We start from the raw sequence: 228931 nt of genomic DNA on the forward strand, positions 1-228931 counted from the left end.
TCAAGAGCGGCTCGCTTCGCATCGTGGTTACTGTTGGCTGCTATCAAGTTGTGCAACGGGTCGGCCTATATCGCACCGGACGTTAATTGACACTTTTCAGATAATTAACCGGCCACTGGTTAAACAAATAATGGCGTCATGATTAAGACATTTTCTGTCAACTATTCCGAATGGAAAGGAGGGGTGTCACTGTGAGAGATTTCGGCCGCAACACGTAACACTCTCACATAACTGATTATCAACAGGTGACTTATATGTCTTCCATAGAAAGCCTTCCCATCGGCGGTACATGGACCCAGTCCGAATTACGTGGCACAGACCAGCGCGAACGCCTGGAGGCCAGGCGCGGCGAGCCTTCAGTGCTGGTCGGCGGGGCAGGCGGCGACCAACTGGTGGGGCGTCAGGGTGCCAATACATTCAAATATGAAAAAAGCACCGACTCTCTCAGCGATGATCCGGACACGATCCTGAATTTCAATCCGAAAGAAGATCAGATCGATGTGTCCCTGATGTTAAAGGACCACGCTATATCAGCAATCAACATTCAACCAGGCCCGCCTGTGGAGGTGGGCGATGTGCAACTGAGCCACGCGTTCGGCGTGAGTACATTGACTATCAAAGTCAATGCCGAAAGGCCGAACTTTTCCGTACGCGTTGATGGTGTAAATCTATTGCCGCAGCATATTAATTTCTTCCATTCGGATTAAGCCTACGGGTTCTCCAGGTCATGCCCCAGCGACTGGATAAACAGTGAAAACAACTCGGGCTGTGACGAGATATCGAGCTTGGCGTAAAGGTGCCTGCGGTGCACTTTGACCGTGTCCGGCGAGATATTGAGGCGTTCGGCCATGGCCTTGGAGGAAAAACCCCGCAACACCAGGCGAGCGATTTCCAGCTCGCGGTCCGACAGTACACCACTGCCGAAATGACTCAGCGCGTCCCGAATCTGACTGTCTATTGCCGGTGCTCGCTGAGTGCTTTGCTGCCAGTGCTGCTGCATCAATGGCAGCACCCAAGCAGCCAGTGTGGTCAACAGCCCGGTTTCCTCAAAGCTGAAGCGTCGCTGCATACCCAGGGACAGTGAAAGCGTGCCCGTGCCGGGCAATTGCAGGATCAACTGCACTTCGTCTTCCAGCACGTTGTCGTGGAAGTAGTTGAGGAAGTACTCACTCTGGCGAAAATGGTCCGGCGCCACTTCCTCCAGGCGGTACACGCCGCTGGCATAGTTCTCGCGGCACGCCTGGTAGAACGGGTCGAGCAGGTACAGACCGTTGAGGTACACCAGCATCGACGCCGGTTTGCTGCTGGGCTGGGCGTCGTACTCCTCAAGGGCCTGGGGCGGGCCGTCCAGCGGGTAGAAAATCGCCAAGGCGTTATCGAAGGGCAGGCATTGGTGCAATAACAGCACCAATTGTTTCCAGAACCGTTCGGTGCCGATTTGTGACAGGGTGCGCCCCAATCCCGCGTGCATGCCGATTTCCCGGAACAGGCTCATATCACTGGCTCCCCTCAAAAGATCGGCCAAGGGTTCGGCTTTTAGCCGGTACCGTCAAGGGGAGTACGCCAATAGGGGAATTGGCCTACCGGCCCGCCAGCCGATAACGTCGTCACTATTCAACGGGAAGCATATCCCGCACACACACACATCATTTTTCGTTTCTGCCTCACACCAAAAACAACGACAGAGGATAACGATATGAGCGCTACCCCCACGCCCGATGGCGTGCTCAAGCCCACCTTGAGCGTCTTTGATGTAGTGGCTATCACCGTTTCTGCGGTGACGCCGGCCAGTTCCGTATTTGTGATCGCCCCGTTCGCCATTCAGCAAGCGGGCAGCGGTGTGTTCCTGGCGTTTGTGATGGCCGGGCTGCTGGCGTTGATGTTCGCCTTCTGTTACGCCGAACTCGGACGCGCCCATAACAGTGCCGGTGGCGAGTATGTGTATGCCAAGCGCGTGTTTGGTGGCATGGCCGGCTACGCCACGTTCCTGACGGTGCTGGTGATGTTGCTGTTTATTCCGCCGGTATTGGCGACTGGTGCGGCGACTTATCTGAATAATGCCTTGGGTACGAACTTCGACTCCCAAACTGTCGCCCTGGTGATCGTGGTGTGCAGCTACGCCCTGGGCATTCTCAATATCAAGCTCAATGCCTGGATTACCGGCACCTGCCTGCTGTTGGAAGTGGCAGCGTTGCTGGTGATTGTGGTGATCGGCTTCGGCAACCCGGTGCAGCCGGCCAGCGTATTGTTCCAGCCGCAGATCGTCGTAAACGGCGTGTTGCACCTGGCGCCCTGGGCTCTGGTGATCGGTGCCGTCGGTATTGGCCTGTTCTCATTCAATGGCTACGGCCCGGCGGTATTGCTGGCCGAAGACATGAAATGCGGCGGCAAGGGGGTACACAAGGCGGTGCTGTGGTCCCTGGGGTTGGTGGTGGTGATCGAACTTGTGCCAATCACCGCACTCTTGATCGGCGCGCCGTCCCTGAGTGAGATGATCAGCAGCCCCGACCCCATTGGCTATCTGTTGACCAGTCACGGTAATGAAACCCTGTCGCGGTTGGTCAGTGCCGGGATTTTCCTGTCGGTGTTCAACGCAATTGTGGCCATTGTCATCCAGATCGGCCGGGTGGTGTTCAGCAGCGGACGCGATGCACTGTGGACGCCGAGTATCAACAAGCTGTTCACGCGGATTCATCCGCGCTGGGATTCGCCGTGGCTGGCTACGTTGTTCCTGGCGATTCCTTCGGCGCTGTTGAGTTTCAGCTCGAACCTGGCGGATCTGACGTCGTTCAGCGTGTTGCTGATCATGCTGGTGTACCTGGTGGTGGCGCTGAGCGCGCTGATGAGCCGGGTGCTGCTGCGTGATCGCGAACATCCCTATCGCATGCCATTGTGGCCGTTGCCGGCCGTGCTGGCGGTGCTCGGCGCGGGGTATCTGTTGGTGACCTTGATCCTTGAGGCGTCGATGCGCGACATCATGGTCATTATCGGCTTGCTGGCGCTGTCGGTGATTTTGTATTGCATCAGTGGCCGGTCGAGTCCGGTCTTTCAGAAATTGTAAGGAGTGGGTATGCGCGCACGTCAATTGGGTATCACGCTGGGGCTGGGCACGCCTGGCGAATTGAATGCCATCACCGATGTTCCCGGGGTTCGCGTCGGTCACACCACGCTCAAGACGCGTATCGACGGCAAGCAGGTGCGTACCGGCGTGACGGTGGTCCAGCCGCGCGCCGGTGAGGCCCGGCATCAACCCTGTTTTGCCGGGTATCACGTGCTGAACGGCAATGGTGATGCCACCGGCCTTGAGTGGATCAACGAGGCCGGATTGTTGACCACGCCGATGGCCATCACCAACACCCACAGCGTCGGGATCGTGCGTGACACCTTGATCGCCCTGGAGCGCGAACGCCTGCAAGACCCCGCGGTGTACTGGTGCATGCCGGTGGTCATGGAAACCTATGACGGCCTGCTCAACGATATCTGGGGCCAGCATGTGCAACCTGAGCATGTGCGCCAGGCACTCGACCATGCCGAAACCGGCCCGGTGCAGGAAGGCGCCGTGGGCGGCGGCACCGGGATGATCTGCCATGAGTTCAAGGGCGGCATCGGCAGCGCATCCCGGCGCTTGTCGGCGGAGCAGGGCGGCTGGACCGTCGGCGTATTGGTGCAGGCCAACCATGGCAAGCGCCAGGAGCTGCGGGTCGATGGCTACCCGGTGGGCCGACATTTGATGGACATCACTTCGCCCTTTGCCGAGCAGGGCACGCCCGGCATGGGGTCCATCGTGGTGATTATCGCCACCGACGCGCCGTTGCTGCCCCATCAGTGCCAACGCCTGGCGCAGCGGGCGTCCATCGGTATCGCACGCACCGGTGGCGGCACCGAGGATTCCAGCGGTGACTTGTTTCTGGCCTTTGCCACCGGTAATCAGGATTTGCCGCAGGCGGACTACGGGCGCAAGGACCTGCCGCTGCGTACCGCGTTGCATATGGTCAATAACGATCATATTTCTCCACTGTTCAGCGCGGCGGCGGAGGCAGTGGAAGAAGCCATCATCAACGCGATGCTGGCAGGGGAAGACATGACCACACAGGCGGGTGTCCAGGTGCCTGGCCTGGCCGGCGAGACCCTCTTGGCAGCATTGCACAAGTGTGGCTGGAGTGTGCCCCGGCAATAGGGGACACTGCACTTTAATAGTGCAAGTAGTGGCTATTTAATGCCGCTAATGACACCGTGACAATATATTGGATCCATTACTCAAGTGCGCCGCTCAACTTGGAGCGGCTTTACTGCTATTTAATATTTAAATAATGCGGCGCTCGAATTCGGCGGGTAAAAGCAAGCGTTCCCAGTAAACACTGCGTGCGACTTCCTCAAGTTGTACCTGTGTCACATTTTTGCTGTGGAAATAGATGTAGACGAAAGATTTCAAGTTGTGTCAGTTTTCTTACGCCTTCAAAAGAGGTGAGTGATAGGACTATCCTCGCCCGCGAGGTTCCTATCGAACAAAGACTGATGCACTTGCAAACAAGGAAGTACGTTTATGTCAAAAGTAAAAGACAAAGCTATTGTATCTGCCGCGCAAGCCAGCACTGCTTACTCGCAAATCGATAGCTTCAGCCATTTGTATGACCGTGGCGGTAACCTCACAGTCAATGGCAAACCGTCCTACACCGTGGACCAGGCAGCGACCCAGCTGCTGCGGGATGGCGCCGCGTATCGGGACTTTGATGGCAACGGCAAGATCGATCTGACCTACACCTTCCTCACCTCGGCTACCCAGAGCACCATGAACAAACATGGCATCTCAGGGTTCAGCCAGTTCAACGCCCAGCAGAAAGCACAGGCCGCACTGGCCATGCAATCCTGGTCGGATGTCGCCAACGTGACCTTTACCGAAAAGGCTTCCGGCGGTGACGGTCACATGACCTTCGGCAACTACAGCAGCGGCCAGGACGGCGCCGCGGCCTTCGCTTACCTGCCCGGCACCGGTGCGGGCTACGATGGCACCTCGTGGTACCTGACCAACAACAGCTACACGCCGAACAAGACTCCGGACCTGAACAACTATGGTCGGCAGACCCTGACCCACGAAATCGGCCACACCCTGGGCCTGGCTCACCCTGGCGACTACAACGCCGGGAACGGCAACCCGACCTATAACGACGCGACCTATGGACAGGACACGCGTGGCTATAGCCTCATGAGTTACTGGAGCGAGAGCAACACCAACCAGAACTTCAGCAAAGGTGGCGTCGAGGCTTACGCTTCCGGCCCGCTGATCGACGACATCGCCGCGATCCAGAAGCTCTACGGTGCCAACCTCAACACCCGCGCCGGCGACACCACCTACGGGTTCAACTCCAACACCGGGCGTGATTTCCTCAGCGCCACATCCAACGCCGACAAGCTGGTGTTCTCGGTGTGGGACGGTGGCGGCAACGACACCCTGGACTTCTCTGGCTTCACTCAAAACCAGAAGATCAACCTCACTGCCACCTCGTTCTCCGATGTTGGCGGCCTGGTCGGCAACGTGTCGATCGCCAAGGGCGTCACCATCGAGAACGCATTCGGCGGTTCGGGCAACGACCTGATCATTGGTAACCAAGTCGCCAACACCATCAAGGGCGGGGCCGGCAACGACCTCATCTACGGCGGCGGCGGTGCGGACCAACTGTGGGGCGGTGCCGGCAGCGATACCTTCGTGTACGGTGCCAGTTCCGATTCCAAGCCAGGGGCTGCGGACAAGATCTTTGACTTCACCTCCGGTTCCGACAAGATCGATCTGTCGGGCATCACCAAGGGGGCGGGCTTGAGCTTCGTCAATGCGTTCACCGGCCATGCCGGCGATGCTGTGCTGAGCTATGCCTCGGGTACTAACCTGGGCACCTTGGCCGTGGACTTCTCCGGGCACGGCGTGGCGGATTTCCTCGTCACCACCGTTGGCCAGGCAGCCGTCAGCGACATCGTGGCCTGATGCACGGCGCGGCGCCTCGGCGCCGCGCTCCAGGATGGAGCTTTATATGCCACGTTTTTCTCATTTGATCGCCTGTGCTTCGCAGGTGTTGTTCGTTTTGGCAGGAGCCCACGCAATGGCTAGCAGTCTTGTATTACCGACCTCCGCCCAGTTGGCCGGGCATTGGCAATTGAAGCAGCAGGACCAGGTATGCGCACTGGATTTATTGGAACAGGCCAATGCCCTGGGAGGCGATATCGCTTGTGTGGAGCAATGGCTAGGCGACAAGCCACAAACGTGGTCGCCAACGCCGGACGGCATTTGGTTGTTTAACGCCGAAGGCTCTGGAATCACGCATTTGAATCGCCAGAAAGAAGGTGAATATCAGGCCCGCACTAAAGCCGGGAAAGTTGTCGAGCTGAAACGAACAACTTAGTTAAAAGTTATAAGCATATAACTCGATTTAGTAGTTGGCCATGCGCTTCATCGGCAGGGCGACTATTACGTGCAGTGCGCTCCAGGAAGATAAAACAATATGGCGAAGTCCCAAGGGGTTGCGCCCTTATTCAGGGCGCTGGGTGAATACAAGAGTATTTTGATCAGCGTTGGCTGTTTCACGGCATTGATTAACCTGCTGATGCTGGTGCCGTCGATTTACATGTTGCAAGTGTATGACCGTGTGTTGTCCTCCCAGAATGAAACCACCCTGGTGATGTTGACGCTGATGGTCGTGGGCTTCTTTGCGTTTATTGGCCTGCTTGAGGTTATCCGCAGCTTTATCGTGATTCGCATCGGCAGCCAGTTGGAGCGGCGTTTCAATCTGCGCGTGTACAAGGCCGCATTCGAACGCAACCTGCAACGCGGCCAGGGTCATGCCGGGCAATCCCTGGGCGACCTGACCGCGCTGCGTCAATTCATCACCGGGCCTGCGTTGTTCGCGTTCTTTGATGCGCCATGGTTCCCGATCTACCTATTCGTGATTTTCCTCTTCAACGTGTGGCTCGGCGTGCTGGCCACGGCTGGCGCGGTATTGCTGATTGCCCTGGCTTGCCTGAATGAATACCTGACCAAAAAACCATTGGGCGAGGCGGGTGTGTTTTCCCAGCAGTCAACCCAATTGGCCACCAGCCACCTGCACAACGCCGAGACGATCCAGGCGATGGGTATGCTCGGTGCATTGCGCAAACGCTGGTTCGGGGTGCATTCGCAGTTTCTGGGCTTCCAGAACACCGCCAGCGATACCGGGTCGGTCATTACCTCTCTGAGCAAATCCCTGCGCCTGTGCCTGCAATCTTTGGTATTGGGGCTGGGCGCCTACCTGGTGATCAAGGGCCAGATGACCGCCGGGATGATGATCGCAGGCTCCATCCTGATGGGCCGCGTACTCAGCCCCATCGACCAACTGATCGCGGTGTGGAAGCAATGGAGTTCGGCCAAGCTGGCTTACCAGCGCCTTGATGGGCTGCTGCGTGAATTCCCGCCAGAGGGCGAGCAAATGGCCTTGCCGGCGCCCAAGGGCCAGGTCAGTTTCGAACAGGTCAGTGCTGGCCCACCGGGGCGGCACATGGCGACCTTGCATCAAGTCAGTTTCAACCTGGCGGCCGGTGAAGTGCTGGGCGTGCTGGGCGCGTCGGGCTCCGGCAAGTCCACCCTGGCCCGCGTGCTGGTGGGCGTGTGGCCGACCCTGGCCGGCACCGTGCGGCTGGACGGCGCGGACATTCACCGTTGGGACCGCGACGACCTCGGCCCGCACATCGGCTATTTGCCCCAGGACATCGAGCTGTTCAGCGGCAGCATCGCCGACAACATCGCACGCTTTCGCGAGGCCGACCCGGAGCTGGTGGTCAAGGCCGCGCAACAGGCCGGTGTGCATGAACTGATCCTGCGCCTGCCCCAAGGCTACGACACGGTGCTGGGCGACAACGGCGGCGGCCTGTCCGGTGGCCAGAAACAGCGCGTAGCCCTGGCCCGCGCCCTGTACGGCGGGCCGCGCCTGATCGTGCTGGATGAGCCCAACTCCAACCTCGATACGGTCGGCGAAGCGGCGTTGGCCAGCGCCATCGTGCAGATGAAAGCCCAAGGCAGCAGCGTCGTGCTGGTGACGCATCGCTCCTCGGCATTGGCCCAGGCCGACAAATTGCTGGTGCTCGGCGAAGGCCATCTGCAAGCGTTCGGGCCCAGCCAGGAAGTGCTGCGGGCGTTGTCCGGGCAACAGCAGGAAGCGCCGAAAGAGAAAACCGGTGTCAGTTTCAGTCGTCAGTACCCGGCCGCAAGGAACCCAGGCGCATGAGCAGTATTACGGTAGAACCTCGTTTCAAAGAGCGCGATGCCCGCTTCTTCGTGCGTATGGGCTGGCTGATGACGGTCGTCGGTGCCGGTGGTTTTTTCCTTTGGGCCAGCCTGGCACCGTTGGATCAGGGCATCCCGGTGCAAGGCACCGTGGTGGTGTCGGGCAAGCGCAAGGCCGTGCAAACCTTCAGCCCCGGTGTGGTCAGCCGCATCCTGGTCAAGGAGGGCGAACTGGTCAAGCAGGGCCAGCCGCTGTTTCGTCTCGACCAGACCCAGAACCAGGCCGACGTGCAATCCCTGCAAGCGCAGTACCGCATGGCCTGGGCCAGTGTGGCGCGTTGGCAGAGCGAGCGCGACAATCTGCCGAGCATTACCTTTCCCACCGAGTTGAGCGCCAATCCTGATCCAGCCCTGGCGTTGGTGCTGGAAGGCCAGCGCCAGCTGTTCAGCAGCCGCCGCGACGCCTTCGCCCGTGAACAAGCCGGGATTCGCGCCAGCATCGAAGGCGCTACCTCGCAGTTGAGCGGTATGCGCCGTGCCCGCAGTGACTTGACCGCCCAGGCCCAATCCCTGCGCGCGCAACTGAGCAATCTGCAACCCTTGGCCGACAACGGCTATATCCCGCGCAACCGGTTGATGGACTACCAGCGCCAGTTGTCTCAGGTGCAGCAGGACCTGGCGCAAAACGCCGGTGAAAGCGGCCGGATAGAGCAGGGCATTGTCGAGTCGCGGCTCAAATTGCAGCAACACAGCGAGGAATATCAAAAAGAGGTGCGCAGCCAATTGGCCGACGCGCAATTGCGCAGCCTGACCCTGGAACAGCAACTCACTTCTGCGGGGTTCAACCTGCAACACAGCGAAATCAACGCGCCGGCCGATGGCATCGCCGTCAACCTCAGCGTGCACACCGAAGGCGCCGTGGTGCGCGCCGGGGAAACCCTGTTGGAAATCGTGCCCCAGGGCACGCGCCTGGAAGTGGAAGGGCATCTACCGGTGCATCTGGTGGACAAGGTCGGCACGCACTTGCCCGTCGATATCCTCTTCACCGCCTTCAACCAGAGCCGCACGCCACGGGTGCCGGGCGAAGTCAGCCTGATTTCCGCCGACCAGATGCTCGATGAAAAAACCGGCGCGCCGTATTACGTGCTGCGCACCAGCGTCAGCGACGCGGCGATGGAAAAACTCCACGGTTTGGTGATCAAGCCCGGTATGCCTGCCGAGATGTTCGTGCGTACCGGCGAGCGGTCATTGCTCAATTACCTGTTCAAGCCGCTGCTGGATCGCGCCGGCTCCGCGTTGACTGAGGAATGAGCATGAAGCCAGTGTTCATTTCGCTATTGCTGGTGTGTGGCAGTGCCCAGGCCGCCATGGGCCCGTTCGATGTTTACGAGCAGGCGCTGCGCAACGATCCGGTGTTCCTCGGCGCGATCAAGGAGCGCGACGCCGGCCTGGAAAACCGCACCATCGGCCGCGCCGGGCTGCTGCCGAGGCTGTCCTACAACTACAACAAGGGCCGCAACAACTCCGAGGCGCATCTGCCCGACGGGCGCGGCGGCAGCTATAGGGACGACCGCAACTACAACAGCTACGGCTCCACCTTCAGCCTGCAACAACCGTTGTTTGATTACGAAGCCTATGCCAACTACCGCAAGGGCGTGGCCCAGGCGCTGTTTGCCGATGAAAGCTTTCGCGACAAGAGCCAGGCGCTGCTGGTGCGGGTGTTGAGCTATTACACCCAGGCGCTGTTTGCCCAGGATCAGATCGACATCGCCCGGGCAAAGAAAAAGGCCTTCGAGCAGCAATTCCAGCAGAACGAGCACTTGTTCAAGGCCGGCGAGGGCACGCGCACGGACATCCTTGAAGCCGAGTCGCGCTACGAGCTGGCCACTGCCGAAGAGATCCAGGCCCTGGATGAGCAGGATGCGTCACTCAGGGAGCTGGGCGCGTTGATCGGCGTGCAAAGCGTCAACATCAACGACCTGGCGCCGCTGAACCAGAGCTTTGCCGCGTTCACCCTGACCCCGGCCAACTACGACACCTGGCATGAACTGGCGCTCACCAACAACCCGGTGCTGGCTTCACAGCGCCAGTCGCTGGAAGTGGCGCGCTATGAAGTGGAACGCAATCGTGCCGGGCATTTGCCGCGAATCACCGCGTATGCCACGTCGCGCAAACAGGAGTCCGACAGCGGCAACACCTACAACCAGCGCTACGACACCAACACTATTGGCGTCGAAGTGAGCATGCCGCTGTATGCCGGTGGCGGCATTTCGGCCTCCACCCGCCAGGCCAGCCGCGCAATGGAGCAGGCCGAGTACGAGCTGGAAGGCAAGACCCGCGAAACCCTGATCGAGCTGCGCCGCCAGTTCAGTGCATGTCTGTCGGGCGTGAGCAAGCTGCGTGCCTACCAGAAAGCATTGGTATCCGCCGAGGCGCTGGTGGTGTCGACCAAGCAGAGCATCCTTGGTGGCGAGCGGGTCAACCTTGATGCGCTGAATGCCGAGCAGCAGCTCTACAGCACTCGCCGCGACCTGGCCCAGGCGCGGTACGACTACCTGATGGCCTGGACCAAATTGCACTACTACGCGGGCAACTTGCGCGACACCGACCTGGCCAAGGTAGACGAGGCCTTCGGCCCGGATAAAAACCTGTAGGAGTTCGCTCCTATAAGGGGAATAACAATAATCAGGAGTGTGCAGATGATCACTGATTCACCGCGTTTCAAACCCTTCACCGCAGGTTCATTGCTGTTGTTGTCCGTTGCGGCACAGGCGCAATACACCGAGACCGGCCAAGCGGGTAACCCGGCCAGTTGGCGTTCGGCCGAATACCAAAGCGATTGGGGCCTGGGCCGTATGAAGGCCGATGAAGCCTACGCCGCCGGGATCAGTGGCCAAGGCGTGAAAATCGGCGCGCTGGACTCGGGCTTCGATGCCAATCACCCCGAAGCCTCCAAAGACCGCTTTCATGCGGTGACCGCCACCGGCACCTATGTCGACGGCAGCGCGTTCAGCACCACGGGCGCGCTCAACCCCAACAACGATTCCCACGGTACTCATGTCACCGGCACCATGGGCGCCGCCCGCGACGGCGTGGGCATGCACGGCGTGGCGTACAACGCGCAAGTCTATGTGGGCAACACCAACGCCAACGACAGCTTCCTGTTCGGCCCGACGCCAGACCCCAAGTACTTCAAGACGGTATACACCGCGATGGTGGATTCCGGCGTGCGCGCCATCAACAACAGTTGGGGCAGCCAGCCCAAGGATGTCAGCTACCAGACCCTCGGTGACCTGCACGCCGCCTACGCCCAGCACTACAACCGTGGCACCTGGCTGGACGCTGCGGCGGATGTGGCCAAGGCCGGGGTGATCAACGTGTTCAGCGCTGGCAACAGCGGCTATGCCAATGCCAGCGTGCGCTCGGCCTTGCCGTATTTTCAGCCGGAACTGGAAGGCCACTGGCTGGCGGTGTCGGGGCTGGATAAGGCTAATAACCAGAAATACAACAAGTGCGGTATCGCCAAATACTGGTGCATTTCCACGCCCGGCGCGCTGATCAACAGCACCATTCCCGACGGTGGTTATGGGGTCAAATCCGGCACCTCGATGTCGGCACCCCATGCCACCGGGGCGTTGGCGCTGGTGATGGAGCGCTACCCCTATATGACCAACGAGCAAGCGTTGCAGGTGTTGCTGACCACTGCCACGCAGCTTGACGGTTCGATCACCCAGGCGCCCAACGCAATCGTCGGTTGGGGCGTGCCGGACCTCGGCCGGGCGATGCACGGCCCGGGGCAATTGCTGGGAGCCATGGATGTGAACCTGGCAGCCGGGCAGGGTGATGTGTGGAGCAACGGTATCTCCGACCAGGCCTTGCTTGCGCGCCAGGCCGAGGACCGCGCCGAGCACAGCGCCTGGCAGCAAACCCTGATCGACAAGGGCTGGCAGAACGGCGTGAGCGCCACCGCCAGCCAGCAGGACCAGACCGACTACGCCATTGGCAACGCCCGCGACCAGGCAGCGGCGAACCGTGTGTATGAAGGCAGCCTGATCAAGTCCGGCGCCGGCAGCCTGGTCCTCAGCGGTGACAGCACCTATCGGGGCGCCACTGTCGTCAATGGCGGCCTGTTGGCGGTGAACGGTTCGCTGACCTCGGCAGTCACCGTGAATGACAGCGGCACCCTTGGCGGTTCCGGGCGTATCGCCGCGTTGTCGGTAAACAACGGCGGCCGCGTGGCACCGGGCAATTCCGTGGGCACCTTGCAGGTAGCGGGAGATGTGAACCTCGGCGCGGGCTCGACCTATGCAGTGGAACTGACGCCTACCAGCAGCGACCGTATTGTCGCGGGCGGCAAGGCGGTCCTGGGCGGCGGCACCGTCACCTTGGCGCTGGAAAACAGCCCCACGTTACTCAGTCAAAGTCAGGTCCAAAGCCTGATTGGCCGGCAATACTCGATCCTTGAGGCCGCGGGCGGCATCCAGGGCCAGTTTGGCCAAGTGCTACCCAACTACCTGTTCCTCGGTGGCACCCTCGACTATGCCGCCAACGCTGTACAACTGAACGTGGGGCGCAACGACGCGAGTTTTGCCAGCGTCGCCGCCACCCGTAACCAGCGCAACGTGGCGGCGGCTGCCGAGCAATTGGGCGCCAGCAACCCGGTGTATGAAAGCCTGTTGCAGTCGCAGTCAGTCGCCACCGCCCAGCAGGGTTTGCAGCAACTGTCCGGTGAAATCTACCCCGCCGTCGGCGCGATGCTGATCAACGACAGCCTGCAACTGCGCAATGCCGTGGGCGAGCGCCTGCGCCACGTACCAGTGAGCGGCGAAAGCAACCTGTGGTTCAAGGCGCTCGGTGCCTGGGGCAAGAGTGACAGCCGCAGCGAAACGGCCGGTTCGACCACCTCCATCGGTGGCCTGTTGGCGGGCGTGGATGGCGCACTGGATGAGCAGACCCGCGTGGGTGTGGTCGCCGGTTACAGCGACAGCTCCTTGAATATGGGCAGCGGCACGCACTCATCGGCGTCCATCGACAGCTATCACTTCGGTGCGTATGCCGGGCGCGAGCTGGGCGACTGGCGCTTGAGTGTCGGCGGTGCCTACAGCTGGCATCGCGGGGATGTGAAGCGCGACCTGCAATGGGGTGATGTCAGCGGCAAGCAAAAAACCAAGCTGGATGCGACCACAGCGCAAGTCTTCACCGAAGCAGCGTACCGCATCCGCCTGCAAGCGGTGGCCTTGGAACCGTTCGCCAACCTGGCCTATGTGCACCTGAACAGCGAGTCGTTCCACGAAAAAGGCGATGCCGCCGCCCTGGAACGCGGTAGTGACCGTCGCGATGCGGTGCTCAGCACCCTTGGCGTACGGGCATTGAAAACCCTGGCCCTCAATGACCACCAGCAACTGGAACTCTCTGGTTCGTTGGGCTGGCAACACAGCCTCACCGCCGTGGAATCCGAAGAGCACTTGGCGTTTGTCGCAGGCGGCCCTTCATTTGCCGTGCGCAGTGCGCCATTGCTGCGTGACGCTGCTTTGGTGGGGCTGCAAGCCAGCCTGGCGCTGAATGCCGCGACGCGGGTCAACCTGGATTACAACGGCCAGTTGGGTGGCCGCGCGAAAACCCAGGGTGTGGGTTTGAGCCTGAACTGGCAGTTCTGAAGACACCGCGAACAAAAAATGTGGGAGCAGGCAAGCCAGCGCCCACATTGAATCGGCGGTGTTCTGGAGAAAGTGATTTACACACGTGCAATAAGAAAACTAAGGAAGGTCACCGTGAAAAAACGCAAGTCAGGGTTAACTACCGCCATCCACACCGGCCCGGGCTACCCGCTCAAGGCGCTGAGCTGCGTGCCATACGGCGCGTTGCTGTGTTGCCTGGCAAGCCTGGGAACCGCTCAGGCTGCACCCTATGTGGAAACCGGCAAGCTGGGTGATGCCGCCAGTTGGCGCAGCAACGAGTTCAAGGCCGACTGGGGCTTGGGCGCCGTGCATGCCGACACCGCGTATGCCGCCGGCTACACCGGCAAGGGCGTCAAGCTGGGGATCTTCGACCAGCCGGTGTACGCCCAGCATCCGGAATTCGCCAGCCCCGACAAGGTGGTGACGATTGTCACCGAGGGCATTCGCCAATACACCGACCCGTATATCCCGGTGAAAGCCGGCGATGCATTCCGTTACGACGGCACGCCGTCCAAGGACTCCAACGGCAAGCTGGGTAACCACGGCACCCACGTCGGCGGCATTGCTGCGGGTAACCGCGATGGCGGGCCGATGCATGGCGTGGCGTTCAATGCGCAAATCCTCACCGCCGAAAACGGTGACCCGGGCCCGGAAGACGGGATTATCCTCGGCAACGATGGCGCGGTGTACAAGGCCGGTTGGGATGGGTTGGTTGCCAGCGGCGCTCGCATCATCAATAACAGCTGGGGTATCGGCATCGGTGACCAGTACGCCAAGGGCGGCCGCGATCCGGCGTTCCCCAATTTCACCGTGAATGAAGCCCAGGCGCAGTTCAATACGATCCGGCCGATCCTCGGCACGATCGCAGGTGGTGCTTATCAAGGCGCCATCGACGCGGCCCGCAGTGGTGTGCTGACCATCTTTGCCGCCGGTAACGACTACAACCGCAACAACCCGGACGCGATTTCCGGCCTGGCGTACTTTGTGCCGGAGATTGCGCCGAACTGGCTGTCGGTGGTGGCATTGCAGCAGAACCCGGACACCGCCAGCCCTGATCCGTATGTGATCAGCACCTTCTCTTCACGTTGCGGCTATGCGGCGAGTTTTTGCGTGTCGGCACCCGGTACCAAGATCTACAGCTCGATCATCAACGGCACCGACCTGAACAACCTGACCACCGACTGGGCCAACAAAAACGGCACTTCCATGGCCGCCCCCCATGTGGCGGGTGCAGCAGCGGTGCTGATGGAGCGCTTCGAGTACATGAGCGGCGACCAGATCTCCACGGTGCTCAAGACCACGGCCACTGACCTCGGCGCGCCGGGTATCGACTCGCTGTATGGCTGGGGCATGATCAACCTGGGCAAGGCGGTCAACGGCCCGGGGATGTTTGTGACCGCCGAGGACATTCCTGCCGAGTTCCGCATTGAGGGCGCCTATGGCAGCGGCCAGTTCGTCGCAGACCTGCCGGGCGTCGGTGCGGTGGTGGACGCGGGCAAACCGACCCAGCGCATTTGCAACGACGTGCACTGCGGGCTGGATGTATGGAGCAACAACATTTCAGGCCATGGCGGCTTGACCAAGCAGGGCATCGGCACCCTGGTGCTGGCCGGCGCCAACACCTACAGCGGCCCGACCCTGGTCAATCAGGGCTTGCTGGCGGTCAACGGTTCGGTCACCTCCGATGTCATCGTCAGCCAGACCGGCGTAATCGGTGGCTCGGGGCGTATCGGCTCGCTGACGGCAAATAGCGGCGGCGCCGTGGCGCCGGGCAATTCCATTGGCACCCTGAACGTGGCAGGTAATGTCACCTTCAACCCGGGCTCGACCTACGCCGTGGAATTATCGCCTACCAGCAGCGACCGTATCGTCGCCGGGGGTACCGCCACGCTCAATGGCGGCACCGTAACCCTGGCCCTGGAAAACAGCCCGACACTGTTGAGTGCAACCCAGGCCCAAAGCCTGATCGGCCGTCAGTACAACATCCTGCAAGCGGCGGGCGGTGTCACCGGCAGTTTTGGTGCTGTACTGCCCAACTATCTGTTTGTCGGCGGCACCTTGAATTACGCGGCCAACGGTGTGCAGTTAGACGTGACACGCACCAACAGCTTCGCCAGTGTTGCTGCTACACCGAACCAACGCGCCGTGGCCGCAGCCGTTGAGCAATTGGGTGCGGGCAATGGCGTGTATGAAAGCTTGCTGTTGGCACCGACGGCCGCTTCGGCCCAGGGCGCGTTCCAGCAACTGAGCGGTGAAGTCTATCCGGCACTGCAAACCGCATTGGTCAATGACAGCCGTTATGTACGCGAAGCAGTGGGCGAGCGCCTGCGCAATGGCGAGATGGGCGCAACCAGCCAAGCCATCGACAGCCGTGGCAACGTATGGGTCAAGGCCCTGGGCGCCTGGGGCAAGACCGACAGCCGCAGCGACACCGCTGGCTATAACACCTCCATCGGCGGGATGCTTGCCGGGGTGGACGGTGCCCTCGACGACGCCACGCGCATTGGTCTGGTCGCGGGTTACAGCGATACCTCGCTGAACATGGGCAGCGACACCCATAGCCGCGCCTCGGTCGACAGCTACCACTTCGGTGCTTATGCCGGGCATGAAATCGGCGCCTGGCGCCTGAGCGGTGGGGCGACCTACAGCTGGCACCGCGCCGATGTGAAGCGCGATCTGCAATACGGCGATGTCGCCGGCAAGCAAAAGGCCAAGGTCGATGCGCACAGCACCCAGGTGTTCACCGAAGCGGCGTATCGCATCAACCTGCAACCGCTGGCCCTGGAGCCGTTCGCCAACCTGGCCTATGTGCACCTGGACACGGACAGCTTCAAAGAGAAGGGCGATGCCGCTGCGCTGAAAAGTGGCGACGACAGCCGCGACCTGGTGTTGAGCACCTTGGGTGTGCGCGCCTTGAAGACCTTCAACGTCAACGACCACCAGCAATTGGAAGTCTCCGGCACTCTGGGCTGGCAGCACAACCTGAGCAGCACCGATTCCGAGCAACACCTGGCGTTTGCCTCGGGTGGCCCGTCGTTCGCGGTCGAAAGTGCGCCGATGGTGCGGGATGCCGCACTGGTTGGGGCACGGGTCAGCCTGGCGTTGAGCAAGGATGCGCGGGTGAACTTTGACTACAACGGCCTGCTGGCCAGCAAAGAGAAGGTGCACGGCGTCGGCTTGAGCCTGGACTGGGCGTTCTAAAGGTCAGGTGTAGTTGGTTGTGGCGAGGGAGCAAGCTCCCTCGCCACAGAAGCTCGCTCCTACAGTAGGTAACGGATAACAGGTGTTTTGGCTTTCTCTACAAATCCAACAACAGAGAGGCACTACCAATGGGTATCTTTGACTATAAAAACCTCGGCACCGAGGGCTCCAAAACGTTGTTCGCCGATGCGATGGCGATCACGATGTATTCCTACCACAACCTGGATAACGGCTTTGCCGTGGGTTACCAGAACAACGGCTTGGGCCTTGGCCTGCCGGCCACGCTGGTGAGCGCGCTGATTGGCAGCGGCAACGCCCAAGGCGTGATTCCCGGGATCCCGTGGAACCCGGATTCAGAAAAAGCCGCCCTCGACGCAGTGCAACAGGCCGGTTGGACCCCCATCAGCGCCAGCACCCTGGGCTATACCGGCAAGGTCGATGCCCGTGGCACCTTCTTTGGCGAAAAGGCTGCCTACGGTACCGCCCAAGTGGAAGTACTGGGCAAATACGATGACGCCGGCAAACTGCTGGAAATCGGCATCGGCTTTCGTGGCACCTCGGGGCCACGGGAAAGCCTGATCACCGATTCCATCGGGGATGTGATCAGTGACCTGCTTGCTGCATTCGGTCCCAAGGACTATGCAAAAAATTACGCTGGCGAGGCGTTTGGCAACTTGCTCGGCAACGTCGCTGACTATGCCAGCGCCCAGGGCCTGAGCGGCAAGGATGTGGTGGTCAGCGGCCACAGCCTGGGCGGCCTTGCGGTCAACAGCATGGCGGATCTGAGCGGGAGCAAATGGTCAGGGTTCTACACCGATTCCAATTACGTAGCCTATGCGTCGCCCACCCAAAGCGCCGGCGACAAGGTGCTTAACGTCGGCTACGAAAACGACCCGGTATTCCGGGCGCTGGACGGTTCCTCATTCAACCTGTCGTCCCTGGGCGTACACGACAAACCCCACGAGTCGAGCACCGACAATATTGTCAGCTTCAACGACCACTACGCTTCCGCACTGTGGAACGTGCTGCCGTTTTCCATCCTCAACCTGCCGACCTGGGTCTCGCACTTGCCCACCGGTTATGGTGACGGCATGACACGCATTCTTGAGTCCGGCTTCTACGAGCAGATGACCCGTGACTCCACAGTGATCGTCGCCAACCTGTCCGATCCGGCACGGGCCAACACCTGGGTACAGGACTTGAACCGCAATGCCGAGGCGCACAAGGGCAATACCTTTATCATCGGCAGCGACGGCGATGACCTGATCAAGGGCGGCAGGGGAGCGGACTTTATCGAAGGCGGCAAGGGTAATGACACGATCCGCGACAGCAGCGGGCATAACACGTTTTTGTTCAGTGGGCAGTTTGGTAATGATCGAGTGGTTGGCTATCAGTCGACAGACAAGCTGGTGTTCAACGATGTGCAGGGCAGTCCCGATTATCGCGATCACACCAAGGTGGTGGGCGGGGATACGGTGATCAGTTTTGGCGCCGATTCGGTGACGTTGGTGGGCGTGAGCAGTCTGTCGGGGGAGGGGATTGTTATCGCTTAAGTTGGAATGCGGTTGAAAACTGTGGGAGGGGGCCTGCCCCCTCCCACATTTGATCGGTGTTGATTCGAAGATTAGTTTTCCTTGCGCACCGTGGCTACATCATCGGCCTTGATGCGAATGCGCTTGCCGGCGATATCGGTAAATTCATAGAAGCCGTCGGCTGTCTTGGCGTTGGGCGTGTCCTTGGTCAAATACTGCGTGCCATTTTGCAATGTCACTACCGTTTGCGTGGAGCAACCGGCCAATACCAGAAAAGTGAGTGCAACCAGCGGCAGACCCAAATTCTTCATGTTCATAACCCTTACCTTTAACCCTGAAAAGTCCCGCAGCGTCTGGCTGTGGGCTATAAATGTTACGCGATCAACTCCCTCATCTGATCGTTTTTTTGCAAAAAGTTGCAGGCGCCATTTATCTATTACCGATTGCAACAACGGCTTTGCATCGGCACTCTGTATGCATAACCAGTATTTGACTCCCTTGCGCCATGGCCAACCCCCTCGAAGACCCCTTGTATTACCTGCATAACTTCCGCCAGGTCCTGGCCTGGCTGGGGCAACGCTATGCCGATCTGCTCGATGCGGACGAACAGCATTTCATTCAGCAATTTGACAGGTTGCCCCAGGCGTCCCAGGCGTTATTGGTGCGCATGGTGATGCGCAAGGGTGTGCATTTTCGCGGCGCCAAGCTTAATTATGTGGAAATCGGCTGCCCCCATGCGGCAGCGGGCCCATTACGAGAACTGGGATGGGTGGATGACCAAAGCCCGCTGCCGTTTGCCACCTTGTTCGCCTTGCTGCAAAAGGGCGAAATCCTCGGCGCGTTCAGGCCCTGGATCGATCAGCCCAAGGGCAACAAGGCCACCTGGCTCGAACCGCTGGCGGCGCAGTTCAGCGAGCCGCGCAGTTTTGCTCAATGGTGCCCGGGCTTGGATGATGTGCTCTATAGCCTTACGGTCATGGCGTTGTGTGATCGCCTGCGCTTGATGTTCTTTGGCAACCTGCACCAGGACTGGTCCGAGTTCGTGCTGGCAGACCTGGGCATCTACACCTATGAAAAAGTCGAGATTTGCGCCGAGTCCCGCGGGTTACGCACGCGTGACGACGTGGTGGGGTTCCTGTTCCTGCACCAGTGCCAGCAAGCGTTTGAAGCCGGTGAGGCATTGGACACGCTGCTGGTGCAGATCGCCGGCCTGCGCACCGACAACCCCTGGCTGGAAAAACGCCGCGCCAAGCTGTTGTTCCAGATCGGCCAGTATTGCGAGCGCTGCGCCGAGCTTGCGCTGGCTGAACAGATCTACCTTGCCTGCGCCTATCCCGGTGCACGTGCGCGGTTGATCCGGGTCGTTGAGCGTCAAGAGGATTACGCCCGAGCGCTGGCCCTGGCCACTGCAGCCCAGCAGGCCCCGGAAAGCGCCGCTGAACAACAGCACTTGCTGCGTGTATTGCCGCGCCTGCGCCGCAAACTCGGCGAACCGGCGTTGCCCAAGGCCAAGCCGCAAGCGGTTGCACGCCTTGACCTGGCACTCGCCCAGGCGCCGCTGATGTCGGTGGAATACTGCGTCCAGGCGCACCTGAACGAGCCCGAGGCACCGGTGCATTACGTCGAGAATGGGTTGATCAACTCGCTGTTCGGCCTGTTGTGCTGGGAAGCGATTTTCGCGCCGCTGCCGGGCGCGTTCTTCCATCCGTTCCAGCGTGGGCCGGCGGACCTGCACAGCGAAGACTTCCATCAACGCCGCGAGGCGTTGTTTGCTGCGTGTTTCGAGCAACTGGGGGATGAGCGCTACAAGGCCACCATCCGCCAACGTTTTCTGGACAAATGGGGTATCCAATCACCTTTCGTGTTCTGGAACCTGCTCAGCGAAGAGCTGTTGGAGCAAGCCTTGGCCTGCCTGCCCGCCGAGCACCTGCGCCATTGGTTCACACGCCTGCTGCTGGATATCCGCGCCAACCGCACCGGGATGCCGGACCTGATCCAGTTCTGGCCTGCACAAAAAACCTACCGCATGATCGAGGTCAAGGGCCCGGGCGACCGCCTGCAAGACAACCAACTGCGCTGGCTGCAATTTTGCGGCGAGTACCAGATGCCGGTCACCGTCTGTTACGTGCGCTGGGCGGAGCAACCCGCTTGAGTTACAGCGTGGCCGTACGGGCGCTGTGTGAGTTCACGGCCAAGGTCGGCGACCTTGACCTGCGCTTTACCCCGTCGCCCAGCGCCCAGGAAGGTATCGTCGGCCACCGTACGGTGGCGTCCCGGCGCAGCGCGCACTACCAGAATGAAGTCGCCCTGGAGGGGCAATACCAGCAGCTCAACGTGCGGGGCAGGGCGGACGGCTACGACCCCGACGCCAACCGCCTTGAAGAAGTCAAAACCTACCGCGGCGACCTCTCTGCCCAGCCCGCCAACCATCGGCAACTGCACTGGGCCCAGGTCAAGGTGTATGGCTGGCTGATGTGCCAGAAGCTCGGCCTCGGCGAAATCGACTTGGCGCTGGTGTACTTCGATATCGTTGGCGAAGGCGAGACGCTGCTGAACCAACGTCTCGAGGCGGCGCAGCTTGAGCGCTTTTTCAATCAGCAATGTGCGTTGTTCCTCGACTGGGCCCAATTGGAAATGCAGCACCGCGATAAGCGCAACAAGGCCGCCCAAGCCCTGGCATTTCCCCATGCCGATTTTCGTCCCGGGCAGCGTACGTTGGCCGAGTCGGTCTACAAGGCGGTCAGCACCGGCCGTTGCCTGATGGCCCAGGCGCCCACGGGCATCGGCAAGACCGTCGGTACCCTCTTCCCGATGCTCAAGGCGCTGGCGCCGCAGCAGCTGGACAAGGTGTTCTTCCTTACCGCCAAAACGCCGGGGCGCAAGCTCGCTCTGGATGCCGCCCAGGTGCTGTACGACAGCAGTCCGGATCTGCCGCTGCGTGTACTTGAGCTGGTTGCACGGGACAAGGCGTGCGAACACCTGGATAAAGCCTGCCATGGTGATTCCTGCCCACTGGCCAAGGGTTTTTACGACCGCTTGCCCGCCGCCCGCCAGGCCGCGTCCAGGGTTCGCCTGCTTGATCAGCGCAGGCTGCGCAGTGTGGCGCTGGCCCATGACGTGTGCCCGTATTACCTCAGCCAGGAAATGGCGCGCTGGGCCGACCTGGTAGTCGCCGACTACAACTATTTTTTCGACTTCGGCGCCCTGTTATTCGGCCTGGCGCAGTTGAACCAATGGCGTGTTGCGACGCTGGTCGACGAGGCCCATAACCTGGTGGAACGCGCCCGTTCGATGTACAGCGCCAGCCTCGACCAATACAGCCTCAAGACCTTGCGCGATACCGCGCCCGAGCCGCTGAACAAACCCTTGCAGCGCCTGAACCGCGAGTGGAACGCGTTGCACAAGGAACAAGTCGCGCCGTATCAGGCCTATGCCACCCGGCCCGACAAACTGCTACAGGCCCTGAGCCTGTGCACCAGCGCCATGGGCGACTACTTCAACGATCACCCCGAGTCCCTCAATGGAGACCTGCAAGCCTTCTACTTTGAAGCACTGCAATTTTCCAAGGTGGCCGAGCTATTCAACGAACACTTCATCTTCGACATCAGCAAGCGCCAGTTCAGTGGCAAGCGCAGTAGCTCGACCCTGTGCCTGCGTAATGTGGTGCCGGCCGAATTCATCCGGCCCCGATTGACGGCGGCTCGCAGCAGCGTGCTGTTTTCCGCGACCCTGAGCCCACGCCACTATTACGCCGATTTACTCGGGTTGCCGGCGGATACTGCCTGGGTCGATGTAGAGTCGCCGTTCAAGGCCGAGCAATTGCAGGTCAGCATCGTTGAGCGCATCTCTACACGCTTTGTGCACCGCCAGGCGTCGCTGGAACCTATTGTGGAATTGATCGCCCGGCAATTTGCCGAGCAGCCGGGCAACTACCTGGCGTTTTTCTCCAGCTTCGATTACCTGCAGCAAGTGGCGCAGTTACTCGCCGAGCGACACCCGCAGATTGCACTGTGGCTACAGTCACGCGGCATGGCCGAGGCCGAGCGCCAGGCGTTCCTGGACCAGTTCACCCAGCACAGCCAAGGCATCGGTTTTGCGGTATTGGGCGGCGCGTTTGGCGAAGGTATCGACCTGCCGGGGGCGCGTTTGATTGGCGCTTTTATTGCCACCCTGGGCTTGCCGCAACTCAACCCGGTGAATGAACAGATCAAGGCACGCATGGGCGAGGTTTTCGGCGCGGGGTATGACTACACCTACCTGTATCCCGGCATCCAGAAGGTGGTGCAAGCGGCGGGGAGGGTGATCCGCAGCCAGCACGACCGCGGCGTGGTGATGTTGATTGATGACCGCTTTGGCGAGGCACGGGTTCGACAGTTGCTGCCGAGGTGGTGGGCGATCAATGTTTGACAGATTACGGCGATTCAAATGTGGGAGGGGGCTTGCTCCCGATTACGGCGTATCTGCCAGCCAGTATGTAGCTGACCCACCGCTATCGGGAGCAATCCCCCTCCCACATTTGAGCGGTGGTGTTGCTTAGACCACTTCCAGGTAAGAACTGTGTATCGCCCGCGCCAACTCGCGCACGGTGTCGATAAAGTCCGTCAACCGGGCGTGCAGTCCATCTTCCAGAATCTCATCGATCCCGGTATACCGCAGCCTTGCTTCGAACTCCGCCGCCAGGCGCTGCGCCGTGCGTCCGTAACTGCCGGGCAAGTCGGCGAGGATATGGCTCAACTCTTCGATGCACGCGTGCAGCGAGCGCGGGACATCGCTGCGTAACAGCAGTAGCTCCGAGACCGAGCGTGCATTCAGGGCGTTGGGGTATAACTCGGTGTACGCCTCGAACGAGGACAGCGCACGCAGCAGGGCGCTCCACTGGTAATAACCGCGAGCCGACAAGTCGCTGACTTCTTCGGACTCTTCACCAAACATCTCATAGCGCGCATCCAGCAGGCGCAAGGTGTTGTCGGCGCGTTCGACAAAGGTGCCCAGGCGAATAAACCGGTAGGCGTCATTGCGCATGATGGTGCCCGAGGTCGCGCCGCGAAACAGGTGCGAGCGTTGCTTGACCCAGTCGCAGAAGTGGCTGATGCCATGCCGCGCCAGGCCGCCGGCGGCGATGCTGCGCATTTCCAGCCAGGTGGCGTTGAGGTTTTCCCACATATCGGCGGTGATGCGCCCGCGCACGGCGTGGGCATTGCCTCGGGCGGCGCGCAGGCAGTTGTAGATGCTGGCCGGGTTTTCTTCGTCCAGGGCGAAGAAGTGCAACATGCGCTCGGCATCCAGGGTCTGGTGACGCTCCAGGTAGCTGTCCAGGGTGCCGCTGCTGAGCAACGACATTGCCAGCTCATCCAGGCCATCGCTGCGCCCGGCCTGGGGCATCAACGACAGTGAATAACTGACTTCCAACATGCGCGCCAGGTTCTCGGCGCGTTCCAGGTAGCGCGACATCCAGTACAGATCAGCAGCGGTTCTACTCAACATACTCAGCCCTCCACCACCCAGGTGTCCTTGGTTCCGCCGCCTTGCGACGAGTTGACGACCAGCGAACCTTCCTTCAGCGCCACGCGGGTCAAGCCGCCCGGCACCAGGCGGGTTTCCTTGCCCGAGAGCACGAAGGGGCGCAGGTCGATATGCCGGGGCGCGATGCCGTTTTCGACAAAGGTCGGGCAAGTGGACAGGCTCAAGGTCGGTTGGGCGATATAAGCGTGGGGACGCGCCTTGATGCGCTGGCGAAAATCTTCGATCTCGGCTGCGCTGGAGGCGGGGCCCACCAACATGCCGTAGCCGCCGGAACCCTGGGTTTCCTTGACCACCAGTTGTTCCAGGTTGGCCAGCACATGGGACAGTTCATCGGGCTTGCGGCACTGGAAGGTCGGTACGTTTTGCAGCACCGGCTCCTCGTCCAGATAGAAGCGGATCATCGCCGGCACATAGGGGTAGATCGACTTGTCGTCAGCCACCCCGGTGCCGATCGCGTTGGCGAGCACCACATTACCCGCGCAATAGGCCGCCACCAGGCCGGGTACGCCGAGCATTGACTTGGGGTTGAACGCCTCGGGGTCAAGGAAGGCGTCGTCGATGCGCCGGTAGATCACGTCCACCGCCTTGGGGCCATCGGTGGTGCGCATGAATACCTTGAGGTCGTGCACGAACAGATCGGCGCCTTCGACCAGCTCCACGCCCATTTCCCGCGCCAGGAACGCGTGTTCGAAAAAAGCGCTGTTGAAGCGCCCAGGGGTCAATACCACCACATTGGGGTTATCGAGGCGGCTGGCGCTTTTCAAGGTCTTGAGCAGCAGGTTGGGGTAGTGGTCCACCGGCGCAATGCGTTGCTTGGCGAACACTTCCGGGAACAGGCGCATCATCATCTTGCGGTCTTCGAGCATGTAGCTCACGCCGCTGGGGGTACGCAGGTTGTCTTCGAGCACGTAATAGGTGCCGTCGCCGTCGCGTACCAGGTCGACGCCGGAGATGTGCGAGTAAATGTCGCGGTGCAGGTCCAGGCCGACCATCGCCGTCTGATAGCCCTCGTTGCCCAGCACCTGTTCTGCCGGAATGATCCCGGCCTTGATAATGCGCTGGTCGTGGTAGATGTCGGCGAGGAACATGTTCAGTGCGTTGACCCGCTGGATACAGCCACGCTCGATCAGGCTCCACTCACTGGCGGGGATGCTGCGGGGGATGATGTCGAAGGGAATCAGGCGTTCGGTGTCTTGCTCGTCGCCATACAGGGTGAAGGTGATCCCGGCGCGATGGAACAGCAAGTCGGCTTCACGGCGACGCTGGGCCAGCAGTTCCGGCGGCGTGTTGGCCAGCCAGCGGGAAAAATCCTGATAGTGGGCACGGCATACGCCGTTTGCGTCATTCATTTCATCGAAGAAAGTTCGAGCCATTCCAGTACCTTGTCAGTGCCGAGGATTTCCTGGGTGGCACTGCCGCTTGAAAAACGCATGTTCTTATGAGCCCGTGGCTGAGGGTGCCAACAGGCCTGGTCCTTACTTTCTTATGGAGTCGGCTCTGGGTCGCGGGGTAACGAATGCTCCTGTTTTCGGGTAGATGAATGGATAAAGCAAGGGATGTGCCGGAACGCACACAAGGTGGCGATTACCTGTGGCGAGCGAGCTTGCACGCGCTGGAGTGCGCAGCGATCGCGCTTTTGTGGGGGCCTGCTGCGCAGCCCAGCGCGAGCAAGCTCGCTCGCCACAGAAGCGGGCTCACCACATGGGGGCAGAGGGCGCCCTGACTTGGTGCGCAAGAAACTTGAACTTCATCCACGTCCGATTCTTCTAATGAGTCCCGTCACTTTGTGGAGCATCGTTGTGCCCCGAATCATCTCCCCAAACACGCCGGAAGCGGCCCTGACCGACCATAGCGAACACAACGCCAAGATCTTCGGCTCGCCCAAGGATCGCCTCGACTTCTACCGGCGCGAGATCCAGTACGAAACCAGCATCCTGGCCAACCGCACCGACGCTTACCTCACTGCGCAATCGTTTCTGGTGATCGCCTTCGTGTCCGGCATGGGCAACCTCAACCCGGAATGGGGCAAGCTGTTCACGCTGGTGGTGCCGGTGATCCTCGCCGCGCTGGGTATTCTCAGCTCGCTCAACGCCTGGCCTGGCATACGCGCGGCCTACCAGATCATTGATCACTGGCACTACAAGCAAAGCGAATTGCTGCGCAGCGAGCCGGTGATGGGCCTGGCCTACGATGAATCGCCGCTGTTTTCCGAAATGGAGTCCAGTCACAAGGGCTATCGCAAGTCGTTGCTGTTTTCCATGCGCGCGCCGTGGTTGTTCATGGTGTTCTGGCTGGTGCTGGGCATCTATGCGTTTTATATCCAGGTGGACAATCCACTGCGCTGAGCAATCGGACGGAACTTCACTGGGGCACGTGGCGCCTTAGCTTTACGCGGTAAAGATTTATCACCGGTCTGTGAAGAGGTATGCCATGTCTACATCCAACGATCCCCAAACCAGCAACCGCAATGACCCTGCCATCGATGGTGGCGAGCTTGCTCCGGGCACCGCTGCCGATGCGCCCAAGGACCCGACGCCTGCCAGCGACCCCAAGGCCAGGGAAAACGACTACAGTCCAGACTTCAAGCCTGAGCGCGAGCACAAGCCTGAAACCGATGCCGATATCGATACCCAAGGCGGTTAGCGGAGACGGTCATGTCGAAAGAACTCGACGAAGAACTCAACGACCCCGGCAATGAAGATCCGGGTTCGCTGATGGATGATGCGCAAGTGCCGCTCAACGATCTGGATGAAGCGGCCGACGTCGGCAATACCGACAGTCAGGATTGATCCGGCGACGGGCCAGAGGGATCGGTGAGCTTGAACAGTAGGTCTTCTTACTGTGCTTGATCCAGTGAAACCTTCTGGCCCGGTACGCGGTTATCCGTCACGCCAAGCGCGGCGCAGGATTCATTTTTTGTGCGCGGCGCGTCGTTCGTACCACGCCAGCAAGGGCTGGGTGCTGAGGCCATGCACCATCACGCTCAGCGCGATCACCGAGAGGGTCAGGTTCACCGCCACGGCGCTGCTGGTACCGATCAGCCCATGGTTGAGCGCATAGAACAGGTAGTAGAGGCTGCCGATCCCACGAATACCAAACCAACTGACCAGGCTGCGTTGCCGCCGATCCAGCAGGCTGCCCCAAGGCATCGCAAACACGCTGAGCGGGCGAACCACACAGAACAGCAACGCCGCCACCGGCAGCGCGCGCCAATCCCAATGGCTGACCAATACGATGCCCAAGACGCTGACCAGGAACACCTCCATCGAGCGCTCGACCAGGCTGCCGAAAGCCAGCATGTCGCCCATCATCACGCCGGCGGCGATCTGGGTGTCCTTCAACTGGCTGATGTCACCGTGCAGCGCCTGCTCGGGCTCGATCTCCAGATGGCCCACCACCGGCTGGGCCAGGTGCTCGGCCGGCGTTTGCGCATAACCGGTGGATTTGACCTCGGCCTGGCGCAGCCCCAGGCCCGCCGCGAACACCGACAAGAAGCCGTAGCCGCCGACCGCTTCAGCCGTCACATACGCCAGGGCAATCAGCGCGAGGGTGAGGTAGTCATTCGGTGACAGGGTGCTATCGGCATTGATCAAGCGCAGGCGCAGGGTGATACGGCCAATGCCGCGGCCCATCCAGTAACCCATCAACAGCCCGGCCGGTACCGCCCACAGCAGGTTCTTCAGCACCCAGCCGCCGAACCAGTCGCCGTCGAAACCGCCATGTTGCATAAACAGCAGGCCAAAAATCACAAAAGGAAACGCAGTGCCGTCGTTCAATCCTGCTTCGCCGGACAGGCCGAATCGCAATGCGTCATAGTCCTGGGCATTGTTGACCTGCACCAGGCCGGCCAGCACCGGATCTGTGGGCGCCAGCATCGCTCCCACCAGCAATGAAACGCCCCAGGTTAAATCGAACAGGTAGTGCAGCAACAGGCAGGTGCCGAGGATGGTCAGCAGCATCACCGGCCCGGCCATGCCAAAGGCGATGCGCCAGGTGCGGTGCTTGAGCGGCAGGCGCAATTTCAAACCGCTGACAAACAGCGAAAACAGCACCGCCACTTCCGTCAGGTGCTCCATCCAGCGCGCTGAGCCCTTCACGTCCAGGTGCAACAAGTCCACGCCCAGCGGGCCAATGGCGATGCCCAGCAACAAGCACACCGCTGAGGTGGTCACCGGCATCCAGCGCAAATAGGAGGAGGTGAGGGCGAGGGTGAGCAGTACGGCGCCCAATACGGCCAACCATAGAATGAAAGTCATCGTGCGTGTTCCAGGGCCGTGGTCTATGCAGGTTTGAGAACAGCGACCGGGAGGGGGTTCAATGTGATTGTCTGCCACGGGGACAAGGCCCTATTTATCCATTGAACGACGGTTTGCTATGCACTAAGTTGACCGATTGTTGCCGCGCGCATATTTATGGATTTGCGTCTTTATTCTTTCACCAGAGGCTCTGGCATGAGGTTTTCTCCCTTCGTTGAGCGAGTTGCAGGGCAGGGCGTCGCCGCCTGGGACATCCACCACGCTGCGTTCGACGCTGCCAGCCAGGGCGAAGACGTCATCATCCTCAGCGTCGGCGACCCGGATTTCGCCACGCCGGCCTTTATCACTGACGCCGCCGTCAATGCCTTGCACGCGGGAGATTCCCACTACACCGAGATCGCCGGGCGCCCGGCCTTGCGCGAGGCGATCGCGACCCGTTACCGCCAGACCCTGGCCCGCCCGTTGGCGGCTGACAACGTCATCATCGTGCCCGGTGCGCAGAACGCGCTGTTCATCAGCTCGCTATGCCTGTTGCAGGCCGGCGACGAAGTGTTGGTGCTCGACCCGATGTACGTTACCTACGAAGCCACGCTCAAGGCCAGCGGCGCCACTCTGGTGCGGGTGCCCTGCAGTGCGCAGTCCGGCTTTCGACTGGATCCACCATTGCTCGCCGCCGCGATCACGCCGCGCACCCGGGCGATATTCTTTTCCAATCCGAACAACCCCACTGGCGTGGTGCTCAACCGGCAAGAGCTGCAAGCCATTGCGGACTTGGCGATCGCACATGACCTGTGGGTGGTAGTGGATGAGGTCTACGAAAGCCTGGTGTTCGACGGTCAATACCACAGCCTCGCGGCGTTGCCGGGCATGGCGCAGCGCTGCATCGTGATTGGCAGCTTGTCCAAGTCCCATGCCATGACCGGCTGGCGTATCGGTTGGCTCATCGCCCCAGCGCAAATGGTGCAGCACGCTGAAACCCTGCTGTTGAGCATGATGTACGGCTTGCCCGGTTTCGTGATGGAGGCGGCGACGGCTGCGGTGTTGGCCCATGACGAAGTCACGCAAGGCATGCGTGAGACTTACCGACGCCGACGCGACCTGGTGGTGACTGCCTTGAGCGCCTGCCCGGGCATCCGCGTGCAGGCGCCGCAAGCGGGCATGTTTGTGTTGGTGGATGTGCGCGACACGGGCCTGGGGTCCCTGGATTTCGCCTGGCGCCTGTTTCGTGAAGCTGGCGTGTCGGTGCTGGACGCGGCAGCCTTCGGCGAGCCGGCCCAGGGCTTCGTTCGGCTTTCCTTTACCTTGGGCGAGGAGCGTCTGGCGCAAGCCTGTCGGCGGATTGTGCTGTTTGTTGAACAGCTTGCCAGTGAGCGGGCCGTGCACTGGGCGTGAGTACTTGCCCAACTCTCCCACAGGCTACGCAGCCCTGTTAGTCAGCCAACGGCGGCAAACGCCGTTTCACCGGGGTTTTCTTGACGATAGCGGTGTTGGTCTCGGCATAGGTATTCAGCCGGTCCAGCAGCGTGTCGAGGTGCTCCATGGTGCGTACATGCAGGCGTGCGATAAAGCAGTCGTCACCCGTGACCTTGTCGCATTCGGTGAACTCGGGGATCGCCTGGATCTGGCGTTCCACTTCCTGCAATTTGCCGGGCAGGGGGCGGATGCGCACGATGGCTTGCAGCAGGTAGCCGAAGTGCCTGGGGTCGATGTCGACGGTGTAGTGGGTCAGCACGCCGCGCTCTTCCAGGCGGCGCAGACGTTCGCTAACGCTCGGCGAGGACAGGCCGGTGATGCCCGCCAGAGTCTTGAGGGACAGGCGCGAGTCGTCCATCAAGGCGGCGATCAATTGCTGGTCGATAGTGTCGATCATGAGGTTTGCCTAATAAGAAAAGGTGAATCCTGGGTTTTGCCTTTTTTAGTCGCTGTAGCCGTGTCGAGCAGATTGCCATAATTGAGCCTCACTTGAGGAGCCTCAATCATGGATACATCGATCCGTCGCGGAACCTGGGAAATGATCGCCGCCATGCTGATCTCCGGCACCATTGGCTGGTTTGTGCTGGTGTCGGGCGTGTCGGTGCTTGAGGTGGTGTTCTGGCGCTGCGTGATTGGCGCGCTGACACTGCTGCTGGTGTGCGCGTTGCTGGGGTATTTGCGCCTTGAGTTACTCAACTGGGCCAAGCTCGGGCTGGCAGTGCTCAGCGGCGTGGCGATCGTCGGTAACTGGCTGTTGCTGTTCGAGTCCTATTCCCGTGCGTCCATCGCGATCAGCACGGCGGTGTACAACGTGCAGCCGTTCATACTGGTGATGCTGGCGGCGGTGTTTCTCGGTGAGAAGATCACCGTGCAAAAAATGGCGTGGCTGAGTGTGGCGTTCCTGGGCATGTTGGCGATCGTGACCGCCCATGGTGAGCAATCTAGCGGCGGGAATTATCTGGCTGGCATTGCCTTGGCCTTGGGCGCGGCATTTTTGTACGCGGTAGCGGCGCTGATCATCAAACGCCTGAAGGACGTACCGCCGCATTTGATGGCGTTGATCCAGGTGACCACCGGCGCCGTGCTGCTGGCGCCGCTGGTGCCCTGGCACAGCTTGCCCGTGTCGACCACTGCCTGGGCGGCACTCGCGACATTGGGCGTGGTGCATACCGGTTTGATGTACGTGTTGCTGTACGGGGCCATTCAGAAGCTGCCCACGGCGATGACCGGCGCGTTGTCGTTCATCTACCCGATTGCGGCGATCCTGGTGGACTGGATCGCGTTCGGGCATCGCCTGGGGTGGCTGCAATGGCTGGGTGTGGCGGCGATTCTGCTGGCCGCTGCCGGGTTGCAGCGGGGCTGGTGGTGGCCCCGCAACCTGGGTAGGAGCGAGCTTGCTCGCGAAGAAGGCTAACGATAACGCAGCGCTTCTGGTTAAAACGCGGCGTCCTCAGGTTTTTCGCGGGCAAGCCCGCTCCTACAGGAGCGGTTAGTGCGTGCCCTGATAGATAAGGTTTTCCGGGTTGAAATGCTCTACAGCACTGCCCGGCTGCGGCAACCCAAGGATATGCCCCTTGATTTTGCCTACCACATGCATCTCGCACGGCTTGCAATCGAACTTCAGGGTCAGCACTTCGTCGCCGTGGATCAACTGCATCGGCGCGACCTTGGTCTTCACGCCGGTGACGCCCTTGGCCTGTTTGGGGCACAGGTTGAACGAGAAACGCAGGCAATGCTTGGTGATCATCACTGGCACTTCGCCGGTTTCTTCGTGGGCTTCAAAGGCCGCATCGATCAGCTTCACGCCGTGACGGTGGTAGAAGTCGCGGGCCTTCTGGTTATAGACGTTGGCCAGGAACGACAGGTGCGCATCCGGGTACACCGGCGGCGGGGTGGTCTCGGCCTTGCGTCCACCCCGAGGGTGCGCCTGGATGCGGGCGGCGGTCAGTGCTTCGATCACTTCACGGCGCAACGCCTTGAGCTGCGAGTTGGGGATGAAGAACGCCTGGGGCGCGTCCAGCTCGATGCGGGTGGCGTGGTACTCCGTGGTGCCGAGCTGGCCGAGCAGATCGCGCAGGGTGTCCAGTGCCTGTTCCGGCTTGTTGGCTACACCAAACGGGCCGGGCAGGGTGACACTGGCGCTGATGCCTTCTTCGCTGGTGGCGGTGAGGTGCAACTGCTCTTCACGCAGACGCGCAACCCACGCCAGGCCAATACGGCGCTCGGCGGAGGTCTTGAGCAGTGCCTGTTGCCAGTTATGGTCCAGGTTACGGTTCAAAGGATGGTTGGGGCGCAACTGATGCAGGCCGGCCGGCATTTCATTCGGCTCGACGCGGTAGCGATAGCGCTTCTCGCCGTCTTCTTCGAACTCGCCTTTAGGCTCGGCGATATTGGCGCGGAACCCTACCACCTCACGCTTGACCAGCACATTCAGACCATCGCCGTTGGAAAGCGGCTCATGGGTGACTACCTGCAAGTCACGCTTGCCGGCTTTTTCCACCACACCCACCGGCAGGCCGGTAAACGTCGGGGTGTCGAACGCGCCGATGTCGATCTTGCGATCGGTGACGAAATAGTCGGTGCTGCCACGGTGGAAGGTTTTTTCCGGGTCGGGCACGAAGAAGTGCGCGGTACGCCCGCTGGAGGCACGGGCCAGGTCCGGGCGGTCTTCGAGGATTTCGTCGAGGCGCTGGCGGTAGTAGGCGGTGATGTTCTTCACATAGCCCATGTCCTTGTAGCGGCCTTCGATCTTGAACGAACGCACACCCGCTTCGACCAGCGCGCGCAGGTTGGCGCTCTGGTTGTTGTCTTTCATCGACAGCAAGTGCTTTTCAAAGGCCACGACGCGGCCTTGGTCATCTTTCAAGGTGTACGGCAGACGGCAGGCCTGGGAGCAATCGCCACGGTTGGCACTGCGCCCATTCTGCGCATGGGAAATATTGCACTGCCCGGAGAACGCCACGCACAGGGCGCCGTGGATAAAGAATTCGATGGCGGCATCGGTTTCGTCGGCGATCGCGCGGATTTCCTGCAGGTTCAGCTCACGGGCCAATACCAACTGCGAGAAACCGGCCTGATCAAGAAACTTTGCCCGGCCCAGGGTGCGGATGTCGGTCTGGGTGCTGGCGTGTAGCTCGATGGGCGGAATATCCAGCTCCATCACGCCCAGATCCTGCACGATCAGCGCGTCTACACCTGCGTCATACAGCTGGTGGATCAGCTTGCGCGCTGGCTCCAGCTCGTTGTCATGCAAGATGGTGTTGATGGTGGTGAAGACGCGGGCGTGGTATCGACGGGCGAATTCCACCAGCTGCGCGATATCGCTCACCTCGTTACAGGCATTGTGACGGGCGCCGAAGCTTGGGCCGCCAATGTAGATGGCGTCGGCGCCATGCAGAATGGCCTCGCGCGCAATGGCGACATCGCGGGCAGGGCTGAGCAATTCAAGGTGATGCTTGGGCAAGGACATAGTTTTTTTAGTCAGGCTTGTCACGGTCGAGGCGCGCATTGTAGCCGTGAAATGCCCGGCCGGCATCTACCGCAGGGCTGTCGGGCCCAGGGCCCTGTGTGGGAGGGGGCTTGCTCCCGATGAGGGTGTGTCAGTAATTAAAACTGTTCTGACCCACCGCTATCGGGAGCAAGCCCCCTCCCACTTTTGCTGTAGCGTCATAGATATCAGGCTTTGGCAGCCATCGCTGTTACTTCAACACGCATTCCGTCCACCGCCAATGCAGCAACACCCACCGCAGCCCGCACCGGCCATGGCTTGGCAAAAAAGCGCTTGTAGACTTCATTGAACGCAGCGCGGTCGGCCATATCGGTGAGGTAGATGGTCAGGTGCATCACCCGGTCCATGGAACTGCCGGCTTTTTCCAGCGCGACTTTCAGTGCTTGCAGGGTGCATTCGCTTTGCAGGGTGATGTCGCCCAGCTCCAGGCTGCCGTCGGCGTGGGTCGGGATTTGGGTCGAGACCAGAATGCCGTTGAAGCCGATGACATCGGAGGAGATGGAGTCGGCATCCGGGTCGGGAGTGAAAGAAAGATCGTGATTGGCCATGTAGCTCTCATATGCAGTGCGGATCGAAGGTTGGCGAACAGTTTAAACACTGCCCGCTCGAAGGTCACGGCGCCTCCTGGTGTAGTTGCAGTTCCCTCTAACAGGTAAGCTTGCGCCTGCTTGTCGGTGAACGACGATAGGGACATTGAACGATGGTTAAGTTAATGACGACGGCAGTGTGTTGGGACATGGACGCGAATGTGTCGGCCAGTTTTGCGCACGCGGCCCCCAAGGACCTGTTTTATTTTTGCCCTTGTTGCCTTGAGGAGGTCGTTGCGGCCATTTCAATTCTGGGCAACTTCTATTTCAGGGCGCTGAATTCTCACAAACCGCGCTGCGTGAACGAGAAAGCCCCGTCTCACGAGTCCGCGTTTCCAGGAGTGTCAGCCCCGAAGGCGGCCTACGTTGCTCCGCCGCTTATCCCAAGCCATTTGGGCAAACTCTCCACGCGACGCAAAAACGCCAAACCAACGGTTACCGAGATGGAAGATCTGGTCTCGTCGCTCCGGGCGTCGACGTCCCCGGTTATACAGCCAGGCACATTGGCTGAAGTTGTTGAAGCATGGTCTGCTATGACCGTAAACGTCCGTCAGCGAACATCGCTATCTATCGCGGGCCAGCAACTGACCTATTTCGATGCGTTTGCGCAGCTTACTGCCGCTCAAAAGAACATTGCGTCCCTGGGATGTGATCGACTCATCACCCATGCTCAGGCGACGGTGTCGCTGCTGGATAACGTAGTTTTAGTCGTAACCTGGCTCAAGTTCGATACACAAAACAAACCAGTGCCGATCAGGGTAAAAATGAAGCGCAGTGATCCAGTAGCCAATCAATTGGCCAAAGGTCAGCACGTAAGGCTGTTTCTGCATGGTCCTGCCCCTGTACTCAATGCTCAGCAAAAATACTTCGAAATGCAGAACATCAGCGAGTACCTGGGATTCATTGTGATGACGTAAAACAACCGTTTTGCGCCGTCACAGTTTTTAACGCGGTGAGCCTTGGCGGTTGGATGAGTCCGGTGCTGACAAGGCGAATCAGCACCGGCAGGGCAATTACTCTTTAACGTCCATGAACTCTTCAGCCCACGCCACATAGCTCTCCGGCAACGTATAGGTGTGGGTCAGCTCCGTGGCGCTGAGATTGGACGTGCTATGGGTAAGCTGGCGTTGCGCACGCAGGCTGTCGTAGGTGGCCTTGATCGCGGCGAAGTAGGCGCCGTGCCCGGCTACGACGATGCGCACGCCCAGGCTGGCCAGGCGCTCGCTGTCATGCAGTTGCGGGTTGCCGTAGGTCACCAGCATCAACGGCACGCTGAGGTTCTCGGCGATTTGCTCCAGGTGCTCGAAGTCTTTGACGCCAACCATGCAGATACCATCGGCGCCGGCCTTTTCGTAGGCTTTGGTGCGGGCGATAACATCGGCGGTGGGCAACACGCCGGCGTTGGTGCGGGCAATGATCGACAATGCGGGGTCGACACGCGCCTCAATGGCTGCCTTGACCTTGCCGATGCCTTCTTCTACCGAAATCAGATCGGTGGACTTGCGCCCGAATTGCGCCGGCAGCAGGGTGTCTTCAATGGTCAGCGCGGCGACACCGGCGCGTTCCAGTTCTTCGACGGTCCGCATCACGTTCAGCGCATTACCGTAGCCGTGGTCGGCGTCGGCAATGAAGGGTAACTGGGCGACACGGCCAATGCGCGTGGCTTGCTCAACGAACTCACTCAGGGTAATCAACGCAAAATCGGGGGCCGCCAGCACCTGCAGGGAGGCGACTGAACCGCCCAGGATTCCGACTTCAAAACCCAGGTCGGCCGCGATGCGGGCAGACATGGGGTCGAATACGGAGGCGGTTTCAACGCAGATGGGCGTTGCCAGCAGGTCACGGAAGTTACGGCGTAGCGCTGAGTGAGAAATCTTGGGCATGTTCTTTCCTGGCTTTGGTCATCGTCAAGTGACGATCAATGTCTATTCGTGGTGCCGGGAGATTACCACGCAGACGGGCAGGGAATTATGACGTTTGAGCGAGGCCGTGCTATTGAGCGACGGCGCTGTATGACTGGCCCAGGTCGCGGGCCCAGCCGTCGAGTACTTCTTTTACGTTGTCGGCGGTCATCACTTGCTTGTCGTTATCCAGGGGAATGCCGATGCCCTCGCTCACGATGGCTGCCACCACATCGCCGGTCGAGCCGTCTTCGAGGGACAGCTGCGTGGCGATCTCGCTGTCCTGGTCGCGGATGCCGGCGGCGGTGCTCACGCCCGCTGCGACCAGGGTGATCGGCAGCCATTCATACAGGCGCAAGCCTTGGGTGCTGGTGGTGATCCGGGTAATGGCGGGGCGTACCGTAAGCGTGTCGGGCCCGGGCTTTGCGGCCAGATACATGTGTTTGCCAAGCTCCGACCGCAGTACCAGGTCGTAATATCCGGTGACGTGGAAGAGGGTGCTTTGCGGTATCTGGGCGCTGGGTTCAACGGCCGGGAAAAACTGGCTGGGCGCCAGGTACACCTGCTTGTATCGGCCACGCTTCAAGGCCGGACTGACCCAACTCAGCACGGTCTGACCCGAAGCACTCTGGTGCTCTTTAAGCAGGCTGTAATCGTGAAGAAAACCCGCGTCTTCGGGCTCGATACGGTTGCTGCTGCAGGCCGCCAGGCTCAAGGTGGCCGCCATCAATAACGGCAGTGAACGTTTGCAGGTCATCAGTGGGCTGCCTGTTCGTTCGGGTTGTCATGAGAGCATTCGATGTGCAACTGCCCATGGGTCATGATCCAATGGACAAGCTCGGCGATGGGGATGGAGTGGGCATACTCGACCCAGCGCCCGGCGTCGGCGCTGTAATGTTCGAAGTAGCGGCGCAATACGATGCGGTCCTGGTCCGCCGTCAGGCCCAGGCAGGATTCCTGGAACAGCATGGGGCTGTCCTGTGCGGGGGACGATGTGCGCTGGCTCAGCACCAATGGCCGCCCGGTGTCCTGTGCCTGCTCGGTATACCTGCTGCTAGAAACCTTCATGAACGTCTCCTTGAATGGAAGGCGTGCAGGATGCCCGACGGGTTTTTCCCGAAGATGTCCGGGTTGTGTCCGTGGCGAAGGAATGTTGCTCGATTGAAATAAATGACCCCGGCGCCGGAATGGTTTTAGATGTTTTCCTTTTTTGCCAGGGGACCTGGGAACGTGAGCAGACTGCTGATCGTCGACGACGACGGAGAAATTCGGGCATTGCTGAAGAAGTTCTTCGTGCAGCACGCCTATGAAGTCGACGTGGCTGCCGACGGAGAAGCCATGTGGGCAGCCATCGCCCGGCAGCGGCCAGACACCATTATCCTGGACCTCATGCTGCCCGGTGAAGGCGGTCTTAGCCTGTGCCAGAAAGTCCGGGCGCAGATGGGCATTCCAATCATCATGCTCACGGCCATGGGCGAGCTCAGTGATCGCATCGTCGGCCTGGAGCTGGGCGCCGACGACTATCTGACCAAACCGTTTGCCCCCCGCGAATTGCTGGCCCGTCTGCGTGCGGTGCAACGGCGGGCGGGGCAGCCCGTCGGCGCTGCCAGTGAGCATTCCCGGCCAATCATCGCGTTCGCCGGTTGGCATCTGGATATTACCTGCCGCGAGCTGCGCTCTCCCGAGGGCGTGATGATTCCGCTGTCCGGTGGCGAATTCGACTTGCTGGTGGTGTTTCTTGAGCATCCTCAGCGCATCCTCACCCGCGACCAATTGATCGACCTGACCCACGGCCGGGACCACGACGCCTTCGACCGCAGCATTGACGTGCAGGTCAGCCGGCTGCGGCGCAAGATCGAGCCCGATTGCAAACGCCCGGACCTGATCCGCACGGTACGCAATGGCGGCTATCTGTTCACCGCCCCGGTCACCCGGTCATGATCCGCGACCTGTTGCGTCGCGACACCCTGAACCGGCGCATCGCCCTGACCATTCTCGCCGCGATGCTCGCTTCGCTGGCGCTTAATGCCTTGTTCGTCCAGGTTGCCGGGGTCTGGGCGCGCCCGCCGATCGAGCGCACGGGGTTGCTGGAGCAGATGGCCGCCACCACCAAAGTCATCGAAGCCGCGCCTGCAACGCTGCGTTCGCAACTGGCGGCAGCGGCCAGCGATGCCCGCCTGCATGTGGCCTGGCATAACGACCCTGCGGATTTCGGCCTTCCCGACGGCAACACGGCGCTTCAAACGGGCGAAGTCCCGGGGATACAAGCACTGTTTGGCACTGGGCGACAAATTCAGGTGTTCAGCCCCAACGATTGGCCGCGTGGCAGCCCCGAAGCGCACTATGTTGCGCTCGTGCAGTTGCTCGATGGCAGCTGGCTGTCATTCGTCCCGCCTGAACGCACGTGGGGGCTGAGCGCGCCCACGCGCATCGCGGTGATCATCACCCTGGGGTTGATCGCGACCTTGTTGGTGGCCTGGCTCGCGACCCGGCAATTGGCCCAACCGTTGCAGCGTTTCGCCAGTGCCGCCAGGCGTTTTGGTGGTGATTTGCGCGCTCCGCCCATCGACAGCGAAGGCCCCCACGAAATACGCCAGGCCATCATCGCCTTCAACACCATGCAGGCGCAGATCCAGCATTTCATCGGCGAACGCACCCATATGCTCGCGGCGATTTCCCACGACTTGCGCGCGCCTTTGACGCGGATTCGCCTGCGTTGCGAGTTCATGGAGGATCTGGACCATCAGCACAAACTGATTCGCGATGTCGAGGAAATGCAGTCGATGATCAACGCTGCGCTGGCGTTCTTTCGCGACGATACGGTGCTGGAGCAACGCACTGCATTCGATCTGTCGGAGCTGCTGCAAACCATCATCGATGACTATCGCGACCAGCATTTTGCGGTGGATTTCATTGGGCCGTCCCACCTGGTCTATCACGGACGCCCACTGGGACTTAAGCGGGTGATCGTCAACCTGCTGGAGAACGCCGCCAAATATGCGCGTCACCCTGGCCTCTCTCTGAGTGGGGACGGTCAGCGCATCTGCATTGAGGTTCATGACCAGGGGCCGGGGATTCCCGAGGCTGACCTTGAGCGCGTATTCGATCCATTCTTTCGCCTCGAAACCTCGCGCAATCGTAATACCGGCGGCGTAGGTCTCGGGCTTTCAGCAGCGCGCGCCATTGTGCGCGAGCAGGGCGGCGAACTGACGCTAAGCAACCGTCTGCGTGGCTCAGGCTTGGTGGCGCGGGTCGAGCTGCCTCGATAGCCTGATGCGGTGCGCGCATTATTTGCGCATTACGTTATGCGTTATAGGTATTTTACACGCGCCTCTTAGAACCGCATCGTATTGATCCTTACGAACATTGCCGAGACCGCACGCGCGGATCGACTTGACTGCCCAACACGGCATCTGGAGACGAGCGTGCGTTACCTGACAACACTGGCGGCCGGGTTGGCCGCCACCTTGCTAAGCCTGACGGCACAGGCACAAACCCTGGTCGTGGGTGACCAGAGCTATAACGCCCAAGCGGTGATGGAAGCGGCGGGGGTGCTGGATGATCTGCCCTATACCCTGGAATGGAAGCAATTCACCGCCGGGTCACCGGTGGCCGAAGCGCTCAACGTCGGCAGCCTGGATATCGGCCTGCTGGGCGATGCGCCGGTATTGTTCCTGGGCGCATTGGGCGCACCGATCAAGGTGATTGCCGTCAGCCGCCAGAATCTTGCGGGCGTGGCGATCCTGGTGAAAAAGGATTCGTCGATCCACAGCCTGGCCGATCTTGCGGGCAAGCGCGCGGCCATCTGGAAGGGCTCCTGGAGCCAGCAACTGCTGCTGACTGCATTGGATAAAGCCGGGGTTGCACGGGACTCTCTGGAGTTGCGCTACCTCAGCGCGCTGGATGCGTCCCATGCGCTGGAGGGCGGCGCGGTTGACGTCATCGCCACCTGGGAGCCGTATGTCACGCAACAGGAACGCCAGGGTGCGCGAGTGCTGGCGACCGCCGAGGGGTTGATCCCGGCGCAGAGCTTCATTGCCGCCAACGCCAATGCGGTAGAGGCCAAGCGTGAGCCTATCAGCGACTTTCTCCAGCGGCTGAAAAAAGCCCGTGACTGGGCTCGCCAAAACCCGGCCAACGCCGATGCCTATGCCGATGCCTGGGCCAAGCGCACCCGTGCTGACGCCGATATCGCCCGTGTGTGGTTTGCTCGGGCGCGCACCACCGTCGAGCCACTGACCGCCCAGGTGCCTGTGGAGGCGCAAAAGACCGTGGACTTTTTCGCCAGCCAGGGCCTGATCAAGGCTTACCCGGCCGCCCAACTGTTTGACCCGTCCTTCGCGGCGTCCTTGCAGCCCGCCGTCGCCACCCGCCAGCCCTGAAGGGGGTCTCGTCATGACTAAAAGACAGCTCAAACTGGGCGCCCTGACCATGGGCAGCGGTGGCCCGGGCCGGCATAACCTGTGGCTCGACCCGCAACTGCCGGCCGATGCCAGCGTCAACGTCGACTGGTACATCGAGATTGCGCGCCAGGCCGAGGCGGCGCTGTTCGACTTGATGTTTATCGTCGACAGCCAATTTATCACCCCCGGCTCGCCGTCCCATTACCTCAATCGCCTGGAGCCGCTGACACTGTTATCGGCGCTGGCGGTGAGTACCCGGCATATCGGCCTGGTTGGCACGCTGACCACCTCCTACAACTCGCCGTATAACGTGGCGCGGCGCCTGGCGTCCCTGGATTTGATCAGCAAAGGCCGCGCCGGCTGGAACGTGGTCACCAGCGGTGATGCTGGCACCGCAGGCAATTACAGCCGCGATGAACATTATGACTACGCCACCCGCTATGGCCGCGCCGCCGAACATGTCCAGGTGGTGAAGGGCTTGTGGCACTCTTACGAAGACGATGCGTTTGTGCGCGACCGCGCTACCGGCCAGTTTCTCGACCCCAGCAAGCTGCACAGCCTGAACCACCAGGGCGAACATTTTCGCGTGGTCGGCCCGCTGAATATCCAACGCTCACCCCAGGGCCAACCGGTGATCTTTCAGGCCGGAGATTCCGAGCCAGGCCGCGATCTGGGCGCAGCCACGGCGGACGTGATCTTCACCCATGCGGCCAGCATCGAGCAGGGCCAGGCGTTTTACCGGGATATCAAGGGCAGGGCGGCACAAAGAGGGCGCGATCCGGAGCAGTTATTGATCATGCCCGGTGCGGAAGTCTATGTGGGTGACACTGATGCACAGGCCCGGGAAATCGAGCAGCACTACCATCAACTCGACCATAGTTTTGAACTGGCGCTCAAGGAGTTCGGGCGTAATTTCGGCTGGCATGATTTCAGCCAGTACGACCTGGATGCGCCATTCCCGCAAGAGAGCCTGGAAGCGGCGCGCAGCAGTTTTTTCACCAATGCCAAACGCATCGCCGATCAGGCGCGGGAGAAGGGTTTCACCTTGCGCCAGGCCATTGAGTTTGGTCGGCAACTGTGTCCTGGCGCCTTCGTGGGTAGCGCCGATACGGTGGCGCAGAAAATGGCCGCCTGGCTCCAGGCGCGGGCTGTGGACGGGTTCAATATCTACATCGGCCACCCCGGGCAGTTCGATCGATTCACCCGGGAGGTGATTCCGTTGTTGCAGGAGCGTGGGGTTTACCGCACAGAGTATGAAGGCTCGACTTTGCGCGAAAGTCTGGGGTTGGCGATACCACGGTTTAAGGTTTGATAGCGGTGTCGACAGGGCGCCAAGAACCTCCCCGTTTCGCATAACTGCTGTGCAGTACCAGGGATTAATCCGCCTGCGCGCACTGCCTATAGTTCATTCACACACCGCAGCGTTTAAAAGCGCTGCGGGCTCCAGCCAAAAACTGAGATGAGCCTGATGAACGAATTCAACCCTGCGCCGACGGATATAAACCAAATGGACGCCGAGTACTTCGAGTACAGCAAAGCGGCCAACCCCATCAGTGCCAACCTTATTGCGCGCATTCCCTACCACAGCTTTCCCGCCTCGTTATACGACAGTGGCCCTTCACGCGTGGTACCGCTGGACCTCAGCGACGCTTTGGGCTGCGAAGGCCCTGCGACAGGCCCCGGGCTGTGCGCGAATTTCATGCGCCTTAACCGTGGCGACACGCTGACCGTGCAACCCAATGCGACGTCCCAGGTGTTCTACGTGATCGCGGGCGAGGGCAGCGTGGTTCAGGGCGAACATGAGATTCAATGGTCAAAAGGTTGCTTTATGGCCTTGCCTGGCTTGCAGGCAGCACACTTCAGCGCCCGCCAGGATGCCCGTCTTTACTACGTGCACGATGAACCGTTATTGCGTTACCTGGGGGTGGCACGCAGCGCAGACCGCTTCGCACCGACGCTGTACCCCGCAGAACTGGCTAACGCCAAGCTGCGTGAAGCGGCCGACGATCCTCGTGCGCAAGACCGCAGCCGCATCAGCATTTTGCTGGGCAACCGCAATTTCCCCCAGACGCGTACCGTGACCCATGTGCTGTGGGCCATGTATGGGATCCTGCCGGCAGGCTCGGTACAGAAACCTCACCGGCATCAGTCGATTGCGCTGGATTTCATCATTGATTGCCCGCCGGGCTGTTACTCGCTGGTGGGCACCGAGTTGGACGCGGACGGGCAGATCCGCAATCCGCAGCGGGTGGACTGGTCGCCTGGCCTGGCATTTGTCACGCCGCCGGGGTACTGGCACGCGCACTTCAATGAATCGGACACTGAGGCGTTCCTGATTCCGATTCAGGACGCAGGGCTGCAAACCTATCTGCGCTCCCTGGATATTCGCTTCAGTTGAGTCATGTCCACTCAGGCGTTTCGCCCAGTCGCTCAACGATAAAGTCGATAAAGCACCTGACCTTGGATGACACGATGCGCTTGGGCGGGTAGACAAACCGCACGGCGAAGTCGCGCTCGACATCGCGTATTCGCCATTGCGGCAGCCACACGAGCAACTCGCCGGCCTGGATGCTCTGGGCGACCAACCAATCCGGTAACAGGGCAAAGCCCAGCCCCTGGCGTGCGGCGATCAGTTGTGCGTCGAGATCATTTATCCGAATGCAGCCGTTGTGCAGCAGCGGTGATACCTGATCGCCGCAGACAAAGCTGATAGCGCCCGTAGGCAGCGTACCCAACACCGCGGGCAAACCGGCGAGGTCGGCGGGGGTTGAGGGTGCAGGGTGCTGCCTGGCAAAAGCCGGGCTGACCACCACACGGTAATGGCCATCGCAGAGTTTGCGGGCCTTGAGCGTCGAATCGGCCAGCGCGCCAATGCGTATGGCTAGATCGACGCCGGCATGAATCAGGTTGACCTGAGCATTATCCAATACCAATTCCACACTGATTTGCGGGTAGCGCGCGCAAAAGTCCTTCAAGGCTGGAAGGATGTGATGGCGGGCGAATGCCGGCGGCAGGTTGAGCTTCAACAAGCCCCTGGGCTGCTGGTTCAACGCAGACGTCGCCGCCTTGGCGTGTTCCAGTTCATCCAGCACCCTGCGGGCGTGCATCAGGAAGGTCTGGCCGCCTTCGGTCAGGTGCAAGGTGCGCGTGGAGCGGTTGAACAACGCGATACCCAGGTCTTGCTCAAGATCCTTTATATAGCGTGAAACCGTGGACGCCTTGATCCCCAAACGCTCGGCTGCGCGGGAGAAGTTATTGCCTTCGGCAGCTTCGACGAAGGCGGTGAGGGCACTGAAATAGTCCAAGGACAGCCTCGGGGCAGGGCAGGAAAGTTGGCAGGTTGTTGAAGTTTGCAGGGCGCTGTCAACTCGAAACTATCGTCATTTGCTGGCACAAGCTTGATCCTGGTCAGGTAACGCTGCTGCCACGCTCTATAACCTTGGGCTTCCATCAAAGGCCAGGGACGGCTCAAGGAGCACCTCTGGTCGCCCAATCTCAAGGAAGAGTCAGCCATGCGATCATTGAAGATCCTGTTGTTATCCTCGGCGTTCAACGGTTTGACCCAGCGGGCCTGGCTGGATTTGCGCCAGGCGGGTCACGACCCCAGCGTTGTGGTATTCACCGATGAAACCACGGTGTGTCGCCACGTCGAGGCGTCAGGCGCCGACCTGGTGATCTGCCCATTCCTGAAGGACCGTGTACCACAGCAGCTATGGAGCCACCCGCAGCGCCCGGTGGTGATCATCCATCCCGGCATCGTCGGTGACCGTGGCGCCAGCGCACTGGACTGGGCCATCACCCAGCAGGTCAAGCGCTGGGGCGTCACGGCCCTGCAGGCCGTGGAGGAAATGGACGCCGGGCCGATCTGGTCGACCTGTGAATTCGACATGCCCGCCGATGTACGCAAATCCGAGCTGTACAACGGCCCGGTGAGTGACGCGGCGATAGTCTGCATCCGCGACGTGGTGGAAAAATTCGCCAATGGCTTCGTCCCGGAGCCCCTCGACTACACGCAACCTAGCGTTATCGGGCGGTTGCAGCCGAACATGACCCAGGCTGACCGCACCTTCAGTTGGTTCGATTGCGCAAGTTTCATCAAGCGCAGCATCGACGCCGCCGACGGCCAACCCGGTGTGTTGGCAAGCCTGCTGGGTGGGCAATATTACCTGTACGACGCGCACTTGGACTCTCGCCAGGGCACCCCGGGAGACATCCTCGCGGTACAGGACGACGCCGTGTTGGTGGCAGCGGGGGATCACAGCCTGTGGATAGGCTCGCTCAAACGCAAGGCCCAGCCAGGGGAGGAGACCTTCAAGCTGCCGGCTCGCCATGTCTTGGCTGAACAACTGGCTGACATTCCGGTGTTGAACAGCTCGATCGCGCAACAAAGCTTCAATGCGCTGGCCTATCAACCGATACGCTACCGGGAGGCCGGTCACGTCGGCGAACTGACATTCGATTTCTACAACGGCGCCATGAGCACCGAACAATGCCAACGGCTGGTGGCAGCATTGCGCTGGGCCAAGGCGCGAGACACCCAAGTGTTGTTGATCAAGGGCGGGCGAGGGAGCTTTTCCAATGGTGTACACCTCAATGTCATCCAGGCCGCCAAAGTGCCGGGTCTGGAAGCCTGGGCCAATATTCAAGCCATCGACGATGTGTGCCGGGAGCTGCTAACCGCCAGGCAACTGGTGATCAGCGGCCTGACCGGCAGTGCGGGCGCAGGCGGCGTGATGCTCGCGCTGGCCGCTGACATTGTATTGGCCCGTGAGGGTGTAGTGCTCAACCCGCATTACAAAACCATGGGGCTCTATGGCTCCGAGTACTGGACCTACAGCCTGCCACGGGCCGTCGGCAGTGAGATCGCGCACAAGCTCACCGAAGAATGCCTGCCCGTCAGTGCCGTCCAGGCCTTGCAGCACGGAATGGTTCAGGACATCGGCCCACGCTGCCCACACGCCTTTGATCTGTGGCTCTCTCAACAGGCCCAAAGCGCGCTGACCGATGAGAAGTATCTGTACGCACGCACCCGTAAAGCCACGCTGGATATTCAGCAGGTTGAACGTTGCCGCGAACATGAGCTGGTACAGATGCAGTTGGATATGGTGCAAAACCGCCAACAGTTTGCCGAAAAGTGCCGCAACTTCGTGTTTAAACGCAAAACCTGCCGGACCCCGCAGCGCTTGATCGCGCCCTGGGCGGTGACGTACGAGGCCGAAGTCCCGGAATGCTGAATGGCTGACCAATCCTCAACGGTCGACGTGGGGAGGGCACAGCCTCGCATTGGGCAATAGGGTTCCCCATAATGGAGGCCAATTCGCCCAAACGCTCAGACCAGAGGCCCCATGGAACTGCACAACCTGAACGATAACGCAGCGCTCGTATGAATCGTGCGCTGTTTATTTCGTTGGATGGGCCCAAGGGCACCGGCAAAACCACGCTGTTGGAGGCCGTTACGACAGCATTGAGGGCCGACAACAAGAAGGTGGTCCGATTGTGCGAACGCAAAAGCGATCCCTATCGAGCGCAAACGATGGCTCTGGTTAACAGATTCGCCAGAGACCCCAGCCGGGATCTGGAACTTGAGGTGTGTGAACGCTTTGCTGACAGCCGTAGTTGGATTACCCGGCACGTACTGGCTGCACAGCCACCTGACAGCATCATCCTGATGGATCGCTGGTACCCATCCGATGCGGCGTTTCGGCGGTTGATACCGTTTAAACACATTCTTGCGCTGAACCTTGATCGACAGGTGCAAGTGCCGGATCTGCATGTGGGGGTTGTCACCTCAGCGCAAATATCCTGGGCGAGGGCAGCGACACGACGGCGCGGGTTGAGCAGTACGGTGATGCATAAGCTGGAGGAGCAGGTTGTGTGTACAGAGGCGTTTGAGCGGGCGGTTGTGGGGCAGGGGTGGGTGATGTGTCGGAATGAAGGCACAATCCAAGACGCAACGACGCAGGTGGTTTCGGAGATCTATAGAGTCCTTCGACGACCTGTAGACGAAGTTTGCTGCACCGGGCCTTGATGCGGTTGAGATAGGGGTTGCGCTGAGCTGAGTTCGCTTCCTTTGTCCGGTAGAATCACGTGTTTGCTGCTGCGGATGCGGTGCTGGCCCGCGGTGAACGGCCGACGGTGGAACGGGTACGCCTAGAACTGGGTCGTGGCAGCCCGGCGCGGGTCGGTGGGTTACTGGATCAATGGTGGGCGCGCCTGGCCGAACGGCTGAACGGTGAGACCCGTCTGCCAACGCTGCCGGCCGACGTGGCACAGGCGTTTGTCGCGGTTTGGCAGCAGGCGACTCATCTGGCACAGGCCGTGGCTGAGCAGGCGTTGTCCGAACAACGTCAGGTTTTGGCCGCCGAGCGCGAACAAGTCGCCTCCGTCGAGGACCAGGCTCGTCAGGACGCCGCGCTCGCTCGGCAACATGTGATGGCCGCCCAGGCAGCACAGCAATTGAGCGAGACTCGTTTGGCTGACCTGGAGCTGCTTCTGGAACAGCGTTCGACGCAGATTCAAGACCTGCAACAGCAGCGCGACAGCCCGCTGCGGGAATGCGGTGACGCGCGGCAGCACAGCCAGACCTTGCAGCAGGAGCTGCAGGAGTTGCGACTCAAGGTCGAGCAGGAACGCGTCGAGCAGGAGATCTACCTGCGCGGGGTCGAGGATCGTGCGCATCGTGAAGTCGATCGTGCCCGGGAAGAGAGCAAGCGCATGACCGCCCAAGTGAAGGAAGCAGGCAACCAACTGGAGCAGTTGCAGCAAAGGATTGAAGGTGCGCAGGCCGCGCTGGGTCAAGCACTGCAGAACGCCGCAGCACAGCAGGCGCGTGGCGACACCCTGGAGCAGCAGTTAGTGCAACTGCGCTCACCACCGGTCAGCGAAGGTAAGACTCGTGCGAGGAAAAAGCCCGGACCCAAGCCTGCGAAGTAAGCGCGCCTAGCCGTATCGTCAGCATATGGCGTCTAAGGGGCGAATAGAGAAAACGGAAAAAATCGTACGCTAAGGTTTTCCGGGCAGCCTTAGCGGCCGAAACTTCCCGTCCTCCAGCCTGCGGCTCTGCCGCCAGACATAATCGCCGGTCAGGTTGATGTGCTCCCACCCAAGCGGCGATAGGTATTGCAGCAGCTCGCCATCCACCGACTTCCCCGTTTCGCCCATCGCCTGGGTGGCGCGTTCCAAGTACACCGTGTTCCACAGCACGATGGCGGCCGTCACCAGGTTGAGACCGCTGGCCCGGTAGCGCTGCTGCTCGAAGCTCCGATCCCTGATTTCGCCGAAGCGGTTGAAGAACACCGCCCTGGCCAGGGAGTTGCGCGCCTCGCCCTTGTTCAGTCCGGAATGCACGCGGCGACGTAGCTCTACGCTTTGCAGCCAGTCGAGGATGAACAGTGTGCGCTCAATCCGGCCCAGTTCGCGCAAGGCCACGGCCAGACCGTTCTGGCGCGGGTACCTGCGGCTTTATGCAACCCCATAACCCTGGGCCGCTGAAGTAGTTCATGGTGCGGATATCCAAGATCCAGTCGGTCGAGGAGCAGCACAAAAAGCTCAATTCTAAATACGAAAACCGCATACGCGTTTCGATCGTTACGGCCCGCAATGCTCCATCTCATGAGCGTGCGATGAATACACTCAAGAGTTGGGGTGTCATGGCCAATGACGCCTTCTTTCTGGGTGGCATCGAGAAAGGGAAAATTTTGGGCGTGTTGAAGCCGCACATTTTCTTCGATGACCAATCATGGCACCTCAAATCGACTAGCGCGGTTGCTCCATCCGTGCACATTCCTTTCGGCATCACCAACCATGTGGCGACAGAGGTTGCGCTAGAGCTTGAAGCTGATCAGGTTCAACAGGTGGTGTAGTACGGTGGCTTGCGCGCGTAAGTTCCACAGGAATTCGCATCGGTTCTGTGCTGCAAAAAAGCCTATAGCACGGTCTTTTTGAAGGCCAGGCATGCAGGCTATATGGCATTTTTTAGCTTGGCGTCACTCTCTAGTAACGAATACGCCAGATAGAGGAAGAAAGGACTCTCATGTACCTACGAACATTGGATATCAGTGGTTTCAAGTATTTCGGTGATGCTTTCACCATCGAATTCCAGGACGGCTTCAACGTCTTGGTCTGTGAGAATGGAGCAGGCAGGACGGGCGTTATTGCTGCATTACGGCAGCTGTTCAATGACTCTGAGTCCGGTAAGCGTGTGATCAATGGCGGTTTGAAAAAAGGCTGAGGTAGCGTTCCTTAACCGCGCAGTCTTTGGAATAGGCTAATGTTGACGAAGCGACCAGTCGGCCCTAAAAAATTACGGAAAATTTACGGGTGGAGACGTTTTGGCGCCGCGATACTGCGCGGCGCTAACTTGCCAGGTTATTGTTTATGTCCTACGCGGCAATACGACTCATCGGCTTTGTCTTAGGTCTGTTTCTGATTACGTTGGCCATCAGCATGGCCATCCCCATGATCACCTTGGTGATCTATGAGCGCAGCGACGATTTGTCCGCCTTTCTTTGGTCCAGTTTGATTACATTCATCTGCGGCCTGTTGCTGGTCATGCGAGGGCGCCCAGAGACCGCTCAACTTCGCCCAAGGCACATGTACCTGCTGACGACCGGCAGTTGGGTGGTGGTGTGTATCTTCGCGGCGTTGCCAATGGTGTTTATCAGTCATATCAGTTACACCGACGCCTTTTTTGAAACGATGTCTGGCATCACAACAACCGGCTCAACGGTGTTGAGTGGTTTGGACACTGCCTCGCCCGGGCTGTTGATCTGGCGATCGATGCTTCACTGGCTGGGTGGGATCGGTTTTATCGGCATGGCCGTGGCGATTCTACCGCTGCTGCGAGTAGGGGGCATGCGGCTATTCCAGACAGAGTCTTCAGACTGGTCGGAAAAAGTGACGCCGCGCTCCCATGTGGCAGCCAAATACATTCTGTTTCTCTATTTGGGACTCACAGGGGGCGGAACGCTCGCGCTCTGGATTGCCGGGATGACGCCATTTGATTCCGTCAATCACGCCATGTCGTTGATCTCTACCGGTGGTTTCTCGACGTCGGACGCCTCGCTTGGGCATTGGACACAGCCTGCTATTCACTGGGTGGCAGTTGCCATCATGATTCTGGGTAGCCTGCCTTTTACGTTATACGTCGCGACATTACGCGGCCATCGGCGCGCGCTGCTGAAGGATCACCAGGTTCGTGGATTTATTGGGTTCTTGGTCTTCGCGTGGCTGGCGGTAGGTACTTGGCTTTGTCTTCACAGCGATTATGGATGGTGGGATGCATTTCGTATCGTGGCGGTGAATGTGACATCGGTTGTCACCACCACCGGCGTCGCCGTCGGCGATTACACCGTGTGGGGCAGTTTCTCCGTGTTGCTTTTTTTCTATTTGACCTTTGTGGGGGGCTGTTCAGGCTCCACAGCGGGGGGTCTTAAAATCTTCCGTTTTCAAGTGGCGGCAACTTTGCTGGTGAGCAGTTTGAAGCAACTGATCCACCCGCGCGCAGTGATTCAGAAAAAGTACAATGGCCACCCCATCGACGAAGAGATCTTACGTTCGCTTTTGACGTTCTCATTCTTTTTCACCATCACGATTGCTGTGATTGCCTTGGGCTTGAGTCTGATTGGGCTGGATTGGACAACGGCGTTGAGCGGTGCCGCTACGGCGGTGTGTAACGTCGGGCCTGGGCTTGGCACAATCATTGGGCCGGCCGGTAATTTTTCATCACTGCCGGAAGCCGCCAAATGGCTATTGACCATAGGCATGCTACTTGGACGGCTGGAAATCCTGACAGTGTTAGTGCTCGTCACGCCGGTATTCTGGAGATATTGAGTGCTCACTGTTGAGAGGCTGGAGCCAGGATAGACGGTCAGCACTCAGGGCCGTCGCGACGCGAAGCACCGATGCATGTGCGGCCCAAAGGCTACTCGGTGATCCCATTCAGCGTGCAGTAATCCTTCCATGGCATCTCAACCATTTCTGACACTTCCCGATGAAACGCGAGGGTCAGGCGTTTCAGCTCTTGGGGGGACTGCGAAATCATTGTCAGCGTCAGCTCCCACACTTCTACCCCAAGCCTTGCGGCCTCTTGCTCAAAGGCCGATTCAATACACAGTTTCTTTTCAGCCTGACTCAGTCCCTGTACAGCGTCATTGAGGGATGAATCGCCTTCGAAGAATTTTGATAGCGCGAGCTCTTTGCGTAGATCATCGGAGTTCATGACCTTCTCCTCACTATTCACGTTACCTGGGCTTCATCGAACCAGCTGCGGACCGTCTGGGTAAAAAATAAATGCGCGGTATCCCACCAGCGTCGCCACCAATGACCTTGCTCCGCGTCCACGAGGACCACCAATGGCCGACTCCCCAGCTTATGCTCGGCGTCGAACAGGTCGAGTCTTCCGACGACCGTGCCTGCCGTGATAGGGGCTTCGATGGGGCCATCAAACGCCAGGCGCATCTCGACGTCACGATTTTTATTCTTGGGCAGCGTGAGGGTCATGTCTTCAAGCAAGCCCACATTCACGTAGGGTTGTATGCCTTTCCAGAGCGCGACCTGCGAGAGTACTTCGCCACCTTTCTTATAGGTTTGGGTGTCGTAGAAGCGAAAGCCGTAACCCATCAGTTTCTCTGTTTCTGCCGTACGCTTATGGGCGCTACTGGCGCCCAGAACTGCGCTGATCAAACGTTGCCCATCCCGCTGTGAGGAGGCGACCAAGCAGTAGCCCGCCGCCTCTGTGTGCCCGGTCTTCAAGCCGTCATAGGTGGAGTTACGCCATAAAAGCGCGTTGCGGTTGGATTGCTGAATGCCGTTCCAGGTGAAGGTTTTCTTGGCGTAAAGAGGGTAGTAGGTGGTCCCTTCGTTGATGACTTTTCGAGCCAGGGTCGCCATGTCACGTGCGGAAGAATAGTGCTCCGGGTCCGGTAGGCCGGTGGAGTTCATAAAGTGGGTGTTGAGCATTCCCAGTGTTGAAGCGGTTGAGTTCATCATCCCGACAAACCCGGCTTCGCTTCCAGCGATATGTTCGGCCAGCGCAACGCTCGCGTCATTGCCTGAGTCGATGATCACGCCGCTTAGCAAATCGTGAACCGAAGCAGAGCTGCCGGGCTTGAGAAACATCCGTGAGCCACCTGTACGCCAGGCATTTTCGCTCACGACGACCTCATCATTTGCGCTTATCAGGCCAGACTTAAGCTCATGCGTCGTGATATACGCAGTCATTAACTTGGTCAGGCTGGCCGGTGGTAGGCGTGCATCACTGTTGTGGCTGGTAATGACCCTGTTCGTTTTCGCGTCTATGAGTATCCAGGCTTCGGCTCCCAGCTTCGGCGCAGCGGGGATCATTGTCCCCATGGTCGCGTTGGCAGCCAGAGCGGCATTCGCCCAAAGAAGCGGTGGTGTTACACAGAGCACGGTTAAGGCACGCAGGAACAACAGATATCTCACAAGCAAAAGGCCTTGGGTCAGCAATATGTGCTGCCAAACTAGGCCTGGGCGCCGAGGCGCTCAAATTAACCAGTATTAAGTTAAATTTAATGTTCAGGTACAGATCGATCCGTGGCTTGACCGCTGAACATCGGGCAGTGAATCAATACGCGTGTTCCCCTACCCGAGGCACCGGGGTGGATATCCAGTGTGTATCCGTGCAATTTCACGATGGCGGCGACTAACGACAGGCCTAGGCCGTGGCCTGGGTTTATCTGGCTTCCCTCGCCGCGATAGAGCCGGCGAATGACATGCGTACGGTCCGCTTCAGGGATGCCGGTACCATCGTCCACTACTTCAATAATGACAGTTGAGTCCTTGATGCTCCCCCGCAATTCGATATGGCCGCCCTCCGGGGTAAATTTAATGGCGTTATCGAGCAGATTGACCAGCGCTTCGAACAGTAACGAAGAGTCGCCATACACCTGGGGACAATCGCTGGGAGTGTCTAGCGAAAGCGTTTGGGCGCGGTCCAGTGCCATCGGTTCGTAAAACTCATGCGCCTGTTTCAACAACGTCATGATCGGGAAGGGCGCAAAGGCAGAGCGGCGACGAATATCCTCTAGCTCAGCGACCCGCAGCAGTCCTTGAAAGCGCACCATGATCGACTCGCTCTCCTCAAACGCCTGATTCAAGGTCTGCTTATGTTCTAGGGCCAGCGGTAACTGCTGGAGCTGATAGAGCCGTGCGCGTAAGCGTGTCAAGGGTGTGCGCAAATCATGGGCAATACCGTCGCAGACGCTTTTCACCTCATGCATCAACTGCTCTATGTGATCAAGCATCGTATTGACGGCGTTGGCCAGCATATCCAGTTCATCGCGGCGTGCTGACAACGGCAAACGCTCAGCCAAGTTGCCCGAAACGATACTTTCGGTACACAGCTGCAGGCGTTTGACACGACGCAATGGGCGACGTCGCAGTAAGCGCCAGCCAATCAAACCGGGGATAAGGGTTAATGACAACCCCCACATCAGGGCCTGCTCAATAATGCCGCCCACGGCGGAAATCGACCCGCCGTCACGTGCCAAAATCAGGATATGTCCGTCAGGGCGCCGTGCCAGCAAGGCATAGCTGCTTCGGGTTTCGGTGCTGGGTAACGCAATGCTCAGGCCGCGCTCAAGGTAGTGAACCTGGCCGTCGTCGGGTAGGTTGGAGCGCAGTTTCAGCAGGTCGCCGGCGACATGGGTGCCATCGGGTGCAAATAAACCGTAGGCGTCGATCCCGGGGGTCGAGTAAGCCTCACTCGCCGCCAACTCAGCAAGCAGGTTTGAGTCGTCGACCTTTTGATAGTAGTGGGCGCGTTGCAACAACGTACGCTCGGCAACCGTGCCCAGATAGTGGGAGATTTCCCAGTACAGCACACCGGTAAAGAGTGCTCCCCAGGCCACGAAGAACACCGCGTAAAACCCGATCAATCGACTACCGGATGAGCGCCATTCCTCATTTTTTGGTAGCGAGGACATAGCCGGCACCGCGTATTGTATGGATCACAGGCGATTTTTCGTCGCTTTCCAACTTCTTGCGCAGTCGACCGATATGCACATCAATGATGTTTGTCCCAGGATCGAAGTGATAGCCCCAGACGCCTTCAAACAGCATGGTGCGAGTGACCAGTTGGCCGGCGCTGCGCATCAGGCAGTTGAGCAGTTTGAACTCGGTGGGCAGCAACTGGATGTCTTCGTCATTGCGCGTCAGCTTGTGCTCCACCAAGTCCAGTCGCAGGTTGCCGCAACTGAGGTGTGGGTTGCTGGGGTCTGCGGCGGTGCGTCTGAGCAATGCGTCAAGGCGCGCGATCATCTCGACGGCCGAAAATGGCTTGGTCAGGTAGTCATCGCCGCCCGCACGAAGTCCCAGGACGCGCTCATCCACATCTGACAGAGCACTGATCATCAGGACCGGCGTCTGAATCCCGAGACTGCGCAAGGTGCTGACAATCGTCAGCCCGTCAAAGTCCGGCAACATGCGATCCAGCGTAATCGCGTCGTAACCGCCTGCAATCGCCAAGGCCAGTCCGTCGCGTCCAGTGGCAGCCCACTTTGAGCTGAAACCGTGGCGTTGGAGTTCAGCGACAATGATTTCGGCCGTCACCTGATCATCTTCAATGACCAACGCATTACTCATAATTTCCTCCATTCGTGCATGTTTTTCAGCGCTCCCGACTCAATGCCGACATCCAGTGCAAGCGAACCTTATTGCTCCAAGCTGCGCGCGAATACTAACTATTTTTTAACCCACCTTAACCCGGTCATCTCGCCTGCACGGATATATTCGTAATAAGAGCCGAACGAGCTGACTGACATGAGGGTAAATAGTGACAACCTATCTGGCTTTCTTCTTGCTGACATTCGCCTTGGTATGCGCCCACACAAATTGGCTTACTCACAAAACAAAATCGACGTGGTGGGGCTCCTGAGCCGGGAGTGAATAGCTATAGTTATCTGGTCACCGTCGGTTGGACGTGACCGTTTAACCCGTTAATCTTGTTTTTGCATGTTATTGAACCTCAACAACGGGAATCCGCTCGGGTGATCAAACCGATATTGCTGATACGTCGTCGCTTTGCCTCGATCCGATGGCGTACTCGGGTGACACTCTGGGTCGCTGCTACCCTCGCAGGGTTGCTGGTAGTGATGTTCGCCCGGTTGGCTGACCTAGCGCTGATGCAGTTCGCCCAACAGGCCGCCGCCCGGCCGTGGCTGCCGTTTATCTACACGCCGCTGGTCGGCATGTTTGTGGTGTGGATGACTTCGCGTTTTTTTACAGGGGCTCAAGGTAGCGGTATTCCCCAGGTGATCGCGGCTACGCGATTGGCCCACCAGGGCAAGCCCGTGAACAAGTTGGTATCGTTGCGTCTGGCCTTCGCCAAGATAGGACTCGGTACTCTGGCCCTGACCGGTGGTTTTTCAGCGGGGCGTGAAGGCCCTTCGGTGCAAGTCGCCGCCTCGATCATGCATTTCTTTCACCGTTACCTGCCCAACGCACGCATCATTCGCCCTGAAGACCTCATCCTGGCCGGTGGCGCGGCGGGTATTGCTGCTGCCTTCAACACGCCCTTGGCCGGTGTGGCCTTTGCAGTGGAGGAGCTGGGGCGCAAGTTGGAAACCCGCACCAGCGGGGTGTTGCTCAGCACGATCATTTTGTCGGGTATGGTCGCGATAGCCTTGCAGGGCAACTACAACTATTTCGGACATTTCGACGTACAAGAGGCCAATCTCGATTTCGTTCTTCCGATACTGGCGATTGGTATTGGCTGTGGTGTTATGGGGGGATTGTTCAGTCGGATGCTCCTATGGCCACAGCGGTATCGCAGTTTTGTCGTCTGGGAATGGCGCCGCCTGCATCCAGTCTGGTTCGCAGGTGGCTGCGGCATGATCGTGGCGATTCTCGGTTGGCTCAGCGGTGGGATGTCCTTTGGCAGCGGTTACGGGATCACCTCCCAGATCATCGTGTCCGATGTTGGTTTGCCGTGGCACGCGCCGATTACGCGTTTTCTTGCGACCGTTGTGACTTATTTTTCCGGCATGCCGGGCGGTATTTTTGCCCCCTCTTTGGCGGTAGGCGCCGCTGTCGGTGCCAATGTCGCTGAATACTTCGCCTTGGCGGCACAGCCCATCATTGCACTGTGCATGGTGGGGTTTCTGGCAGCAGTCACGCAATCGCCGATCACCTCTGCAATCATCGTGATGGAAATGATCGACAGCCATGGCATGGTTATTAGTCTGATGGCTGTTGCACTGATTGCCAAAGCAGTCAGTGCCAGGATGGGCCCCGAGCTCTATCAGCAGTTGGCGCGTGGCTTTCTGCAATCGGACGGCAGTGGCGCCGCCGCGCAAAAAGCCAACACGTAGATTGGGTCAGTGCAGCAGCGGTCGCGCCGCTGCTCTGAGCTTGTGCCGGTCCTCTTCGAGTACAAGTGCAGTGTTCGCGTGCTTGAGCAGCAGTTCTGCGTGCCGGGTACAGGCCCCCCTGAACATCGCCGGATTTATCTGTGCCAGGCTTACAAGGGCCTTCATCATGCGCAGGTCGACTTCCACTAGACCCGCGCCATCTCTGGCAATCGGTGCGAAGAAGTCATCGAACAGGTCATCCACGGTCAAACCGCGCAGGTAAACGTGCTGGCAGTCAGCGTCGATTTTCGCGGCGGGTTCTTTAGGTGTACCCCAACATGTCAGGCTTCTGACGCCGCGCCCAATGACGTCAATGGCGGTGCCGGGGTCATTGACGGCCGGCGACAAGGCGCGGGAGGCGATCTCCGACAACACTGACAAGCCGAACCGGGGGTCGTGTTCGAACGTTCGACGCACGCCGATAGCCAGGGTAGCAATGATTTTTTCGTTGCTCGACGCCAGTTCCTCCCCGCGTGCCTTGCTCAAGCTAACGGTTCTTGCGAGCGGCATGCCGATATGCACAAAGCTTCCCGGCAAGACGTCCATAAATATCTGTATCTCGTCTGTGTTGGCGATCGCGCCTAACGCCTGAACGTCAATGTGCTGGACGTACCCCGTGTGAAGGCTTGTGATGATCAGCGCAGAACTGGGGATCACTGACTCGCAAGGGTAGGCGGCTGCCCCCAAATGCGGCCATTGGACTCGATTGTTAATGGCATCAATGGCTGCCTGCTCGACACGGTCAATAGTTTCTCCCACCCGCCCAAGCTTGGACAAATGATCGATCCAGCGCAGCAGCGTGTAGACAATCAGAATGACCACGACAATGGTTACCGCGAATAGCAAAACCCTCCCTTGTTTACCGTAGGCGCCGGTACTCAGCGCAATGATCCCAACTAGGCTGAACAGGAAGGAGCCGATAAAGGTGGCCAGGGCATTTTGTGTCGTGGTGTCTTCCATCACCAGGGTGGTGGCACGGGGCGTCACACCGCTGCTCGCCGCACCATAGGCGCTGACCATGGTGCTTAACGAAAAGGTCGTCACCGCGAGCATGCTTGAGGCAATGATGCCCAATATCTTATCTACGGCGTCGGCACCAATGCGGGCGGGCAACGACTCGGGAATGTAGTCCTTGAAGAAAACGGCGAGTAACGCGGTCGCAATACCCAGCACGGAAAACAAGCTCGCCCTGAACCACAGCCGTTTGGTCATTTGGTGTAGCACCCAGCGCCAGCGTGCGAGCATTTTTTATACCTTCTGCAAATAACACGATGGGACCCACCGCAAGGATTCAGGGAAACGAAAGCGGTGAGTTGATTATCCTTAATGGAGTGTTTTGTCGGGCCGAGGGTTCATCCCTCGTCTTTGGTTGCCGCACACGGAATGACTCGCTTGACCAATTTACCGATCGACATGCCTTGGATCAGGATAGAAAAAACGACCACCAGGTACGTCATGGAAACCACGATATCGCGAGCCGCCCCTGAGGGCAGCGACAACGCCAATGCCACCGATATCCCGCCACGCAGGCCGCCCCAGGTCATCACACTCCAGGCACCTTCCGGTAGGCGGAAGCGTTTACCCAATACCGCGATGGGAACCCCTACAGTCAACAATCGTGATAACAAGGTCAGCAATATGACCAGCAGGCCCGTGGTGAGCAATGGGTTGGAGAACTGGATCAGAACGACTTCCAACCCGATCAATACAAACAGCACCGCATTGAGTATTTCATCGATCAGTTCCCAGAACATGTCCAGGTTTTTTTCAGTCTGCTCGGACATCGCATGGGAACGCCCTTGGTTACCCACAATCAGTCCCATCACCACCATCGCCAATGGGCCGGAAACATGGAACTGAGTGGCGAGTGCATAGGCGCCGAGAACCGCGGCCAGGGTGATGAGCACTTCCTCCTGATAGCTATCGATACTCTTGAGCATTCTGTAAGTGATATAGCCCACGCAGGCGCCTAACAGAGCACCGCCTCCGGCTTCCTTGAGTAACAGATGCGATGCACCGATAACCGACGGTGTCTCCCCGCTGGCGATCATTGCGACGATCAGCGAAAACAGCACGACACTCACGCCGTCGTTGAACAGTGACTCACCGGAAATGACCAGTTCCACGCTATGGGGCGCGCCGGCAGATTTCAAAATACCCATCACGGCGATGGGGTCGGTGGGGGAGATCAGCGCGCCAAACACCAGGCAATAAGACAACGGTAGCTGCAGTTCTGTGAGGGACAACAACGCCCAGAGCCCGAAGCCGATGAACAATGTTGAGAGCGTTGTCCCTACCACCGCCAAGGATGCAACCTGCCATTTGTAGGCCCGCAACTCCGATAGGTCCACATGCAACGCCCCAGCAAAGAGCAGCAATGACAACATGCCTTGCATCAGCAGTTCGGAAAAGTCGATGGACTCCACCAGCGACTGCTCAAGGGTATGCAAGGCATGAAAGCCCAGCGCATCAAATGCCATATTCAACAGTGACAGGCCCAAGGCAATGCCCATCACACCGATGGCGGATGGCAGGCCGACGTAGCGCCGATTGAGATAGGCAAGTACTGCCGTGATGCAAAGGAAGATCGCAATAATGTCCAGCATTGACCCGCTCCAATAACACAGGATGAGGAAAGCACCCTCGGCAATGCAGATCGCAAATGCTTCTGACCGTTCAGAAATAACCGCCGCCAGCGCTGTGCATTCAGTGAATGCCGCGCCTGCCGGGATTATAAATATGACGGCCCGCCGTTACGCAGCAGTTGTTGCCACTCATAGCGTAGATCAGACGTGGCGCTTGATCCTCGTATCGGGATGTGATGTGGTGGGCGACACAGAAAGGCCACTGCCCTTTGCGATGTAGGGCGCTCGTAACTTTAATTCTTTTCAGCATTTCGAGGTTTCATGCAAATCGAGTTACAGGAGATCAGCGACCACCTCTATCGTTTTGCTCCATTTGATACGCTGCCAAAGGAATCGGTAGACGCCATCGCTCGGCGGGTAGAAGTGAGTTATTTCAAGGCCGGCAGCGACATCCTTGAAGCGGGCGCGATCATTCATGACTTGCACTATGTGCGTAGCGGTGCGGTGGAGATTTACCGGCGCAATGGCGAGCTCTACAACCGACTTGTCGAAGGCGACCTCTTCGGTCAGGCCGGTTTGTTGCGCAGTAACAAGGTGCGTTTTCCCGCCCGGGCCTTGGAAGATAGCCTGATCTATTACATACCCGCCGACGTGTTCGCTGACCTTTGCGCGCAGCATGATGCTTTCGCCGACTTCGTTGAAGCTGAGGGGCACTCCAGGCTCAAGACTGCCGTTGAGGCGCAGGGGCGTGCCAGTGAGCTTATTCAGCTCAAATGCCGAGGCCTTATCTCTCGGCCCTTGGTGTGGGTCACGTCGGATACCTGCGTCGGCGACGCGGCAAAAATCATGACAGAACAAAGCGTTTCTTGCGTTCTAGTGATGTCATCAGCGGGCTTGCAGGCGGCTGAAATCCAAGGGATCGTGACGGATCGGGACCTTCGCACACGCGTTGTCGCGGACGGCCGAAACGCTGACGAAACGGCTGCCCGAGACATCATGACGGCCGAGCCAGTAACGATAGGCGCAGACGACTCAGTGTTTGAAGCAATGCTGGTGATGTTGCGCCGTAATATTCACCATCTGCCGGTGGTCCATCATGGCCATCCGATTGGGCTGATCAACCTGTCGGATATCATCCGCTACGAGTCACACAGCAGTTTGTATCTGGTAAACAGAATTTCTAACCAGACTTCGGTCGACGGCCTTAAATCGCTTTTGCGTGACCTGCGCGGAACCTACATTCGCATGGTGCGTGACGGCGCGACGGCGCACATGATTGGTAGCGCGATTTCCGGTATTGGCCGGGCCTTTACCCAGCGTTTGCTGGAGCTCGCAGAGAAAAAACTGGGGCCGCCTCCGGTGCCTTACTGCTTTATGGTGTTGGGTTCCATGGCGCGTGATGAGCAGTTGTTGGTGACGGACCAGGATAATGCTCTGGTGCTCGACGACCGCTTCGATCCAATCCAGCACGATGCTTACTTCCGAGCGTTGGCGACGTTTGTGAGTGATGGCCTGGCCGCATGCGGTTACAGCTATTGCAAAGGCGGAATCATGGCGACGAACGATCAATGGCGTCAGCCGTTGAAGGTATGGCGAAGTTATTTTGATCAGTGGATCGAAAAGCCAAACCCCAAGACGTTGCTCAATAGTTGTATTTTTTTCGATCTGGATGGTGTGTTTGGCGAGCTCGAGCTTGTTCAGGAACTGAAAGTTCTGTGTGCTCGAAAATCCAGCGCACATCCTCTTTTTCTAAGTGCCATGGCTCGAATTGCCCTTAACCGGACGCCGCCATTGGGCTTTTTCCGGACCTTTGTGGTTGAGACAGACGGACAGCACAAACGGATCATCAACCTGAAGGGGCGAGGTACTGCACCGCTGACAGACCTGATCCGCATCCACGCGCTCGCGTGTGGCAGTACCGCGCAGAATTCATTTGATCGTATGGACGCCATCGCGAAGAGCAACGTCATTCCGCCTGAAGCATTAAAGCAACTCCGATACGCGCTGGAGTTCCTGTCGATGGTGCGAATTCGGCATCAGGTTGACGCACTGGAGCAGGGAGCGGCGCTCAATAATTATGTTGAGCCGGAACGCTTTTCCAACAGTGAACGACATAATCTCAAAGAGGCGTTTCAGGTCTTGAGTAATGGCCAGAATTTCTTGCGCTTCCGTTATCCGTCAAAGGGTCGCCTGTCGTCATGAAACACGTGAAAGCGCAGCCCAATCATAAAGTGCTGGAGTGGTCTTCCAGGTTCGACACCCTGGCAGACAATGCCGTTAACAGTCGCTTGCGACAGTTCTATCAAGCCGGCGCGGTCTCGGCACAGACCTCCATTGACAGCTTGCAACTGCTGGCCATGGACGTGGAAACCACCGGCCTTGATGCACAGGCTGACAGTATTGTGAGCATCGGGGTAATGCCGTTCACGCTGCAGCGCATTTATTGTGGGAGTTCGCTTTACTGGGTGATAAAACCAGCGTCCGAGCTGAATGAAAAGTCGGTGACGTTTCATCACATAACCCATGCTGAAATTTCAGATGCTCCCACCTTTGAGCAGGTACTGGCCCCATTGCTGGAGGCCATGGCAGGCAAGGTGATGGTCGTCCATTATCGGAATATTGAGCGAGCCTTTTTGGATCAGGCAGTGCGTAGGCATTTAGGGGAGGGGTTTGAGTTCCCTGTCATTGATACGATGCAACTGGAAGCCCGACTACATCGGCAAAAACGTGGATGGTTCGCCCGACTTATGGGGCGCTCACAACCGTCCATAAGGCTGGCGGATAGCCGGGCGCGCCTTGGTCTTCCGGCTTATCACGCTCACCATGCATTAACCGATGCCCTGGCAACCGCAGAACTGTTGCAGGCGCAGGTAGCGACTTATTACTCAGCGTCAACGCCTGTTGGCGAGTTATGGAACTGAGTCACCGCTTGATAGTGAAACGTTAGCGCCTGTCCGACCGATATTCCTGTAGGCATTGACTCACTAGCGGTCAGTATGGTGAATGCTTGTGACATCCTGGCTCAGGCATCGGCCGTAACCGGATCGATGTGCGGGAGGAATAGCCCGCAAGCGCGGGCTGCCATTACCTCGGCCATTGAGCTTTCAAAAGACTTCCGGTCAAGCACTCAGCGTGTCTCATGATCCGTTTGAGAGCCCTCATCGCGCCAGGCACACATCGCGTGTACTGCGTCATTTTTTTCAAACAACGAAGCGATTCACCATCTTATTAAGATCAACCGCCAGCTTTGACATTTCCCCGCATGCGCTGGCTGTTTGACTGGCGCCTGCAGAACTTTGCACGGCAAGCTCTCGAATGCTGACGAGATTACGATCAACTTCTCGGGCAACATGGGCCTGTTCTTCAGACGCAGTTGCGATCAACATATTTCGCTCATTAATCTGCGTAATGGCCTTGGCGATCTGATCCAGTGAACTGCTGGCCTCCTGTGCCACATCGAGGGATTGGGTTGCTAGCTCTTTGCTTTTACTCATGGCTTCGACTGCTTCAGCTGAATCGCTCTGCATTGCGGAGATCATCTGTTCGATCTCTTGAGTGGAAGACTGCGTTCTGTGCGCCAACGCCCTGACCTCGTCAGCAACGACTGCAAAGCCGCGGCCTTGCTCACCAGCCCTGGCAGCTTCAATCGCTGCGTTCAACGCCAGAAGGTTAGTTTGCTCTGCGATTGCACGAATCACTTCGACGACTTTGTTGATGCTTTGAGCCCGCTGTGACAAAACCTGAATCTTGTCACTCGTGGCTTCAACATTGCCGCTGAGTTTTTGAATCGACGTCAACGTTTGAGAGACTCGCTCTAAACCGGTCTCAGTAAAGCCCTGGGTGCGACGCGACTCTTCCGAGGCCGACTCCGCATTACGGGCCACCTCATCAACCGCCGCACTCATCTCAGTTACCGCAGTGGCAGCTTGGTTGACCTCATCATTTTGGGAGATGAGACCTCGACTGGATTCCTCAGTGACCGCTGTCATTTCTTCGGCGGCTGAGGCCAGCTGTGTAGATGAGTCGCCGATTTGCATGATGGTTCTGCGAAGGTTCTCTTGCATTTGGGCCAGCGCTTTTAACAGGCGTCCGGCTTCATCCTTCCCGCTGACGTGCACTTCTTTGGAGAGATCACTGCCGGCGATGCGTTCTGCCACAGATAACGCTGCACCGATTGGGGTCGTAATGCTCTTGGTCAGAAGTGTTGCCAACGCAACAGTTAGGACTACGACAACTGAAATAAGGCCAATGATTACCCAGATACCGTCGGAGTAAGTATTGGTTGCGTATTGCCCAGCCGCTGTGGCGCCGTCGTTATTGAAGTCAGTCAGGGCTTTGATTTCACCCTCCATCCTATTAGTCAACGGCCGGATACCTGTACTCACCAGGTTGACAGCGGCAGGTATGTCACCGCGCGCCATCAAAGGTTCTAGGATATCCAGCTGTTTGGCATACGCATCGGCGGATGCTTTCACTACTAGATAACGCGTGCGTTCGTCGTTGTTAGCGATTAGCGGTTCATAATTCAGAACCGCATCCGCGAAAGTCTTCCGGTAACCTGCGAAGGACGCAACCGTCGATTGAAGTGCTTGAGGGTCAGCAAGTGCACGTTGAGTTTCAAGTCTGAGCCGCATTACTCCAACGTTCATCAGTGCCGTTTGTCGGACACTTGGAAGCCAATTGGTTTCTACATCTTTTTCGGCGTCCCGCAGCTTGCCCATCTGCACAGCAGCAACTGCGCCGAGCACAAAGACCAACAGAATGATTGACGCAAAAAACAAGGAAGCGCGTGGAGCTACGTTGAGATTTCTAAGGTGCATGCGAGCTTCCTGACTGCGAGGGAATGATCTAGGTATCTAGACTATCGACCTGACGTTAATAAACTTAATCAGGCCTCTCGCTTTTAACTGCTCTGCTAAGTCGCCTGCGCGCATCCGGTGATGCATTTGCTGATATCCAGTGCGACAGTGCTTTTCTACGTTTGAGTTTCTAATATGGAACTCTGCTGGAAACCGGAACGTGAACGGTCATGCAGGCATGTACCAAATTCTTACGGAGAGGGTTTTTTCGTCGTAAATGTCGGCCGCTCAGGCTGACGCCATCGCTCCAGGCGATGGCGTCAGGGGTTGTTTGCTGTGCGCTGACAGCGAAAGCCCGATTCGCTAACGAGGCTCCGACATCAGTCCTTTCACCAGCGATATACACCCGAGCATCAGGACGATTGCGAAAGGTAAACCTGTGGATACTGCCATTGCCTGCAGTGCCACCAGCCCCCCACCCAACAGAAGGGCAATCGCAATCACGCCCTCGATGACTGCCCAGAATACACGCTGAGGCACAGGCGCATCCACCTTGCCGCCGGCGGTGATCGTGTCGATTACCAAGGAGCCTGAGTCCGAGGAGGTAATAAAAAACACAATGACCAGAACGATGCCCAGGAAGGAGGTGATCTCTTTAAGCGGCAGCTCTCCCAGCATGGCGAACAACTTCAGCTCCAGCACAGCGTCCTTGACGCCCACCAGGCCCTGTAAGGTCGTTTGGTCAATGGCCGTTCCGCCGAACGTTGTCATCCACAGCACAGACACCACTGAGGGAACGAGCAAGACCGAGATCAGAAACTCTCTGACCGTTCGACCACGACTGACGCGCGCGATAAACATGCCTACAAACGGCGACCAACTGATCCACCACGCCCAGTAGAAGGCCGTCCAGCCTTGGGTGAATTGGGTGTCAGTGCGGCCGAATGGATTCGACAGTGCCGGCAGGTATTCAACATACGTCACCAGGTTCTTGAAGAACCCTGTGAAGATGGCCAAGGTCGGTCCCACGACGATGATAAACACCAGTAAGAGCAATGCGAGTCCCATATTGATCTGGGAAAGCATTTTGACACCCTTGTCCAAACCGGAAAGGACTGACCACAGCGCGATCAAGGTAATGCCAACGATCAGCACGACTTTACTGAGATTCGTCGATTGTATCCCGAAGAGATATTCAATCCCCGCGGCAGCCTGTTCTGCACCAATGCCCAGTGAGGTTGCCAACCCGAATAGCGTGGCGAATACCGCCAGGATATCGATGATATGTCCCGGCCAGCCCCAAACGCGCTCACCCAACAGTGGATAGAAAATCGAGCGTATCGAAAGCGGTAAGCCCTTGTTGTAAGAAAACAACGCCAGGGACAACGCCACAATCGCATAGATCGCCCAGGGATGAAGTCCCCAGTGAAAGATCGTAGCGGCCATTGCCAAGTCGGCGGATGCTTTCATATCGCCTGCTGCACCGCCCAACGGCGCCCAGTCCGTACGCACGCCGCTCGCATCGACTGTCACGCCTCCCATGGACGCCGCGTAATGCGACATGGGTTCGGCGACGCCATAAAACATCAAGCCAATGCCCATGCCCGCGGCAAACAGCATTGAAAACCATCCGACGTAAGAGTGGTCTGGTTTGGCATCTCTGCCGCCCAAACGCACCTTTCCCAACGGGGAGAAAATCAGCGCAATACACAGCACCACAAAAACGTTCGCAATGCTCATGAAGAGCCAGGCGAGGTGACTAGTTAACCAGTTCCGGATGGCGCTGAAGAGGGGTTCTACTTCATTCTGCAGTGCCAAAGTCAAAATCACGAACAGTAAAATTGTGGCGGCTGAAATGATAAATACTTTGCCGTGGATATCGAGCGAGAACGAAAACTCTCCCTTGATATTGTCTTGACCGATGACGTAGTCAGTGTCGATCAGGTTGGCAGCTCCACTAGGAGCAGGAATACCGTCCTCACTGGGGACGTGAGGGGTGTTAGGCCGAGCATCCGTAGGCTTTTCAACCATGAGAATCTCCTTGTTGTTGGCACGTCTTAACGTGCAGTTGTCATTATCCCCGCTGTTCCTATGGCAAAACGAGATGTAAGTGCCTTTATCCTAACAAGCTTTGAGAACAAAACCGGCAAAACCTGCTGGTTGCATAGCCCTTCGATCGAATATGTCACCGTCACATGACGTCTTTGTGGGCAGCAATCTATTCCATTGAGTGCAATGAATAGGTTTGCGCGGACCAGATTAATGCCCCATCAACTTATTTATGCCATCGGGTTTGTCGTGAACGCCAAAGCGATCCACGATCGTGGACGTAGCTTGGTTCATCCCGATGACATCTACGTGAACCCCTTCTCGGCGCAGCTTCAGCACTACCTTGTCGAGCGCAGCGACTGAAGTTATATCCCAAAAGTGGGCCTCTCGAAGATCGATGGTCAAGGTCTCCAGTCGTTCCTTAAGATCGAACGAACGAGTGAACCTGTCTGCTGAGCCAAAAAACACCTGGCCTGTGACGTAGTAAGTGCGATGGGCATGTGCGGGTTCATGCTGAGAAGTGACCTCCAGGTAATGTCCGATCTTGTTGGCGAAGAACATGGCGGCCAGCAAGGTGCCTGCGACAACGCCGTAGGCCAGGTTATGGGTCGCGACGACCACGACCACCGTGACCAACATCACGATGTTCGTTGAGAGCGGATAGTCTTTGAGATTGCGGATGGAGTCCCAACTGAAGGTGCTGATGGAGACCATGATCATCACGGCGACTAACGCGGCCATCGGTATGCGGGCGAGCCAGTCGCCCATGAAGATCATCATGATCAGCAGTGAAGCTCCTGCACTCAGCGTAGACAAGCGGGTTCGTCCGCCAGATTTAACGTTGATCATCGACTGCCCGATCATCGCGCAGCCCGCCATGCCGCCAATGAGACTGCTGGTGATGTTGGCGATGCCCTGGCCTTTGCATTCACGATTCTTGTCGCTGCTCGTGTCTGTCAGGTCGTCGACGATGGTTGCCGTCATCATCGACTCCAGCAAACCGACCACTGCCAGCGCGGCAGAGTACGGCAGTACGATCATCAGTGTTTCAAGGTTTAGTGGCACGCTTGGCCACAAGAATATCGGCAGACTATCAGGCAGCGAGCCCATGTCGCCCACCGTATGTATATTCAGGCCCATGTAGATTGAAATCGCCGTCAGCACGATGATGCATACGAGCGGCGAGGGGAGCAGTTTTCCTACGCCCGGCAGCCTTGGGAACAGGTAAATAATCGCCAGTCCGCCAGCAGTCATGGCGTAAACGGGCCAGGTTACCCCGGTGAGTTCTGGCAGCTGCGCCATGAAAATCAGGATCGCCAAGGCGTTAACGAATCCCGTGACGACTGATCGCGATACGAAGCGCATCAGCTCGCCCAGCCGCAGATAGCCCGCGATTATTTGAAGTACGCCGCACGTCAGCGAGGCGGCGAGGAGGTACTGAAGGCCATGATCCTTGACCAGGTTGACCATGAGCAATGCCATGGCGCCGGTGGCCGCCGAGATCATCGCCGCACGCCCCCCAACAAACGAGATCACAGTGCAGATACAGAAAGAGGCATAAAGGCCAACCTTGGGGTCGACGCCGGCAATAATAGAAAAGGCAATAGCCTCTGGAATAAGCGCCAGTGCAACAACGAGGCCCGCGAGGACATCGGCTCGGATATTTGACAGCCAAGCAACTTTGATTTTTTGGAACATTTATTTACCCATGGCAGGCACCACGTCCCGCGCAGCGGTTAGCACTGAGCCGTGTGTGCTTGTGTCTTCAATTGAGTTGTGGAATGGCCGCGGCCAAAAAAGCAGGCGCAAAAAAACGCGACCGCAGCTAGGAGGCGGTCAGGGGCGTGCGAGGAGGCGGAGCGCTATGGCGGCGTAGGCAGCCAGTTCGAGCGTGGCAAGGTAAGTCCTTCGGCGTGTCGTATACAGACCACTGGATAATAACCGGCCGTAGCGCACTCGTACAACCGATAGGCGGTCTTGCAGGAACCTATCATGTAGAATACCCGCGGGTGTCACCGCAAAACGCGGGAGGGCAGGTTTAATTCAGCGCAGGTCGGGCCGCCGCGCGGAGTGACTGCGCCTATGAGCTTGAAATCCTCACGTCCGGATAAAACCCACGGCCATCGTGAATCTCCCGCCACGCGTGCTTTTTTCTCCCGTTTCCTGGCCGCGGAATCAGCTGGTGGCCTGATACTCATGGCCGCTGCTTTGATAGCACTACTCGTTGCTAACTCTCCGTTGGCAGACATTTACTTCTTGTCACTGCATGTAAAAGTCGTTGGCCTCTCGATTGAGCACTGGATCAATGATGGACTGATGGCGGTCTTTTTCATGCTGGTGGGGTTGGAGATCAAGCGCGAAATGTTGGTCGGCCAGTTATCGAGCTGGAGCCAGCGCGCTCTTCCAGGATTCGCCGCGTTAGGCGGTATGCTTGTACCTGCTTTGATCTATATTGCGGTCAACTGGGGTAACGCCGAAACCTTGGGAGGGTGGGCTATTCCGGCTGCGACCGATATTGCGTTTGCCTTGGGCGTACTGTCGCTGCTAGGTAAACGTGTGCCCATCTCGTTGAAAATCTTTCTGTCTGCGCTTGCGATTCTTGATGACCTAGGTGCCGTGCTCATCATCGCTCTGTTTTACACCAGCGGCTTGTCGATCAGTATGTTGCTGGCCTCACTGGGCGTTATTGTGTTCCTGGTGATGCTCAACCGATTCGGTGTGACCAGGCTCTGGCCTTACCTGATAGCGGGCGGTCTGCTGTGGTTCTTTATGCTTCAGTCGGGTATCCACGCGACCTTGGCCGGTGTCATTCTCGCACTGTGCATTCCGATGCGGGCGGCGAGCAGCGAGCGCAAATCACCGCTGATCCACCTGGAAGGAAAGCTGCATCCGTGGGTCGCTTTCGCTGTTGTGCCCATTTTCGGTTTTGCCAATGCTGGAGTGTCTCTTGCCGGTATATCTCCCAATAACCTGATCGACCAGGTACCTCTGGGGGTAACGCTTGGGCTATTGCTAGGCAAGCAAATTGGTGTGTTTGGTTTGGCTGCGCTGGCGATTCGCGCAGGGCTGGCCAAGCTGCCTGAGCAATGTAATTGGTCTCAGCTGTACGGTGTAGCGCTGCTGTGCGGCATTGGGTTCACAATGAGCCTGTTCATCGGAGCGCTCGCCTTCCCGGATAACCCGCATTTGGTCGATGAGGTGAAAGTTGGAGTGCTTATGGGCTCTATTCTTTCCGCTGTCCTCGGTGTTGCTGTTCTTTTGAAGGTTAAACGTTAATCCTGAGTTCATCTGTCAGTTGATAGCTGCATGGTGGGATGAGCATCCAGTCGCGCCTACGGGTTCAGGCATCATCAGGATATTTCGAACGCTTGAGCAACCCGAGATAGCTTCTCGGCAGAGCCAACAGAAATAGCGAGAGGATGTTCGGAAAGCCTGGGCCGTTCCCAACCGCTCAGGATCGTACCTTTCTCAAAGGCCTGTGAGCTTGTCGCGGAAAGTCGGAATTCCACTTTCAGCAGACATACCGGCGCCGGTAAAAAAACAACCTTTCGAGCGGCAGTCACGGCTTTGATGGCGCGATACCGGCATGTCATCTGGAAGCTTTGTCGGCTGCAGCGCAAACGAACGGGGTGTTGTAGCTGCTATCGATTGCGGAGCTGAAGACTGGGCCCATCGGGGACACGTCAGTATCTGACGCTTCTTCAATCCGTCCTGCCAGAAGCACCTGAAACTGAGATGGATAGTGACGCAGGAGGAATTTGGCGTCACTGCGTACCCTTTCTGGCATCGATAAGTCTCGGGAGAGCTCGAGCAGAAACTCCCCCGTTTGGATGACTGCCCGGGTACGCTCAATCGGCATGGTCATGTTTAGGCCCTCTTAGTCATCGTGCTGCCGTAATTAGGTGCTCACGCTTGGCGAGTGCTTCCCATGATGTCTTGACCTACAGTTAGTCGACGTGCCGTATCGGCCACACAGAGATCATGCTACTCGGTTCCTTAGGCTAAGGCCCCCCATGCGTGAGTGCTTGGACGAAATCAATCCGGCTTTATGCTGCGCAACGGATTCCTGTGCAGAACACGTTAGCCATGCCCGAAGTGAAGCCACCAAAACCCGACAAATAGCCAACATCGCCCACCATCAGCGGTCCTTGGTTGCGTGTTTGAAAACATCCATTGACTTGGTGAGGGTCAAAAGATCCATGGTATTTCATACTGAAGCGTTATCCCTAGATGCGTGGATCAACCGGCGAGCCTTCCAACCGGTTCTAGTTCGCATCCGTCTAACAGGACGCGGCCCAGAAACCTGTTCTGTTTATCAGATCTGTTCCGAAGCAAGGCCTGAGCATGCTCTTCAAAAATTCTCGATTCTAATGCATTTGCTCTCATTTCTGATGGTTACCTAGGCTTACGTGGCTCATGAACATTTCCAACATAGCCTGTCGTTTAACATAATATACATTATGCGAACCATTGAACCATCCTTCAGGGGCTCTGTTCGGCGCATTTCACTAAGCGACCTAGACCACCGCGCGCCAGATTCATAAGCAGCCATCGTTGCCCTCGCTGACCTGCCTCCGTTTGACCCTTGGGCCACCGGGCATTTACGGCGAGTCAGCACACTGTTCACCAACGCTGTGGTGAAATCGATAACGTTGCCCGTCATAACGCAGTACTGGGAAACAAGAGCCCGGGCCGCCGACCTCGACATCAGGCCAACCATTACTGCCTTTGCCAGGGAGAAACTCAGCGACGCCGCTTTCTTTGAGCATGAGTTTCCAGTGACCGTCAGTCTGCTGGCTGACTAGATAAAATCCAGTACCCGCTTGCCCATAACAGTCAGTGCTGCCTTCGGTAATCAACGCATCCGGCCGACCGTCGCCGTTCAGGTCCTTGATCAGCTCCATGGTTGCCGGCGTGTAGCTACCTGTTGTCTCGATTTCGCACTCCGACGTCTCTTGGTTAAATCCAGCAGCGCGGAAAGCTTTTATCTGCTCGCTACGCGGCAGTTCATCCGCCAGCGCCGTGGCACTGGTCACGAAACATGCCACCCATAGACCTGACGTAAGCCTTCCCCGCATATAGACCGTCCCTTTATGATGCTCAAATGTAGAGTATCGTGCACGTACCCGCACTAGCGTGAAGGATGAGCTAGCTCTGCCCTTATTATATAATCACTGACTATAACTAAACTAAATGACTATTTAGTTGAGTTATATATAGATAGATCGGTTCACAATCTGAACCGATCCACCGACTGCGAAAGCTTCCCCGCCAAACTCGACAATTCATCCGTCGTTGACGCCGTGTCTCCAATCACGCGGCTGTTGTTTTGCGACATACCTGCAATCATCTCCACCTGGTGAGCAATTTCATTGCTGGCCAGGCTTTGCTCGCTGATGGTGCGGGAAATATCGTTGACCAATTCGGTGGTGCTGAGCGTGGCCTGAAGGATCTCGCGAATGGCGCGTTCCACTTCGGCGGTAACGGCCATGCCCTTGTCCACTTGAGCAACGCCCTCCTCCATGCTGGTCACCGCTTCCCGGGTGTTCAGCTGGATGCGCCCGACCATACTGGCGATCTCCTGCGTGGATGCGCTGGTGCGTCCGGCCAGGCTGCGCACTTCATCGGCGACGACTGCAAAGCCGCGGCCCTGCTCACCTGCACGGGCGGCTTCGATGGCGGCGTTCAGGGCCAGCAGGTTGGTCTGGTCGGCGATGCCTTTGATCACTTGAATAATGCTGTAGATCGCCTCGGACTCCTTGTCCAGTGTGCGGATCACTTGGGCCGATTGCTGCGCTGAACGGGCAATGCCATCCATGTCGCTGACAACCTGGTGGATGACGCGGCCGCCGTCCTTGGCCAGGGTTTCTGCCTGGTTGGCCATGTCGAGGGCGCGTTGGGCGTGGCGAGTGATTTCCTCGATGCTGGCAGTCATTTCGCTAGCGGCGGCGGCCATGGTGCTGGCGGCGGCGCTTTGCTGTTGACTGCTGCCTGCGACTTCATGGCAACCCTGGCTCAGTTGTTCGCTCATGCCATTGACGCCGTGGGCGTTGCTGCGAACCACTTCAATCATGCCGCGCAAATCCCGCTGCATGGTGGCCAGGCTGCGAATCAGCGCACTGGCTTCATCGTGATTTCTGGGCTCGATAATCGGTTCGCTCAAGTTGCCGTGGGCAATGCTGTCGGCAATGCGGCTGGCGGTACGCAGTGGCCCCATGATGCTCAGGATCACCCAGCGCCCTTGTGCCAGCAGCAGTAACAGGCTGGCGATCAGTACCACGGCCAGGGTCCAATTGGCGTGGCTGATGGTTTGTCGGGTACTGATACTGGTCAGTTGAGTCTTGTTTTCGATCAGTTCGCTCAAGGCCGCCATTTGATCTTCCAGCCGACTGAACGCGGCATTGAAGGTCTCCAGCTCACCACGGGCGGCTTCGGGGTTGTCCAGGGCCAGCGCGACGATACGCTCACCGGCGCTGATATAGGTATCCAGGCTGGGCTTGATGTTTTCCAGGCTCGCCTTGATTGCATCGTCCAACGGTTGCTTGAAGTTGTCCGCCAGCACCTGGCGAAAGTGTTCGGCATGTTCCTTGAGCGAGCTGTTGACCTGGGCCGGTGTGCTGGTGCTTTTGCCTAGCCCCACCAACATGGCCGATAGCACGTCGGCACGCAGGGCGTCGTGCATCATGTCGGCCTCCATGTGATTACGCAGCACGGTCATGCTGACGTCATTGTCCTGTACCGCATCGCCCATCCGGGTATTTCCCAAATAGCTGGCCAGGCTCATGATCAAGGCGGTGAGCAATCCGGTCCCAATCAACAGCATCAAGCGTAATTTGATCGTCATGCTGGTATCCCCGTGCCAGGACCATCGGTTGGGAATCCAACCGTTCAAGTGCTCACTAGCTGTATCGGCAACAACTCCTTGTTAGTGAAGCCTAAGTTTGCGGATCTGCGCGTTTCACTTAAGCTGACCGTCCTTTGCTCCAGCCGGACCTCCCAAATGTCTCGAAGTATCGCCCATCTCGCCCTGCTGCTGGGCTTGATCACCGCCGTCGGCCCGTTTGCCATCGACATCTACCTGCCCGCGCTGCCAACCCTGGGCGCAAGCCTTGGGGCCTCACCGGCGGCGGTGCAGATGAGCCTCACCGTGTTCTTCATGGTCATTGGTGTGTGCCAGTTGTTCTACGGGCCGATCAGCGATGTGTTCGGGCGCAAACTGCCGATTTATGCGGGTTTGGTGATCTTTACCGTTGGCAGTATCGGCTGCGCATTGGCGCCGACGATCGAAGTATTGATCGGATTTCGTGCCATACAGGCGTTCGGTGCCTGTGCGGGGATGGTGATCCCGCGGGCGATCGTGCGCGACCTGTACACCGGCCATGAGGCAGCGCGCCTGATGGCTTTGCTGATGCTGGTGATGAGTGTTTCGCCAATCCTCGCGCCGCTGGCCGGCAGCCTGGTGATTTCGATCTGGAGTTGGCGCGAAGTATTTGCTGTGCTGGCGGTGGTCGCCGTGCTGTGCCTGGTCATGACCATCGTGCAACTACCGGAAACCCACCCGGCCGAACGCCGTTTGGGCAAGACCCTGGGCAATGCATTCGGCAGTTATGGAGCGCTGTTGCGCGACCCGGTATTCACCGGGTTATCGGTGGTGTGCGGGTTTGGCCTTGCGACCTTCTTTGTATTTATCGGCAGCGCGCCCTTCGTATACATCGAATATTTCGGCCTGACACCGACGCAGTTCAGCCTGTGTTTTGCCCTCAACGCCGCCTCGTTTTTTGCCATGAGCCAACTGACCGCACGCCTGAGCGCACGGTTTGGTCTGGCGCCGCTTATTCGTTGGTCGGTGGTCGCAGTAGCCACGATCATGGCCCTGTTGGCAGCCACCACATTCTGGGGTGATAGCCTGCCCTTGATGATGGGCCTGCTGTTTATCGGGTTCGGTTTTCTCGGCCTGTTGCTGCCGGCGGCAGGTGTGCTGTCGCTGGAAGATCATGGCGCGGTGGCAGGCTCTGCGTCTGCCTTGCTTGGCGCGATCCAGATGGTTACTGCGGCCGTTTCGATGACCCTGGTGGGCGTGTTCGCCGACCATACTCCTGCACCGATGTTGATTGGCATTGCGCTGTGTGCGCTTGCCGCGATGCTCACCACGTTGTGGACCTTGCGCCGGTTGCCGGCGCACCTGGCCTCAAGCGTCCTGCCCTCCTCCTGAGGCTTGCCCTACCCCGCCCAGCTCACAGATCAAAGCGGTCCACTGCCCTGCGCCGCTCATTGTCGTCGCGTACGTCGTAGCTGGCGGTGGTCTGGATATTGGTGTGATGCGCCAATTTCTGGGCAATCGACAAATCATGCTCTTCGATCACTCGGGTGATGAACGAACGGCGGAAATCATGGGGCATGATTTTCACACCCACCTGATCACCGCGCTGCCGAGCAATGTAATAAATCGCATGTTTGGTAATGCGTTCGCGCGTGATGTGGCTGCCCCGGCGGATACGGTTGAACAGAAAGGTGTCGTCCTGCTCACCTTCCTTGAGTTGTTCACGACGAAACTCAAGCCACGCCCGCAGTTTTGCGAACGCCCAGTCCGGCGCGTACTTGATCAGTTCCTTATTACCTTTGCCGATCACCCGCAGGCTGCGCTGATCAAAATTGATCTGCTCGAGGTCGAGATTGACCGACTCCGACTTGCGCATCCCGGAGCCATACAACAGGCCGATCACTGCGGCATCCCGCAGGCCCTGGGGCCGAGGATCGGCGGCGCATACATCGAGCATCTCGCGGATCAGTGTACGACGCAGGTTGCGGCCCTGCCCCAGGCGCGTACCGGCGGCAGCCTTGACCGAGCGCATCTTCAACAGGTGATCCTGGCTGATCAAGCTCATGCGCCACGCTTCATTCATCACTCCTCGTACCGCATTCACGTACAGCGATGAGGTATTCGGCGCATAGCCGTCCTCGCGCAATGCGGCCACCAGTGCGACGACGTGTTCGGGTTGCAGTAGATGCCAGTCAATGTCTTCGAGGTTGAGGTCTTCGAAACCCAGGCGGTCGGCGGCATCCTGCAGCACGTAGCGCATGGTCAGTTGGCTGGAGGGCGCCAGGCGAGTGAGGTAGAGGGTCAGCGGGTTGCGGATAGTCTCGGTCAAGGGATCAGCCTTTGGATTAAATACATCAATCAACTCGTTGATTAATCGATGTATTTAGTGGGTTGGCGAAGACTGAGTCTAACCCAGGCGCGGCCCTGGCACAAAATCACGGCGCTAATTCGACTTCCTCTGCCGGTTCCTGCGGTTGCGCCAGGGACTGGCTCCAGTCAGCGTCCTGTCGCTGCATCAGCGCAAACCAATGCCCACGCATAAACGTCAGGTAGCCAGCCGGGGCCTTGGCAAAGTCCTTCTCGTCGCCATAGCAGCCTGGCAGTGGCAGTTCGGTGCCCTGCTCCTTGTACTGGCTGACCAACTTCTGTTGGGCCTCGACGCTGCAGTCAGTGGGCAAGGGCATGCCGCGCAGGGCACCGGCATCTTCGTCCCACCAACTGGCGCCGACGCGATCGAGGCCGCGCAGGCGATACTTGCCGGACTTGCCGACCCGCATGATCAGCTTGAACTCATTGGGGCTCACATCACTGGTACAGGTGCGCGAATAACCGACCGTGACCTGGGTATTGCCGTCGCGCAGCAGGTCGGTGACTTTGGTGGCCGCCTGATCAAAGCGCAGGCTGGCGTCGAACTCGCAGTGTTGCACGTCGTCGTGCAGCATCCAGACCCGCTTGGGTCGATCGCCCGTGAGCAGGTACTGCGCTGCGTAGACAAACGCCGACTGGGTGCCATCATCCTCCCGCTCGCTGACCTGCTCGGCGAGTACCAGCAGGTTCTTGCCCTGAAGGTCATCCCAGGTATAAGCACCGACTTGCTTGCCGGGCACTTCCACACCTTCCGGCACCTGTTCAATGCTGGTCAGTGCGATCCCTTCATCGGCGCGTACGCTGGTGACACAGGCCATCGTCATCAATAATCCCATCAACGCAGGCCGCAACTGGCCGCGCAAAAGCTGCACGCTATTCATCCGAGTACCCTGGCAAGAGATGGCTTACTTTACCGGCACTTGAGCGCCAATGCAGAGAAGATTGTTCAATCACCGGCATTGGCCGAGCGGGAGCGCCCGGATTGAACCAAACGCCCGGCACAGCGTTCCGATCTGACCATCCGGCCTGCACATGTAACGCCTTGATTACTTAGCTGAACCCTAGCTGTCTACCTGTCAAATAAACGAGTTTTTCATCCGCCTTTCATATTCGTTGCACACATTTGCGCTTAACCTTGTAAGCAGTACTTCAGGGCATTCCGTGGTTTATCGACTAACCTGTTGATTACGCTTTATCTTTAGCGCCGCGTTGTCATCTGCGGGCTGTAGTTCTGCCCGATGATTGCTGCTGTTTTCACGCGTCAAGTTGCTCCAGCCGAGGTCATGAAACTTTGAAACCCTACCCTATTCACTGCGTGTCGATCGTTATCCCGGTCTACAACGAACAAGAGAGCCTGCCGGAGCTGCTGCGTCGTACCACAGCAGCCTGCAAGCAGCTGGCCTACGAATACGAAATCATCCTGGTGGATGACGGTAGCCGCGACAATTCGGCCCAACTGCTCGAAGACGCCGCCGCTGAAGAAGGCAGCCATGTTGTAGCGGTGATCCTCAACCGCAACTACGGCCAGCACGCCGCGATCATGGCCGGCTTCGAACAGTGCCGTGGCGAAGTCGTAATCACCCTCGACGCCGACTTGCAGAACCCGCCGGAAGAGATCCCGCGCCTGGTGGAGCAAGCTGCCCTGGGCTACGACGTGGTCGCCACGGTGCGTAACAACCGCCAGGACTCAGCGTTCCGTCGCTGGCCGTCGCGCTTGATCAACCTGGCCGTGCAGCGCTCTACCGGCGTGGCCATGACCGACTACGGCTGCATGTTGCGTGCCTACCGCCGCACCATCGTCGACGCCATGCTCGCCTGCCGTGAACGCAGCACCTTCATCCCGATCCTGGCCAACGGCTTTGCCCGCCATACCACGGAAATCCTCGTGCACCACGCCGAGCGTGAGCACGGCGAGTCCAAATACAGCGCCATGCGCCTGATCAGCTTGATGTTCGACCTGCTGACCTGCATGACCACCACACCATTGCGCCTGCTGTCCATCGTCGGTTTCAGCCTCGCGGCGTTGGGCGTGCTGTTCGCCTTTGCGCTGATCGTCATGCGCCTGGCCTTCGGCGCCGATTGGGCGGGTGATGGTCTGTTCGTGCTGTTTGCAGTGCTGTTCGTGTTTACCGGTGGCCAGTTCATCGGCATGGGCCTGCTGGGCGAATACCTGGGCCGCATGTACAGCGATGTACGCGCCCGCCCGCGCTTCTTTATTGAAAAAGTGCTGCGCAACCAGCCGGCAGCACCGACTCCAGTCGTCGTCGTTGACGGCCTGGTGTCTTCCCATACTTCTACTTCTACTTCTCCTTCGGATCAGGTTCAGTCATGAGTTCAAAAGCTGTTGTCTTCGCTTACCACGATATCGGCTGTGCAGGCATTGAAGCCCTGCTCGGTGCGGGTTACGACATTGCTGCCGTGTTCACCCATGCCGATGACCCCAAGGAAAACAATTTCTACGGCTCCGTCGCCCAGCTCTGCGCACGCCATGGCATCCCGGTGCACGCCCCGGAAGACGCCAACCACCCGCTGTGGGTCGAGCGCATCGCCAAGTTGAACCCGGAGTACATCTTCTCCTTCTACTACCGCAACCTGCTGAGCGAACCGCTGCTGGCCACCGCTCGCAAAGGCGCGTTCAACCTGCACGGTTCGTTGCTGCCTAAATACCGTGGCCGCGCCCCGGCCAACTGGGTGTTGGTCAACGGCGAAACCGAAACCGGCGTCACCCTGCACCGCATGGTCAAGCGTGCCGATGCCGGCGCCATCCTCGCCCAGCAGAAAGTCAGCATCGACCGCACCGATACCGGCCTGAGCTTGCACGCCAAGTTGCGTGATGCGGCCACAGCCTTGCTGCGCGACGCGCTGCCACAATTGGCCCTGGGCAAGCTCACCGAAACCGCCCAGGACGAAAGCCAAGCCACCTGTTTTGGCCGCCGCACTGCCGCCGATGGCAAGCTGGACTGGAAAAAGCCTGCCGAACAACTGTTCAACCTGGTGCGCGCGGTGACGCAGCCGTATCCGGGCGCCTTCTGCGCAGTGGGCGAGCACAAGCTGATCGTATGGCAAGCCGACGTGGTCAAGGGTAACGACGGTTTGGCGCCAGGCCGTGTGATCAGCGTCAACCCGCTGCGTATTGCCTGCGGTGAAGACTCCTTGGTCATCAAGTTTGGCCAGCGTAACGAAAACGGCCTGTACCTGGCCGGTCCGGCCCTGGCCGATGAACTGGGCCTGGTGGATGGCTCCGTACTGCGCGGCGCCGAGTCTGGCCGCAAGCCACGTCGTACCCGCGTGTTGATCCTGGGCGTAAACGGCTTTATCGGTAACCACCTGTCCGAGCGCCTGCTGCGTGACGACCGTTACGAAGTCTATGGCCTGGACATCGGCTCCGACGCCATCGAGCGTCTGCGCAGCCACCCGAATTTCCATTATGTGGAAGGCGATATCAGCATCCACACCGAGTGGATCGAATACCACATCAAGAAATGCGACGTGGTCCTGCCATTGGTTGCCATCGCCACGCCAATCGAATACACCCGTAACCCACTGCGTGTGTTCGAACTGGACTTCGAAGAAAACCTCAAGCTGGTGCGCTACTGCGTCAAGTACAACAAGCGCGTGATCTTCCCCTCGACCTCCGAAGTCTATGGCATGTGCCAGGACCAGTATTTCGATGAAGACACCTCCAACCTGGTGGTCGGTCCGGTCAACAAGCAGCGCTGGATCTACTCGGTGTCCAAGCAACTGCTGGACCGCGTGATCTGGGCCTACGGCGACAAGGGCCTGAAGTTCACCCTGTTCCGTCCGTTCAACTGGATGGGCCCGCGTCTGGACCGCCTGGACTCTGCGCGTATCGGCAGCTCCCGCGCCATTACCCAATTGATCCTGAACCTGGTGGAAGGCACGCCGATCCGTCTGTTCGACGGTGGTGAACAGAAGCGTTGCTTCACCGACATTGCCGACGGCATCGAAGCGCTGGCGCGCATCATTGATAACGACAATGGCGTGTGCGACAGCCAGATCATCAACATCGGCAATCCGGAAAACGAAGCGAGCATCCGCCAGTTGGGCGAAGAACTGCTGCGTCAGTTCGAGGCTCACCCACTGCGCCACAACTTCCCACCGTTCGCCGGTTTCCGCGACGTCGAAAGCAAGGCGTTCTACGGCACGGGCTACCAGGACGTGGCGCACCGCAAGCCGAGCATCGAGAACGCCAAGCGCCTGCTGAACTGGGAGCCGAGCGTGCAGATGAGCGAAACCATCGGCAACACGCTCGATTTCTTCCTGCGTGAAGCCATGCTTGAAATCGCGGATAAAAAGTAATGCAGGCAGGTCTTCGCATCGACGTCGACACCTACCGTGGCACCCGTGAAGGTGTGCCGCGGCTGCTCGAATCCCTGGATGAAGCCGGGGTAAAGGCGACGTTCTTCTTCAGTGTCGGCCCGGACAACATGGGCCGCCATCTGTGGCGCCTGATTCGGCCACAGTTTTTGTGGAAGATGCTGCGTTCCAACGCCGCCGGCCTGTATGGCTGGGACATCTTGCTGGCAGGAACCGCCTGGCCAGGCAAGCCGATCGGCCGCGACCTGGGGCATCTGATGCGCCAGGCCAAGGCCGCCGGGCATGAAGTCGGCCTGCACGCCTGGGATCACCATGGCTGGCAGGCCAATACCGGGCGTTGGAGCGAGGCACAGCTGGTCGAGCAGATTCGGCGTGGTGTGCAGACTTTGAGCGACATCCTAGGCGAGCGCGTGGACTGTTCAGCCGCCGCCGGGTGGCGCGCCGACGAACGTGTGGTGCAAGCCAAGCAAGGCTTCAATTTTCGCTACAACAGTGATTGCCGGGGCACCAGCCTGTTTCGACCGACACTGGCCGATGGCAGCGCGGGCACCCCACAAATTCCGGTGGACCTGCCGACCTTCGACGAAGTCGTCGGGCCGGTGGTGGCTGCCAATGATTTCAACCGCTTCATCCTGGACCGGTTCAGTGCAGCGAAGCTGAACGTCTACACCATCCACGCAGAAGTTGAAGGGATTCTGATGGCCAATGATTTTCGCCAGTTGCTCGCCCAGGCCGGGCAGCGCGGCATTGATTTCAAACCCTTGGGTGATCTTCTGCCCGCAGATGTAACCACCCTGCCCCAACAAAAACTGGTGCGCGGCGCATTGAGCGGCCGCGAGGGTTGGTTGGGAGTACAGCAGGCATGATTCGTCGCTGGGCCTTGCCCCTGCTCCTGCTGGCGTTTGCCGCGTTTTACCTGCTGCCGCTGGCCACCCATGGCCTGTGGATTCCCGATGAAACCCGCTATGCGCAGATCAGCCAGGAAATGCTGCTGTCCGGCAAATGGGCCGCACCGCACTTCATGGGCATTCGTTACTTCGAAAAACCCGCCGCGGGCTACTGGATGATTGCGTTGGGCCAGGCGATTTTCGGGCAGAACCTGTTCGGCGTGCGGTTTGCCTCGGCCTTGAGCAGCGCGTTGAGCATTGTGCTGGTTTACCTGGTATCCCGCCGGTTGTGGAACGACCCGCACAAAAGCCTGGTCAGCACCCTGCTGTACATGAGCTTCGTCAGCGTGGCGGCCCTCGGTGGTTATTCCAACCTGGACCCGCAGTTCACCTTCTGGGTCAACCTGACCGGCGTGGCGTTGTGGTTCTGCTTTGACAGCAGCACGCGGCGCGGCCGACTGTGGTCATGGGCGCTGTTGGGTTTCGCGTGCGGCATGGGCTTCATGACCAAGGGCTTCCTGGCCTGGTTGCTACCGGTATTGATCGCCCTGCCCTACGCCCTCTGGCAAAAACGCCTGGGTGAGTTGTGCACGGTTGGCGGCGTGGCCGTGGTGGTTGCAATTGCTGTCAGCGTGCCGTGGGCATTGGCTGTGCACCTGCAAGAACCGGACTACTGGCATTTCTTTTTCTGGCACGAGCACATCCAGCGCTTTGCCGGGGAAGATGCCCAGCACGCTGAGCCGTTCTGGTATTACCTGCCGCTGCTGGTAGCGTTCGCGCTACCGTGGGTAGCCCTGTTGCCGTCCACGCTCAAGCAGGCATGGCTGCAAAAGCGCGCGCCGAAAACCGCATTCCTGCTGCTATGGCTGTTGATGCCGCTGGCGTTTTTCAGCCTGGCCAAGGGCAAGTTGCCCTCCTACATCATGCCTTGCATGCTGCCCCTGGCGTTGCTGATGGGCTCGACCTTGAGCGACAAGCTCAAGCAAGGCCACGGTCGCGTCCTGCGCATCAATGGCTGGCTGAACCTGGCGATCGGTGTGCTGGTATTGCTGGCCCTCAGCTGGTTCCAGTTGAAAAAACCGGTGTACGAGCCGGGTGAGGAAACCTTCAGCCTGGTGCTGGTGTTCATCTTCCTGTTCGGTTGGATCGTGGTCAACCTGCTGCAAGCGGCACGGCCCTTGACGTTGTGGGCCGCGCCTCTGATTGGCAGTGGGCTACTAGTGGTTTTGGTGCCTGCGGCATTGCCCCATTCGGTGGTTTATAACAAGACCCCGGACCAGTTCATCATCGATCACATCGAGGAATTACAGCCCACTGTCGCCCTGTTGAGCAACGATCTGGGCGCTGCTTCTGCACTGTCCTGGCGTCTCAAACGACCGGATATCACGCTCTACAACACCTCGGGCGAGGTCAAGTACGGGCTGGCTTACGCCGACACGGCCCATCGGCTGGTCGACCGTAATGCGATCCAGGCGTGGATGGCGCAAACCCGCCGCACGGGTGCCGTGGGTGTGGTGATGCGCGTCAACAGCCAAGGTGAAAAGGACGAGCTCGCGCTGCTGCCCACCGATGGCAAGCGTTATGCCCAAGGCAAGATCGTGATCCTCATTTTCCCGCAGGTCGCGCCATGACCACCCTGCTGCTGTTGCTCACAGCCTGCTTGCTCACCTGCATGGGCCAGGTATCGCAAAAGTTTGCCGTGGAAAGCTGGCGGAACCTGCCTCAAGGCTGGGCATTGAAGGTGCGCTCGCCGTGGTTATGGTCAGCGTTGGTGTGCCTGGGCCTGGGCCTGCTGGTGTGGCTGCTGGTATTGCAACGCCTGGAAGTGGGGATTGCCTACCCCATGCTCAGCCTGAATTTTGTGCTGGTCACGCTGATGGCGCGCTTTGTATTTCACGAACCCATTGATGGCCGTCACTGGCTGGGTGTGGGGCTGGTGATTGCCGGCGTCGTGCTGCTGGGGCGCCAGGTATGAGCCGCATAAAGGGTTTCGCCCTGGCCCTGGGCAGTGTCGGCCTGGTGAGTGGCGCCCAACTGGGCATGCGCTGGAGCATGACGCGCCTGCCCTTGCCCACCGAGTGGCTGGCCGCCTTCGCCCACAACAGCATCGACCTGAGCGCCCTGGGCGTGGTGATCCTGGCGATCATCGCCTACGCGCTGTCGATGCTCTGCTGGCTTGGCGCACTCAAGCATTTGCCTCTGGGCCGTGCCTACTCGCTGCTCAGCATCAGCTACGCGTTGGTCTACCTGCTGGCCGCCAGCCTGCCGGTGTTCAACGAAGCTTTCTCGCTTTCAAAAACCCTGGGGGTGGCCTTGGTCATCCTCGGCGTACTGGTTATCAACTCTCGTCGTGCATGCACCTCAAGTCCCAGGAATACCCCATGAAAATCAGCGTATTTGGTAGTGGTTACGTTGGTCTGGTACAGGCCACTGTATTAGCCGAAGTCGGTCACGATGTCATTTGCATGGACGTTGACAAGAGCAAGGTCGAGTCGCTCCAGAAAGGTCACGTGACCATCTTCGAGCCGGGCCTGGCCGCGATGGTCAAGGACAACCTGGAAAGCGGACGCCTGCATTTTACCTACGACGAAAAACTCGCTGTCGAGCACGGTGAAGTGTTGTTCATCGCCGTGGGTACGCCGTCGGATGAAGACGGCTCTGCCGACCTGAAATACGTGCTATCGGTGGGTGATGCTGTGTCGCGCCATCGCGTGCAGCCGGTGATCCTGGTGGAGAAATCCACCGTGCCGGTCGGCACCGGTGACACCCTGCGCGCTCATATCGAAAAGAACCTGAATGCCGCTGGCCGTCAGTTGGAGTTCGATATTGTCTCCAACCCGGAATTCCTCAAGGAAGGCTCGGCCGTTGCCGACTGCCGCCGCCCGGACCGCATCATCATTGGCTGCGAGCGCGAGGAAGTACGTGAGGTCATGCGCGACCTGTACGCGCCGTTCAATCGCAACCACGACCGCATCATCTTTATGGACCTGCGCAGCGCCGAACTGACCAAGTACGCCGCCAACTGCATGTTGGCCACCAAGATCAGCTTCATCAACCAGATTGCCGAACTGGCCGAGCACCTGGGCGCCGATATTGAATCGGTGCGCCTGGGCATTGGTGCAGACTCGCGAATCGGCTACCACTTCATCTACCCAGGCTGTGGCTACGGCGGCTCGTGCTTCCCCAAAGACATGCGTGCCTTGATCCATAGCGCCAAGCAAGCCAACTGCTCCAGCGACCTGCTCGAAGCAGTGGAAGCCATCAACCAGCGCCAGAAGAGCAAGCTGTTCGAGCGCATCAATGCGTTCTTCAAGGGCAATCTGAAGGGCAAGACCTTCGCCCTGTGGGGCCTGGCCTTCAAGCCCAACACCGATGACATGCGCGACGCTCCCAGCCGCGTGCTGATGGAAGCCTTGTGGGCCGCCGGTGCCAATGTGCGCGCCTTCGACCCGGAAGCCATGCAGGAAACCCAGCGGATCTATGGCGACGACCCGCGCCTGATGCTGATGGGCACCCCGGAGTCCACCCTGGGCGGCGCCGATGCGCTGATCGTGTGCACCGAATGGCAGCAATTCAAGGCGCCGGACTTCGACCTGATTCACCAGCGCTTGAAAACCCCGGTGATCTTCGATGGCCGCAACCTGTATGACGGCGAACGCCTGACACGCAAAGGCTTCAAGTATTTCCCCATTGGCCGTGGCGATTCCTGCGAGTTGCCGATTCCCCAGCAAAACTGGGTGGAACAGGTCAGGGATGTCGGCTAGGTGAACAAGGCTTTCCCATCCATGCAGAGCACCACAATCCGTCGCCAGTCGCTGGGGCTTGGGCTCTTGGCGCTGGTGCTGTTTATCGCCGGCAACTGGCACCAGGCGATCATCGGCTTTGATTCACGCTTCGTGGTGTTTGCCCAGGAAATGCTGCGCCACGGGCCAGGTTTCTTCCCCACGACCTACGGCCAACCGTATGCCGACTACCTGGCGACTTCAACGCTGCTGACCTGGCTGCTGTCGTTGCCATTGGGCCAGGTCACCAGCCTGACGGCATGGCTGCCCACCGCGGTCGCGTCAGCACTGATCGTAATGCTGGTCTATCGCCTGACTGCGCCCTACTCCCCGCGCTGGGGGCTCTTGAGCCTGGCAATGTTGCTGCTCAGCAGCACCTTTGTCAGCGAAACCCGCGCGGTCTCCTTGGACCAGATGCTCGCCGCCGTGACCCTGGCGGTGTTCTATCTGGGCTATGCCCATGATCACTTCGCTGCTGCCAAGCGCTTGCATTGGGTGTTTGTGTTATTGCTGCTCGGGTTTGCACTGCGTGGGCCGATTGGCCTGGTGATCCCCACAGGCGTTTTGTGCAGCTATTACCTGATCAACCGCCAATGGCGCAGCCTGTTCAGCTTCGGCCTGCTGGCGTTGGCGCTGCTGGCGGCGTGCGTCGGTCTGTTGCTGCTGCTGGCCAAGCTCAGCGGCGGCGAAGACTTCATGCATGACGTGATTCGTATGCAGTTCCTGGGGCGCATGGATGGCAGCGAAGGCTCCGGCGGTGTGCTGTATTACTTCACCAGCTCCATGGGTAACTACGCGCTGGCTTATCCGCTGGCAATATTGGTACTGGTGGCGGTCATGATCGGCGGGCGGCGCACACCGGATCCGGCATTGAAGCTGGTATTGTATTGCGCAGCCGCGGGTGTGCTGGTGATGGTGGGCCTCTCGGTGCCCCAGGCGAAAAAAGCGCGCTATATCCTGCCGATGTTGCCGATGGCAGCGATCATTGCCGCGTATCCGTTCCAGGCGACACAGGGGCGACTGTTTGCCTGGCTGCGCGGCCTGATGCTGGGCGTCTGGACGCTATTGCCGACGCTGTTGGTGATTGGCCTGCTAGTGGCGCGGCGGCGTTATCCGGAGCCGCTGGCCCACCTCGAAGTGATCTTCGCCGTGCTTGGGCTGCTTCAGATCCTGGCGCTGCTGACACTGCTCAAGTCCCGACTGCGTACGTATGGCCCGGCCCTGGCTGCAGTGCTGGCCCTTTGGACAACCTACATCCTCGTGGTCGAACCCCTGGAGCGTCGGTTATACGACACCCGCACGTTCAGCCTCGCCGTCAAGGCTCAAGTCCTGCAGCAACCGGCGCCCGTGGTGCTGCACGCGCTGGGTAAAGACGCGAAAGCCATCAAGTTCATGGTCAACTTCGATTGTGACAAGGTCCCGCTGTTTACCCAATTGCCCATTGAATTGAAGCCGATCCAGGCCCCGGCATGGTTGGTCATGAGCCAGGCCGACTTCGAAGGGCTGGACGATCCACGCTTGCGTTCGATCACGCCCACGCTGACCGGCGAGTTCGACAAGAACCCCTACGTATTGTTGCATCTGGTAAAAACCACGGTGCCATGAGCACTTTTCCAGGGGCGTTGTAAGAAAGAACGTCGACTCTTTAACCGGTGGGCGTCTTTCATCACAGGCACCAAGAAAACGCCTACATTCCTTTGCGTAATAGCTGGTGCACTTTCCCTTCCTGTGCCTGGAACCCGACGGTAGACTCGCTGCCACGTGCGTTAAGTATCTACCACCCGATCGTCAGGGCTGTCCCGAAAGCGCTTGGGTCAAGGCACGCCATAACTACAAGGACGCTGTAGGCTGCCCAAGCGCGATGGCTTACTTCATTGAGAGGACAATGCCGTGCGAGAGGAACTGTTGAATGTACCTTTACCAAGACTGGATCGTTTGATGGCATTGCGCGACGCGCTGGTGGCGTTGAAGGGGCCACTGGCCGACGACGCCAAATTGCGCGAAAACCTGCATGAGCGCTTGTTCAATGAAGAGGCCAATAACCGGGTGCTGGGCAAACTCTGCACACCAGCGCCCACTGTGGCAGGCCCCATTACCTTCGGAGACACTCTTTAACTGCATAATATTTGCGTTTAACCTTCATTAATATGCAGTGGTGCGATCAGACCAACCTCGGCACACTGCACGGGTTCCTCCCCCAAATGTTGGAACATTCAAAGGGCTGCACCGGGAAACCAGGCAGGCCTTTTTTTTCGCCCGCCGTTTATGGATCGTCTTTAAATGCTCGCTCGCTGGTTACCCGCTGCAATCAACACCCGCCCCGCTGAATGGAGTCGTGCCGGCATCGGCATGGCCTTGGGCACAATGTTCAGTGTCTGGGCTTGCGCCCAGGTATTCGGCATGGAGGTCGCCCTGCATTTGCTCGGCCCCCTTGGCGCTTCGGCCGTGTTGCTGTTTGCGGTGTCATCGGGAGCGCTGGCCCAGCCATGGTCGATCATGGGCAGTTACCTGTGTGCCGGCATCGTTGCATTGCTGGTGGCACGGGTACTGGGGCGAACCCTGGGTAGCGCGTGCCTGGCGGCGGGCATGACGGTAATCCTGATTTGTTGGCTGCGTTGCCTGCACCCACCGGCCGGTGGCCTGGCCATGACCCTGGTACTGGCCGACCCTGCGTCCATCGCCCTGGGCTGGCATGAACTGGCGCCGGTCATGCTGGGTGCCGGCGCTCTGCTGGGATGCGCACTGCTCTATAACAATGCCACGCGCACACGTTACCCCAAGGGGCCAGCCGAGCCTGCTCCTGTCGTCCTCGGCATTCAGCCCGTGAGCGATCCATCGATTACAGCGGCCGACCTCAAGCTGGCGCTGGCCGAAATGGAGCAATTTTACGATGTCGAGCCCACTGAGCTGGAACAACTGATCCACGCAGCAGAAGGCCATGCACGACGTCGCAGTATCGGTGAGGTCCTGGCCAACCGCGCGGCTTGATCCCTGCTGCATAAATGCAAAAACGACCTGCATGATTACCGGTTGTACTGGGCAAATTTGCACTGGTAGGATCGCGAGAAGGTTCGCCCGCGAACATCTTGATAAAGAACAATAAAAGCAGGGAGTTAGTGATGACTGCTCAGGTTTCATCCGAAGCAAGCCACGCCGATATTCAGCAGGAAGTACTGAGTGAAGTGCGTAACCATATCGGCCACCTCACCCTCAATCGCCCCGCCGGCTTGAATGCCATCACCCTCGACATGGTCCGCCAGTTGACGACGCAGCTGCAGGCGTGGGCGGATGACCCGCAGGTTTATGCCGTGGTGCTGCGTGGCGCCGGCGAAAAAGCCTTCTGCGCTGGCGGCGATATCCGCTCGCTGTACGACAGTTTCAAGAACGGCGACACCCTGCACCAGGATTTCTTCGTGGAGGAATATGCCCTTGACCTGGCCATCCACCATTACCGTAAACCGGTCGTGGCACTGATGGACGGCTTCGTCCTCGGCGGCGGCATGGGCCTGGTACAAGGCGCGGATCTGCGGGTCGTCACTGAACGCAGTCGCCTGGCGATGCCGGAAGTGGCTATCGGCTACTTCCCTGATGTAGGCGGCAGCTATTTCCTGTCGCGTATTCCCGGTGAGCTGGGGACTTACCTTGGCGTGACCGGGGTGCAGATACGTGCCGCCGATGCGCTGTATTGCGGGCTGGCCGACTGGTCTATCGACAGCGCCAGACTCCCCGCCCTGGACAACAAGCTCGACCAGTTGCAATGGAGCGATTCCCCCCTCAAGGATTTGCAAGGTGTGCTCGCCAAACTGGCGGTGCAGCAATTGCCCGATGCGCCGCTGGCGGCCCTGCGCCCGGTCATTGATCACTTCTTCGCCCTGCCGGATGTACCGAGCATCGTCGAGCAATTGCAGGCAGTTACGGTCGCCGACACCCACGAATGGGCGTTGACTACCGCCCATCTGATGCAGACCCGCTCACCCCTGGCCATGGCCGTGACCTTGCAAATGCTGCGTCGTGGCCGGCACCTCCCGCTGGAACAGTGCTTTGCTCTGGAGCTGCACCTGGACCGTCAATGGTTCGAACGTGGCGACCTGATTGAAGGCGTTCGCGCCCTGATCATCGACAAGGATAAAGCCCCGCGCTGGAACCCGCCCACGCTCAATGCGCTGGATGCCAGCCACGTCGAGAGCTTCTTCCACAGCTTCGCGCAGATTGAGAAATAAGCCATGCAAGATCTTGAATACACAGAAGAACAAATCATGATCCGCGACATGGCGCGGGACTTCGCCCGTGGCGAAATTGCTCCCCATGCCCAAGCCTGGGAGAAAGCCGGGTGGATCGACGACGCGCTGGTGGCGAAGATGGGCGAACTGGGCCTGCTCGGCATGGTGGTCCCGGAAGAATGGGGCGGCACCTATGTGGACTACGTGGCCTACGCGCTGGCCGTGGAGGAAATTTCCGCGGGTGACGGCGCCACTGGCGCCTTGATGAGTATCCACAATTCAGTGGGTTGCGGGCCTATCCTCAACTACGGCACAGCTGAGCAAAAACACACATGGCTGGCCGAACTCGCCAGCGGCCGGGCCATCGGCTGCTTCTGCCTGACCGAACCTCAGGCCGGCTCCGAAGCCCACAACCTGCGCACCCGTGCCGAATTGAAAGACGGCCAGTGGGTGATCAACGGCGCCAAGCAATTTGTCAGCAACGGCAAGCGCGCCAGGTTGGCCATCGTGTTTGCGGTGACCGATCCGGAACTGGGCAAGAAGGGTATTTCAGCGTTTCTGGTGCCTACCGACACCCCGGGTTTTGTGGTCGACCGCACCGAACACAAGATGGGCATCCGTGCGTCGGACACCTGTGCCGTTACGCTCAACCAATGCAGCGTGCCGCAAGCCAACCTGCTGGGTGAGCGCGGCAAGGGCCTGGCAATCGCCCTGTCCAACCTGGAAGGTGGGCGCATCGGTATTGCCGCCCAGGCCTTGGGCATCGCCCGGGCCGCCTTTGAAGCAGCGCTGGCTTATGCCCGGGATCGCGTGCAGTTTGACAAGGCGATCATCGAACATCAGAGCGTGGCCAACCTGTTGGCTGACATGCAAACGCAGCTGAACGCAGCACGCTTGCTGATCCTCCACGCCGCGCGCCTGCGCAGTGCCGGCAAACCATGCTTGTCCGAAGCTTCCCAGGCCAAGCTGTTTGCCTCGGAAATGGCCGAGCGTGTCTGCTCCAAGGCGATGCAGATTCATGGGGGGTATGGGTATCTGGAAGACTATCCGGTGGAGCGTTACTACCGGGATGCGCGGATCACGCAGATTTACGAAGGCACCAGCGAGATTCAGCGGATGGTGATTGCCAGGGAACTCAAGCACTACCAGCTCTGACTGACACACTGCAAAAAACTGTGTCAAACGCTGCAGTTCAAATGTGGGAGGGGGCTTTCTCCCTCCCACAGTGTTTTACTTATCCTTGAACTCCGGCGCCCGCTTGGCCACGAATGCGGCCATGCCTTCCTTCTGATCCTGGGTCGCAAACGCCGCGTGGAACACCCGGCGCTCAAAGCGCACGCCTTCGGACAGGCTGACTTCAAAAGCGCGGTTCACGCTCTCCTTGACCATCATGCTGATCGGCACTGACTTACTGGCGATCAGGGCAGCGACTTTCAGCGCTTCGTCCAGCAACTCATCGGCCGGCACGATACGCGCCACGATCCCGCAACGCTCTGCTTCGACGGCGTCGATAAAGCGCCCGGTCAGGCACATTTCCATGGCCTTGGCCTTGCCCACGGCGCGGGTCAGGCGCTGGGTGCCGCCCATGCCCGGCAGCACGCCGAGATTGATTTCCGGCTGGCCGAATTTGGCACTGTCACCGGCCAGGATAAAGTCGCACATCAACGCCAGTTCACAGCCGCCACCGAGGGCAAAGCCATTCACCGCCGCAATGATCGGCTTGCGGCGGTTGGCCACACGGTCACTGTCGCTGAACAGGTCGTCCATGTAGATCTGCGGGTAAGTCAGCTCGGCCATTTCCTTGATGTCGGCGCCGGCCGCAAAGGCTTTTTTCGAGCCGGTGAGCACGATGCAGCCGACCTCTGGGTTGGCCTCCAGGTTATCCAACGCCTGGTTCAGTTCGCTGACCAGTTGCGCGTTCAAGGCGTTCAACGCCTGCGGGCGGTTGAGGGTAATCAGCCCGACGCGGCCCTGGACGTCAAGCAGGATGGTTTCATAACTCATGTATCGGCTCCTTATAGATTGCGTGAGATGACCATGCGTTGAATATCGCTGGTGCCTTCGTAAATCTGGCAGACCCGCACATCGCGGTAGATCCGCTCCAGAGGGAAGTCGCTCAGGTAACCGTAACCGCCCAGGGTTTGCAAGGCGGCCGAACAGACTTTCTCAGCCATTTCCGAAGCAAACAGCTTGGCCATGGACGCCTCCACCAACGCCGGCTTGCCGCTGTCACGCAGGGCCGCGGCGTAATGCACCATCTGCCGGGCCACGGCAATTTGCGTGGCCATGTCCGCCAGGCGAAAGGCGACGGCCTGGTGTTCGATCAACGGTTTGCCGAAGCTTTCCCGCTCACGGGCATAGTCGCGGGCTGCTTCGAAGGCGGCGCGGGCCATGCCCACCGACTGGGAAGCTATACCGACACGGCCACCCTCAAGGTTGGCCAGGGCGATCTTGTAACCCTCGCCCTCCTCGCCCAGGCGATTGGCCACGGGCACCTTCACGTCTTCAAACAGGATCTGGCAAGTGTCGGAAGCATGTTGCCCGAGCTTGTCTTCGACTCGCGCCACGGTGTAGCCCGCAGAGTCAGTGGGTACGATGAAGGCACTGATCCCGCGCTTGCCCGCTGCCGGGTCGGTGACGGCAAACACAATCACGATCCCGGCGTTTTGCCCGGAGGTGATGAACTGTTTGCAGCCATTGAGCACATAGTGATCGCCTTCAAGGCGTGCACGGGTCTTCAAGCTGCTGGCATCGGAACCGGCCTGGGGTTCGGTCAATGCGAAGGCACCGAGCATGGTGCCACTGGCCAGGGGCGTGAGGAATTGGGCCTTTTGCTGGTCATTGCCGAATTTGAGGATCGGCACGCAGCCCACCGAGTTGTGCACACTCATGATGGTCGAGCACGCGCCGTCACCTGCGGCGATTTCTTCCAGGGCCATGGCGTATGCCAGGTAGCCGGTGTCGCAACCGCCCCACTGTTCCGGCACCAACATGCCGAAAAAGCCCAGTTCGGCCATTTCAGCGATGGCTTCCTTGGGAAAGCGATGCTCGCGATCCCATTCGGCGGCGAACGGCTTCAAGCGTTCCTGGGCAAATTGCCGGGCGGCGTCGCTGATTTGCAGTTGTTCGTCATTGGGCAGCATAAGTCATCCTTAGTAGAGGCATTCAACGGCCATGGCCGTGGCTTCACCGCCGCCGATACAGATGGCCGCGACGCCACGCTTGAGGCCCTTCTGGCGCAGGGCCGAGAGCAGTGTCACCAGGATCCGCGCGCCCGAAGCACCAATAGGATGGCCCAGGGCGCAGGCGCCACCATGCACGTTGACCTTGTCGTGAGGGATCGCAAGCTTGCTCATGGTCACCAGGCTGACCACGGCAAAGGCTTCGTTGATTTCGAACAGGTCGACGTCTTCCAGGCGCCAGCCAGTCTTGCTCATCAACGTGCGTATCGCCCCCACCGGCGCCACCGGAAACAGCCCCGGCTCATCGGCAAACGCGGCGTGCCCGTGGATCAACGCCAACGGCTTGAGGCCACGTTTATGGGCGTCCGACTCGCGCATCAGCAGCAATGCCGCGGCGCCGTCGGAGATCGAGCTGGAATTGGCCGCGGTGACGGTGCCGCCTTCACGGAACGCCGGCTTCAGGCTGGCGATCTTGTCCAGCTTGGCTTTAGGCGGCTGTTCATCGTGCAGGATGGTTTTTTGTTCCTTACCCACGGTGACCTGCACCGGGACGATCTCGCTGGCGAAGCTGCCATGGGTGATGGCCTCCTGCGCGCGCGTCAGGGACGCGATGGCGAAGGCATCCTGAGCTTCCCGGGTAAAGCCGTTGTGCTCGGCGCAGTCTTCGGCAAAGGTGCCCATCAGGCGGCCCTTGTCGTAGGCATCCTCCAGGCCATCGAGAAACATATGGTCAAGCACCTTGCCGTGCCCCATGCGGTAGCCGCTGCGCGCACGATCCAGCAGGTACGGTGCGTTAGACATGCTTTCCATGCCGCCGGCGATCACCACATCGACGCTGCCGGCGCGCAATGAGTCGTGGGCGAGAATCGCTGCTTCCATGCCCGAGCCGCACATCTTGTTCAGGGTGGTGCAGCGGGTGGACTTGTCCAGCCCTGCGCCCAGGGCCGCCTGGCGTGCAGGTGCCTGCCCGAGCCCGGCCGGCAGTACGCAGCCAAACAGCACCTCGTCTACCGCATCGGCGGCGATACCGGCGCGTTCAACGGCGGCACGAATCGCTGCGGCGCCCAGCTGCGGTGCGGTCAGGCTTTTGAGGTCGCCCTGGAACCCGCCCATGGGCGTGCGCACGGCGCTGACAATCACAATAGGGTCGTTCATACAGGCACTCCTTACTTGGCGGCCATACGCAAGGCACCGTCGAGACGGATCACCTCACCATTGAGCATGCTGTTTTCAAGGATATGTCGCACCAGCGCGGCATATTCGGCGGGTTTGCCCAGGCGCGGTGGAAACGGCACGCCAGCGGCCAGGGAGTCGCGAACTTCCGGAGTCATGCCGGCCATCATCGGGGTTTCGAAAATGCCCGGGGCGATGGTCATCACGCGGATGCCGAAACGCGCCAGTTCCCGAGCGGCGGGCAAGGTCAAACTGGCAATCGCACCTTTGGACGCGGCATACGCGGCCTGGCCGATCTGCCCATCGAATGCCGCCACCGAGGCGGTATTGATGATCACACCGCGCTCGCCGTCGGCATTCGCTTCGGTTTCTGCGATTGCCGCAGCGGCCAGGCGCAAGAGGTTGAAGCTGCCGATCAGGTTGACGTTGATCACCTGGGCAAAGCTGGCCAGCCCATGCGGGCCGTTCTTGCCAAGGATTTTCTCGCCGCGCACGACACCGGCGCAGTTGATCAGGCCATGCAAACCACCAAACGCCTCCACCGCTGCCTTCACGGCAGTTTCGGCAGCGGCTTCCTGGCAGATATCTGCCACGGTGCTACGAGCGTTGTCGCCCAGTTGCGTGGCCTTGGCGGCAACGGCGTCGGCGTTCAAGTCCACCAGCATGACTTTGGCGCCGGCCGCGATGAGCATGTCAGCCGTGGCCGCGCCGAGGCCAGAAGCACCGCCGCTGACCAGAAATACCTTGTTTTCAATCTGCATCGTTGTTTCCTTTGAAAGGGATCAAGCCACGGCCGCCTGGGCCTTGGCTATTTCCTGATTGCGCAAAATGAAGCGTTGCAGCTTGCCGCTCGGGGTTTTGGGCAAGTCGCTGACAAATTCGATTTCCCGTGGGTAAGCATGGGCGGCCAGGCGCTGGCGTACATGCAGGCGCAGCTCTTCAGCCAGTTCCGGGGTGGCGCGGTATTGCTCGCTGATCACCACGAAGGCTTTCACCAGTTCAGTACGCTCAGGGCAAGGTTTGCCGACCACGGCGGCCTCGACCACCGCCGGGTGTTCGACCAGGGCGCTTTCGACATCGAATGGCCCCACGCGGTAGCCGGAAGTGGTAATCACGTCATCGCTGCGCCCGACAAAACTGATACTGCCGTCGGGGTTCAATTCCACCGTATCGCCACTGAGGTAGTACTTGCCGACGAAGGCTTTGGTCTTCACACCGTCGTAGCCGGCAAACCAGCACATCGGCGATTGCTCGCGGTCGATGGCCAGAATGCCGGGCTGCCCGGCTGGCAGTTCCTGGTGGTTGTCATCCAGCACCACGATGCGGTGCCCGGGCGAAGCGAACCCCGCCGAGCCCACATGCACCGGATGCGTCAGGCCGTGGTGATTGCACAAGACCATGCCCAGCTCGGTCTGACCGTAGTGGTCGTGGATGGTCACCTCCAGGTTGTCGGCGAACCAGCGGATCACCTCCGGGTTCAACGGCTCGCCGGCACTGCTGACGATGCGCAGCTTGCCCTTGATTGAACGGGCGAACTGCTCGCCGCCGGCAATCAGCAATCGATACGCCGTGGGCGAGCCGGTCAGGTTGGTGATCGCGTATTTATTGATGACCCGGCAGGTGCTTTCCAGGGTGAACGGGCCGTCGTAGAAGGTAATCGGATGCCCCATGGACAACGGCCCGGTCACACCGAAATAGATGCCATAGGCCCAACCGGGGTCGGCGACGTTCCAGAACGCGTCTTCAGGGCGCAAGTCCACGGCGTCGCGCATATAGCCCTGGAACGCGACAATGGCTTTGAGCGGCACCGAGAGTGCTTTGGAGGGACCGGTGGTGCCCGAAGTGAACATCAGCAGGAACGGATCCTCCGCGCCCAGCAACACCGGCTCGCAGACGTTGGAGTAGTTGGGCAGCTCAGCCCAGAAGCTATAGTCGCCACGCACGATGCCCTCGCCCTTGGCGCCGGTGACCGTGACAATGGTCGGGCAGCCGGCGACTTCGGCCAGCTTGGGGCGGTTCACCGCGTCGGTGACCACCAGCGCCGCGCCGGAGCTGGTCAGGCGATGTTCAATGGCCTTGGGGCCGAAGGCGGTAAACAGCGGCTGATATACCGCGCCGATGCGCCAGGTTGCGAACACCACCACCAGCAACTCGGCCGTACGTGGCAGCAGGCCCGCCACCTTGTCGCCGCGCTTGACGCCCTGGGCCAGGAGGAAATTGGCGAAGCGTGCGGCCTGATCCTGCAATTCGGTAAAGGTCGACGTGGCACTGCGCCCGTCCCGACCCTCCCAGAACAACGCGATGCGCCCTGGCAGCGCGTGGCGGTCACAGCACTCCACGCAGGCATTGAGCGCCTGCAGGTTGCCAGCCAGTGCGGCATCGACAGTGCGCTGATAATCAAACTCGGTGGTGGCGGCCAAATACTCACGCATCGTTTCAATCCTTCTGTATTTTTATTTTCAGGACTTTTTAACTGGATAAATCGGCTGAAATAGTCGCTCCAGAGCGTTGCAGGGGCAATGGTCAAAGCCTTCAACTTGGCTGACTGGTTTGGCCAATCCTGCTATCGGCGGGTATGCCGATCATTGATCCCACCGATCAAACGGTCGATCCAAGTGATTGGACGCTCTGCAAGCCAGCTTCTACCCTGATGCCTGCACCCTCACAGAAGCCTGCCATGATCGTTCGCCCCAAGCCCAACCTGCTGGGCATCCTGTTTTCCCTCAAGGGCTCGATTGCCAAGCGCATTGCCTGGCGCAGCCTGTTGGTCACGCTGCTGGCCTCGGTCATCGTGCTGGTGGAAACCCTGCACCCCGCCTATTTTTCCAAGGTCAACGCTACGCCCTTTACCTTGCTGGGCTTGTCGTTGTCGATTTTCATGAGTTTTCGCAATAACGCCTGTTATGACCGCTGGTGGGAAGGCCGCAAGCAACTGGGGCACATGATCATCGAGGTACGCTCGCTGATTCGTGAAACCCAGGTGCTCGGCGATACTCCCGAGCGGGCCAGGCTGCTGCGTGAGCTATGCGGTTTTGCCCATGGCTTGATCGCGCATTTGCGCCATGAAGATGAGGTGCGCGCCATACAGCCCTGGGTTACCGTGCGCGCGAGCCACCCCAACTTGCCTGACAGCGTGCTGCAGATGCTCGGTGCGCGGTTGTGCGTTCTGGCCCGGCAGGGTGTGATCAGTGAATGGCGCTACACCCAGCTGGAAGCTCGGCTAGTAGGCCTCAGCCAGGTGCAGGCGTCCTGTGAGCGCATCAAGACCACTCCGCTGCCCTTCCCCTACACCTTGCTGTTACACCGCACCATTTACCTGTTCTGCATCCTGTTACCCTTCGCCATGGCCGAACCGCTGGGCTGGTTGACGCCGGTGTTCACTGCAATCGTCAGCTACACCTTCTTTGGTCTGGATGCGATCGGCGATGAATTGGAAGACCCGTTTGGCTTTGACGAAAACGACCTGCCGTGCGATGCCATCCTGCGAACCCTGGAGCGCGAGATCCTGGCGGCCCTCGGTGAAGTCGACTTGCCTGCTGCGCCGCAACCGGTGGAGTACGTGCTGACCTGACGCCGGTTTGACACTGGCCCTGCACTGACCGAAGCTGATGGCTTTGCACTAGCAACCACAGCTTTCGGACGCCCGCATGTCAAAGTCACGCCGTAACTCCATCATCGGCCTGTGCGCCCTGTTGTTGATCGTGTCGATCACTTGGTTTTTCTCTCGTCCCCCTCAAGTCACCGTGGCGCCCGCCATTGCCCACGGTTATTCCAAGGCGTTGAAACAGGCCCAAAACGGTGAGCCGGGCGCTGCGCGCGTGTTGTACCAACAGTTGGGACGGCCTGATCTGTCGCCTGAGCGCCGTGCCGCCCTGCACGCCCAATTGCCCAATTACCCCAGCCCCCAAGCGCTGAAGCTGGCGGATAAAGACCTGGCCGATGAATCTGCAATGGTTCGCGAAGCGGCGATCCACAGCATCGTCGGCCTGGTACCTAGCGGCCAGCGCACCCTGTTGCTCGGTCCGGTACTGGATGATCCCGAACAGGCTGTGCGCTTTGCTGCGGCCAATGCCCTGCTCGGTCTGTCGCCAGACACCCTGGGCTTGTATTTCGGTCCCTTGCAGCAGGTACTCGACGAATTTGTGAAAACCCTAAAGGCCCAGCCCGAAACCGCTGAAGGCTGGATCCAACTGGCGCGCCTGTACATCCACAGCGCGATGCTGGCACCGGCGCAAGACGCTCTGGAACAGGCAATGCGCCTGGAACCGGACAACCTGCAAGCAGGCGTGGCGCAAATCGAACTGCTGGACAAGCAAGGCAAGAGCGAGGAGTCGCGCCAACTGCTGGCGCAGCAATTGGCGGCGCATCCGGAGTCGGCCTACCTGCAACACGCGTTGGGCATGTGGTTGCTGCACCACGGCGAGCGCCCCTATGCCTTGCTCGGCCTGTCCAAGGCGGTGGAGCTTGAGCCGGACAACCAGGATTATCGCTTTGACCTGGCCACCACACTGCACGACCAGGATGAACTGGAGGCGGCCCAGCGCCAGTTGGAAGAGATCGTTCAGCGCCACCCGGCCAATCGCAAAGCACGTGTACTGCTGGTCAATTACTGGAAAGAGAGCGGCCAATTGCAGAACGTCCAGGTGCTGCTGGCACAGTTGGAGCAGCAGAACCCGGATGATCCAGCCTTACAGCAAGGCCTGTAGGAACGAGCTTGCGCGCTCCTACACGACTGCAATTCTTAAGAAACGTTGAACCGCCACATGCCGATACGGTCAAGTGAATATGGCGCGCCCCTTCGGCGTGCACCCAACTTGTACGTGACCTGAGGGCACTTCTTGTCTACATCCAATGCGCTTTTAAGTGAAAAGGCGGCCACCGGCATCGAAGGTCTTGATGACATTCTTTCCGGCGGGCTATCACGTAGCCATTTGTTTCTCCTTGAAGGTGAGCCGGGCACCGGTAAAACCACCGTCGCCCTGCACTTCTTGCAGGCAGGGGCGAAAAACGGTGAAAAATCGCTGTATATCACCTTGTCAGAAACCGAGCGGGAACTGCGCCAAGGTGCCAAGTCCCACGGTTGGGACCTGGACGACAATATCCATATCTTCGAATTGACCCCGCCCGAAAGCTTGCTCAATGCAGAGCATCAGCAGAGCTTGCTGTATTCCTCCGACCTGGAGCTGGGCGAAGCCACCCGGCAGATTTTCGAAGTGGTGGAACGCGTCAAACCGACCCGCGTGGTAGTCGACAGCCTGTCGGAGATCCGTCTGCTGGCGCAAAGCTCGCTGCGCTATCGCCGGCAAATCCTGGCGATCAAGCACTACTTCGTGCGTTATGACGCCACGGTACTGCTGCTCGATGACCTGACCACCGAGTCTCTCGACAAAACCGTGCACAGCGTGGCTCACGGCGTCATCCGCCTGGAAGAGTTAACCCCTGACTACGGCGCCGAACGCCGTCGTGTGCGAATCGTGAAGTACCGCGGGCAGAAATACCGGGGCGGCTTCCACGACTTCACCATCATGGGAGACGGTGTACATGTGTTCCCGCGTCTGGTAGCGGCCGAGCACCGTGGTGGCTATGTACGGCAAACCATGAGCAGCGGCATTGCCGAACTGGATGCCTTGATGGGCGGCGGTGTCGAGACCGGCTCCAGCAGTCTGATCCTCGGTCCGGCCGGTACCGGCAAATCCTTGATCTCGATGATTTTTGCCGCCGCCGCCGTAGAGCGCGGAGAAAAGGCGGCACTGTTCATCTTTGACGAAGAGATGGGTCTGCTGTTCGAGCGCATGAGGAACATGGGTATTGATCTGGAGGCTATGCAAGCGACCGGCAATCTGTTGATCGAACAGGTGGACGCGGCCGAGTTGTCCCCGGGTGAGTTCTCCCATCGGGTACGACGTTGTGTGGACGAACGCGGCATCAAGACGGTGGTAATTGACAGTATCAATGGTTATCAAGCGGCGATGCCGGAAGAAAATGCACTGATCCTGCATATGCACGAACTGCTGCTCTATCTCAACCGCCGCGGCGCTGCGACCTTTATGACCGTTGCCCAGCACGGCCTGGTCGGCGATATGCAAACCCCGGTAGACATCACCTACCTGGCCGACACCGTTATCCTGCTGCGTTATTTCGAAGCACTGGGCAAGGTCCGCCGCGCGATTTCCATTATCAAGAAACGCACCGGTTCCCACGAATCGACCATACGCGAATACCGTATCAGCAGTCGCGGCATGACCGTAGGCCAACCCCTGGATAATTTCCAGGGCGTGTTGCGCGGCATTCCGACCTACATGGGCGCCGGTTCACCCCTGCTCAAGGAAGAGGACGTGTGACCCCGCCTCCTTCTGCCTTCGAACGAGCCATCATCCTTGCACCCCTGGGGCGAGACAGCTCACTCGCGCTGATGATGCTCAATGAAGCCGGTTACCAAGGTGTGGTTGCCGGCAGTCTTGAGGATTTGTGCGCAGCGCTGAACGAGGGTGCCGGCCTGCTCATCATTGCGGCTGAAGCCTTGCGTGGCGTGAACCTGGAACCTTTGCTGGAGTTCCTGCACCGACAGGCGGCCTGGTCGGACCTGCCCATTGTGTTGATGACCCATCACGGCGGCAGTGAACAAAATGGCTCTTCACACTTGAGCGGGCTACTGGGCAACGTCACGTTCCTTGAGCGCCCATTCCATCCTGTGACGCTTATCAGTCTGGTCAGTACTGCACTGCGCGGTCGTCGACGCCAATACGAAGCGCGCGACCGGCTGATCGACTTGAGCCAGAGCGAACTGCGTTTGCAGCGCACCCTGGAAACCCTCGAACAGCAAGTGGAAGAACGCACTGCGCAACTGCGCAACAACGAAGAAGCGTTGCGCCAATCGCAGAAAATGGAAGCCGTCGGCCAGTTGACCGGCGGTATCGCCCATGACTTCAACAATATGCTCACCGGAATTATCGGCAGCCTGGAATTGCTGCGCAGGCGCGTGTCCCGCGGCAAGCTGGATGACCTGGACAGCCTGATCGACCTGGGCGTGACCTCCGCCAACCGTGCGGCCAGCCTTACCCACCGACTGTTGGCGTTCTCCCGTCGACAATCGCTGGATTCCAAACCCGTGCAGATCAATCAGTTGGTCATTTCCATGGGCGAGTTGCTGCAACGCAGCATCAACGAAAGTATCAGCTTGGACATGCGCTTGAGCGAGGTGTTGTGGACAGCCGAAGCCGACCCGAACCAACTCGAAAGCGCCCTGCTCAACCTGGTAATCAATGCACGCGACGCGATGCCCACGGGGGGCACGCTCAGGGTGGAAACCACCAATCGCCACCTCGACAGTGTCTTCACCGCCGCCTACGGCTCCCTGACACCGGGCGATTACGTAGAGCTGAGTGTCAGCGACAACGGTTGCGGCATACCGCAACACTTGATGGGCCGTGTGTTCGATCCGTTTTTCACCACCAAACCCATCGGCCAGGGCACCGGGCTGGGGCTGTCAATGATCTATGGCTTCGCTCGCCAGTCTCGTGGGCATGTGACCATCCACAGCGAAGTCAACAAAGGCACCACGGTCAGCTTGTTCCTACCGCGTTTTATCGGCGAGCCCCAAGCCCAGGAACCGCTCAATCCGACTTTGCTACCGTTTGCCAATGCAGGGGAAACGGTGTTGATCGTCGAGGATGACCCCGCAGTACGGGTGCTGGTCAGCGCCGTGCTCAAGGAACTGGGTTATGGGTTTATCGAGGCTGAGGACGCGAATACGGCGGTGCCAATCATTGAGTCCGAACAACGCATTGACCTGATGATCAGCGATGTCGGGTTACCCGGTATGAATGGCCGGCAATTGGCGGAAATCGGTCGGCAAATTCGACCTGAACTCAAGGTGTTGTTCATTACAGGCTATGCCGAACACGCAGCGGTGCGCGGTGGTTTCCTGGACCCAGGGATGCAGTTGATCACCAAGCCGTTTACATTTGATTTATTAACGGCCACAGTACGGGAGATGATTCGGGAGTAAGGGCCTTTATCAGAACTGACAGCCCTTTCGCTGTGACGAAGGGGCTGATCATGTTTTAGCTTGCCTTAAACTTTACTGGGCGATAATAAAAGGGTATTTCCTTTCCAGACCGAGAGCCGCTAATTCCTTTAGAGCTGGTTTTACTTGTGCCAAGAGATAAATTCAGCTGAAGCTGATTGTAGATCCTCTGGTTAATATCAGCGGCTGAAGCTCCGGGACTTGTCAGATTTATATCTGCCTTTAAAGCATCAACATGTTCAGGCACGACATACGCACGAACAGGCCCTTGAAACGCCTTGACATCACGCTTTATTAATCTCCCAAACTGACTCCCAAAAGAATTGGCAGAACCATTGGCTGAGTGACACATCAACAAGCGTACATTGTTGAACTTTTCAGGGCTAATACCCGAAGCGCGAAGATGCTCCAGCAGATCAGCGGGCGTGTTCTTCTTACCATTAAAAAACATACTCATTGGCTCATCAGTGAGAAGTTGTTTAAAGTTCGGATTGACGCCATGGGCACAGATATTAAGCCTCTCCACGCCTTTATATTTATCCACATAGCAAAAAATACCATCGCCGAGCACCTTGAAGTCTTTGATTTCGCGCCCTAAATGTATTGCGCGATCATTGGCCAGGCTTTTTTCCAGGTGATTGGTTTTTTTTCTGCGGCGTACCACTTCACCGACGCCATCTGCAACATCATCTGCAACGCCCAAGCTGTCCTCAAAATACCTGGCGGTTTCAGGGGTGAAGTTTTCCAGGGGTTTGCCATAGACTTTGTTTTTGGTTACATCATAAGGTGACCATCTGCCAGTCGCCTCATCGAACTTCGCAGCGACGTTCGATATTGGCTCGCCGTTGAGCGGTTTATAAGTACCTATTGCAATATCGTGTCTATTGGAGAGCTTAAGTAAGTCGACACTGTCGGAGGATCCTGTCAACCTGCCGAACCACTGACGGCCTGTGGATACCAGTTTCCCCCCACCGTTTGTTGTCGACCTAAGCAAGTTACCCATGCCAGCTGTCGATTTGCCAGCAGTCAGGAACTTTCCGAAGTGGCTTGACCCCGCACGAGATGCTCCACTAACCGGCTTTCCTAGCCCTGCGGTGGCGGCGTATAACACGATATCAAAAATGATATCCGCAGCTGCATCTTTGTAATTGCCGTGTGCCAAATTCCACACGGCAGACCCTCCGGGGATTAAACCCAGGATCAGGTTACGAAAAAACGTCTGTTTTTCTTTTTCTTGATCAAACGTTGTTACTTCGCGAGTGGAGGCCTTCACCTCCTCCATGCCGTAGGATCTTATAATGTTTTTAGAGAGCAGCATGCCCAAAAAATTACTTCGGTCACTGGAAAATGAATCAGGTAGGAAATCTTCGTTCTCTGGGGCTCCCCGCCTAGTGGCGGCGTCATCAGAGGCCGGATGTTTTCGAATGGTATCAACGGTGAATTGTTTGCCAAGACCGCCGTACTGGATTTCAGTCTCTGGACCTTGAGGCCCCTCATGGAAGGTGTCCTTCCAATCGTCTCGTTTTCGTATCGCCTTGCGTTGAGGATCAAACTCATAGTAAGTCTCGGCACCGTTACGAACGGTTTTAATAATCAGTGACCTGTCTTCTTTAGGCCGTGAAAAACCGTTGGAATAGTGTAGAGTTCCCGCACGGCCTGCGATTGTTTCCGTACGCGTTGTCTGACCTTTTTCATAAAACTCCAAATCGCCCCATTCGATGTTTTTGCGGTCTTCCAGAGGTAAGTTGGAAATAAGCTTTTTGGTCACTGTACTCCAGGCCTGCGACAAATCCTCCGCGTACTGATCGAACACCTCGCTGTGTTTTGTTATCGGATCCGGCAACGTTAAAAGTTTATTGATGACTGTTTCAGTAATCTTGGGGTTGGTGGAGTACCAACCCACCGTCAACCCTGCCTTCTTCGCCAGATAAAGGTCCAGCAATGAATAACTGCCTTCAGGATCTAATGTAAGCGATGGAGTTAACCTGTAGCCATCCGTCCGAGTGACGTGGCTACGGATACTCTTTTCTTCAAACGGCATGTCCTCACCGAAGTGCGCCTTGAGCTCGGCCAGTGCTATAGAACGCTGCGTCGGGGGTGAGGACGTCAATACGTCAGCGGCGCTCAATATCTGCTGTTGCTCCTGACTGAATGCCTTCTGGGTTTCTTCCAGCTGTTGAGCTGTATGCTCCTTTGTTATCGAGAGCTTGCCATGAGCTTTGCCCCATTCGCGGAGCCCAGGCAAGGCCGTCAGCGTTTGAATCTCTTGCTCATGGTCTGTAATAGGCTCAATAGCGTCGAAATTAACAATTTCGCTAAAGCTCATGCGTGTCGCGGCACCCGGGCTGGTTGCTTCGAGCCGGCCTACCGCTGCCTTGAGCTTGAGCCAGTTAGCTGAGAGATAGGTCACGTCTTCGGGAATGTCTTTGACACATAGCTCTGGTGCGGCACGACTCAGTAGAAGCATTGCTGCAACTGGCGCGGCCTCTGGTGTGGTTTTGTTGGTCTGCACCAGATGATCGATCAGCCCTTGTTTGATGACGGACAAGGGCTGGTGATTGAACTCGGGCGCGGTGAGATTAAACCCGGCAATGTGATCGGGTTTTGCCTCAACCAGACTTTGTGAGTTCAGTGTCACAGCCAATACCGTCAACAATACTTCCCGTGGTGTGGAGTGTTGCGCCACCTCCCCCATTCGCTTTTTCAGCTCCGTGCCTAACTTTTGGCCCACACCGCTGTTGAGGATCCATTCTACGGTGGCGACTGGATCCCCTTGATCGAGTACGGCACGGGGGACCTGCTTTACCATTGCCCCCAACACATCAGCGCTGCCAAGCCGAGCGTCACTGCTCAAGCCAGGCAATGGCGGCTGGTTGTCAATGACTATGCGCACCAGTTCAGACTGGTCCTCGGCGGACATTGGCGTGGGCCATGCCAATGCGCCGGCAAAGTTTCCGTCGGTTGTTTGAGGCAATGCAGGGGAGCCCAGAACATGGATCAGATTTTTCAGTTCGTCCACATTATTTGGCACGTACCAGCCGTTTGCATGAAGCAGGTCTTGCAGACTGGCGTCGGGCTGTTGAGTGTCTTCTCGGTAGGATGAGTCTGGGTGGGCCGAGACCCGTGTATCGGCCAGATACCCGGCAAGGAACTGAGGATGGACGTGGTTGAATTTCTTCAGTTTTTCAAGCAACGCGAATTTGTTGGCGCTATCGCCTAGCTCGCGCTTTTGCTGTTCCAGTATCTCGGGCGATTGAGCGCCAAGATCGACATAAGTCTCAGCTCCCAACACATCGAATTCCTGATTATGTTCAAGCTGCGTGGCTCGGGCGAGCACTTCTTCTTTTCTGTAAGGCAGCAGTACCTCACCATAAAATCGAGCAACCAGAATCAACGGCGCCAGCTCTGGGCGGGTTGGCGCGTCGACGGTGGAAGACCCCAACGCTTTCGCGGCCACCATGATCGGGCCCGTAGCCTCCCGCCAGCCGGGGCCTTGTTCCGAACCGCGCAATTCAGTACGTTCGCCATTGATCGTAACGGTCAGCACGTCACTGTGAGGGTTGATGGTGATGGCTTGTGAGGTATCGATATTCTTCGATTTCGCCCATTCCAGGAAAACCGGGCTATGGGTAGCGTTGTACAGTTGCTGCCACCATGCGCCAAACCGCGAGTCATTAGGAATATTGTCAATTGTTTCATCGCCCGTGTTTGTCTGCGTTGCTTGGCGTATGGCACTCGCATAAAGCTCCAACAGCCGCCTATCGCCAGTTTCCCCGGTGGCTTGGGCTTGTTGTATGGGCGCCTCGATAGAAAGCGGGTGCGAGTTCATTACCGGATCAGACAGGCGGTTGCTTGAGGAAATATTGGATAGGGTCATGGGTCAACCTTCTGAAAGACAAATTAATAAAGTCAGTGATGAATGTGGCTCATCGCCGACGAGATTAATGGGCTGAATCTGTCAGAAGGTTCCGATCAGGATATATAAAGCAACGATATTTCGACGCTGCCTTGGCAAAAGGCCGTCATGACAGGCTGAAATATATTTTCGTTATGTCATCCGACATTGTTACCACTTTCCTCGCTTAAAAAACCAAGATCGATATGAATGTTGCCACTACCTTTTTGCTTGAGTCAGCCTTTCACCGGGTGAGCAGAGTTGCCCAACCTGAAGTTATTACTCCATCGGCTGATGTTGGACTCATCCGCGAGGATTTTCCCTCGCGGTGGAGGACGTTGAGTACTTATGCAAGCAAACGCTGGATATGCTCTTGCAACGTATCCAAATCAAACGGCTTGGCGAGGATAGGTGCATTGCGCGTGATCGGGCTGTTGCAGTCGAGGATTTCCTGCGGGTAGCCGCTGATAAAAATTACTTTCAATTCCGGTCGCAGCTTGAGCGCCGGCTCGGCAATCTGCACCCCGGAAATCCCGCCAGGCAGGCGATAATCGGTGACCATCAGGTCCAGGTGCGGCTTGGTCGCTAGGATTTCAAAGGCCTGCTCCCCATCGATTGCCTTCAAGACCCGGTAGCCCAAACCTGCCAGGTATTCACCCAGCACAAACATAATGGATTCGTCATCCTCGACGATCAGTACGACATCTTGCGCATCTTCACTCATGGGAAGCCTTTGTCCGGTCAATTGCTGCAGTTACGACCATGGGGTCACGCAGAGGTTGCGTTGAGCTGACGATTGATTTCACGCAGCCGCCTCAAGGGGCAGGCACACCCGAAACAGGGCGCCCTCGCCTATCTGGCTCTCGACCTCAATGGTGCCGCCATGGGCGGCAACAATCTGCTCGGAAATAAACAGCCCCAGGCCCAGGCCAGCGGCGGCATGGTTGGCAGAAACCCGTTCGAACTGCTGAAAAATGCGCTTCTGGTTGGCTTCACTGATACCAATGCCACGGTCGCGTACTTCAACGCGCGCCTCGCCATGCTCGGTATACACCCGCACATCCACCGGGCTTTTAGCCCCGTAGCGCAGGGCATTGGTCAGCAGGTTGGTAATCACCTGCTCGATACGAAACTCATCCCAGTTGCCTTCCACAGCCTCGTCGGCCACCAACTGCATCGACGACTCGGCAGCGGCGACCTGTGGTTCGAAGTTATGTACGAGGTTGCGCACCAGTTGCGCCAGATCAAAACGCGCCGGGCGTATGGACAGCTTGCCGGTGCGGATGCGCGACACATCGAGCATGTCTTCGATCAGGCGGATCAGGCTTTTGATCTGCCGCTCATCGCGGTCGACCATCGCATGCATCTTGTCCAGGGTAAACGCGGCGGCGTTGTCACGGGCCAGGTGCATCTTGCGCAGCTGGGTCTCCAGAATCAGCCCGTTCAGAGGCGTACGCACTTCGTGGGCGACAATCGACATGAAGTCGTCTCGCATACGCACCGCCTGCTCCAGCTCGGCCTGTGTAGCTTGCAGGCGCGTGAGCAACAGCTCCTGCTCGCGGCGGCTGCGCTCTAGTTCCTCGACTTGCAGCTTCATCGCCTTGCTCTGGCGATACAGGTCGACGAACACATTGACCTTGCTCTTGACCGCGTGGATGTCCAGCGGCTTGTGCAGGAAGTCTACCGCCCCGCTTTCATAGCCCTTGAAGGCATAGTTGAGTTCGCGGCCGGCGGCGCTGACGAACACAATGGGAATGTTCTTGGTCTTTTCGGTGCCGCGCATCAGTTCGGCCAGTTCGAAACCGTTCATGCCGGGCATCTGCACGTCGAGAATCGCCATGGCGAATTCGTGTTCCAGCAACAAGGACAACGCCTCGTCGGCACTCAATGCCTTGAAGACCTGGCGATCCTCGCGCTTGATCAGCGCTTCAAGGGCCAGCAGGTTTTCCGGCAGATCGTCGACGATCAGCAGTTTGGCCTGGACAGTACTTAACATGGGAAGGGTTCCAGGGAAGCCAGCAATGAGCCGATCTGGCTCAAGGAAAGAATATGGTCAGGTGTATGCAAGGCCAGGGCCGCCAGGGGCATCACGGCGATCCGTGCCTGCTTGGGATCCTGCACGATGGTGGTGCCGCCGGATTGCTTGACGTGGGCCAGCCCCTGCGCACCGTCCTGGTTGGCGCCGGTCAACAGGATCGCCAGCAGGCGCGGCCCATACACATCGGCAGCCGAGGCAAACAGGTAGTCGATGGCGGGCCGTGAGTGGTGCACACGGTCTTCCTGGCTCAGGGACAGGCTGCGGTCATGTTCCACCGACAAGTGATAACCAGGCCCGGCAAAATACAAGGTGCCCGCTTCGACCGCCTCTTTGTCCCGGGCTTCCTTGACCGGAATGCTCAGGCGCCGCGCAAAGACTTCTGCCAACTGGCTGCGACGCTCATCCGGCAGGTGCAGCACGGCGATGATCGGCAGGCTGAAGGTCACAGGCAGCTCACCAAAGATGCTCAGCAAGGCCTCAACGCCGCCGGCGGAAGCGCCGACAACGATAGCTTCAATCCCACGCATCGGGGGGTCATGCGCCTCGCTCATGATTTTCGGTAGATCCGTTCCTGTTTGACCAAGGGTTCGAATTGCTTGCTGTAGGCAGAAAAATCCAGGGTTTCCTTGCTGCCCAAGACGAGAAAGCCACGATGACACAGCGACTCATGAAACAATCCGAATGCGCGATCCTGCAACTTTTTATTGAAGTAAATCAATACGTTACGACATGAAATTAATTGTGTTTCTGAGAATACACTGTCGGTCGCCAAGCTGTGGTCGGCGAAGGTCACGTTCTCGCGCAGCGTCTTGTCGAAGATCGCATAATCGTAGGCTGCGGTGTAATAGTCGGCAAATGAACGCTGCCCACCTGCCTGCTGATAATTGGCTGTGTAGGCGCGAACGTTCTCAAGGGAGAAGATGCCCTGCTTGGCTTTCTCCAGCGATGCCGGATTGATGTCCGTGGCGTAGATGATCGTGCGCTCCAGCAACCCCTCTTCGCGCAACAGGATGGCCATGGAGTATACCTCCTCGCCCGTGCTGCAGCCGGCGATCCAGATCTTGATCGACGGGTAGGTCTTGAGCAGCGGTACCACTTCCTGGCGGATGGCCAGGAAGTGCGACGGGTCGCGAAACATTTCGCTCACCGGGATCGTCAAGAATTGCAGCAACTGCATGAACGCTGCCGGGTCGTGCAGCACTCGCTCCTGCAGCGCCGAAATAGTCGCGCAGTCGAACTGGCGCAAGGCGTGGGCCACGCGCCGTTTGACCGACGCACCGGAGTAGTCACGAAAGTCGTAGCTGTACTTGAGGTAAATCGCCTCAATCAACAGGCGCAGCTCAATGTCGCTGCTTTTGTCCAAAAAACACTGCTCCACTTAAATACGTTCCATCTTCGGTAGCCATACGCGAATCAGCGAAAACAGACGGTCCAGGTCAATCGGCTTGGCCAGATAGTCGTTGGACCCGGCCGCCAGGCAGCGTTCCTGATCGTCTTTCATGGCCTTGGCCGTCACCGCAATGATCGGCAGTTTTTTCCAGCGCGGGTCCTGGCGGATCAAGGCCGTGGCCTCGTAACCGTCCATCTCGGGCATCATGACGTCCATCAATACCAGGTCGACATCCTCGACTTCGTTGAGCTTGTCGATAGCTTCGCGTCCGTTACGTCCGATAACCACTACGGCGCCCTTGTGCTCCAGGGCGCTGGTCAGGGCGAAGATATTGCGTACATCGTCGTCCACCAGCAGGATCTTGCGCCCCTCGAAGACCTTGTCGCGGCTGCGGGCAGTCTTGAGCATCTTCTGGCGGTCATGGGACAGCTGGGATTCGACTTTGTGCAGAAAGAGTGTGACTTCATCCAGCAGGCGTTCAGGTGAGCGTGCACCCTTGATAATGATCGAGCGGGAATACTTGCGCAGCTCAGCTTCTTCATCGCGGGTCAGGTTGCGCCCGGTATAGACGATTACCGGCGGGAACGAGCAGATGTCTTCGGTGGCCATGCGTTTGAGCAGCTCATTGCCGAGCATATCCGGCAACTTGAGGTCGATAATCATGCAGTCGTAGATGTTGTTGCGCAGCAGGTCGAGGGCTTCCTGGGCAAAGCCTACGGCGGTGATCTCGATGTCATCGTCGCCGATCAGGCGGGCAATGCTGTCACGTTGCAGATCATCGTCCTCTACCAGGAGCACGCGCTTGACCTTCTGGGTCAGCTTGGCTTCCAGGCGGGCGAACACGTCCTTGAGCTCTTCTCGAGTGGTGGGTTTGACCGCATAGCCGATGGCGCCCATGTGCATGGCAGCTTCGACGCGGTCTTCCACGGAAATCACGTGCACGGGGATGTGGCGGGTGTTGGCGTGTTCTTTGAGACGCTGCAGCACGGTCAGCCCGGAATGGTCTGGCAGGCGCATGTCCAGCAGGATCGCGTCCGGGATGTATTCCTCGGCAAGGCTGTAGCCTTCGTCGGCGCCGTGGGCGACCAGGCAGTGGTAGCCCAGCTCATGGGCCAGGTCGAACAGGATGCGCGCGAAGTTGGGTTCGTCTTCCACCACCAGGATGCAGCGGGTGCTGAAAGGGGTCTTTTCACGGTCATCGGCAAAACGTGGGATCTGCTGGGTATCAGTGACTGGCAGCGCAGAAATCTTCACCGGTGCAGGGTTTGGCGCGACCACGGCTTGGCGCGGTTGCTCGATAGGTGCTGCGTCTTCCTCACGCTCCACGTACTGCTCCGGCAATACCAGCGTGAAAATGCTGCCTTTGCCTGTTTCGCTGGTCACGCTGATGTAGCCGCCGAGCAACGCCGCCAGGTCGCGGGAAATGGACAGGCCCAGGCCGGTGCCGCCATAACGGCGATTAGTGGTGCCATCAGCCTGGCGGAAGGCTTCGAAGATGCTTTCCTGCTGGTCCAGGGCGATACCGATGCCAGAGTCGCGCACGGTAAAGGCAATGCCCTCCCCTGGCGCCCTGGAGACCGTCAGGCTGACCTCACCCTGTTCGGTGAACTTGATGGCGTTGGACAACAAGTTCTTGAGGATCTGCTCCAGACGCTGCCGGTCGGTAAACAGCAAAGTCGGTGCACCCTCCTGCACGTCCACCTCAAAGCCCAGCTTGCGATCTGCCGCCAGCGGCTCGAACATGCCCCGCAAGCCGTCGACAAGGCGTACCACACTGGAGTTCTCCGGGCGCACTTCCAGCTTGCCGGCTTCAACCTTGGAAATATCCAGAATGTCGTTGATCAGGTTGAGCAAGTCGTTGCCGGCCGAATAGATCGACTCGGCAAACTTGACCTGCTCGGCGCTGAGGTTTTCCTGGGGGTTTTCTGCCAGCAACTTGGCCAGGATCAACGAGCTGTTCAGTGGGGTGCGCAGCTCGTGGGACATGTTGGCGAGGAACTCGGACTTGTATTTGCTGGAGCGTTGCAACTCATCGGCGCGATCTTCGAGCTCCAGTTGGGCCTGGTTGAGCTGGATATTCTTGCGATCCATGGCGTCGCGCTGCTCGGCCAGGGTCTGGGTCTGCGCGGCCAGTTGCTCGTTGGTCTGCTCAAGCTCGGCCTGCTGGGTTTCCAGGTGGGCCTGGGATTCCTTGAGGATACGCGACTGTTCTTCCAGCTCTTCGTTGGCGGTCTTGAGTTCTTCCTGCTGCACTTGCAGCTCTTCGTTGAGCTGTTGGGTTTCGGCCAGTACTTCCTGCAAGCGCTGGCGATAGCGGGCGGCTTCGATAGAGGTGCCGATATTGCCGGCGATCAGTTCCAGCAGTTCGACATCGCGCTCATCCAGCGCACGCAGGAAGCCCAGTTCAACCACACCGTTGACGCGGTCTTCATCGCTGGTCGGCATCACCAGCACGCTGCGGGTAGCGCCTTCGCCCAGGCCGGAGCTGACCTTGAAGTAATCCAGCGGCACATCGTCCAGGCGAATCAAGCGATCCCGCTGGGCGGCCTGCCCGACGATGCCTTCGTCGCTATAGATCGACTGCTCCTGCTGCTCTTGCTCGCGGGAGAACCCATAAGTGGCCACGCGCTTGAGGCCGCCGTGCTCATCGCGCACATACAAAGCGGCAACCGCCGAGCCCATGTACTGAGCGAAGAACTGCAGGATGTTGCGCCCGAGCATGTTCAGGGTCAGCTGGCCAAGCACCTGTTCAGCCAGTTCGGTCTGGCCATTGCGTAGCCAGGCTTGCTGTTCGAGGCGTCGCGCAATCTTCTGTTGTGACGCGAGGTTCTTACTGTAACTGTCTGAAAGTGAAACTAAATTCTTTCTACCGATATAAGCAAGAAAACCACTCAGTCCCAGTACGAACACCAGGTACAGGGTGACGCTGAGCACCGTCGTGCGGGTGACCTCTTGGTTACGGGTGATGCGGAACTGCTGTTCCATCGCCACCGCGTCCTCATACTCCCGGCGAATTTCGTCCGTCAGGCGCTTGCCACGGCCAGCCTTGACGGCGCCACGGTAGTCACCGTTCTGGCGCTGCATATCAATCATCGACTGGGCGTAGGTGTTCCACTCGTTCTGCAAGGCTTCCAGGCGTTTGAGGCGGTCGACCTGCTGGGGGTTGTCTGCCACCAGCTCTTGCAAGTTACGCAGGTCGGCAATGATTCGCGGCTTGGCCACTTCATAAGGGTCGAGAAAATGCTCGTCACCGGAGATCAGAAAACCGCGCATGCCGGTCTCCAGGTCAACTGTCAGCTTGGACGTCTCATTGAGGTTATTGATGACCCGATCGGTGTGCTCCACCCACTGGATCACCGAAAGCAGATAGGTAATCAGGCAGACGAAAAATACCGCACTGAGCACCCCCACGCCCAAGGGTAGGGCCACGTTACGGCTCAACAGAGTACGAAAGCTCTTTTCATCGACGGACGACGTGGGAGTCATGGGCATGCCTTGGCCAAATGCGAAAAAGGGGGAGTTTGCCCGAACAACAAGGGTCAAGGCTATGTTTGTGCGTTGATTCGAAGCGATTGCCTACTCAATGCATGTCGAGTTTCGTGCGCAATCAGGTCTATTTCATTCGCCCATTTACATAGGTTCAAACAGAGCACGGAACGCACCTCGCTTGTTCTGACACTCATAAATGCGCCTCAGGAACACGGAAGACCTATTGGAAGGCGTCCTTTTTGACCCGCCAAGGCAGACCTAATGAGCATGACTTCTGTAGTAAACATCCCCGCCTCCCCTTTATTCGTCAAAGCCGCTGAATTTGAAGCGCAAAGCACCTCAAGCGCGCCAGCAACGACCAATGCCCAACCCACTCCAGCAGTTCAAGCGCCGCCTCTCGCCACCCTGCGCAAACAACTGGCAGACCAGGAAAATGTGCGGAAAGTGGCTGAGCAACTTCAGAAGCTTGACCCCTCGGTGACTGGAAGCATTTCAAGAAGGATGAACGTTGATCTTCCGAAAACCTGGATTGATTTCGGGCTTTTGTCCTGGTTGAACAGAACCACTCTGGAACCTCACCCGGACTCATCCTACGCCTCGGCACAAACTACGCCGCCGACGCTGGCTACCGTCATTACCGACCTCGGCTTTGATCTGCCACGTCAAATCGATGACGCCAGGGCGCTGGCCCGTGTATTGGAGCAAAAAGCCGCGCAGTTCCCTCTGGGGAATCTCGGTGGAGCACTGTCCTGGCCAATACCGATGTCAGAGCAGGATAAGCAAAAGGTCTACCAGTTCATGTTCAGCCGCGACACTGGCTTATCCGACCTGCCGCTACCGGACGTTGACAAAGGTACGTTGACATACTTGCTGAACGGCAGTTCGGTGACGCAAAGCGACCTGCAAAATCCTGAAGCAGCGTTGCAGAAGTTGCTCGACGCCCCTAGGTCCCAGGAATTGGGACGAGCCCTGCAAGCGCACTTGGGTGGCGTCTCTTCAAGCACCAGTGTGTACGACTATATATTGGCCGCTATTCACACCGTACTGGACCCCTGGAGCATCAGCGGGGGGCAAGTCAGCAACAGAATAACCGATTTCGACCTGGCGGCCCCCGAGCACTGGGGGCAATCCGCCTCATCGGTACTTGAAAAGCTGAGTGCTCATCTGATCCAGAAAAACCGAGCGACACCCAACATCGTGAAACTGGTGATGCACCTCTTGTTGTCCCGGGCGGCCCCACAACTGCTCATCAAGGATATCCCTGCCAGGGTGACGTTCGGCAGTACCCTGTGGGTCCAGTTGACCATCGCCGCCGCCAAAATCGAAGCCCAGACGCCCGGCCGGGTTTCCGGCATGACGTATGCCGAAGTGCTGATTGCAGCAGAGTCCTTGCCGGCCAACACCCACGCCGTTCAAACGGCCCAGCGCGATGCCTTGATACTTTGGGGGATAACCCGAAACCTGCTGTCCCGCCATAACAGCGAACCTACACCTTCACAAATCGAACAGGTCAGGGTGGCTTACAACAACCATCTGAAATCGTTGACGGGTATCTCTTCTTCCATACAGGTGCCTATTCCCAATCGCACGGAGATGGCGCTTGACTGCCTGAAAGCTGAGTTTCCCGACGTAGATCCGGCGGTTTTCGAAGCCCGAGTATTGGCCATGCGTTACACCGGAGACGGCCCTCTGCGCGGTGACCCGAGAATGCGCTCCATGCTCGATATTCTGCTGGAGGGGGAGCGTCTAGGGGAGAAATACGCATGGATCACCAACGACAAACGGCTTCCGATCACTGCATTCAATCGCTTTGCACGCACCGAAGAGTGTGACATCACCGCAAACTTCATGGACCAATATGAAAAGGCTATAACGGCACAAAAGAAAGGCCACCATGGGATGGTCAAACATCTGATTGGCGAGCAGCCATTGGAAGATCGCAAAAACTTCGAATTCGGCAAACTTGAATACTTCTACAGCGATGAATACCGCAAAACAAAGGATGGCCACTTAGAGTTGGTCAAGCGTGATCGTACTCTATATGTGAAAACCACCCGAGAGGGCGTGGAAAATCTCTACCACATCAACACTAGCACCGGCAGTATCGAGAAAAAAAACGAGCTGATCTCAAATTTCCCTGGCCTGCTCACCCTAGAAAAAACCAATAAAGCCGGGGAACAACTCCACGCGATATCAAGGCCTTATCACCCTTTCACTAACTCGCCCGCCCCTGACTCTGCAGAAAAACCTGGCAGTGATGCGATTCCCAATAGCTTCGACTCCAGCCGAACCAATGCGATTGCCAGTTTCTACCTGGAAAAAATGGACCTCGACCGCAAGGAGTTGCTCAATTACGCCAAGAGCGTTACTTCCTTCGAGCATGATCGGATGGGCGATAGTCAGGTGGGTGAGTTCCTGCTCAATTTGATCCCATTTCGGCCTGCCGTTAACAACATTCGGCAAGGCAACTACGGCGAGGCGGTATCTGACCTGGCCTTCGATATCCTCGGATTCCTCACGTTTGGCGTGGGCAAAGCTGCGCAAGCCGGCAATGCCGCGCTCAAGGGCGTGCGGACCTTGAGTGCTGGCGCCAGGGCCGTGAAGACAGCAAAGCTCTTCGGTGCAATGGCAATTGATTCACTCAACGTACTCGGCGGTCTGGTCGGCGCGATAACCGGGGTTGGGACCGTGTTACATAAAATTGCGACCAAGGGGCTCGAATGCGTGAACATGCTCAAAGGCGCAACCGGTAGTTATGACCTGCTTAAAGCCGCCAGTAAACAGGAGGGCATCGTCGCAACCGGCACCTACAAGGTTACAGAGCAGACGGTCGAAGGCGGCGCTGTGTTTCGAGAGGGCAAGTGGTACGCCTATGACCCGATCACGCAGAAGCCTTACGGAGCTGCGCTGGTTGATTTCACACCTGCGACCGTTGCCGCCAATGGTCAGATAAACAGTAACTTTATTGACTGGATAGCCAGGTACGCCGCGCCCAATCCATCCACCAGTCGCGAGATATTCAGAGACACATTAGAGAGCGCCCAGAGAAATGATAGCGTTGCCTACATGCGAGGCTTTAACTCGGGCCGGGTCGAAGATGTCCCAGGCTACCACCCAACGATGAAGCAATCGGAGGTTAGGGATCTGGCAGCCACGAAGACCAATGATCCTGAGGCGGTAGGCACATTGGCCAAGGAAATACAGAAACGCATGGCGCACACTAGCCTTGAACATTACAAAGCTTTTCAAAATGAGATAGTTGCCCAAGGGGGTAAAGCCTACGCGATGCCGCAAAACCTCTACCTCAGCCAAACGGACCTGGCTTCTAATGGGGAGTGCGCAGCTATCGTGAATACCATGGCGCTGGCGATTCTGCACGGTCGCAGGGACCAGTTCATCAGTAACTTCATGAAAGCAGTTGGGAATGCTGACGACCCCAACGTAAAGGCTTTTCGTAAGCAACTGAACCAAATGCATCAGGTTCTGAGTAGTCAGTATCACGGTACGCAACCTTTCAGCCAATTGCCGTACACCGACATTATCGACAATCTCAGCAAGGCAACTCCTCCGACACTCTTGGCGATCAGTACCAAAGATCATGGGCTGCTCGCAGGCGTCACCCTGAACACAAACAACGAGAAAGAATGGTTTTTCTTCAACCCCAACTTCGGGTTGGCGACGTTTGCGGATGAGGCCTCAATGCGCCGGGGGCTGGAGGTCTCTTTGAACAGTGGATGGGCCGCCGGCACGCTTAAACCCGTCGACGTTGCCAGCGGCGTACCAGAGTTCAACGTCAGTTATTTCAACGAACAGAGCTTTGTCAACACCGTGCCGTACAACGAGCCCTATCCGCTGATCACCGCAAATCTTTGACCTTCGTTTGAATCACTTGCGTCAATGGCATGGTTGCGCAGTGCCATTGACGTTCTTCCCTTTGTTCCCGCGACATTTGCTCGCATACCCTTCACAATGCCCCACCGCAACGGAACTTGCCGAGATCGGCGCGACTCATTAGAGAATGGTCTTTCAAGCGTTGAAGACACGCCCTTTATTTTTCAGGAATCTCCCTTATGTCCGCTGAAGCATCCACCATCCTTGTAGTCGAAGACGATGCCATCGTGCGCATGCTGATCGTCGATGTACTCGAAGAGTTGGAGTTCAAGGTGCTTGAGGCCGCTGACGCCGAAGAGGCACTCTCTATCGTGGACACCAGCCAGGTGATCGACCTGATGATGACCGACGTCGGCCTGCCAGACATGAATGGCAAGGAGCTGGCGACCAAGGTCCGCGAACTGCGCCCCACCCTGCCTATTCTATTTGCCAGTGGCTATGCCGAAAATATTGATGCGACGTCCGGCATGCAGGTGATCGCCAAACCATTTTCCATCGACCAACTACGTGACAAAGTCAAATCCATGCTTTGAGCCTGCCCCCTCCTTTAGTGATCTGTCCGCGTCGGCGAAGGGATTAACGTGACGTTCGGCCAATAAAACTGGAAACTCTGCGCCTTCACCTCACGCTCTTAGACAGAACTCAGGAAGGACGCAACAACATGATTGGAAAACCGACGCGCCTGCTGTTGGCGAGCCTCTCGATATTTATGAGTACCGGCGCCTGGGCTGACTTCACCGCCAGCCCGAGTGAAGCCCGGGCAATCGCCAAGGAAGCCTACCTGTACGGTTTCCCGGTGGTGCAAATGTACAAGACGCTCTACACCCAGGCCGTTGACAAGGGCGGCGCCCACTTCAAGGCGCCGTTCAACCATATCGGTAATACCGCGCAGGTATTGACCCCCAAGGACACCGCGCTCCCTAGCCCGAACGCGGACACACCCTACTCATTCGTATGGATGGATCTGCGCAAAGAGCCTCTGGTACTGACCCTGCCCAAGATTGAAGACGAGCGCTACTACTCGGTGCAGTTGATCGACCTTTATTCCCAGAACATTGCTTATCTGGGCACCCGCAGCACCGGTAACAACGGCGGTCACTACATGATCGCCGGGCCTGACTGGAAAGGTCAGCAACCGGTGGACATCGACCGCGTGGTCTACAGCGAAAGCAACATCGCCTACGCCCTATACCGCACGCAGCTGTTCGATGACAAGGACCTGGGCAAGGTCAAGCAAATCCAGAGCGGCTATAAAGTGCAGCCCCTGAGCAGCTATGTGAAGCAGCCTGCGCCGGCCAAGGTGCCGAAGATCGAATGGCCCAAGCCGACGGCGACCATGACCGAAGGCCCGCAACTGTTTCGCTACCTGAACTTCATGCTGGCCTTCGCCGCCCCACAGGACAGCGAAAAAGACCTGCTGGCGCGCTTTGCCAAAATCGGCATAGCGCCGGGTGCGCCGTTCAAGGTCAACCAATTGACAGCAGAACAGCGCAAGGCCCTGGAAGAAGGCATCGCCGATGGCCGGGCCGAATTTGCCGCGTTCAAAAAGGACAAACTCGACACTCATCAGGTTGCCCAGGCTGATCTGTTCGGTAGCCGCGACCGCCTGCAAAACAACTACCTGTATCGCTACGCCGGTGCCGAGTTAGGCATTTTCGGTCACTCCAGCGACGAAGCGGCTCACCTGACCTACGACGTCGACAGTGAGGGTAAGCCGGCCAACGGAGCACGCCACAGCTACACCGTGCATTTTGCCAAGGACCAGCTGCCACCGACCGATGCGTTCTGGTCGCTGACCCTGTACGACGCCAAGACAAAAATGCTGGTGCCTAACCACAAGAAACGCTATCTGATCAACTCGCGGATGTTATCGACCCTCCAGCGTGACGCCGACGGTGGCCTCACCCTGGCGCTGCAACACCACGAGCCACCGAAGGCCGAACAGAGCAATTGGCTGCCGGCCCCGCCCGGTCCGTTCTATGCGGTCCTGCGTATTTACCTGCCCAAGCCCGAGGTGGGTAACGGTCAATGGAAGCTGCCCCCGTTGACACCGCTGAAATAGCACCTGGGCTTGCCGAGGCTCAATGTTTTTTGAGCTTCACGTAGGACTGATGCAGGTCCGACGCCCAGCCATCAATGACGACTTTCACGTCGTCGGCCTTGAGCACCTGTGAGTCATTGGCCAAGGGCTTGCCGGTGCCTTTGCGTACCACCTGAGCCACCACTTTGTTCGTGCCTCCGTCGAGGAACTGCGCCTCAGTGCCCAGCGTGGTCTCCTGATCGCGGATGCCCGTGCCGGTGCTGACTGCTGCGGCCACCAGCGCCACGGGGATAAACTCATAGGGCTTGAGGCTTTCGGTCTTGCTGCTCACGGCGGTAATCGCCGCACGCACCACGATCACGCCTGTGCCTGGAGCATTGGCCAGGGGCAGTGACTTGGCCAGTTCACGCCTGAGCGCCTGGTTGTAATAGTCGCTGATGCCCCGCAGGGTGCTGTCCGGAATCTTTGCGGTGGCCTGGGGTTTGGGATAGAACTGGGTAGGCTCGATGTACGCCGCGGTGTAGCGACTCAAGTCCAACTGCGGATCGACCCAGCGCATCACCTCTGCCCCGGAGGGCGACTTGGCTTCCTTGAGCTGGCTGTAATTGGAGAGAAACCCTGAATACTCATCTGGTTGCGGCACCTTGCTGGCACAGCCTGCCATGCCGAGCGAGGCGACGCACAGTGTGCTGATCATGAGCCTTAATTTCATTGTTGAACTCCCTGGCGACCATCATCGTAAGAATGAGTTTTAGGTATAGCCAATACTTGGGCAATGCACCTGATTAAATGCAGAGCCTGTTTTTTTCTGTGCCGGTCATGCGCGTTCGCGCGGGATCAGGCTCTGTAGCTGAGTGGCCAGGAAGTTGGCGTCGAAACCGAAGGTGTCCGGGTCTTTCAGGCCGTTGGTTTTCTTCCACAGCCAGTCGTGCTTATCCACCGGCAGGACCAGCGACACACTGCCGTGGCGAGCGGCGGTGAGGCCCATCACCGATACTGAAATCAAACCACCGACGCCCATCACATCCGGCACGAACTCCACGCTTTTGCCAGTGATGTGCACACTGAGTTTTTCGCTCTTGAAGGGTGAACTCTCCACCGGCACGCTCGGGCTGCTGGCGGTGTAAGCCTCACGCTGAACTTCCAGCAAACCTACGGTTTTTACCGGCTCCAGCCACTGTTCAATCTGGCCGAACAGCTCGCCAAGCTTCTGCGCCCAACGTGCTGATTGCAGGTCGAACTGCTGTTGTTTGTGTGCTTCGCTATCGGCGTAATGACGAAGCATCTCGCCCAGTTGCTGTACATCGTCCATTGCGGATTTCCTTGGGTGAGCCAGGTTGCCAAGCCTGATCATGGCAGATGCAGAGCATTACCGTATGGGTTAAAAACTGCTCCGGTGATTTTGTCGGCAACTGCGTATGACGAATCCACCGTCGATGAGTAAGGTGGTGCCCTACCCCCTTGTCCGGAGCATTGCATGCGCACCATCGGCCTTATCGGCGGCATGAGTTGGGAATCCAGCGCCGAGTATTACCGCCTCATCAACCAGCGCGTACGTGACCAGCTTGGCCCTTTGCGTAGCGCGCAGATTTTGCTGTACAGCGTGGACTTCGGCCCGGTGGAGCAGGCCCAGCACGCCGGGCGCTGGGACGATACCGCGCTGATCCTGGAGGACGCCGCGCGCCGTTTGCAGGCAGGGGGCGCCGAGTGCGTGGTGCTGTGTACCAATACCATGCACCTGGTGGCGCCGCGTATTGAGGCGGCGGTGTCAATTCCATTCCTGCATATTGCCGACGCCACGGCGGCCGCAGCCCTTGAGGCCGGAACCTTGACGGTGGGTCTGCTCGGTACCGCGTTTACTATGGAACAGGACTTCCTCAAATCCCGCCTCGCCGCCCAGGGCCTGACCGTGCTGATACCGGACGCGGAGGAGCGCAAGCAAGTGCACCGAATCATTTATGAAGAGTTGTGCGTGGGAGTCATCAGCGACGCTTCGCGCCAGGTGTATCAGCGGGTGATCCGGGCGCTCGCCGCGCGCGGCGCCCAGGCGGTCATCCTCGGCTGCACGGAAATCTGCCTGTTGATCCAGCCCGAACACAGCGCCCTGCCGCTGCTGGATACCACCGCGCTGCATGCGCAGGCTGCGGTGGCGTTTGCTCTAGCAGATTAAGCCGACTTGCGCAGGCGCGCCATGCTCAGAGTGTCGACAAACGCACCGTCACGCAGGGCGTAATCGCGCAACCGGCCCTCCACTTCGAAGCCGAACTTGCGATACAGGTGATGCGCGGCTTCGTTGTCGGCATACACCGTCAGTTCCACGCGGTGCAGGTTCATCCAGTTGTCGGCGACGTCCAGCGCGGCAGTCAACAGCCGCGAGCCGACGCCCTTGCCCTGCCAGGCAGTCGCCACGCCCATGCCGAATGAACCGACATGGCTCTGACGCACGCGCAGATACTGTTCCAGGCCCAGTTGGCCAACCACTTCACCGCCATGTACTGCCACCAGCTGCAAGCGCCGCTCGTTATCCATCACCAAACGCTTGCGCCAGGCTTCCACCGATTGGAAAGGCATTTGCAGCACCTGACGGCAGACCGCCGGTTCGTTGTAGAGCGCGGCAACGCCCTCAAGGTGGGCCTCGGTAAAGCGCTGGATCACGATATGGGGCTCAGGTGTGTGCATTGCGTTTCATCCTTTGAAAGACCAATGGCGGACCAGTGTAGGGGCAAAGTCAGCCGCCTGACGAGCCCGGCGTTTTCCCACACATCAACCAGCGCCATCCTGCATCTGAACGATGGCAGTCCAGCCGTGCAACATCGATACTCAACCCAGGCCCTGCCCCCTGCCCCCTGACCCCAGGCCCCGGCCTTCACCCTGTGACGAGAACAACAAAAAAAGTCCCACAGAGGAATACCTATGAGTCGCCTTGATCCCAATGGCCTGTTGCAGGCCTTCAGTACCCTGGCCCTGGATCTGCAGCGCCTGGCCCAACATCAAGACATCGAACATTTCCAGCACCATGCCCTGGCACGGCTGAGCCAGTTGCTGGCATTTGACAGTGCCTGGTGGGGGCGCGCGGCGGTGATTGACGGTATGCCGGAGGAGCACAACAGCTACCTGTACCATTTACCACCACACTACCTGGCGGACTGGCAGTCGATCCGCCATCTGGACGTGACCGTCGGCCGAGTGCATGCAACACCCGGCCAGGCCGTGATCATCGACATGCGCGACCCGGCCAATGGCAGCGCCTTGAATTGGCTGGGGCAGCGCCACGGCCTGGGCCAATTGCTGTGCGTGATCCATATCGACCCGCAAACCCACCTCAGCGACCACCTGACGCTATACCGCAAACCCGGTGCGCCCAGGTTCAACACCCATGACTGCCTGCTGCTCAATAATCTGATGTTGCATCTGGTGGCGGCAGTGTCCGCGAACCAGATCCGCACGCTGGTGGCCATGCGTGAAACCCTGACCAGCCCACGCAACCTCGCCTTGGCTGTATGCGACCCTCGAGGCGTATTGCAATGCGCCGAGCGCGGCTTTATCGACATTTTGCTCAGTGAGTGGCCGCGCTGGAGCGGCCCTACCCTGCCGGTACAACTGGATGAACGCGGCCATGCCGGCAAGCACATTCACATCCAGGTTTCGGCAGTGGGCGACCAGTTGCTGCTGGCGGCGCGCCTCAACCGTGCACTGCCCCAGTTGAGCCCGCGAGAGAACGACGTGGCCCAGGGGTTTGGCGAGGGCAAGACTTATAAGCAAGTGGCCCGCGACCTTGGCCTTTCACCCAATACGGTGCGCCACCATCTGCGCGCCATTTACACCAAGCTGGGGGTCAACGACAAGGCGCGTATAGCGCACTTGGTGCACGCCCCACCCGACTGATCCTTCGTCCTTTCAACTTAAGCCTTTGCCACGCTCGTTTTCACGGTCGCGGGCAACTGTTGCCCGCTTTTTGGCTGCCCCTTACAAGAGACGCCTTGCCATGATTCATTCACCTCTACGCAAGATCACAGTGTTGCTTGGCGGCACGCTGCTCAGCCTCGACAGCCAGGCTGCCGACCTTAACGCCCGGGACTTTTTTGGCGCACCGGCGGGCACCAGCCTGGGGGTGGTGTACCTGCCCGCCACCCGTGCCGGCGATTTCCACGGGCCCGCCGACAGCACCGGCAAGGCCGACCTCAAGGTCAACGCCCTGGCCTACCGCCAGGTGTATTTCACCGACGCCTGCGGCACGCTGTGTACGCCGCAGTTCATCCTGCCATTTGCCGACATTACGGCGCGCTTGCCCGGCACTGAGCAGCGCACCCGCGAGCGCGGCCTGGGCGATCCACAAGTGGGCGGCACGCTGTTTTTCATCAACGACCCGGCATCGCGCACCTACAGTGGCCTGTTGAGCCTGATCACCGTGCCTCTAGGTGAGTACCACAGCCAGAACCCGGATGTGTCCCCGGGTGCCAACCGTTGGGGCGCCACCTTTGTCTACAACTACACCCAGGGCATCGGCGATAACTGGGTGCTGGAAGCCAACCTCGAAGCTCAGCTTTACGCCAAGAATGACGACTATTTTGGCAGCGAACTCAAGCAAGCCCCGCTGTACCGCCTGCAAGCCTTCGCGTCCTATGACTTCAGCGCCGCCACTTACGGGGCACTGCGCCTGATTCAGGCGGATGGTGGTGCGCTGCGCATCAACAATCGCCGTATCGACGATACCCACAAACGCTACACGCAACTGGGCCTGGAACTGGGGCATTGGCTCGACACCCAGAACCAACTGATGGTCAGCCTTTCGCAAAACGTCGCTGCTTCCAACGGCTATGCCGGGACCGAGGCATTGCTGCGTCTGGTCCATGTGTTCTGATCCCCATTCCTGGAGTTTGAAAATGCCTACTCAACCCTCTGCGGCAAAGGCACGGCTGGCGGCAATCGTGCTGTTTGCCGCCATCACCCCAACCATCCTGATGACCGCACCCGCCGTGGCCGCGCAGTTGGCCAGCGAATGGCAACTGAGCCCGGCACGCATCGGCGATTTGTTTTCCGTGGAGCTGGGCGCGATGAGCCTGGCGACCTTGCCTGCCTGGTGGTGGCTCAAGCGGGTTGACTGGCGCGCCGCGGCCCTGATTGCAGCGCTGCTGTTTATCGTGGCCAATCTGTTGTCGATGCACGCCGAAACCTATGCAGCGTTACTGGCGCTGCGCTGTGCCAGCGCCCTGGCCGGCGGCTCATTGATGATCCTCTGCCTGGCCAGCGCCGCCACTACCGCCAATCCCAGCCGTGTCTACGGGCTGTGGGTGATGGGCCAATTAGTCGTCGGTGCACTCGGGCTGATCGTACTGCCGGGCTTGTTCGAGCGGTTTGGACTGAACGCCTGCTACCTGATCCTTGCGGGCTTGATGACCCTGTTGCTGCCTTTGGCCCGGGCGTTTCCCGCTGGCAATGCTGCCGCACCGGCAAGCCACGGCCCTTCATTGCCTGGCTCGCGCTGGAAAGCCGCGCTGGGGGTCGGCGCGGTCCTGGCCTTTTACATCAGCCTGGGCGGTGTCTGGACCTTTATCAGTGCCTTGGGCGCCCGTGTCGGGATTTCCCCGCAACACAGTGGTGAGGTACTCGCCATCGCAACCGTAATGGGCATTGCCGGCGCCGCGAGCGCGTCGCTGATTGGCGGGCGACTGCCCCGAGCAATGCTGTTGCTCGGGGGTTATGCGCTGATGGTGGCGGCTGTGCTGCTTTTGCTCGGCGAGCCAGCGCTGCTGCGTTTTGCCCTGGCGGCGCTGCTGTTCAAGTTCACCTGGACGTTCATCCTGCCGCTGGTGCTGGCCTGCCTGGCCGATCTTGATCACAGCGGCAAACTCATGAACGCCTCCAACCTGGTGATCGGCGGTGGCCTGGCCATCGGCCCGGCGATTGCCGGCCGCCTGATCGAGGCCAGCGGCGGGTTCACCCTCCTGCTGCTGGGCGCTGCCGTCATCACGTTGCTTTCCCTGGTGATGATCCTCACCAGCCGTCCCAACCACCTCACCGAACTGGAGCCGGTATGAACCGAACCACCGCATTTTTCTTCGATGAAATGAGCCTGTGGCACAGCGCAGGTGCGCACGCGCTGACATTACCCGTAGGCGGCTGGGTACAACCGCCGGCTGGCAGCGGTCATGCCGAATCCCCGGAGACCAAACGCCGCTTGAAAAGCTTGTTGGATGTGTCTGGATTGACGCGTCATCTGCACCTGCTTAGCGCACCGCCGGCCAGTGAGGCAGACCTGCTACGGGTGCACAGCAGCGCTTATCTGCAACGCTTCAAGGCCCTGAGCGATGCTGGCGGCGGCGAGCTCGGCCCACAGGCGCCGATTGGGCCGGGCAGCTACGAGATCGCGAAACTGTCTGCGGGCTTGACCATCGCCGCCGTAGACACGGTGCTCAAGGGTCAGGCGCACAATGCCTATTCCCTGTCTCGGCCGCCTGGGCATCACTGTCTGGCAGACAGCGCCATGGGCTTCTGCTTTCTCGCCAATATTGCCATTGCCATCGAAGCGGCCAAGGTCCATAACGGGCTCGGCAAAGTCGCAGTGATCGACTGGGACGTGCACCACGGTAACGGCACGCAATCAATCTTCGAGGAGCGCGCCGATGTGTTGACGGTTTCACTGCACCAGGACGCTTGCTACCCACCGGGCTACAGCGGCGAACGGGATCGTGGCCGGGGTGCCGGCCTGGGCGCCAACATCAATATCCCGCTGCCGCCGGGCAGTGGTCACGCAACCTATGCGCATACGATGGAACGCATTGTGCTGCCCGCCCTGGAGCGTTTCGAGCCAGAGTTGATCATCATCGCCTGCGGCTATGACGCCAATGCCGTCGACCCACTGGCGCGCATGTTGCTGCACAGCGAATCGTTCCGGCTGATGACCCGCAGCCTGCGCCAGGCTGCCGAGCGTTTGTGCCAGGGCCGCCTGGTGCTGGTGCATGAAGGCGGTTACAGCGAAGCCTACGTACCGTTTTGCGGGTTGGCGACCCTCGAGGAATTAAGCGGCGTGCGCACAGCGGTGCAAGACCCAATGCTGGAGTTTGTGCAATTGCAGCAACCCGGTGCGGCGCTGCAAGCGTTTCAGCAACAGTGGGTGGAGCGGTTGGCGCAGGGGGTCAGTGATTAGCAGCAAGGCGCCACACCCGCGCAATATCCGCGGCGCGCTCGCGCAACAGGCGAGGGGCCTCGCTGCAGGCTTGCTCCAGACTCATTGGTCCCGACGGTAGGGCAAACGCCGCATCCACACCGTGGGCATACATCTGCTCGTAACCGTCGCCCAAGGTGCCTGCGATCACAATGACCGGTACGCCGTGCTGGCTGGCGATGCGCGCAACCCCGAACGGGGTCTTGCCGCGCAGGGTCTGAGCGTCGAAGCGGCCTTCGCCGGTGATGACCAGGTCGGCGCCGCGTACGGCGTCTTCGAGGCCGACCAGTTCGGCGACCACCTCCACGCCCGGACGAAATTGCGCACCGAGGAATGCCTTGGCGGCGAAGCCCAGACCACCGGCAGCACCACTGCCGGGTTCGTCGCGCACATCCTTGGGCAGCACCTGGGCGCAGTGGTGGGCGAAATGGTCAAGGGCGGCGTCCAGTTGTGCCACCTGCTCGGGACTCGCACCTTTCTGCGGGCCGAAAATCGCTGAGGCACCGTGAGGACCGCACAGGGGGTTATTGACGTCAGCAGCGATCTCAAAACGCACCTGCGCCAAACGCGGGTCGAGCGTTTCAAGGCTAATACACGCCAGGCGCGCCAACGCCAGCCCACCCGGGGACAGCGGCTGACTTTCTGCGTCAAAAAGTTGCACACCCAGGGCCTGCATCGCACCAGCCCCGCCATCGTTGGTAGCACTGCCGCCAATCGCCAGGATAATACGCTGCGCCCCCGCATCCAGGGCGGCGCAGATCAACTCCCCGGTGCCATATGTTGTCGTCGAACACGCGTCGCGCTGGCCGGGCGCGACCAGTTGCAAACCACTGGCCTCGGCCATCTCGATAATTGCGGTATGGCTGTCGGCCAACCAGCCCCAACGCGCCTCGACTTCGTCTCCCAGTGGGCCTCGCACGGTTTGCCGGCGCAACTGGCCATTGCACGCGGCAAGTACCGCATCCACCGTGCCCTCACCGCCATCGGCCATCGGGCATTCGACCAACTGCGCATCCGGCCAGACCTGGGCCAACCCTTCGGCAATGGCCTGGGCCGTGCCTGCGGCACTGAGGCTGTCCTTGAACGAGTCGGGGGCGATGATGATCTTCATGATGGGCTTTCTCCGGTTTTTATAATGCCCATGCTGCCAGTTGGCCTGGGCAATGACGCCGGTCCGATGCACAAGTGCAGGTGGGGTTTGTTGGTCATTTCTACAAAGCCTGCGCCTCCAGAGGCTGAGGCAACAACTGCACGCCCAGGTATAAGGTAAGCATACCGTCGAGGGTCAGCGGGTCGACGCCGCTGAGTTCGGCAATACGCTCCATGCGGTAACGCAAGCTGTTGCGGTGGATGCCCAAGGCATCGGCACACGCCTGGCTTTGCCCGTCGTGCTCGCACCAACTGCGCAAGGTCGCCAGCAGTTGCCCATTGCTATCCTTGGCCAGCACCTTGCGCAATGGGTTGAGCAGCTCGTCCAGCGCGTCGTCGTTGCGATGACGCCAGAGCATGACCGGCAGACGATAACGGGTGAGGGTCAATAGGCGTGTTTGCGGCAGGAGATCGCGGCCATAGGCAAGTAGATCACTGACCCTGCGATAACAGCGGCGCAGCCCTGGCAAGCCATCCGCTTGCCCGCCAACCGCAACACGCAGGATATTCCAACCCAGGCCGTCGAGCTTTTCCAGCAAACGCGGATTATCGACCTGCACAGCGGCAGGCCGGCACCACAGCAGGGAGAACTGCGCAGGGCTGACGCACCAACTGTCGGGATAGCGGCTGGTGAGCCAGGCACTCAAGGCTTCTGCCGATTGGCCCGGGCCCAGTTCGAACAGGTATGGCGTGCGCGCCAGATGCGGTTTGAGGCCCAGTTGCCGGGCTTCGTCCACCAGGCGGGGGGAGTCGCCATTGTCGGCCAGCAGCAAGGCCAGCAAATCATCGCAACGCTGGCGTCGCCATTGCTGCTCAGCTTGCTGATGGCGGTGGCTGACCAACATTTCAGCCGTCATACGCACCAGTTCGGCATAGGTGCGCAGGCCATCGGGTTCGCCGGTAATGCCCAGCACACCGATCAGCCGCTGATCGTGCATAAGCGGCAGGTTAATGCCCGGTTGCACGCCCTTGAGATGCTTGGCGGTCTGCCCGTCGATTTCCACCACCCGGCCATTGGCCAGGACCAACTGCGCCCCTTCGTGACGAGTATTGATACGCTCCGGCTCACCGCTGCCGAGGATCAGGCCCTGGCTGTCCATGACGTTGACGTTATACGGCAGGATTGCCATGGTGCGATCGACAATCTCCTGCGCCAAGTCATGATCCAACTCGAACATGGGGCTAATTTCCTGAAAAGACGGGTTGTTCACCGGCACAGCGCAAAAGCTGCTTCGCTGTGCGCCGGCACAAAGACAGTCGCCCATTACGTCGCCGAGACTGTTGGGGCGGTCAACGTTACCCTCGCGCCGCGAAAAATCATAATAAAGAGAGAATCCCATGCCACAGAGCGCCACTGCAGCACTGGCCAGCGATGACGATAAAAACGCCATCTACAAGCGCATTACCCTGCGCCTGATCCCCTTCATCTTTATCTGCTACCTGTTCAATTACCTCGACCGGGTAAACGTTGGCTTTGCCAAGCTGCAGATGCTCGATGCGTTGAAGTTCAGCGAAACCGTGTACGGCCTGGGCGCCGGGATTTTCTTTATCGGCTACGTGCTGTGCGGCGTGCCGAGCAACCTGGCACTCACCCGGTTCGGCCCACGGCGCTGGATCGCGTTGATGATGATCGTGTGGGGGACGCTGTCTACCTGCTTGCTGTTTGTGACCACGCCGACGCATTTCTACACCTTACGCCTGTTTACCGGTGCCGCTGAAGCCGGCTTCTTCCCCGGCGTGGTGCTGTACCTCTCGCAGTGGTTCCCGACCTTCCGCCGTGGGCGGATCATGGCGCTGTTCATGTCGGCAATCCCGGTGTCCGGCTTGCTCGGCAGCCCGTTCTCTGGGTGGATCCTCAACCACTTCGCAGCCGGCCAAGGTGGCCTGGCGGGCTGGCAGTGGATGTTCCTGCTGCAGGGCATCCCGACTGTGATCCTCGGCGCCCTCGCCTACTTTCTGCTCAGTGACAGCTTCGCCAATGCCAAGTGGCTCAAGCCCCATGAGCGCGCAGTGTTGGAAGCCGACCAGGCCACGGACCTGGCGAACAAGCCCGCAACCACCAGCGATTCGCTGGCCGAAGTCTTCAAGAACCCGGCGATCTGGGCGTTCGGCCTGATCTACTTCTGCATCCAGAGCGGCGTGTATGCGATCAACTTCTGGCTGCCTTCGATCATCAAGAACCTGGGGTTCAGCGACAACCTGGTGATTGGCTGGCTCAGCGCGATCCCCTATTTGCTGGCGGCGGTGTTCATGCTGCTGGTGGGCCGCTCCGCTGACTTGCGCAAGGAACGCCGCTGGCACTTGGTAGTGCCGATGCTGATGGGCGCCATCGGCCTGGTGATTGCGGTTAACTTCGCCACCACCCCGGCCATCGCCATCCTTGGCTTGACCATCGCCACCATGGGTGCACTTACCGGCCTGCCAATGTTCTGGCCGGTGCCCACCGCCATGCTCAGTGCCGGTGCCGCAGCGGGTGGCTTGGCGTTGATCAACTCCATGGGGCAGATGGCCGGTTTTCTCAGCCCGTATATCGTCGGTTTTGTGAAAGATGCCACTGGTTCAACCGATGTGGCGTTGTACCTGCTGGCGGCGGTGATTGTGGGTGGGAGTATGTTGGCTTTGCGGATGACGCGTGCGCTCAAGGTTTAACCTCCATGGGACGGCGCAGATGCTCTTGGAAGGCGTGAGGGTGTTTGCGTCGGCACACGCTGCCTTGAATGGAATTAAAGGCTTGCTTTTTATACCTGTCACTTTTGACAGTATTCAAATTTTTGGATCGCATTTAGCCTTCACTGTGAATTCATTTCACTTCTTGAAGGGCTATCGAGATGATCAGTAAAACAGCACAGGGCACCCAAGGTAAGTTAACAGTCACAGTAGCAGGCGCGCACAACCTGACCTTCCAAGGTGACGCGGATAAAATGGATATGTACCAGGAGCCAAATGGAATATGGCATTTGGTGGCGACAAAACGTCTCTCGCCAGAGCCCAACCATTTTTATGGCATTGATATTTATCTTCCCGCTGAGCTACCGAGTGACGGGACCGAACACAGCTATAGCTTTGCCGATGGGCACGCCAGGTTGCTCTTTTCTGCGTATGAAAACTCGGGCATTTCTCCCTATTGGGCAACTGCCGGGGAGATAACAGTGTCATTCGACGGTGAACGGATGCAGGCGTCTTTCTCGGGTAAAGCGCAGTTTGGTAGCGATAAACAAATAACGCTGACAAAAGGTGATGTCGACCTGACAGGCGTGTCAATGGTTCACAGCGCCCAGTATCCGGCCAAGGGTGAACTGGACCTGACTTTCGAGGGTGGGCCGCTACCGGGTTCTTACTCTTTCAAAACCGACCTGCGGATTGATAGCTCCGACTTCGGGGGCCACCGCCCGGATCGCCGAATCTTCATGGGCGACTATTACGATGACGGCTTGCCGCGGACTCGGAATATTTTTGCCATCGTGGTCTATAACGACGCGAAGGGATTGATCCATGACCTGGCCGGCAATAATGACGTCCGCGTTCAGTTTCAACGACTCGACACTTATGGGACGGTGACAGCCCATGCTGGGGTGCTGAAACTGAACGAAGAAGTCACTGACGAGCATGGCTCGGGTGAGTTTGCCTGTTCCTTTCGAAGAAATGACGGGCCTGAGTTTACTGCCATAGGGACGTTTACACTGGACAAGGCCCGTCATTAACCAAAGGGCACCGGCGGTGGGCGGTTACAGTTGCCCGCCGCCGTCGATATCGATGATGCTTCCCGTTATAAAGCTGTTCTCCATGGCCAGCACATACCCCGCCGCCACTTCTTCAGCCTGCCCTACCCGGCCAACCGGCAATGCCCCGCCTGCGTTGGCAAACATCGCCACGCGCTGCTCTTGCGCCAACCCGGCATAGGCCGGGGTGTCAATCACGCCCGGGCTGATGACATTGACTCGACGTGGCGCCAGTTCCTTGGCCAGTTGCTTGCCCAATGCTTCGGTCGCAGCGTTGATGCCGGTCTTGATGAACTGCCCCGGTGCCAGCTTGCGCCCCAACTGACCGGAAGTCAGGCTGATGCTGCCGTGTTCATTCAGGAACGGCAGCGCCTGTTGAATCGCACGCAGCGCGCCCCAGAGTTTCACATTGAAATTTTCCTGGGCTTCGTCAAGGTCGGTTTCGATCAGGGGCTTGGCCCGCACCGAAGGGCCCGAGGTGTAGACCAGGTGGTCAAAATGCCCCACCGTTTCGAACAATCGCTGCAACGACGCGCTATCGGTGACGTCCACCGGTTCGCTGCGTACGCCGTTCTCGATGCCGGCGGTCAAGCGACGCCCGGCCAGCACCACGTGCGCGCCGCGAGCGATGGCCGCCTGGGCCACTGCCGCGCCGATACCGCTGCTGCCGCCAATAACGATGACGGTTTTACCGCTCAGAGAAGAGACCATGTGAAAACTACCTGGATAAGAAAGTGAGCCTTCATCTTCACAGCTTGGCAATCGGTGAAAAATCCGGGTAAAACGACAAGATCTTTAAAGGATTTTTATCAATGGGCTCGATTCTCGACCTTGAAGTCTTTGTGCGCAGCGCCGACACCGGTAGCCTGACCGCTGCCGCCCGTAGCCTCGGCCTTACCCCAGCAGCGGCCAGTATTGCCCTCAAGCGTCTTGAAACCCGGCTCGGCATCCGACTGCTTGCCCGCTCCACCCGCAGCATGCGCCTGACCGAAGAAGGCCGGCGTTATCTGGACAGCGTGCGAGTGGCGCTGGAAGCCCTGTCCGAAGGCGAACATGCGATCAAGCAACAAGGCCAAAGCCTCAGTGGTTTATTGCAATTGGCCGCTCCCTCGGACTTTGGCCGCAATGTGCTGCTGGGCTGGCTGGATGAGTTCAAGCTCGAGCATCCGAACATCCGCCTGCAATTGTTACTCAACGACAGCAATGCCGATTTGTTTCGCGACACCGTCGATATCGCCCTGCGCTTTGGCGTGCCGAGGGATTCCAGCCTGGTGGCGCTGCCGGTGGTGCCCGGCCACCAGCGCATCGTCTGCGCCAGCCCTGACTACCTGGCGCGCTACGGTGCACCGCAGGTGCCTGCAGATTTGGCGCAGCACAGTACGCTGCGCTACATGCGCCGCGGGCAGGCCAATAGCACCTGGTATTTCCGCCAGGGCACACTGCTGCAGGAGGTCGAAGTCAGCGGCGACTACCTCAGCGATGACGGCGAAATCGTTCGGCGCTGGGCGCTGGCCGGCCATGGCATTGCCTATAAAGCCAACCTGGATGTGGCCCGAGACATCCAGGCCGGGCGGCTGGTGCCGCTGCTTCCCGACTGGCAAGGCGAGCCCACGCCGTTCAACCTGATGTGCCCTCACCGTCTGCAAGTGTCGGAGCGGGTGAAAGTGCTGCATCGTTTTTTACAGGCCCGCTGCCAGACATTGCTGCGCGGACGAAGAAATGCGCCCAGGGCTTGTTCCAGAGCCGTCGGGTCTGGTATTGCATGACTCACATTTGCCTGCAATGAGGAGCTTTGCATGATTTACCGCACATTGGGCCAGTCCGGGTTGAAAGTCAGCGCACTGACGCTCGGCACCATGATGTTTGGCGAACAAACCAGCACCGAAGACTCGCTGCGTATCATCGACAAGGCCTGGGACCAGGGTATCAATTTTATCGACACCGCCGACGTCTACACCGGCGGGCGCTCCGAAGAGATCGTCGGCGAAGCCATTGCGCGCAATCGCCAGGATTGGGTGCTGGCCACCAAGGTCGGCTTCGGCCCCGCCGATGGTTTGCCCAACCGCAGCGGGTTGAACCGCAAGCGCATCTTCAATGCGTTGGAAGCCAGCCTTGCGCGCCTGGATACCGATTACCTGGACATCTACTATCTGCACCGTGAAGATCACGACACGCCTTTGGAGGTAACCGTGTCGGCCATTGGCGACCTGATCCGCCAAGGCAAGATCCGCTACTGGGGCCTGTCCAATTATCGCGGTTGGCGCATCGCGGAAGTGATTCGCGTGGCCGAGCGCCTGGGGGTAGATAAACCCATTATCAGCCAGCCGCTGTATAACATCGTCAACCGCCAGGCCGAAGTCGAGCAAATCACAGCGGCGGCAGCCTATGGTTTGGGTGTAGTGCCTTACAGCCCGCTGGCACGTGGGGTGCTCAGTGGCAAGTACGCACCTGACGTTACACCCCAGCCAGGCAGCCGTGCCGCGCGCCAGGACAAACGCATCCTGGAAACCGAATGGCGGGTGGAGTCGCTACGCATCGCCCAGCTGATCCAGCAATACACCCAGGGACGTGGCGTGGGGATTGTAGAGTTCGCAATTGCCTGGGTGCTGAACAACGCGGCAGTGAGTTCGGCGATTGTGGGGCCGCGTACCGAGGCGCAGTGGGATGCCTACACTCACGCGCTGAACGTAAACATCACGCCTGAGGATGAGGCCTTCATTGATTCGCTGGTTACGCCTGGGCACTCGTCCACTCCGGGGTTCAACGACGTGGGCCATTTTGTTTCCGGCCGCGTGGCGTTGCGAGCGGGCTGAAATCTGCCTGATAGCATGGAGATTGAAATGTGGGTGGGAGCAAACTCCCGCCCACATTCTATTTCTCGCAAAAAACGCCATACTCCCCTCCTTGAACTGGATATGAATCGGCTTTCGCGAGGACAGTGTGTCTAAAGGTGTTGTGTTATCGGTCTTGGCCTCGGTGTTGTTTGCCGTGATGTATTACTTCACGTCACTGCTCACACCGTTGAGTGGTCTGGAGATTTTCGGCTGGCGCATGTTGCTTACAGTACCTTGCATGACGGTGTTCATGATCGTCAGCGGCGAGTGGCGGCGGGTGTGGGAACTGTTGCGGATGTTGGCGGCCAAGCCGCGCCTGATCGCCGGGGTGCTGGTGTCTTCTGCCTTGCTCGGCGTGCAGTTGTGGCTGTTTATGTGGGCGCCGCTGAATGGGCGCAGCCTGGACGTGTCCGTGGGGTACTTCCTGCTGCCGCTGACCATGGTGCTCACCGGGCGCCTGGTCTACGGCGAGCGGTTGTCACGGTTGCAACAGATCGCCGTAGTGTTTGCCGCGCTGGGCGTACTGAACGAGTTGTATCAGGCTGGTGGCTTTTCCTGGGCAACGCTGGTGGTGATCATAGGGTACCCGGTGTATTTCGTGGTGCGCAAATACCTGACCACCGATCATTTGGGCGGGCTGTGGCTGGATATGGCGTTGATGCTGCCGGTGGCCTGGTGGTTTGTGCAGAGCGGCGAACAGGGTTTTGCGGTGCTCGATGTGCATCCCAAGCTATACGGGTTGATTCCGATGCTGGGCTTGATCAGCGCTTCGGCGCTGGTGAGCTACATCATTGCCAGTCGCTTGCTGGCCTTCAGCCTGTTCGGGCTGCTGAGCTACGTAGAACCGGTGCTGCTGCTGGCGGTGGCCCTGCTGTTGGGCGAAGGCATCCAAGGCGGGCAATGGCTGACCTATATCCCGATCTGGCTGGCGGTGATGGTCCTGGTGTATGAAGGGTTCAAACATCTAGTGCGTCAGCACCGAGCTTGAGTGGCTGGATGGAAGTGGCGCAATGGCGTGGGGTATCCATTCCCCTCTGTCGAGTCAGGTCCTGACTTCGGTCGTCGGTAATTCAGGCGTACCTACGCTTTGTTCAATGACGTCGGCTGTGTTCTCCAACCTTTTCCTCCACTTACCGTAATGGGGGATGTTGCTCTGGATTTGACTGCCCACCCTTTCCAAGTTGGCATCCATCTCTGCCTTATCAACACCAAACACCTTGCCGACACGATTGTCGTGATTCAATTCAAGCAGCGTTCCTTTGATGGGGTCTTTCAGGATGGTTTCGATGGAATTCGCCACGTTGTCAGGAAGACCCAGCGCTTTCAACGCGGTGGCGAGGCCATGCCCAGGACTTCTGAGTTGCTTCAGGAACTCGTCGTAAAGACCCATTAGGTCATTAGCGCGCACGTTGTCCAGGGAGACACTGGTTATTTTCTTGCGGAACTCGTTGAAGGTCATGGGTTCAAGCGGTTTGTTTTGGTTCAACCCGTTTTGGACGAAATAAAATCTCCTCGCCTTGGCGTCCTTTTTTTGGCCGCCGCCTTGCAAGTTTCCATAAGCGTCGTAGCTATAGACGATGGCTTCTCCATCTGGCCGATACCCGACATAAAACGCCTTTCCATCTGGTTCCAGTTTATAGAGCTGCGTTCGCACCAGCCCGTCGACCTGAGCGGGTGGGACCAAGGCGTCTTTGTTCAACCGCTCGAAAATATCCTCCCGCTCATGGCCGAAACTACCCACGACCGCATTAATATCGCCAGCCGCGAACTCGCCGAACTGCTTGTTGACCCGTTCCTGCTGTTTGGGTGCTTTCGGATTGGAAAAATGCTGGGTAAATCGCTTTCGCTCAGTCGGGTCATTGGCTACGTCCTTGAGCCAGGCCGTCATTTCCTCTGCATCCTTGAACTCATGAAACGAGGTCACGTCATCTTCCGGCATATACAGGACGAGATTAGGCCCATCTTCGGTAGGCAGCACCCGCTTGATCACCATCATGTCATTGGACTGGGCGCCATCAACCGCGAATGTCGAGACCTGCACCCCGGGCGCACCCGGTTTATTGGATGAGACCACAGCCTTCACCAACTGATAACCATCGGCACTGAGGGTGTCGCCCAGGAACTCGGTTTCGCCATCATCCAGATACTTCTTACGCGCCTGATTGACCGGGTCTGCATCATCGAATGAATGCACATTGCGAACTGGCGCGGCCTGTTCCGCTGGTAGGCTGGGCTCGATCGGGCGTTGAGGGGTAGGAGAATTCACATTCATAAGCGGACCTCTTCGGAATGGAAGCGCAGGTTTTTCTGCGCTCCTCGCCTCTGTGTGATATTTGAAAAACCATCTGTTCCTATTCCACCGCCCGGCAATTAAAACCCGATATAACAGACACGAAAAAGCCCGATAAAAACCGGGCTTTTTCGTTATCCATTGAATTACTCGGCAGTCAGTACGCCACGACGCACCTGGTCGCGCTCAATCGACTCGAACAGCGCCTTGAAATTGCCTTCGCCAAATCCATCGTCGCCCTTGCGCTGAATGAACTCGAAGAACACCGGCCCCATCAGGGTTTCCGAGAAGATCTGCAACAGCAGGCGCTTATCGCCTGCAATCGAGGAACCATCCAGCAGGATGCCACGCGATTGCAACTGGTCTACCGGCTCGCCGTGGTTCGGCAGGCGGCCTTCCAGCATTTCGTAGTAAGTGTCTGGCGGTGCGGTCATAAAACGCATGCCGATCTTCTTCAACGCGTCCCAGGTTTTGACCAGGTCGTCGGTGAGGAACGCCACGTGCTGGATGCCCTCGCCGTTGAACTGCATCAGGAACTCTTCGATCTGCCCGGCGCCCTTGGACGATTCTTCGTTCAACGGGATGCGGATCTTGCCATCCGGTGCGCTCATGGCCTTGGAGGTCAGGCCAGTGTATTCGCCCTTGATGTCGAAATAGCGCGCTTCGCGGAAGTTGAACAGTTTTTCGTAGAAGTTGGCCCAGTAGATCATGCGTCCGCGATAGACGTTATGGGTCAGGTGGTCGATGACCTTGAGGCCGGCGCCTACCGGATTGCGGTCAACGCCTTCGAGATAGACGAAATCGATGTCATAGATCGAGTTACCTTCGCCGAAGCGGTCGATCAGGTACAGCGGCGAACCGCCGATACCCTTGATCGCCGGCAGGTTCAGTTCCATCGGCCCGGTTTCAATATGAATCGGCTGGGCGCCCAGTTCCAGGGCCCGGTTGTAGGCTTTTTGCGAGTCCTTGACGCGGAATGCCATGCCGCACACCGACGGCCCATGTTCGGCCGCGAAGTAGGCGGCGAGACTGCCGGGTTCGTTGTTGAGGATCAGGTTGATCTCGCCCTGGCGATACAGGTGCACGTCCTTGGAACGGTGGGTCGCCACCTTGGTGAAGCCCATGATCTCGAAGATCGGCTCCAGCGTGCCAGGCGTCGGCGATGCGAATTCGATAAATTCAAAGCCCATCAGGCCCATCGGGTTTTCATATTGGTCGGTCATTTCGATGCCTCATCATTCTTGTAGGTAGCAATTGATCAGTTGCGAGCAAGGATGAGGTTCGAGGGTGGCGCACAGGAAAGACCCCGCACGCTGCGGGCGAGGAAGTCACCAAAGATGAGGGGGGAGCCGAGTAGCTTCATGGTGTCATCAGTCTCTGACGGCCGAGGCTTGCGTGAGCGCAAGTCCATATTCTTGTATGCGTAAACCGATTCTACACAGCGTAAACAGATTTGTCCGTACTCTTATCAAATCCCCATTGCCCCGCTTCGTGCAAGAGGTTTGTAGCAAGCGCGCCGGCTGGTTAAGCACCCGGGACACGCGTGAATAGGCCCACAGCCCAGAATCAACAATAGGTAGCGAGCGTACTTGGGCAATGCCATCTATCATCGGCACATACCCTTCTTTTTTCAGCGACTGACTGTCTCTATGCCCCTGACCTCCAAAGGCCCACGAGGCCGAGCCACACGTTACGTCATCAGCGCAACCTGTGGACTGCTCCCGATTCTGCTGGGGGTCGCGATTCTTTACTGGCAAGCTGAACGCACACTTGAACAAAGCACCACACAAACGGCTCAGGAAGCAGTGCGCCAGTTCGATTTGATGCTCGACAATACCGCCCTCGCCGCCCGGGATTTGCTGCCATTGGCAGGCAAGCCGTGCGATAACGCGGCGAAACTGGCGCTGCGCGAACAGGTCACGCGCCGGCCGTTCGTACGCGCCACCACGTTGTCCTGGCAGAAAAACATTTATTGCAGCTCACTGTTTGGCGGCGACTACCAATCGCCGGTCAACCCGGACGACTATGTGGATGGCCGGTTGTGGTTGATGAATGGCAACCCTGTCACGCCAGATACTGCGTTACTGGTTTACCGCCTGGTGGAGGGTGAGCAAGGCGCGTTTGCCTCGATCGACAGCTACCACCTCACCAATGCCTTGCGCCTGATCAGTCGTTACGCCTATTTGGTGCTGCAAGTCGGGCCCAATTGGCTGGATGCCGACGGCAAAGTGCATAACGACGCAGTGCCCGTGTTCGCCGTGGCGCATCATCACCTGGCGTCGGCGCGCTATCACTACAGCGTCGAGGCCGGGATGCCTGCCGGGGAAACCTGGCGTTATATGCAGGCCCGCTATCCGGCGGTGTTCAGCCTGGTGGCGTTCTTTGGTGTGCTGGCTGGCATCCTCGCCCATTGGCTGCAAAAACGCTCGTCGGCACCCACCCACGAACTGCAACGTGCATTAAGCGCCAACGAATTTATCCCGTACTTCCAACCCGTGGTGCGCGGTGATACGCGTCAGTGGGCCGGTTGCGAAGTGCTGATGCGCTGGAAACATCCCAAAGAGGGCCTGGTGCGGCCAGATTTGTTTATTCCCCTGGCCGAAGACTCCGGCCTCATCGTGCCGATGACCCGCGCCCTGCTGCGCCAGACCGCCGCGCAACTGGCGCCCCATGCCGAACGCTTCAACCCCGGTTTTCATATTGGCGTGAACATTACCGCGCGGCATTGCCAGGACCTCGAACTGGTGAACGATTGCCAGGAGTTTCTCGCAGCCTTCCCGCCCGGCCAGGTCACCTTGGTATTGGAGCTGACCGAACGCGAGCTGATCGAGCCCACCGAAACCACCCGCAGCCTGTTTGACGCCCTGCATCAGTTGGGGGTGATGATCGCGATCGATGACTTCGGCACCGGCCATTCCAGCCTCGGTTACTTGCGCAACTTCAATGTCGACTACTTGAAGATTGATCAGAGCTTTGTCGCCATGATCGGTGTGGATGCACTGTCACGGCATATTCTGGACAGCATCATAGAACTGTCAGCCAAGCTTGACCTTGGCATTGTTGCCGAAGGCGTGGAAACAGCAGAACAGTGTGAATACCTCGTCGCCCAAGGTGTGGATTTCTTACAAGGTTACCTGTTCGGCAAGCCGCTACCCTGCGATGAGTTCATTAAATCGTTAGGCAGCCGATGAAAGATTGTTATTTGGACAGAAGACATGATTTACTCCAGAGGGATTAACTACTACAATTTTTCTGCCTGTGCAGAACTCGCAGAAGGGTCTTCTTCGTTGACGTCGTGTTAACGTTTCTGGCTTATAGCTTTGTCTGCAGTTGATATCAGCCACTACACTATTGGAGTACAGATTTTGTCCAGACTCGCCGAATTTCGCGCAGCAGAAAAAGCCCTTCAAGAGCAGCTGGCCCAGCTGGAATCCTTGAAGAATGACGCAGGCTTGAAGAAAGAAATCGAATTCGAAGAAAAGCTCAAAAAGCTGATGGACAGCTATGGCAAAAGTCTGCGCGATGTCATCGCCATTCTTGATCCAGCCCCGCGCAAGGCGGGTGCAACCATCGCCGCAGCGCCAAAGCAGCGCCGTGCACGGGTCGTCAAGGTTTACCACAACCCGCATACCGGTGAGCTGATCGAGACCAAAGGCGGCAACCACCGCGGCCTGAAAGCGTGGAAAGAAGAGTACGGCGCTGCCACGGTAGATTCCTGGCTGCGCGGTTAATCATCCCGCACTAAAAAAAGCCCCGCACATGCGGGGCTTTTATGCAGTTGACGGTTCGAAAGCGAACTTAACCAGCCGTTCATTTTGTTCAAAACCACTAAAAAGGGTCGATTCAAAGTTTCAGGCTGTTGCGCACCGAACTGACTTCGTCTTTGCTCGCCTCGTAGGCTTGCGCCTGGCCCGCGTAAGAAAATACATAGGCCTTATCTGTATCCACTGCGCCGACTAATGTTTGTGACAACACGTGCCGTCCATTTTCGGTTATCACGCAAGTAGTCTCCAACGCTTCAAGGCGACTCAGTGTCGTAGGATGCATCTTGCTGCACACGCTTTGATAACCGCCCTGGGCGAAATCTTTCTGAATCGATTTGCGCATTTCCAGTAACACGCCTGGAAGATTAACTTTATGTCCGGTTTCAATTGGCGTGCCGGTCAACTCCATGACCATCAGGGTTGCGCCGTTCTCATCATTTTTGATCGCGCGCTGGCGAGACACTGTTTGAGCCTTCGCGGGGACTTCGTCGTCAGGTATGACTTCTTCGACCTGCCAGCCGCTGGGCCAATGAATCTCCGGGTCGGCCGCCAATACGAACGGGCTCCCCAGCATCAGGCACAACGTACTCAACAGCGATTTACGAAACTCGATCATTATGAAAAACGCCCAGGGTTCAAGCCGCAAAGTTTGCGGCCCCGGACCCGCCGCTCGCAAGGGCCGCGTGCGTTTTTTCATTTGGCGCGGCAGGTAGCCCTTGCGTATCATGAGCCGGCAGCACGGATGCTTGCCGCACGCCAAGGGACCGCTTTGCCCCATTTTTTCTGGAGGGCCCATGAGCCTGCACGAACTGAACACCTTCCCGGGCGTCACTGCCCAACCTGACACCGCCACTGCAAATTTTGTGTTTAACCACACCATGTTGCGGGTCAAGGACATCACCAAATCGCTGGACTTCTACACCCGCGTGCTGGGTTTCTCCCTGGTTGAAAAACGCGACTTCCCGGAAGCCGAATTCAGCCTGTATTTCCTCGCCCTGGTGGACAAGGCCCAAATCCCGGCCGACGCCGCCGAGCGCACCCAGTGGATGAAATCGATTCCGGGCATCCTTGAGCTGACCCATAACCACGGCACCGAAAACGACGCCGACTTTGCCTATCACAACGGCAATACCGACCCGCGTGGCTTTGGCCATATCTGTATTTCGGTACCGGATATCGTCGCTGCGTGCGAGCGTTTCGAAGCGCTGGGCTGCGATTTCCAGAAGCGCCTGACGGATGGCCGCATGAAGAGCCTGGCCTTCATCAAGGACCCGGATGGTTACTGGGTCGAGATCATCCAGCCGGCGCCGATGTAACACGCGGCGCGTCTCGCGCAGTACGCAGGAATAAAAAAGCCCCATGATTGCTCATGGGGCTTTTTTGGTTTTTCGCGTGTCACTTATGCCGGGGCTGATGTGCGAATCAAGTGATCGAATGCACTCAGGGAGGCCTTGGCACCCTCGCCCACCGCAATGACGATCTGCTTGTAGGGCACGGTAGTGACGTCACCGGCCGCAAATACACCCGGCAGTGAAGTCTCGCCACGGGCATCCACGATGATCTCGCCGCGAGGCGTCAGCTCCACCGTGCCTTTGAGCCAGTCGGTGTTGGGCAACAAACCGATCTGCACGAAGATACCTTCCAGGTCGATAGTCTTGAACTCACCACTGTCGCGATCCTTGTAGGCAAGGCCGGTGACTTTCTGACCATCGCCTTTGACTTCGCTGGTCAGCGCGCTGGTAATCACATCCACGTTCGGCAAGCTGTAAAGCTTGCGTTGCAGCACCGCATCGGCGCGCAACTTGCTGTCAAACTCAAGCAACGTGACATGGTTGACGATCCCGGCCAAATCAATAGCCGCTTCCACACCGGAGTTACCGCCGCCGATCACCGCAACGCGCTTGCCCTTGAACAGCGGCCCATCGCAGTGCGGGCAGAAGCACACGCCCTTGGCCTTGTATTCCTGCTCGCCCGGCACACCCATCTCTCTCCAGCGGGCGCCAGTGGCCAGGATAACGGTCTTGGACTTGAGGGTCGCACCGCTTTCGAAGCGAATCTCATGCAACTCACCGGCATTTTTCGCCGGCACCAGGCTGCTGGCGCGCTGCAGGTTCATGATGTCCACGTCGTACTGACGCACATGCGCTTCCAACGCACTGGCCAGTTTCGGCCCTTCGGTTTCCTGTACCGAGATAAAGTTCTCGATGGACATGGTGTCTAGCACCTGGCCACCAAAACGTTCCGCCGCTACACCGGTACGGATACCTTTACGGGCTGCGTAGATCGCCGCCGAGGAACCGGCTGGGCCGCCGCCGACAACCAATACATCGAACGCCTCTTTGGCACTGATTTTCTCGGCGGCTTTTTCGAGGCCGCTAGTGTCGAGCTTGGCAAGAATTTCTTCCAGGCCCATGCGGCCCTGGCCGAAGTTCACTCCATTCAAGTAGACACTGGGCACCGCCATGATCTGGCGTTCGTCGACTTCGGCCTGGAACAGCGCGCCGTCGATGGCCACATGACGGATATTGGGGTTCAGCACCGCCATCAGGTTCAGGGCCTGGACCACGTCCGGGCAGTTCTGGCACGACAGCGAAAAGTATGTCTCGAAGCTGAACTCACCTTTAAGGGCGCGGATCTGTTCAATCACTTCGACACTGGCCTTCGACGGGTGGCCACCGACTTGCAACAGAGCCAGCACCAGCGAAGTGAATTCATGACCCATGGGGATGCCGGCGAAGCGCAGGCTGATATCGGCACCCGGGCGGTTGATGGAGAACGATGGCCGGCGCGCATCATCGCCATCGGTTTTCAGGGTAATCAGCGTGGTGAGGCTGATGACGTCCTGTAAAAGAGCAAGCATTTCCTGGGATTTCGCGCCGTCGTCGAGGGAGGCGACGATCTCGATCGGCTGGGTGACCCGTTCCAGGTATGACTTCAACTGAGCTTTAAGATTGGCGTCCAACATACGGGCGATTTCCTGTTCATTCGGTTTATTGCAGACAAAAAAACGCCCGAGCGAATCTCGCCCGGGCGTTTTGAGGGCGGATGCAGCTTACTTAAGTGCGGATTCCCGCCCTTGATACGTCTTCACAGACTTAGATCTTGCCGACCAGGTCCAGGGACGGAGCCAGAGTGGCCTCGCCTTCTTTCCACTTGGCTGGGCACACTTCGCCTGGGTGGGCAGCGACGTATTGAGCAGCCTTGATCTTGCGCAGCAGCTCGGAAGCATCACGGCCAACACCACCGTCGTTCAGTTCGACGATCTTGATCTGACCTTCCGGGTTGATCACGAAAGTACCGCGGTCAGCCAAGCCAGCTTCTTCGATCAGCACGTCAAAGTTGCGGGAGATGGTCAGGGTTGGGTCACCGATCATGGTGTACTGGATTTTGCCGATGGCTGGCGAAGTGTTGTGCCAGGCAGCGTGGGCAAAATGGGTGTCGGTGGACACGCTGTAGATTTCGACGCCCAGTTTCTGGAATTCGGCGTAGTTGTCAGCCAGGTCTTCCAGTTCGGTTGGGCAAACGAAGGTAAAGTCGGCTGGGTAGAAGAACACTACCGACCACTTGCCTTTCAGGTCAGCGTCGGTCACATCCAGGAAGCTGCCGTTTTTGAAAGCGGTGGCTTTAAACGGTTTTACTTGGCTGTTGATGATAGGCATCGTTGACTCTCCGTCAGGGGTTAAGAAGTTGATGAGATGAATCCTACCGACTCTTTCGGTCGATGGCCCATTGGCAAACCTGATGCTGATGATTGGCTTTCTCTATCAAGTGGCGGTATTAATAGGAGAAATTTCAAATCAGCGGCTGGGTGGCCAGGGTCATGCCGAGAAACGGCGTCGCTTCAACATAGCGCATGGCGGATTTCATGTCGTTCCACCCGACGTAACTCATCAGCGACTTCAAGTCCCAGCCACTGCGATGGGCCCAGGTGGCAAAGCCGCGCCGCAGGGAGTGGCTGGTGTATTGCTCGGCGGGGATGCCTGCACGTTCCAGGGCCTGGCGCAATAACGGGATGACACTATTGGGATGCAGCCCCTCCTCGCCCAGGTTGCCCCAACGGTCGATGCCACGAAAGACCGGGCCGCGAACCAGCGCCGAGGCGCTGAGCCAGTCGCTGTAAGCTTGCACCGGGCACAGGCGCAGCAGCGCTGGTGTCTGGTACGTCTTGCCCAGGTTTTCCCGATCGCCTTTGCTACGCGGTAGGTACAGGCTGATCCCGGCGCCGGGCACAGCCTGGACGTGCTCAATGCTTAATCGGCACAGCTCATCACTGCGAAACCCCCGCCAAAAGCCCAGCAGGATCAGCGCAGTGTCACGCTTGGCGCGCAGCAAGCGGGGCTGGTCCTGGTTTTCGCTGGCCTGGCTTGCTTCAAGCGCCAGTGAAGTGACGACCTGCTCAAGATGCTGTAGCTGCAAAGGCTCAGCCTGCCGCTCGCGCGCTGGATGCACGGCACGAATCCCCTTGAGCACCTTGCGCACCACGGGCGCTTTCGTCGGATCGGCAAAGCCCTGGCTGGTATGCCACTGCGCCAGTGCCGAAAGCCGCAGTTTCAAGGTGTTCACCGCCAACACTCCGGCGTGCGCCACCAGATAACGCGCCACGCTGTCGCTTGTGGCCGGCAGAAACCCTCCCCAACTCACTTCGAAGTGCTCGATCGCCGCACGGTAGCTACGGCGCGTGTTGTCGCGGGTCGCAGCGTTGAGATATCGATCCAGCTCGCTCATGGGTGTCGTTTCGTACTGCCGTCAGGGGAAGTGGCGGTTAAAACCGTTATGACACGGGATAATACGCCAATATCCCATCTGTTAAATCATGAATTTCAACGATTTTTTATACGTGTTAAAGTATGTATATACATACCATGTACCACAGTACTAAATCGACGGAGACTCCATGGCTCGCGGCGGCATAAACAAAGCAGTAGTTCAAACGGCACGCTTGGCAATCCTTGCCCGCGGCGAAAACCCCAGCATCGACGCAGTACGGATCGAGATGGGTAATACCGGTTCCAAAACCACTATTCATCGCTATTTGAAGGAGCTGGACGAAAGTGAAACCCGGCTGACCATTACCGAGGCGCCGATTGACGACGAGCTAGGCGAGCTGGTTGCACGTCTGGCCCAGCGCCTGAAAGAGAAGGCTCAGGAGCCGATTGACTTGGCGCTGGCGCAATTTGAACAGCAGAAAACCGCCCTGCTCGCCCAGGTTGAGGCGCTTGAAGAGGCACACACTCAGCTCAAGCAGCAATTTGATATCCAGGCCGCAGCCCTGGCGGAAGAAAGCGCTGCGCTGCAAACCGTCAGCACCAGCCTGCAAACCGAGCAAACCCGTAACGCCGGGTTGAGCCAGGCGTGCAGTGATTACGAGTTGCGGATCAACGACAAGGACGAACAGATTCGCTCACTGGAAGAGAAACACCTGCACGCACGCGACGCGCTTGAGCATTACCGCAACGCGATAAAGGAACAGCGCGAGCAAGAGCAGCGTCGCCATGAAGGCCAGCTGCAGCAGGTTCAAGCCGAATTGCGCCAGGCTCAGCAAAGCGCACTCGTACGCCAGGATGAAATCACCCAACTGCATCGCGATAATGAACGCCTGCTGATTGAGCAGCGAGTGACCACCAAGGAACTGAACGCATTGCAGGATCAGACCCGCAAGGATCAGGCCGCACAACTCAAGCTCAACGAGCATCTAAGCAAGATCGACAGCGAGCGCGCCCTGCTTCAGGAGCGCCTGCGGGTTGCAGCACTGGACAGTCAGGCACGCCAGGAGGCGCTACTTGAAAATCAGCAGCGCAACAAGGCACTGGAACTGGACCTGATCAAGGCCCAGGCCAGCATCGACGCGCTGCGCCTGGCCGCCACCGTTGCAACGGCGCCAGAGACAGCACAACCATCCTGATCAATCGGCCAGAGGCGTGCGCATGGTGACGAACTCTTCGGCCGCCGTCGGGTGCACGCCGATGGTCTCGTCGAAATGCTGTTTGGTCGCGCCCGCCTTGAGCGCGATCGCCAGCCCCTGCACGATTTCGCCTGCATCCGGACCGACCATGTGGCAGCCCAAGACCTTGTCGGTGTCGGCATCGACCACCAGTTTCATCAGGGTCTTTTCCTGGCAGTCGGTCAAGGTCAGCTTCATAGGCCGGAAACGGCTTTCAAAGATCTGCACCTTGTGGCCTTGCTTGCGCGCGTCTTCTTCCGTCAGCCCGACGGTGCCGATATTCGGCAGGCTGAACACCGCCGTTGCGATGTTGGCGTAATCCACCGCACGGTACTGCTCAGGCTTGAACAGGCGCCGCGCCACGGCCATGCCTTCAGCCAGGGCAACCGGCGTCAGTTGCACCCGACCAATCACATCGCCAATGGCCAGGATCGATGGTTCGGCGGTCTGGTAAAGATCGTCCACTTCGACAAAGCCGCGCTCGTCCAACTTCACGCCGGTATTTTCCAGCCCCAGGTTGTCGAGCATCGGGCGGCGGCCGGTGGCATAGAACACACAGTCGGCTTCCAGCACGCGGCCATCCTTCAAGGTGGCCTTGAGGCTACCGTCGGCTTGCTTGTCGATGCGCTCGATGTCGGCATTGAACTGCAAGTCCAACCCGCGCTTGGTCAGTTCTTCCTTCAGGTGGGTGCGCACCGAATCGTCGAAGCCGCGCAAGAACAGGTCGCCGCGATACAGCAATGTGGTATTGGCACCCAAACCATGGAAAATTCCGGCGAATTCCACTGCAATGTAGCCACCACCCACCACCAGTACACGCTTGGGTAGCTCTTTGAGAAAGAACGCCTCATTGGAACCGATCGCGTGTTCACGCCCTGGAATTTCCGGGATCTGCGGCCAGCCGCCGGTAGCGATCAGGATATGCCTGGCAGTGAAGCGCTCGCCGTTGATCTCTACCTGATGCGCATCTACCAGACGCGCATGGCCTTCATGCAGGGTCACCCCGCTGTTGACCAGCAGGTTGCGATAGATGCCATTAAGACGGTTGATCTCGCGATCCTTGTTGGCAATCAGGGTTGCCCAGTCAAAGTTCGCTTCGCACAATGACCAACCGAAACCACTGGCTTGCTCGAAGTCTTCGGCAAAATGCGCGCCGTACACCAACAGCTTTTTCGGCACGCAGCCGACGTTCACACAGGTGCCGCCCAGATAGCGGCTTTCCGCAACGGCCACCTTGGCACCGAAGCCTGCGGCAAAGCGCGCCGCACGAACACCGCCGGAACCGGCGCCAATTACATACAGGTCAAAATCGTAGGCCATTTCACTCTCCTCGGCAGAACACCAGCATACCGACTTACATGGGGCTGAAAAACGAAAAAGCCACCCGAAGGTGGCTTTCTCTTGAAACAGTGCGGCAAGCGTGAATCAGTAGGCCTTGCCAGTCTTGTAGAAGTGCTCGTAGCAGAAGTTGGTTGCTTCGATGTAGCCTTCGGCGCCACCGCAGTCAAAACGCTGCCCTTTGAACTTGTAGGCAATTACGCAACCGTCTTTGGCTTGCTTCAACAGCGCATCGGTGATCTGGATTTCGCCACCCTTGCCCGGCTCGGTTTCTTCGATCAGTTTGAAGATGTCCGGGGTGAGGATGTAACGACCGATGATCGCCAGGTTCGACGGAGCATCTTCCGGCGCTGGCTTCTCGACCATGTCACGCACCCGGATCAAGCCATCGCCAATATCGTCGCCGGCGATAACACCATACTTGTTGGTTTCGGTTGGGTTGACTTCCATGACCGCAACGATGGTGCAGCGGTATTTCTGATAGAGCTTGACCATCTGGGTCAGCACACCATCACCTTCCAGGTTCACACACAGGTCATCCGCCAGAACCACGGCGAACGGTTCGTCACCGATCAGCGGGCGACCGGTAAGGATAGCGTGGCCGAGGCCTTTCATTTGAGTCTGACGGGTGTAGGAGAACGAGCACTCGTCGAGCAGTTTACGGATACCGACCAGGTATTTTTCCTTGTCGGTGCCTTTGATCTGGTTTTCCAGCTCATAGCTGATGTCGAAGTGGTCTTCCAGGGCGCGTTTGCCGCGGCCGGTAACGATGGAGATCTCGTTCAGGCCGGCATCCAGGGCTTCTTCCACACCGTACTGAATCAGTGGCTTGTTCACCACCGGCAGCATCTCTTTGGGCATGGCTTTGGTCGCTGGCAAGAAGCGAGTGCCGTAACCGGCTGCTGGGAACAAGCATTTCTTGATCATATGAGTCCTTACAAAGGGCTGTGCGTACGGAATTCGGCGCAGTCTAATCAGGCCGCAGTCACCTTACAATGGGTCCTGCTGGCGTTGCGATGTCATCATAGAGAAAAAATGTCGGCGTAAGTTCCGCTGATCTTGCAAAGGGGTTGCCCACGATCAGACGAAACACACCCGCCCCCCTTTATTTAAAAGGGCTGCAATGGTTTTAGCACGCTTTTCGCCGCCTGGCACTGACCTGCAACAACTTGCGCCCCCCTCAGCCGTTTGGCGGTATCATGGCCGCCTTGAATCAGACCACGAGATTGCCAATAGATGTCAGAACCCAAAGGTGTAAACGGCTACCTGATCACGCAGCGTGCAGACGGCTGGCACTTGATCAATTTTCACGGCGACAGCGTTGCCGGAACATTTGCGACCGAGAGCCAGGCGATTGCCGTAGCTGAAGTGTTTGTGGATGAAGCAGGCCACGCGTCGAGCAAACGCCCGAAAAACAAGTAAGCCTCGCCACACCGCCACAAAAAAGCCCCGGTCGACGGGGCTTTTTTTTGGCCTGTATTTGTCGGCGCCGTGCGACCTCTCCGCCCTCGACACTTAGTTGTTTCGCTTCGTAATTAACTATTGTTTTTTAGTTCGCGTAATCCCATTCTTACATCCGCAGCCCCAACTAACATATTCTTATTTATTAGAGTGTGGCTCATTTCCTACAGTCAAAATCAGCTTTTTGGCAAATCGCCATATCCTTCCTATATATCCTTACACCTTGTAGCTACACAACTAACGGAATATGCCGACTTACTTTCTCATGGCAACACAGCACAATCACTTCCACTTCGAGCGTACCCGTGAATTGCAATACAACTAGTTGGAAACTGTGATTATTCAACAGCCGACTCGGCCGACGACTGGCCGGCGTTCCGGGAGCTACGTTTGGGGTGAAACAGTCAGTCCCGCTCGCAATGGTGACGGGGCTCTTCAATGACATTTTTATGCGGGCATCTGCAAATGAAAACCAAGTTCAAAACTGCGCTATTTACCCTCGGGCTGTTCGCGGGCTCGATTTCTGGAGCTAACGCGGCAGATGGGACCATTACCTTTCTGGGATCGGTCCACTCGGGGGCCTGCTCCATCAAGCCTGAATCCGTAGATCAGAGCGTTCACCTGGGCGCAATCGCAAAGCATCAATTGCAGGCAGGCGGAAAGTCTGAAGCCCGCCGTGTGCTGATAGAGCTTGAAGGCTGTGACCTGGCTGGCCTCACCGACAACACCGTGACCACAACCTTTACCGCGGCGCCGTCAACCGACGTCCCTGGGGCGATCGGCACCGTCGGTAGTGCAGGCCGCGTGGGCATCATGATGACCCATGGCGGCAGCCCTGTTCAGCTCGGTGTGGCGACGGTGCCCCAGGCCATTTCTACCGGTGATAACACCCTGGAGTTCGGCGCCTATGTTCAAGGCGCTGCTACCGGCGACATCGTCCCGGGCGATTTCAGTGCAGTCACTAATTTCACCTTGGCTTATCAGTAAGTTTTCCCCCCGCCACTTTCGGTGGCGGGGGGCTGGTGGAGATAGCGGTGAAAACATTCATAAGTCTAGCGATCACCTCGTCGCTGGCGATGCTCATCAGCCCTTACGTTTTTGCGCAGACGCTTGCACAGGGCGAGGGTGTGGTCACGCTGGGCGGAGAAGTCGTTGACTCGGCTTGCGGGTTGGAGCTGACCAGTGCTGATCAATCCATTGAAATGACGCCCGAACCCATAGGTCGGCTTTTACGCAATGCGTTGGGAGAGCCTCACCCTTTCGAGTTGCGCCTGGTCAATTGCTCGCTGACCCGTCCCGACCCGCATCGCCCAGGGGCGACGTTGCCTGATTGGCAACATCTGCGCGTCACGTTTGACGGCCCTCGCGACAGAGAAGGCCGCTCCTTTGCCGCCTTTGGTGATTCACAGGGGATCGCCTTCCATATTTGGGATTCGGCCGGCCAGGAGAGTGTTCCGGGTGAGCAGATGGCGCCGCACCCCTTGGCGGAAGGTGACATGACACTTCACTACACGCTGCGGCTGGTGGGTAACGGGCTGCCGCTGGCACCTGGCGCACATCGCGTCGCCGTGCGGTTCAAGTTGGAATACTTTTGAACATTGATGGGTTGCTTTCATGCTGAATGCGTCGAAGATCAAAAACAAGCTGCGTCCTAGTCTGGTTGGCGGGCTGATGTCACTGGCAGGAACTGCATGGGCCGGCGGTGATATCGAATTCAATACGGACGTTCTTGATCTCAATGATCGCACCAATATCGATTTGTCTCGATTTGCACGCAGCGGGTTCATTTTGCCCGGCACCTACACGATGCTTGTACAGATAAATGGCCAGCCTGTTTCCGAGCAATCGGTGGCATTTTACCCGCCCGAGGATGACCCCAAAGGAAGCCAGGCGTGTTTGTCAGTTGACCTGGTGGAACAACTGGGCCTGAAGGCATCCGAAGCGGCCAGCCTGACCTGGTGGAAAGGTAGCGAGTGCCTGGACATTCACAGCCTGCCAGGTACGGAGGTCAGCGCGGATCTGGCGACCTCCACGCTGAGCATCAACCTCCCCCACGCCTACCTTGAATACAGCGCGATCAATTGGGACCCACCCGCACGCTGGGATGAAGGGGTGCCAGGGCTTTTGATTGACTACAACATGACGGCGCAGTCCAACGCTCAAAAAAACGAGCGTACCCGCAATCACCTCAGTGGTAATGGCACCGTGGGTGCCAATGCCGGGGCTTGGCGCCTGCGGGCCGATTGGCAGGGGCGTGTCGACAGCGCGAGGGACAGATCTGCCGGGGAGCAAAAACTGGAATGGAGTCGTTACTACGCTTATCGCGCGATACCTGCGCTGAAGGCGCGCCTGTTGGTGGGAGAGAACTACCTGTATTCGGATCTGTTTGACAGCTTCCGTTTTACCGGGGCGGCGCTCAACTCGGACGAAAGCCAGTTGCCACCTAATTTGCGCGGTTACGCCCCTGAAGTGCTCGGGGTGGCCAAAACCAATGCCAGGGTGGTAGTCAGCCAGCAAGGGCGCGTGCTGTATGAAACCCTGGTGGCAGCCGGCCCATTTCGCATTCAGGATCTTAATGATGCCGTCGCCGGCACGCTGGATGTGCGCGTCGAGGAGCAGGACGGCTCGGTGCAGACTTTCAAGCTCAACACTGCTGGTGTGCCCTACCTCACGCGCCCCGGGCAGGTTCGATACAAACTGGCAACTGGTCGCCCTTCCAGTCTTCAGTACGGCGCTGACGGTAATCTCTTTGGCACGGGCGAGTTTTCGTGGGGGGTCAGCAACGGCTGGTCGCTGTTTGGCGGCGCTATAACGGATAAGTACTACCGGGCGGCAACGATTGGGGCGGGACGTGACCTTTTGGCTTTGGGCGCCCTCTCGCTGGATGTTACCCAGTCCCACGCCAACGTGTGGAATGAAACGCTGTCCGGTAAATCCTTGCGCCTGCAATATTCGAAGAACTTTGAACAATACGACAGCCAAGTAACCTTTGCCGGCTACCGGTTCTCCGACAAGAACTTCTTGAGCATGAGTGAATACTTGGATGCTCGTCACTACGGAATGAACGGCGAACTGGCTGGGCGCGAAAAATACGATGAGCACGGTCAATACACGGGTGGATGGAAGCCTGTGGGTGGCAGCAAGGCGCTTTATACAGCCACTGTAAATAAGCAGTTTCGAGACTTGGGCGCCACTGTCTACGCCAGTTACAACAAACAAACTTATTGGACCCGACCGGCGACTCAACGCTGGAACTTGACGCTGTCACGTTATCTCAATATTGGCACCGTCAAAAACATGAGCCTGTCTTTGAACGTGTACCGCACTCAGGATTACAACTATAAGGATAACGGTATGGCGCTGACGGTCAGTGTGCCACTGGGACGCAGCGGCACGCTATCGCTGGACGCTAACAGAACCGCGGGTAAAAACGGGTTTTCAACCCGCTACAGTGATCGCATTGATGAGCGCAACAGTTACCAACTCAGTGCGAGCGACAATTCGGCCAGCGGCTATCTAAGCCATGCGGGTGACCAGGCTGACTTGACGCTTGCTGCCAGTCGGCAGCAAGGCAACTACACCAGCCTCAGCATGTCAGCTCGCGGCGGTGGCACGCTCACGCCTCACGGGGCAGCGCTGCATCGTACCAACAGCATGGGCGGGACCCGCCTGATGGTCGATACCGGCGGTGTTGCTGATGTGCCGGTGCGCGGTTACGGCACGCCAACCCGCAGTAATGCGTTTGGCAAGGCCGTCATTTCCGATTTGAGCAGCTACCAGCGTACGGCCGCCAGTGTCGACCTGGAACGCTTGCCGAGCAATGTCGAAGCCACCCAGTCGGTCACCCAACTGACGCTCACGGAAGGGGCCATCGGTTATCGCGCCCTGGAACTCATTTCCGGTGAGAAAGCCATGGCTGTCCTGCGTCTGCCGGATGGCAGTGCGCCGCCCTTCGGTGCAATGGTCAAAAACACAAAACAGCAGGACACCGGGATTGTGAATGACGGTGGCAATGTGTACCTGAGCGGTATCCAGCCAGGCGAGCAGATGGTCGTCAGTTGGAGCGGCCGCGAGCAATGCACCCTCACCTTACCCGTCGTTTTGCCTGCGGATGGCCTGACCAACGCACTGCAACTGGACTGCCGGATGGCAGTCACCGATCAACCCTTGTCCGCGCCGGCAGAGCTGACCGGCAAGCACACCGCCCCGGAGACTACATCATCATGACATTGAACATACGCATCACACTCTCGACCCTCACACTGCTGGCGCTCAGCCTGAGCCAAAACGCCACCGCAGCGATTGGCCTGGACCGTACCCGGGTGATTTTTGATGGCGGCAAGGATGCCACCAGCGTGAGCATCACCAATAACAACACTCAGCTGCCTTATCTGGCCCAAGGCTGGATCGAGGATGAGCAAGGCCAGAAGATCACCACACCCTTGATCGTGTTGCCACCGGTGCAGCGCGTAGAACCCGGCAAACAAAGCCAAGTGAAGGTCCAGGCGTTACCGGCAGCCAAGTCCCTGCCCCAAGACCGGGAGACGGTCTATTACTTCAACCTGCGGGAAATTCCACCTCGCACCGATAAGGCCAACACGTTGCAAATCGCGTTGCAGACCCGTATCAAATTGTTCTACCGACCACAAGCCATCGCGCCCAGCCAACAAGAAGTTTCCAACCCCTGGCAGGAGCGCCTGACCCTTACCCGACAAGGCGAGCGTTATCAAGTCAATAACCCGACGCCTTACTACGTGACGCTGGTGGACGCACGTAGCAGCAAGGACGGCAAGACCGTCGCGGGCTTCGAGCCGCTGATGGTCCCGCCCAAAGGTGCGGTGACGTTAGGCCCGACGGTCGAAGCCCTCGGTTCCACGCCTCATCTTGCCTACGTCAATGATTACGGCGCACGCCCACTGCTGGCCTTCTCCTGCAGCGGTGAGACTTGCAAGGTGAACCTGCAAGCAGCACCGCCTAACCAGTAAGTCTGCCGCCGGAGTAAGCCATGAAACCGCACTATATGAAGGTACTGAGCGGCCTGTTACTGGCCTGTTGGGGGAGTGCGCAGGCCGCGGATGTCGAGGGTATGAATGGCGTGCTGAATATTTCCGGGTCCATGCATGAAACACCTTGCAGCCTGGAAATGAACTCGCTGCATCAAACCATTGACCTGGGCGTGGTATCCACCAGCCAGTTACGCCGGCCCGGCGATCAGGCAAACCAGGTGGCGTTCCAGTTGCGCTTTACCGATTGCAATCGCACCGCCGGCAGCATCCGCAGTGAACGCACCGGCAATCTTACGTGGAGTGCCTTTCAGCCGGTGCTATCGGTCGCATTCCTTGCGCCTGCGGATGCCGATGATTCACGACTGGTCAAAGTGCAAGGCATCACCGGGATGGGCCTGCAGCTGACCGACTCGCTTGGGCGGGATGTACAACTGGGATCGAGGGGCGAACCGCTGTTCTTGCCCCTGGGCGGCAACACCAAAACCTGGAACGTCCGGCCCACTCGCACCTCCGCGCCACTGTCCAGCGGGGCATTCCGCGCAGTGGTGGATTTCAGGCTCAATTATGAGTAAGAGCAGAGCAATGGCTAAATCAAACGGTTCGTGGGCTGTATTTATCGCGAGCAACCTGCTATTGGCGCTCAGCCAGGGGGTTCAGGCCGATACCAACCTGACCATCCGAGCGGTCATCATCGCGCCGCCCCCGTGTGTCATCAACAGCGGCAGCACGCTCAACGTGCCTTTTGGCAATGACCTGCTGACCTCTCGGATTGACGGCGTCAACTACCGTCGAGATGTGCCCTACACCGTCACCTGCGCCTCCCCTTTCAGTAATGCGTTGACACTGGAACTCAAGGGCACGAGTGCCACGTTTGACAATCGCGTGCTCGTGACCCGCAAACCGGATCTTGGCGTGAAGCTGTTCATCAATGGCGCTGATTGGCCCTTGAACACGGCGGTGAACTTTACCTATCCCAACGTTCCGGTGGTGCAGGCAGTACCGGTCAAACGCGCAGGCAGCACCTTGACCGGTGGAACATTCGATGCGGCGGCCACTCTGGTGGTGGATTACCAATGAAATCGATCACCGATAAAGAGAACCGAGCCATGACCCTTTGGCCGCAGAGAGCGATGCTCGCCTTGTGTTCCATCGGCTTTTGCAGTGGTGCATCAGCCAACCTGACTTTCAGCGGCACGCTGAATGAGCCGCCGCCTTGCACCATCGATGCCGGCAACACGATTGAAGTCGATTTTGGTGATGTCGGGATAAAGCGTGTCGACGGTGTGAGGTACCGCCAGGGCGTCGGCTACACCATTAGCTGCGGCACCGACACCCTGCCATGGGAGCTGAAGTTAAGCGTCAACGGTACCGCCACATCGTTTGACGGTTCAGCCGTACAGACCAGCGTGCCGGAGCTGGGCATTCGGGTTTTCCAGAATAACCAGCCGTTTCCACTCAACACACCCCTGGACATCATCCTGTCGTCACCGCCCGTACTGGAAGTGGTCCCGGTCAAACAGCCGGGGGCAACCCTGGCACCCGCAAGGTTTACGGCGGTGGCCACGCTGTTGGCCGAATACCAGTAGGAGTCGAATCAATGGGACACAAGCGCCATACAGCTTGGCCGTCTACTGCGCTGATACTGGCCTTGGGCCTGATCGGCGAGGGACAAGCAGCGGACAATCTGAGCTTCAAGGGCAACCTGGTTCAGGAGGCTTGCACGCTGCGTCCTGGTGACGATGCCGTCACCTTGGAACTCTGGGACGTCACCAGCAAACACCTCTACATCAACACACGCTCACAGGGCAAAGATTTCAGGCTGCACCTGGAGAACTGCGACACCACGGTTGGCTCCACCGTCACCATCACGTTTGGCGGCAGGGAAAATGCCGCGCTGCCCGGAATGCTCGCGCTGGACGCAGGAAGTGGCGCCTCGGGTATCGGGGTTGGCATAGAGACGCCGAGCAACAAGCCACTGCCGTTGAACACCGTCAGTGATGCGCAGGTGTTGAGTGACGGCAGCAATGTGATCGCGCTTAAAGCCTTTGTGCAGGGCGAGCCGCAGGCCATCAGTGACCAGACCATCGGGCAAGGCGTGTACAGGGTGACCTCTACTTTTACGTTGGACTATCCGTAGCCGCTCCTCGGCAGAGAACGGCATGGACAAACCCTTAACTCTCTTCCGGACGGTTTCAGCACGGGGCTGTATACCTGCGCAGCGACCTGCGGACAGAGGAGCAATGAGAGATCAAAAATGAAACAACTCTATGGAGCTATAGTGCTTCTCGTACTGCTGAGTAGTGTCACCACGACCGTGCGAGCAGCGGATTGCCGCGTTAATGGCGGAGCATGGCAATACGTAGGCGACGGCGGGATTCTTAACCTGCAGGTCCCCGTCAACGTTAGTCTCGGCTCGGACAGCACCCGTATCATTCTTGAAGGCGCGTGGCTGGACTGCCGATTTACCTTCTGGGCTGCTCACCCTACGCGCATAGACTTTTGGGGAACAGCGGCGCCAGCCGGCCCCCCTTGGGTGCCCGGTCCGAAATTTTCCAACCAAGGTACCGGCTTACGCATAAACGGCGCGTTTTATAACACCCCTGTGCCGTTTAACATCCGGATCGCGACCATGCCTAATAACGGTGCGGCGTATCCCATCAGTGTGACCCCCTACATCTTGCTGCGAAACGATCCGAGCAACCCTATCGAGGTTCAAAGAGGGGATGTCCTGGGCATGCTGAATCTCTACCAAACGAACAATTACAGTTCGGGAACTACGAGGCTCGTACTCACGTACACCGCCGCGAACAACTTCGGCGTCTCCCCATCGACTTGCACGATCAACAATAACAACCCGATCGAGATCAACTTCGGCGACGTAAACCAGCGGGCGATCGGTAGCGATCCACTGACCACGCCCATTCGCACCAACCGCAGGCTAAGCTACTCATGCCCGAATAGCGGAATTACCACGCCGATAACCATCACCTACAAAGGTATCCCGTCGTCGTTTGATAATCGGCTCCTGACAATGACCAACCCCAACGTAGGTACCGCCCTTGTACGTGCAGGCTCTGCGGTTCGAGTCAACGGTTCATTCCTGACCCAAATTACCAACAGTGTAGGAGGCGATGATGTGACGTTTTCGCTGGTGGGACAAGCGGGCTCGCTCCCTGCAGCTGGGGCAATCAGCGGGAGCGGCGTGCTGGTGATGGGAGTGCCCTGACGGCCACCAACAGCTGACTTACGCTAACCAAAGGTGCGCAAGCGCAGTACTTGCAACGGCGACTGCACACCAGGTGGCAGTTCGCTATAATCCGCGCCAACGCCCCACGATAGTGTCAGCGCCCTCTACCCTCTCGACGAAGACCTTTTATGAAAAAAATCCTGGCACTGACTGCGGTACTAGCACTTGCCGGCTGCACGACCGCTTCCGATACTTTGCTGAAAAATGGCGAACAAGGCTTGACTATCGACTGCTCGGGCGAGGCCAACTCATGGGCCAGTTGCTACGAGAAAGCTGACGCCTCTTGTGCCGGCACCGGTTACCACATCGTCGGCACCAACGGCACGCCAGCCCTCAAGGACAGCGACAAGACCCTGGGCCAGGACGTAGGCAATTTCAAGGGCCGCAGTGTGGTGGTGGTGTGCAAGTAAACCGCCGGGCTACAGATGCACTTCGGCAAACTTGATACCCAGGCCGCGCAAGATTTCGATGAGGTCATCCAGGCGTGCAAATGATTCGACCTCGTCCTGATCGTCTACCAGGAAGTAACTGCGGCCGCCGCTTTTCTTGAAGAATACGATCCACTCGCCCAGATCGGCGGGGTTCTGGATGACATGGGTCGCCGAAATCTGACCTTCGGCCTGACGGGCTTTGACGTGTTCTCGTTTCATAACGGGCTTTCCAGAAAGAACAAATGCCGCTCGAACCCAAGGTTTGAGCGGCATCTTTATAGTGAATGCACGATAGTTTAACGGATGCCCTGCCCGATCAGCACGGACACATAGGCAAAAAAAGCCCCAATCCTGCAGGATCGGGGCTTTTTATCGGATTCAGTGCGTAGGGTGAGACGTCTTGCCAGCGCAACCAGACTCAGCCGGAAATGCACTCTTCCCCGGCTTTCTTCACGTCGCCCGGCCGGATCGGCACGTTGGACATGCTTTCATAGAGCTTGATACTGCTACCACTGGAGCGGTCTTCGATTTCGAAGATCGCAGAAGGGTCCGCCGAAAACTTCTGCGGCACGATGACCTGGATACCGTCTTTATGGGGTTCGATCTGTGGCGGCCGACGGGTCGCCTCCAGTTTGCGCACAACACACGCCGCATATTCCTGCGGTTTCTTCCCTGAGATGACCACCAACGTTGGCGGGGTCTGCTTGATATCTGCAACCGAAGCACACCCAGCAATTGCCAAGGCCAGCACCAACACACTCCACTTCATACTAAAACCTCCGATAAAGACCCTACGACAGCGAGGATGGTAAATTTCTCCCAGCAACGTAGGATTTATCTCTGATAACACGGTAAATAACTGTTTTTAATTGTCGAAGTCGTCGACGACGGCCCGATAATAAACGCGCTGGGGCTGATAAACTCCATCTTAACCTACGTATCGTTCTGATTTTTCAGAAAAAGCCCTTCTGGAGACACCCGCATGAAATTCATTCACCAGCGTGAGCACCTCAACGAGGGAGACATTGTCGTTATCGAATGTTCACAGACCTGCAACATCCGCTTGATGAGCGATGCGAACTTTCGCAGCTTCAAAAATGGCGGGCGCCATACCTACCACGGCGGTGCATTCGATAAATTCCCGGCCAAGATCACTGCACCCAGCACCGGCTTCTGGAACATCACCCTTGATGTGGTGACCCGTCGCGCCATCAGCGTGACCCGCAAGCCAGCGCTGTCCCACAAGATCCGCATCGTTCGTCGCACCAGCACCAAGCTGAGCTGAACCAGCAACTGACAGGAAAAAAGCAGTGACCCATACGACCAAATACGTCATCAAGTACAAGCTCAACGGCGAACGCCGCTTCGAATTTGCCCAGTTGACCGCCAACAGCGTCGAAGAAGCCAAGCAAGCCCTGGCGAAAATTCACGATGCCAGCGACGTAATTACCGACATCACCGTGAGCAAGGCGCTGTAAGTCATGCCGGGCCCTACTGCCGATTTGTTCGCCGATGCTGCCCTGCAGCAACCTGCCGGGCGCGAGCAGATCGGTGAAGAGTCCTACGTTCTAAGGGGCTATGCCCTGCCCTGGATTGAGCGGCTGCTACCTGAGTTGCGGCGCGTGCTGGCCCAGTCCCCCTTTCGGCAAATGGTCACGCCCGGTGGCTTTACCATGTCGGCAGCGCTGAGCAGTTGCGGCGAACTGGGCTGGACCACCGATACCCGCGGCTATCGCTACAGCCCACTCGACCCGCGCAACCAGCAACCCTGGCCCGCCATGCCGGATGCGTTGCGCCAACTGGCCATGGCGGCGGCAACCGAGGCCGGCTTCCGCGACTTCCTGCCTGACGCCTGCCTGATCAACCGTTACGTGCCAGGGGCAAAGATGTCTCTGCACCAGGACAAGAACGAGCGCAGCTACAGCGCGCCGGTGGTCTCGGTGTCCCTCGGCCTACCGGCGATTTTCCTGTTCGGTGGCCATGAGCGCAGTGACAAAACGCAAAAAGTCTCGCTGTTCCATGGCGATGTGGTGGTGTGGGGCGGGGTTGATCGCCTGCGCTTTCATGGGGTGATGCCAATCAAGGCCGGCGAGCATCCGGTCATGGGCGCGCAGCGCATCAACCTGACCTTTCGCACCGCCGGCTAATTTGACCGCAAGCTTCGGAGTTTTACCGGTGGGCGACCCGCTTAATCTGCCCCTGAACCGTCTGGAGTGCAGGCCATGAACAACGAACACGATCCGCGCTGGGCCGCCATCATTGCCCGCGATGCCAAGGCAGATGCCCTGTTTGTCTACGGCGTGAAAACCACGGGCGTGTATTGCCGCCCCAGCAGTGCTTCGCGTTTGCCACGCCCTGAGAATATCGAGTTCTTCGACACACCGGCCCAGGCCGAAGCCGCGGGTTATCGTGCCAGCAAACGCGCTACGGGCGATCAGACTCAACTGGCGGCTTACCATGCGCAGTTAGTCGCCGACGCCTGCCGGCTGATCGAACAGGCTGAAACGCCCCCGAGCCTGGATGTACTGGCAGGCCAGGCCGGGTTGAGCCCGTTCCACTTCCACCGTGTGTTCAAAGCCGGCACCGGCTTGACCCCCAAGCGCTACGCCAGCGCCCTGCGCTCACGCAAGGTCCGCGATGGCCTCAAGGGGCAGCAGTCGGTGACAGACGCCCTGTATGACGCAGGCTTTAACGCCAACAGCCGTTTTTATGAAGCGGCTGACCAGCTACTTGGCATGAAACCCAAGGACTACAAAGGCGGCGGCGTCAATAACACCATTCGCTTTGCCGTCGGCCAATGCTCGCTGGGCGCAATTCTGGTGGCGCAGAGTCAGCGTGGCGTGTGTGCGATTTTGCTCGGGGATGATCCGGATAAACTGGTGCGCGACCTGCAAGATCAGTTTCCCAAGGCAGAGTTGGTTGGCGCGGATCAGGATTTCGAACAACTGGTCGCCCAGGTGGTGGGCTTTGTCGAAGCCCCTGCCCTGGGCCTGGATCTGCCTCTGGACCTGCGCGGCACTGCCTTTCAGGAACGGGTATGGCAGGCATTGCGCGAAATCCCGGTAGGAAGTACCGCCAGCTATGCCCAGATAGCCGAGCACATCGGCGCGCCCACCGCCTTTCGCGCCGTGGCCCAGGCCTGTGGTGCCAACCACCTGGCGGTGGCGATTCCCTGTCATCGTGTGGTGCGCAGCAATGGTGAGCTGTCGGGGTACCGCTGGGGGGTAGAGCGCAAACGTGAGTTGCTGAAGCGCGAAACCCCCTCCTCATAAAATGCCATTCTCGTCCAGTGAATAAAACAGAGTGGCCCGGCGCCAACGGCCCTGATAAAACAGCGAAATGCCCTACTAACGCTGGAGACGCATCCCATGAGCACCTGGCCAGACACCCGAATTCTCGACCTGCTGGGCATCGACGTGCCGATCATCCAGGCGCCAATGGCCGGGGCGACGACCACCACCATGGTCATCGCTGCCCAACGCGCCGGGGCGCTGGGCTCCATGCCTGCCGCAGCGCTGAGTATCGAGCAACTGCGTGAAGCGGTCACTGTCATCCGCCAGGCCAGTACACGGCCGTTGAATCTGAACTTCTTCTGCCATCAGCCGCCTGTAGCCGATGAGGAGCGTGACCGCCATTGGAAGGATGTGCTGCAACCCTACTATCACGAACTTGGTGCCGATTTTGATGCACCCACCCCCGTGTCCAATCGCGCACCGTTCGACGACCCGGCGTGCCAGTTGGTGGAACAACTGCGCCCGGAAGTCGTGAGCTTTCATTTTGGCCTGCCGGAAAAGTCCTTGCTCGATCGGGTAAAAGCCACGGGCGCCAAAGTGCTGTCCTCGGCCACCACCGTTGAGGAAGCGATCTGGCTGGAAAAACACGGCTGCGACGCAATTATTGCCATGGGCATTGAAGCCGGTGGGCACCGTGGCCTATTCCTCAGCGATGACCTGAACAGCCAGATCGGGCTGATGGCACTGGTGCCGCAAGTGGTCGACGCGGTCAGCGTGCCGGTGATTGCCGCAGGCGGCATCGGTGATGCGCGTGGCATCGTCGCGGCCCTTGCCCTGGGTGCCTCGGCAGTCCAGATTGGCACGGCGTACCTGTTCACGCCCGAAGCCAGCATCACCGCCTCTCACCACCACGCGCTGCGCCATGCCCAGGCCAGTGAGACGGCACTGACCAACCTCTTCACCGGCCGCCCGGCGCGGGGCATCGTCAACCGCGTGATGCGGGAGCTCGGCCCGATCAACCCGAGCGCCCCGGCATTCCCCAAAGCCGGTGGTGCGTTAATGCCGCTCAAGGCCAAGGATGAAGCAGGTTTCAGCAACCTGTGGGCGGGCCAGGCACTGGGGCTTGGCAAAGACCTGTCCACTTATGACCTGACGCTTCAATTGTCCGAGCAGGCGTTGACCCGACTCGCGCGCCACTGACATCAGCGGCAACTTTGCACTGTACCGGCAATGGCCAACCGCTATATATTCCCATACATAGCGGTAGAGCCTTCTACCTGAACGCCCCGTACAGCCCAAGGAGTCGCTTCACGATGAACCGTATCTCGCGCCTGGCCCCCCTGCTTGCCGTGTTCGTGCTAGGTTCGGCCCATGCCGATGAAGTGCAGGTGGCCGTGGCCGCCAACTTCACCGCGCCGATCCAGGCAATTGCCGTCGACTTCGAGAAAGACACTGGTCATAAACTGGTCGCGGCTTACGGTGCTACCGGGCAGTTCTATACCCAGATCAAGAACGGCGCGCCGTTCGAGGTGTTCCTCAGCGCCGATGACACTACCCCGCAGAAGCTCGAAAGCGAAGGCCAGACGGTCAAGGGGTCGCGCTTTACCTACGCCGTCGGCACCCTTGCGCTGTGGTCGGCAACAGCAGGCTACGTGGACGCCAAAGGTGAAGTGCTCAAGCACAATCAATTCAAGCACCTGTCCATCGCCAACCCCAAAGCCGCGCCCTATGGCCTGGCCGCCACCCAGGTACTGGCCAAGCAAGGTTTGACCGCGCAGGTCAAGGACAAGCTCGTCGAAGGCCAGAACATCACCCAGGCCTATCAGTTCGTGTCCACCGGGAATGCCGAGCTGGGCTTTGTCGCCTTGTCGCAGATTTATAAAGACGGCAAAGTCACCAGCGGTTCGGCGTGGATTGTTCCGGCATCGATGCATGACCCGATCAAACAGGACGCCGTGATCCTCAACAAAGGCAAAGACAGCGCCGCTGCCAAGGCGCTGGTTGAGTACCTGAAAGGCCCGAAAGCCGCTGCCATCATCAAATCCTACGGCTACGAACTGTAAATGCCCCTGTCGAGTGCTGACTTTTCCGCGATCTGGTTGACCATCAAACTGGCGTCACTGACGACTGTGATCCTGTTGATCATCGGCACTCCGATAGCCCTGTGGCTGTCGCGCACCACCTCATGGTGGCGCGGCCCCGTCGGTGCAGTAGTCGCATTACCGTTGGTGCTGCCGCCAACGGTCATCGGTTTCTACTTGCTGTTGACGATGGGCCCCAACGGTTACTTCGGCCAGTTCACCCAATGGCTGGGCCTGGGCACCCTGACCTTCAGTTTCGCCGGGCTGGTGATCGGCTCGGTGATCTATTCCATGCCGTTCGTGGTGCAGCCGTTGCAGAACGCCTTTTCCGCCATCGGCACACGCCCATTGGAAGTAGCCGCGACCTTGCGCGCCAATCCGTGGGACACGTTTTTTACAGTGATCCTGCCCCTGGCACGCCCGGGTTTTATCACCGCGTCGATCCTCGGCTTTGCCCATACCGTCGGCGAGTTCGGCGTGGTGTTGATGATCGGAGGCAATATCCCGGACAAGACCCGAGTAGTCTCGGTGCAAATATACGACCACGTCGAAGCCATGGAATATGCCCAGGCCCATTGGTTGGCCGGCGCCATGGTGGTGTTCGCGTTTCTCGTATTGCTGGCGCTGTACTCCAGCCGCAAGACCAGGATGGGCTGGAGCTGATCGTGATGATTGATATACGTCTGAACTTGAAATATTCCGCCTTCGCGCTGGACGTGGACCTGCAATTGCCGGGGCGTGGGGTGACCGCGTTATATGGGCAGTCCGGCTCCGGCAAGACCACCTGCCTGCGTTGTATCGCCGGCTTGGAGCGCGCCGAGGAGGGTTTTGTACAGATCAATGATGAGGTCTGGCAAGACAGCCGCAACGGGCTGTTCGTACCACCGCATAAACGCGCCTTGGGGTATGTATTCCAAGAGGCAAGCCTGTTTGCTCACCTGTCGGTGCGGGCCAATCTGGAGTTCGGCCTCAAGCGCATCCCGCGCGCGCAACGGCGTGTGGATATGGCCCAGGCCACCGAGCTGCTGGGCATCGGTCACCTGCTTGAGCGTCACCCACAACACCTGTCCGGGGGCGAGCGTCAGCGCATCGGTATCGCCAGGGCCTTGCTCACCAGCCCCAGGCTGTTACTGATGGATGAACCGCTGGCCGCCTTGGACAGCAAACGCAAAAACGAGATCCTGCCGTACCTGGAGCGCCTGCACGACGAGCTGGATATCCCGGTGCTCTACGTCAGCCATGCCCAGGATGAAGTCGCGCGCCTGGCCGACCATATCGCCCTGCTCAGCGACGGCAAGGCCCTGGCCAGCGGCCCCATCGGCGAAACCCTGGCGCGTCTCGATTTGCCCCTGGCCCGGGGCGACGATGCCGGCGTGGTGATCGCCGGCAGCGTCATTGCCTACGACGCGCACTATCAGTTGCTCACCCTGCAACTGCCTGACTGCCGATTGCAGATTCGCGTGGCCCATGCGCCGGTGGCGGTGGGTAAACCGTTGCGGGTCAAGATCCAGGCACGGGATGTGAGCCTCAACCTGCAAGCGGACGAACACAGCAGCATCCTCAATCGTTTGCCCGTGACGGTCATCCAGGACATGGGGGCGGATAACAGCGCCCATGTTCTGGTACGCCTGGATGCCGGCGGCACACCATTGCTGGCACGTATCACGCGTTTCTCCCGCGACCAGCTGCAACTGCATCCGGGCCAGGTGCTATGGGCGCAAATCAAGGCGGTGGCGGTGCTGGCTTAAGCAATTGGCACGACCGCAAAACGCTGCGGTCAATCAGACATACCGGCCTGATTTGTTGCCAAGGAACCCGCACCATGCCCGACTCTTCGTTGCCCGCCGACCTGCCCCGTGACCTGCATTATGTGGATGACACCCAGCCTGGAATCCGCCGTAAAAAGCTGCGGGGCAAGTTTCAATACCTGGACGCAAAAGGCCAGCGCATTACCGATGCTGATGAAATAAAACGTCTGAACGCGCTGGCGGTACCGCCCGCCTACACCGATGTGTGGATCTGCGCCGACCCGCGCGGCCATCTGCAAGCCACCGGCCGCGACGCCCGTGGCCGCAAGCAATACCGTTACCACCCACGCTGGCGCGAAGTGCGTGACAGCGACAAGTATTCGCGGTTGCAGGCATTCGGCAGCGCCTTGCCAAAATTGCGCAAACAGCTGGAAGCCCAAATCGCCGAGCCCGGCTTCACCCGCGAAAAGGTGCTGGCCACGGTGGTGACGTTGCTGGACGCCACGCTGATCCGCGTCGGCAATACCCAATACGCCCGCGAGAATAAATCCTACGGCCTGACCACCCTGCGCAATCGCCATGTGGACATCAAGGGCAGCGAAATCCAGTTTCAGTTTCGCGGCAAAAGCGGTGTCGAGCACCAAGTGAGTGTCAAGGACCGACGCCTGGCCCGCGTGGTCAAGCGCTGCATGGAATTGCCCGGGCAGAACCTGTTCCAGTACCTGGACGAAGACGGTGAACGCCACACCGTCAGTTCCCATGACGTCAACGCTTACCTGCACGAACTCACCGGCGAAGACTTCACCGCCAAGGACTACCGCACCTGGGCGGGCACGGCGATGGCATTGGCGGTGTTGCGCGAGTTGGCGTGGCAGCCGGAGTCAGACGCCAAGCGGCACGTGGTAGGAATGGTCAAGGACGTGGCCAGGCAGTTGGGCAACACGCCCGCCGTGTGCCGCAAGTGCTACATCCACCCCGCGGTGCTTGAGCATTTCAGCCTCGGCGAACTGTCGAAACTGCCCAAGCCACGAGTGCGCAAGGGTCTGAAAGCCGAGGAAGTCGCCCTGGCGATGTTCCTGGAGAAGCTGGCCGAAGACTTGCCGCACAAAGCCAAGGTGGGTTAGCCTTTGCGCCCCTTCTGATTTATGGGACGAGCGCCGACGTGAACAACTAAGCCTTCCAGAATGTATCCGCAACGAGCCGCCTGGCGCGCTTGTTGGCCTGTTCGACATTTTTTTGGAGGTGCTGATGACTGACGTCAACCGGCTGCCCGTTCTTATTTCCCTGCAACATGTGTCTTTCCAGTTCGCCAATGGCGAAACCTTGCTGGAGGACGTGAACCTGTCAATTGATCGCACCCACACCGGCATCGTCGGGCGCAATGGCCGTGGCAAAAGTATCCTGGCGAAGTTGATGGCCGGCATCCTGCAACCGTCCTCAGGCACATTGAAAAGACCACTCAGCCTGATCTATGTGCCCCAGGCGTTGTCGATTCAAGCGGGAGAAACGGTCGCCCATATCACCGGCACCGCCCCTGCCCTGGCCGCCCTGGAGCGTATGGCACGCGGCGATGGCCGCCTGGGCGATCTGGAACTGATCGATGATCGCTGGGACCTCGCAGAGCGTCTGCGCCTGGCGTTGGATGCCGCAGGCTTGCCAACACTTGCCGCCGACACTCAAGCCGACCGACTCAGCGGCGGCCAACTGGCCAGGGTCGCACTGATCGGAGCGCTGTTGGCGGCGCCGCAGTTGTTGATTCTGGACGAACCCAGCAACCACCTCGACAGCGCCGGGCGCGAGTGGCTGTTGCGCGAACTGGCTGATTGGCGCGGCGGCCTGGTGGTGGTCAGCCATGACCGCCAATTACTCGACACCATGGCGCGCATCATCGAATTATCGCCCCTTGGCGTTCAGGTGTATGGCGGCAACTACGCTGCCTATCGACAGCAACGCGATACCCAACAGCACGCCGCTATCGCCGCATGGGAACATGCGCGCCAGGAACGTAGCCGTGAGCGTCGGCGCTTGCAAAAAGACCATGACAACCTCCAGCGTCATGCTGCGCGCTCACGCAAGCAGGCCGAGACCGCCAACGTCGACCGTTTTACCAAGGCCCGCTGGAAAAGCGCTGCCAAGGAAGTCGTCAGCACGGTGCGCAGTGCCCACCACGATCACAAACACCAACTCGACGCCCAGGTACGCCAAGCCTACGCGCGCGTAGTGGATGAGACGCCGACCCTGCTCGCCTTGCCAGGCTCGGCAGTACCCAACGGCCGGCAGGTCCTGACGCTGGAACATGCGCAATTGCCCTGGCTCGACCCCAGGGCGTCGGGCACCTACCTGACGATCAGCCTGTCGGGGGCCGCACGCGTTGCCGTACGCGGGCCGAACGGTTGCGGTAAATCCACCCTGCTCAAATTACTTGCAGGCCAGTGGCAGGCGGTCAGTGGCGAGTGCACAGTGGCGGTGCCCAGCGCTTATATCGATCAGCAGCTGGCGTTGCTGGATGACCGGTGCAGCATTGTCGAGCAGCTCAACCTGCTCGACACGCCGTTGGCCGAAGCTGAACTGCGCACGCGCCTGGCGCTGCTGCAGCTGGATGCTTCGCGGGTCACGCGGCCGACCGGGCAACTCAGCGGTGGCGAGCGCTTGAAAGCCGCCATGGCCGTTGCCTTGTGGCGTGATACACCGGCGCAATTGTTGCTCCTGGATGAACCCACCAACCACTTGGACCTGGAGTCGGTGCTTGCCTTTGAGCAGGCCTTGAAGGGATTTACCGGCGCGATGCTGGCCGTGTCACACGACCCTGCATTCTTGCAGGCGATCGAGCCGACTCATCATCTGACCTGGCACCCCACAGGCTGGCAACTGGAACGTGCCTGAGGTCATTGCGCATACACGCAAAGCGTCCTACGGTAGTGGCCGAATAATCTCATCGTGGAAACCAGCCCCATGCTGCCTTCGTCCCGCAAGCCTTACACCAATGCCACGCTCGCCCATCGCCAGCGCTGGCGTGGCCGCGTGGGCTTGATGCTGGTGGCCTGCCTGTCAGTGCTGGCGGGCATGACCGATGCCATTGGCTTTATGGCCAGCGGCGATTTCGTCTCGTTCATGAGCGGCAACACCACGCGCCTGGCGGTGGCCATCAGCGCGGGTGACCTGGGGCTCACCGGGCGTCTGGTGTTGCTGGTTGCCACCTTTGTGGTCGGTAATGCCTTGGGTGTAGTGGTCAGCCGTTTCAGCAAGCGCCACGCACTGCCGTTGTTGCTGTGCATCGGCGCCTTGCTCTGCGGCGCGGCGCTGTTGCCGGCGACCGACACCTTGCCCGCGTTGCTCGCGGCAATTATTGCCATGGGCATGCTCAACGCAGCTGTCGAAGAAGTGAACGGGTTACCCGTGGGGCTCACGTACGTCACCGGGGCGCTCTCACGCTTTGGTCGCGGGCTGGGGCGCTGGGTAATGGGCGAGCGTCGCAATGGTTGGCGCGTGCAATTGATTCCGTGGGCCGGAATGTTTGTCGGTGCCGTGATCGGCGCACTGCTGGAGCAGCAAATGGGACTGCGCGCACTGTGGGTCAGTGGTGCATTGGCGGGGTTATTGGGGCTGGTGACTTTGATGATTCCGCGACGCTGGCACTTGGGTTTTATGCCGCGTTGAGGCTGAACAAAGAGGTGCTCGCTCGACGTTTAAGCCTCGACATCCGTGTACCGGTAAAGAGCCATCACGTCGAGCGAGCGATTGAATCATAAGGCAATGCCCGGCGGCTGTCCCGCCAGGCGTTTCGGAATCGGGTCAAGGCAAGGTATTACAGACAAGTGGCAAGCGCTGCCAGGCGACGTTTGGCTGGCATGTTGTCCTCCACGGCATAGTATTTGACGGTAGAACCCGCGCCTGTGCTTTGTATGTCAACAAAGTAGTCGCCGGCCGTGGTGTAGACGGTGTAGCCACCTGCCTCGGTGGGCTCTTTGAAACCGCCGGCATCAACGCCGAACACGCGCTCATCCTGCCAGCCGAACTGAATGCACTGGGCGACCACCAGGGTGGCCTTGTCCGATGCCAGGGTTTTATAGGGGCTGCCTGCACGCGCCTCTTTCATCTTCGAGCCCGCGCAACCGGCCAGTGCGGCCAGTACCAATGCGCCGATTACCATCTTGAACATGCCTGTGCTTCCTTGGAAAAACCGTGACTCTACCACTGTGCCGCGGCCAACTGACGCGCCCATGAACTTTGTTTCACTGTGACGGGCCAACCCGCCGTCTATAGTGGCCAAGCTCATTTTTTGGAAGTCTCCCTTCTGCCCGCCCTCCCGCGGGCTTTTTTTTGCCCTGGCGTCAGAACCACCAGCGAAACAGATAGAACAGCGCCATGCTCAACAGCACAGTGATCAGCACACTGCGCGTCCAGAACATCAAGGCCACGGCGCAGATACCTGCGAGCAAGTAAGGGTTGCTCGGGCTCAGGTTGAGCCGGTGATCTGCCAGGAAAATAATCGGCCCGCAGATCGCCGTAAGCATCCCCGGCACGGCAAAGCCCAGGAACTCACGGGCGCCACGATTAAGCCTCACCGGCAAACGTGGCTCGATAAACAGGTAGCGGTTGAAAAACACCACAAGACCCATGCCCACAATCATCAGGTAAATCATCGCTGCCCAACTCCCAATCGCTTGCAGGCAAAACCTGCGCTCATCCCCAGTACACCCGAGACCACTACCGCCGACTCCCAGTGCAAATAACTCAACCACACCGAACACAGCAGCGAGACCGCGACACACACCACGGTCGGCACATCACGCACCACCGGAGTGATCAGGGCGATAAAGGTTGCGGCAATGGAAAACTCCAGCCCCAGCTGATCAAGGCCCGGAATGCTTTTGCCCAACACAATGCCGGCCAGGGTGAAGAGGTTCCAGATGATGTAAAACGTCAGGCCGACGCCCAATGCGTACCAGCGATTGAAGGTCTGGCGGTCATAGTGGTTGACCAGGGCAAAGAATTCATCGGTCAGCAGGAAACCCAGGCTCATGCGCCACCGGACATTGAGCGACGACAGCGTGGGACGCATGTGCATGCCATAGAGCAGATGCTGGGAGGTCAGTAACAAAGTGGTGAGTACGATGGATATCAGGCTGGCACCGCTCTTGACCATGCCGATGGCCACCAACTGCGCCGCACCGGCAAACACGATGGCAGACAAGCCTTGGGCTTGCAGCGGGGTAAATTGCGCATCGATGGCCATGGAGCCGGCGAGCAACCCCCACGGGGCGCAGGCAAGAGACAAGGGAATAACGGCGATGGCGCCGCGAGTGAAGGCGTAATGAGGTAATGCAGTGGGCATGGAAACGGCTCATCGACGGACAGTCGATAAGCATGCCAGTGCAATCAGGGGCTTGTCTTGAACGATCTTGCTCAGGCGAGCCTCACCGAAACCTGCTCCACCGAATCCCGCGCTTCACGCAGTTCGTACGCGTCCTGGTTCAGCCGGTGGATGGTGTTGAGCAGGCGCTGGCGCAGCACTTCGTCACCGAGTTTTTCCACGGCGCGCATCAGGTCGAACGCCGCGGTTTCGTTATTTTCCGCGACGGAATCCAGGGTCTTGCGCAGGTTGCGAGTGGCACGGGTCACGCGGGTTCTTCCTTCATCAGCAATGAGCAGGCACTGTAGGACCTTTGTGTTTCATTTTAATTTCAAACAGTTGTGGCTGTTTCACGGGCATTTGATCCACATCAACTGAAACAGGATTTGACCGAAACATATGGAAATACGTATATTCGAATAACCATATATAGGTACCCTGATCATGTCGGATCTCCTCTCTCCTCCCACCCTGTTCAAGTGCCTGGCTGATGCCACCCGCACTCGGATGACCCTATTGATCCTGCGCGAAGGCGAACTTTGCGTATGCGAACTGATCCATGCCTTGGACGATAGCCAGCCGAAGATCTCCCGTCATCTGGCGCAACTGCGCAGTTGCGGGCTGCTGCTGGACCGCCGTCAAGGGCAATGGATCTACTACCGCATCAACCCGGCACTGCCCGCCTGGGTCACACAGGTGCTGGACACCACCCTGCAAGCCAACCAGCCATGGTTGCAGAACGACGCGCTGCGTCTGGATGCAATGGGCGACAGACCACAACGGGCCAGCACCTGCTGCTGAGCCATCGGAGCGTTTATTCATGCTTGTCGCAATTGCGATTTTCCTCGTCACCATCGTACTGGTCATCTGGCAGCCCAAGGGCCTTGGCGTGGGTTGGAGTGCCAGCCTGGGCGCGATCCTGGCCCTGGGTTGCGGGGTGATCAGCCTGGCGGACATCCCGGTGGTGTGGCACATCATCTGGAATGCCACCGGTACCTTCGTCGCACTGATCATCATCAGCCTGTTGCTGGACGAAGCCGGCTTCTTTGCCTGGACAGCCCTGCATGTGGCGCGTTGGGGGCGTGGCCGCGGACGGCGGTTGTTTGCCTATATGGTGCTGCTGGGTGCGCTGGTGTCGGCGCTGTTTGCCAATGACGGTGCGGCGTTGATTCTCACGCCCATCGTGATGTCGATGCTGCTGGCCCTGCGTTTTTCACCGGCAGCGACCCTGGCATTCGTCATGGGCGCGGGGTTTATCGCCGATACGGCGAGCCTGCCATTGGTGGTATCGAACCTGGTAAACATCGTCTCGGCTGATTATTTCAAGATCGGCTTCAACGAATATGCCGCCGTGATGGTGCCGGTGAACCTGGTCAGCGTGGCCGCGACCCTGGCAGTGCTGCTGTGGTTTTTCCGCCGGGACATTCCCCAGACCTACGACCCGGCCGACCTGGAAGACCCCGCCAGTGCCATTCACGACCCCGCGACGTTCCGCGCCGGTTGGTGTGTACTGGGTATTCTGCTCATCGGCTGTTTCGCCCTGGAACCTCTGGGCATTCCCATCAGTGCGATTTCCGCCGTCTGCGCCGTACTGCTGCTGGTGATTGCCGCCAAGGGCCATAAGATTTCCACGCGTAAAGTCCTCAAGGAAGCGCCCTGGCAGATCGTGATCTTTTCCCTGGGCATGTACCTGGTGGTGTATGGGCTGCGTAACGCCGGCCTGACCGACTACCTGGCCACCTGGCTCGACACCTTCGGCACCTATGGTGTGTGGGGCGCGGCGATGGGCACAGGGGTGCTGACGGCACTGCTCTCATCGGCGATGAATAACCTGCCGACGGTGCTGATCGGCGCACTCTCCATCGAGTCCAGCCATGCTGTGGGCGTGGTCAAGGACGCGATGATCTACGCCAATGTGATCGGCAGCGACCTGGGCCCTAAAATCACCCCCATAGGCAGTTTGGCCACCTTGCTGTGGCTGCATATCCTGGCACGCAAAGGCATCACTATCACTTGGGGTTACTACTTCAAGGTCGGGATCGTGCTGACTTTGCCCGTGCTGTTGATCACCCTCGCTGCCCTCGCCTTGCGCCTGAGCCTCTAAAGGAACGCGCCATGAAAGTTCTGTTCATGTGTACCGCCAATAGCTGCCGCAGCATCTTGTCCGAAGCCATGTTCAATCACATGGCGCCTGAGGGCTTCGAAGCGATCAGCTCCGGTAGTTTCCCCAAGGGCCAGGTTTTGCCCCGCAGCCTGAGCACGCTGCAGGCAGCCGGCATCAGCACCGAAGGTTTGTACAGCAAGGGCAATGACGCTTTTGAAGGCAGCCCGCCGGATGTGGTCATCACGGTGTGCGACAACGCGGCCGGGGAAGCTTGCCCTGTGTATTTCGGTGCGGCGGTGAAGGCGCATTGGGGGTTGCAGGACCCTTCCCACGTGCAGGGTGATGAAGCCCAGGTAGACGCTGCATTCAAGGCCACCCTCGACATTATTGCCGCTCGCTGCGAGGCGTTTTTTGCGCTGCCATTTGCCAGCCTCGGCGCGGATGAATTGAAGGTTGAACTTGAGCGTATAGCCTCAATGTGGGAGGGGGCTTGCTCCCGATAGCGGAGGGTCAGCTACAGATGAGCTGACTGACACACTGCTATCGGGGGCAAGCCCCCTCCCACATTTGGATCGTGGACCATTCAAATCTGCATGGTTTCTCAACCCTGCGCTGACGTATGCTTTCGCACTTTCCTGAAAGGACACGGGCATGCTGTCGATCTTTGTCTATGCGCTGGTATTCGGTTTTGTGTTTTGCCTGTCTCCTGGCGCGGTGCTGGCAGAGACCCTGCGTCGCGGCTTGCTGCATGGTTTCACACCGGCCCTGATGGTGCAGTTTGGTTCCCTCGTAGGCGATGCAGTCTGGGCAGTGATCGGCCTCACCGGTATCGCACTGCTGATTCAGCATGATGCGGTGCGAGTGCCACTGACGATCTTCTGCGCGCTGTACCTGGCCTGGCTGGGCATCCGCAGCCTGATTGATGCGTGGCAGTTACCCGCAACCGACAACGTCCCTGCCAGCTCAGGCAAAAATGCGTTGGCCGTAGGCGCGGCGATCTCCCTGGCCAACCCGAAGAATATTGTCTACTGGGGCGCCCTGGGCAGCGCCCTGTCGGGCATTGTCGGCGCAACCCCCAGCCAGGGGCAGACCCTGACGTTTTTTGCCGGATTCATGCTGGCGTCGGTGCTCTCGTGTTTTCTCACCGCCGCGTTGGTGAACCTGCTGCGCAAGAACGCATCACCGACCTGGCAACGCGTGAGTTATGCGGCGTGCGGTTTAGTATTGATCTATCTGGCGATACTCGCCGCGCAAGGTATATAAAGTTATCGGTCAGTAACTTGCACATGCCTCTTGTCTGAACAAACTCTGAACGCGGACTAATTTAGTTAATCATGCGTTGACATTCTGTAACGCTCTGAGTAGATTGCCCGTGCCCGCAACTGGGGCCTTTTTTAAACCTCACAAAAGAAGCCAATGGACACAGTATCTAGTCGCTGTCCGAGCACCGCCTCTGCGGGCATCGGGCGCCAAACCCAGAATATGACAGGACTCGCCTTCCAGGTCCGGTAAGCTGCGCTAGAGCTCGATGCTCCACCGTAACTGCCTCACCGGTCGCGTGTCCGGTCCCGAGGTGTGTTATGACCTTCCAACTCATTGCTTTACCCGATGTACCTACACTGGCCGCAGCCTTGCGCGCCAAGCTGTGCCGCGAGCCCGTGGGCTTCAGGCCAACCCGCCCGGCCTTTGCTGCACCCTCCTCCCAAGTACGCCCGGTACCGCCGCTGGCGCACTGGCGTATCTGCCCTGACAGCGGCCAACTGGTGCAGCACTGGGATCACGCCGACCCTCAAGACCCACAGAGACCCAAGGTTTCCCGCCTGGCGCAAGCCAGCTTGATGCTCGGTCTTTACGTGAGCGCTCACGCCGCCTGACCTGGCTGGAAACAACAACTTTCTTATTGATGCCCTGGAGTTCTTTATGAACAAGTCCAGTAGGAGCCCGCTGCGCGCAAGTTAATTAATGCGCTGTTAGCGGGCATTGTAGAAGTTACCTGAACACTTTATTTAAACCGATCGCGAAGTCCGCGGCTCGGCATGCTTTCGCTCGCCTGTATGCAGGTAAGTACCGGGTATGTTTTGTCGAGAATTGGCGACAGGAGTACAGACAATGAGCGCCGTAAAAAACACGCCTCTGCACAAGAAAAATGGCACCGCTGCCGACACCAAGCTGTCGATGCGCGCCGCCCGTGAAGCCCAGAATGGCCTGGCGGCCACCCTCGCCAATGTACGAGCCACCCAGGACGGCCTGACCGAACTGGACGCCTCGGCCCGCCTGCAACGGGAAGGCTATAACGAAGTCGCCCATGACAAGCCGCCACACGCCATCGTCCAGTTCCTGCAGGCACTGAACAACCCGTTCATCTACGTGCTGTTGACCCTGGGCGGCATCAGCTTTGTCACCGACTATTGGTTGCCACTGCAGGCGGGTGAAGAAGTCGATCTGACCAAAGTCATCATCATCATGACCATGGTGTTGCTCAGCAGCCTGCTGCGCTTCTGGCAGGAACACCGCTCGGCCAAATCCGCCGAGGCCCTGAAGGCGATGGTACGCACCACCGCCACCGTGCTACGTCGCGAACAGGTCGGCGCCCAGCCCACTTTGCGCGAAGTGCCGATGCGCGATCTGGTGGCCGGCGACATCGTGCAGTTGTCGGCCGGCGACATGATCCCCGCCGACATCCGCCTGATCGAGTCACGCGACCTGTTTATCAGCCAGGCCGTGCTGACCGGTGAAGCCTTGCCGGTGGAGAAGTACGACACCCTGGGCGATGTCACGCAAAAATCCGCCTCCAACCTCGCCGCCGACCAAGGCAATCTGCTGGACCTGCCGAACATCTGCTTTATGGGCACTAACGTGGTGAGCGGCCGCGCCAAGGCGGTGGTGGTGGCTACCGGACCGCGCACTTACTTCGGCTCCCTGGCCAAGGCGATTGTCGGCTCGCGGGTGCAAACCGCCTTCGACCGTGGCGTGAACAGTGTCAGTTGGCTGCTGATCCGCTTCATGTTGGTGATGGTGCCGATCGTGTTCTTCCTCAATGGCTTCTCCAAGGGGGACTGGGGCGATGCCTTCCTGTTTGCCCTGGCGGTGGCCGTCGGCCTGACCCCGGAAATGCTGCCGATGATCGTCAGTGCCAACCTGGCCAAAGGCGCTACAGCCATGGCCAAGCGCAAAGTGGTGGTCAAGCGCCTCAACGCGATCCAGAACTTCGGTTCAATGGATGTGCTGTGCACCGACAAGACCGGCACCCTGACCCAGGACAAGATCATCCTTGAGCATCACGTCAACGCCTTCGGCCAGCGCGACGACGCGGTGCTGTCCCTGGCCTGGCTCAACAGCTTTCACCAGAGCGGCATGAAGAACCTGATGGACCAGGCCGTGGTGCAGTTCTCGGCGCAAAACCCCAAGTTCCAGGTGCCATTTGCCTACAGCAAGGTCGATGAATTGCCCTTCGACTTTGTACGCCGTCGCCTGTCGATCGTGGTCAAGGATGCCGCCGGTGACCAGTTGCTGGTGTGCAAAGGGGCCGTGGAAGAGATGCTGAGCATTTCAACCCACACCCTGGAAGACGGCGCCGCCGTACCCCTGGACGATCGCCGTCGCGAGGCACTGCTGGCGATTGCCAACGACTACAACGAAGACGGTTTCCGGGTACTGGTGGTCGCAACCCGCCATATCCCCAAGGCATTGGCGCGTCAGCAATACACCACTGCCGATGAACGCAACCTGGTGATCCAGGGCTTCCTGACCTTCCTCGACCCGCCGAAGGAAACCGCGGGCCCGGCAATTGCCGCGCTGCAACAGATTGGCGTGGCGGTCAAAGTGTTGACCGGCGACAACGCGGTGGTCACCAGCAAGATCTGCCGCCAGGTTGGCCTCGAACCCGGCCAGCCGCTGCTGGGCGTGGAAATCGAAGCCATGGACGACGCCACCCTGCTGCGCCGCGTGGAAGAACGCACGGTGTTCGCCAAGCTGACACCGCTGCAAAAATCCCGTGTGCTCAAGGCGCTGCAAGCCAACGGCCATACGGTGGGCTTTCTCGGCGACGGCATCAACGATGCACCGGCGCTACGGGATGCCGACGTGGGTATTTCGGTGGACAGCGGCACGGATATCGCCAAGGAGTCGGCCGACATCATCCTGCTGGAAAAGAGCCTGATGGTGCTGGAAGAAGGCGTGCTCAAGGGCCGCGAAACCTTCGGCAATATCATGAAGTACCTGAACATGACCGCCAGCTCCAACTTCGGCAACGTGTTCTCGGTGCTGGTAGCCAGTGCGTTCATTCCGTTCATGCCGATGCTGGCGATCCACCTGCTGCTGCAGAACCTGATGTACGACATCTCCCAACTGGCTCTGCCGTGGGACAAGATGGACAAGGAGTACCTGGCCAAACCGCGCAAGTGGGATGCAAAAAATATCGGCCGCTTCATGATCTGGATCGGGCCGACCTCATCAATCTTCGACATCACCACCTTTGCCCTGATGTGGTACGTGTTCTCGGCCAACAGTGTGGAAATGCAGACCCTGTTCCAGTCCGGCTGGTTTATCGAAGGGCTGCTTTCGCAAACCCTGGTGGTGCATATGCTGCGCACCCGCAAGATTCCGTTCTTCCAGAGCACGGCCGCATGGCCGGTGTTGATGATGACCTGCATTGTGATCGCCTTGGGCATCTACGTGCCGTTCTCGCCGCTAGGCACCCTGGTGGGTCTGCAACCGCTGCCGATGGCGTACTTCCCATGGCTGGTAGGCACCCTGCTGGCTTACTGCTGCGTCGCTCAACTGATGAAAACGATCTACATCCGCCGCTTCAAGCAGTGGTACTGATCCCCCGCCATTCAAACGGTGGTGGTCGCCCGGCCGCCACCGTGCAATACAAGGATGCTCCCTATGCGCGTCTTGATCTGTGCAGGTCGTCATTACGCCGACACCAAAAAGTCCCGCCACGTGCTGGACGCTTACCACCGCCTGCACCCAGTGAAGGTGTTGATACACGGCGGCAACCAGTTCCTCGGCAGCGAGATCGAGGAATGGGCGCGGGAAATCGGTATCGACGTGGTGCGCTACCCACCCAATTGGCAGCGCCACGGCAAACAGGCGGAACGCCAACGCAACCACTTCATGCTGGCCGACAGCCGCCCCGACCTGATCATCGCCCTGCCCGGCGGTGACGATACCTCGGAGCTGGTCTGCCAGGCCAAAGCCAGCGGCATTTCGGTGCTGACCGTAGAAAGCTGAATTCAAGCGAGGTGCACCATGCACACCCCACACAACCCGAAGCACCCGGACGGGTTTGCCAAATATCGCGCGCGCCATTTGCGCAGGGCGCGTCCCACCCTGCTGCTCTTGCCACCGGCCAAGCGCCGCGCCTTGCAGCGCAACCTGATCTTTATCGGCGTGACGCTGGGCACGCTGTTAATCCTCGCCCTGGTTTCCAAGGCGAATGCTGCCGGCGGCGCCTACGTGGTCGATGATGGCGCGATCAATGCGCCTGGCGAATGCAACATCGACGCCTGGCACACCGCCAATCGGCACGCAGGCAGTACGCACAACGAAACCTTGTCCCCGGCCTGCACGTTCAGTGGTATGCCATGGGTGCAGTGGGGCGCGGCGTTATCGCGGGCCACTGACGCGGGAAAGGGCGAAACGCAAGTCAGCCCACAGGTGAAGGCGCAGCTGTTGTCACGAGAAGACCTGGGGCTGGAGTTGGCAGTCGCCGCTGGGGCGCACATTGCCCTAGATCGTCAGCACGCATTCGACGGCGCTGACTTCAACCTGCCGTTAACGTGGCAGGCCATGGATGCACTGCGCCTGAACCTGAATGCCGGCTGGAACCATGCCTATAACGACGGCGCGCAACAGCACCGGCTGACCTGGGGCATGGGTTTCGAATACCAGCTTGCGCAGGTGTTGACGTTGATCGGCGAACGCTATGGCCAGGAAGGCGGTGAACAGGCATGGCAGGCGGGGCCGAGATTCCACGTCGGCAAGTTTGTCGACGTGGACCTGGTGGTCGGGCGCAGTTTGACTGGGGACCGTGCCCAGTGGCTGACCACTGGGGCTACTTTCAGGTTCTAGGCCTTGGCCTGTTGCTCCAGGTTTACCTGCAACTGGGGGTCGATTTGCAGCTGCCCGGCCAGATCGTCCAGGTAGTTTCGCTCGGCGTCCTGCTGATCATTGACCAGCAGGACGCTGGCCAGGTAAATCTCCGAAGCGATTGCTGGGTCCTTGGCATATTCAGCGAAATCTGCGGCATCCAGTGGCTTGGCGACTTCGGCGTCGAGCCATTGCTGCAGTTGTGGATCGTCGGTATGACGGCCGATCTCGGTAGAGATCATCTTTTTCTCTTGCTCATCGATCCTGCCGTCCGCCTTGGCTGCTGCGATCATTGCACGCAGTACGCCGTGGCTATGGGCTTCGGCTTCAGGCCCTTCAAGCTGGTCAACGGTCTGGATGGCTTGCTGCGGCGCAGTCGCCTGCTGACGTTGCCACGCTTGATACGCCTGGAAGGCGGCCATGCCGAGGGATGCCAGCGCCGCGTAATTCATTCCGCCGCGGCTACGCGTCTGGGTCGTGCCGCCTGCCGGAGCGCCGCCCAACAAGCCACCCAGGCCACCCAGTAAACCACCCAAGCCGCCACCGGCTGATGCATTGCCGGTACCGGCGTTTTTCAACAAACCTCCAAGCAATCCGCCCAGGCCGCCGCCCGAAGCGCCGCCGCCTTGCTGCCCTGCTCGCCACAGTTGTTCCAGTAGATCGCTGGTATTCATGGTGTCGCCCTCCCGGGGCGCAATAATGGCGTTTATCAAACATAGTTCGCCTGCGATGGAACACCATGACCGCCGGGCGGGCAAGCTTTATGATGTCGCCACCATGCCGTCAAGGGAGAACCGCGGTGAACCGCATCGAGCATATTGGGTTGATGGCCCACTACAATCAATGGATGAACCGTAAGGTCTACGCCGCCGCCGGCACCTTGACCGACGCGGAGTTGACGGTGGATCGCCAGGCGTTTTTCGGCTCGATCCTCGGCACCTTGAACCACCTGACGCTGGGCGACACAGTCTGGCTCAAGCGCTTTGCCGAACATCCGGCGGGCTTTCGCGCGTTGGCACCGTTGAGTGACATCCCTACACCGGTGGATCTCAAGCAATTAGCCTTTACCAACTTGAGTGAACTGTCAGCCCATCGCGCCTGGCTGGATCAATTGATCATTGATTGGGCCAACACGCTGCAGGAGTCTCATCTGGACCAGCGCCTGCGCTACCACAACATGCGCGGCGTGGCAGGTGAGAAGCCCTTCTTCGGCCTGCTGGTGCACTTTTTCAACCACCAGACCCACCACCGGGGCCAGGTGACAACACTGCTGACCCAGGCTGGCGTGGACGTGGGTACTACCGACCTGCTGGCACTGATTGACTGAACGCGGGCACAGCGCATTACACAAATCTTGTGGGAGCGGGCTTGCTCGCGAATGCGGTACGTCAGGCACTGAGCCAGTTACTGAAGCACCGCTTTCCCGAGCAAGCCCTCTCCTTTACTTCACCTTGCTGCTCAACGTTTCCACACTGCGCTTCAAATCATCCAGGCCGCGCTTGAGGCCGGCGATTTCGTCTTTCTGCCGATCTATCGTATTTTTCTGCTCATCCACCGTGCGCTTGAGACTCGACAACTGGCTATCACTGCTGCTGGAACTCGACCCGTCTTTACGCTTGAACTCGTCAAATGCACGGTCCTGGCCATCCACTTTAGTTTTCAGGCTTTGCAGGTCACTCTCGCTGCGCTTCTGCGCCGCTTGCAACGCCTCGATATCGCCGACGGAAATACTCGACGACTTCAACACATAGGTATTGCCCGCCTCTACCGAGGCGCCCGTCAATCTGTCTGTCGACGATGCACTGAACTCTCCCCACCGCACCGCACCCGCCGCCTGCGCCGGGCCAGCTATCGCCGCCCCCAACAGCCCCACCACGCCTGCAGCCATCATCCAAGAACGCCTACGGACACTGAGCATCAACTGACTCCTTTGCGATTTGCCGGGATGGCATGTCGCTATGACTGTCATTTATGAGGCGTGTTCCTGCGCCGCAAGCATTCATCAGGACTTAACCCGAAGGCCTTGTAGATCACTGATCTGCCACACTTTTTCATCGGTATCTTTATGCAGGAAAGCGCGCTTCGAGGTTGCGCCGAAGCGACAGGATCTATATATTCCCAACCCTGCTACACCGCGCTACCGCCCGAATGGCGAAACTGGTAGACGCATGGGACTTAAAATCCCCCGCTCGTAAGGGCGTCCCGGTTCGATTCCGGGTTCGGGCACCATAGATATCAAGGGCTTGCCAGGGAAACCTGAGCAGGCCCTTATCTTTTTTGTTCCGCAATTTTACAAGCTGTTCCGCAATTATCCCTTCCCCGGCGTCCTGCCGAACGAACACAACTACCAAAAAAACACACGCACTACTACGCTGTTCACTCTCCGGAGGAACACCAATGCCGAATTCAGATCTACTCCCTTCCCTGCTTTCTAAGCTCTACGAAAACCAACTCGCCCTCGAAGCGTCCATCCTGGAATTGTCCAACTGGGTGGAGCAGCGCGGCTCCGCAGAGGTAGCAGAAAATGTTCGAGGCGCTCTTCAAGCCATCGACGATAACGAGGAATTCATTAAGCTGACCTTGGCCGTCCTGAGCGCTCCCAACTGATCGTCGGGTAAGCCTGCATTTCGTCGGTCTTCAGTCCTAGCATCGCTGCATTCAGATTACTGTACGCACATACAGTATCTGAGATTCACGCTATGAACGTTGACATGGACACCGAAGATTGGCTCGGTTGCCCCACCCCACTGGAAATGTACCAGCACCAGTGCTCACTGCTCGTGGATGAACTGGCCGAGACCGAGCGCATGTTGCGTCGAGCGCGGGCAAATATTGCGGGCCTGGTCCAGATGAATGACCTGCTCGCTACCGGCAAGGCATCAGCAGAGGCTGCGCTCAGGCAAGCACTTGAGCGCGTCTCAGCCATGGACGATGACGCACCTGACAATGTGAGCTTTCGACCCATCGATCTGGTTACCGGTCAGCGCGACCACCTGTTCAGGGAGAACCAGCGTCTGTTAATGGAGCTGAAAGTGCTCAGAGGGCCACAGCCCTGAGCTAAGCCTTTCATTCCGGCGTTTTCTGGTTTTGCCGACACGCGTCAATAATGCAGCAGTATGGGCTTGAGTAGCCTAAAGACTACGTGTTCCTTGGCTTCCAACCAATCACTGTCTAAAACTAGTGAGAAAGGAAGTGCGTGGGAGGGCCTGTAAAACCGGGATAGCCCGACGTAGTATTAGACAGCTTTCTTGCCATTTTACGCCACATATCTAGCGGGCAAAATTATGGCAAGAATCGATGCTGCGCCAAATCCGACTTTTGTATTTGGCGCAGCTCGGGCGCCGAAACCAACTATGAAAAAGGAGGATCTGTGTATGGTAGACAAAAGGCCATTTAGAAAAAATCCAGGCGTCGTCCCAGTTGATTTAGATACTGTCAAGGCCACATGCATCTACTGCGGCTTCAAAAATGATATTAACTGGGTTGAGGATTTACTTTTCCCAAAAGAGCCAATTGAATTATCCGACGCTTCAGGGCACTGGGTACCTGTCTCATTCCCAATAACATGCTTAGATTGCAAAAAAGACTTTGATTTCAACACCCCAATCAAAGAGAAAGAGAGCACTTGGAATTTATTCGGAGACGAGGCAGCAAGAATAATAACCCGCAATGGCAAACAGATTAGCTTCTTTTGCATATCACTGGTCGGACTGCACAAGGACAAGCACGATATCGCTAAAAACAAAATTCAAAAGCTAAAACTAGTGGCACGTCCAGATGTGGCACCAGAGCTTTGGCCCCACCACTTCACTCAAATTTGGAGTGATAGCGGAGAAGATAGAGTTTTTAGCTTCAGCAGTGTTCAAGAAAAAATACTTTACGGCCAAAAACTTTCGAAACTAATTAAAAACTTAAAGCCGCACCTTTCAACATTCAACTTTTCAAACGCGATAATTTTACCAGAAAACAAAAAAGACCGAGCCTCTGCATTAAAACATCAAAAGCAAGATATCTACAAACAGGCTTTACTTACCACGTTATCAATCCTCAGAGAAAATAATAAGGGTATAAGATGGACGTTTGACAACATTAAAGACACAACGGACGGAACGAAAAAAGAGGGATGGGCTGACGAGTGCTTTTTAGGACTACAGTACACTCGACTCTTCACTTATTTGTGCGCAGGAATTGCAGTCCATCCTCCAAAGTTCGTTCAACCCGGAAGTCATTTCCTCTTAGAAATAGCTGACTTCATAAGTTTCTGCATGGCTCGTGAGTTTCAGCGAGTATCAGAGGGAAAAAACTCCGAAATACCATCTGGACTCATGGGAAAGATGATTAATCAGATGGTAGAAGTCAACGGCAACCCGTTCTGGTTTAACGAGTTGGGTTCGATTTCAATTAGAAGGTATTTCCAGTAGAGCTTTATACAGATATCAAACTACCTCACGCAATTAGCGCCAGTACTTTCAGTGCATATTTGTGTACCACGACCCTTTCACAGATCTTCTGTGACAGCATCACCCCATGATCTTTAGCGCTTTTTCATACAGCGCCTGGCGGTCGTCCTGGCCGGTAAGCCCACCGTTGATACGTCGGGTGATCTTCGCGAACTGCCCATGATCCGCCAGCGTGTTCAAGCCCTTCGTCGACCAGAACCAGGCCGCTGACATGGCGGCGTGCTGGGGCAACTCAAGCAATTCAGGCTTGTTGATCAGGTCCAGGCTCAGCGCCTCGCCGCACGCGGCATAGTTGGCGCGCCCAGTGATCTGAATCAGGCCGCGCCCGCGGTACTTGGAACCGTCGCCCTTCAGGGTGTTGCCCAGGTCGGCCCGACCTTCGTACCCGGCCTGCTGCTTGGTTGGTCCCCAAATCTCACGCACATATCGCAACTGCCCCGACTCATGCCCGACCTGGGCGATGAATGCGGCAACGCGCGCCGTACCGACGATTCCGTAACGGTTCATGGCAGTATTCAGTGCAGAAACGAAAACGCCAGCATTGCGGCCGGCGTTCGGGAGTATCTGCAGCAGTTGCTGCTCGGTGATAGGCATGGCTTTTCTCCAGGCGAAAAAAAACCGCTCAAGGCGGCTGGTAGTGCGCGGTACCCGTTAAGCCGGAACGACGGGCCATTCAATGGATTGCGGATAATCCGCCTGCTCGACCACTCGGCTAAGCGCCAGCCGATACTTCTTCCATACCTTCAGGGTAGCGAGCTCCGCATCCGTGGCTTCGTCGACATCAACCGCATCCTGAAGTGGCGCGATAGCGTAGTCGGCGGCTGAACGTAGCTTAGCGATTTCTTCTTGGGCGGCTGCCAGGGGATCGGCTGGAGTTGGGGGCAATTGAGGAATCTCCTGGACCGGCAGGGCGTCAACTGCCACATGCAGAGTAATACTGTGTACCAGATCTGCAGGCTCGCCGTCTTTAGCAACGCTCACCGCCAGCACCCCGTCGTGGTAGCTGATCGCTACTGAGCAAGCCGCATCCATCTGGTTCAAAACGTAGCCCCAACCTTCAGGGGCCCGCGCCATCCCGAGCGTGCCGTAGACCAGGTACTGGCCGGGGCCTGGGTGTTCTGTGGTGATGGAATCGACACCCAGGGAGGAGATGTCAATGACAGCGCCAGTTGCGCCAAGAATGTTTACCGCTGCGCGAGTAGTCATTTAAATAGCCTTTAAGGTGCCGTCTGCGGCACGAGTGGTGTTTCCAGTGTGGTAAACGCTATACGTGGGACCGAAGGTTCCAGCGGCACCAGGCGTGGTGCGGAAGAGCAGCGAACCGGTGCCTTGCGAAACGGGAATGAAGATTTGCGCCTCATATCCAACGTTGTACGGAATTCGAATCAGGGTTGAGTAGCTCAGCCCAGACGAAGATCCGTTATTCAGAAACTTGTAGAAAGCGCCTTGTTGCCCAGGCTCGCCGGGTCTGTCCATTTGATAGGCATCTGGGGCAACATTGGAAAACATCCCGCTGAGCACGCCCGCCGGAATCAGATCGCCATTAGTAAGGCCGACGTTTTTGGCAGAAGCGGTACCTAGGTCCAGTGCAGCCTTGGCTGCTGCCTTGGTGGTAGTACCTAAACCACCATTTGCAAAGGGGACAACCGCCATGCTGGAGACGGGGCCAAGCCCTGCGAGCGTGGCTCCCCACTGCTGAACCATCAGGTTGACCGCATCGGCCAGGGCCTTTGGGTAGCCGTTTACAGGGACAATGCCGTAGGACGTACCGGAGGCATTGGCTCCGCGATAAGCCGGCGAGATCGACACGGAGGTATCGCTCGACGGATTGATAACCTGATAGACGCCGTTATCCGGACCGACAAACATGTCGCCGGAGCGGCAGTTAGAAAACTTCGTACCGACACCAGTCACAACGGTGTTGCCGTTATTGACGGTGACGGTTCCTTCTGAAAACCAAGAAGCCATATTTTTCTCCAGGCAAAAAATTACCCGCACTCGGCGGGCTCTTTGAGCTAATAAATCAGTTGAAGGGAAATGGCAGGTTGGCCGTCTCGATCACCAAAGCGGTCGGTAGCCTATCCGTTGCAATTTGCGAAAAGTTCGGTGGCATTGCAGTACCACTTACAACCGTCGGGTGATCTTGAGGTGTCCCCCCAGCAGGCCCGAACATAAACTGAATGCCTCCTACGACACCGCCACACCCCTCGCTTCCCCCATAACGATAGGTCGGCTTCGACTCGTTGAGACCGTACAACCAGATTTGACACCCCCTACTCCAGGGAAGGTACGCGGCGTACTCAACGCCCGACTTGATATTAATCGTTACCTTGGCGGTAAATATATTTGACTGGTAACTGGGAGGTGTTTCGCGCTGCTCAACATTCAAGACGGCATTCGCGTATGGCCTGCTACCCGATGGGATTGGATATTGCGACTCCTGCGTTCCCGTCGGCGGAGGCGCCTGAATGGATGCAACCACATTCAAGGCCAGTTGCAGAGAGTTAAACGTCATTGCACCGTCCGTTTGCCGGGTTTTCAAGTACGGAGACCCCGCAATAGCGTCCTTCATCAAATCAAAGCAATAGAACTTAGTATTTACGCTTGCGTTGGTGTAAAGAAAAGTCATTGAATCGCCGGAAATCTTTGTCCCCTGCAAGCAGCCGCTGCCAGTGAGAAACACGATTGGCGACGAGGCTCTAACCACAGTGAAGCCATAAATAACATCTGACAAGGCAACGCTAGGACTTACACCTGAGCTTGTCCAATTGCCCCCCCAATTAGGATCTACGTTCCCTCCTTTAAAACTCCGGCGCCACCAGGTCTCGATGACGCTCAGGTTTCCGCTTTTCACAAGACCATAGGTAATTTTGGCCGTATCGAACAGAAGACTGCCGTCTTGTTTTTTAACTACGAGATTAGCCATCAATAATAACCGTAGTAAATAATGCAATTGGCTGAAAAATTACCCCAGCCATTGGTGTTGTACGAGTAAATCCAAGAGAGAACCCCGTTGGATATGGTTACCGACGGGACCTTTCCCTTTTCGAGTTGCCTGTCCTGAAGAGGAACGACGATTGGAAACTGGACCTTTCCAGGGGGCGGTGCCGGGATCGCTATTGAACCATTTGCAGAGTTGGTAACCACTGATCCTTGGGTCTGGCTAATACTCATAGTCATATCGACTTTAACCAGACCCGTCTCGCGATCCCTTATTACTAATCCGACCATGTTAGAGACTCAGATCAATACCAACCACACCGTTGGCGTAAATAAATTTAAGGAATGTATTGGTTAGCCTCATGGTGCCAAGACCAGCAATATTCCCGTTCATTTCAAACGTACCGTCGAATGAAAGCCTCCACCCGCTGACTCCTGCCACGTAGTTATTTGACTGAATGTAATTACCGATCATGGCATTGGTAATCATGCCCGTCTTAATTACTGCCGAACTAATGAACACCTGCCCGCCAGAAACCACAAACGGGAAAGTTGCAGCGCCACTGACCTCGTCGATAATGGCGAATCGCTGAGCAAACGCCAGAATTTCGGACGTTTCCCCATCGCTGCCCAGAGCGAGCCCCGCCATTACTTTCTTTCCGTCCACATTGGTCTGGGCCTTGATGGTTGTCTGTGCCGAAACCTTGCCGTCAAGGCCCGCTACGACCTGACTCACCTGCTGAACCGATGCATTGGTCTGGCCCAGACTGGCCTGGACCGTATCAGTCCGTTTGGACTGAACTTCTATCGCTGTGGCTCTTACCAGTTCCTCCTGCTGGATAAGCCCCTTCGCATTATCAATCCCGGCCTGCAAGGTAGTCAGCCGCTCAGCAGTTGCCAATTCGCGAGATGCTTCAACACGCATCTGCTGGGCGATACTTGCGGTGGACTCATACGCTTTCAACGCCCCCGCCAGCTCGCCAGCGCCGTCATCACCACGCACCGAAGCACGCAGTGATTCATTACTGGATGCCTGTGCCGTGACCCGCCCGTCCAAGTTGGTGACCTTCGTGTCGAGGCCATTAATCGCTTGGGCATTGCCGATCGCCTTTTGATCAACCGCAGACAGATCACTCTTGAGTTGGGTGATCTGCGTTGCGGACGTCTCGCGGTTGGTGGCAACCACCTGCTCAAGCACCGTCAGCGACGACTTGTTGTCACCAACCTGTGCGCCCAAGGTCAGCAATTGCTGGGCCATCGCATCATTTTCGCTGGCTCGGGTTTTACGCTCAACGGCAAGATCCGCCGTGGATGTCCAACCCTTGACTGCGTCGGCAAGATCGCCAGCGCCATCATCACCCCGAGCAGCAGAACGCAACGCCTCGACGGAGGTAGCGGTGGCCAACACCTTGCCGTCGATTTCCTCGATCTTGGTTTCAATGATCTGGACCTGCGACACCAGCGCGTCAGAGGTCTCAAGGATGGTGCCAATATCGGCCCAGTACGTGGCGTCGGGCGGCGTTGCGCCGACAGGCACAGGGCCTTTCGCTTGGTAGAGGCGTTGATCCAGACGCACGATGTCGCCCTTCAAATATGGCTTTGCCGGGTCGTAAGCGAGGGCATCGCTCACTTTCTTGATCAGGTCTTCAAGTTCCTGCTTGGCCTCCTCCAGGCGTTCATTCACAGATCCTGGACCATCACCTGTAATCAGCTCGATCTCTTCTCGAAGGCTTTGGTACAGGGCGCCCTTTCCGATCTTGTCCGCAAAGTATTTTTCATACTCGGCTTGATCCGAACTGGCCTGACCATTGACCGCACCAGGTACAGGAAAGAACGGGCCGACGTTGCCGGTCCGATCCACCAGGCGAGCCCAGAAGAACAGACTCGCGCCAGCCAACAGGCTGTGCATTTCGTGCTTGGCTTGCGGGTAACTGAAGTCGCTCAGCTTGATCGCGGTGCTCAGGTCGGCCGACTGGCTGTACCAGATCTCCGTCCGCTGGGTGTCCTCTGCGCCTGGTGGGAAGCCCCATTGAATGCCGATGCCATAAACCAGGCTGGTGGTGGTCAGGAACGACACCGCCGGCGGCAGGCCTGTCTTGCCTGTCAGCATCACTTCAGGGCTGGCGCCCCAAATAGAGGCCACGTCCATTGCGTTGACCGAGCTTACCCGAGCAACGTAGCGACCGCTGTAGATACCCTCAACTTCTGCACCCAAGCTCCCCGTGCGCGGCAAGCGGATCCAGTTGCCGCTGTCCTTGCGCCATTCCACGTTGTACGCAATGGCCCCCGGCACCGAGTCCCAGGTGATACGCATACTGGTAACAGCAATGCCTTGCGATACGACGCTGCGCGCCTCGATGCTGACGTTATCCGGCGGAGACATCACCCCTGGTGGAATGATGCTCGTTGGCTGTGGGTCAATGCGTGCGCCAGTGTCGATCGCCTGGTACTTAAGGGGCTCATGTTGAGTGGCAGCTATCTTGAACTGGTGCAGCCCTTGCGGCTCGATGGTCTGCACACGAAAGCGCATCACGGCCAGATCAGCACTTTCCACGGACCAGCTGCACTCCGGCTCTGGGAGTTCCGAATAGTCGGCCATGACGGTGACCAAGCGGCCAGAGACGGACTTCACGATGCGCCCTTCGGTCTTGCCGCTGGGTAGGTTGAGGATTAGCCGATCCTCTTCGTGCACCTCGGCATCGATATCGAGCGTGATCACACGCCTGGTCGCGGCGCTGATACGCCCACCATTTGCACGCCCCGAGAACAACTCATCAGCCACGCAGATAATCTGGCCAGGCTCGACGTTGCGGCCCTCCATGCCGGCGGTGAAGCTTACCGACCACTCCTCATACTGCTCGGACTTAAGCGCCCAAATGCCGTGGCGGATTGCCTCCCCTTCCACGGTGCAGCCGAACCGTGAGATATCCAGCATCCGGTGCCCAAGCTCGCCGATCAACTCTTCGTTGGTAACTGGGGCCGGCTGTGTCTTGAACTCGTTTTCAGGATTGTCCCAGGCCACCTTCGCCCGTGTATGGCGATCAGGAAGCGCTGCGGAGACGTACTCAAATTCACCGATGATGTTCGAGCGCGTGAAGACGTAGCCATCCTCGTTGCCTGGAATGTCCGCCACCATGGTGACCTGGGAGCCGTTCCAGCAACTGCTCCCACGGAACACACTGGCCAAGTCCGAAAGGAGTGCGTAGCCCTCAACTGAATCCTGAATGTAGACGTTGGTGGTCATGCGCGGCTGCATACCGCCCTTCCCGTCTGGAACCATCACGTCGCAATAGCGACCGATCTCGTACAGCGTCCAATGGTCAACCATATCGGCGGTGATGCGGCGGCCCAGGCCATAGCGACGATGCAACAGCAGGTCGCGCCATACCCAGACAGGGTTGTTGGTGTAGGCAAGCTTAAAAGTGCCGTTCCAGTCACCTGTGTAGGCTCGAGTCTCCGGGTTGTAGTTGGTCGGCACCTGCACAATGCGGCCGCGCATCAGGAAGCTGGCCTTCGGCGTGTCTTGGAACTGTTTCGCATCGAACTGCAGGCCACCCAGCGCCAGGTTCGGGTAGCGCAGTTTCTTGTCGATGACCTCCGTCAACCCTTTGATACGCATCAGGTCTGCGAAATTGGAGTCGTTGCGGTTGGGGGTGAGCCGACGCACGCGCACCAATGCGCTGGTAAATCCTTCGGGTAGGTCGATTCGATGGGTGCGCTCGTATTCGGTTGTCCCTTTGTCGTCCAGGGTCGCCGACAAAACCGTTTGATAGCTTCCGCCATCTACGGAAAGATCAATGGCGTAGTCGATGCGGTAGCCGATCTGGTCGCCATTCGTCTTGACCTGCCAAATTTGCGGCCAGGACAAACGGATGCGCACAGCCGACAACTGCTGATCAGTGATCGCACGCGTCCAGGCGTTATCCGACTTCAACTCAACCGGCAGCCCCTGGGACGCCTCGTTCTCAATGGCCGGAAAGCCTGGAATGTGTTCTTGGTCCACAGTGCCCGGGCGGAAATCCCAAACGGTACCGGGAAAGTTCTCGCTACCGTCAGGCGAGACCAGCGGCGTGCCGTTGAGTTTTACCGACTTCTTATCATCGACCAGGCCGACGATTGGGCCCTCACTCAAGGCATAGAGCAATTTTACAGTGGCAACAGAAAGCGCAGTATCGGGTGCCTTGTAGGGCGTGTATGGCTTCTGCTCGCCTCCCTTGGCGCCCAAAACGCGGGCAGCAGTAGGCCGGCGCCGATGCTTTGCAGCAGGCGCTTTTGCGATTTTGGACATGGGTTTTCCTTACTGCTGATCTTCCGAAAAGACGCCAGCCGAGATGAGGGCGCCGCCGATATCGCGTTCGCCATACAGAAGTGGTTTGCAGCGGCCCTGGGCCGTGGTGGTGACGGCGCCGCCGAACGCATAGGACGGCCTGTTGCCATCGCCCTCTTTGTCCAGCACGCCCACCGGTGACGGAGACATACTCATGGCGATACCGCCGATCATCAAGCCGGCACCAGCTGCCACCAGGTAGTACTGCTGGGTGATCGCGCCGACCACCACCAGGGCGAGACCGGCAATGGTGGCGAACAAGCCGCCTCCCTTACTGCCAATCACAATTGGCGCAATACGGATCGGCTCAACGGTGTCCTGGCGCATCTCAATCTCGGTATCGCTCAGGTTCTTCTTCCCGCGGAATACTGCGTAGGTCAGGCCGCGCTCTTCCGAAAAGCGCAAGAACCGTCTGAAGCCGGGGATCTTCACGCACAACGCATGAATCGCCTCGGCGCATGACGCTACGGCCAGGTGGTGAACGCGACCGAACCGGGCGCCAAGCACACCATAAAGCATCACCAGCACCACCAAAGGCTGCGGGTTAACCGTTGTTTTCATTGCCATCAGTCAACCTCCGGCATTCGTTGGTGCCGAAGAATCAGCACGGTGTAATCAGCCCACATGCCGCCGTAAACGTCGCGGGTGGATTTCTTACTGTAGCGATGATGCAGGAAGGTGCCCGGGGCCGGGTGTAGCTCCGGGGCGCTGGTCAGCAAACCGTCACCCAGATAGATTCCTGCATGGTTCGGTGCGGCGGCGTTGATCTGCATGACGATCATGTCGCCCTTGCGCGGCATCGAAACCGGATAGAAACCGGCCTCCTCGTAGTACTTCTCGTAGAGGCTCTCACCATCGTTCCACCAGCCATCCCGGCGTGGGTAGTTCGGCAATTCAATCCCAAGCTCGCGCTCGTAGTAGTCGCGGCACAGGGCATAGCAGTCCAGCAGACCATGGCCGAACTCGCGGCCAACCAGCGGGGCCTGATAGCCCTCCGGCTTGAACTCGAAGTACTCACCAGACGGCCAGCTCACAATACCCCACGGTTTTTCATGCAATTCGCAGCTGACACGATCGGTCATGCTCGGCATGGGCGGCACGTCGGGATGAGAGTGAATGATCATCGTCACCTCGCCACGGTCCTCAGCGTCACACTTATCCTCGGGGTTGATGATGAAGTGCTCGCTGGGGGTCTTGGCATCGTTGCGGCAGGGAACGTACTTCAGCCGCCCGGCCTCACGGATCACCACGCCGCAGCTTTCCTTCGGAAACTCCGCCGCAGCGTGCGCCTGAATTTGTTTCAGCATCGTCTTGTTCATGGGGTCTATCCAATAAGCGCAGCGCCAGGGGCGCCGCCGAACGACAACGGGTTGCCCTTGCCAAAGCGGATTTCGCAGTCACTTGGCCGGCCGCCACAGCGATCCAGTGCCGGGTCGTCCACTGGGTTGCCGTCGAGGTCGAACATCTTGATCCCGGTGTAATTGCAGTCCGGGCCGCGGTACTCGCCCCAAAGGCACCATTCGCACCGGTTCATGATCAGGCCGCCCGGCAACCTCTGACCTTTAACGGCAGTCGGAGGGGCCAACGAAAACACCACCTCTTCACGCAACAGGCTGGTGACCTGGTTGATATAGGAGATGTCGAGCCTTTCCATGGTGCTGGCCGTCGGGTTGCCCTCTGGGAAATTCGCAGGGTCTAGGTATTTGACGTAAGTCTGCCGAACCGTCAGCTTGACCCCGCTCATCCCCTGGAAGCGCCGGCATAGCGCTGTAATCGTTCCGTCAATATTGCTGATCTTCAGCATGGGCGTGGAGTTGTTGCCCTCAACGCTGCGCCCAAAGCCGCCCGTTTCGTAAGGCCTGGGCAGGTATGTCTCACCCTTCCAGATGATCGGGGTGGACTGCTGGTGTGCGTGGTACCGCAAGATGCCCATGCCCCGCGCTTCACCATCCAGCTCGATCAATTGGATGATCGCGCCAGGCTCTAGTTTCTGGTCGTCCAGCGTGATCATGGATTGAATACCTGTTGGAAGGTGGTGCTGAGGGTGTACTTCTTGTTGCCGTGGGTTTGCAGCTGCCAGCCTCCGGTGGTTATGAACGCCCCCTGAACCTCAAGCGGCGGGGTCCACAGAAAGTGATTTGCCCCCTTGTGCCGCTTGAAGAACTCCCGGATCGGCTTGATGTAAGCCTCCCCGCCCGTGAAGGAAACGGTGTACGCGCCAGCGACATTGTTTATTCCGACCGATAATCGCTGGCTGTATCCGTTACCGAACTTCGACTCAAGCACGTCAGGCTGATCGTCACCGGAAGAGCCAACCCGGGGCGACCAGTTGAATACCTCTGCCATCAGCTGTTTCTCCGATTGTTTGGATCAAGCAGGCCGTTCTGGCCTTTTTCCTGCTGAATCACCTGCCGGGCGATCTTCGGCATTTCGGAACGGGCGGTGGCCAACAACGCTATACCCATCTGCTCGTATCCTTCGGGAGCATTGACAGCTCCGCCGGATCCATCGCCATTGATGTGCAGGTGAATCTCAGGCGCCGAGCCTGAACCAGTTCCGGGAGCAACAGAAGGAGCAGTGAACGCAGGCGAGATGCCTGGGCTGCCGACGAACCCGCCGGTTGCATAGCCCGGCTTACCGCTACGGTTCAGGCCGATGAGGTAATCCTTCATCCCAGGCTGATCGACCACTTCCTTGCGGATGACGACCTCGCCGCCGTGAACCACCCCCTTCGGCTCAAACTTGCCACCGGGGCCGGTATAGCCACCCTCAGAGAAGCCGGCCAGCGCCATGCCGGCGACCATGCCCGCATTGGCATAGCCCGCAGCAAGCAGCGCCGCGCCCACCGGGATACCGCCCAGAATGGTTAGTTCTGCAGGCGCTTTGGCTGCGGCAATCTGCGCGTTCATGATGATCGATGCCACCGCGAACGCTTTTTGCGCTACAAACAATGCCTTGTACGCGCCGGACTGCTCGCCAGCGATCTTGCCAACCATGTCGGCGGCCTGGCCCGACAGTTCGCTGAAGGTGCCGATCACAGCTACTTTGTAGGCACCCTGAATGTCCGAAAGCCGCGCCTGGTTCGTTTGATTGATCTCGACGACTCGGTCCAGGTACTGCTGCTCGGCGGCAAGCTTCTGCTCGTTGGTGCTTTGCTGGTCGGCCAGGATCTGATCGCGTAGATCTGCCTGCATGGACAACTGCTTGTCGTGCCACTTTTTCAGGGCCGCTTCAGCCTCGGCAATCTTTACCAGCTCACCGGAAGGACCGCCCACCGATGAATCAATGCCACCGAACTCCGGCGCCTCGGTAACAGTGGCTTTCGAGATTGCATCAGCGCCGGCGCGGTAGTCGTCCGAACTTAGCTTCCCTGCTCGATTGGCTGTTTCCAGCACCTGCATCCGTTCTTTCGTGGTGGCCAGCAGCGCCTGCTCTTTCGTTTGCAGTCCAGCCATCAAGCCGTCATAGGCCTTTCTGGCATTGAGCGCGTCGAGCTCGATGGCCTTGCTCTGAAGCATGACCTTGTTCTTTTCCGACAGCTTCGACAGCTCGCCCGTGGTGAGCTCGTAGCGAAGACGCCCTATCTCGGTTGTTTCACCGTAAAGCGCGACCTGCTGGGTGAGGTTGGCGAGCGTTTGCTTGTATGCGTTGGTCAACTGCTCTGTTTGGCGTTGGGCATCCTCGCCTGCCTTTTTCGCCTTTTGCTGCGCCTCCTCTGTTGCTTTGGCTGCATCCTTAGCAGCCGTCTCAGCGGTAAGTAGAATGCGCCAGCCTTCGGCCACCCCTGGGTCAACACCTTCGCGCTGGATTTTCCGATTGAGCTCACCCATCGGGTCGCCGCCGTCGCGAGCAGCATTCAGTCTTTCAACGAGCGTTTTGGTGTAGCTATCCCAGCCCGCAATTGTTTTCGAGTCGGGGCCTTCAATCTTCTTGAGACCTGCGCCGGCCTGTCCAGCGGCAACTGCAACATCGTTCAGGCGGGCGGTGAGCATATTGGCGGCGTCGCCGTAATCGCCGGAGGCTTTGATCGCTTCGCCGTACGCGGATGCAGAAGCATTAATAGCTTTGGTCATCTCCTCGTTTGGGCCGATTGCCGCGACCAACTGCTGACTGGCGGAATCAATATCCTGGCCGCCGGCAATGCGACGATTGAAGTCTGTCACCGCCCGATCGCGCTGGAACGGGTTGGCCGAGTAGGTATCTCCCCACTTGTCATTGCCCTGGGCAGCGGCGCGGATCTCTCGTAGCGCCTTCTGTGCCGCGACCTGTGCGTCCGCCTGCTGCTGGATAACGCCGTCAAGCTTGTACCGCGCCTGCTCTTTGCCAAGCTCGGCAAACTCTTTGCGCAACTCCTCCACGGGGCGCTTTAGGTCGACGGTAGCTTGCCGGGCCTTATCGCTGTTGTCGCGGAACAATAAATAGCTCGCCGCTACGGCGCCGGCGGTAACAGCAAGCCCGGCCGGGCCACCCATTACCCCAAGCAGCGCCGATCCGGCCCGCCCAGCCAGTGATGTCGCGGCTGTTTGGGCGGCTTGCGCGGCGGTCTGCGCGACGGTTGCTTGGGTATCAGCCAGCCTGGCGAGTCGAAGGCGGCTGAGGGCTGCGGTATGACCATCGGTAAATCTTGTCGCTGCGACCTGGGATTCTGCGGCGATCACTTCTGCAGCGGTACGGCGGGCGGCGGCTGTGGCCGCATCAAGCTGGGCGGTAGTCCGGCCAATTTCGGCAGATCGGGCTTCTCGCAAAGCGCCGACCTGATCACGCAACCCCTTAATCAGTTCGCCAGACTTCAGTCCGACATAGGCGGCGCCCGCAGTTAACGCCGACGCAGCCAGTACATCCATGTTCTTTGCAACAAGGTCAATCGCACCAGAGAGAACCGCTGTGCTGCCGGTTGCTGAGTCAGCTCCTCCAATCCACGCCTGGAAGGCATTAGTCAGGGCCGTGGTTGAGCGGCTGACTGAAGGGGGCATTTTGCCGAACTCTTCGTTTAGGACCCCAAGCTGGCTGATCAGCGCTGGCACGAGCTTATCAATAGTGATCAGCCCTTTATCAGCCATAGCCTTAAGCTCGCTCCTAGCAACGCCCATCCCTGCCGCAAGCGCGCGTAGAACACGATCTCCGCTATCAGCGATGGAGTTAAATTCCTCCCCGCGCAGCACGCCCTGGGCAAGTGCTTGAGCAAACTGAGTGATAGAAGAGGAAGCTTCAGCTGAGGTCGCACCGGATACTTGCAGACCCACCGATAATGCTTCTGTAACTCCAAGCACCTCAGATGTTGAATACCCGAATTCACGCATCGATGACGCCGAGCGGCTGAACAAACCGGCATTATCTGAATACGAAGTGCCAGTACGCTGGCTCAGTTCAAACAAGGATTTCTGGCTTACGGCGAAGTCTTCAGTGCTGGTGGTAGCCTGTTTGAGCCTAGCATTTACCTGGTTCCAGGCGTCAGCCTGGTGAACAACGTTGCCCACTGCCAATGCACCAGCCATTGCGGCGGCATAGCTGCCCACTGTGGAAGTGAGAGACTGCATTGCCGCGCCCTGCGCACGCACAGCAGCCTCTTGGGAGCGCCAAGAACTTGTGGCGTCCCGATTGCCTGAGGTGATAGTCCGCAGATAGCTCTGGCCCATACGACCGGCTTTCGCCATCTCACGCTGGTAAGCGCTCGTTTCGGCCGAAACACTCACGATCAGGGATCGAAGGGTTTGCCCCGCCATAGTTTTCTCCAGGCAATAAAAAACCCGCGCGAGGCGGGTCGATGGTCCGGTGTGAAGTTATCTGAACAAGAAAAACAAAATAAGAACTCCGATCACGGCCAAAACAAGGTATGTAGATATTTTGACGCCATCCTCTGCCGCTCGCAACTCACGGCCTTGCGCAACTTCAAATTCATGCTGAGCGGCGCTGGCCTCATGTCGAGCAATGATCAGGCCCTCTCTCGCCTTTTGCTGATCAGCTTCAATCTCGGAACTCAGTAAGGAATCAAAAACCTGACGCTCTTGGTCAGTCATGATCTCTCGGAGTCGATCAATTTCCTGATTGTTCCTTGCAAGCGCCGAATCCGGTACGCCTGTGATCCTGACTTCCCTGGTCACTTCGGCGGCATGCTCATCCAGCAATGCCCTCACTTTCTGGCGATCAAACTCCGTGTACCTAAGCACAATTGGACCTTCACATTTAAAAAATCAAACTCTAGCATCTAGAATGATCTTCACGAACAATTGTTAGCCTCGTTCGCTTTTACCATCAGGAACGCGCGGAACAGTTCCGCTCCCTCCTCCGCCTGCGCCGCCTCATCAACCACAACCGCCGGCTCTTCCTTCCATTTAGGCATCAGGTCGACAGCCGATACTTTCGCGCCCTGGGCCTGAAACACAGACGCCGCAACAATTGATGCCTGGATATCTCCACGAGTATCACTCAATGGCGACTCCTGGTTGTAGGCCATCCAAAGGAACAACTCCTCCGCGCTCATCCTTGAGCGCAGGTCCTGGAGCGTCATGCCAAGCCGGAGGGCAAGAGTCAGCATAAACGCCAACTCCGGCTCCTCCGTCAGTCGTTTCCCGCGGCATCCACCGGGTCTTGCGCGCCAGCGCCGGCCGCTACGCCACTCAGCTCGAAAACCTTGCCGACGAGCCGGTCATGCACTGGGCTGAAGGCATCAGCTACCGAAGGCACGTCCTCGTCCTGGAACACTCGGGCATTGTTCTCATCGAGCAAGGCCCGCACCAGGACGAATGCATAGAGCGGCGAGGAATGAATCTCCACCCGCGGCTCAAGCGGCGCCTCCTCGACACCTTCAGTTGCTGGAGGCTGGGCCGGAAGCCCAGCATCCTGACGGGCTTCAGCAACCGCCAAAGCAGCGCGGCGGCGATACTCAACCCAGTCGCCAGCGCTCAACGCCCTGACCACCACCTGGGCGCCCTCCCACTCGTCGATGGTGAGGCGCTCATGCTTGAAGTTGCGCATCGGGTCCAGTGCCATGGAGCGCAGATCCGCCACGGCGCCGATCTTCGTGCGCGCCATTATGGAGTCACCGGAGGCAGGTCGAAGGACACGGCGCCAGTGATACGCACGTTAAACGTGCCGTTCACGGTACCGTTCGGCGCAGCGTCCCAGGTGAACTGGGTGACCAGGCCAAGGAACGTCGAGGAGGTGCCATCCTTGAACACCGACTTGAAGGCGCGAGGCTCGGCGTCGTCGCGCGCGGTACGCAGGACGGTCTGTGCTTCGTCGTCTGCCTTCCAGTTGCCGGACATGCTGAAGGTGCCGTTGTCAGCCAGGCCCGTGGTGAACTCCTTGGCCACACTGGCGAGCACCGTGGTTTCAATTTCGTCCGACTGGCCGCCCTGGAACTGAGGCTGCTTAATGGTGACGGACAGATCGGCCCAGGTCAGGTCCTCATCCTTGGGGTCCAGGGTGGTGGTTTTAGAAACGCTGAGAGCCGTGCCCTGCGTCTTGACGAACTTCGCTTTCGTTGGAGTTTGAACGGCCATGTGGCCTCCTATGGTTGCAGGGTGTATTCCCAGCTCACGCTGAAAAGTTTGGTGTCGTTCTCGAACACATCCGCTAGGCGGTCTGCGCTGCCGGTGGTGAAGTCAGCGCCATCCGTGGTCATCGCGGTAAAGGCCAGGCCAGCAAGCGTGAGCGCCTCGAGGAAGCTCTCCCCCCATGCGTCGAGCTGAATAGTGAGGTCGCTGGAGCCATCCCATCCGGCGAGCGTGAAACCGGTGGTGGTGCCTACCGTTTGAATCACCAGGCGTGGCTGGGCGGCGTCCACCGGCGCAACGCCGAAGTACACTCGCCCGTCGACCAAAGGCGAAAGCCTGTCGATGAGGGATTTCTCAATCATTGGGGTTACCGGGTGATGGCGTTGTCGATGCCTTCGGCCAGCTTGTCGGCAACGGCCTTTTCGATCTGAGGCAGGCTGCCGTCCCAAGATGGTCGAATAAATGGATGAGCCGGCATCTTCGATGTGCCCAGCTCCAGGAACTTCCAGTAGAACGGTGATTCGTAATCCGTTTTCGAGGTGCGCCCTTTTTTGCCGGGACGCTTGAGCGCCTTGGCTTGCTTGCCGGTTGGATTCTTTACGCGAATGCCGGCAGTAGCGCCGCCAGGCGTGTCTGCCTGTTTCACGCTGACAGCAATAATGTTCTTCTTCAATTTGCCCGTGCGAACCGGTGCCGTGCTCCGGGCCTTGTCCCTGGCCACCCTGGCACCAGCCATAACTGCATCCCTGGCAATCTTGTTGCCCACGGACTTGGCCAGGCGCTCGAAATCGGCCTGCAGCTCACCAAGCCCCAGAACTGTCAGCGATCCGTTGCTCATTTTGGCTTCACCGTTTTGCACATGAGTTTCAGCATGTCGCGCTGGTTGGTGGCCAGCGGCGCGATGATTTCGTAAGTGGTTCCGTCGTGCACCAGGTGCTGGCCCGCCACCACATCCTTGCGGTAGCGGATGTTGATCTCGGCAGTGACCGTGACCTGCATTTGGGACGCGGCCTCGTACATGCGGCCGGAAGGAATGTTGATCTCCGCCCATAGCTTTCCGAGGTCTCCCCAAACTTTCGAGGGCTGGCCGAGGGCATCCTTGCCATCGATGTAGCCGCGGCGCATGCAAGAGTGTCGAAGCGGACCTGCCCTCATTACACACCCAGCTCGACGCGGTAAGGCATCAACATAGACTTGGACCCCATCGGCAACTCGGAAGAGATGGTGCCCACCACAACATCCTCACGATTGCCGTAGAGGTTGCCAGCAATCAACAGGCAGGCAGCACGGATCGATGGGTTGACCAAGATAGGATCAGTACCCGCATCACCTGCGAGGACTGCTGCGGCAAGCGCATCAGCGTCGGCGTAAAACTTGCGATTCAGGTACCGGGCCGCACTATCCTCAGCAGCCTCCAGAACCAGCGCGACATAGGCCTGATCCTCGACCTCCGCCCGTAAGTGCTGCATTGCTACTTCAATCGGGATGATTGTCATGTCAGGCGCCTTTCTTCTTGGCGCCTGGCTTGCCTGTCGCCTTATCACTGGTCAGCGGATCGGTCGAATCTTCCTGCTCGGTCAAATCCACCAGCGGCTCACCGTCGTCATCGCACTCCACGGCGTAGTTTTTTTGCAGAAGCTGACGACCGTGCTGTTCGTCTGTGACAAACATCGAGCCTTCAGACAAGGTTTTACCGCCCAGATAAAGCGGCTTGGTCGTTTTCATCTTCATAGCGCGCTCCGTTGGGCCGCCAGCAGGGCGGCCTATCAGTGGTTTAAGGGGCTTTAGGCGGGGTGAACGAGCCGTAAATGAATGCTTCCGGGCGTTTCACCGCCAGAGCTGCACGCTCCTCGCAACGGATCGAGATCATGTTCTTCTCGAAGTCGTCAGCGTTCTCGGTGGAGATCACCACGTTGGCGTCTTCGCGATCGAACAGCTGCGCACCGGTCTGGAAAGCGCCGGTCAGGAACTTGCCCTGGAAGGCTGCGATCTCGGTTGCCACCACCGGCAGGCCCCACAGCAAGGGACCAGCCAGGCCCAGAGGGTTGGCCAGGATGTAGCGGCCCAGAGAGTCTTTGGTGAGCTCGATCTTCGCCCAGTCGATGAAGTGCAACACGTGACCGGATGCTGGCAGGCGGGCAAGCTGAGCTTGAAGCATGGCCAGGCGCAGATCATCGATGCCGGACTGATTTTCAACGGTAAATGCAGGGTCGAAGGCCGATGCCTGCGGCACGATGCCATGCAGGTGCACGCCGGTGCCGTCACCGAACAGGATTTCCTGCTCTTCGGCATACTTCAGGCCGTAGCGCATTTCGGTATCGATGGTCGATTGCAGTTGTGCAAAGTCATCCAGAATCTGCTTCGACGACTTGAACATATGCGCGATGGTGCTGACCGGGGTGATCTTGGTCGCGAACTGGATGTCGCTGTAAGGCTTCTGAGTGCCCTCAGCCACTACCCTGGCGGCGTTGGTGAAGCCGGTTTGCTGAACCCAGAAGATCGCGGGCGACGTGGTGCGTCCAGGGGCAATGAGGTCGCGGATAAACAGGCGCTGTTTCGGAGCGGCATCAATGCCCGGCAGGCGTTGCGGCTCAACCACACCAGCAGGTACGTTGCCACTCAACAAGGCGGCATGCACCGGGATGCTGATGCGACGATTGCCCTCGATGTGAGCGGAGAATTGCTTCAGCGCTTCGCTTTTGATCACCACCCCTCCCACGGTGTCACGGGAAGCAGCGGCAGTACTGGCAGGGATGCGTGCAAACTCCTGCTCCAGCTCGCCGAGTTGTGCCTTCAGCTGCTTTTCAGCCTCGGTCAAGCTGTTGAACTTGGTGGCCAGTTCGTCGACTGCGTTTTTGGTTTCCGCCGACAAGGAGCCGGCCTTCTTGGCTTCGGTCAGTGCGTTTTCAGCCTGTTTGCTGAATTCGTCGGTTGCCTTCTTGAGCTCGTTGGAGACGTTCTTCAACAGCTCGGCAGTAGTGTCGCTCATGGTTTTTCTCCGGTTTGAATTGCTGCTGCCGAGAACCGCGAAAGCGCAGCTTGTAGTTCGGCAATGGGGTCGGCCAGGTTGGCCGGGGTTGCGGCAGCGTTCTGCTTGCCGGAGGTGGTAGCGCCAGGCGTACCAGCCTTGAGTTCTTGAATGAGGGCGCGGCGCTCGGAGCGCGGCATGCCCTGTTTTGCCAGGATCAGATCCATACGGCGGGCGGCAACCTGGTGCGGCGCCGATGCGCTGGCATCCTCGACGGCGGCGTCAGATGCCAGAAGGCTGTCTGCAAACCCCGCATCGATTGCAGCGGCGCCGCCCATCCAGGTCTCGACGTCCATTAGCTTGCGCATGGCCTCAATGGGGTCACCGGTGCGTACGGCGTAGATATCAGCGAGTGTTCCGTCGATCTGCTCGAGGAAGTCGGCCACCTCTCGAATGTCGTTGCGGTCACCGGCGGCCATGGTCCAGCTGTTGTGAATCATCAGGAAGCCGGCCCGAGCAATCTGGATTTCATCCGCTGCCATGGCGATGAACGATGCGGCCGAGGCTGCCAGGCCGAGGATTTGCACTGTTACCTTGCCTTTGTGTTCACGCAGCAGGTTGTAGATGGCCAGGCCTTCAAACACGTCGCCGCCTGGGCTATTGATCTTCACCGTTACATCGCTGTCACCGATTGATCGCAGCGCGGCACTGATCCGCTTTGCAGTCACGCCCTCGCCCGTCCACCAATCAAACCCTATTGGGTCGTAAATGGTGATGGAGTTGTCGTCCGTGATTGCCGCCTTGATCGATGGATTCCACCGCTCCAAGGCCTTCGGCGTCAGGTCGCAGTGAACCTGCGCGCGCGGCCGAGCCTCCGGCGCCGCCGGAATGGTCTTAAGGGTCATTGGTTACTCCAGGATCAGGCGGCGAGGAGCCGCGGTAGTGATATCAGTGCGTGGGCCATCATTGGCCCGTCCGGGTTTCCGGCATCGAGCGCCTTGTTAGCCAAGTCGAAGGCTTCCTTGATGGCTTCCTTGTCCCCGCTCTGATTTGCCGCAGTGATGCGCAACATGAAGGCGGTAGCCGCCGGCGACATTCCGGCTGACTGTTTGCCGAGTTGGTCAAGCGGCACAAGCGCCGACTGAACAGTGAAGGTATCGCCACCTGGGATTGGAGCCATGTTTTCCAGGCGCCGCACTTCGTTGCGGGACATCCAGCCGTTTTGCAGAGCTGTGTTGTACCAGGCGCCGCGCCCGGCGCTGTCAGCGCGCAGTAGGCCTTCTACCGCAAACTCAGCGAAGAACTCGTCAGCATCAGCCTCACCGATCAAGCACCGGGTGATTTCCTGTTCGATGTTCACCAGTAGCGGGCGCAGACTGTTGGTAAGGAAGTGCAGGTTTTGCGCTTCTACCGAACTGGCCCAGCTGGATTGCTTGTCCATGTGCCCGACCATAAAGGGCGGCACCCGGAACCACCGGCACATCTCTTCAATGCTGAACGATCGCGACTCAAGCATTTGCGAGGCTTCGGGGTTCATTGTGATCCCCTGGTACTTGAGCCCAGCCTCGGCCACCATGATCTTGCCGGCGTTCTTGGAGCCCATGAAGGAACCGAGACTGCTTCGCAACTGCTCGCGCTGCGCCGGGGTTAGCGTCTTGTCGCTGGAGAGTATCCCGGAGGCCTGCATACCCTGGGCAAACACCTTCGCGGCTGCCTCTTCTACCGCCATTGCAGAACCGAATATCTCCTTGCCTGTGGTCACGGGCAGCATCCCGCACACGCCATCCAGGCCAAAGCCGCGGATATGCATCAGGGATTTTTCGGGGATGTCGCGCTCAACTCCGTTCTCGGTGTACGTGTACTTGAGTCGGCCATTTTCCTCGCGTTTGACCCGCATGCACTGCGGCAACAGCGGTACCAGGGCGATGATCCGGCCCGCAAGCATCTTCTTTTCAACGAACGCGTTCCCGCGTAGGCAGATGCTGGCCACCACCAACAGCATGAAGCGTTGAGGGGTCATTTCTGCGTTCGGCACCCGGCATAGCAGCCGATAAAGCGGATGATCAGTAGCTGGCGCCCTTGAGCCATCAGGCAGGCGCCGGTAAAGCTTCAGCGGCAACGTAGATACCGATTCCGAAAGCAAACGCACGCAGGCCCATACCGTGGACAGCTGCATGGCTTTATCAACCGATACGTGCTGTCCACTGACTGAACTTCCGAACCACTCCTGCCAGAACGAACCATCCTTTAAGCCGATGGGCACACCAAGCCAATTTTGAAGAGTGGCCTTGATTCGCCCGGGTTTCTTTTCGCGCGCCATCAAAGCCCCACCATAATTGGATTGTCGAAAAAGCCCTGTAGATCACCGCAACCCACCGGGTTCAGCGCTATGAGCGTTGTTGCGTCGAAGGTAGCCATGAGCGGGTCAATCTTTGCCGACCCGCTCACCTGTTTGTTGATCGCTATCGCGTTGCCAACCGCAACAGTTCTGGCGTTGCCGACGCACCAGGCCATGAGCCGCGTGCCACCGTGCACAAACTCGCCGCCCGCAACCTTGCGCTCTGTGGTTTTGATTGCGCCGTTGAGTCGCCAGCCCTGGGAGATAGAAACAATCTGCTCCATGGTAATGCCGCGATCTTCAGTGGTGAGCTCGTCAACGATATCGCCGATACCGGCCGCATCGACGCCTATTGCCTGCTTGTCAGGCAGTAATCCAGCGTCCCGGACTTCGCAGATGATATCTGCGACCTGCAGGACATCATCACCTGGCCGCTCGACAATGGTCAGATCGCCATCAGCTTCGAAGTCGCGCAGGTTTGAAACGATATCCTTGCGGCGGTCGAGTGCGATCTGGTGGGCCCAGGCGTGCGCCCAGTGCAACCAGCGCCGAGTTTCACGCTCGCGGCCAATCAAACTCAGGCCCAACAAGTCATCAAGGCCGCCGCCATCGATACCTACCACAATCACCTCGGAGCGCCGCAGCAACTCATCAAAGGTGAGCGACTTGTCGCCGGCGGCTTCCCAGTGATCAGCCCCCGCCCACCGGTCGGTCCTTAAGTTCAGACCAATTTCGATATTCAGATGCTTGGCCAGGAACTTCTGCAGGGATCCATCTGAAGTGCCCAGCCTTTTCTTGAGCTGGTCTTCTAGCCACTCCGCACTCACGGAGCGCCCGATGTTCGGGTTGGTGATGTAGAAGTTTTCTGGATTCAGGTATTGCTTGTTAGCGACCATCCGGACCGGGAACTCGTAAAGAACCCCCAGCGTCTTGCAATCCACAACCTTTCCATCACGAACATCGCGCCAGTAACTCAGGCGCTCCTTGAAAACCCCTGCCGGCGGCTCATCACTTTGAGTGGTGAGATAGATGACCCATCCCTCTTCGCGGGAGATCTGTCCGCCTAGGGCCTCCATGAACATCGACTCGGCATTTGCGCGCTTGCCAAACACCCAAAGCTCATCGACCAGCACCTTGCCCGACTTCTTGCCGGAAACGGTGTCAGTGTCAGCCGCAACGACCTTCAATGAGTTCAGGGTGGTTCGGTCCGTGATGGTCCTGGTGTGTTCCTGGATGTGGAACATCGCTGAAAGCTCTTCATCAGCGCGAACCATCCCGGCAGCTGGCTTGAAAGCGTTGTCCGCAACCTCCTTGGTCGGCGCCAGAATCAGATGCTCCTCTTCCTCACGCCAGCAGAGAATCAAGGCAGTGAGCATGATGCCGGCTGCGATGGTGCTCTTCGTGTTCTTCTTGCTGATCAGTAAGCCGAACTCGCGGATCATTTGCTTGCCGGTCTCAGCATCGTAAGCGCCGAAGATGCAGCGAACGTAGTCGAGTACCCACTCATCGCAACAGTCGGCCATCCTTGGCTTGCCCGGCAGATCTGGAACGCGCAACTCCTTGAATATTTGAAGTGCACGCTCCGCTTCTTCTACGAAAATCGGAGGAGGGATAATCGATTTATGGTCGATCAGGCGCTGCTCCCATTCAGGACATGCGGTCGACCATTCCATAGTTAAACCTGCTTACCGTTAGCTGCTACTAATTTGGGCGGGGCCTGCCGGTTGAATTTTCCAGCAGCCTCTTCAGCCGCCTTCTGCTTCCCGTCCTTCTTGCCGCCCTCCGCTTTTTTGACGTGGGTGTATTGGACTGCTGCGATGGCTGCCCTAACCTGAATGGGGCTCGCGTCGAGTTGACCGAGCGCAATCTTGGTCAGCAGGACCAGCATATCCATCTCAGGCGCTGGCACCGGCACCGCCCTCTCGCGCTTCAACGCGCCGCCGTGAGGTTGTGCCTCAAACTCCACAGAGACCGCCGAGGAATTTGCTGATTCCGGCTCGACCTTCTTTTTCCTTCCAGCACCAGGCCGCGCGCCGCCAGAGTTGGGGCGAGCGCCCCCGCTCTTGCCTTTAACGCCTGCCATTTGCTGAATTCCTTTTTCAAAAGTGGGAGAAAATCTACGCGTGAGAGGGGGAGTGGTGTCCGAGACAAAAGGTCGTGAACTTTAGACCCTCCCTCCCCCCTTGTGGCACGCCAGTGGCCCGCTGTGGCACGTCACTGGCGCCATGTGGCACGCCATTGATGTGCAGCACCACCAATCAGCACCGCTGCGCAGTCGACTCGAGCGCGGTCTTGGCTTTGTGGCATGGGATGCATAGCGCTTGGAGGTTGCCATCGTCATCGGTGCCGCCCTGGGCGATATTGATGATGTGGTCTACCTCAAGGTCCTTGGTGGTCAGCCCGCACACCCGACAGGTGTAGTTGTCACGGATCAGGATCGCTTCACGCTTTCGGCGCCATGGCCTACCCCCTCGGCCCATGCCCCAGCTATCAGCGCCGGCGGCCTCAGCAACCGACGAGACCTTGCGGGTAGTGACCGGCGTCAGCCTGGGCTTGAGGCTGGATATCTTTGCCATCACCAACCTCCTGCCATCTTGGCGCCTACTGCCATGCCCGCGATGAACACCAGGACCACCAGCATAGAGCCGATGCTTGGTATGATCGATGCGGGCCGTGGCGTGCGCATGGGTGGCGGTGCTGGTGGCGGTGCGGGGTTTGTGATGATGCAGCGAGCACACTTGCCGCAGGCAGTACCGAGCCGCCAATCACCGCGGCAAACCGTGTTGCTGTAACCAAGGTCCATGGTCACACCTCCAGCGAAATCTTGATCGAGGCCAGGATCACGCCGAGGCAGGCCGGCTTCGATGACTTGGCCAGTTCAACTACCAACGCCTCAACGCGTGCAACCTCGGCCTGCTCATCCGCTGGCATGTCACTGACCATCCCTTTGATCTGGTAGTACTCGGCGCTTACTGTGCTCATGGTGTGATCCTTGATGCGCGCCACGATTTGGCGCATTCGAAAACGTGGCGCGGATTACTTGCTCTGGCTGCGGACGATCTGGGCGTCCACTTGGTCAGCGCAGGTATCCAGCAACTTGATGGCCTTGTCCTTCAGTTCCCACACATCGCCATTGAAGCGAAGGCCTGCCTCATCCTGATCGACCCGTTCGCACGGGATCAGCTCAGGGGCTTCGATTCTTACGGCCTGAGTCTTTGTTACTACCGCCGGCTTTGCCGCGCAGGCCGTCAGGAAGAGGCTGAGCAGCCCAGTCACGAACAGGCTTGCTGTTGCGCTTGAGTTCTTCAAAGTCTTTCCTCGCCTTCTCGGCTTTCTTCTCGCTGGCCTTGATGCGCTGTGCCAGGTCTGCGGTGTACGCCGCGTTGCGAAGTGCTTCGGCGCGCAGCGTGGTGATGGTGGCCTGGCTTTCGTTGTTGGCCTTGACCGCCTCATCCTTGGCCTGGGATTCAATGCGCTTCTCTGCGCGCAGATCCTCGACACGCATCTGCTGGATGCCGACGAGCAACAGGCCAACCAGGGCGACGATGATTGCCACTGCTATCGCCTTCATGCTGAGTCCGCCTTTCTGCCCAGGAACCTGATGATCAGGTCGCGGATCGCTGTCACACCAATGAAGCCGATGGCACCGCCGGCAGCCACTGACAGGCTCGGCGGCCATTCCATCCACTCAATAATGCTGCTGGCTGACAGGCTCAAGGCCCCACACAACAGCGCTTCAAACAAGGTGCGCCAGTAGTTAGGCTCTTTTGCGGCGTACAGCACGCGCAATAGCGTGATCGTGAAGGCCATGATTGCGCCCTGCCACAGTGGATTCGAGAGGACCAGCCAGACCTGGGCCCAAAAGTCGGGGTTTTTCTCAGGCATGTTCGAGGACATCCGGCAGTCCTCCCTTTGGGGGAGCGTGATAGGTCCGGCTCCAGCAGCACTCCCAGCTCAGCGCGATGGGTGTGGTGGAGCCGAAAACGAAAAAGCCCCGGCAAATGCCGAGGCTCAATGTGGGTGGAGATGGAGACCCTGTCAGGTCTCTGTCGTGGCGTTTCCCCCCAGTCCCCACGCTGACTGTTACCCCTGCACGTTGCCGCCGGGCTTTGATCATCTCCAGAAAGCAAAAAGCCCAACTCTAGGGTCGGGCTTTGCTCGCGGAAAAACCGCAAAGTAACTTAAATCTATATATCGTCCCCGGGCCTGTCAAGCAGCCTGACGACGAATATCTAAAGCTCCATCAATCCACGCAACACCCGCCTTCCAGAGCTGCCGCGTCTTCTCTTCCCCGAAGCCCATCTTCTTACCAACCTCCATTAAGGAGCTGTCGAGCCTGGTGTAGTACTTCATCAGCACCTGCCCGCATTCGGGGTAACGCTTGAGCAGCCGCCCCATCAAGCCATCGATCATCAAGGCATCGTCGTCGGTGATCATTGGCGACAGCACGGTGTTCTCGCGGGAGGCGCAGCACGACACGCCGGAGCCCAGTACAACCCAGCGGCCCCAATGCTCAAGCAGATCCTCGGCAGTACGCTCTCTAAAGCTCGGTGTGAAGGCCATGGCTCAATCCCCTGTAAAGTTAGTGCCGCCGGCGCCGCGGCGATTGTTCTGGTCGTAATAGTTGAGAAGGCCCACCGGTTTCAGGTCGCTCTTACTCGCCAGAAACATGTCCTGGGCTGCATTCAGGTTGAAACTCAATTGGGTCACCAAGTCCTGAAGCGAAAGCGGCTCACCGCCATCCGCCCGGACCCAGCCCGAGGCATGGCAGTCGATGCAATCCAGGTGATGGAAGAGACCTTGAATCACTGCCTTTCCCTTGCAAGACTTGCAGTGCTCCAGAGGTATCAAGGTGCGGCGGAAAGCTGGGCCGTGGGACTTCTTCATTTGGCCTCCAGCAGCTGCTTGTACAGCGCGTAGATGTCGTCACCGTCTGAACAATGGGCGGTGTGCCTGACCAGGTGCCGATCACCCGTCGACATCTTCACGTCGAGCACCTGCCAGCCGTTCGAACTGCGGGTCACCATCGAACTGACATCGGCGGAATTCACGGCGAGGCCGGTGCGCCTTTCGAGCAAAATCATCATTTCTAAACCTCGCCGTTAACAAATTGTGGTTCCGGCTCGCAGGCCCCGCCGTTCAAGGCGTCTACGAGGTTTTGCGAATCTTCATATCTAACGCCTGTCTGCTCGTGAATCGCCTTGAAGCCACGCTCATCTAACCAGTTGTGCCACTTCACCAGAGCCAGGCGGCGCTGCTCTTTGGCCTGGGTGTTGATGTAGGTGGAGGCGATCTTGCCCAGGGAGTGGTTGAGCAGCATCTCGCCGATGTGCCCGTCGACGCCAAGGTCAGTCCAGGCAGTGCGGGCCACCTTGCGCAGGTCGTGACTGGTCCAGGCGCCCTGCCCTAGCCGTGTGAATACCGCACTTGCCTGGTTGTCGCTGAGCGGCTTGCCACGGCGTGACGGGAACAGGAAGGCCCCTTCGTATCCCTGGGCGGTCTGGCGGTCACGGTAGCGGCGCAGCAACGCGCATACTTGGTCGGTCAGTGGCACGCGCAGCTCGGTCTTGGTCTTGGTGTGTTCGGCAGGCAGGAACCACTCGCGCTCTGGCAGTGCAATGTCAGCCCACCGCGCCTGGCGGGTTTCGCCGATCCGGGTGCCGTGGCACAGCATCATCAAGGCCAGCACGGCGTCACCTGGTGCGCTGTCGAAACGCTCAGTCAGCAACGTCACCAGATCGGGCAGCTGAACGTCGCGCAGGCGGGCCGGTTTGGGCTGGATGCGCGCCGTGGTGAAATGACTGAATTTGAGTTCTGCCAAGGGATTGACGGGGATCAGGTCGAGCTTGCGCGCCTGACGGAAGGCCATGGCGACAAGGCGAAACAGCTGCTGCACATACGACAGCGACAGTTCCGCCTGGGCCGGCCACATCAGCAGCTTGTCCAAGGTCTGGGCGTTTACGTCGCTGATCAGCAAATCATCAAGGCGCGGCTTGAGCTGGCAGCTGATCGCGGACTTGATCGCGGCTCGGCGCTTGTCCGAAAGCGCGCGCGACTTGGCCATACGCTCAGAAAACCAGTCGAGCAGCTCACCCACGGTTACCCAGCCGGACACACTGGCCGCGCCGTCGGCAGCAACGCGCAGACGTACCGCCGGCAAGGCCGCGATAACCTGCTTGGTGCTCAGGTCGGGAAAGCCACCGATGCGGTGCCATTGGCGCTTGTTGAGCAGATACCAGGAGCCGCGCGTGCGGTTCTTGGCGAAACGGAAGTGCAGCGCCGGGTGGCCGGCGTCCCGCAGATCACGCACATGCTCAAGCTTGGCATTGCGGGCAATCTCGGCATCTGACAGCTTCACCGTCAGGGTTTTGATTTGGGTGTTCAAAACGCGCCCTCCTCCGGATTAAGGAGGTCGATAACCTCAAACGTCGACGGCCACATCTGGCCGCCGTATCGAACTGCCATGGCCCTATCAAAAAAGAGCGCTAGCGCATGATCTGGTGCACTCCCCAGGTCTATCTTGGATGAACAGCAAAACACCGCGTAGCGGTACAGGTCAGGCTTCGGAACCGCAAGGCGGGGATCTGCCATTAGAATTGATCCTTTTGTTTGTAGCGGTCAGCCATGCTGGTGACCTTTGCAGGCTTGGACGGCTCAACCCATCCAGCAGCCAGTTGTTCAAATCGGCTGTACTGCCCGAGGAAGGCAGCACGCACGGTGCCACCGGCGATGTCACGGCCCTTGCCAATGATGATTTCGGCAATGCCCTTCGCTTCGGAATGCTCGTGGTAAACCTCGTCGCGGTAGACGAACAAGATGATGTCGGCGTCTTGCTCAATGGCGCCGGATTCGCGCAGGTCAGAGCACATTGGGCGCTTGTTGGGGCGTTTTTCGCACTCACGCGAGAGCTGGCTGAGCAGAATCACCGGGATGCCCAGTTCGCGAGCCATCAGTTTCGCGGTGCGGGTCATGTGGCTGACTTCCTGCTCTCGGCTGAATGTGCGCGAGTCGGATTCGATCAATTGCAGGTAATCGATCACCATAAGATCCAGTCCGTACCGGCGTTTGTGACGGCGCGCAGCCGCCCGCATCCGGTTCATCGACATTGATGCGCGGTCCGACAGGTACAGACTGGAGTGCTTAAGCTTGCCGGCCGCACTCATCAGCTCGGCGCCGTGGCTGTGGGGAGCCTTCCCGTTCTTGATCAAGTGCAGGGGTATGCGCCCTTCAGACGCCATGAAGCGGTCCATCAGGCCGGTGTTATCCATTTCGAGACTGAACGCCATCACGCTCTTACCCTCACGAATGGCGGCGTTGGACGCGATGTTCATGGCCAGGGTGGTTTTCCCCATGGCAGGACGGCCCGCGATGATGATCAGTTGGCCAGGCTTGAGACCCTGGAGCTTTTCATCCAAGTCGGGAATACCGGTGGATAGCCCGTCAATCTCGTCACCCCGGTCGGCGCGGGCCTGAAGAACCTCGATGTAGTCATCCAAGATGTCCTCTGCCTTGATCACCTCGGATGTGGCCGACTGGCTATCGACCGCCTGGGCTTCGGCCTGAACGGCAGCGACCTTGTCCGCCGTGGACTGGTCGCCATAAGCGATATCGTTGATCCGAACGCTCAGCTCAAGCAGCGATCTATCCAGGCTGCGCTCGCGTACGGTGCCGGCGTAGGAGGCGGCGTTCGCAACGCTTGGAGTGTTACGGGCGATATCGGCGGCGTATGCGAAGGCTGGAGAGCCGCAAGGTAGGTCACCGACATGTGCGCCGATAGTCACGATATCAACAGGCTGACCCGAGCCGTGCAAATCCAGTATGCCGCGATAGATGGCGGCGTTGTCCTCGTAGTAAAAATCCTCGACCGCCAGGTCGGCGCTGAGCAAGTCGATCAACTCGGGACGCAGGAACATCGCCCCTAGCACACCGTGCTCGGCTTCAAGGCTGTATGGATCACGCATTGAAATTACCCTCGATGACCTTCACAAAATTGCCAGGCGCGATGAGCCAGTCAAACACTGCGCGGAACGGCTTGCTGTTTCGCCCTTCTGTCTGGCCCATCAGGAAGGGGCTAGCGGCAACCAACTTGAAAAAGTCCGACCAGAAATCTAGATCCTGGTGAACCACACTCTCATTCCAACGGGCGTTAAGCGTGGCCACACGGCTCTTTGTGATCATCACTACCCGAGGAAGCCCAGGAAGGGTTTCGTTGAACAGATCGACGATGGCCTGAGTTGGGCATTTCGGCTTCGAGGCTTTCGACGGATTTGCATCAGCTCGAGAAGGTGACGGTTCACTTGATGGTTCTATTACGGTTCTGGGTGCGGCTGCTGCGGGGGGGGTACGCTGCTCCTGCGGGGGTGGTGGTGCATCTGCTGCGGGGTGCATCTCCTGCGGGGGTGCGTATGCTGCGGGGGTAAGGGTATACATCGTCGAACGTCCCATGCGCTCACGGAACGACAGAATCCCGGACGTGCCAAGCCACTTAATTGCAGACTGAACAGTGCGCTCGCCCAAGCAAGTGCGCTCAGCGATGCGAGCAATAGAAGGCCAGCAAACACCCTCGTCGTTTGCGTTGTCAGCCAGCGATATCAGGACAGCCTTCTGCGGGCCGCTCATGCCTTGCAACGGCCAGCACAGGCTCATGATGATGGTGCTCATGCGGAAACATCCTGGGCAGGTGCCAGGGATGCTTTCAGGTGACTGAGGCATTCCCGGCGAAATTTGGATTTAGATGCGTGCGAGTACTGGCCGCTGATCATCAAGGCGGCATCCATCGCGGCGGATTGATTTTTGGTGAGGTGTCGTGACACGTTTTCAGAGGTGTCGGAAAGTGTCGCGACATCCCTCGAACTATTGACTGCGGGAGCTTTATTGATCATTATTCACCTCGAAATACAGCTGTACTAAGCCGCCCTGCCAGGCGGTTTTTTTATGCCTGCGATTCAGGCGTTATGGGTGTCCGGCGCATCCGTGGTAGCTTTTTGCTTCCACACGAAAAGGTCACGGAGACCAGACATGACTGAAAGCCGAGTTCTCACCCCTTATGAGATGGGGTTGTCTGCTGCATTGGTGCTGATTGGGAAGGCTCTTGGATCGGTACATGGCGCCGACCTGGATGCTCTGAAAGCCGCAGCAGAACGCCTTCAAACTTCAATGCCCGAAGAGCCAAAGTTGCAAGGCGGTCAAGGCGAGCACCAATCCGCGCTAAGCTCGCTGTTAACGGGGCTGGAGGCCGCTCGTAAGCCCTGAACAGCGGATCGCTCCCAATAACCTTGGAAACCCAGGCGGCGTGCTCGTCTGGGCCTCCATTGACCGGAAAACTTAAATCACTCGCCTTGTCGTCCATCTCTATTCCCTTCCTATGCACTGTATGAATTAACAGCTGATCCAGAGGACTGACGCTGCCCTGTTGCTGAGTAGATAATTGGCCCAACATTTACGCAGCGCCGAGCAATACCTTCCGCGCTAGCGGCACCAGATCGGGCCTGAGCCCAGCGATGGTGATTTCACCGGAAGAAGCGTCCTGTAGACGCTCAGCGAGCTCGGCAGAAGCTTGACGATGGCCGCCCGCCAGCTGTCTGAGGTGACCAACTGTGGTCCCCGCCTTTTTGGCGATCAGCTCGCGCTCTTCAGCAGACTTTTGGGCGAGCCATCCACGCAGATGGTCATTCATAGGTGCCTCTCCGTTTAATATGAAGAGGAATTTAGCTTAGGGCTACATTTTCAGCAAGGATAATTTAGCTGTGAGCATATTTAGCAATGCGCTAAATGGTGGCAATCTTTCGTGCATGGATATCTACGAAATCAGAAAACAAAATCTGCGGACCCTCATCGGTAAGCAGAAGAAAGCCTCCTGCGCAGCGCGCTGGGAAATGAACCCTGCCCACCTCAGTCAGGTACTTTCCAATAAAACACCCAAGAACCTGGGCGATGACGTCGCGCGCCGGATAGAGCGCTTGGAAGGACTCGATTCCGGCTGGTTCGATTCGCTACAGGGCAGTACGGGGGGAGCTGAAGAGCCTGGTCACTCAGGGCTAAACGAGATGCGACTATGGGACGACGGAACCCCTATAGAGAATGATGAAATCTCAGTTCCCTATCTGCGTGAAGTCGAACTCGCCGCCGGCTCCGGGCGCTTTGTTATCGAGGAGGGCGAGAAATCAAGCCTTCGTTTTGATAAGCGCAGCCTGCGTCAAAATGGTGTGCAGTTCGATAAAGCGAGATGCGTAACGGTCCGCGGGAATAGCATGATCCCAGTTCTGCGAGATGGCGCTATTGTCGGCGTGAACACCGCTTGTACGGGCCTTGGTGACGTCGTCGACGGAGACTTGTACGCCATCAACCATAATGGGCAGCTGCGCGTTAAACAGCTCTATCGGCTACCCACGGGTTTGCGAATGCGCAGCTTCAATCGAGACGAACACCCGGACGAGGATTACAGCTATCAAAAGCTACAGGACGAGCAGATCAGCATTCTAGGCCATGTGTTCTGGTGGGGAATGTACGCCCGATAGCACTCACAGCTAAATAAAGGAGCCCGCCATGAGCGGGCTTTTTTGCACGCGGCTAAATTTATTTAGCTCTGAGCTATTGACTGATATTTAGCTTGGGGCTAAATTCACTCCATCGCCGGATAACAACCGGCCAGATGGAAGGCAGCGATGAACCGGCCTCAACGGTTCAGAGGGTTGGCAACTGACCCGGGCGTGCAGCGTAAATCGCCAAGACGAGTTATCCAGCGGGAGAACAAGCCGAAAGGCCCGCGGCTGGACGAACAATTCGATGGGGCCGGCGGCAGCGCCAGTAGCGGGAAGCCGGCAAGCGACACCAGAAGATTTCACGTCAGCGCCTGTATCGGGCGCTTTCGGAAACCAACCGGGAGTCACATTGATGGACGCAACAATCGTCAGCGGCGCATGGAAGGGTCATCTCGGACGCGGCCTTGCGCCAAAGGAAGTTCAGTACCTGCTGGGCACTGCCCAAGGCAAGACAGCCAAGGAGATTGCCCGCCAATTCGACGTGGCGGCCTGCACCGTGGCCAAGCGGCTTTCCTGCGCCATGTTCAAGCTCGGCGTGACCCGCCAGACAGCGGCGGTCGCCGAGGCCATGCGCCGTCAGATCATCTCGCCGATGTGCTTCACCTTGGCGGCCTTGATCGCCATGCACGCAATGATCGGTGATGACGCCATGCGCCGTGACCGCCGGGCACCAGAGCGGCGCACAGCCCAGGTTCGAGTGCTGCGCCAGGCGGAACGGCCAAGCCTCACCGCGTAATCGAAAGCATCACTTCTGCCCATTCACTGAGTGGACAGCGGGATGCGGACGACCAATACCGCTATGCGGCCACCTGCATCAACCACCCACTGGAGAACACCATGCTCCTACTGATCCTGATCGGTGCCACGCTGAGTTTCGAGAGGCCAGAACCTCGAGTGCTCTCAAGCGTGCCAGGCGATCAAGTGCGCCACCACCGCGAGGCCTGGCGATGTACCACCGGGGTCGCGGCGTTCTGGCGCTAACGGTCCCGCCCAAAACTCAAACTACTGCATCCGAGAATGGCCCGAACGTCCAACGGGCCTTTCTTTTGCGCGCGCCTTTATCCGTCAGCACCCTCCCCTGGGCCCACCGGTACATACCAGGCGGTCAGGGTGCTGACGAATAAACGCAACCACAACCAAGGAGTCGGCATGAACCCAGCCATCCAACAAAGCCAAGCCGTTCTGCAGGCCCTGCGGGAACGTGTTTCGCTTTCCACTTCGGAGATGTACATGAAGATCGGTCGCGAACAGCCAGTGAAGGTGCCGCGCTTCAACGTGGTGCCGCTCGGCAAGAACCTGTTCGATGTGGTGGAGCGCTCCACGGGCGTTTCCCGCGGTGCACGTACCGGCCACGACGGTGCTTGCCAGTACGCCGATCAGCTCGAGCGCAACGCTGACTTTTTCAGCGCAGTCACGGCCACGTCGAAGCGCTTCGGATGGCGAATGGTGCGCTGGACGGCCGGCTTCTCGGCGCTGCTTGTGTTGTTCGCCTATTACGGTGCGCAGCCATGATCGGCGAACCAATGCCGGATCCACGGCGCTCGATAATCGACGAGCTGAACCAGCAGATGGAAGCGTTCTTCGGCTCTGGCAAGAAAGCCCAGGTCATCCCGAACGGTGTTGGTGTTGACGGTCCCTACAACGGCACCACGGCGCACCACGAACGCCTGCGCAAAGAACGCGACAAGCTCGCACCGTCCGTACGCGCCGAAGCAGCAAAGGGCGTCGTAGCCAGCGTGGCAGCGAAGAACCTGGGTATGCACATCAAGCGCGTGACGCTGATCGCCCAGGAGAACGGCTTCAAGTTCGCCGACACCCCATGAGGCGCATCAACAACCAGGTGCGACAACGCCGGCGCAAGGCATGGCTTGATTTGCCAGCACATGAAATCGAAGAGGTAGGCCATGGCCGAGGAAGAACAGCAGCCGACGGCGGAAGCGCTGAAGCAGCGACGCAAGCGCGAGAAGGCAGCAGCGAAGGACGCTGCATTGGGCGTCGAGAAGTTTACGGTTGAAGTGGCCGGGGTGTTCAAGGGCGATCTTCGCAAGGTGATGAAGGCCCACGGCATCAACAACCAGCAGGACATTCACCAGCGGCTGATCATTAATCTGATCGCCGCAGACTTCGAAACTCAAGCGCAGATGCTCAAGTGTGTCACGACACCTTTTGTAGTAACTGAAAAGGTGTCGCAGATCATCAAGGCGGCGGGCCTGAAGTCGCTCGCCGACGACCCACCCGAGCCAGACGACGAAATCGAAACACCAGCGTAACCCACCCTACTCGCTGCATCCGGTAACCGGAGGGCGGCGCCTGACTGGAGATAATCTATGAGCAACATTCCTCCGCGCCCGAAGGCCGATAAAGCAATGATCCTCGCGGCTTGCACCGTTGTTGCTGAAAAGATCAATGGGGACGCCGAAACCATCGCCCAGCATTACCGCCGCCACATGGACGGCTTTGAGTTGGCAAAGGAGCTTGATAAGTATGCGTCCTGGGACACTACGCGGGATGACATGGATGCGCTGGACGAGGTCGACTATCTCGTAGATCGGGCCGAAGACCTGGCGGTTAAAGCGTGGGCTGAAGAGTTCAAGCCCGAGCCGCCGCTGCCTATTGGCACCAGGGTCAAACAAGGCGTGATCACACGGATCTACGAGCACACCCCGGCCATGTACTGCGTCAAAGAAGACGGCTGCACCAACGACACCCGCAGCCTACTGATCAAGTTCGAAGACGCCGTAGCCGCCTGAGCCAACGCCCTGCCGGTCACCCGTAATACCCCAACCCAAACCAAATTGCCACCACCGGCCACCGGAGGGCGGCGCCTGACTGGAGATAATCCATGACCAAGCCAAAAGTCGTTCCGGCATCGCGTAAGGTGCTGGCCTACTCCGTAGAGACCAACGACCCCGAAGAATCCAACATCCAGTTCGCCACCTCGAACGCCGCAGCGCGGCGCCAGGGTGCGGATGAGATTGGCACAGACTTCGGTGCGGTGTCCTGCCGGCGCGCGCATTGGGCTGACCAGTATGCGGGCCAGCGCTTTATCCCGGCGGAGGCTTACATTGACGCTGGGTGGTGGTTCGGCTGTAACCATTGCGGCGCCAGGTGCGACAGTGATGCCAGCTATTGGGATGACGAGACCGAAACCGATATTTCACTGAACCTGGTGTTCGACGGTCGCGTGGTCTACTGCTCTGCGGACTGCAAGTCAGGGCACGAAGCCGAGGTCGCGGCACGCAATGCAAGATTCGAAGAATTCAAGGTTCGGGTAGTAGCAGAGCGCCCCGGCGTTACCTTCACCGAGTTCACCGGTGGTTATCCATGGTGCGGCAACAAAGGGCTGTTCACCTTCCCCGGCGCCCAGTACGGCGGTTCGGTCACTGATAAGGAAGAGGGCGAGGAACTGAAGTGGTACGTAGCCCAAGGCGATAAAGCAGCCTGGGACTACTTCATCGCCGAACAACCAGCCGCCTGAGCAACCAATGCTATCGGCTTTGAGCGAATGACTCACCAGAAAATAATCTGAAAGAGATAAGTGTCTTGTTCAGAAATTTAGCGATTTCCTCAGCCTGCTCCATGCTCGTCCCAGGCGGCAACTCAAAAACCGGAGGGTTATCGGGCAGACCGTCGACTGAGTCTTGAAACCACATTTGTAAATTGGGCTGCGCTGGATCTAGCTCACCAATGGTGAATTTGATACGGGTCTTCTGGCTCATATCTGTCTCCCTGATCCGGCTCCATGCCGGTCACCCGTAATACCCCATATCAACGAATTACGCCAGCCGGCGAGCAGTCGCACGATTTACTCGCCTAAACTCTCTAGTCAGAAGGCCACCACCACTTAAGTCTTCTCAGAGCGTCAGCCTTCATCTCCAAAAGATTGATAATTGCGTTCGTAATTCTTCTGATGTTTGCGTTGAAAAACTCAAGCTCGTGGGAATAGTCATCTTCTTCATTATCTGCCCAAGCAGATGTGAGGCTTCTAATGTCGACCAGGGCGTTCTTCACTTCCATCATCGCTGCTGAAATTTGACTGTCCACTGATTGGCTCGCGCGGGACTCATCGACATAGTTCGATGCCTGATCGATGACTCGAATAAATCGAGGGATCATGCTTCGCGCAATTGAGTTGCACGTAAAAAACTCGAGCGTGTTTGTGGTTATATTCAACGCAAATTGACTTGCCTGAATCGAGCGCTCTATAGCATCAACGCGGGCTCTTTTATCCAGTACAGATTTATAACGCCTCTCGCTTCCTGAAAGTCGAATTGCAACGGCAATTGCAACTATCGACCCAAAGGCTTGCACCCATGATGCCAGTCCTGGGTGTACTTCCACCCACTTCAAAAAAGCTTCCCATACCGTCAAAGATTCCATGACCCACTCCCCTGTAGATCCCGGAACTATACCGGCGAGGATCCCCTATGTCCGCACAACAGAAGAAACACCCCTTCGATTTCAAAACCCAATACGGACTCGGCTTCAACCCACAGGACGATGAGATCGTTGTCGACTTCTTCTGTGGCGGTGGTGGCGCCGGTACCGGCCTGGAGATTGGCCTGGGCCGTGCGGTGAACGTGGCGAAGAACCACAGCCCGCAAGCGATCAGCATGCACACCGTGAATCACCCAGGCGCCAAGCACTTCACCACCGACGTGTTCGAGGGTGACCCGGACACCGAATGCGGCGGCAAGGCAGTCGGCTGGTTCCACATGTCACCGGACTGCACGCACCACAGCCAGGCCGCCGGCGGCCAACCGCGCAAGCGTGAGATCCGCAACTTATCGTGGATCGGCCTCAAGTGGGCTGGCATGAAACGGCCCCGGGTAATCAGCCTAGAGAACGTGAAGCAGATCCTGCAATGGGGCCGCCTGATCGCCAAGCGCGACAAGGCCACCGGCCGCGTGGTGAAACTCGGCGGCGACGTTGCGGCACCTGGTGAGGTCGTGCCGGTTGGCCAGCAGTTCCTAATTCCCGACCCAAAACAGCGCGGCCGGACCTGGCGCCGCTTCGTGGCCCTGCTCGAGGGCATGGGCTATATCGTTGAGTGGAAGGTGATCAAGGCCTGCGACTTTGGCGCACCGACCAGCAGGGAACGCCTTTTCATGATTGCCCGGTGCGACGGCCAGCCAATTGTGTGGCCGGAGCCGACCCACGCCAAGAACCCCGCCAAAGGCCAGCAGAAGTGGAAAACAGCCGCTGACTGCATCGACTTCACCGACCTGGGCAAAAGTATTTTCGGCCGCAAGAAGGACCTGGCACCGGCCACCCTACGACGTGTTGCCAAGGGAATGAAGAAGTTCGTCATCGATAGCGCGGCGCCGTTCATTGTGCCGATTGCCAACTGGTCCGGCGAGGCAGTGCAGTCAGCCGAAGAGCCCCTGCGCACCATCACCTCCTACCCCAAGGGCGGTGCCTTCTCGGTGGTCAGCCCGATCATTGCACCGGCAACACACCAGGGCAGCGACCGCATCAATGATCCGCTTGAGCCTCTGCCGACCGTGACCTGCGCGAACCGCGGCGAGCTGACACTGATCAGCCCCACGTTGATTCAGTCGGGGTACGGTGAGCGACCGGGTCAGGAACCGCGCGTACCTGGGCTGGATCAACCTCTGGGAACCGTAGTCGCCGGCGGCGTGAAGCACGCTCTCGCAGCGGCGCACCTGGTGAAGTTCCGCTTCAATGACGCGGGCAAGGCGCTGGACGAACCACTGCCGACCATCACCAGCGGCGGCAACTATCAGCGCCCGGCCGGTGCCGCGCACGCCATGGGCATCTCCACAGTATTCATGGCCCAGATGAACGGCGGCTTCAACACCACCGTCGCCAAGAGCATCGAAGACCCGATGACCACTGTGACCAACACCGGCAGCCAGCAGCAGCTGGTGGCGGCGAACCTGGTGCACTTGCGTGGCAACTGCGATGCCCGGGACGTAAATGATCCGCTGCACACCATCAGCGCCGGCGGCCAGCACCACGGGTTGGCCAGCGCATTCATGGAACGGGCGTTCGGCGGCAGCGTGGGCCAAGGCCTCGAAGAACCGGCGCCGACCATCACTGCAGGTGGTGGCGGCAAGAGCTCACTGGTGTCGCTCACGCTATCGCCTGAGCACGAAGCCGGTGCCCTGCGGGTCGCTGCGTTCCTGATCAGCTACTACGGCACGGAGAACATTAGCGCTTGTGATTCGCCAGCGCCGACGATCACCACCAAAGACCGCCTGGCCATGGTCACCGTTATGGTCAAAGGCACGCCCTATGTGATCGTCGACATCCGCCTACGGATGCTGAAACCGTCGGAGCTGTACAAGGCTCAGGGCTTCCCTGCCGACTACATCATCAGCCACGGTGCTGACGGCAAGCCGTTCACCAAGACTCAGCAGGTTCACATGTGCGGCAACAGCGTCAGCCCGCCGCCGATGGCAGCACTGGCTCGGGGCAATGATCCATGGCGCGCCGAACAACGCCAAGCACGCGCCGCATAACTCCCCCACTCCACCGCCCGGGCATTGCCCGGCAAGGACTCCTATGAAACAGATTGAACTCAGCGGGCCAATGACCAGCCTGACCTGACTAAACTTCCCCAGCTAAGCGTGGGTCAGTCGACTTGCCTGTTGATGATCGATGGTGGGTATGAATCCAGAACTCTTTTGATGCTCAAGCCATGTTCTGACCAGTTCCACATCAAAGCGCCAATCGCGAGCTTTCATAAGCATAAGCGCCGTGCAGGTGATTCGATAGTGACCACATTTCTGACAGGCTCTTTCTTCGTAATCAACGCCAACATCAACTGCTATCGCTGGCTCGCCGCAGATAAAGCAAGTCATGAAATTCTCCTACTGAACTATTGTCAAACTTTAGCTGATTCTTTGAGCCTATCCACTGACCGGGCGTGCCTGACAAGGAATTAACTGTTTCCGAAGTGACACGCATTTCCGTGTTAATTCACGGATCGAATAAGAAGGTGGGCATGACGGAGTCCGCGCTTCTCGATCGGGTAACCGCAGAGCGTGACTGCCTACAGCTGAGCTTGAACACCACGGACCAGGCCATTGCAGACCTGAGCACCGCAATTTCCCGGCGAATGCATCGGGCTCGCGACCTTAAGGCGGAACTGGCCTACGCCGTGCGCGCCCTCGATGAGGTGGTCAAGGTATCAGCCATGCGCGAAAAGCCTTTCGAGATTGCAATGCTAACAATTGGCGAGCTCTAAGCCAGCGCAGCGCCTGCCTAAAACCGACAGGAGTACATCCGCACTCTACCCACATGCTACCAATGATGATCACTTTCCTTGGCGGGAACCTCGTCTAGGTAGCGGATGAGGTTTGGTGATTGTATTAATCGCCGAATTGGCTGGAGCTTTGAGCCTCGCTTGTCCGAGTCCCCACGCCAAAGCCTGCGTCATTGTTTGTCCCGGCAACGAATCAAATGCTTCTTCTGAAATCATTGCGCCTTTCGCGCCGTAGACCCCGATAAACAACTGAGTTCTGCCTAGAAGAGAAAGCCGAACCTGCACATTCAACAAGGTGCCGTCAGCCTGGCGCTCATCCACAGAGCGCGCGTGAAGCGCTGGATCTATCCAATCCAAATAAACGCAGCCTCTGTTTCTCATATGTGTCGTCCTGATTTTAAGGCAGCGATTATGCGGCTTTATTTAAGTCGGACAGAAGACTGCGCAACAAATATTTAACTCATCCCTCCCCCTTCAAAGTCAGCCGCTATAGCGGCAAGGATGCGCTCGTCCATGGAAAACGAGTACCAACTCTATCTTGGCGATTGCCTGGAGGTCATGAAGCAGTTGCCAGACGCCAGCGTCGACATGGTTCTGGCCGACTTGCCCTACGGCACCACCCAGTGCGCCTGGGACACCATCATCCCGCTCGAGCCGCTCTGGCGTGAGTACTTGCGGATCGCCAAGCCAGAGGCCGCAATCGTGTTGTGCGCAGCCCAGCCGTTCGCGTCGATGCTGGTGGCGAGCAACCCGAAGCTCTACCGGTATGAGTGGATCTGGGAGAAAGGCAATGCCACCGGATTCCTGAACGCCAAGAAGCAACCGCTTCGGGCACACGAAAGCGCCCAGGTCTTCTACCGCAAGCAGCCGGTTTATAACCCGCAGATGTCCAGCGGTAACGAACGCAAGACCGCGAAGCGCAAGACGGTCAACTCCGAGTGCTACGGAAAGGCCCTGGCCCTGACTGAATACGACTCGACAGAGCGGTACCCGAGATCGGTGCAGTTCTTCTCCAGCGACAAGCAGGCTGGCAGCTTTCACCCGACGCAGAAGCCCGTGGCCTGGATGTCTTTCCTGATCAGCACCTATACGCAGCGCGGTCAGGTGGTGCTGGATAACACGATGGGAAGCGGTACCACCGGCGTGGCCTGCATACAGCTGGGTCGGAAGTTCATCGGCATCGAGCAGGACCGCGAGATCTACGTGACCGCGACCGAGCGAATCAATGAAGCGATCACCATCCGCGACACGCCGGTACCGCAAATCGATCTGTTCGCAACAGCCTAACCACAATCCCCCTACATGCCTGCCGGTGAGCGGCGGGCGGAGCTATGCCATGAATGCACAAGTACTGGACCCATGTAGCGCCAGTCGCATGATGTGGTTCGACAAGGCCGACCAGCGAGCCCTATTCGGCGACATCCGCGATGAAGAACATGTGTTGTGTGATGGCCGGGTGCTGAAGGTTGAACCGGACGTGATCATGGATTTCCGGCACCTGCCCTTCCCCGACGCAAGCTTCAACATGGTGGTGTTCGATCCACCACACCTGGTGCGCGCCGGCCGGGAGAGTTGGCTGCGGCTGAAATACGGAATCCTGACCGACGACTGGCGCGACGACCTGCGCAAAGGCTTCGCGGAGTGCTTCCGGGTTCTGCGGCCTGGCCAGTTCCTGATCTTCAAGTGGAACGAAACCCAGATCCGGGTCAGCGAGATTCTTTCACTCACCGAAGAGCTACCGCTGTTTGGCCACAAGTCCGGGAAGCGCGAGAAAACGCACTGGATCACGTTTATGAAGGGTGCGGAAGATAAACAGTCGGGAAACCGACACCCCGGAACATCAACCATTGAGGCTCACCCCCACAAGGAATGCCTGATGAAACATTTCGCAGAAGCAGTCATCGCAATCGCGCCAGTAAAAACTCGCAAGTCTAGGAATCGTTTCTTCCGAGAATACGACCGATGGACCGACCGCTTGCTTCGGCTGGGTCTCATCGACCTTGAAGAGCGTCAAGATTTGCGGCGGCACATCGCAGGGGCATATCTCGCCACCTTGATGTAGAAGCCCCGAATCCCTTCTCTAACAAGCCTGCCGGAAAACGGCGGGCCACCTTCTGCCGCCCAGCGCGGCAAGGACACCCCATGTTCGCTATGAAACTCACCCTGATACTGCTGGGCGCTTTGCTGTACCTGGCAGGAACCATCGGCTGGTTCGGCTGGCTCGGGCTCGACCTGCTGGACACCGGCACCACCGAGGCATTGCTCTACGCCTTCGGCGGCACATGCGCCTGGCTGCTGATCACCTTCGGCCTGGCCATCCACATCATTAAGACAGCGCGGCCCACTGTGGGCGGCGGGAGGTAGTTATGGAAATTCATTTTCTGTCGCACGAAGATGTTTGTGAATTGACGGGCGCCAGAACAAAAGCGGGCCAGATCCAGGTCCTATCGCGTAACGGTATACGGCACACCATCAAGCGCAACGGATGGCCTTGCGTGATATCCGCATCGCTGATGGTCATTTCGAAAGATCTCAAGCCAGAAAAGGCTGAATGGCAACCAAGGATGGGTATCTAGTAAATGGCAAGGCGACCGACCAACCCTGGCAGCATCCCCCGGCTTAGAAAGCGACTGCGACCAGGGGGAAGGGTTTATTACTACTATGACGCAGGCGACAAACCGAGAAAGGAGATAGCGCTTGGTTCCGACTACGGAGCCGCAATCGTTGAATACGCTCGACTTGAAAAGAGCCGTGCGGCGAGTGCACTTGTAGAAGCCGTACTGACTTTTGAGTACGTCGCTACCAAGTACATGGATGAGGTTGTGCCCACGAAGTCTCCGACCACACAAAAGGACAACACTAGGGAGCTGAAGCAACTACTGATCTTTTTCAATGACCCGCCCGGCCCTCTAGAGGCGATCGAGCCGAAACACGTCGTTCAGTACCTGCGTTATCGGTCGAAGACAGCGAAGGTGCGCGCCAACCGAGAAAAAGCCTTGCTCAGCGCCATCTGGAATTTCGCCCGTCAGAGCGGTTATACGTCGCTCGCAAACCCGTGCGCCGGCATCAAAGGGAACAAGGAAACGGGCCGGGACACCTACGTCGAAGACGAAATGTTTGCGGCGGTGTACCTGCACGCTGATCAGCCACTCAAGGACGCGTTAGACCTCTTCTATCTCACAGCTCAGCGCATAGGTGACACGCTCAAGATGGACGAACGTGACCTGCTGGATAACCAGTTGCTGATAAAGCAGGGGAAGACGAGTGCAAAACGCCGCATTGAGATTGTAGGAGAGCTGAAGGTGGTTATTGACCGCATTCTGGAAAGGAAAAAGGGGCACAAGATTCGCTCAACCAGGCTCGTCGTTATGGACAACGGCCAGGCGATGACAACGAGTATGCTCAGAGGGAGATTTGACGCGGCCAGAATGAAGGCCGGGATTGAAAAGTCTGCTTTTCAGATGCGCGACCTACGCGCAAAAGCGGCAACAGACAAGGAAGAATCGACTGGAAGTATTCGCGATGCGAGAGATCAATTGGGTCACACAACTGTCGGCATGACAGAGCAGTACATCCGGCGCCGCAAAGGCCTAAAGGTGCTTCCCACAAAGTAAAATTCCGTTCCGCAATAATATATGAGCCCTTGAAAACAAAGGGCTACAAGCGAGTCATCTAAGAACAATTGCGGACCGAAAGTATCGCTAACCTACTGTTTTGTATATGTTTGTATGTGGACTTAAAATCCCCCGCTCGTAAGGGCGTCCCGGTTCGATTCCGGGTTCGGGCACCATAGATATCAAGGGCTTGCCAGGGAAACCTGGGCAGGCCCTTATCTTTTCTACCCCGTAATTCCTTTCCCCGGCGTCCTGCCGGACTGTAGCCCAGAAAGCAGCCCTACCTGATCCACCGGAGAAACGGTGCGCCTATATTTTTTACTGCCATCGGGCAGTTACCAGACGCCGCGAGCCGCCACTAAAGTATCGAAATAATAGCTCACAGCCTAATTTAAAGTTAGATCACATATACAAAACGGCAACAATCTTGACCATATACCGCGCACCCAATACACCACCACATGACCTGGCCGCATCTTGGCTGTATCTTTAAAAACGCAAATTACTTCCCTGCAATAAAATCAGCCTTTTTACTCATCCGTCTAAGGCGCCTTGATAATTTCTGAGGATATATCAATACGTTATATATTCTATTTAATTTTTAAATAACACTAAACCCACAAGTCATTTATAAATGTCTACCACAACAAGAAGGCAGCGAAAACGTGATAAGCATATAACACTTCAAATCAATGGACACGAAGGAATGTACTCGTATGACTATCTTGGCGAAAAATCTTGTTAGCCCACTCACCACTTCGGCGCAGCTCCGAACAAGTGAAGATTACCAGGCACTCTATAATTTTTCACACACCTATGATCGAGGAGGATTTAACTCCTCACAGGGCAAGCCGTCTTACACTATTGCGCAGGCCGCGGATGAAATAACTCGAGGAGGTTACTATTGGGGTGACAACGACCACAATGGGAAATACAACTTCACCTACAGCTTTCTGACTTCAGAAAGTCAAGCATACGCCTCCGAGAACGTGTCTGGATTCAGCGCATTCGACGCTCAACAGAGATCCCAAGCAGCCCTTTCTTTCCAATCCTGGTCAGACGTCGCCAACATTTCATTCATCGAATCCAGAAGCGGAGGCGACGCACATATATCACTGGGCAATTATAGTAATGACCTGCAGCATGGAGGTGCCAGGTCAGCTTTCGCCTTCTACCCTAATAACAGCGGAAATAGCGATGCGTTGTTTTATACCAATCAAAACTATCAAGAAAATTTAACACCGGCAAACGGCAATTACGGTCGTCAAACCTTGACCCATGAAATTGGTCACACGCTTGGACTGCAGCACCCAGGTTCGTACGACGCCAGTGTGGGTCAACCGTCGTATTCGGATGCGAAATATGCCGAAGATACACATGCTTACTCCGTGATGAGTTACTGGAGCGAGAGCAACACCAACCAGAACTTCAGTAAAGGTGGTGTCGAAGCCTATGCTGCCGGCCCGCTGATCGACGACATCGCCGCGATCCAGAAGCTCTACGGTGCCAACTACAGCACTCGCGCCGGTGACACGACCTACGGGTTCAACTCCAATACCGGGCGTGATTTCCTCACTGCCACATCCGATGCCGACAAGCTGGTGTTTTCGGTATGGGACGGCGGCGGCAAAGACACTCTGGACTTCTCCGGTTTCACTCAAAACCAGAAGATCAACCTCACTGCCACCTCGTTTTCTGATGTGGGCGGCCTGGTGGGCAACGTGTCGATCGCCAAGGGCGTCACCATCGAGAACGCATTCGGCGGTTCGGGCAACGACCTGATCATTGGTAACCAGGTCGCCAACCTAATCAAAGGCGGGGCCGGTAACGACCTAATCTATGGAGGTGGCGGCGCAGACCAATTGTGGGGCGGCGCCGGCAACGACGCGTTCGTGTACGGTGCCAGTTCCGATTCCACGCCACGCGCTGCGGACAAGATCTTTGACTTCACCTCGGGCTCCGACAAGATCGACCTGTCGGGCATTACCAAAGGTGCGGGCTTGAGCTTCGTCAATGCATTTACCGGCCATGCCGGCGATGCTGTGCTGAACTATGCCTCGGGTACCAACCTGGGCACCTTGGCTGTGGACTTCTCCGGACACGGTGTGGCGGATTTCCTCGTCACCACCGTTGGCCAGGCAGCCGTCAGCGACATCGTGGCGTGATACAAAGCGCGGCGCTTCGCGCGCCGCGCTCAATGATTGGAAAGGAACTCACGATCAAATACTCAGTTCTACCCATGCAGCTGCGCCCCACTATTGCTGCAATGTGGAGCGGCTGCACTACTCCCTAGTTGATTTCGGTTACGAAATTTTCGCGAGACCGCCGTACTTTTTTCAGGTTTACCAGCCAGTCAGACTCTGCTGCCCGATACCCCAAAGGCAGCAGCACCACACTGCGCAGATGCCTGGCTCCCAATCCCAGAATCTCATCGACAGCCGATGGGTCGAACCCTTCCATGGGCGTCGCATCGACTTGCTCGGATGCCGCGGCGATTAAAGCCGAGCCCAGGCCAATATAGGCTTGGCGCGCAGCCGCTTGATAGTTGGCCTCCTGCCCACGCTCGGCGACTATACCGAGGAGCATTTGACGGTAATCTTCCCAACCCTGGTTGACGGTAGCTCGTACCGTATTGGTCAGGTCGAACATCATGTTGACACGCTCAGGCGTGATGTCATCCCAGGCGGCGAACACCAGTAAATGAGAGCAGTCGGTCACCTGGGACTGATTCCAGCTGACCGCCTTAATCTTTTCGCGAATTTGCGGATTGGTCACCACCAGCAATTCAAATGGCTGCAGCCCGCTCGACGTCGCCGTCAGGCGTACCGCCTCCAGGATTCGCTCCAGCTTTTCAGCAGGTATTGTCTTGGACGAATCGTAACTTTTCGTCGCATAACGCCAATTCAGCAACTCGGTTATTTTGCTCATTCTTCACATTCCACGTAGGTCAACGGTGTTTATCCAGCCCAATCCGATTACCTTCCGGATTACGCTGCGGCTTATACTGCGGATTAAAGTCAACTTGAAGGTCAAGCAAAAAATGAAGATAGGCGAGATTGCGCGACGTACCGGCCTTGCTGCTTCAGCAATACGCTACTACGAGGAGCAAGGCCTGCTGGACGCCCCCACGCGAGACATGAACAACTATCGCTATTACAGCGAGTCCACCATTAAACGCCTGGAAGTCGTGATCCACGCGCAAAGGCTGGGGTTTTCCCTCGACACCATTCGTGGCCTTTTCCTTCATGACGGGAGCTGCTCCAAATCCCTCACTCTGGAACAGATCAATGTACGCCTGGAGGAGATACAGCAAATCGAAGCCACACTAAAAGTGCAGCGTGAGGAGTTGTTGATGCTGCAACAAACCCTTGAAGAAAGCCTTCGTACTGGTATCGCACCGGGATTGGATTGCCCGCGCAGCGCTGAGCGATCAAGGCCTGATCGAGCCGTAGTCATGCGAAGCAAGCACATGATGGCTGCCAGCAAGTGAGGAAAACGCGATACTGCGGGATATAGATTGCTATAAAACGACAAGCAAGAAAAAACCCCACAGCATCAGCGATCCTGTGAGGTTTTACCGCCAACTGTACCGATGCCGCATCAAACCACGCTGATCATCTCTGCGCTCAGCTGTGCCGCATTGAACCCCACCAGGGTGACACTGCTGTCCCCCGCCAGAATCACGCTGTCACTGCCGTTCTGGGTGGTGGACCCGATTACAGCATCGGCGCTCGCAAACAACGACTTGGCGAACACCAGCAGATCATGCCCGTTCTGATGGATGTTGAAGTCGCTGATCACGTCGTGGCCGAACCCGCGCTGATCGAACACAAACAAGTCGCTGCCCACGCCACCACTGAGCTGGTCATTGCCCTGCCCGCCGATCAAAACATCATTACCGCTGGCGCCATACAGCGAGTCGTTACCCATGCCGCCCAGCAACGTGTCGTTGCCGTCACCGCCGTGCAGCAGGTCATTGCCGGCGCCACCGTCGAGCCGATCATTGCCGTTCTGGCCGAATATCAGGTCGCGTGCTGCAGTGCCTTTCAGGGTGTCGGCCAGTTGGCTACCTTCAATGGATCTGGCGTAAGCCTTGTCGGCGCCGAACAGGCCATCGAAATCCAGCTTGCCGTTGGTGACCGTATAAGACGGCGTCAGCGTCTGCCCGATACCGCTGAAGATGCCACCGATAACAGGCAGTTGACCGAGCGTGTTGGCAAGGCCCGTTTCGAACTCGACATGCTCTACGCCATGCAGTTCTTTAAGGCCGTATTGGCCGCTGCTATCGTTCAAAAACAACGTACCGTCGCTCAGTTTCACGGCTTCGTAGGCGGACGCCGTACCTTTGAGAAAGACTTTGTCATCGCCTGCACCGCCAGCAACGATATCGGTACCGGTACTGACCCGGAAACTGTCGTTACCACTGAACCCGTCGAGGAAGTCATCGCTGCGACCATCCTGCAGCTTGTCTGCACTGTCGGTGCCCAGCAGGAAGGCCGGTGTACCGTAATGGTTGGAGGTGGCGGTCTGTTTGTCGCTGACCCAGGTGAAGCTGCGGCTGATCGCGTCGAGGTTGCTGATCACGATGGTGCTATCGCGCTCGATGTAATCGTAGAACGTCGACTGGGCGATGCGCTGGATGGGGTTGATGAAAATACCTTCGAGGTGCGCAGCCCATCCTGACAAGTTGGCAATGGAAAACGGACCGTTGGGCCAGGTTGGCAGGGCGTAGATCGTATCGAACAGCACGATATTGTCGGTCGTCGAGGTGTAACTGGCATCACTCCCCTGAAGAGCGTCGATGATGGCGCTTCCCACGTTGGTTTCCTGACCGGTGAGGCGGTGCACCACATCGTTTTCAAAACCGAAGTTGTAGATTCCGTCGCTGTTGCTGGACTTGGGTGACTCCATGCCAAAGTAGTCCGAATCCTTGAAGAAACCGTCTGCCAGCGTGTCCTTGCCGATATACATGCTGTTAGTCACTGAGCCGCCCTGGCTGTAGCCGGTCACCAGCACATCCTTGCCGCTCAGGTTGTGGTCTATCGCGTAATCCTTGATTGAATTGAGCAGGTACTCATAGCCGTTGATATACGAGTTGTCGATCATGGCCGGCCAGCCCAGCAGATCAGTCAGGGAGTTGGTGCCGGCAATGGAAAACCCCATTTTCAGCAATTGACCACTGTCATCGTATTGACCAAACACCCTGGCCTGGGAACCGAACACGCCATCGCCGGTGAAGCTTCCGGTGATATCGGTGTGACTGCTATCAACGCTCAGTTCATTGGCGCCGATTTCACGCCAGCCTTTGGGCAATGCAAAGGTGTTGCCCTCCCCCAGTACCGCCCCTGGAAGGTTGTAGAGCGCGCCTACGGTCGCGACACCGCTGGTGTAAGTGGCGAGGTTCCAGGCATCTGAAATCAGCACACGGGCATCTTGACCCTTGTAATCGAATATAGCCATGTCAGTACTCCTTGAGCCCAGCGATCAACACCGAAGTCGACGGTAATAACTGATACGTCGGGCTAAACAATATGCATTGAAGTTGTTGTTGTGCATTCTGTTCAGGCTGCTTCTTTTCTTAATATCGACTTTGACCATTAAGGAAGCTTGTCAACATTAGCGTAGAAACATTGCCGTACATCGACCGACTATCGGATTGTAAGGAGCTATTATTAAGCACCCATACAAAAAAAGCGCCGGGAGCGCTATTTAACAAACAATAAGTGGGCGTTTGTTTTTTACGTGACTAATGGGTCAGGACTAATTAAACCCGCCGCGCGCGTTATGGATGACTTACTCAACCCAATAACGATCCAATATCAAATAGCGATGCAGATAACACTCGCCCTCAGGAAGAAAAAACTTCAGCACCTTGTCGCGCCGGCTTTTGATATCGGGGCACTTGCTGCCTGGCCAATTGCGCCTGCACGCCCGCGACAGCTTCAAGTACTCTCTGCGCCCACTGCCCATCCTGCGGGTCAACCACGACCACACGAAAGCCATGTTCATGACCTTCTATGCGCACGCCCTCGGAATCATCCACGTGTAAATCGATATCGAAGGCCGACGGAAGCTTCGACGGCGTGTTCAACAGCCCGCGCGCGTTGAGAGCCTGGTTATGCACGACGCTGTTCACCACGCCATCGACGCGTATGCCGTACAGCATCAGCCAACGCCTGATATACGAAGGCGCCCGGCCTGACGAGGTGTAAACCCAGATGCTGCACCCCTGGCGCCGTAGCTCCCGGGTCAGGGAGCGGGTGCCGACACGCAGCGGCTCGCCCCACCAGCGATGGACGCAGGCCGGCAACCAGCTGCTTTCCACGGGCGAGTGATCAAGTTGGCAGGCCAGGGTGTCGTCGATATCAAACGAGATCCGTACGCGTGGCCGTGTGAGCAGACGCGTGGACAGGGCTTGAACGAGTAGGTTGGCGGACGTTCGGCATTTGCCCGCAAAGGTTTGATACCTGCTCATCATTGGCCTCCCTGATAGATTGGCTGCGGTGTGTCGCTCAAGAAAAACACACCCGGATCAGGCGCTTGTTCCTCCAGGAACGCGGCGTACTTTTTCTTGATCTTGGGCAATTCATACAGTGCCTTCACCCCATGTTTGGCCGAGTTGCGGATCACCGAGGAGGGGTTGAAGTAGCCTTCGGCGTTTTCGAGTGTCAGCACGAACGGCGGCAACCCTGCACGCATCAGCAGGTAGCTGACGATCAGCGAGCCACTGCGGTTATTGCCTTCGATGAACAATTGCGGCTTGCTGAGGATGCGTACATACACACCTGCTGCACGCTTCCACACCGATTCACTGCGGTAGGCGCAGTACCAATTGAACAAGTCCTTGATGCCACCCTCAACGTTGTTGAAGAAGTGCTCCTCGGTTGCGGCCAGGTGTTGCGCGTATTCCAGGCGGCGTGCCGGATCTCGACCACAGAGCACCGTGGCGTTGATCTCCAGCATCAGGTCAAGGTGATGCAGGTCAAACAGGTCCACGCCCTGGGCCACGTAGTCGTCAACCAGCGCATAACCTTCAAGCACATTGTCCAACACCTCGTCCGTCAGCGGGTCCCGCGGCTCGGTAAACTGCGTGCTGAGCTGGGCAAAGCGGCTCTGCACCTTACGCAGGGCGCGTTCAATCGCTGGCAAATCTAGACGATGCGTTACAGGCATTGGCATTCCCGAGAAGACGTTGGCGCAGGTGCGGCTGTTATCGAACATGGATGGCTCAGCTGAACTTGCCGCTGATGTAATCCTCGGTCATCTGCTCACGCGGGCTGCCGAAAATCTGCGCAGTCGGGCCCATTTCCACCAGGTAGCCAGTGCGCGTACCCTGGGAAATATCCACCGAGAAAAACGCCGTGGTGTCTGCTACGCGGATGGCCTGCTGCATGTTGTGGGTCACCAGT

At 58.4% G+C, this 228931-nt stretch carries 222 protein-coding genes, 1 tRNA gene and 8 pseudogenes (1 of these 231 cut by a window edge); 123 read left to right on the forward strand and 108 right to left on the reverse strand.

Going from position 1 to position 228931, the window contains the following annotated elements; all coding sequences use genetic code 11:
• The first annotated feature begins 254 nt into the window (after positions 1 to 254).
• Positions 255 to 707, forward strand: a complete 453-nt coding sequence (locus FW800_RS04005) for a M10 family metallopeptidase C-terminal domain-containing protein (protein WP_446437012.1) — start codon at positions 255 to 257, stop codon at positions 705 to 707.
• Positions 708 to 709: 2 nt separating this feature from the next.
• On the opposite strand, the gene FW800_RS04010 is transcribed toward FW800_RS04005, so the two are convergent.
• The gene (locus FW800_RS04010; RefSeq protein ID WP_078821398.1) at positions 710 to 1495 is read right to left on the reverse strand and encodes a helix-turn-helix transcriptional regulator; all 786 of its coding nucleotides are present in this window, start codon (positions 1493 to 1495) and stop codon (positions 710 to 712) included.
• 201 nt (positions 1496 to 1696) lie between these two features.
• On the opposite strand from FW800_RS04010, the gene FW800_RS04015 reads away from it, so the two are divergent.
• The 10 genes from FW800_RS04015 to FW800_RS04060 all read left to right on the forward strand — a co-directional run bounded on the left by FW800_RS04015 (position 1697) and on the right by FW800_RS04060 (position 18677).
• Positions 1697 to 3061, forward strand: coding sequence for an APC family permease (locus tag FW800_RS04015; protein ID WP_446437013.1), 1365 nt, complete (start codon positions 1697 to 1699; stop codon positions 3059 to 3061).
• 9 nt (positions 3062 to 3070) lie between these two features.
• Positions 3071 to 4177 carry a DmpA family aminopeptidase gene (locus FW800_RS04020; protein WP_032875253.1) on the forward strand — a complete coding sequence of 369 codons (1107 nt, stop codon included), beginning with the start codon at positions 3071 to 3073 and terminating at the stop codon, positions 4175 to 4177.
• A gap of 366 nt (positions 4178 to 4543) precedes the next feature.
• The gene (locus FW800_RS04025) at positions 4544 to 5977 is read left to right on the forward strand and encodes a serralysin family metalloprotease (protein ID WP_005788454.1); all 1434 of its coding nucleotides are present in this window, start codon (positions 4544 to 4546) and stop codon (positions 5975 to 5977) included.
• 46 nt (positions 5978 to 6023) lie between these two features.
• Complete coding sequence (locus FW800_RS04030; RefSeq protein ID WP_446437014.1) at positions 6024 to 6392, forward strand: AprI/Inh family metalloprotease inhibitor; 369 nt, start codon at positions 6024 to 6026, stop codon at positions 6390 to 6392.
• Between the two features lie 99 nt (positions 6393 to 6491).
• Entirely contained in the window at positions 6492 to 8246 is a 1755-nt protein-coding gene (locus tag FW800_RS04035) for a type I secretion system permease/ATPase (protein ID WP_446437015.1), read from the forward strand.
• On the forward strand, positions 8243 to 9556 hold the full coding sequence (locus FW800_RS04040) for an HlyD family type I secretion periplasmic adaptor subunit (protein ID WP_005788451.1): 1314 nt from the start codon (positions 8243 to 8245) through the stop codon (positions 9554 to 9556). Before FW800_RS04035 ends, FW800_RS04040 begins: the two co-directional genes overlap by 4 nt.
• 2 nt (positions 9557 to 9558) lie before the next feature.
• A complete protein-coding gene (locus FW800_RS04045; protein ID WP_005788450.1) occupies positions 9559 to 10899 on the forward strand; it encodes a TolC family outer membrane protein in 1341 nt (446 codons plus the stop codon).
• A gap of 45 nt (positions 10900 to 10944) precedes the next feature.
• Entirely contained in the window at positions 10945 to 13902 is a 2958-nt protein-coding gene (gene eprS / locus FW800_RS04050) for an autotransporter serine peptidase EprS (protein WP_446437016.1), read from the forward strand.
• Positions 13903 to 14016: 114 nt separating this feature from the next.
• The gene (locus FW800_RS04055) at positions 14017 to 17124 is read left to right on the forward strand and encodes an autotransporter domain-containing protein (RefSeq protein WP_446437017.1); all 3108 of its coding nucleotides are present in this window, start codon (positions 14017 to 14019) and stop codon (positions 17122 to 17124) included.
• Positions 17125 to 17252: 128 nt separating this feature from the next.
• Entirely contained in the window at positions 17253 to 18677 is a 1425-nt protein-coding gene (locus tag FW800_RS04060) for a polyurethane esterase (protein WP_446437018.1), read from the forward strand.
• Between the two features lie 71 nt (positions 18678 to 18748).
• Here the strand turns inward: FW800_RS04060 and FW800_RS04065 are convergent, their stop codons facing one another.
• Positions 18749 to 18973: a YgdI/YgdR family lipoprotein gene (locus FW800_RS04065; protein WP_005788446.1), complete on the reverse strand. Its 225-nt coding sequence runs from the start codon at positions 18971 to 18973 to the stop codon at positions 18749 to 18751.
• Between the two features lie 188 nt (positions 18974 to 19161).
• Here FW800_RS04065 and FW800_RS04070 point away from each other — a divergent pair, with 188 nt between their 5' ends.
• Positions 19162 to 20808 carry a VRR-NUC domain-containing protein gene (locus FW800_RS04070; RefSeq protein WP_446437019.1) on the forward strand — a complete coding sequence of 549 codons (1647 nt, stop codon included), beginning with the start codon at positions 19162 to 19164 and terminating at the stop codon, positions 20806 to 20808.
• Complete coding sequence (locus tag FW800_RS04075; protein WP_446437020.1) at positions 20805 to 23063, forward strand: ATP-dependent DNA helicase; 2259 nt, start codon at positions 20805 to 20807, stop codon at positions 23061 to 23063. Before FW800_RS04070 ends, FW800_RS04075 begins: the two co-directional genes overlap by 4 nt.
• A 126-nt stretch (positions 23064 to 23189) precedes the next feature.
• Here the strand turns inward: FW800_RS04075 and FW800_RS04080 are convergent, their stop codons facing one another.
• Together FW800_RS04080 and FW800_RS04085 are read right to left on the reverse strand one after the other, a co-directional pair.
• Complete coding sequence (locus tag FW800_RS04080) at positions 23190 to 24140, reverse strand: alpha-E domain-containing protein (protein WP_446437021.1); 951 nt, start codon at positions 24138 to 24140, stop codon at positions 23190 to 23192.
• Between the two features lie 2 nt (positions 24141 to 24142).
• Complete coding sequence (locus FW800_RS04085; RefSeq protein ID WP_446437022.1) at positions 24143 to 25552, reverse strand: circularly permuted type 2 ATP-grasp protein; 1410 nt, start codon at positions 25550 to 25552, stop codon at positions 24143 to 24145.
• Between the two features lie 426 nt (positions 25553 to 25978).
• Between FW800_RS04085 and FW800_RS04090 the strand changes: the two genes are divergently transcribed.
• From FW800_RS04090 to FW800_RS04100, 3 genes are all read left to right on the forward strand, one after another.
• Complete coding sequence (locus FW800_RS04090; protein ID WP_032803895.1) at positions 25979 to 26524, forward strand: hypothetical protein; 546 nt, start codon at positions 25979 to 25981, stop codon at positions 26522 to 26524.
• 85 nt (positions 26525 to 26609) lie between these two features.
• Entirely contained in the window at positions 26610 to 26822 is a 213-nt protein-coding gene (locus FW800_RS04095) for a hypothetical protein (RefSeq protein ID WP_446437023.1), read from the forward strand.
• Positions 26823 to 26833: 11 nt separating this feature from the next.
• Entirely contained in the window at positions 26834 to 26968 is a 135-nt protein-coding gene (locus FW800_RS04100) for a hypothetical protein (RefSeq protein ID WP_005788437.1), read from the forward strand.
• A gap of 120 nt (positions 26969 to 27088) precedes the next feature.
• On the opposite strand, the gene FW800_RS04105 is transcribed toward FW800_RS04100, so the two are convergent.
• Positions 27089 to 28435: a cation:proton antiporter gene (locus FW800_RS04105; protein WP_446437024.1), complete on the reverse strand. Its 1347-nt coding sequence runs from the start codon at positions 28433 to 28435 to the stop codon at positions 27089 to 27091.
• Positions 28436 to 28630: 195 nt separating this feature from the next.
• Here FW800_RS04105 and FW800_RS04110 point away from each other — a divergent pair.
• Positions 28631 to 29806: pseudogene (locus FW800_RS04110) on the forward strand (pyridoxal phosphate-dependent aminotransferase); the annotation flags it as partial.
• A 58-nt stretch (positions 29807 to 29864) separates the two neighbouring features.
• Here FW800_RS04110 and FW800_RS04115 read toward each other — a convergent pair.
• A complete protein-coding gene (locus FW800_RS04115) occupies positions 29865 to 30305 on the reverse strand; it encodes an Lrp/AsnC family transcriptional regulator (protein ID WP_446437025.1) in 441 nt (146 codons plus the stop codon).
• A gap of 108 nt (positions 30306 to 30413) precedes the next feature.
• Here FW800_RS04115 and FW800_RS04120 point away from each other — a divergent pair, with 108 nt between their 5' ends.
• On the forward strand, positions 30414 to 31322 hold the full coding sequence (locus FW800_RS04120; RefSeq protein WP_446437026.1) for a DMT family transporter: 909 nt from the start codon (positions 30414 to 30416) through the stop codon (positions 31320 to 31322).
• Positions 31323 to 31397: 75 nt separating this feature from the next.
• Here the strand turns inward: FW800_RS04120 and FW800_RS04125 are convergent, their stop codons facing one another.
• Both FW800_RS04125 and FW800_RS04130 read right to left on the reverse strand, forming a co-directional pair.
• Entirely contained in the window at positions 31398 to 33377 is a 1980-nt protein-coding gene (locus tag FW800_RS04125; protein ID WP_446437027.1) for a peptidase U32 family protein, read from the reverse strand.
• Between the two features lie 206 nt (positions 33378 to 33583).
• Positions 33584 to 33964 carry a RidA family protein gene (locus tag FW800_RS04130; RefSeq protein WP_032875277.1) on the reverse strand — a complete coding sequence of 127 codons (381 nt, stop codon included), beginning with the start codon at positions 33962 to 33964 and terminating at the stop codon, positions 33584 to 33586.
• A 152-nt stretch (positions 33965 to 34116) separates the two neighbouring features.
• On the opposite strand from FW800_RS04130, the gene FW800_RS04135 reads away from it, so the two are divergent.
• On the forward strand, positions 34117 to 34920 hold the full coding sequence (locus tag FW800_RS04135) for a hypothetical protein (protein WP_446437028.1): 804 nt from the start codon (positions 34117 to 34119) through the stop codon (positions 34918 to 34920).
• A 96-nt stretch (positions 34921 to 35016) separates the two neighbouring features.
• Here the strand turns inward: FW800_RS04135 and FW800_RS04140 are convergent, their stop codons facing one another.
• The 3 genes from FW800_RS04140 to FW800_RS04150 form a co-directional block, all read right to left on the reverse strand.
• The gene (locus tag FW800_RS04140; RefSeq protein WP_005788420.1) at positions 35017 to 35886 is read right to left on the reverse strand and encodes an isocitrate lyase/PEP mutase family protein; all 870 of its coding nucleotides are present in this window, start codon (positions 35884 to 35886) and stop codon (positions 35017 to 35019) included.
• A gap of 109 nt (positions 35887 to 35995) precedes the next feature.
• Positions 35996 to 36661 (reverse strand): DUF3313 domain-containing protein, encoded by a 666-nt coding sequence (locus tag FW800_RS04145; RefSeq protein WP_078821385.1) that lies wholly within the window; start codon positions 36659 to 36661, stop codon positions 35996 to 35998.
• A complete protein-coding gene (locus FW800_RS04150) occupies positions 36661 to 36972 on the reverse strand; it encodes a hypothetical protein (RefSeq protein WP_248132268.1) in 312 nt (103 codons plus the stop codon). The genes FW800_RS04145 and FW800_RS04150 overlap by 1 nt, the downstream gene beginning before the upstream one ends.
• A gap of 129 nt (positions 36973 to 37101) precedes the next feature.
• Here FW800_RS04150 and FW800_RS04155 point away from each other — a divergent pair, with 129 nt between their 5' ends.
• The 5 genes from FW800_RS04155 to FW800_RS04175 all read left to right on the forward strand — a co-directional run bounded on the left by FW800_RS04155 (position 37102) and on the right by FW800_RS04175 (position 42705).
• The gene (locus FW800_RS04155; protein WP_446437029.1) at positions 37102 to 37845 is read left to right on the forward strand and encodes a response regulator; all 744 of its coding nucleotides are present in this window, start codon (positions 37102 to 37104) and stop codon (positions 37843 to 37845) included.
• Positions 37842 to 39173, forward strand: a complete 1332-nt coding sequence (locus FW800_RS04160; RefSeq protein WP_446437030.1) for an ATP-binding protein — start codon at positions 37842 to 37844, stop codon at positions 39171 to 39173. The genes FW800_RS04155 and FW800_RS04160 overlap by 4 nt, the downstream gene beginning before the upstream one ends.
• Before the next feature lie 156 nt (positions 39174 to 39329).
• Entirely contained in the window at positions 39330 to 40286 is a 957-nt protein-coding gene (locus FW800_RS04165) for an ABC transporter substrate-binding protein (protein WP_446437031.1), read from the forward strand.
• Between the two features lie 13 nt (positions 40287 to 40299).
• Positions 40300 to 41619, forward strand: a complete 1320-nt coding sequence (locus FW800_RS04170) for an LLM class flavin-dependent oxidoreductase (RefSeq protein ID WP_446437032.1) — start codon at positions 40300 to 40302, stop codon at positions 41617 to 41619.
• Positions 41620 to 41775: 156 nt separating this feature from the next.
• Complete coding sequence (locus FW800_RS04175) at positions 41776 to 42705, forward strand: cupin (protein WP_248162559.1); 930 nt, start codon at positions 41776 to 41778, stop codon at positions 42703 to 42705.
• A gap of 1 nt (position 42706) precedes the next feature.
• Here the strand turns inward: FW800_RS04175 and FW800_RS04180 are convergent, their stop codons facing one another.
• Positions 42707 to 43612 (reverse strand): LysR family transcriptional regulator, encoded by a 906-nt coding sequence (locus FW800_RS04180; protein WP_446437033.1) that lies wholly within the window; start codon positions 43610 to 43612, stop codon positions 42707 to 42709.
• 207 nt (positions 43613 to 43819) lie between these two features.
• On the opposite strand from FW800_RS04180, the gene FW800_RS04185 reads away from it, so the two are divergent.
• From FW800_RS04185 to FW800_RS04195, 3 genes are all read left to right on the forward strand, one after another.
• Positions 43820 to 45541 carry a hydrogenase maturation protein gene (locus FW800_RS04185; protein ID WP_446437034.1) on the forward strand — a complete coding sequence of 574 codons (1722 nt, stop codon included), beginning with the start codon at positions 43820 to 43822 and terminating at the stop codon, positions 45539 to 45541.
• 149 nt (positions 45542 to 45690) lie between these two features.
• On the forward strand, positions 45691 to 46335 hold the full coding sequence (locus tag FW800_RS04190) for a dTMP kinase (RefSeq protein WP_446437035.1): 645 nt from the start codon (positions 45691 to 45693) through the stop codon (positions 46333 to 46335).
• Between the two features lie 59 nt (positions 46336 to 46394).
• A complete protein-coding gene (locus FW800_RS04195; protein ID WP_446437036.1) occupies positions 46395 to 47240 on the forward strand; it encodes a DNA-binding protein in 846 nt (281 codons plus the stop codon).
• A gap of 69 nt (positions 47241 to 47309) precedes the next feature.
• On the opposite strand, the pseudogene FW800_RS04200 reads toward FW800_RS04195, so the two are convergent.
• Positions 47310 to 47759, reverse strand: a pseudogene (locus FW800_RS04200) (Tn3 family transposase); the annotation flags it as partial.
• 11 nt (positions 47760 to 47770) lie between these two features.
• On the opposite strand from FW800_RS04200, the pseudogene FW800_RS04205 reads away from it, so the two are divergent.
• The 3 genes and pseudogenes from FW800_RS04205 to FW800_RS04215 all read left to right on the forward strand — a co-directional run.
• Positions 47771 to 48169: pseudogene (locus FW800_RS04205) on the forward strand (5'-nucleotidase); the annotation flags it as partial.
• Positions 48170 to 48339: 170 nt separating this feature from the next.
• Positions 48340 to 48513 (forward strand): annotated as a pseudogene (locus FW800_RS04210) (AAA family ATPase); the annotation flags it as partial.
• 170 nt (positions 48514 to 48683) lie between these two features.
• Positions 48684 to 50138 carry a TrkH family potassium uptake protein gene (locus FW800_RS04215; protein ID WP_446437037.1) on the forward strand — a complete coding sequence of 485 codons (1455 nt, stop codon included), beginning with the start codon at positions 48684 to 48686 and terminating at the stop codon, positions 50136 to 50138.
• Between the two features lie 91 nt (positions 50139 to 50229).
• On the opposite strand, the gene FW800_RS04220 is transcribed toward FW800_RS04215, so the two are convergent.
• The 4 genes from FW800_RS04220 to FW800_RS04235 form a co-directional block, all read right to left on the reverse strand.
• On the reverse strand, positions 50230 to 50526 hold the full coding sequence (locus FW800_RS04220) for a DUF6388 family protein (protein ID WP_131696339.1): 297 nt from the start codon (positions 50524 to 50526) through the stop codon (positions 50230 to 50232).
• A 17-nt stretch (positions 50527 to 50543) separates the two neighbouring features.
• Positions 50544 to 51659 carry a D-alanyl-D-alanine carboxypeptidase family protein gene (locus FW800_RS04225; protein ID WP_446437192.1) on the reverse strand — a complete coding sequence of 372 codons (1116 nt, stop codon included), beginning with the start codon at positions 51657 to 51659 and terminating at the stop codon, positions 50544 to 50546.
• A gap of 179 nt (positions 51660 to 51838) precedes the next feature.
• Positions 51839 to 53254, reverse strand: coding sequence for a sensor histidine kinase (locus FW800_RS04230; RefSeq protein ID WP_446437038.1), 1416 nt, complete (start codon positions 53252 to 53254; stop codon positions 51839 to 51841).
• Positions 53232 to 53912: a response regulator transcription factor gene (locus FW800_RS04235; RefSeq protein ID WP_446437039.1), complete on the reverse strand. Its 681-nt coding sequence runs from the start codon at positions 53910 to 53912 to the stop codon at positions 53232 to 53234. The genes FW800_RS04230 and FW800_RS04235 overlap by 23 nt, the downstream gene beginning before the upstream one ends.
• Positions 53913 to 54316: 404 nt before the next feature.
• Here FW800_RS04235 and FW800_RS04240 point away from each other — a divergent pair, with 404 nt between their 5' ends.
• A complete protein-coding gene (locus FW800_RS04240; RefSeq protein WP_446437040.1) occupies positions 54317 to 55639 on the forward strand; it encodes a chloride channel protein in 1323 nt (440 codons plus the stop codon).
• Between the two features lie 6 nt (positions 55640 to 55645).
• Here the strand turns inward: FW800_RS04240 and FW800_RS04245 are convergent, their stop codons facing one another.
• Entirely contained in the window at positions 55646 to 56923 is a 1278-nt protein-coding gene (locus FW800_RS04245; RefSeq protein ID WP_446437041.1) for a DUF2254 domain-containing protein, read from the reverse strand.
• 107 nt (positions 56924 to 57030) lie between these two features.
• The gene (locus FW800_RS04250; RefSeq protein WP_446437042.1) at positions 57031 to 58284 is read right to left on the reverse strand and encodes a cation:proton antiporter; all 1254 of its coding nucleotides are present in this window, start codon (positions 58282 to 58284) and stop codon (positions 57031 to 57033) included.
• A gap of 300 nt (positions 58285 to 58584) precedes the next feature.
• Between FW800_RS04250 and FW800_RS04255 the strand changes: the two genes are divergently transcribed.
• The 3 genes and pseudogenes from FW800_RS04255 to FW800_RS04265 form a co-directional block, all read left to right on the forward strand.
• A complete protein-coding gene (locus FW800_RS04255; protein WP_446437043.1) occupies positions 58585 to 60465 on the forward strand; it encodes a DUF294 nucleotidyltransferase-like domain-containing protein in 1881 nt (626 codons plus the stop codon).
• Complete coding sequence (locus FW800_RS04260; protein ID WP_446437044.1) at positions 60462 to 61184, forward strand: 3'-5' exonuclease; 723 nt, start codon at positions 60462 to 60464, stop codon at positions 61182 to 61184. Before FW800_RS04255 ends, FW800_RS04260 begins: the two co-directional genes overlap by 4 nt.
• Positions 61185 to 61232: 48 nt before the next feature.
• Positions 61233 to 61406 (forward strand): annotated as a pseudogene (locus tag FW800_RS04265) (helix-hairpin-helix domain-containing protein); the annotation flags it as partial.
• A gap of 57 nt (positions 61407 to 61463) precedes the next feature.
• On the opposite strand, the gene FW800_RS04270 reads toward FW800_RS04265, so the two are convergent.
• The 3 genes from FW800_RS04270 to FW800_RS04280 form a co-directional block, all read right to left on the reverse strand.
• A complete protein-coding gene (locus FW800_RS04270) occupies positions 61464 to 63083 on the reverse strand; it encodes a methyl-accepting chemotaxis protein (RefSeq protein ID WP_446437045.1) in 1620 nt (539 codons plus the stop codon).
• 342 nt (positions 63084 to 63425) lie between these two features.
• On the reverse strand, positions 63426 to 65093 hold the full coding sequence (locus tag FW800_RS04275) for a BCCT family transporter (protein WP_446437046.1): 1668 nt from the start codon (positions 65091 to 65093) through the stop codon (positions 63426 to 63428).
• 228 nt (positions 65094 to 65321) lie between these two features.
• Positions 65322 to 66809, reverse strand: a complete 1488-nt coding sequence (locus FW800_RS04280) for a SulP family inorganic anion transporter (RefSeq protein WP_446437047.1) — start codon at positions 66807 to 66809, stop codon at positions 65322 to 65324.
• Between the two features lie 384 nt (positions 66810 to 67193).
• Between FW800_RS04280 and nhaA the strand changes: the two genes are divergently transcribed.
• Positions 67194 to 68387, forward strand: a complete 1194-nt coding sequence (gene nhaA, locus FW800_RS04285) for a Na+/H+ antiporter NhaA (protein ID WP_446437048.1) — start codon at positions 67194 to 67196, stop codon at positions 68385 to 68387.
• Positions 68388 to 68582: 195 nt separating this feature from the next.
• Here nhaA and FW800_RS04290 read toward each other — a convergent pair.
• From FW800_RS04290 to FW800_RS04310, 5 genes and pseudogenes are all read right to left on the reverse strand, one after another.
• Positions 68583 to 68699 (reverse strand): annotated as a pseudogene (locus FW800_RS04290) (hypothetical protein); the annotation flags it as partial.
• Between the two features lies 1 nt (position 68700).
• Positions 68701 to 68976 (reverse strand): BPSL0761 family protein, encoded by a 276-nt coding sequence (locus FW800_RS04295; protein ID WP_446437049.1) that lies wholly within the window; start codon positions 68974 to 68976, stop codon positions 68701 to 68703.
• Between the two features lie 736 nt (positions 68977 to 69712).
• Positions 69713 to 70147: a hypothetical protein gene (locus FW800_RS04300; protein WP_446437050.1), complete on the reverse strand. Its 435-nt coding sequence runs from the start codon at positions 70145 to 70147 to the stop codon at positions 69713 to 69715.
• A gap of 194 nt (positions 70148 to 70341) precedes the next feature.
• On the reverse strand, positions 70342 to 71205 hold the full coding sequence (locus FW800_RS04305) for a methyl-accepting chemotaxis protein (protein ID WP_410457907.1): 864 nt from the start codon (positions 71203 to 71205) through the stop codon (positions 70342 to 70344).
• Positions 71200 to 71955 (reverse strand): annotated as a pseudogene (locus FW800_RS04310) (HAMP domain-containing protein); the annotation flags it as partial. The gene FW800_RS04305 and the pseudogene FW800_RS04310, both read right to left, overlap by 6 nt.
• 156 nt (positions 71956 to 72111) lie before the next feature.
• On the opposite strand from FW800_RS04310, the gene FW800_RS04315 reads away from it, so the two are divergent.
• A complete protein-coding gene (locus FW800_RS04315; RefSeq protein WP_446437051.1) occupies positions 72112 to 73323 on the forward strand; it encodes a multidrug effflux MFS transporter in 1212 nt (403 codons plus the stop codon).
• A 22-nt stretch (positions 73324 to 73345) separates the two neighbouring features.
• Here the strand turns inward: FW800_RS04315 and FW800_RS04320 are convergent, their stop codons facing one another.
• Together FW800_RS04320 and FW800_RS04325 are read right to left on the reverse strand one after the other, a co-directional pair.
• The gene (locus tag FW800_RS04320; protein ID WP_103735172.1) at positions 73346 to 74260 is read right to left on the reverse strand and encodes a site-specific integrase; all 915 of its coding nucleotides are present in this window, start codon (positions 74258 to 74260) and stop codon (positions 73346 to 73348) included.
• 106 nt (positions 74261 to 74366) lie between these two features.
• A complete protein-coding gene (locus tag FW800_RS04325; protein ID WP_216091383.1) occupies positions 74367 to 75179 on the reverse strand; it encodes a M949_RS01915 family surface polysaccharide biosynthesis protein in 813 nt (270 codons plus the stop codon).
• Positions 75180 to 75589: 410 nt separating this feature from the next.
• Here FW800_RS04325 and arnC point away from each other — a divergent pair, with 410 nt between their 5' ends.
• The 12 genes from arnC (at position 75590) to FW800_RS04385 (ending at position 88680) form a co-directional block, all read left to right on the forward strand.
• The gene (gene arnC, locus FW800_RS04330) at positions 75590 to 76630 is read left to right on the forward strand and encodes an undecaprenyl-phosphate 4-deoxy-4-formamido-L-arabinose transferase (RefSeq protein WP_148853329.1); all 1041 of its coding nucleotides are present in this window, start codon (positions 75590 to 75592) and stop codon (positions 76628 to 76630) included.
• Entirely contained in the window at positions 76627 to 78618 is a 1992-nt protein-coding gene (gene arnA / locus FW800_RS04335) for a bifunctional UDP-4-amino-4-deoxy-L-arabinose formyltransferase/UDP-glucuronic acid oxidase ArnA (RefSeq protein ID WP_103735169.1), read from the forward strand. Before arnC ends, arnA begins: the two co-directional genes overlap by 4 nt.
• Positions 78618 to 79502 carry a 4-deoxy-4-formamido-L-arabinose-phosphoundecaprenol deformylase gene (gene arnD / locus FW800_RS04340; RefSeq protein WP_032875325.1) on the forward strand — a complete coding sequence of 295 codons (885 nt, stop codon included), beginning with the start codon at positions 78618 to 78620 and terminating at the stop codon, positions 79500 to 79502. Before arnA ends, arnD begins: the two co-directional genes overlap by 1 nt.
• Positions 79499 to 81154, forward strand: a complete 1656-nt coding sequence (arnT, locus tag FW800_RS04345; RefSeq protein WP_446437052.1) for a lipid IV(A) 4-amino-4-deoxy-L-arabinosyltransferase — start codon at positions 79499 to 79501, stop codon at positions 81152 to 81154. Before arnD ends, arnT begins: the two co-directional genes overlap by 4 nt.
• The gene (arnE, locus tag FW800_RS04350) at positions 81151 to 81498 is read left to right on the forward strand and encodes a 4-amino-4-deoxy-L-arabinose-phosphoundecaprenol flippase subunit ArnE (RefSeq protein WP_078821368.1); all 348 of its coding nucleotides are present in this window, start codon (positions 81151 to 81153) and stop codon (positions 81496 to 81498) included. The genes arnT and arnE overlap by 4 nt, the downstream gene beginning before the upstream one ends.
• Positions 81495 to 81908 (forward strand): 4-amino-4-deoxy-L-arabinose-phosphoundecaprenol flippase subunit ArnF, encoded by a 414-nt coding sequence (arnF, locus tag FW800_RS04355; protein WP_078821367.1) that lies wholly within the window; start codon positions 81495 to 81497, stop codon positions 81906 to 81908. The genes arnE and arnF overlap by 4 nt, the downstream gene beginning before the upstream one ends.
• On the forward strand, positions 81905 to 83287 hold the full coding sequence (locus FW800_RS04360; protein ID WP_032875337.1) for a UDP-glucose dehydrogenase family protein: 1383 nt from the start codon (positions 81905 to 81907) through the stop codon (positions 83285 to 83287). The genes arnF and FW800_RS04360 overlap by 4 nt, the downstream gene beginning before the upstream one ends.
• Complete coding sequence (locus FW800_RS04365) at positions 83288 to 84910, forward strand: ArnT family glycosyltransferase (RefSeq protein WP_446437053.1); 1623 nt, start codon at positions 83288 to 83290, stop codon at positions 84908 to 84910.
• Between the two features lie 321 nt (positions 84911 to 85231).
• The gene (locus FW800_RS04370) at positions 85232 to 85420 is read left to right on the forward strand and encodes a type VI secretion system contractile sheath small subunit (RefSeq protein ID WP_256584644.1); all 189 of its coding nucleotides are present in this window, start codon (positions 85232 to 85234) and stop codon (positions 85418 to 85420) included.
• Between the two features lie 165 nt (positions 85421 to 85585).
• The gene (locus FW800_RS04375) at positions 85586 to 86293 is read left to right on the forward strand and encodes an HPP family protein (protein ID WP_216091388.1); all 708 of its coding nucleotides are present in this window, start codon (positions 85586 to 85588) and stop codon (positions 86291 to 86293) included.
• Positions 86294 to 86424: 131 nt separating this feature from the next.
• Entirely contained in the window at positions 86425 to 87525 is a 1101-nt protein-coding gene (locus FW800_RS04380) for an enoyl-CoA hydratase/isomerase family protein (protein ID WP_446437054.1), read from the forward strand.
• Between the two features lie 3 nt (positions 87526 to 87528).
• Complete coding sequence (locus FW800_RS04385) at positions 87529 to 88680, forward strand: acyl-CoA dehydrogenase family protein (protein ID WP_446437055.1); 1152 nt, start codon at positions 87529 to 87531, stop codon at positions 88678 to 88680.
• 75 nt (positions 88681 to 88755) lie between these two features.
• On the opposite strand, the gene FW800_RS04390 is transcribed toward FW800_RS04385, so the two are convergent.
• Genes FW800_RS04390 through FW800_RS04410 form a run of 5 tightly spaced genes read right to left on the reverse strand, consistent with a single transcriptional unit; the run spans position 88756 to position 94312 of the window.
• On the reverse strand, positions 88756 to 89529 hold the full coding sequence (locus FW800_RS04390; protein ID WP_148853336.1) for an enoyl-CoA hydratase: 774 nt from the start codon (positions 89527 to 89529) through the stop codon (positions 88756 to 88758).
• Positions 89530 to 89540: 11 nt separating this feature from the next.
• Positions 89541 to 90668 (reverse strand): acyl-CoA dehydrogenase, encoded by a 1128-nt coding sequence (locus tag FW800_RS04395; RefSeq protein WP_032875350.1) that lies wholly within the window; start codon positions 90666 to 90668, stop codon positions 89541 to 89543.
• Positions 90669 to 90677: 9 nt separating this feature from the next.
• Positions 90678 to 91862 (reverse strand): acetyl-CoA C-acyltransferase, encoded by a 1185-nt coding sequence (locus FW800_RS04400; RefSeq protein ID WP_446437056.1) that lies wholly within the window; start codon positions 91860 to 91862, stop codon positions 90678 to 90680.
• Between the two features lie 11 nt (positions 91863 to 91873).
• Entirely contained in the window at positions 91874 to 92641 is a 768-nt protein-coding gene (locus tag FW800_RS04405; protein ID WP_005788301.1) for an SDR family NAD(P)-dependent oxidoreductase, read from the reverse strand.
• Positions 92642 to 92662: 21 nt separating this feature from the next.
• On the reverse strand, positions 92663 to 94312 hold the full coding sequence (locus FW800_RS04410) for an AMP-binding protein (RefSeq protein ID WP_032875355.1): 1650 nt from the start codon (positions 94310 to 94312) through the stop codon (positions 92663 to 92665).
• 245 nt (positions 94313 to 94557) lie between these two features.
• On the opposite strand from FW800_RS04410, the gene FW800_RS04415 reads away from it, so the two are divergent.
• From FW800_RS04415 to FW800_RS04430, 4 genes are all read left to right on the forward strand, one after another.
• Positions 94558 to 95451, forward strand: coding sequence for a bestrophin family protein (locus FW800_RS04415; protein ID WP_446437057.1), 894 nt, complete (start codon positions 94558 to 94560; stop codon positions 95449 to 95451).
• A 76-nt stretch (positions 95452 to 95527) separates the two neighbouring features.
• Positions 95528 to 96586: a tetratricopeptide repeat protein gene (locus FW800_RS04420; RefSeq protein ID WP_032875361.1), complete on the forward strand. Its 1059-nt coding sequence runs from the start codon at positions 95528 to 95530 to the stop codon at positions 96584 to 96586.
• A gap of 132 nt (positions 96587 to 96718) precedes the next feature.
• Positions 96719 to 98221: an ATPase domain-containing protein gene (locus tag FW800_RS04425; protein WP_223018322.1), complete on the forward strand. Its 1503-nt coding sequence runs from the start codon at positions 96719 to 96721 to the stop codon at positions 98219 to 98221.
• Between the two features lie 71 nt (positions 98222 to 98292).
• A complete protein-coding gene (locus FW800_RS04430) occupies positions 98293 to 99888 on the forward strand; it encodes an ATP-binding protein (protein WP_446437193.1) in 1596 nt (531 codons plus the stop codon).
• A 55-nt stretch (positions 99889 to 99943) separates the two neighbouring features.
• Here the strand turns inward: FW800_RS04430 and FW800_RS04435 are convergent, their stop codons facing one another.
• From FW800_RS04435 to FW800_RS04460, 6 genes are all read right to left on the reverse strand, one after another.
• A complete protein-coding gene (locus FW800_RS04435; RefSeq protein ID WP_446437058.1) occupies positions 99944 to 103783 on the reverse strand; it encodes a hypothetical protein in 3840 nt (1279 codons plus the stop codon).
• Positions 103784 to 104147: 364 nt separating this feature from the next.
• Positions 104148 to 104525: a response regulator gene (locus FW800_RS04440; protein ID WP_005788286.1), complete on the reverse strand. Its 378-nt coding sequence runs from the start codon at positions 104523 to 104525 to the stop codon at positions 104148 to 104150.
• Positions 104526 to 104603: 78 nt separating this feature from the next.
• Complete coding sequence (locus FW800_RS04445; RefSeq protein ID WP_078821356.1) at positions 104604 to 105797, reverse strand: hybrid sensor histidine kinase/response regulator; 1194 nt, start codon at positions 105795 to 105797, stop codon at positions 104604 to 104606.
• Entirely contained in the window at positions 105791 to 106390 is a 600-nt protein-coding gene (locus FW800_RS04450; RefSeq protein ID WP_005788283.1) for a chemotaxis protein CheB, read from the reverse strand. The genes FW800_RS04445 and FW800_RS04450 overlap by 7 nt, the downstream gene beginning before the upstream one ends.
• On the reverse strand, positions 106387 to 107217 hold the full coding sequence (locus FW800_RS04455) for a CheR family methyltransferase (protein ID WP_171905487.1): 831 nt from the start codon (positions 107215 to 107217) through the stop codon (positions 106387 to 106389). Before FW800_RS04455 ends, FW800_RS04450 begins: the two co-directional genes overlap by 4 nt.
• Positions 107218 to 110715, reverse strand: a complete 3498-nt coding sequence (locus tag FW800_RS04460) for a response regulator (protein WP_446437059.1) — start codon at positions 110713 to 110715, stop codon at positions 107218 to 107220. It abuts the gene before it with no gap.
• Between the two features lie 264 nt (positions 110716 to 110979).
• On the opposite strand from FW800_RS04460, the gene FW800_RS04465 reads away from it, so the two are divergent.
• The 3 genes from FW800_RS04465 to FW800_RS04475 all read left to right on the forward strand — a co-directional run bounded on the left by FW800_RS04465 (position 110980) and on the right by FW800_RS04475 (position 116671).
• On the forward strand, positions 110980 to 114591 hold the full coding sequence (locus FW800_RS04465; protein WP_446437060.1) for a hypothetical protein: 3612 nt from the start codon (positions 110980 to 110982) through the stop codon (positions 114589 to 114591).
• 197 nt (positions 114592 to 114788) lie between these two features.
• Entirely contained in the window at positions 114789 to 115142 is a 354-nt protein-coding gene (locus FW800_RS04470) for a response regulator (protein WP_148853344.1), read from the forward strand.
• Positions 115143 to 115270: 128 nt separating this feature from the next.
• Positions 115271 to 116671 (forward strand): DUF1254 domain-containing protein, encoded by a 1401-nt coding sequence (locus FW800_RS04475; protein WP_446437061.1) that lies wholly within the window; start codon positions 115271 to 115273, stop codon positions 116669 to 116671.
• A gap of 19 nt (positions 116672 to 116690) precedes the next feature.
• Here the strand turns inward: FW800_RS04475 and FW800_RS04480 are convergent, their stop codons facing one another.
• Both FW800_RS04480 and FW800_RS04485 read right to left on the reverse strand, forming a co-directional pair.
• Positions 116691 to 117362, reverse strand: coding sequence for a DUF3313 domain-containing protein (locus FW800_RS04480; protein WP_446437062.1), 672 nt, complete (start codon positions 117360 to 117362; stop codon positions 116691 to 116693).
• Between the two features lie 105 nt (positions 117363 to 117467).
• On the reverse strand, positions 117468 to 117962 hold the full coding sequence (locus FW800_RS04485; RefSeq protein WP_032875395.1) for a hypothetical protein: 495 nt from the start codon (positions 117960 to 117962) through the stop codon (positions 117468 to 117470).
• Between the two features lie 165 nt (positions 117963 to 118127).
• Between FW800_RS04485 and FW800_RS04490 the strand changes: the two genes are divergently transcribed.
• The gene (locus FW800_RS04490) at positions 118128 to 118820 is read left to right on the forward strand and encodes an aspartate/glutamate racemase family protein (RefSeq protein WP_078821351.1); all 693 of its coding nucleotides are present in this window, start codon (positions 118128 to 118130) and stop codon (positions 118818 to 118820) included.
• Here the strand turns inward: FW800_RS04490 and FW800_RS04495 are convergent.
• Complete coding sequence (locus FW800_RS04495; RefSeq protein WP_032875400.1) at positions 118817 to 119329, reverse strand: GNAT family N-acetyltransferase; 513 nt, start codon at positions 119327 to 119329, stop codon at positions 118817 to 118819. The genes FW800_RS04490 and FW800_RS04495 overlap by 4 nt on opposite strands.
• Positions 119330 to 119563: 234 nt before the next feature.
• On the opposite strand from FW800_RS04495, the gene FW800_RS04500 reads away from it, so the two are divergent.
• The 4 genes from FW800_RS04500 (at position 119564) to FW800_RS04515 (ending at position 123797) form a co-directional block, all read left to right on the forward strand.
• Positions 119564 to 120535 (forward strand): helix-turn-helix transcriptional regulator, encoded by a 972-nt coding sequence (locus FW800_RS04500; protein WP_216091397.1) that lies wholly within the window; start codon positions 119564 to 119566, stop codon positions 120533 to 120535.
• Positions 120536 to 120635: 100 nt separating this feature from the next.
• Positions 120636 to 121511 (forward strand): transporter, encoded by an 876-nt coding sequence (locus FW800_RS04505; RefSeq protein ID WP_446437063.1) that lies wholly within the window; start codon positions 120636 to 120638, stop codon positions 121509 to 121511.
• Positions 121512 to 121533: 22 nt separating this feature from the next.
• On the forward strand, positions 121534 to 122688 hold the full coding sequence (locus FW800_RS04510) for an MFS transporter (RefSeq protein ID WP_446437064.1): 1155 nt from the start codon (positions 121534 to 121536) through the stop codon (positions 122686 to 122688).
• The gene (locus FW800_RS04515; protein WP_446437065.1) at positions 122685 to 123797 is read left to right on the forward strand and encodes a class II histone deacetylase; all 1113 of its coding nucleotides are present in this window, start codon (positions 122685 to 122687) and stop codon (positions 123795 to 123797) included. Before FW800_RS04510 ends, FW800_RS04515 begins: the two co-directional genes overlap by 4 nt.
• Here FW800_RS04515 and FW800_RS04520 read toward each other — a convergent pair.
• Positions 123787 to 124926, reverse strand: a complete 1140-nt coding sequence (locus FW800_RS04520; protein WP_446437066.1) for a glycerate kinase — start codon at positions 124924 to 124926, stop codon at positions 123787 to 123789. The two genes, FW800_RS04515 and FW800_RS04520, sit on opposite strands and share 11 nt — an antisense overlap.
• A gap of 100 nt (positions 124927 to 125026) precedes the next feature.
• Positions 125027 to 126142, reverse strand: a complete 1116-nt coding sequence (locus tag FW800_RS04525; protein ID WP_148853350.1) for a sugar diacid recognition domain-containing protein — start codon at positions 126140 to 126142, stop codon at positions 125027 to 125029.
• A gap of 160 nt (positions 126143 to 126302) precedes the next feature.
• Here FW800_RS04525 and FW800_RS04530 point away from each other — a divergent pair, with 160 nt between their 5' ends.
• Both FW800_RS04530 and FW800_RS04535 read left to right on the forward strand, forming a co-directional pair.
• Positions 126303 to 127613, forward strand: coding sequence for an MFS transporter (locus FW800_RS04530; protein WP_032875421.1), 1311 nt, complete (start codon positions 126303 to 126305; stop codon positions 127611 to 127613).
• 179 nt (positions 127614 to 127792) lie between these two features.
• Positions 127793 to 128665, forward strand: coding sequence for a hypothetical protein (locus FW800_RS04535; RefSeq protein ID WP_032875424.1), 873 nt, complete (start codon positions 127793 to 127795; stop codon positions 128663 to 128665).
• Between the two features lie 24 nt (positions 128666 to 128689).
• On the opposite strand, the gene FW800_RS04540 is transcribed toward FW800_RS04535, so the two are convergent.
• Complete coding sequence (locus FW800_RS04540; protein ID WP_446437067.1) at positions 128690 to 129394, reverse strand: SDR family oxidoreductase; 705 nt, start codon at positions 129392 to 129394, stop codon at positions 128690 to 128692.
• A gap of 101 nt (positions 129395 to 129495) precedes the next feature.
• On the opposite strand from FW800_RS04540, the gene FW800_RS04545 reads away from it, so the two are divergent.
• The 3 genes from FW800_RS04545 (at position 129496) to rarD (ending at position 132505) form a co-directional block, all read left to right on the forward strand.
• Complete coding sequence (locus FW800_RS04545; RefSeq protein WP_446437068.1) at positions 129496 to 130449, forward strand: LysR family transcriptional regulator; 954 nt, start codon at positions 129496 to 129498, stop codon at positions 130447 to 130449.
• Positions 130450 to 130479: 30 nt separating this feature from the next.
• A complete protein-coding gene (locus FW800_RS04550) occupies positions 130480 to 131496 on the forward strand; it encodes an aldo/keto reductase (protein WP_446437069.1) in 1017 nt (338 codons plus the stop codon).
• A gap of 127 nt (positions 131497 to 131623) precedes the next feature.
• Positions 131624 to 132505 carry an EamA family transporter RarD gene (gene rarD / locus FW800_RS04555; RefSeq protein WP_032875435.1) on the forward strand — a complete coding sequence of 294 codons (882 nt, stop codon included), beginning with the start codon at positions 131624 to 131626 and terminating at the stop codon, positions 132503 to 132505.
• A gap of 54 nt (positions 132506 to 132559) precedes the next feature.
• Here the strand turns inward: rarD and FW800_RS04560 are convergent, their stop codons facing one another.
• Entirely contained in the window at positions 132560 to 133789 is a 1230-nt protein-coding gene (locus tag FW800_RS04560) for a dermonecrotic toxin domain-containing protein (protein ID WP_446437070.1), read from the reverse strand.
• A gap of 164 nt (positions 133790 to 133953) precedes the next feature.
• Positions 133954 to 135030, reverse strand: coding sequence for a 4-hydroxyphenylpyruvate dioxygenase (hppD, locus tag FW800_RS04565; protein WP_032875438.1), 1077 nt, complete (start codon positions 135028 to 135030; stop codon positions 133954 to 133956).
• 426 nt (positions 135031 to 135456) lie between these two features.
• On the opposite strand from hppD, the gene FW800_RS04570 reads away from it, so the two are divergent.
• Together FW800_RS04570 and FW800_RS04575 are read left to right on the forward strand one after the other, a co-directional pair.
• A complete protein-coding gene (locus FW800_RS04570) occupies positions 135457 to 136998 on the forward strand; it encodes an EAL domain-containing protein (protein ID WP_446437071.1) in 1542 nt (513 codons plus the stop codon).
• 174 nt (positions 136999 to 137172) lie between these two features.
• The gene (locus FW800_RS04575) at positions 137173 to 137538 is read left to right on the forward strand and encodes a histone-like nucleoid-structuring protein, MvaT/MvaU family (RefSeq protein ID WP_032875443.1); all 366 of its coding nucleotides are present in this window, start codon (positions 137173 to 137175) and stop codon (positions 137536 to 137538) included.
• 112 nt (positions 137539 to 137650) lie between these two features.
• Here FW800_RS04575 and FW800_RS04580 read toward each other — a convergent pair whose 3' ends face one another.
• Positions 137651 to 138187, reverse strand: a complete 537-nt coding sequence (locus tag FW800_RS04580) for a DUF4946 domain-containing protein (protein ID WP_078821338.1) — start codon at positions 138185 to 138187, stop codon at positions 137651 to 137653.
• A 178-nt stretch (positions 138188 to 138365) separates the two neighbouring features.
• Between FW800_RS04580 and gloA the strand changes: the two genes are divergently transcribed.
• Complete coding sequence (gloA, locus tag FW800_RS04585) at positions 138366 to 138887, forward strand: lactoylglutathione lyase (protein WP_005788230.1); 522 nt, start codon at positions 138366 to 138368, stop codon at positions 138885 to 138887.
• Between the two features lie 83 nt (positions 138888 to 138970).
• On the opposite strand, the gene ahpF is transcribed toward gloA, so the two are convergent.
• The 3 genes from ahpF to FW800_RS04600 all read right to left on the reverse strand — a co-directional run bounded on the left by ahpF (position 138971) and on the right by FW800_RS04600 (position 142296).
• A complete protein-coding gene (gene ahpF / locus FW800_RS04590; RefSeq protein ID WP_032875448.1) occupies positions 138971 to 140536 on the reverse strand; it encodes an alkyl hydroperoxide reductase subunit F in 1566 nt (521 codons plus the stop codon).
• A gap of 130 nt (positions 140537 to 140666) precedes the next feature.
• Positions 140667 to 141230: an alkyl hydroperoxide reductase subunit C gene (gene ahpC / locus FW800_RS04595; protein WP_005788226.1), complete on the reverse strand. Its 564-nt coding sequence runs from the start codon at positions 141228 to 141230 to the stop codon at positions 140667 to 140669.
• Between the two features lie 133 nt (positions 141231 to 141363).
• Positions 141364 to 142296, reverse strand: a complete 933-nt coding sequence (locus FW800_RS04600) for a site-specific integrase (protein WP_032875451.1) — start codon at positions 142294 to 142296, stop codon at positions 141364 to 141366.
• Between the two features lie 169 nt (positions 142297 to 142465).
• On the opposite strand from FW800_RS04600, the gene FW800_RS04605 reads away from it, so the two are divergent.
• Positions 142466 to 143473: a DNA-binding protein gene (locus FW800_RS04605; RefSeq protein WP_446437072.1), complete on the forward strand. Its 1008-nt coding sequence runs from the start codon at positions 142466 to 142468 to the stop codon at positions 143471 to 143473.
• On the opposite strand, the gene gorA is transcribed toward FW800_RS04605, so the two are convergent.
• Both gorA and galU read right to left on the reverse strand, forming a co-directional pair.
• Complete coding sequence (gorA, locus tag FW800_RS04610) at positions 143474 to 144832, reverse strand: glutathione-disulfide reductase (protein ID WP_446437073.1); 1359 nt, start codon at positions 144830 to 144832, stop codon at positions 143474 to 143476.
• Positions 144833 to 144937: 105 nt separating this feature from the next.
• A complete protein-coding gene (gene galU / locus FW800_RS04615) occupies positions 144938 to 145777 on the reverse strand; it encodes a UTP--glucose-1-phosphate uridylyltransferase GalU (protein WP_003173830.1) in 840 nt (279 codons plus the stop codon).
• Positions 145778 to 146086: 309 nt separating this feature from the next.
• Between galU and FW800_RS04620 the strand changes: the two genes are divergently transcribed.
• The 11 genes from FW800_RS04620 (at position 146087) to FW800_RS04670 (ending at position 154974) form a co-directional block, all read left to right on the forward strand.
• The gene (locus tag FW800_RS04620) at positions 146087 to 146272 is read left to right on the forward strand and encodes a hypothetical protein (RefSeq protein WP_032875460.1); all 186 of its coding nucleotides are present in this window, start codon (positions 146087 to 146089) and stop codon (positions 146270 to 146272) included.
• A gap of 504 nt (positions 146273 to 146776) precedes the next feature.
• Positions 146777 to 147298, forward strand: a complete 522-nt coding sequence (locus FW800_RS04625) for a fimbrial protein (RefSeq protein WP_032875466.1) — start codon at positions 146777 to 146779, stop codon at positions 147296 to 147298.
• A gap of 47 nt (positions 147299 to 147345) precedes the next feature.
• A complete protein-coding gene (locus tag FW800_RS04630) occupies positions 147346 to 147906 on the forward strand; it encodes a fimbrial protein (RefSeq protein ID WP_032875469.1) in 561 nt (186 codons plus the stop codon).
• A gap of 19 nt (positions 147907 to 147925) precedes the next feature.
• On the forward strand, positions 147926 to 150538 hold the full coding sequence (locus FW800_RS04635; RefSeq protein WP_081883267.1) for an outer membrane usher protein: 2613 nt from the start codon (positions 147926 to 147928) through the stop codon (positions 150536 to 150538).
• On the forward strand, positions 150535 to 151296 hold the full coding sequence (locus FW800_RS04640) for a fimbria/pilus periplasmic chaperone (RefSeq protein WP_446437074.1): 762 nt from the start codon (positions 150535 to 150537) through the stop codon (positions 151294 to 151296). Before FW800_RS04635 ends, FW800_RS04640 begins: the two co-directional genes overlap by 4 nt.
• A gap of 20 nt (positions 151297 to 151316) precedes the next feature.
• Positions 151317 to 151889, forward strand: coding sequence for a fimbrial protein (locus FW800_RS04645; RefSeq protein ID WP_032875475.1), 573 nt, complete (start codon positions 151317 to 151319; stop codon positions 151887 to 151889).
• Between the two features lie 10 nt (positions 151890 to 151899).
• Complete coding sequence (locus tag FW800_RS04650) at positions 151900 to 152394, forward strand: fimbrial protein (RefSeq protein WP_446437075.1); 495 nt, start codon at positions 151900 to 151902, stop codon at positions 152392 to 152394.
• 29 nt (positions 152395 to 152423) lie between these two features.
• Positions 152424 to 152903 (forward strand): fimbrial protein, encoded by a 480-nt coding sequence (locus tag FW800_RS04655; protein WP_248128747.1) that lies wholly within the window; start codon positions 152424 to 152426, stop codon positions 152901 to 152903.
• Positions 152904 to 152914: 11 nt separating this feature from the next.
• Positions 152915 to 153454, forward strand: a complete 540-nt coding sequence (locus tag FW800_RS04660; protein WP_103735139.1) for a fimbrial protein — start codon at positions 152915 to 152917, stop codon at positions 153452 to 153454.
• A gap of 117 nt (positions 153455 to 153571) precedes the next feature.
• On the forward strand, positions 153572 to 154543 hold the full coding sequence (locus FW800_RS04665) for a fimbrial protein (protein WP_446437076.1): 972 nt from the start codon (positions 153572 to 153574) through the stop codon (positions 154541 to 154543).
• Positions 154544 to 154692: 149 nt separating this feature from the next.
• Positions 154693 to 154974, forward strand: coding sequence for a hypothetical protein (locus FW800_RS04670; RefSeq protein ID WP_446437077.1), 282 nt, complete (start codon positions 154693 to 154695; stop codon positions 154972 to 154974).
• Between the two features lie 9 nt (positions 154975 to 154983).
• On the opposite strand, the gene FW800_RS04675 is transcribed toward FW800_RS04670, so the two are convergent.
• Both FW800_RS04675 and FW800_RS04680 read right to left on the reverse strand, forming a co-directional pair.
• The gene (locus FW800_RS04675; protein ID WP_032875489.1) at positions 154984 to 155214 is read right to left on the reverse strand and encodes a hypothetical protein; all 231 of its coding nucleotides are present in this window, start codon (positions 155212 to 155214) and stop codon (positions 154984 to 154986) included.
• Between the two features lie 199 nt (positions 155215 to 155413).
• Entirely contained in the window at positions 155414 to 155764 is a 351-nt protein-coding gene (locus FW800_RS04680; protein ID WP_005788197.1) for a hypothetical protein, read from the reverse strand.
• Between the two features lie 213 nt (positions 155765 to 155977).
• Between FW800_RS04680 and FW800_RS04685 the strand changes: the two genes are divergently transcribed.
• The 11 genes from FW800_RS04685 to FW800_RS04735 all read left to right on the forward strand — a co-directional run bounded on the left by FW800_RS04685 (position 155978) and on the right by FW800_RS04735 (position 165714).
• A complete protein-coding gene (locus FW800_RS04685; RefSeq protein WP_003173824.1) occupies positions 155978 to 156280 on the forward strand; it encodes a DUF1883 domain-containing protein in 303 nt (100 codons plus the stop codon).
• A gap of 25 nt (positions 156281 to 156305) precedes the next feature.
• Positions 156306 to 156473, forward strand: coding sequence for a hypothetical protein (locus FW800_RS04690; protein WP_177464515.1), 168 nt, complete (start codon positions 156306 to 156308; stop codon positions 156471 to 156473).
• Between the two features lie 3 nt (positions 156474 to 156476).
• Positions 156477 to 157142: a DNA oxidative demethylase AlkB gene (gene alkB / locus FW800_RS04695; RefSeq protein ID WP_078821326.1), complete on the forward strand. Its 666-nt coding sequence runs from the start codon at positions 156477 to 156479 to the stop codon at positions 157140 to 157142.
• A gap of 75 nt (positions 157143 to 157217) precedes the next feature.
• On the forward strand, positions 157218 to 158267 hold the full coding sequence (ada, locus tag FW800_RS04700) for a bifunctional DNA-binding transcriptional regulator/O6-methylguanine-DNA methyltransferase Ada (protein ID WP_446437078.1): 1050 nt from the start codon (positions 157218 to 157220) through the stop codon (positions 158265 to 158267).
• Between the two features lie 96 nt (positions 158268 to 158363).
• On the forward strand, positions 158364 to 159428 hold the full coding sequence (locus FW800_RS04705; protein ID WP_446437079.1) for an NAD(P)H-dependent flavin oxidoreductase: 1065 nt from the start codon (positions 158364 to 158366) through the stop codon (positions 159426 to 159428).
• 113 nt (positions 159429 to 159541) lie between these two features.
• The gene (gene modA, locus FW800_RS04710) at positions 159542 to 160291 is read left to right on the forward strand and encodes a molybdate ABC transporter substrate-binding protein (RefSeq protein WP_032875495.1); all 750 of its coding nucleotides are present in this window, start codon (positions 159542 to 159544) and stop codon (positions 160289 to 160291) included.
• Entirely contained in the window at positions 160292 to 160972 is a 681-nt protein-coding gene (gene modB, locus FW800_RS04715) for a molybdate ABC transporter permease subunit (RefSeq protein ID WP_005788186.1), read from the forward strand.
• 5 nt (positions 160973 to 160977) lie between these two features.
• Entirely contained in the window at positions 160978 to 162057 is a 1080-nt protein-coding gene (modC, locus tag FW800_RS04720; protein ID WP_446437080.1) for a molybdenum ABC transporter ATP-binding protein, read from the forward strand.
• A 74-nt stretch (positions 162058 to 162131) separates the two neighbouring features.
• Positions 162132 to 163181: a DNA topoisomerase IB gene (locus FW800_RS04725; RefSeq protein WP_005788182.1), complete on the forward strand. Its 1050-nt coding sequence runs from the start codon at positions 162132 to 162134 to the stop codon at positions 163179 to 163181.
• Between the two features lie 124 nt (positions 163182 to 163305).
• Positions 163306 to 164940, forward strand: coding sequence for an ABC-F family ATP-binding cassette domain-containing protein (locus FW800_RS04730; protein ID WP_446437081.1), 1635 nt, complete (start codon positions 163306 to 163308; stop codon positions 164938 to 164940).
• 69 nt (positions 164941 to 165009) lie between these two features.
• On the forward strand, positions 165010 to 165714 hold the full coding sequence (locus FW800_RS04735; RefSeq protein WP_032875504.1) for a YoaK family protein: 705 nt from the start codon (positions 165010 to 165012) through the stop codon (positions 165712 to 165714).
• A 148-nt stretch (positions 165715 to 165862) separates the two neighbouring features.
• Here the strand turns inward: FW800_RS04735 and FW800_RS04740 are convergent, their stop codons facing one another.
• The 4 genes from FW800_RS04740 to FW800_RS04755 form a co-directional block, all read right to left on the reverse strand.
• The gene (locus tag FW800_RS04740; protein ID WP_005788175.1) at positions 165863 to 166216 is read right to left on the reverse strand and encodes a hypothetical protein; all 354 of its coding nucleotides are present in this window, start codon (positions 166214 to 166216) and stop codon (positions 165863 to 165865) included.
• A gap of 172 nt (positions 166217 to 166388) precedes the next feature.
• The gene (locus tag FW800_RS04745; protein ID WP_446437082.1) at positions 166389 to 166700 is read right to left on the reverse strand and encodes an AzlD domain-containing protein; all 312 of its coding nucleotides are present in this window, start codon (positions 166698 to 166700) and stop codon (positions 166389 to 166391) included.
• The gene (locus FW800_RS04750; protein ID WP_005788171.1) at positions 166697 to 167392 is read right to left on the reverse strand and encodes an AzlC family ABC transporter permease; all 696 of its coding nucleotides are present in this window, start codon (positions 167390 to 167392) and stop codon (positions 166697 to 166699) included. The genes FW800_RS04745 and FW800_RS04750 overlap by 4 nt, the downstream gene beginning before the upstream one ends.
• Positions 167393 to 167463: 71 nt before the next feature.
• A complete protein-coding gene (locus FW800_RS04755; RefSeq protein ID WP_005788169.1) occupies positions 167464 to 167679 on the reverse strand; it encodes a hypothetical protein in 216 nt (71 codons plus the stop codon).
• A 175-nt stretch (positions 167680 to 167854) separates the two neighbouring features.
• On the opposite strand from FW800_RS04755, the gene FW800_RS04760 reads away from it, so the two are divergent.
• The 8 genes from FW800_RS04760 (at position 167855) to FW800_RS04795 (ending at position 175589) form a co-directional block, all read left to right on the forward strand.
• Positions 167855 to 168211, forward strand: coding sequence for a metalloregulator ArsR/SmtB family transcription factor (locus FW800_RS04760; RefSeq protein ID WP_032880957.1), 357 nt, complete (start codon positions 167855 to 167857; stop codon positions 168209 to 168211).
• A 19-nt stretch (positions 168212 to 168230) separates the two neighbouring features.
• On the forward strand, positions 168231 to 169514 hold the full coding sequence (locus FW800_RS04765; RefSeq protein ID WP_446437083.1) for an arsenic transporter: 1284 nt from the start codon (positions 168231 to 168233) through the stop codon (positions 169512 to 169514).
• Between the two features lie 11 nt (positions 169515 to 169525).
• Complete coding sequence (locus tag FW800_RS04770) at positions 169526 to 170017, forward strand: arsenate reductase ArsC (protein ID WP_032875512.1); 492 nt, start codon at positions 169526 to 169528, stop codon at positions 170015 to 170017.
• Positions 170018 to 170165: 148 nt separating this feature from the next.
• Entirely contained in the window at positions 170166 to 170777 is a 612-nt protein-coding gene (locus tag FW800_RS04775; protein ID WP_032875515.1) for a LysE family transporter, read from the forward strand.
• A 317-nt stretch (positions 170778 to 171094) separates the two neighbouring features.
• A complete protein-coding gene (locus FW800_RS04780) occupies positions 171095 to 171388 on the forward strand; it encodes a hypothetical protein (RefSeq protein ID WP_446437084.1) in 294 nt (97 codons plus the stop codon).
• A gap of 235 nt (positions 171389 to 171623) precedes the next feature.
• Complete coding sequence (gene mgtA / locus FW800_RS04785) at positions 171624 to 174338, forward strand: magnesium-translocating P-type ATPase (RefSeq protein WP_032875522.1); 2715 nt, start codon at positions 171624 to 171626, stop codon at positions 174336 to 174338.
• A 63-nt stretch (positions 174339 to 174401) separates the two neighbouring features.
• Positions 174402 to 174749: an SLOG family protein gene (locus FW800_RS04790; protein WP_446437085.1), complete on the forward strand. Its 348-nt coding sequence runs from the start codon at positions 174402 to 174404 to the stop codon at positions 174747 to 174749.
• An 18-nt stretch (positions 174750 to 174767) separates the two neighbouring features.
• Entirely contained in the window at positions 174768 to 175589 is an 822-nt protein-coding gene (locus FW800_RS04795; RefSeq protein ID WP_216091422.1) for a hypothetical protein, read from the forward strand.
• Here the strand turns inward: FW800_RS04795 and FW800_RS04800 are convergent.
• Positions 175586 to 176281 (reverse strand): tellurite resistance TerB family protein, encoded by a 696-nt coding sequence (locus FW800_RS04800; protein ID WP_446437086.1) that lies wholly within the window; start codon positions 176279 to 176281, stop codon positions 175586 to 175588. The two genes, FW800_RS04795 and FW800_RS04800, sit on opposite strands and share 4 nt — an antisense overlap.
• Before the next feature lie 125 nt (positions 176282 to 176406).
• On the opposite strand from FW800_RS04800, the gene FW800_RS04805 reads away from it, so the two are divergent.
• On the forward strand, positions 176407 to 176934 hold the full coding sequence (locus FW800_RS04805) for a DinB family protein (RefSeq protein ID WP_446437087.1): 528 nt from the start codon (positions 176407 to 176409) through the stop codon (positions 176932 to 176934).
• Positions 176935 to 177048: 114 nt separating this feature from the next.
• On the opposite strand, the gene FW800_RS04810 is transcribed toward FW800_RS04805, so the two are convergent.
• The gene (locus tag FW800_RS04810; protein ID WP_446437088.1) at positions 177049 to 177525 is read right to left on the reverse strand and encodes a hypothetical protein; all 477 of its coding nucleotides are present in this window, start codon (positions 177523 to 177525) and stop codon (positions 177049 to 177051) included.
• A gap of 224 nt (positions 177526 to 177749) precedes the next feature.
• Here FW800_RS04810 and FW800_RS04815 point away from each other — a divergent pair.
• The 4 genes from FW800_RS04815 to FW800_RS04830 all read left to right on the forward strand — a co-directional run bounded on the left by FW800_RS04815 (position 177750) and on the right by FW800_RS04830 (position 180028).
• Positions 177750 to 177836, forward strand: a tRNA-Leu gene (locus FW800_RS04815).
• Positions 177837 to 178004: 168 nt separating this feature from the next.
• Positions 178005 to 178214: a hypothetical protein gene (locus FW800_RS04820; protein WP_446437089.1), complete on the forward strand. Its 210-nt coding sequence runs from the start codon at positions 178005 to 178007 to the stop codon at positions 178212 to 178214.
• 92 nt (positions 178215 to 178306) lie between these two features.
• Complete coding sequence (locus FW800_RS04825; protein ID WP_446437090.1) at positions 178307 to 178663, forward strand: hypothetical protein; 357 nt, start codon at positions 178307 to 178309, stop codon at positions 178661 to 178663.
• Positions 178664 to 178891: 228 nt separating this feature from the next.
• Positions 178892 to 180028 carry a hypothetical protein gene (locus FW800_RS04830; RefSeq protein ID WP_446437091.1) on the forward strand — a complete coding sequence of 379 codons (1137 nt, stop codon included), beginning with the start codon at positions 178892 to 178894 and terminating at the stop codon, positions 180026 to 180028.
• Positions 180029 to 180127: 99 nt separating this feature from the next.
• Here FW800_RS04830 and FW800_RS04835 read toward each other — a convergent pair whose 3' ends face one another.
• The 25 genes from FW800_RS04835 to FW800_RS04955 all read right to left on the reverse strand — a co-directional run bounded on the left by FW800_RS04835 (position 180128) and on the right by FW800_RS04955 (position 202712).
• Complete coding sequence (locus FW800_RS04835) at positions 180128 to 180661, reverse strand: glycoside hydrolase family 19 protein (RefSeq protein ID WP_446437092.1); 534 nt, start codon at positions 180659 to 180661, stop codon at positions 180128 to 180130.
• Between the two features lie 57 nt (positions 180662 to 180718).
• Positions 180719 to 181273, reverse strand: coding sequence for a tail fiber assembly protein (locus FW800_RS04840; RefSeq protein WP_446437093.1), 555 nt, complete (start codon positions 181271 to 181273; stop codon positions 180719 to 180721).
• Positions 181274 to 182035 carry a hypothetical protein gene (locus FW800_RS04845; protein WP_446437094.1) on the reverse strand — a complete coding sequence of 254 codons (762 nt, stop codon included), beginning with the start codon at positions 182033 to 182035 and terminating at the stop codon, positions 181274 to 181276. It abuts the gene before it with no gap.
• A 55-nt stretch (positions 182036 to 182090) separates the two neighbouring features.
• Positions 182091 to 182993 carry a hypothetical protein gene (locus FW800_RS04850; protein WP_446437095.1) on the reverse strand — a complete coding sequence of 301 codons (903 nt, stop codon included), beginning with the start codon at positions 182991 to 182993 and terminating at the stop codon, positions 182091 to 182093.
• A 306-nt stretch (positions 182994 to 183299) separates the two neighbouring features.
• Positions 183300 to 187295: a phage tail protein gene (locus FW800_RS04855; RefSeq protein WP_446437096.1), complete on the reverse strand. Its 3996-nt coding sequence runs from the start codon at positions 187293 to 187295 to the stop codon at positions 183300 to 183302.
• Between the two features lie 9 nt (positions 187296 to 187304).
• Positions 187305 to 187901, reverse strand: coding sequence for a tail assembly protein (locus FW800_RS04860; RefSeq protein ID WP_446437097.1), 597 nt, complete (start codon positions 187899 to 187901; stop codon positions 187305 to 187307).
• On the reverse strand, positions 187901 to 188653 hold the full coding sequence (locus FW800_RS04865) for a C40 family peptidase (RefSeq protein WP_262020248.1): 753 nt from the start codon (positions 188651 to 188653) through the stop codon (positions 187901 to 187903). The genes FW800_RS04860 and FW800_RS04865 overlap by 1 nt, the downstream gene beginning before the upstream one ends.
• 5 nt (positions 188654 to 188658) lie before the next feature.
• Positions 188659 to 189345: a phage minor tail protein L gene (locus FW800_RS04870; RefSeq protein ID WP_262020249.1), complete on the reverse strand. Its 687-nt coding sequence runs from the start codon at positions 189343 to 189345 to the stop codon at positions 188659 to 188661.
• Positions 189342 to 189680: a phage tail protein gene (locus FW800_RS04875; protein ID WP_005785361.1), complete on the reverse strand. Its 339-nt coding sequence runs from the start codon at positions 189678 to 189680 to the stop codon at positions 189342 to 189344. The genes FW800_RS04870 and FW800_RS04875 overlap by 4 nt, the downstream gene beginning before the upstream one ends.
• Positions 189680 to 192871: a tape measure protein gene (locus FW800_RS04880; protein WP_446437098.1), complete on the reverse strand. Its 3192-nt coding sequence runs from the start codon at positions 192869 to 192871 to the stop codon at positions 189680 to 189682. The genes FW800_RS04875 and FW800_RS04880 overlap by 1 nt, the downstream gene beginning before the upstream one ends.
• A gap of 243 nt (positions 192872 to 193114) precedes the next feature.
• Positions 193115 to 193459 carry a hypothetical protein gene (locus FW800_RS04885; protein WP_446437099.1) on the reverse strand — a complete coding sequence of 115 codons (345 nt, stop codon included), beginning with the start codon at positions 193457 to 193459 and terminating at the stop codon, positions 193115 to 193117.
• 92 nt (positions 193460 to 193551) lie between these two features.
• Positions 193552 to 193869, reverse strand: a complete 318-nt coding sequence (locus FW800_RS04890; RefSeq protein WP_169868378.1) for a phage tail assembly protein T — start codon at positions 193867 to 193869, stop codon at positions 193552 to 193554.
• 23 nt (positions 193870 to 193892) lie between these two features.
• Positions 193893 to 194366: a phage tail assembly chaperone gene (locus tag FW800_RS04895; RefSeq protein ID WP_262020252.1), complete on the reverse strand. Its 474-nt coding sequence runs from the start codon at positions 194364 to 194366 to the stop codon at positions 193893 to 193895.
• Positions 194366 to 194836 (reverse strand): hypothetical protein, encoded by a 471-nt coding sequence (locus tag FW800_RS04900; protein ID WP_446437100.1) that lies wholly within the window; start codon positions 194834 to 194836, stop codon positions 194366 to 194368. The genes FW800_RS04895 and FW800_RS04900 overlap by 1 nt, the downstream gene beginning before the upstream one ends.
• Before the next feature lie 8 nt (positions 194837 to 194844).
• On the reverse strand, positions 194845 to 195192 hold the full coding sequence (gene gp17 / locus FW800_RS04905) for a tail completion protein gp17 (protein ID WP_054898076.1): 348 nt from the start codon (positions 195190 to 195192) through the stop codon (positions 194845 to 194847).
• A gap of 5 nt (positions 195193 to 195197) precedes the next feature.
• On the reverse strand, positions 195198 to 195668 hold the full coding sequence (locus FW800_RS04910; protein WP_262020254.1) for an HK97-gp10 family putative phage morphogenesis protein: 471 nt from the start codon (positions 195666 to 195668) through the stop codon (positions 195198 to 195200).
• Complete coding sequence (locus tag FW800_RS04915; RefSeq protein WP_446437101.1) at positions 195665 to 195985, reverse strand: phage head closure protein; 321 nt, start codon at positions 195983 to 195985, stop codon at positions 195665 to 195667. The genes FW800_RS04910 and FW800_RS04915 overlap by 4 nt, the downstream gene beginning before the upstream one ends.
• A complete protein-coding gene (locus tag FW800_RS04920; protein ID WP_446437102.1) occupies positions 195985 to 196326 on the reverse strand; it encodes a head-tail connector protein in 342 nt (113 codons plus the stop codon). The genes FW800_RS04915 and FW800_RS04920 overlap by 1 nt, the downstream gene beginning before the upstream one ends.
• Position 196327: 1 nt before the next feature.
• Positions 196328 to 196561 (reverse strand): hypothetical protein, encoded by a 234-nt coding sequence (locus tag FW800_RS04925; protein WP_446437103.1) that lies wholly within the window; start codon positions 196559 to 196561, stop codon positions 196328 to 196330.
• A gap of 43 nt (positions 196562 to 196604) precedes the next feature.
• Positions 196605 to 197819, reverse strand: coding sequence for a phage major capsid protein (locus tag FW800_RS04930; RefSeq protein WP_248135663.1), 1215 nt, complete (start codon positions 197817 to 197819; stop codon positions 196605 to 196607).
• Positions 197816 to 198703 (reverse strand): head maturation protease, ClpP-related, encoded by an 888-nt coding sequence (locus tag FW800_RS04935; protein ID WP_446437104.1) that lies wholly within the window; start codon positions 198701 to 198703, stop codon positions 197816 to 197818. Before FW800_RS04935 ends, FW800_RS04930 begins: the two co-directional genes overlap by 4 nt.
• A 14-nt stretch (positions 198704 to 198717) precedes the next feature.
• The gene (locus FW800_RS04940) at positions 198718 to 200118 is read right to left on the reverse strand and encodes a phage portal protein (RefSeq protein ID WP_248135665.1); all 1401 of its coding nucleotides are present in this window, start codon (positions 200116 to 200118) and stop codon (positions 198718 to 198720) included.
• The gene (locus tag FW800_RS04945) at positions 200118 to 201809 is read right to left on the reverse strand and encodes a terminase large subunit (protein WP_248135666.1); all 1692 of its coding nucleotides are present in this window, start codon (positions 201807 to 201809) and stop codon (positions 200118 to 200120) included. The genes FW800_RS04940 and FW800_RS04945 overlap by 1 nt, the downstream gene beginning before the upstream one ends.
• Before the next feature lie 2 nt (positions 201810 to 201811).
• Positions 201812 to 202219 (reverse strand): hypothetical protein, encoded by a 408-nt coding sequence (locus FW800_RS04950; protein WP_446437105.1) that lies wholly within the window; start codon positions 202217 to 202219, stop codon positions 201812 to 201814.
• 175 nt (positions 202220 to 202394) lie between these two features.
• Complete coding sequence (locus FW800_RS04955) at positions 202395 to 202712, reverse strand: HNH endonuclease (RefSeq protein WP_446437106.1); 318 nt, start codon at positions 202710 to 202712, stop codon at positions 202395 to 202397.
• A 33-nt stretch (positions 202713 to 202745) separates the two neighbouring features.
• On the opposite strand from FW800_RS04955, the gene FW800_RS04960 reads away from it, so the two are divergent.
• Complete coding sequence (locus FW800_RS04960) at positions 202746 to 202928, forward strand: hypothetical protein (protein WP_446437107.1); 183 nt, start codon at positions 202746 to 202748, stop codon at positions 202926 to 202928.
• A gap of 13 nt (positions 202929 to 202941) precedes the next feature.
• Here the strand turns inward: FW800_RS04960 and FW800_RS04965 are convergent, their stop codons facing one another.
• The 11 genes from FW800_RS04965 to FW800_RS05015 form a co-directional block, all read right to left on the reverse strand.
• Positions 202942 to 203118: a hypothetical protein gene (locus FW800_RS04965; RefSeq protein ID WP_446437108.1), complete on the reverse strand. Its 177-nt coding sequence runs from the start codon at positions 203116 to 203118 to the stop codon at positions 202942 to 202944.
• A 202-nt stretch (positions 203119 to 203320) separates the two neighbouring features.
• Positions 203321 to 203707 carry a hypothetical protein gene (locus FW800_RS04970; protein ID WP_446437109.1) on the reverse strand — a complete coding sequence of 129 codons (387 nt, stop codon included), beginning with the start codon at positions 203705 to 203707 and terminating at the stop codon, positions 203321 to 203323.
• Complete coding sequence (locus FW800_RS04975) at positions 203704 to 204021, reverse strand: phage holin, lambda family (RefSeq protein ID WP_446437194.1); 318 nt, start codon at positions 204019 to 204021, stop codon at positions 203704 to 203706. The genes FW800_RS04970 and FW800_RS04975 overlap by 4 nt, the downstream gene beginning before the upstream one ends.
• A gap of 324 nt (positions 204022 to 204345) precedes the next feature.
• On the reverse strand, positions 204346 to 204699 hold the full coding sequence (locus FW800_RS04980) for an antiterminator Q family protein (protein WP_032903592.1): 354 nt from the start codon (positions 204697 to 204699) through the stop codon (positions 204346 to 204348).
• A gap of 3 nt (positions 204700 to 204702) precedes the next feature.
• Positions 204703 to 205023 (reverse strand): hypothetical protein, encoded by a 321-nt coding sequence (locus FW800_RS04985; RefSeq protein WP_262020266.1) that lies wholly within the window; start codon positions 205021 to 205023, stop codon positions 204703 to 204705.
• Entirely contained in the window at positions 205020 to 205223 is a 204-nt protein-coding gene (locus tag FW800_RS04990) for a hypothetical protein (RefSeq protein WP_446437110.1), read from the reverse strand. Before FW800_RS04990 ends, FW800_RS04985 begins: the two co-directional genes overlap by 4 nt.
• 2 nt (positions 205224 to 205225) lie before the next feature.
• The gene (locus FW800_RS04995; RefSeq protein ID WP_446437111.1) at positions 205226 to 206521 is read right to left on the reverse strand and encodes a tyrosine-type recombinase/integrase; all 1296 of its coding nucleotides are present in this window, start codon (positions 206519 to 206521) and stop codon (positions 205226 to 205228) included.
• The gene (locus FW800_RS05000; protein WP_034117627.1) at positions 206518 to 206727 is read right to left on the reverse strand and encodes a hypothetical protein; all 210 of its coding nucleotides are present in this window, start codon (positions 206725 to 206727) and stop codon (positions 206518 to 206520) included. Before FW800_RS05000 ends, FW800_RS04995 begins: the two co-directional genes overlap by 4 nt.
• Positions 206727 to 208097: a replicative DNA helicase gene (gene dnaB / locus FW800_RS05005; RefSeq protein ID WP_446437112.1), complete on the reverse strand. Its 1371-nt coding sequence runs from the start codon at positions 208095 to 208097 to the stop codon at positions 206727 to 206729. The genes FW800_RS05000 and dnaB overlap by 1 nt, the downstream gene beginning before the upstream one ends.
• On the reverse strand, positions 208090 to 208797 hold the full coding sequence (locus FW800_RS05010; protein WP_446437113.1) for a helix-turn-helix domain-containing protein: 708 nt from the start codon (positions 208795 to 208797) through the stop codon (positions 208090 to 208092). The genes dnaB and FW800_RS05010 overlap by 8 nt, the downstream gene beginning before the upstream one ends.
• Entirely contained in the window at positions 208794 to 209018 is a 225-nt protein-coding gene (locus tag FW800_RS05015; protein ID WP_446437114.1) for a hypothetical protein, read from the reverse strand. The genes FW800_RS05010 and FW800_RS05015 overlap by 4 nt, the downstream gene beginning before the upstream one ends.
• A 136-nt stretch (positions 209019 to 209154) precedes the next feature.
• Here FW800_RS05015 and FW800_RS05020 point away from each other — a divergent pair, with 136 nt between their 5' ends.
• On the forward strand, positions 209155 to 209388 hold the full coding sequence (locus FW800_RS05020; protein ID WP_446437115.1) for a hypothetical protein: 234 nt from the start codon (positions 209155 to 209157) through the stop codon (positions 209386 to 209388).
• Between the two features lie 187 nt (positions 209389 to 209575).
• Here FW800_RS05020 and FW800_RS05025 read toward each other — a convergent pair whose 3' ends face one another.
• On the reverse strand, positions 209576 to 209812 hold the full coding sequence (locus FW800_RS05025) for a hypothetical protein (protein ID WP_034134188.1): 237 nt from the start codon (positions 209810 to 209812) through the stop codon (positions 209576 to 209578).
• Between the two features lie 199 nt (positions 209813 to 210011).
• On the opposite strand from FW800_RS05025, the gene FW800_RS05030 reads away from it, so the two are divergent.
• The 8 genes from FW800_RS05030 to FW800_RS05065 all read left to right on the forward strand — a co-directional run bounded on the left by FW800_RS05030 (position 210012) and on the right by FW800_RS05065 (position 214155).
• Positions 210012 to 210653, forward strand: coding sequence for a S24 family peptidase (locus tag FW800_RS05030; protein ID WP_198863357.1), 642 nt, complete (start codon positions 210012 to 210014; stop codon positions 210651 to 210653).
• A 376-nt stretch (positions 210654 to 211029) separates the two neighbouring features.
• On the forward strand, positions 211030 to 211413 hold the full coding sequence (locus tag FW800_RS05035; protein WP_446437116.1) for a LuxR C-terminal-related transcriptional regulator: 384 nt from the start codon (positions 211030 to 211032) through the stop codon (positions 211411 to 211413).
• A gap of 101 nt (positions 211414 to 211514) precedes the next feature.
• The gene (locus FW800_RS05040) at positions 211515 to 211658 is read left to right on the forward strand and encodes a hypothetical protein (RefSeq protein WP_228309439.1); all 144 of its coding nucleotides are present in this window, start codon (positions 211515 to 211517) and stop codon (positions 211656 to 211658) included.
• A gap of 168 nt (positions 211659 to 211826) precedes the next feature.
• Positions 211827 to 212189 carry a hypothetical protein gene (locus tag FW800_RS05045; RefSeq protein ID WP_446437117.1) on the forward strand — a complete coding sequence of 121 codons (363 nt, stop codon included), beginning with the start codon at positions 211827 to 211829 and terminating at the stop codon, positions 212187 to 212189.
• Positions 212186 to 212500: a hypothetical protein gene (locus FW800_RS05050; protein WP_446437118.1), complete on the forward strand. Its 315-nt coding sequence runs from the start codon at positions 212186 to 212188 to the stop codon at positions 212498 to 212500. Before FW800_RS05045 ends, FW800_RS05050 begins: the two co-directional genes overlap by 4 nt.
• Before the next feature lie 81 nt (positions 212501 to 212581).
• Positions 212582 to 212947, forward strand: a complete 366-nt coding sequence (locus FW800_RS05055) for a hypothetical protein (protein ID WP_446437119.1) — start codon at positions 212582 to 212584, stop codon at positions 212945 to 212947.
• Between the two features lie 57 nt (positions 212948 to 213004).
• Entirely contained in the window at positions 213005 to 213427 is a 423-nt protein-coding gene (locus FW800_RS05060; protein ID WP_446437120.1) for a hypothetical protein, read from the forward strand.
• Positions 213428 to 213519: 92 nt separating this feature from the next.
• Positions 213520 to 214155: a hypothetical protein gene (locus FW800_RS05065; protein ID WP_446437121.1), complete on the forward strand. Its 636-nt coding sequence runs from the start codon at positions 213520 to 213522 to the stop codon at positions 214153 to 214155.
• 10 nt (positions 214156 to 214165) lie between these two features.
• On the opposite strand, the gene FW800_RS05070 is transcribed toward FW800_RS05065, so the two are convergent.
• Together FW800_RS05070 and FW800_RS05075 are read right to left on the reverse strand one after the other, a co-directional pair.
• Positions 214166 to 214396 (reverse strand): hypothetical protein, encoded by a 231-nt coding sequence (locus FW800_RS05070; protein ID WP_169918290.1) that lies wholly within the window; start codon positions 214394 to 214396, stop codon positions 214166 to 214168.
• A 103-nt stretch (positions 214397 to 214499) separates the two neighbouring features.
• Positions 214500 to 215057, reverse strand: a complete 558-nt coding sequence (locus FW800_RS05075; RefSeq protein ID WP_169918289.1) for a hypothetical protein — start codon at positions 215055 to 215057, stop codon at positions 214500 to 214502.
• Between the two features lie 47 nt (positions 215058 to 215104).
• Here FW800_RS05075 and FW800_RS05080 point away from each other — a divergent pair, with 47 nt between their 5' ends.
• On the forward strand, positions 215105 to 217162 hold the full coding sequence (locus FW800_RS05080) for a DNA cytosine methyltransferase (protein ID WP_446437122.1): 2058 nt from the start codon (positions 215105 to 215107) through the stop codon (positions 217160 to 217162).
• 102 nt (positions 217163 to 217264) lie between these two features.
• Here FW800_RS05080 and FW800_RS05085 read toward each other — a convergent pair whose 3' ends face one another.
• The gene (locus FW800_RS05085) at positions 217265 to 217504 is read right to left on the reverse strand and encodes a hypothetical protein (RefSeq protein ID WP_446437123.1); all 240 of its coding nucleotides are present in this window, start codon (positions 217502 to 217504) and stop codon (positions 217265 to 217267) included.
• A 65-nt stretch (positions 217505 to 217569) separates the two neighbouring features.
• Here FW800_RS05085 and FW800_RS05090 point away from each other — a divergent pair, with 65 nt between their 5' ends.
• Positions 217570 to 217890: a hypothetical protein gene (locus FW800_RS05090; protein WP_446437124.1), complete on the forward strand. Its 321-nt coding sequence runs from the start codon at positions 217570 to 217572 to the stop codon at positions 217888 to 217890.
• 69 nt (positions 217891 to 217959) lie between these two features.
• Here FW800_RS05090 and FW800_RS05095 read toward each other — a convergent pair whose 3' ends face one another.
• Positions 217960 to 218289, reverse strand: coding sequence for a hypothetical protein (locus FW800_RS05095; protein ID WP_446437125.1), 330 nt, complete (start codon positions 218287 to 218289; stop codon positions 217960 to 217962).
• 132 nt (positions 218290 to 218421) lie between these two features.
• Here FW800_RS05095 and FW800_RS05100 point away from each other — a divergent pair, with 132 nt between their 5' ends.
• From FW800_RS05100 to FW800_RS05125, 6 genes and pseudogenes are all read left to right on the forward strand, one after another.
• Entirely contained in the window at positions 218422 to 219195 is a 774-nt protein-coding gene (locus FW800_RS05100) for a DNA-methyltransferase (RefSeq protein WP_446437126.1), read from the forward strand.
• Between the two features lie 49 nt (positions 219196 to 219244).
• Positions 219245 to 219706 (forward strand): annotated as a pseudogene (locus FW800_RS05105) (class I SAM-dependent methyltransferase); the annotation flags it as partial.
• 344 nt (positions 219707 to 220050) lie between these two features.
• Positions 220051 to 220272 carry a hypothetical protein gene (locus FW800_RS05110; RefSeq protein WP_446437127.1) on the forward strand — a complete coding sequence of 74 codons (222 nt, stop codon included), beginning with the start codon at positions 220051 to 220053 and terminating at the stop codon, positions 220270 to 220272.
• A 2-nt stretch (positions 220273 to 220274) separates the two neighbouring features.
• Entirely contained in the window at positions 220275 to 220484 is a 210-nt protein-coding gene (locus FW800_RS05115; RefSeq protein ID WP_446437128.1) for a DUF4224 domain-containing protein, read from the forward strand.
• Between the two features lie 3 nt (positions 220485 to 220487).
• Complete coding sequence (locus FW800_RS05120; RefSeq protein ID WP_446437129.1) at positions 220488 to 221522, forward strand: site-specific integrase; 1035 nt, start codon at positions 220488 to 220490, stop codon at positions 221520 to 221522.
• A 716-nt stretch (positions 221523 to 222238) separates the two neighbouring features.
• Positions 222239 to 223687 carry a serralysin family metalloprotease gene (locus tag FW800_RS05125; protein WP_446437130.1) on the forward strand — a complete coding sequence of 483 codons (1449 nt, stop codon included), beginning with the start codon at positions 222239 to 222241 and terminating at the stop codon, positions 223685 to 223687.
• A gap of 124 nt (positions 223688 to 223811) precedes the next feature.
• Here the strand turns inward: FW800_RS05125 and FW800_RS05130 are convergent, their stop codons facing one another.
• Positions 223812 to 224450, reverse strand: coding sequence for an NAD(P)H-dependent oxidoreductase (locus tag FW800_RS05130; protein WP_078821309.1), 639 nt, complete (start codon positions 224448 to 224450; stop codon positions 223812 to 223814).
• 25 nt (positions 224451 to 224475) lie between these two features.
• On the opposite strand from FW800_RS05130, the gene FW800_RS05135 reads away from it, so the two are divergent.
• Positions 224476 to 225012, forward strand: a complete 537-nt coding sequence (locus FW800_RS05135; RefSeq protein ID WP_446437131.1) for a MerR family transcriptional regulator — start codon at positions 224476 to 224478, stop codon at positions 225010 to 225012.
• Positions 225013 to 225122: 110 nt separating this feature from the next.
• On the opposite strand, the gene FW800_RS05140 is transcribed toward FW800_RS05135, so the two are convergent.
• From FW800_RS05140 to pstB, 4 genes are all read right to left on the reverse strand, one after another.
• Positions 225123 to 226982 carry a calcium-binding protein gene (locus tag FW800_RS05140; protein ID WP_446437132.1) on the reverse strand — a complete coding sequence of 620 codons (1860 nt, stop codon included), beginning with the start codon at positions 226980 to 226982 and terminating at the stop codon, positions 225123 to 225125.
• A 388-nt stretch (positions 226983 to 227370) separates the two neighbouring features.
• Positions 227371 to 227997 (reverse strand): hypothetical protein, encoded by a 627-nt coding sequence (locus tag FW800_RS05145; RefSeq protein WP_032875543.1) that lies wholly within the window; start codon positions 227995 to 227997, stop codon positions 227371 to 227373.
• Positions 227997 to 228695 carry a hypothetical protein gene (locus FW800_RS05150; protein ID WP_122732902.1) on the reverse strand — a complete coding sequence of 233 codons (699 nt, stop codon included), beginning with the start codon at positions 228693 to 228695 and terminating at the stop codon, positions 227997 to 227999. Before FW800_RS05150 ends, FW800_RS05145 begins: the two co-directional genes overlap by 1 nt.
• A 55-nt stretch (positions 228696 to 228750) precedes the next feature.
• Positions 228751 to 228931, reverse strand: the 3' end of a protein-coding gene (gene pstB, locus FW800_RS05155) for a phosphate ABC transporter ATP-binding protein PstB (protein WP_019817112.1). The gene runs 581 nt beyond the window's last position; 181 of the gene's 762 nt are visible here — the last part of the coding sequence; its start codon lies off the right edge, out of view; its stop codon occupies positions 228751 to 228753.

It is taken from the genome of Pseudomonas sp. 910_23 (genome assembly GCF_052850795.1).

Bases quoted from the DNA above. Each gene is read 5' to 3' on its own strand.
- FW800_RS04005 (WP_446437012.1), top strand. From the start codon at position 255: ATGTCTTCCATAGAAAGCCTTCCCATCGGCGGTACATGGACCCAGTCC.
- FW800_RS04010 (WP_078821398.1), bottom strand. From the start codon at position 1,495: ATGAGCCTGTTCCGGGAAATCGGCATGCACGCGGGATTGGGGCGCACC.
- FW800_RS04015 (WP_446437013.1), top strand. From the start codon at position 1,697: ATGAGCGCTACCCCCACGCCCGATGGCGTGCTCAAGCCCACCTTGAGC.
- FW800_RS04020 (WP_032875253.1), top strand. From the start codon at position 3,071: ATGCGCGCACGTCAATTGGGTATCACGCTGGGGCTGGGCACGCCTGGC.
- FW800_RS04025 (WP_005788454.1), top strand. From the start codon at position 4,544: ATGTCAAAAGTAAAAGACAAAGCTATTGTATCTGCCGCGCAAGCCAGC.
- FW800_RS04030 (WP_446437014.1), top strand. From the start codon at position 6,024: ATGCCACGTTTTTCTCATTTGATCGCCTGTGCTTCGCAGGTGTTGTTC.
- FW800_RS04035 (WP_446437015.1), top strand. From the start codon at position 6,492: ATGGCGAAGTCCCAAGGGGTTGCGCCCTTATTCAGGGCGCTGGGTGAA.
- FW800_RS04040 (WP_005788451.1), top strand. From the start codon at position 8,243: ATGAGCAGTATTACGGTAGAACCTCGTTTCAAAGAGCGCGATGCCCGC.
- FW800_RS04045 (WP_005788450.1), top strand. From the start codon at position 9,559: ATGAAGCCAGTGTTCATTTCGCTATTGCTGGTGTGTGGCAGTGCCCAG.
- eprS (WP_446437016.1), top strand. From the start codon at position 10,945: ATGATCACTGATTCACCGCGTTTCAAACCCTTCACCGCAGGTTCATTG.
- FW800_RS04060 (WP_446437018.1), top strand. From the start codon at position 17,253: ATGGGTATCTTTGACTATAAAAACCTCGGCACCGAGGGCTCCAAAACG.
- FW800_RS04065 (WP_005788446.1), bottom strand. From the start codon at position 18,973: ATGAACATGAAGAATTTGGGTCTGCCGCTGGTTGCACTCACTTTTCTG.
- FW800_RS04070 (WP_446437019.1), top strand. From the start codon at position 19,162: ATGGCCAACCCCCTCGAAGACCCCTTGTATTACCTGCATAACTTCCGC.
- FW800_RS04080 (WP_446437021.1), bottom strand. From the start codon at position 24,140: ATGTTGAGTAGAACCGCTGCTGATCTGTACTGGATGTCGCGCTACCTG.
- FW800_RS04085 (WP_446437022.1), bottom strand. From the start codon at position 25,552: ATGGCTCGAACTTTCTTCGATGAAATGAATGACGCAAACGGCGTATGC.
- FW800_RS04095 (WP_446437023.1), top strand. From the start codon at position 26,610: ATGTCTACATCCAACGATCCCCAAACCAGCAACCGCAATGACCCTGCC.
- FW800_RS04100 (WP_005788437.1), top strand. From the start codon at position 26,834: ATGTCGAAAGAACTCGACGAAGAACTCAACGACCCCGGCAATGAAGAT.
- FW800_RS04105 (WP_446437024.1), bottom strand. From the start codon at position 28,435: ATGACTTTCATTCTATGGTTGGCCGTATTGGGCGCCGTACTGCTCACC.
- FW800_RS04115 (WP_446437025.1), bottom strand. From the start codon at position 30,305: ATGATCGACACTATCGACCAGCAATTGATCGCCGCCTTGATGGACGAC.
- FW800_RS04120 (WP_446437026.1), top strand. From the start codon at position 30,414: ATGGATACATCGATCCGTCGCGGAACCTGGGAAATGATCGCCGCCATG.
- FW800_RS04125 (WP_446437027.1), bottom strand. From the start codon at position 33,377: ATGTCCTTGCCCAAGCATCACCTTGAATTGCTCAGCCCTGCCCGCGAT.
- FW800_RS04130 (WP_032875277.1), bottom strand. From the start codon at position 33,964: ATGGCCAATCACGATCTTTCTTTCACTCCCGACCCGGATGCCGACTCC.
- FW800_RS04135 (WP_446437028.1), top strand. From the start codon at position 34,117: ATGGTTAAGTTAATGACGACGGCAGTGTGTTGGGACATGGACGCGAAT.
- FW800_RS04140 (WP_005788420.1), bottom strand. From the start codon at position 35,886: ATGCCCAAGATTTCTCACTCAGCGCTACGCCGTAACTTCCGTGACCTG.
- FW800_RS04145 (WP_078821385.1), bottom strand. From the start codon at position 36,661: ATGACCTGCAAACGTTCACTGCCGTTATTGATGGCGGCCACCTTGAGC.
- FW800_RS04150 (WP_248132268.1), bottom strand. From the start codon at position 36,972: ATGAAGGTTTCTAGCAGCAGGTATACCGAGCAGGCACAGGACACCGGG.
- FW800_RS04155 (WP_446437029.1), top strand. From the start codon at position 37,102: ATGTTTTCCTTTTTTGCCAGGGGACCTGGGAACGTGAGCAGACTGCTG.
- FW800_RS04160 (WP_446437030.1), top strand. From the start codon at position 37,842: ATGATCCGCGACCTGTTGCGTCGCGACACCCTGAACCGGCGCATCGCC.
- FW800_RS04170 (WP_446437032.1), top strand. From the start codon at position 40,300: ATGACTAAAAGACAGCTCAAACTGGGCGCCCTGACCATGGGCAGCGGT.
- FW800_RS04175 (WP_248162559.1), top strand. From the start codon at position 41,776: ATGAACGAATTCAACCCTGCGCCGACGGATATAAACCAAATGGACGCC.
- FW800_RS04185 (WP_446437034.1), top strand. From the start codon at position 43,820: ATGCGATCATTGAAGATCCTGTTGTTATCCTCGGCGTTCAACGGTTTG.
- FW800_RS04190 (WP_446437035.1), top strand. From the start codon at position 45,691: ATGAATCGTGCGCTGTTTATTTCGTTGGATGGGCCCAAGGGCACCGGC.
- FW800_RS04215 (WP_446437037.1), top strand. From the start codon at position 48,684: ATGTCCTACGCGGCAATACGACTCATCGGCTTTGTCTTAGGTCTGTTT.
- FW800_RS04220 (WP_131696339.1), bottom strand. From the start codon at position 50,526: ATGAACTCCGATGATCTACGCAAAGAGCTCGCGCTATCAAAATTCTTC.
- FW800_RS04225 (WP_446437192.1), bottom strand. From the start codon at position 51,659: ATGGGGACAATGATCCCCGCTGCGCCGAAGCTGGGAGCCGAAGCCTGG.
- FW800_RS04230 (WP_446437038.1), bottom strand. From the start codon at position 53,254: ATGTCCTCGCTACCAAAAAATGAGGAATGGCGCTCATCCGGTAGTCGA.
- FW800_RS04235 (WP_446437039.1), bottom strand. From the start codon at position 53,912: ATGAGTAATGCGTTGGTCATTGAAGATGATCAGGTGACGGCCGAAATC.
- FW800_RS04245 (WP_446437041.1), bottom strand. From the start codon at position 56,923: ATGCTCGCACGCTGGCGCTGGGTGCTACACCAAATGACCAAACGGCTG.
- FW800_RS04250 (WP_446437042.1), bottom strand. From the start codon at position 58,284: ATGCTGGACATTATTGCGATCTTCCTTTGCATCACGGCAGTACTTGCC.
- FW800_RS04255 (WP_446437043.1), top strand. From the start codon at position 58,585: ATGCAAATCGAGTTACAGGAGATCAGCGACCACCTCTATCGTTTTGCT.
- FW800_RS04260 (WP_446437044.1), top strand. From the start codon at position 60,462: ATGAAACACGTGAAAGCGCAGCCCAATCATAAAGTGCTGGAGTGGTCT.
- FW800_RS04270 (WP_446437045.1), bottom strand. From the start codon at position 63,083: ATGCACCTTAGAAATCTCAACGTAGCTCCACGCGCTTCCTTGTTTTTT.
- FW800_RS04275 (WP_446437046.1), bottom strand. From the start codon at position 65,093: ATGGTTGAAAAGCCTACGGATGCTCGGCCTAACACCCCTCACGTCCCC.
- FW800_RS04280 (WP_446437047.1), bottom strand. From the start codon at position 66,809: ATGTTCCAAAAAATCAAAGTTGCTTGGCTGTCAAATATCCGAGCCGAT.
- nhaA (WP_446437048.1), top strand. From the start codon at position 67,194: ATGAGCTTGAAATCCTCACGTCCGGATAAAACCCACGGCCATCGTGAA.
- FW800_RS04295 (WP_446437049.1), bottom strand. From the start codon at position 68,976: ATGACCATGCCGATTGAGCGTACCCGGGCAGTCATCCAAACGGGGGAG.
- FW800_RS04305 (WP_410457907.1), bottom strand. From the start codon at position 71,205: ATGCAGCGGGATTTGCGCGGCATGATTGAAGTGGTTCGCAGCAACGCC.
- FW800_RS04315 (WP_446437051.1), top strand. From the start codon at position 72,112: ATGTCTCGAAGTATCGCCCATCTCGCCCTGCTGCTGGGCTTGATCACC.
- FW800_RS04325 (WP_216091383.1), bottom strand. From the start codon at position 75,179: ATGAATAGCGTGCAGCTTTTGCGCGGCCAGTTGCGGCCTGCGTTGATG.
- arnA (WP_103735169.1), top strand. From the start codon at position 76,627: ATGAGTTCAAAAGCTGTTGTCTTCGCTTACCACGATATCGGCTGTGCA.
- arnD (WP_032875325.1), top strand. From the start codon at position 78,618: ATGCAGGCAGGTCTTCGCATCGACGTCGACACCTACCGTGGCACCCGT.
- arnT (WP_446437052.1), top strand. From the start codon at position 79,499: ATGATTCGTCGCTGGGCCTTGCCCCTGCTCCTGCTGGCGTTTGCCGCG.
- arnE (WP_078821368.1), top strand. From the start codon at position 81,151: ATGACCACCCTGCTGCTGTTGCTCACAGCCTGCTTGCTCACCTGCATG.
- arnF (WP_078821367.1), top strand. From the start codon at position 81,495: ATGAGCCGCATAAAGGGTTTCGCCCTGGCCCTGGGCAGTGTCGGCCTG.
- FW800_RS04360 (WP_032875337.1), top strand. From the start codon at position 81,905: ATGAAAATCAGCGTATTTGGTAGTGGTTACGTTGGTCTGGTACAGGCC.
- FW800_RS04375 (WP_216091388.1), top strand. From the start codon at position 85,586: ATGCTCGCTCGCTGGTTACCCGCTGCAATCAACACCCGCCCCGCTGAA.
- FW800_RS04380 (WP_446437054.1), top strand. From the start codon at position 86,425: ATGACTGCTCAGGTTTCATCCGAAGCAAGCCACGCCGATATTCAGCAG.
- FW800_RS04385 (WP_446437055.1), top strand. From the start codon at position 87,529: ATGCAAGATCTTGAATACACAGAAGAACAAATCATGATCCGCGACATG.
- FW800_RS04390 (WP_148853336.1), bottom strand. From the start codon at position 89,529: ATGAGTTATGAAACCATCCTGCTTGACGTCCAGGGCCGCGTCGGGCTG.
- FW800_RS04395 (WP_032875350.1), bottom strand. From the start codon at position 90,668: ATGCTGCCCAATGACGAACAACTGCAAATCAGCGACGCCGCCCGGCAA.
- FW800_RS04400 (WP_446437056.1), bottom strand. From the start codon at position 91,862: ATGAACGACCCTATTGTGATTGTCAGCGCCGTGCGCACGCCCATGGGC.
- FW800_RS04405 (WP_005788301.1), bottom strand. From the start codon at position 92,641: ATGCAGATTGAAAACAAGGTATTTCTGGTCAGCGGCGGTGCTTCTGGC.
- FW800_RS04410 (WP_032875355.1), bottom strand. From the start codon at position 94,312: ATGCGTGAGTATTTGGCCGCCACCACCGAGTTTGATTATCAGCGCACT.
- FW800_RS04415 (WP_446437057.1), top strand. From the start codon at position 94,558: ATGATCGTTCGCCCCAAGCCCAACCTGCTGGGCATCCTGTTTTCCCTC.
- FW800_RS04420 (WP_032875361.1), top strand. From the start codon at position 95,528: ATGTCAAAGTCACGCCGTAACTCCATCATCGGCCTGTGCGCCCTGTTG.
- FW800_RS04430 (WP_446437193.1), top strand. From the start codon at position 98,293: ATGATGCTCAATGAAGCCGGTTACCAAGGTGTGGTTGCCGGCAGTCTT.
- FW800_RS04435 (WP_446437058.1), bottom strand. From the start codon at position 103,783: ATGACCCTATCCAATATTTCCTCAAGCAACCGCCTGTCTGATCCGGTA.
- FW800_RS04440 (WP_005788286.1), bottom strand. From the start codon at position 104,525: ATGAGTGAAGATGCGCAAGATGTCGTACTGATCGTCGAGGATGACGAA.
- FW800_RS04445 (WP_078821356.1), bottom strand. From the start codon at position 105,797: ATGTTAAGTACTGTCCAGGCCAAACTGCTGATCGTCGACGATCTGCCG.
- FW800_RS04450 (WP_005788283.1), bottom strand. From the start codon at position 106,390: ATGAGCGAGGCGCATGACCCCCCGATGCGTGGGATTGAAGCTATCGTT.
- FW800_RS04460 (WP_446437059.1), bottom strand. From the start codon at position 110,715: ATGACTCCCACGTCGTCCGTCGATGAAAAGAGCTTTCGTACTCTGTTG.
- FW800_RS04465 (WP_446437060.1), top strand. From the start codon at position 110,980: ATGAGCATGACTTCTGTAGTAAACATCCCCGCCTCCCCTTTATTCGTC.
- FW800_RS04470 (WP_148853344.1), top strand. From the start codon at position 114,789: ATGTCCGCTGAAGCATCCACCATCCTTGTAGTCGAAGACGATGCCATC.
- FW800_RS04475 (WP_446437061.1), top strand. From the start codon at position 115,271: ATGATTGGAAAACCGACGCGCCTGCTGTTGGCGAGCCTCTCGATATTT.
- FW800_RS04480 (WP_446437062.1), bottom strand. From the start codon at position 117,362: ATGAAATTAAGGCTCATGATCAGCACACTGTGCGTCGCCTCGCTCGGC.
- FW800_RS04485 (WP_032875395.1), bottom strand. From the start codon at position 117,962: ATGGACGATGTACAGCAACTGGGCGAGATGCTTCGTCATTACGCCGAT.
- FW800_RS04490 (WP_078821351.1), top strand. From the start codon at position 118,128: ATGCGCACCATCGGCCTTATCGGCGGCATGAGTTGGGAATCCAGCGCC.
- FW800_RS04495 (WP_032875400.1), bottom strand. From the start codon at position 119,329: ATGCACACACCTGAGCCCCATATCGTGATCCAGCGCTTTACCGAGGCC.
- FW800_RS04500 (WP_216091397.1), top strand. From the start codon at position 119,564: ATGAGTCGCCTTGATCCCAATGGCCTGTTGCAGGCCTTCAGTACCCTG.
- FW800_RS04505 (WP_446437063.1), top strand. From the start codon at position 120,636: ATGATTCATTCACCTCTACGCAAGATCACAGTGTTGCTTGGCGGCACG.
- FW800_RS04510 (WP_446437064.1), top strand. From the start codon at position 121,534: ATGCCTACTCAACCCTCTGCGGCAAAGGCACGGCTGGCGGCAATCGTG.
- FW800_RS04515 (WP_446437065.1), top strand. From the start codon at position 122,685: ATGAACCGAACCACCGCATTTTTCTTCGATGAAATGAGCCTGTGGCAC.
- FW800_RS04520 (WP_446437066.1), bottom strand. From the start codon at position 124,926: ATGAAGATCATCATCGCCCCCGACTCGTTCAAGGACAGCCTCAGTGCC.
- FW800_RS04525 (WP_148853350.1), bottom strand. From the start codon at position 126,142: ATGTTCGAGTTGGATCATGACTTGGCGCAGGAGATTGTCGATCGCACC.
- FW800_RS04530 (WP_032875421.1), top strand. From the start codon at position 126,303: ATGCCACAGAGCGCCACTGCAGCACTGGCCAGCGATGACGATAAAAAC.
- FW800_RS04535 (WP_032875424.1), top strand. From the start codon at position 127,793: ATGATCAGTAAAACAGCACAGGGCACCCAAGGTAAGTTAACAGTCACA.
- FW800_RS04540 (WP_446437067.1), bottom strand. From the start codon at position 129,394: ATGGTCTCTTCTCTGAGCGGTAAAACCGTCATCGTTATTGGCGGCAGC.
- FW800_RS04545 (WP_446437068.1), top strand. From the start codon at position 129,496: ATGGGCTCGATTCTCGACCTTGAAGTCTTTGTGCGCAGCGCCGACACC.
- FW800_RS04550 (WP_446437069.1), top strand. From the start codon at position 130,480: ATGATTTACCGCACATTGGGCCAGTCCGGGTTGAAAGTCAGCGCACTG.
- FW800_RS04560 (WP_446437070.1), bottom strand. From the start codon at position 133,789: ATGAATGTGAATTCTCCTACCCCTCAACGCCCGATCGAGCCCAGCCTA.
- hppD (WP_032875438.1), bottom strand. From the start codon at position 135,030: ATGACCGACCAATATGAAAACCCGATGGGCCTGATGGGCTTTGAATTT.
- FW800_RS04570 (WP_446437071.1), top strand. From the start codon at position 135,457: ATGCCCCTGACCTCCAAAGGCCCACGAGGCCGAGCCACACGTTACGTC.
- FW800_RS04580 (WP_078821338.1), bottom strand. From the start codon at position 138,187: ATGATCGAGTTTCGTAAATCGCTGTTGAGTACGTTGTGCCTGATGCTG.
- gloA (WP_005788230.1), top strand. From the start codon at position 138,366: ATGAGCCTGCACGAACTGAACACCTTCCCGGGCGTCACTGCCCAACCT.
- ahpF (WP_032875448.1), bottom strand. From the start codon at position 140,536: ATGTTGGACGCCAATCTTAAAGCTCAGTTGAAGTCATACCTGGAACGG.
- ahpC (WP_005788226.1), bottom strand. From the start codon at position 141,230: ATGCCTATCATCAACAGCCAAGTAAAACCGTTTAAAGCCACCGCTTTC.
- FW800_RS04600 (WP_032875451.1), bottom strand. From the start codon at position 142,296: ATGAGCGAGCTGGATCGATATCTCAACGCTGCGACCCGCGACAACACG.
- FW800_RS04605 (WP_446437072.1), top strand. From the start codon at position 142,466: ATGGCTCGCGGCGGCATAAACAAAGCAGTAGTTCAAACGGCACGCTTG.
- gorA (WP_446437073.1), bottom strand. From the start codon at position 144,832: ATGGCCTACGATTTTGACCTGTATGTAATTGGCGCCGGTTCCGGCGGT.
- galU (WP_003173830.1), bottom strand. From the start codon at position 145,777: ATGATCAAGAAATGCTTGTTCCCAGCAGCCGGTTACGGCACTCGCTTC.
- FW800_RS04620 (WP_032875460.1), top strand. From the start codon at position 146,087: ATGTCAGAACCCAAAGGTGTAAACGGCTACCTGATCACGCAGCGTGCA.
- FW800_RS04625 (WP_032875466.1), top strand. From the start codon at position 146,777: ATGAAAACCAAGTTCAAAACTGCGCTATTTACCCTCGGGCTGTTCGCG.
- FW800_RS04635 (WP_081883267.1), top strand. From the start codon at position 147,926: ATGCTGAATGCGTCGAAGATCAAAAACAAGCTGCGTCCTAGTCTGGTT.
- FW800_RS04640 (WP_446437074.1), top strand. From the start codon at position 150,535: ATGACATTGAACATACGCATCACACTCTCGACCCTCACACTGCTGGCG.
- FW800_RS04645 (WP_032875475.1), top strand. From the start codon at position 151,317: ATGAAACCGCACTATATGAAGGTACTGAGCGGCCTGTTACTGGCCTGT.
- FW800_RS04650 (WP_446437075.1), top strand. From the start codon at position 151,900: ATGGCTAAATCAAACGGTTCGTGGGCTGTATTTATCGCGAGCAACCTG.
- FW800_RS04655 (WP_248128747.1), top strand. From the start codon at position 152,424: ATGACCCTTTGGCCGCAGAGAGCGATGCTCGCCTTGTGTTCCATCGGC.
- FW800_RS04660 (WP_103735139.1), top strand. From the start codon at position 152,915: ATGGGACACAAGCGCCATACAGCTTGGCCGTCTACTGCGCTGATACTG.
- FW800_RS04665 (WP_446437076.1), top strand. From the start codon at position 153,572: ATGAAACAACTCTATGGAGCTATAGTGCTTCTCGTACTGCTGAGTAGT.
- FW800_RS04670 (WP_446437077.1), top strand. From the start codon at position 154,693: ATGAAAAAAATCCTGGCACTGACTGCGGTACTAGCACTTGCCGGCTGC.
- FW800_RS04675 (WP_032875489.1), bottom strand. From the start codon at position 155,214: ATGAAACGAGAACACGTCAAAGCCCGTCAGGCCGAAGGTCAGATTTCG.
- FW800_RS04680 (WP_005788197.1), bottom strand. From the start codon at position 155,764: ATGAAGTGGAGTGTGTTGGTGCTGGCCTTGGCAATTGCTGGGTGTGCT.
- FW800_RS04685 (WP_003173824.1), top strand. From the start codon at position 155,978: ATGAAATTCATTCACCAGCGTGAGCACCTCAACGAGGGAGACATTGTC.
- alkB (WP_078821326.1), top strand. From the start codon at position 156,477: ATGCCGGGCCCTACTGCCGATTTGTTCGCCGATGCTGCCCTGCAGCAA.
- ada (WP_446437078.1), top strand. From the start codon at position 157,218: ATGAACAACGAACACGATCCGCGCTGGGCCGCCATCATTGCCCGCGAT.
- FW800_RS04705 (WP_446437079.1), top strand. From the start codon at position 158,364: ATGAGCACCTGGCCAGACACCCGAATTCTCGACCTGCTGGGCATCGAC.
- modA (WP_032875495.1), top strand. From the start codon at position 159,542: ATGAACCGTATCTCGCGCCTGGCCCCCCTGCTTGCCGTGTTCGTGCTA.
- modB (WP_005788186.1), top strand. From the start codon at position 160,292: ATGCCCCTGTCGAGTGCTGACTTTTCCGCGATCTGGTTGACCATCAAA.
- modC (WP_446437080.1), top strand. From the start codon at position 160,978: ATGATTGATATACGTCTGAACTTGAAATATTCCGCCTTCGCGCTGGAC.
- FW800_RS04725 (WP_005788182.1), top strand. From the start codon at position 162,132: ATGCCCGACTCTTCGTTGCCCGCCGACCTGCCCCGTGACCTGCATTAT.
- FW800_RS04730 (WP_446437081.1), top strand. From the start codon at position 163,306: ATGACTGACGTCAACCGGCTGCCCGTTCTTATTTCCCTGCAACATGTG.
- FW800_RS04735 (WP_032875504.1), top strand. From the start codon at position 165,010: ATGCTGCCTTCGTCCCGCAAGCCTTACACCAATGCCACGCTCGCCCAT.
- FW800_RS04740 (WP_005788175.1), bottom strand. From the start codon at position 166,216: ATGTTCAAGATGGTAATCGGCGCATTGGTACTGGCCGCACTGGCCGGT.
- FW800_RS04745 (WP_446437082.1), bottom strand. From the start codon at position 166,700: ATGATTTACCTGATGATTGTGGGCATGGGTCTTGTGGTGTTTTTCAAC.
- FW800_RS04750 (WP_005788171.1), bottom strand. From the start codon at position 167,392: ATGCCCACTGCATTACCTCATTACGCCTTCACTCGCGGCGCCATCGCC.
- FW800_RS04760 (WP_032880957.1), top strand. From the start codon at position 167,855: ATGTCGGATCTCCTCTCTCCTCCCACCCTGTTCAAGTGCCTGGCTGAT.
- FW800_RS04765 (WP_446437083.1), top strand. From the start codon at position 168,231: ATGCTTGTCGCAATTGCGATTTTCCTCGTCACCATCGTACTGGTCATC.
- FW800_RS04770 (WP_032875512.1), top strand. From the start codon at position 169,526: ATGAAAGTTCTGTTCATGTGTACCGCCAATAGCTGCCGCAGCATCTTG.
- FW800_RS04775 (WP_032875515.1), top strand. From the start codon at position 170,166: ATGCTGTCGATCTTTGTCTATGCGCTGGTATTCGGTTTTGTGTTTTGC.
- FW800_RS04780 (WP_446437084.1), top strand. From the start codon at position 171,095: ATGACCTTCCAACTCATTGCTTTACCCGATGTACCTACACTGGCCGCA.
- mgtA (WP_032875522.1), top strand. From the start codon at position 171,624: ATGAGCGCCGTAAAAAACACGCCTCTGCACAAGAAAAATGGCACCGCT.
- FW800_RS04790 (WP_446437085.1), top strand. From the start codon at position 174,402: ATGCGCGTCTTGATCTGTGCAGGTCGTCATTACGCCGACACCAAAAAG.
- FW800_RS04795 (WP_216091422.1), top strand. From the start codon at position 174,768: ATGCACACCCCACACAACCCGAAGCACCCGGACGGGTTTGCCAAATAT.
- FW800_RS04800 (WP_446437086.1), bottom strand. From the start codon at position 176,281: ATGAATACCAGCGATCTACTGGAACAACTGTGGCGAGCAGGGCAGCAA.
- FW800_RS04810 (WP_446437088.1), bottom strand. From the start codon at position 177,525: ATGCTCAGTGTCCGTAGGCGTTCTTGGATGATGGCTGCAGGCGTGGTG.
- FW800_RS04820 (WP_446437089.1), top strand. From the start codon at position 178,005: ATGCCGAATTCAGATCTACTCCCTTCCCTGCTTTCTAAGCTCTACGAA.
- FW800_RS04825 (WP_446437090.1), top strand. From the start codon at position 178,307: ATGAACGTTGACATGGACACCGAAGATTGGCTCGGTTGCCCCACCCCA.
- FW800_RS04830 (WP_446437091.1), top strand. From the start codon at position 178,892: ATGGCAAGAATCGATGCTGCGCCAAATCCGACTTTTGTATTTGGCGCA.
- FW800_RS04835 (WP_446437092.1), bottom strand. From the start codon at position 180,661: ATGCCTATCACCGAGCAGCAACTGCTGCAGATACTCCCGAACGCCGGC.
- FW800_RS04840 (WP_446437093.1), bottom strand. From the start codon at position 181,273: ATGACTACTCGCGCAGCGGTAAACATTCTTGGCGCAACTGGCGCTGTC.
- FW800_RS04845 (WP_446437094.1), bottom strand. From the start codon at position 182,035: ATGGCTTCTTGGTTTTCAGAAGGAACCGTCACCGTCAATAACGGCAAC.
- FW800_RS04850 (WP_446437095.1), bottom strand. From the start codon at position 182,993: ATGGCTAATCTCGTAGTTAAAAAACAAGACGGCAGTCTTCTGTTCGAT.
- FW800_RS04855 (WP_446437096.1), bottom strand. From the start codon at position 187,295: ATGTCCAAAATCGCAAAAGCGCCTGCTGCAAAGCATCGGCGCCGGCCT.
- FW800_RS04860 (WP_446437097.1), bottom strand. From the start codon at position 187,901: ATGGCAATGAAAACAACGGTTAACCCGCAGCCTTTGGTGGTGCTGGTG.
- FW800_RS04865 (WP_262020248.1), bottom strand. From the start codon at position 188,653: ATGAACAAGACGATGCTGAAACAAATTCAGGCGCACGCTGCGGCGGAG.
- FW800_RS04870 (WP_262020249.1), bottom strand. From the start codon at position 189,345: ATGATCACGCTGGACGACCAGAAACTAGAGCCTGGCGCGATCATCCAA.
- FW800_RS04875 (WP_005785361.1), bottom strand. From the start codon at position 189,680: ATGGCAGAGGTATTCAACTGGTCGCCCCGGGTTGGCTCTTCCGGTGAC.
- FW800_RS04880 (WP_446437098.1), bottom strand. From the start codon at position 192,871: ATGCAGTCTCTCACTTCCACAGTGGGCAGCTATGCCGCCGCAATGGCT.
- FW800_RS04890 (WP_169868378.1), bottom strand. From the start codon at position 193,869: ATGCTGACTCTTGCCCTCCGGCTTGGCATGACGCTCCAGGACCTGCGC.
- FW800_RS04895 (WP_262020252.1), bottom strand. From the start codon at position 194,366: ATGGCGCGCACGAAGATCGGCGCCGTGGCGGATCTGCGCTCCATGGCA.
- FW800_RS04900 (WP_446437100.1), bottom strand. From the start codon at position 194,836: ATGGCCGTTCAAACTCCAACGAAAGCGAAGTTCGTCAAGACGCAGGGC.
- gp17 (WP_054898076.1), bottom strand. From the start codon at position 195,192: ATGATTGAGAAATCCCTCATCGACAGGCTTTCGCCTTTGGTCGACGGG.
- FW800_RS04910 (WP_262020254.1), bottom strand. From the start codon at position 195,668: ATGAGCAACGGATCGCTGACAGTTCTGGGGCTTGGTGAGCTGCAGGCC.
- FW800_RS04915 (WP_446437101.1), bottom strand. From the start codon at position 195,985: ATGAGGGCAGGTCCGCTTCGACACTCTTGCATGCGCCGCGGCTACATC.
- FW800_RS04920 (WP_446437102.1), bottom strand. From the start codon at position 196,326: ATGACAATCATCCCGATTGAAGTAGCAATGCAGCACTTACGGGCGGAG.
- FW800_RS04925 (WP_446437103.1), bottom strand. From the start codon at position 196,561: ATGAAGATGAAAACGACCAAGCCGCTTTATCTGGGCGGTAAAACCTTG.
- FW800_RS04930 (WP_248135663.1), bottom strand. From the start codon at position 197,819: ATGAGCGACACTACTGCCGAGCTGTTGAAGAACGTCTCCAACGAGCTC.
- FW800_RS04935 (WP_446437104.1), bottom strand. From the start codon at position 198,703: ATGACCCTTAAGACCATTCCGGCGGCGCCGGAGGCTCGGCCGCGCGCG.
- FW800_RS04940 (WP_248135665.1), bottom strand. From the start codon at position 200,118: ATGGCGCGCGAAAAGAAACCCGGGCGAATCAAGGCCACTCTTCAAAAT.
- FW800_RS04945 (WP_248135666.1), bottom strand. From the start codon at position 201,809: ATGGAATGGTCGACCGCATGTCCTGAATGGGAGCAGCGCCTGATCGAC.
- FW800_RS04950 (WP_446437105.1), bottom strand. From the start codon at position 202,219: ATGGCAGGCGTTAAAGGCAAGAGCGGGGGCGCTCGCCCCAACTCTGGC.
- FW800_RS04955 (WP_446437106.1), bottom strand. From the start codon at position 202,712: ATGGCAAAGATATCCAGCCTCAAGCCCAGGCTGACGCCGGTCACTACC.
- FW800_RS04960 (WP_446437107.1), top strand. From the start codon at position 202,746: ATGCCCGCGATGAACACCAGGACCACCAGCATAGAGCCGATGCTTGGT.
- FW800_RS04965 (WP_446437108.1), bottom strand. From the start codon at position 203,118: ATGAGCACAGTAAGCGCCGAGTACTACCAGATCAAAGGGATGGTCAGT.
- FW800_RS04970 (WP_446437109.1), bottom strand. From the start codon at position 203,707: ATGAAGGCGATAGCAGTGGCAATCATCGTCGCCCTGGTTGGCCTGTTG.
- FW800_RS04975 (WP_446437194.1), bottom strand. From the start codon at position 204,021: ATGCCTGAGAAAAACCCCGACTTTTGGGCCCAGGTCTGGCTGGTCCTC.
- FW800_RS04980 (WP_032903592.1), bottom strand. From the start codon at position 204,699: ATGGCCTTCACACCGAGCTTTAGAGAGCGTACTGCCGAGGATCTGCTT.
- FW800_RS04985 (WP_262020266.1), bottom strand. From the start codon at position 205,023: ATGAAGAAGTCCCACGGCCCAGCTTTCCGCCGCACCTTGATACCTCTG.
- FW800_RS04990 (WP_446437110.1), bottom strand. From the start codon at position 205,223: ATGATGATTTTGCTCGAAAGGCGCACCGGCCTCGCCGTGAATTCCGCC.
- FW800_RS05000 (WP_034117627.1), bottom strand. From the start codon at position 206,727: ATGGCAGATCCCCGCCTTGCGGTTCCGAAGCCTGACCTGTACCGCTAC.
- dnaB (WP_446437112.1), bottom strand. From the start codon at position 208,097: ATGCGTGATCCATACAGCCTTGAAGCCGAGCACGGTGTGCTAGGGGCG.
- FW800_RS05010 (WP_446437113.1), bottom strand. From the start codon at position 208,797: ATGAGCACCATCATCATGAGCCTGTGCTGGCCGTTGCAAGGCATGAGC.
- FW800_RS05015 (WP_446437114.1), bottom strand. From the start codon at position 209,018: ATGATCAATAAAGCTCCCGCAGTCAATAGTTCGAGGGATGTCGCGACA.
- FW800_RS05020 (WP_446437115.1), top strand. From the start codon at position 209,155: ATGACTGAAAGCCGAGTTCTCACCCCTTATGAGATGGGGTTGTCTGCT.
- FW800_RS05025 (WP_034134188.1), bottom strand. From the start codon at position 209,812: ATGAATGACCATCTGCGTGGATGGCTCGCCCAAAAGTCTGCTGAAGAG.
- FW800_RS05030 (WP_198863357.1), top strand. From the start codon at position 210,012: ATGAACCCTGCCCACCTCAGTCAGGTACTTTCCAATAAAACACCCAAG.
- FW800_RS05035 (WP_446437116.1), top strand. From the start codon at position 211,030: ATGGACGCAACAATCGTCAGCGGCGCATGGAAGGGTCATCTCGGACGC.
- FW800_RS05040 (WP_228309439.1), top strand. From the start codon at position 211,515: ATGCTCCTACTGATCCTGATCGGTGCCACGCTGAGTTTCGAGAGGCCA.
- FW800_RS05045 (WP_446437117.1), top strand. From the start codon at position 211,827: ATGAACCCAGCCATCCAACAAAGCCAAGCCGTTCTGCAGGCCCTGCGG.
- FW800_RS05050 (WP_446437118.1), top strand. From the start codon at position 212,186: ATGATCGGCGAACCAATGCCGGATCCACGGCGCTCGATAATCGACGAG.
- FW800_RS05055 (WP_446437119.1), top strand. From the start codon at position 212,582: ATGGCCGAGGAAGAACAGCAGCCGACGGCGGAAGCGCTGAAGCAGCGA.
- FW800_RS05060 (WP_446437120.1), top strand. From the start codon at position 213,005: ATGAGCAACATTCCTCCGCGCCCGAAGGCCGATAAAGCAATGATCCTC.
- FW800_RS05065 (WP_446437121.1), top strand. From the start codon at position 213,520: ATGACCAAGCCAAAAGTCGTTCCGGCATCGCGTAAGGTGCTGGCCTAC.
- FW800_RS05070 (WP_169918290.1), bottom strand. From the start codon at position 214,396: ATGAGCCAGAAGACCCGTATCAAATTCACCATTGGTGAGCTAGATCCA.
- FW800_RS05075 (WP_169918289.1), bottom strand. From the start codon at position 215,057: ATGGAATCTTTGACGGTATGGGAAGCTTTTTTGAAGTGGGTGGAAGTA.
- FW800_RS05080 (WP_446437122.1), top strand. From the start codon at position 215,105: ATGTCCGCACAACAGAAGAAACACCCCTTCGATTTCAAAACCCAATAC.
- FW800_RS05085 (WP_446437123.1), bottom strand. From the start codon at position 217,504: ATGACTTGCTTTATCTGCGGCGAGCCAGCGATAGCAGTTGATGTTGGC.
- FW800_RS05095 (WP_446437125.1), bottom strand. From the start codon at position 218,289: ATGAGAAACAGAGGCTGCGTTTATTTGGATTGGATAGATCCAGCGCTT.
- FW800_RS05100 (WP_446437126.1), top strand. From the start codon at position 218,422: ATGGAAAACGAGTACCAACTCTATCTTGGCGATTGCCTGGAGGTCATG.
- FW800_RS05110 (WP_446437127.1), top strand. From the start codon at position 220,051: ATGTTCGCTATGAAACTCACCCTGATACTGCTGGGCGCTTTGCTGTAC.
- FW800_RS05115 (WP_446437128.1), top strand. From the start codon at position 220,275: ATGGAAATTCATTTTCTGTCGCACGAAGATGTTTGTGAATTGACGGGC.
- FW800_RS05120 (WP_446437129.1), top strand. From the start codon at position 220,488: ATGGCAAGGCGACCGACCAACCCTGGCAGCATCCCCCGGCTTAGAAAG.
- FW800_RS05125 (WP_446437130.1), top strand. From the start codon at position 222,239: ATGACTATCTTGGCGAAAAATCTTGTTAGCCCACTCACCACTTCGGCG.
- FW800_RS05130 (WP_078821309.1), bottom strand. From the start codon at position 224,450: ATGAGCAAAATAACCGAGTTGCTGAATTGGCGTTATGCGACGAAAAGT.
- FW800_RS05140 (WP_446437132.1), bottom strand. From the start codon at position 226,982: ATGGCTATATTCGATTACAAGGGTCAAGATGCCCGTGTGCTGATTTCA.
- FW800_RS05145 (WP_032875543.1), bottom strand. From the start codon at position 227,997: ATGAGCAGGTATCAAACCTTTGCGGGCAAATGCCGAACGTCCGCCAAC.
- FW800_RS05150 (WP_122732902.1), bottom strand. From the start codon at position 228,695: ATGCCTGTAACGCATCGTCTAGATTTGCCAGCGATTGAACGCGCCCTG.